This window comes from Rhodosalinus sp. K401, from assembly GCF_041365735.1.
Classification (GTDB): domain Bacteria; phylum Pseudomonadota; class Alphaproteobacteria; order Rhodobacterales; family Rhodobacteraceae; genus Rhodosalinus.
Window position 1 is genome coordinate 56,024 of the sequence record NZ_JBGFSI010000002.1, and the last position, 222,573, is coordinate 278,596.

Consider the following 222,573-nt stretch of genomic DNA (forward strand, 5'->3'; position numbering starts at 1 on the left):
CGGCATGGACGACCGCGAGATGATCGAGATCGGCGGCGATACGGGAGACTGGGAACACGACCGCCGCACCGTCTCGCGCGCGGAGCTGATCGGGATCATGCGCCCGCGGGTCGAGGAGATCCTCGAGGAGGTGCGCGCGCGCCTCGACGCGGCGGGCTTCGACCATCTGCCCTCCCAGCAGATCGTGCTTACCGGTGCGGCAAGCCAGATCCCCGGTCTCGACGGGCTGGCGAGCCGCATCCTCGGCCAGCAGGTGCGCCTTGGGCGGCCCTTGCGCGTGCATGGCCTGCCGCAGGCGGCCACCGGTCCCGGGTTCGCCGGCGTCGTCGGCCTCGCCCTCTTTGCCGCGCATCCGCAGGACGAGTGGTGGGATTTCGAGATCCCGGTGGAACGGTATCCGGCGCGCAGCCTGCGCCGGGCAGTAAAATGGTTCCGCGACAACTGGTGACCGCAAGATGTCGCAATATGAGCGAAATCCCGCGAAAACGCCGTCCGGGCCATCCATATTTGGGGCTTTTCAGGCGTTTTTTGCGTGACGAAGCGGCACAGTCCCGGTAGACTCGCGTCAGGACAGGCAGAATTCCGACCCGAAACGAGGTCGGTCCTCGAAAAAAGCAGGCGGACAGATCGATGACACTCACCCTCTCGGTCCCGGGGCAGGACGAACTGAAGCCCCGCATCACGGTCTTCGGCGTCGGCGGCGCCGGGGGTAACGCGGTCAACAACATGATCGACAAGCAGCTCGGCGGCGTCGACTTCGTGGTCGCGAACACCGACGCGCAGGCGCTGCAGCAGTCGAACGCGGAACACCGCGTCCAGCTTGGCGTGAAGGTGACCGAAGGGCTGGGCGCCGGCGCGCGGGCGACGGTGGGCGCCAAGGCGGCAGAGGAGTCGATCGAGCAGATCGTGGACCACCTCGCGGGGGCGCACATGTGCTTCATCACCGCCGGGATGGGCGGGGGCACCGGCACCGGCGCGGCGCCGATCATCGCGCAGGCCGCGCGGGAACTCGGCGTGCTGACCGTGGGCGTGGTGACGAAGCCCTTCCAGTTCGAGGGCGTGAAGCGGATGCGCCAGGCCGAGGAGGGTGTCGAGGCGCTTCAGAAGGTGGTGGACACGCTCATCATCATTCCCAACCAGAACCTCTTCCGCCTCGCCAACGAGAAGACGACCTTCACCGAGGCGTTCAGCCTTGCCGACGACGTGCTCTACCAGGGCGTGAAGGGCGTGACCGACCTCATGGTCCGCCCGGGCCTGATCAACCTCGACTTCGCGGATGTTCGCGCGGTGATGGACGAGATGGGCAAGGCGATGATGGGCACCGGCGAGGCCGAGGGCGAGGATCGCGCGATCCAGGCGGCCGAAAAGGCGATCGCCAACCCGCTGCTCGACGAGATCAGCCTGCGCGGCGCCAAGGGCGTCCTGATCAACATCACCGGCGCGCACGATCTCACGCTGTTCGAACTCGACGAGGCCGCCAACCGCATCCGCGAAGAGGTCGACCCCGAGGCGAACATCATCGTGGGCTCCACCCTCGACACCGAGATGGCGGGCGTCATGCGGGTGAGCGTCGTGGCGACAGGCATCGACGCGAGCGATGCCTCGCTCGAGGTTCCGGTGCCGCGCCGCTCGCTCGCGCGCCCCCTCACGCAGGAAGAGGCGGTCGCGCCCGACTGGGAAGACGCCCCCGCCGCCGACACGCCGCGCGTGGCCGCGACCGGCGAAGAGCCCTCGCTCTTCGAGGCACTGCCGGACGACGACGTGGCAGGCGAAGGCCATGTCGACGAAGACGATGTTCCGCCGCCGGCCTACCAGCCGGATGTGGCGCGCTTCGAACCGCGCGAGGACACGATCGAGGCCGATCCCGAAGCCTTCGTCGCCCCGCGCGCCCCGGCGCCCGGAACCCCGTCGCCCGAGGCGATGGACCGCCTGCGCGCGGCCGTGCGCCGCGGGGGCAGCGACTCCGCGCCGGGTGCGGCCCCCGCGCAGGATGCGCGGCCCGCCCCCGCCGCCTCGGGCGATCGCAGCCGCTTCGGTCTGGGCTCCCTCATCGACCGGATGACGGGGCACGAGAACGCGGACCGCGCGAGCGGCGGTGCACAGGCCGCGCGCCGCACGCCGCCGGTTCAGGCCGCGCGCCCGGCCGAGGCGCAGGAGCCCGCCCCGTCGAGCGAGCAGGATCCCGACCAGGAGCGGATCGAGATCCCGGCCTTCCTGCGGCGGCAGGCGAACTGAGCGGCAAATCCGCAACAGCGCGAAATCGGCCGGCCCCAAGGGCCGGCCTTTTCGTTTCTGAAACATCATGATTATCAGGGGCTTGTGGTGAGTTTTTCACCATAGGCGGGTTCATGCCGTCGCGGCGGGCGCCATGTTTCAGCCCGTTAGAAAGATTGAATTGAGCACACCCGCGCCCTCCGGTTACCACCACCCCGTCCAGGAAGGTGCATGCGCTTGACGGGATCCGTCACGCCGCACGCTTTGAACGAACAGGTTTCGGGGGTCCAGTTGCAGACCACACTCAAATCAGAGTTGCGCTTCGAAGGCCTGGGCCTGCACTCGGGCCGGCTGGCGAGGATGACGATCCGCCCCGCCTCGGCCGAGCATGGCATCTGGTTTCGGCGCTCCGACATTCTGGTCGGTGACGCGCTGGTTCCGGCGCGGTGGGACGCGGTGGAGCCGACGGCGCTTTGCACGCGGCTGCGCAACCGTGCGGGCGTCACCGTGTCCACGGTGGAGCATGTCATGGCCGCGCTCGCCGGGACGGGCATACAGAACGCGTTGATCGAGATCGACGGGCCCGAGGTGCCGATCCTCGACGGCTCGTCCGCGCCGTTCGTCCAGGCGATCCTGTCCCGCGGCGTGCGCAGGCTTCACGCGCCAGTGCGCGCGTTCGAGGTGCTCCGCGAGGTGCGCGTCGAGACGGGGGCGGGCTGGGCCATGCTGTCGCCCGACGACCGTTTGCGGATCGCGTTCGAGATCGATTTCGAGGACGCGGCGATCGGAGCGCAGGCGCTGTCGCTCGACATGTCGAACGGGACCTTCGTGCGCGAACTGTGCGACAGCCGGACCTTCTGCCGGCAGGCCGACGTGGACGCGATGCGCGAGCAGGGCCTCGCGCTGGGCGGCACGCTGGAAAACGCGGTGGTGGTGGACGGCGCGCGGGTGCTGAGCCCTGGCGGCCTGCGCCACGCCGACGAGCCCGTGCGCCACAAGATGCTGGATGCGCTCGGGGATCTCGCGCTCGCCGGGGCGCCGATACTGGGCCGCTACACCGGGCACCGGGCCGGCCACGCGATGACCAACGCGCTTCTGCACCGCCTGTTCGCGGAAACGGACGCCGTGCGCCTCGTGGCCTGCGACGCGGATACGGCGGCACGGCTGCCGGGTGTGGGAGCCGCGCTGGCGGAAATCTCCGCGGTGGCGTGAGGCGCGCCGTCCAGCCTGGGCGCCGCCGCGCCGCCGGTGGATGCTCAAAGCCGTTTTGCCTCGTTTCTTTATGTGCTAGGACCGGCGCGTCCGGCCGGGCCGGACCGGAACCGGACAACCCGGACAGAGGTGAACGAGCATGACGGGCAAGGCGATACTGTCCAGAACGACCGCGGCGGCGCTGCTTGCCGTGCTCCTGGCAGGTTGCGGCGGTGGAGGCGGCGCCGAGCGGGGCGGCTTTCTCGGCAGCAACGCGCCGCTCGAGTCGTTTTCGGCCCAGCAGATCTACGAGCGCGGCGAATACGAACTGCAGCGCGGACGCGAGGAAGACGCGGCCTTCTACTTCTCCGAGGTCGAGCGGCTTTATCCCTATTCCGAATGGGCGGAGCGTGCGCTCATCATGCAGGCCTACGCCTGGCACCAGGATCGCAGCTACGAGGAGTCGCGCGCCGCGGCACAGCGCTACATCGATTTCTACCCCGCCGAAGAGGATGCCGCCTACGCCCAGTACCTGCTGGCGCTGAGCTACTACGACCAGGTCGAGGACGTGGGCCGCGACCAGGGCGTGACCTTCCAGGCGCTGCAGTCCCTGCGCGAGGTGATCGAACGTTATCCCGACAGCGAATACGCTCGGTCCGCGATCCTGAAATTCGACCTCGCCTTCGACCACCTCGCCGGCAAGGAGATGGAAGTCGGCCGCTACTACCTGAAGCGCGGCCATTACGCCGCCGCGATCAACCGGTTCCGCGTGGTGGTGGAGGATTTCCAGACGACGACCCACACGCCGGAGGCGCTGCACCGGCTGGTGGAGTCCTACCTGTCCCTCGGCCTGACCGACGAGGCGCAGTCGGCAGGGGCGATCCTGGGCTACAACTACCGCGCGACCGACTGGTACGAGGACAGCTTCGCGCTGCTGACCGGGCGCGGGCTCGAGGCGCGGGCGCAAGGCGACAACTGGCTTGCCGCCATCTACCGCCAGGTCGTGCGCGGCGAATGGCTCTGATCGGGATGCCGGGCGGCTGAATGCCGCCCGCGCCCTTCGACCCCATGCTGCGCACCCTCGACATCCGCGACATGCTGATCATCGACCGGCTGGAGCTCGCCTTCGAGCCCGGCCTGAACGTGCTGACGGGCGAGACCGGGGCGGGCAAGTCGATCCTGCTCGACTGCCTGGGCTTCGTGCTGGGCTGGCGCGGCCGCGCCGAGCTTGTCCGCGAGGGCGCCTCGGAGGGCGAGGTGACGGCGGTGTTCGCGCTGCCCCGCACCCACCCCGCCCGCGCCGTTCTGGACGAGGCGGGGCTCGAGACCGGTGACGAGTTGATCCTGCGGCGGGTGAACCGTACCGGTGGCCAGAAGACGGCCTGGGTGAACGATCGCCGGGTTTCCGGCGAGGTGCTGCGCCGGCTGTCGGAAACGCTGGTCGAGCTTCACGGCCAGCAGGACGATCGCGGCCTGCTCGACCCGCGCGGCCACCGGCCGATGCTCGACGACTTCGCCGCTCTCGGGTCTCTGATCGCGGCCACGCGCGCGGCATGGACGGGCCGGCGCCGCGCGGCCGACGCGCTGGAGGAGGCGGAGGAGGCGCTGGCCGCCGCTCGCGCGGAGGAGGAGTTCCTGCGCCACGCCGTGGCCGAGCTGGAGGATCTCGCGCCCGAGCCCGGCGAGGAAGAGGCGCTCGACGCGCGCCGCAGGCTCATGCAGGGGGCCGAGCGCACGCGCGAGGATGTGGCCCGCGCCCTTGCGGCCCTCGGCAATGACGGCGCGGAAGGGGCCATGGGCGATGCGCTGCGCTGGCTCGAGGGGGTGGCCGACCGCGCCGAGGGCCGGCTCGAGGCGCCGCTCGCCGCGCTGTCGCGGGCCATGGTGGAGCTGGGCGAGGCCGCATCGGGTGTGGAGGAGTGCCTCGAGGCCCTGGCCTTCGATCCGCTCGAGCTCGAGAGCGTGGAGGAGCGGCTCTTCGCCATCCGCGGCCTCGCGCGGAAGCATCAGGTGATGCCAGACGAGCTGCCCGAGCTTGCCGGGACGCTGCGCGCGCGCCTCGATGCGCTCGACGCCGGCAGCGCGGATCTGGCCCGGCTGCGCGCGGCGCGGGACGAGGCCGAGGCGGCCTACGCCGAGGCCGCCGACGCGCTCGGCGCGGCGCGGCGGGAGGCCGCCGGACGGCTCGACCGGGCGGTGGAGGCCGAGCTCGCGCCCCTGCGGATGGAGCGCGCGGCCTTCCGCACGGAGGTGACGGAGGCGCAGCCGGGGCCCGAGGGCCGCGACGCGGTTCAGTTCACCGTCGCCACCAACCCCGGCGCACCGTCGGGCCCGTTGAACCGCATCGCCTCGGGCGGCGAGCTGAGCCGTTTCCTCCTCGCCCTCAAGGTGTCGCTCGCCGCGCCCGAGGGGGGCGTGACCATGATCTTCGACGAGATCGACCGCGGCGTGGGCGGTGCCACGGCCGACGCGGTCGGCCGGCGCCTGAAGGAGCTGGCCTCGGCCGGGCAGGTTCTGGTGGTGACCCATTCGCCGCAGGTCGCCGCGCTCGGCCGTCATCACATGCGGGTCGAAAAGCGCGTGGAGGCGGACACGACCCGGTCCACCGTGATCCCGCTTTCGGGTGACGCGCGGGTGGACGAGCTTGCGCGCATGCTTTCCGGCGACCGGGTGACCGACGAGGCCCGGTCGGCGGCCCGCGCGCTTCTGTCGGGCTGAGCGGGTGTCCGGCCCGCCCGCCGGTGCCGGTCACCGACGCGGGCTGCGGCTCCGCGGGCCGATGTCCCGGACGGGCGCGTCCGCGGTCCCGTGAGCCGCGACGACGCGCGGCGCCGGTCTCGGGCGGCCGCGAGGCGGGCGCGCCGGAGGCGAAGCGCTCAGGGCTCCGGCACCAGCTTGCCGGGGTTGAGGATGTTCCGCGGGTCGAGGGCGCGCTTCAGGGTGCCCATGACCTGCCAGCCCTCGCCGTGCTCGGCAGCCATGTAGGACGTCTTGCCCATGCCGACCCCGTGCTCGCCCGTCGCGGTGCCGCCGAGCGCGAGGGCGCGCTCGACCATCCGGTGCTGAAGCCCCTTCGCCGCCTCGAGCTCCTCCGGGCGGTCGGGGTCCACGAGCAGCACCGCGTGGAAGTTGCCGTCGCCCACATGGCCGAGGATCGGACCCGGGACCGGGCCGGCGGCGATGTCGGCGCGCGTCGCCTCCACCGCCTCGGCCAGCCGCGATACCGGCACGCAGATATCGGTCACCAGCGCCCGCGCGCCCGGACGCTGCGCGAGGATCGCGTAATAGGCATTGTGGCGCAGGGCCCAGAGCGCGCTGCGCTCCTCGGCCTTGCGGGACCAGCGGAAGGCCGCGCCGCCATGCTCGGCCACGAGGGCGCCGAAGCTGTCCGCCTCGGCCTCCACCGTGGCGGGCGCGCCGTGAAGCTCGACCAGCAGATGCGGCCGTTCCGGCAGATCGACCCCGGCATAGGCGTTGAAGGCCGCCGCCGTGGCCGCGTCCACGAACTCGATCCGGGCCATCGGCAGCGCGCACTGGATGGTCTCGATCACGCAGTCCACCGCATCCTCCATCCGGTTGAAGGCGCAGATCCCGGCGGCCACCGCCTCGGGCTGGCCGTGCAGGCGCAGCGTGAGCGCGGTGATGAGGCCCAGCGTGCCCTCCGAGCCCAGCATGAGCGCCGTGAGGTCGTAGCCCGAGGCCGATTTGCGGGCGCGCGAGCCCGTGCGGATCACCCGCCCGTCGGCCAGGACGACCTCGAGGCCCAGCACATTGTCGCGCATCGAGCCGTAGCGCACGGTCGTGGTGCCCGAGGCGCGCGTGGCCGCCATGCCGCCGAGCGAGGCGTTCGCACCGGGATCGACCGGGAAAAAAAGCCCGGTGTCGCGAAGCTCCCGGTTGAGCGCCTCGCGGGTCAGGCCCGGCTGCACCGTGCAGTCCATGTCCTCGGCGCGGATCTCGAGGATCCTGTCCATACGGGCGAAATCCACCACGAGCCCGCCCCGCGCGGCGAGCGCGTGCCCCTCGAGCGAGGTGCCCGCCCCCCAACCGACGACCGGGCAGGCGTGGGCCGCGCAGATCCTGAGGATCTCCGCCACCTCCCCGGTGGTCTCGGGCCAGGCCACCGCGTCGGGCGGTGTCGGGGGAAAGTGGCTCTCGGAGCGGCCATGCGCCTCCAGATCGGGGTTGGAGCGGCTCAGGCGTTCGCCTAGTAAGGACGACAGGGCTTCGAGCGCGTCAGGGAAGGGCATGTCAGGGCTCCGGCAATCGCGGCAAATCCTAGGGCGTCCCAGCGGGCGGGGAAAGGCGCGTGCACCGCGCCGTCCCGTCACGCGCTGAGGCGGGCATGGAGGAGGACCCGCGCCGCCCGATCCTGCGAGAGCTCTACGAGATGCGGGCGGCGTTCCGCCAGGGCTGGCAGCTCTTGCGCCAGCGCGGTCCCAGCCAGATCCAGTTCTGGTTCATCGCGCTGCTCGTCGGATCGGCGGCGGGGGGAGCCGCGGTCCTTTTCCGCTTCGGCATCAACGAGTTGCAGAGCCTCGCCTACGGCACCGAGGACCTGCACATGCTGCACAGCTTCGCCGAGACGCTGGACTGGTGGTGGGTGCTGACGGTGCCGGTGCTGGGCGGGCTCGCCGTGGGGGTGCTGCTGCATCTCTTCACCCCCGACGGGCGCGTGCGCTCGGTGGCCGACGTCATCGAGGGCGCGGCGCTCAACGACGGCCGGGTGGAACGGCGCGCGGGGCGCACCTCTGCGCTCTGTTCGCTGATCACGCTCTCGACCGGGGGCTCGACGGGGCGCGAGGGGCCGGTGGTGCACATCGCCGCGCTGATCTCCACCGCGGTGTCCAACGCGATCCGGGCCGACGGGATCACCGGGCGCGATCTTCTGGGCTGCGCCGTGGCGGCCGCGGTCTCGGCCTCTTTCAACGCGCCGATCGCGGGCGCGCTCTTCGCGATGGAGGTGATCCTGCGCCACTTCGCGCTCCACGCCTTCGCGCCCATCGTGATCGCCAGCGCGGCGGGCACGGTCATCGGCCGGCTGGCCTTCGGCGACGTCACCAACTTCGTCCTGCCCGGCGGCTCGGCGCTCGAGTTCTACATCGAGATGCCGGCCTTCCTGCTGCTCGGTCTCGTCTGCGGCTTCGTCGGGGTGATGACGATGCGGGCGATCTTCCTCGCGGAGGATGTCGGAACCCGCCTCCAGCGCGGCACCGGGATGCCGGTCTGGCTGCGCCCGGCCTGCGCGGGTCTTCTGCTCGGCGGGATCGCGATCTTCTTTCCGCACATCATCGGGGTGGGCTACGAGACGACGACGGCGGCGCTCACGGGCCAGCTTCTTCTGCACGAGGCGATCGCCTTCACCGTCGTCAAGGTGATCGCGGTCGCGGTGACCATGGGGGGCCGGATGGGCGGCGGCGTCTTCTCGCCATCGCTGATGCTGGGCGCGCTCACCGGGCTGGCCTTCGGGATCGTCGCCACCGGCATCTTCCCCGAGGTGTCGGGAAGCCCCACGCTCTACGCGCTCGCGGGGATGGGGGCGGTGGCCGCGGCGGTGCTGGGGGCGCCGATCTCCACCACGCTCATCGTGTTCGAACTGACCGGCGACTGGCAGACGGGCCTTGCGGTGATGGTCTCGGTCTCGACGTCCACCGCGCTTGCCTCGCGGCTGGTGGACCGCTCCTTCTTCCTCACGCAGCTCGAGCGGCGGGGCGTGCATCTCGCGGCCGGCCCGCAGGAATACCTTCTGCAGATGTTCCGCGTGGCCGGCGTCATGCGGGGGCCGCTCGACGATCAGGCGGCCGACGAAGATCGCTGCTGGGAGCTTGTCCGGAGCGGCGCCTACGTGGACGCCAACGCCACGCTCGACGCGGCGATGCCGATCTTCGAGAAATCGGGCCTGCCCTTCATTCCCGTGGTGACGCTGTCGGGCGAGGGCAAGGCGCCGGAGCTTCAGGGCGCGCTCTTTCACGTGGATGCGCTCAGGGCCTACAACCGGGCGCTCGCCGCCACGGCGCAGGAAGAGCATTCCTGAGCGCGGCGTGACCGGCGCGAGCGCCGCGGCGCGGGTGGGCGCCGCGCAGGGGCGACCGCCTGGGCTCCGCGCCGGGCTCCGGGTGAAGGGGAACGCGACGCGGCCCGTGCCGGCGCGGCTTACAGGCGCTCCACCGTCACCATGTCGGACTCGTAAAAGGCGACATGCCCCGCGATCTCGGAAACGCCGTCGAGGGGCGCCTCGTAGGACCATGCCGCATCGGGAATCGTCGTGGATTTCGTGACGATCGAGAACCAGCTCGCATCGCCCTTGTGGGGGCAATGGCTGCTGCGCTCGGTGGGCTCCAGGAACGCCATCGCGAGATCCTCGCGGGGGAAGTAGATCACGGGGGCATGGCCCTCTTCGTCCAGTTCGAGCGCCGCGCTCGACTCGCCCAGGACCGCGCCGCCCGCGCGCACGCTCCACTTTCCCTGAGCCGGCCTGATGATGATCCTGGCCATGCGGTTCTCCCTCGTGTTTTCGCCGCGCTGCGCGCCTGCTGCGGCGTTGGCTGGCGTCGGCCTGTTTCCTGCCCGCGGGCTGCGCCTCAGATCGGCGCGGTGGCGGCATCCAACCATGTTTTCGCGGCGCTGCCCAGCCTTGGGCCGATCTTGGATCGCACCAGCGCATGATAGGCGTTGAGCCATGCCCGCTCGGGGCCGTGCAGCATCTCCGCCTCCACGAGGCGGCGCTCGAAGGGCACATAGGTCAGCGTGTGGAAACGCAGCATCTTCGCCACGCTGCCGCCCGGGAGTTCCGGCGCGTCCTCGACCACGATCAGGTTCTCCAGCCGGATGCCGAAGGCGCCCTCCCTGTAGAAGCCGGGCTCGTTGGAAAGGATCATGCCGGGCAGGAGTTCGGCCTCGCCGGCGCGCGCGATTTTCTGCGGCCCCTCGTGAACGGACAGGTAGGCGCCGACGCCGTGGCCGGTTCCGTGGGCATAGTCCTGCCCGGCCAGCCAGAGCGGCATCCGCGCCAGCGCATCCAGATCCCGCCCGGCGAGCCCGGCGGGCCAGCGCAGCCGTGACAGGGTGATGAGGCCCTGCAGCACGCGGGTGTAGCAGGCGCGCATCTCTTCGGTCGGCGTGCCGATGGCCAGGGTCCGGGTGATGTCGGTGGTTCCGTCGAGATACTGACCGCCGCTATCCACGAGGTAAAGCTCGCCGGCCTTCAGCGGGCGGTTCGTCTCCTCGGTGACGCGGTAATGCATGATCGCGCCGTGCGGCCCCGCGCAGGAGATCGTGTCGAAGGAGATGTCCTCGAGCTTTCCGGTCGCGCGGCGGCTCTCTTCGAGTTTCGTGACGGCGTCGATCTCCGTCAGGCTGCCCGCCGGCTGATCGGCGAGCCAGGCGAGGAACTCGCACACCGCCGCGCCGTCGCGAAGATGCGCCTCGCCCGCGCCGCGGATCTCGGCCGCGTTCTTGCACGCCTTGGGCCGGACGCAGGGATCGGGGCCGCGTGCCACCTCCACGCCGGCCTCCTCGAGCGCGCGAAGCACCGCGAGCGGCGCGCTTGCCGGATCGATGCGGACCGGGCCGGACAGCTCGCCCAGGGCGGCGGCGAAGCGCTCCGGCCGGTGCGCGGCGACCTCGGGGCCCAAGTGGTCGCCCAGGCCCTCGAGCTTTTCCTCGGCCATGAAGAGATCCACCCGCCCGTCCTCGTGCAGGACGGCGAAGCCATGGGCGAGGGGGGCCCGCGGCACGTCGGACCCGCGGATGTTCAGAAGCCAGCAGATGGAGTCGGGCAGGGTGATCACCGCCGCGCGGTGTCCGGCGTCGCGAAGCTCGCGGCCGAGGCGCGCGCGCTTTTCCGCCGCGCCTTCCCCCGCGAGGTCGAGGGGGTGCGCGCGTGCCCGGCCGAGCGGCGGCGCTGGCTGGTCCTGCCAGATCCGGTCCACGAGGTTCGCCGTCTCGCGCAGGCTGACGCCGCTGCCCCGAAGCGCGGTTTCGAGCTTTTCCACCTGCTCGACGGTGTGAAGCCACGGGTCGATGCCCACCACGCCACCGTTGGGCAGCGTCTCGCGCAGCCAGTCCGACGGCTTGACCTCGGGCCAGTCGACCGGCGTGAAGTCCTCCGCCACCTGCGCCTTGACCTGCACCCGGTAGCGCCCGTCCACGAAGACGCCCGCCACCGAGGGCAGCACGACCGCAAAGCCGGCCGAGCCGGTGAACCCGGTCAGCCAGGACAACCGCTCGTCCCGGGGGGCGACATACTCGCCCTGATGTGCGTCCGCGCGCGGCACCCAGAACCCGTCGAGGCCCTCGCGGGCCATCTCCTCGCGCAGCCGCGCGAGGCGCGGCGGTCCCTGATCGGGCCGCGACGTGGCCTTGAAAGACTGAAGCATCCGCCCCTCCGCTGTGATCCGCGGCAACTTTGGGCATCCGCGCGGCGGATGCAAGCGCCTCGGCCGCGAAGCCGGGGCGCCGTCAGGACGCCTTGCGGATGCCGACGAGGCGCGCGCGGGCGCGGGGGTCGGAATCGAACAGGCTGGCAAGCTGTTCGGTCATCGCCCCGGCAAGCTGGTCCACGTCGGTAATGGTCACCGCGCGGTGGTAGTAGCGGGTGACGTCATGGCCGATGCCGATGGCGATGAGTTCGACCGCGCTTCGCCGTTCCACCATCGCGATCACGTCGCGCAGATGCTTCTCGAGGTAATTCGCGGGGTTCACGGACAGCGTCGAATCGTCCACCGGCGCGCCGTCCGAGATCACCATGAGGATCTTGCGGCTTTCCGGGCGCATCATCATGCGCCGGTGCGCCCATTCGAGCGCCTCGCCGTCGATGTTCTCCTTCAGAAGCCCCTCCTTCATCATCAGCCCGAGATTGTCGCGCGCGCGCCGCCAGGGCGCATCGGCGGGCTTGTAGACGATGTGCCTCAGATCGTTGAGCCGCCCGGGTGCGAGGGGCCGGCCCTCGTTCAGCCACGCCTCGCGGCTCTGCCCGCCCTTCCAGGCGCGCGTCGTGAATCCCAGGATCTCGACCTTGACCGAGCAGCGCTCGAGCGTGCGCGCCAGCACGTCGGCGCAGATCGCGGCGATGGAGATCGGCCGCCCGCGCATCGAGCCCGAGTTGTCCAGAAGCAGGGTCACCACCGTGTCGCGGAACTCGGTGTCCTTCTCGACCTTGAAGGACAGCGGCGTCGTGGGGTTCGCCACGACCCGCGCCAGGCGACCGGCGTCGAGGATGCCCTCCTCGCGGTCGAACTCCCAGCTGCGGTTCTGTTGCGCCTGAAGGCGGCGTTGCAGCTTGTTGGCAAGCCGCGAGACCGCGCCCTTCAGCGGTTCGAGCTGCTGGTCGAGATAGGCGCGCAGGCGCTCGAGCTCGATGGGCTCCGCGAGGTCCTGCGCCGCCACCTCCTCGTCGAAGGCGGTATTGAAGACCCGGTAGTCGGGGTCCGCATCCGAGACGGGGGCGGGCGGCGGCGGCTCCTGGGGGGCCTCGCCCTCGGGCATCTCGGTCTCTTCGCCGAGTTCCTGGTCGGCCAGCTCGTCCATGCTGACCTGCGCCTGGCTTTCGTCCTGCGTCTCGTCCTGGGACTGCTCGGGCGAGGCTTCGGCATCGTCCTGACTGTCGTCCTGGCCGGTGCTGTCGGGCTCCTCTTCCTCCTCGGCGCCGTCCTCGGCCTCTTCCTGCTGGTCGTCGTCCTGCTGGTCGGGATCGTCGCCCAGCTGGTCGCCGTATCCGAGATCCTCGATGACCTTGCGCGCGAAGCGGGCGAAGGCGCCCTGGTCGGAGAGATTGCCCTCCAGCGCTTCGAGCGTCTCGCCCGCCTGGCTTTCGATGTAGCCGCGCCACAGCTCCATCACGTTCTGCGCGGCCTCGGGCAGCTCGCGCCCGGTGGCAAGGTGCCGGATGAGGTAGCCCGCCGCCGTGGGCAGCGGAACGTCGCCCGGCTCGCGCGCCTCGGCGTAGCCGCGCCGGGCCGCCTCGGCGCCGATCTTGGCGTCGATGTTGGTGGCGGTGCCGGGCATGTCGCGTGCGCCCATCGCCTCGCAGCGGGCGGTTTCCATCGCCTCGTAGAGATCGCGCGCCATCTCCCCCGGCGGGCAGTAGCGGGCATGGGTTCCCGCGTCGTGATAGCGCCGGTGCAGCGCGAGCGCGTCCGCCGTCCCGCGCGCCACCAGAACCTCGTCGCGGCTCATCCGGCGGCTGACTTGCGGCAGGCGCATGATGTCGCCGGTGATCCCCGACGGATCCACCGAATAGCTCACGCTGAGTTCGGGGTCGTGCGCCATGACCCGCGTGGCCTCGGCCAGCGCCTTCTTGAACGGATCGGCGGGATTGTCGGGCTTCTGCATGAGGGTCTTCGCACGTCCTGGTGGCTGTCGCGGGGAAGCTAATGCCTCGTCGGGGGGATGACCAGTGGCGGCGCGTTTTCCGTGAGCGTCGCACCGGCAGGCTCGGCCGCAGCGGTCCCGCGCCCCCTCCGCGACGCGGGGCCACGGCGCCGGTCAAGCAGGTGGCGGAACACCCCGGGACCGCGCGGCGCGGCCCGCGGGTCGGGAAATGAAAACGGGCCGCGCCGGGCTGGTGCGACCCGTTCTGCGAGGTCGTGAAATCGCGCCGGGGTCAGCCGAAACTGCCGTGCGCGGCGCTTTCGGGAAGTTCCTCGTTGAAGCAGCGCTGGTAGAATTCGGCCACCGTCTGCCGCTCCAGCTCGTCGCACTTGTTCAGAAAGCTCACCCGGAAGGCATAGCCCACGTTGCGGAAGATCTCCGCGTTCTGCGCCCAGGCGATCACCGTGCGCGGGCTCATCACCGTGGACAGATCGCCGTTCATGAAGGCGGTGCGGGTCAGGTCGGCCACGGTGACCATCTGCTTGACGGTCTTGCGGCCCTTCTCGGTGTTGTAGTGCGGCGCCTTTGCCAGCACGATCGCCGTTTCCGCGTCGATCGACAGGTAGTTGAGCGTGGCCACCAGGCTCCAGCGGTCCATCTGGCCCTGATTGATCTGCTGGGTGCCGTGGTAAAGGCCCGTCGTGTCCCCGAGGCCGACCGTGTTCGCCGTGGCGAAGATGCGGAAATACGGGTGCGGGGTGATGACCTCGTTCTGGTCGAGCAGGGTCAGCTTGCCGTCGGCTTCCAGTACCCGCTGGATCACGAACATCACGTCCGCACGGCCCGCGTCATACTCGTCGAAGACGATCGCCGCAGGATTGCGCAGCGCCCAGGGCAGGATGCCTTCCTGGAACTCGGTGACCTGCATGCCGTCGCGCAGCTTGATCGCGTCCTTGCCGATCAGGTCGATCCGGCTGATATGGCTGTCGAGGTTCACGCGCACGGTGGGCCAGTTGAGCCGCGCCGCCACCTGTTCGATATGGGTGGACTTGCCGGTGCCGTGATAGCCCTGGATCATCACGCGGCGATTGTTGCGAAAGCCTGCAAGGATCGCGAGCGTGGTGTCCGGGTCGAACTTGTAGGTCGTGTCGAGATCGGGCACGCGCTCGGTCCGTTCCGGGAATCCGTGCACGATCATGTCGGTGTCGATGCCGAACACCTCGCGGACCGAGACCTCTTCGGTGGGTTTCGCGTTGATGTCGATGCTGCCGTCCGCCATGACCGTCCCTGATCCTTTTCGTGCATGTCTGCCGCCGCGATGCGCGGCCCGTGGTGCAACATATTCCCGGGCGGGGCAAGGGGAAGGGCGCGCGCCGCACGCGGCATCCGGCCGCCCGCTGCGGGGTGTGCCGCCGCCCGTACCGTCCGGCGCCGACCGCGCACGCTCACGCGGTTGTGCGGGCGCGGGACTTGCCCCGGCCTGGAGGCGCCCGCTAGCCTTAAGCGTGCAACGGAGGTGCATCCATGGAACGCCGATCCTTTCTTGCGACGCTTGGCGCCGCGCTCGGGCTTGGCTCGGCGGCGAAGGGGGCCGAGACCGGGTTCGAGGTCTCGCGCTCCGACGCCGAGTGGAAGGCGATGCTCAGCGATCTGGAATACCGCGTGATGCGGGAGGAGGATACCGAGCGACCCTTCACCTCACCGCTGAACGAGGAGAAGCGCGCGGGCACCTATCTTTGCCGGGGCTGCGAGCAGCCGCTCTATTCTTCCGAGCACAAGTTCGACAGCGGGACCGGCTGGCCGAGTTTCTGGCAGGCCCTTCCCGGCGCGATCGGCACGCGGACCGATTGGAAGCTGCTGTTCCCGCGCACGGAATGCCATTGCAGCCGCTGCGGCAGCCATCTGGGCCACATCTTCGACGACGGCCCCCAGCCGACCGGCAAGCGGCATTGTATCAACGGGGTCTCGCTGGTGTTCCGCGCCGACGCCTGACCGCCGCCGCCGCTCACTTGAAGTTGCGGCTGTCCTTGATCTGATCCCAGGCCCACATGACCTGCTGCAGCTGTTCTTCCTGCGAGCGGTCGCCGCCATTCATGTCGGGGTGCAGCACCTTGATGAGCGCCTTGTAGCTCTTGCGCACCTCGGCCTTGCTCCAGTTGTCCTTGGCGTCGAGGATCTCGATCGCCTTGCGCTCGGGCGCGGGCAGGCGGCGGCTGTGGCCGTCCGAGCGGCTGCCTGGGTTGCGCGTGGCGTTTTCGCCCAGCACCTGATGCGGGTCCTCGATGCCGAGCCGCGCCCAGGCGCGCGCCTCGGGGTCGCGGAAGTCGCGGGTGTTGCGCTCCCACACCTTGTCCTTCGACATCTGAGCGTTGAGCTCGGCCTCGGTCGTGCCGTCGAAGAAATTCCATTTCAGGTTGTACTCGCGCACATGGTCCTTGCAGAACCAGTAATAGTCGTCGAGCACGTCGGGGGCCTTGGGTGCGCGGTAGAGGCCGGCTTCGCGGCATCCCTCCTTCTCGCACAGACGAGTCGAGGTTTCGGACGCCCCGGACATGCCGCGCCTGCCGCGGGAATTCTTCTTCTTCGCCGCGGAAACCGACATGTCGAAACCGAACGGATCAGGTCTGCTCATGCTCTCACCTTTTCGACTCGGACGTGTGAGTTTAATCTGCCCCGACACGATTTGAAGAGGCCGGAGGTAAAATTTGACACGCACAGACGCGATCCGCGCGGCGCTCGAGGGTGCCTTTGCGCCGACCCGCCTCGAGGTGGTGGACGAAAGCGAGCGCCACCGCGGCCACGCGGGCTACCAGGAAGGCGGCGAAAGCCACTTCCGGGTGGTGATCCGCGCCCCGTCCTTCGCCGGCCAGTCGCGGCTTGCCCGGCACAGGGCGGTGCACGAGGCGCTCGGGCCCGACCTCGTCACCGCGATCCACGCGCTCTCCCTCGACATCGACGCCTAGCCCCGGGGCCGCGGCGACGGATCCGGTCCTTCGGCGCCGCGGCCTTCACCGGCATCGTCCGCGTCGTCATCGCGCGCCTCCCGCTCAGGTTTCCGTGCCAGCACGCGGGGCAGGGCGATCGGATCCTGCGCCGGCCCCGCGCCGGCCCCGGAGGACGCGTCGGCGCTTTCGGCGTCTTCCCCTTCCTCGACCGCGCGGGCGCGGCGTGCCGCGGCCGACCGCGTCAAGGGCGGCATCGGCGGGAACCCGTCGTCCGGTGGCGGCATATGTCCCTCCGGCGCTTCGGCCGGCGCGGCGAGCAGTCTCGGCGTGTCGCGGCTCGCGCCCCCGTCCGCCGCGCCGCGCAAGCGGCGGAAGACCAGCAGGTTGCGCCACTGCGTCGCGGTGCCCGTGAGCCCCGCGCGTTCTTCGCTCGGCAAGGTTTCGGCCCGCACATACTCCCAGCCGTCCTCGCCCATCTGGTTCATGAGCCGCTCGATCGCCAGCGCGAACCGCGCCTCGGCCGTCTTTACGCCGCGCGCCTTCTCGCCCCGCTGAGGAGCCGGGACCACCTTGTACTCGTAATGCGCCACCCCGCGCCTCCCAGCCGCTCAAGCCGGCGGGACGCTATCAGGTCAGGCGCGAAAGGGCCAGAGCGGACCCGGCGGGCGGCGTCACTCCGCCGGCGGGCGGCGACGTGCATCGATGCGCCGCGCCTCCGCACGCAGGAGCGGTATGCCCACGCCCGCCACGGCGAGCGCGACGAGGGGGACGGCGAATTCGAACATCGTCATGCGCGCGGCTCCTTCCTCAACAAGCGCAGAATATAGTGCGCCGCAACATGACGCGTCAGCCCGGCGCCACTCCACCACGCGGTGAGCCGGGAGAGCGCGGCACCCCCCTCGACAAGCGGGCGGATCAGGGCGAAGCCGATGAGCCCAGCCCCACCGCGTTCAGGAACCTCGAGAAGAGCGTCACCTGCTCGTTCTGGGCGAGGATCTCGTCGCGGAGCGGGCGCATCGGTTCAGAGCCCGAGCTTGCCGGCCACGATCTCGTTAACCGCCTTGGGGTTGGCCTTGCCGCCGGTGGCCTTCATCACCTGGCCCACGAACCAGCCGGCGAGCTTGGGGTTTTCCCTGGCCTTCTCCACCTGGGCGGGGTTCGCGGCGATCACCTCGTCCACCGCGGCCTCGATCGCGGCGGTGTCGGTGACCTGCTTCATCCCGCGCGCTTCCACCACCTCGGCCGGATCGCCGCCTTCGGTGTAGACGATCTCGAAAAGGTCCTTGGCGATCTTGCCCGAGATGTCGCCGGCCGAGATCAGGTCGATGATGCCGCCAAGCTGCGCCGGCGAGACCGGGCTCTCGGCGATGTCGAGGTCGTCCTTCTTCAGCCGGCCGAAAAGCTCGTTGATGACCCAGTTCGCCGCCGCCTTGCCGTCGCGCCCCTCCGCGACCTTCTCGAAATAATCCGCCGCCGCGACGTCGGCGGTCAGCACACCGGCGTCGTATTCCGACAGCCCCAGCGCGGTGACGAAGCGCGCCTTCTTCGCGTCGGGCAGTTCGGGCAGGCTTTCGGCGATCGCGTCCACCCAGCCCTGCTCGAGTTCCAGCGGCAGCAGGTCGGGATCGGGGAAATAGCGGTAGTCATGCGCCTCTTCCTTGGAGCGCATGGAGCGCGTCTCGCCCCGGTCCGGATCGTAGAGGCGCGTCTCCTGCACGACCCCTTCGCCGGCCTCCAGCAGCCGGATCTGCCGCCGTGCCTCGTAGTCGATCGCCTGCTGGATGAAGCGCATCGAGTTCATGTTCTTGATCTCGCACCGGGTGCCCAGATGCGCGGGATCGCCGGTTTCGGCGAACTTCTCGTAGGCGCCGGGGCGACAGACCGACACGTTTACATCCGCGCGCAGGTTGCCTGACTGCATGTTGCCCTCGCAGGTGCCGAGATAGCGCATGATCTGGCGCAGCTTCGTCAGGTAGGCGGCCGCCTCTTCCGGGCCGCGGATGTCGGGGCGCGAGACGATCTCCATCAGCGCGACGCCGGTGCGGTTGAGGTCCACGAAGGAGGCGCCGGGGTCCATGTCGTGGATCGACTTGCCCGCGTCCTGTTCGACGTGGATGCGCTCGATTCGCACGCGCCGCGCGACGCCGGGCGCCATGTCCACCAGCACCTCGCCCTCGCCCACCAGCGGGTGATAAAGCTGGCTGATCTGGTAGCCTTGGGGCAGGTCGGGGTAGAAATAGTTCTTCCGGTCGAAGGCGGAGCGCAGGTTGATCTTCGCCTTCAGGCCGAGGCCGGTGCGCACCGCCTGCTCGATGCAGAACTCGTTGAGCACGGGCAGCATGCCCGGCATCGCCGCGTCCACGAACGAGACATTGGAATTGGGCTCGGCGCCGAACTCGGTCGAGGCGCCGGAAAAGAGCTTGGCCTTCGAGGCGACCTGGGCATGGACCTCCATCCCGATGACCAGTTCCCAGTCGTGCTTTGCCCCGGCGATCACCTTGGGCTTCGGAGGCTCGTGGGCGAGATCGAGCATGGCGGGTCCCCTGCGGCTGATGGCACCCGATGGCCTTAGCCAAAGCGCCGCGCGGTTGCAATTCCCCGCGCGTCGCCTGGCCCCGTCAGGCCGCGGCGAGCGCGGCGCGGGCGAGCGCTGTGCCCTCGGCCACGCGGCGCGGGCGCGGGGGCACGGGCCGTTCGGGGCCGATCGCGGCGGCGGTCTCCGCCCAGACCAGAGGGTGTATCTCGTGCAGGTGGTCGCGGCAGACGCCCGGCGCCCGGTCGTGCACCGCGGCACGCCGCGGCGCGATCGCGGGGTTTAGCCGCGCCCGGCCGTGATGCGGCGCCATGGTGAGGGCGCAGAAGGCGGCCACGGTGTTCGCCGCGTGCTGGTCGCCATGCCGCGCAGCGGCGGCGTCGAGCCCGGCCAGGAACCACTCGAGGTCCAGCCGCTCGAAGACGCGTTCGTCCTCGGCCAGCGCGTCCATGTGCGCCCAGAAATAGCCCGCCGGGCCCAGCTTCGCCTCGGAGAGGGCTGCGGCCTCCCGCGCCGCCCGTTCCAGCGTGGCCAGCGTGCCGGTGCGCCGGGGCAGAAGGCTGCGTCCCATGTCGCGCAGGTGGCGCGGGTTCGCGGGGTCGCGCGCCACGAGGTCGAGATAGGCGCGGGCCCGCGCCTCCGGCCCGGGCCGACGCGCAGGAAGCTGGAGGCAGCGCGCGGCGGCGAAGGCCGCGCTGTCGCCCGCGGCCTCGGCGAAGCGGTCGAGGATCTGTCCCGCGCGTGCGAGATGGGCGTGGAGCGCGGCACGCGCCTCGGGCCGCGCCGGTTCCGTCGCCGCCTCGCGCCGCGCGGCCCATCCAAGGCTGAGATGCGTGTGCACCAGCACGAGCGCGACGCCCGGCGCACGGGGATGCGCGGCCAGCGCGTCCTCGAGCTGGGCCACGCCGCAGCCGGTGCGGCGCATCCGCTCGTCGGTGTCGAAACCGGCCTCGGCCGTCCAGAGCACGTCGGACGCCGCGCCGAGCGCGAGACGCTGGGCCACGGGCTGCCCGTCCGGGAGGGCGGCGCGGCGACGGTCGCAGGAGCGAACAAGCGTGTCGAGCTCGTCCCAACGCTCCTGCCGGGCGAGAAAGAGGCCCTGCGCCTCTTGGGTTGCCGCCTCCCGTTCCAGCGCGGTTTCCTCGATCACGGGCAGCGCGGCGCCGGCGGCGGGCCGGCGTGGCCGGGCGGGCGCCGCGGGGCGGAACCTCGTCCTGGCGAGACGGAGCAGCGGTGCGAGGGCGGGCGCGAGGGCGATGGATCTGGACATGATCCGAACGTCGCCGCGCAATCGGGCGCGGAAAGGGCGAAGTCGCGGAGAAAGCGGTAAATTCCCGCGGCGGGGATGCGGTCAGTTGGAGTCGAGCTGACGGATCCAGGAGGGGCGCCGGGTGTTGTCGAGGAGCGAGACCGTGGGCGCCCGCGGCCCGCCGAGGGCCAGCGTCGCGCGCCGCATGAGTTCGATGCCGTCTTCGGATTTCGCGGGGAGCGATGCGGGCGAGATCGGTTCGCCCACGGTCACCCGGAAGGGCTGCCGGTGCTTGTTCAGCGTCTCGTGGAAGAGCGTGATGTCGCGCAGGCTGGGATGAATGAAGTCGAAGAGATAGAAGAGCGCCGAGTTGCGCGCGCGGATGTTCACCGGGATCACCGGCAGTTCGAACTTGCGCGCGATCATCGCCGCCGACGCCATCCAGGGCCGCTCGTGCAGCGACAGTCCGCGGCGCTTGGCCAGCCGTCCTGACGGGAAGATGACGCCGAGCCGCCCATCCTCCACCGCGCGGCGGGTGTAGGCCATGGTCTCGCGCGTCTTGCCGTGGCTGCGCCGGTCCCGTCGCCACTCGACCGGCGCGATCATGTCGGTCATCTGCGGCAGCACGCGCAGGATGTCGTGGTTCGCGAAGTAATAGACATCGGGACGCAAATCCCCCAGCACCGCATGCAGCATGATCCCGTCGGCGATGCCGGTCGGATGGTTCGCGACGACCAGCGCCGCGCCGTTGCGGGGGATGTTGTCGAGGCCCGCCGCCTCCACGTCGCGGGCGAGTTCGCGCGTCATTGCCGCCATGATCCGGTCGGCGGGCAGATCCCGAAGCGCCGTGCCGAGCGCCACGGTCTTGTCGTAGCCGAGCAGCCGGTTCAGCACCCCACGGGCCGGCGCGACTGCCGGATGCTCCGAGAAAAGCCATGGCGCCCGTTCGGCGATCAGGGGGTCGATCCGGTCTTTCATGGCGCGAAGAAATCCACAGAGCTGCGACAGTGGTGTGACACCCACGTCACCATTGCACGGATTCGCGGCGACCGGAAGCCATTGGGCGGCGCAACGGCGGGAAACTGCAAGCCCTTCTAGAAAAGGGAAAAATGATGCCGCTCGGTGGAAACGCTGCGGGCGGCCAGTGCGGATTGAAGCTCGGCCGGCCGCGGCAGGCACTCCTGCGGCAGGCGGATGCGGCGGCCGGACCGAAGCACCAGCGTCACCCGGACGGAGAGGTCGAGCCTCGTGTCGAAGCGCGCGGTCTCGATCTGCGCCAGCGCCACCTCGCCGCTCCGGCGGCCGGCGTGCCACGCGATCCGCTCGGCGCCGAGCGCGAGACCGGCGCGGCGATCCGAGATCAGGTCCCAGAGCGCGGGCAGGGTGAAGAGCGCCGGGATGGCCAGCACCCAGAGCGCGGCGTCGATCCAGAGCACCGCCGCGGCCATCGCGGCCCACGCGCCGGCGAGCGCGATCGCCGTGCGCCGGTTTCGGCCGCGGGCCTCGTGGCGGAACTCTTCCGCCACCGGATCAGCCGAGCATCCGGTCCAGCATCTCGGCGCTGTCGCGCGAGAGGTCCGGCGCGCCGCGCATCCGCTCGAGCTCGGCGCGAAGCAGCGCCTGGCGCCCCGCGTCGTAGCGCCGCCAGGTCTGAAAGGCGCTCATCATCCGCGCCGCGGTCTGCGGGTTCACCGGGTCGAGCCGGATCAGCCAGTCCGCCAGCAGGCGGTAGCCCGCGCCGTCGGCCCGGTGGAAGCCCGCGTGGTGCATGGCGAGCGCGCCCATCACCGCGCGGAAGCGGTTCGGGTTCTTCCACTCGAAGGCGGGGTGCTCGGTGAGGCGGCGGGCGATGTCGGCCGTTTCGGCCGGGTCCGACTGGATGATCTGGAGCGAGAACCACTTGTCCATCACCAGGCGGTCGTGCTGCCAGCGGTCGTGGAAGGCGTCGAGTTCCGGCCCGCCCTTTCCCGCGCGCAGCAGGCAGCCGAGCGCCGAGAGGCTGAGCGTCATGTTGTCGGCCTCGGCGTATTGGCGCGCGGCCGCCGCGCCACCGTCGCGCCGCGAGATGAGGGCGAGCATCGCGCCCGCGAGCGCGCGCTTGCCCGACTGCTCGGCGTCGGGCGCGTAGGGCGCCGCCACCCGCATACCGTCGAGAAGCGCGGGCGCGAGATCGGCGAGTTCCTCCGCCATCGCGTCGCGCAGCGCCTCCGTCGCGGTCCAGATCGCGTCGGGGTCGGGCGTCGTGCCCGCCCGGTGTAGCGCCTGGGCGAGTTCCGACTGGGTGGGCAGCCCCGTGACCTGCGCGCGGAAGGCCGGGTCGAGGCTCTCGTCCCGCAGAAGCGCGGCGAGCCCCGACAGCCAGTCGGCGTCCGGCGCGGCGCCCTCGCGGATCGTCGCCATCAGGCTTTCCCGCGCGAGGCTCCGGCCCGCCTCCCAGCGGTTGAAGGGGTCGGTGTCGTGGGCCATGAGGAAGGCGCGTTCGCTCCGCGAGGTCACGCGCTCCAGCACCACCGGCGCCGAGAAGTCGCGCAGGATCGAGGGGACGGGCTTTGCCGCGAGCCCCTCGAAGGTGAAGCTCTGGCGTGTCTCGGTCATCTCCAGAAGGCGGGTCGGCACCGCCTCGTCGCCGTTGGGCGACAGCAGCCCCACCGCGATCGGGATCACCTGCGGCGCCGTCTCGGGCTGGCCGGGGGTGGGCGGCGTCTCCTGCGTGAAGGTGAGCGTGTAGGTGCCGTCCTGCCAGTCCTCCTCCACCGAGAGGCGCGGCGTGCCCGCCTGCGTGTACCAGCGCTTGAACTGCGACAGGTCGCGGCCCGTCGCGTCCTCGAAGACGCGAAGCCAGTCCTCGATGGTGCAGGCCTGACCGTCATGGCGCTCGAAGTAGAGATCGAGCGCCTTGCGGTAGCCCTCCTCGCCGATGAGGCGCTTGAGCATCCCGATCACCTCCGCGCCCTTCTCGTAGACGGTCGCGGTGTAGAAGTTGTTGATCTCCTGGTAACTTTCCGGCCGGACGGGATGGGCGAGCGGGCCCTGGTCCTCGGGGAACTGGCGGGCGCGCAGCATCGATACGTCGTCGATGCGCTTTACCGGGGCGGAGCGCATGTCGGCGGTGAACTGCTGGTCGCGGAAGACGGTCAGCCCTTCCTTGAGGCAGAGCTGGAACCAGTCGCGGCAGGTGATCCGGTTGCCCGTCCAGTTGTGGAAATACTCGTGCGCGATGATCGATTCGATGCGCTCGAAATTGGCGTCCGTCGCCGTCTCGGGGCTGGCGAGCACGGCGGCGGAGTTGAAGATGTTGAGCCCCTTGTTCTCCATCGCGCCCATGTTGAAGTCGTCCACGGCGACGATGTTGAAGACGTCGAGATCGTATTCGCGCCCGTAGACCTCCTCGTCCCAGCGCATCGATTTCTTGAGCGCCTCCATGCCCCAGGCGCATTTGTGCTCGTCGCCCGGCCGCACCCAGAGCGCAAGGTCCACATCCCGCCCCGAGCGGGTGGTGAACGTATCCCGCTGCGCCACCAGATCGCCCGCGACCAGCGCGAAGAGATAGGCGGGTTTCGGCCAGGGGTCGTGCCATTCGGCCCAGCCCTCGCCAGCCGCTCCCGGGTTGCCGTTGGACAGGAGCACCGGAAGATCGCCCTCGATCCGCACCGTGAAGGGCGCCATCACGTCGGGGCGGTCGGGATAGTAGGTGATCTTGCGGAAGCCCTCGGCCTCGCACTGGGTGCAATACATGCCGCGGCTCATGTAGAGCCCCTCGAGCGCGGTGTTGGTCTCGGGCGAGATCTCGACCTCCGCCTCCCAGGTGAAGGGCGCGTCGGGCACCGCGCAGGTCAGCCCCTCGTCGGTGATCTCGGGTGTGACCGGCGCGCCGTCGATCCGGGCCGCGAGAAGCGAAAGCCCCTCGCCGTGCAGGAAGAACGCGCGCGAGCGGGCGTCGGGGTTCGGGCGGAACCGGATCCGGCTTTCGACCCGCGTCGCGCGGGGGGCGAGGCGGAAGGTCAGTTGGACCTCGTCCACCAGATACGCGGGCGGCGCGTACTCGTTCAGGTAGACGGTCTGCGGCGCGGCGTCCTTCATGGCGGTCTCCTTCGGGCCGGGGTTTCCGGGCGGGTCGCGTGACCTAGACTTCCTAAGTCTCGGCAAGAGGCACGGCAAGACGATGGCTGGAGCGGTATCTGGAACGACGATCCTGTGGTTCAAGCGCGACCTCCGGGTGGACGACCACCCGGCGCTCGCCACCGCCGTGGCGCTCGGGCGCCCGATCCTGCCGCTTTACATCCTCGAACCCGGCCTCTGGGCGCAACCCGACGCGAGCGGGCGGCACTTCGCCCTCCTGTCGGAGGCGCTGGACGCCCTCGAAGACGCGCTCGCCCGGCTTGGCGCGCCGCTGGTCCGCCGCGTCGGTGCGGCGACGGAGGTGCTGGAGGATCTGCGCCGCGCGCATGACGTGACGTGCCTGACCAGCCACGAGGAGACGGGCAATGGCTGGAGCTATGCCCGCGACCGGGCGGTGGCGGACTGGGCGCGCGCGCAGGGCGTGACGTGGAAGCAGGTGCCGCAGTCGGGTGTCGTCCGCAGGCTGGCCAGCCGCGACGGCTGGGCGGCGCGTCGCGACCGGTTCGTCTTCGCCGAGCCGGTTCCGGCCCCCGGCGGCCTGCGGTCCCTGCAGGCCGAAAGCGACCCCTGGCCCGGGCCCGCGCGCCTTGGCCTCCGGCCCGACCCGTGCCCGGGACGGCAAAGCGGCGGGCGCGCGGCCGCCCTCGGGACCCTCGACAGCTTCCTGACGGAGCGCGGGCGCGACTATCGCCGCGCCATGTCCTCTCCGCTCGATGGCGCGACGGCCTGCTCGCGCCTGTCGCCCCACCTCGCCCTCGGCGCGCTTTCGGTGCGCGAGGCGGCGCGCGCCGCCGCCGCGCGGCAGCGCGCGGTCAGGGGCACGCGCGAGGGCTGGGCCGGCAGTCTGAAAAGCTTCCAGTCCCGCCTCGCCTGGCGCGACCATTTCATGCAGAAGCTCGAGGACGAACCCGCGCTCGAACATCGCTGCCTGCACCCGGCCTACGAGGAGCTGCGCCCCCGCGTTCCCGACGCTGCCCGCCTCGCGGCATGGGAGCGCGGCGAGACCGGGCTGCCCTTCGTGGATGCCTGCATGCGGATGCTGACCCACACCGGCTGGATGAACTTCCGCATGCGCTCGATGCTGGTGGCGGTGGCCTCCTACCACCTCTGGCTCGACTGGCGGGCCACGGGGCCGATCCTCGCGCGCCTTTTCACCGATTACGAGCCCGGCATCCACTGGCCGCAGATGCAGATGCAGTCGGGCACGACCGGCATGAACACCATCCGCATCTACAACCCCGTGAAACAGGGCCGCGACCAGGATCCGACGGGCGCCTTCACCCGCGCCTGGCTGCCGGAACTGGAACCTGTGCCGGACCAGTATCTGCAGGAGCCCTGGCGCTGGGAGGGTGCGAGCGCGCTTCTGGGGCGCGCTTACCCCGAGCCCATCGTCGACGTCCCCGCCGCGGCCCGCGCCGCGCGCGAGGCGGTCTGGGTCGTGCGCCGCGGCGAAGGCTTCCGCGATACCGCCCGTGGCCTCGTGCACAAGCACGCCAGCCGCAAGGACGGCACGGGCCGTTTCGTCGACGACCGCGCCACACGCCGCCGCCGCAAGGCCGCGGACGACCGGCAGGGGAGCTTCGGCTTCTGATGGGCGGCATGCGGCGCAAGGGCGATCTGCCCGTCAAGACCTGTGCCACCTGCGGCCGGCCCTTCGCGTGGCGCAAGAAATGGGCCCGGGTCTGGGACGAGGTGCGGTATTGTTCCGAGCGGTGCCGCCGCGCGCGCGGGCAGAACGGGGCCTAGCACCGCCCTCCGGGCCAAGGCCGGGGTTCCGCTTCGCCCGTAGCTGCCCTAGATTGTGGCGACGCGAGAGGTGAACATCATGGCACGGCCCGTCGTCGGCATCATCGGCAACCAGTACCTCATCAACGACCAGTACCCGACCCATGCGGGCGGGCAGATGAACTCGGCCGCGGTCTCCGGGGTCGCCGGATGCCTGCCGCTCGTGATCCCCTCCGACCCGGGGATCGTCTCGGTGGAAGAACTGCTGGAGGTCTGCGACGGTTTCGTTCTGACCGGGGGGCGGCCCAACGTGCACCCCGAGGAATATGGCGAGGCCGAGACTGAGAAGCACGGCGCCTTCGACCGGTGCCGCGACGCTGTCACACTGCCGCTGGTGCGGGCCTGCGTGGCGCGCGGCCAGCCCTTTCTCGGTATCTGCCGCGGCTTCCAGGAGGTGAACGTCGCCATGGGCGGCTCGCTCTACCCCGAGATCCGCGAGCTGCCGGGGCGGATGAACCACCGGATGCCGCCCGACGGGACGCTCGAGGAAAAGTTCGCGCTTCGCCACAAGGTGAGGTTCGGCGAGGGCGGGATCTTTCACAGGCTCATGGGGGCGCGCGAGGTGATGACGAACACGCTGCACGGGCAGGGCGTGAAGGACGCAGGCGCGCGCTTCGTGATCGACGGCTGGGCCGAAGACGGCACGCCCGAGGCGGCCTACGTGGCCGACGCGCCGGGGTTCACCCTCGCGGTGCAGTGGCACCCCGAATGGAACGCGGCGCGGGACCCGGTGTCGCGCCCGCTTTTCGAGGCGTTCGGAGACGCCGTCCGGCGCTGGGCGGCGGGCGGCCGGGACCGCGCGGCGCGGCTCAGCGCTTGATCCTGCTCAAGGTGCGGGCCGCCGGGCCGGGCTATGCTGCGCGCGTCCGGTTCGGGAAGACGCGCCATGAGGATCCTGATCGTCTACGCCACCACGGAGGGACAGACCCGCAAGATCGCGCGGTTCTGCGCCGATCGGCTCTCGCAGGCCGGCCATTCGGTCGAGCTTCTGCCCGCGGCCGACGCGGAGGAGATCGACTGGCCCCGCATCGCGGGCGCGATCCTCGCCGGTTCGGTGCACATGGGCCGGGTGCAGGAGGGGCTGGAGCGGTTTGCCGCCGCCCATGCCGGGGACCTGGGCGCGCGGCCGTCGCTATTCCTTCAGGTCTCGCTCGCGGCCGCGGGCGACGACCCCGAAGAGCGCGCCGACATCGAGCGCATCGCGGACGATTTCTGCGCGCGCACCGGATGGCAGCCCGACCGCACGCTTCAGGTCGCCGGCGCCTTCCGCTTCACGCAGTACGATTTCTTCCGCCGCTGGGCGATGCGCTGGATCGCGTCGCAGAAGGGCGAAAGGATCCGCCCGGGCGAGGACCGGGAATACACCGACTGGACGGAACTGGCGGACGCGCTCGACGCGTGGCTCGCCGCGACTTCTGAGCGAGAGGAGACAGCGAAATGAACGTGGACCGTGCCGTGATGGCCTTCGCCGGGGTGATCGTGCTTCTGTCGGCGCTGCTGGCCTGGCAACACTCCCCCTGGTGGCTTCTGCTGACCGGCTTCGTGGGGCTCAACCTGATCCAGTCGGCCTTCACGGGCTTCTGCCCGGCCGCGACCGTCTTCCGCAAGCTCGGGCTGCGACCGGGTTCGGCGTTCCAGTGAGCGCCTAGGTCACGAAGTCGAACCGCCGGGCGAGCGGCAGTTCGCGGACGCGCTCGCCGGTGAGGTCGAAGACGGCGTTGGCCAGGGCGGGCATCGACGGCGGCGTGCCGGGTTCGCCCACGCCCGACAGGCGCTCCGCGGTTTCCAGCACGCGGACCTCCACCGCGGGCGCGCTGTGGATGCGAAGCGCGTCGTAGTCGGGGAAGTTCCCCTGTTGGGCTCCGCCGCCCTCGAAGGTGATCTCGCCCATGACGGCGGCGGAGAGACCGTAGAGGAGCCCCGAGACCATCTGGCTTTCGACGATGCGAGGGTCGAGCGCGGTGCCGACGTCGCAGGCGATCCAGGCCCGGGCGATGCGGATCGCGCCGTCCTCGTCCACCACCTCGACGACCTGCGCGGTGGGCGTGCCGAAGGAATAGGTGAACGCTACGCCGCGCCCGGTGCCGTCGGGCGTCTCGCCCGTCCAGCCCGACATCTCGCGCACCGCGTCCAGCACGCCTGCCGAGGGCGCGTGCACCTCGCGCATGTGGGCGAGGCGAAACTCCAGCGGGTCGGCGCCCGCGGCGTGGGCCAGCTCGTCGATGAAGCTGTCGTGGAAGAAGCCGTTGAAGGAGGCCCCGACCGCGCGCCAGAAGCCGATCGGCAGCTTCATCTCGGCCAGGTGCCCCCGGATGCGGTAGTTCGGGATCGCGTAGGGCTGGTCGTAGGCGCCTTCCACGTGGCCCTTGTCCGCCCCGGGCGGGGCAAAGCCGGCGAGGCGCTGGGCGCTCTCGCGCGTGACCGACTGCGCGGCGATCGCCCCGTCGAGGAGCACCGCGCGCCCGTCGCGCACCGCGCCGCGGAAGCGGGCGAGCGCGCCGGGGCGGTAGAAGTCGTGGCCCATGTCCTCCTCGCGCGACCAGGCGACCTGCACCGGCGTGCCCGGCATCTCCCGGGCGACGAGAGCCGCGAGCACGGCGAAATCCACCTCGCCGCGACGGCCGAACCCGCCGCCCAGATAGGTGGTGTGGATGCGCACGGCCTCGGGCGCGACGCCGGCCGCCTCCGCGCAGTGGTCGCGCACCAGGGTGGGCGACTGGAACCCGCCCCAGACCTCGAGCCGGTCGCCGTCGAGGAGCGCGGTGGCGTTCACCGGCTCCATCGTCGCGTGGGCGAGGTAGGGCACGCGATACTCGGCGGCGATCTCCGTCGCGCCCTCGGGCAGGGTGTCGGCGTCGCCGTCGTCGCGCAGCGCCGAGTTCGGCGCGGTGTCGAAGGCCCGCGCGATTTCCGCGAAAAGCGCCTCGGTCGTGTCGGGGTAGGGCGCCTCGGCCCAGTCGATCTCCACCGCCTCGGCGGCCCGGAAGGCGAGCCAGGTATTCGAGGCGACGACGGCGATCCCGGTGCCGAGGTCGATCACCCGCTCGACCCCCGGCATCTCCTCGGCCGCGGAGGCGTCGAAGGACCGCATCGGCGCGCCGAGGCGCGGGTTCATCCGCACCGTGGCGAACTTCATTCCCGGCAGCCGCACGTCGAGGCCGAAGCGGGCGGTGCCGGTGGCCTTCTCCACCATGTCCACGCGGGGCTGCGATGTGCCGAGGATCCGCCACTCCGCGGCGGGCCGGAGCGCGGGCGCGCGCGGCGGGTCGATCCGGGCGGCGGCCTCGGCGAGCTCGGGATAGGGGAGCCGCGCGCCGTCGGGCGCGATCACCGCGCCCGCCCCGGTCGAGAGCGCCTCGGCGGGCACGCCGAGCCGTTCGGCGGCGGCGGCCTTCAGCGTCTCGCGCGCGGCGGCGCCCGCGTGGCGCATCTTGTCGAAGGCGTCCACCGTGGAGGTCGAGCCGCCCGTCACCTGCAGCCCGAGCGCCTTGCCCATCACGCCCATCTGCTCGCGGATGGCGTGCTGGAGATCGGACATGGCGTAATCCTTGAAGGGCAGGCCGAGCCCGGCGAGGGCGCCGTTGTAATAGGAGTCCGAGGCCGGCCCGTGGAGGGTGCGGATCGCGTCCATCTCCACGTCGAGCTCCTCGGCCACGAGCGCGGCGAGCGTGGTGCGCACGCCCTGGCCCATCTCGGCGCGCGGCACGACGATCGAGACGCCGGCCCGGTCCACGATGACATAGGGGTTGAGCGCGAGTGCCTCGCCCTCGGGGTCGAGCGGATTGTCCACGGGCTTGCGCGCGTACCAGACGCCGAAGGCGACCCCGCCCGCCACGGCGGCGGAGCCGATAAGGAAAGTGCGGCGGGCGATCTTTCCGAGGCTCATGGCTCAGCCCTCCGACAGGCGGGCCGCCGCGGCGTGGATCGCCGCGCGGATGCGGGGATAGGTGCCGCAGCGGCAGAAATTGCCCTGCATCGCGGCGTCGATGTCGTCGTCCGAGGGCGCGGGCGTCTCGGCCAGGAGCGCCGCGGCCTGCATGATCTGGCCCGACTGGCAGTAGCCGCATTGCGCGACCTGGTGTTCGACCCAGGCCGCCTGCACGGCGTGCATGGCCTCCGGCGTGCCGAGCCCTTCGATCGTCGTCACCTCACCCCAGACATCGGCGAGCGTGACCTGGCAGGAGCGAACCGCCTGCCCGTCCACATGCACCGTGCAGGACCCGCAGGCGGCGACGCCGCAGCCGAACTTCGTCCCGGTCAGGTCGAGCGCGTCGCGCAGCACCCACAGAAGCGGCACGTCGCCCGGCAGGTCGACCTCCCGGCGCTCGCCGTTCACGGTCAGGGAAAAGGCCATGAGCATGCTCCTGTCGCGGCTTCGCCCTTGAAGCGTATGGGTCGGCGACGGAATGGCAAGAGGAGACCGCCGGCAGGGCGCCGGCGCCGCCGGCCTTGTGCGCAGGCGCACAGAGCGTCTGACGCGGGCGGGAATGGTTTTTCGAGTCCACGGCGCGCATCTGGTGTGCCATCGCGGGGGCACCCCGTTCCCGCCCGACGCTCACAGGGAGACGACGATGACCACCACGACCGACCAGACGTCCGCAGGAAACGCAGGGTTCGAAAGCTGGGCCGCCCCCGCCGGCCGCCTGATGCTCGCCGCGATCTTCGTGATCGCCGGGATCAACAAGCTGGGCGGCTACGCCGGCGTGCAGGGATACATGGAGGCGTTCGGCATCCCCGGCGCGCTGTTGCCCGTCGTGATCGCGCTCGAGTTCGCGGGCGGCCTGGCCCTCGCCCTGGGCTACAAGACGCGCCTCGCGGCGGTGTTGCTCGGGGCGTTTTCGCTGGTCTCGGGGGTGATCTTCCACCTGCTGCCCGGCCTCGAGGCCGAAGGGCTCGCCGCGCAGAACGACATCAACCACTTCCTCAAGAACGTGGCGCTCGCGGGCGGCATGGCGATGATCCTGGCCTTCGGACCGGGACGGTTCTCGATCGACGCGCGCTGACGCGTGCCGCGCGCCCGGCGTCCCTTGCGGCGCCGGGCGTCAGAGATGCGTGCGCAGGTGCCAGAGTTCGGGGAAGAGCTCCACCTCCAGCATCTTCTTCAGGTAGCTCACGCCTCCGGTTCCGCCGGTGCCGCGCTTGAAGCCGATCACCCGTTCCACCGTGGTGACGTGGTTGAAACGCCAGCGGCGGAAGTAGTCCTCCAGATCGACGAGCTTCTCGGCCAGTTCGTAAAGCTCCCAATGCGCCCCGGGATCGCGGTAAACCGTCGTCCAGGCCGCCGCCACGGCCTCGTCGGAAACGTGGGGGCGCGTGCGGTCCCGCTCCAGAACGTGGCCGGGCAGGGGCGCGACCTCCGCGTCGAGCTGCGCGAGCGCCGCGTCGTAGAGCGAGGGGCGGGCAAGTTCCGCCTCCAGCCGCGCAACGATCTCCGGCCGGTGCGCGTGGGGCCGGATCATGGCGGGGTTGCGGTTGCCCAGGGTGAACTCGATCAGCCGGTAGTGCCAAGACTGGAAGCCCGAGCTCTGGCCCAGCGCCTCGCGGAAGGTGGTGTAATCCGAGGGCGTCATCGTGCGCAGCACGTCCCAGGCCGCGTTGAGTTGTTCGAAGATGCGCGAGACCCGGGCGAGCATCTTGAACGCGGGGCGCGCGGCACCGCCCGAAAGCGCCGCGCGGGCCGCGCCGATCTCGTGCAGCGCAAGCCGCATCCAGAGCTCGGAGGTCTGGTGCTGAATGATGAAGAGCATCTCGTCATGCGCGTCCGAAAGCGGATGCTGCGCGCCGAGGATCGCGTCGAGACGCAGGTAGTCGCCGTAGGACATGGCATCCTCGAACGACATGCGCGCGCCCTCGCGGGCCGGATCGTATGGATCGCTCATGCCGGGGCCCCCGCGCCGTTCGCCGGAGCCCACGGCGCGGGGGCGGCTGCAAGCCGCGGGCGCGTCACTGTCACGTCACCGCGGCCCGGGCCCGGTAGGCCGGGTCGTCCCAGAGGTCGCCCTCCATCACCTCGGCCAGAACGTCGACCGCGCGGCGGATGTCGGCCTCGTCGATGTAGAGCGGCGTGATCCCGAAGCGCATGATGTCGGGCGCCCGGAAATCGCCGATGACACCCCGGGCGATCAGCGCCTGCATGGCCGCATACCCCTCCGCGAAGCGGAACGACACCTGGCTCCCGCGCCGGTCCGGCGCGCGCGGCGTGACCAGCTGAAGCCGCGGGCAGCGCGCCTCCACCTCCTCGATGAAGAGCGCCGTGAGCTCCAGCGAGCGGGCGCGCAGCGCGGCCATGTCCACGCCGTCCCAGACGTCGAGCGCCGCGTCGAGCGCGGCCAGCGCCAGCACCGGCGGCGTGCCCACGCGCATCCGTTCGATCCCGTCGCCGGCGCGATAGCGCGGCTCGAAGGCGAAGGGCGCGGCGTGGCCGAGCCAGCCCGAGAGGGCGGGGCGCGCGTGGTCGGCGTGGCGGGGGGCCACATAGATGAAGGCGGGCGCGCCGGGGCCGCCGTTGAGGTACTTGTAGGTGCATCCCACCGCGAAATCGGCCCCCGCGCCGGACAGGTCCACCGGCAGCGCGCCGGCGCTGTGGGCGAGGTCCCACACGGTCAGCGCGCCCGCCGCATGCGCCTTCGCGGTCAACGCCCTCATGTCGTGCAGCCGACCCGTGCGGTAGTCGACTTCGGTGATCAGCGCGACCGCCACCTCCTCGGTGATGTGTTCGGCCAGCGCCTCGGGCTCCACCACGCGCAGTTCGTGGCCCTTGTCGAGAAGTCCCGCGAGCCCTTCGGCCATGTAGAGGTCGGACGGGAAGTTGCCGCTGTCGGACAGGATCACGCGGCGGTCGGGGCGCAGCTCCAGCGCGGCGGCGAGCGCCTGCCAGACCTTGATCGAAAGCGTGTCGCCCATCACCACGTGGCCGGCTTCGGCGCCGATGAGCCGTCCCACCCGGTCGCCGGTCCGGCGCGGCTGGTCCATCCAGCCCGCGCGGTTCCAGCCGGTGATCAGCATCTCGCCCCACTCGTCGCGCAGGGTGCCCTCGAGGCGCGCCGGGGCCGCCCGCGGCAGTGGCCCGAGCGAATTCCCGTCGAGGTAGACGATCCCCTCGGGCAGGTGAAACAGGCGCTTCGTGGCGGCGAAATCGGTCATGCGCGCCCTTTCCGGCAGGTGGTCGATGCGTGGGGCGCTTCGTGCCTAAAGCCGGGGGGCGGTCCTGTCCAGTCCGCGCGCGACCGGGACGCTTTACATTCGTATTCGCCTGCGTGAATTTGACGGCAGGACATCGAGGGAGGAACGGATGAAACGCACGATCTTGGCGGCCATTCTGGCGGCAGGGGCGGTCCATGCCAGCGAGGACATTCCCGACCAGTATCCGCAGTCGGAACTCTACGAGAAGCCGGTGGAGGTGATCCCGCATGTCTGGTCGGCGATCGGCGCCACGGCGCCGCCCACCTACGAGAACGCGGGCCACAACAACAACCTGTCCTTCGTCGTCACGGGCGACGGGGTCGTGGTGATCAACGGCGGCGCGTCCGCGAAACTCGCCGAGGCGCTGCACGAGGAGATCAAGGCGGTCACCGACCAGCCGGTGAAGCTCGTGATCAACGAGAACGGGCAGGGCCACGCCATGCTCGGCAACTCCTACTGGGCGGCGCTGGGCGTGGACATTCTCGCCCATGTGGACGCGATCCACGAGATCGAGGAGAACGGGCATTTCATCCTGGAGGGGATGAAGGGGTACAACCGCGACCGCGCCGAGGGCACCGAGGTGGTGGTGCCGAACCTCTCCTTCGAGGACAGGCGCGTGGTCGAGATGGGCGACGTGACGCTGGAGGTGCTGCATCTCGGCCCCGCCCACGGGCCGGGCGACACGCAGGTGTGGATCCCGCAATGGGACATCGTCATCGCGGGCGACATCGCCTTTCACGAACGCATGCCGCCCATCTTCGCCGACACCTGCACCTCGTGCTGGATCGAGACCTTCGACGGCCCGTTCACCGAGCTCGGCGCGACCTACGTAATCCCGGGACACGGCCACCCCACGAACATGGCGCAGGTCACCCGCTACACCTCGGACTACCTCAAGGACATCCGGGAGAAGATCGGCGCGCATCTCGACGCGGGCGGCGACCTTGCCAGCGCCTATTACGTCGACCAGTCGCGCTGGGCGCATCTCGACACCTTCGAGGAACTCGCCACGAAGAACGCGGGCCGCGTTTTCGAGGAGATGGAGTGGGAATGAACGCCTCGGGCGGGCACAACCGGCGCCTCGTGGCTGCGCGGGCACGGATGACGTGGCGATGCTGAAATGGGTCGACATTCCGCCCGTCTGGCTCGCCGCCGCGCTCGCGCTGGCCTGGGCGCAGTCGCGGTGGCTGCCCATGGGGCTCGGGTTCGGCGCGGGGCCTGTGCCCGACCTTGTCGGCGGGCTTCTGGTCGGCGCGGGCGTGCTCCTGGTGCTGATGGCGGCGTTCGAGTTTCGCCGCGCGCACACCACGCTCCTGCCGCACGAGACGCCCGAGACGCTTGTCACCACGGGCATCTATAGCCGAAGCCGCAATCCGATCTATCTCGCCGATCTGCTGATCCTGGCGGGGTTCATCCTCTTCTGGGACGCGGTGCCGTCGCTCGTGCTGCTGCCCGTGCTGCTGTGGGTGCTGGAGCGCCGCTTCGTCCTGCCCGAGGAGAAGCGGATGCGCCGGGTGTTCCGGGCCGACTTCGCCCGGTACGCGCACAAGGTGCGCCGATGGATCTAGCTGTGGGACGCGGCGTGCGGCGCGCCTCGTCGCTTGTGGAGTGGCGATTCAGCGGGTAGGGATCGCCTGAGGTAAGCAAAGCCCGGGGCCGCCGGGCCCCGTCAACGGGGGGACGTGACAGGTGAAGATCGGAACACCCAAGGAAGTGCTGGAGGGCGAGGCGCGGGTCGCGATGACACCGCAAAGCGCCCGAGACCTGCAGAAACTCGGCCACGAGTGCCTGATAGAGACCGGCGCGGGCGAACGCGCGGGCTTCTCGGACGCGCTTTACGAAGAGGCCGGCGTGAAGGTCGTCCCCGGCGCCGAGGCGCTCTGGGCGGAGGCGGACGTGATCGCGAAGGTGCGCCCGCCCACCGACGCGGAAGTGAAGCGTTTCCGCAAGGGCCAGACGCTCGTCTCCTTCTTCTGGCCCGCCTCGAACGAGGCGCACATGACCGCGCTGGCCGAGAAGGGCAGCACCGTCATCGCCATGGACATGATCCCGCGGATCAGCCGGGCGCAGAAGATGGACGCGCTGTCGTCCATGGCCAATATCGCGGGCTACCGCGCGGTAATCGAGGCCGGCAACAATTTCGGCCGCTTCTTCACCGGCCAGGTCACGGCCGCGGGCAAGGTGCCGCCGGCGAAGGTGCTCGTGGTGGGGGCGGGCGTCGCCGGCCTCGCCGCGATTGGCACCTCCACGTCGCTCGGCGCGATCACCTACGCCTTCGACGTGCGTCCCGAGGTGGCCGAGCAGGTCGAATCGATGGGGGCGGAGTTCGTCTATCTCGACTTCGAGGAGGACGTGGAGGACGGCTCGGCCAGCGGCGGCTATGCCAAGCCCTCAAGCCCCGAGTTCCGCGAGGCGCAGCTGGCGAAGTTCCGCGAACTGGCGCCGGAGGTGGACATCGTCATCACCACCGCGCTGATCCCCAACCGCGAGGCGCCCGAACTCTGGACCGAGGACATGGTCGCGGCCATGAAGCCCGGCTCGGTCATCGTCGACCTCGCCGCGGAACGCGGCGGCAACTGCAAGCTGACCGTGATGGACGACAAGATCGTCACCGACAACGGCGTGACGATCATCGGCTACACCGACTTCCCCAGCCGGATGGCCACGCAGAGCTCGACGCTCTATTCGACCAACATCCGCCACCTGATCACCGATCTGACGCCCGAGAAGGACGGCCGCATCGATCACGACATGGAAGACGACGTGATCCGCGGCGCGACCATCGCCCATGAAGGCGACGTGACCTTCCCGCCACCGCCGCCGAAGGTGCAGGCGATCGCGGCGCAAAAGCCCAAGGAAAAGCCGAAGGAGCTGACGCCCGAGGAGAAGCGCGCGCAGGAGATCGCCGCGTTCAGGACGCAGACACGCAACCAGGTCACGCTGATCTCGATCGGCGCCCTGGCCGTGCTCGCCGTGGGCCTCGTCGCGCCGGCCAGTTTCATGCAGCACTTCATCGTCTTCGTGCTGTCGGTGTTCATCGGCTTCCAGGTGATCTGGAACGTGGCGCATTCGCTGCACACGCCGCTCATGGCGGTCACGAACGCCATCTCTTCGATCATCATCCTGGGCGCGCTGATCCAGATCGGATCCTCCTCGCTGCTGATCACGATCCTCGCCGCCGCGGGGGTTCTCATGGCGTCCGTGAACATCTTCGGCGGCTTCCTCGTGACACGGCGCATGCTCGCCATGTTCCAGAAATCCTGAGCGCGCAGGGGTAGAGACAATGGAATTCGGATTCACCATTGCGGCCTATGCCGTGGCCGCCGTCCTCTTCATCCTGTCGCTGGGCGGGCTTTCGGGGCAGGAAAGCGCGAAACGCGCCGTCTGGTACGGCATCGCCGGCATGGCCATCGCGGTCGTCGCGACCATGATCGGCCCGGGGCAGGGGCTCTGGCTCGTCTCGCTGGTGCTGATCGCGATCGGCGCCGTCGTGGGCCACCAGCTCGCCACGCGGGTGCAGATGACGCAGATGCCCGAGCTGGTGGCGATCATGCACAGCCTCGTGGGCCTGGCCGCCGTCGTCGTGGGCTTCAACGCGGATATCGAGATCGGCCGCGTCGCCGCCTCCTTCGCCGAGGCGGGCGTGCCCTTCCCGCGGCCCGACGAGGTGACGACCGAGGGCGCGGCCTTCGCCAGCGGCTTCAGCGGTTTCGCGGGGATCGTGGCCAAGAAGACCGCCGTCGAGATCACCATTCTCCAGATCGAGCTGATGCTCGGGATCTGGATCGGCGCGGTGACCTTCACGGGCTCCGTCATCGCCTACGGCAAGCTTGCCGGCCGCGTGGACACGTCCGCCAAGAAGCTGCCCGGCGGTCACATGCTGAACGCCGGCGCCGCGGCGGCGTCTCTGCTCTTCGCCGCGCTCTATCTCGGCGACGCGGGCAGCTGGACGCTCGTGATCCTGGCGCTGCTCGCCTTCTTCATCGGCTACCACCTCATCATGGGGATCGGGGGCGCGGACATGCCCGTGGTCGTGTCGATGCTGAACAGCTATTCGGGCTGGGCGGCGGCTGCGATCGGCTTCTCGCTCGGCAACGACCTGCTGATCGTGGTGGGCGCGCTGGTGGGCTCCTCGGGCGCCATCCTGAGCTACATCATGTGCAAGGCGATGAACCGGTCCTTCATCAGCGTGATCCTCGGCGGCTTCGGCGGTGCGACCGGCGAGGCCGCGGCGATCGAGGGCGAGCAGGTCGCCATCGATGCCGAGGGCGTGGCCAGCGCGCTCGACGAGGCGGACAGCGTCATCATCGTGCCGGGCTACGGCATGGCGGTGGCGCAGGCGCAGAACGCCGTATCAGAGCTGACGAAGAAGCTGCGGGGCAAGGGCAAGGAGGTGCGTTTCGCCATCCATCCCGTCGCGGGCCGGCTGCCGGGGCACATGAACGTGCTTCTGGCCGAGGCCAAGGTGCCCTACGACATCGTGCTGGAGATGGAGGAGATCAACGACGATTTCCCCGACACCGACGTGGTGATCGTCATCGGCTCCAACGACATCGTGAACCCGGCGGCGCAGGACGACCCGAACTCGCCCATCGCCGGGATGCCGGTGCTCGAGGTCTGGAAGGCCAAGAACGTCTTCGTCTCGAAGCGCGGGCAGGGAACGGGCTATTCCGGGATCGAGAACCCGCTCTTCTTCAAGGAGAACACGCGGATGTTCTACGGCGACGCCAAGGAGAGCCTGAACAAGCTGCTGGCGCTCGTCGACTAGGCGCCAGTCCCGGCCTATCCGTGGAAGGGCGCCCATCCGGGCGCCCTTTCGCTTTTCGAATCAGGACCTTGGGCGAAAATTGCGTCTGGGCATACCGTCGTGCACCCCTAAGCCCATGATATCGAACGGGTTTCCCGCTTTACATTTCCGCGCTGCAGCATAGGCTCGACGCAATCAGGAGAGTGCGATGCCGCCGATTTCCGATCACCCTCTGCGCTACCAGCTTGCCAACGAGCTTCACGCGCGGCCGTTCCCGACGCTTCCGGCGACCGGCCGGGCCGTGTTCATCGCCATCAAGCAGCCGGACGAGGCCCCGTCGCGGGACCGGCAGGCCGATCTCGACCACCTGATCGCGCTGCTCGACCGGCACGGCGCGGACCACCCCAAGCCGGGTGCGACGCACTGGTTCGGCCAGATCGGCAAGCACCGGATGAAATGGGAAAGCCACACGGAATTCGTGACCTACACGGCCTTCCTCGACGGGCCGGGCGAGCGGCCGTTCGACCCCGATGATTTCGCGGTCTTCCCGAGCGACTGGCTGGAGGCCGCGCCCGGCCAGCGCATCACCTCGGTCATGGTCCGTGTCGAGAACCGCCCGGAGACCGAGGCCGAGATCACCGCGCGCCTCGCCGACTGGTTCGTCTCCGAAAGCGTCGCGATCAGCCATGTGGTCGATGACGCGGCCGTGGTGGCCGGCGATTTCCGCATCGATCCGGCCGGGCATCTGCGCTTCGCCGTCTTCCCGTCCGAAGACACCGGCCGGCGGCGGGTGGGGCGGATCGTGCAGCGGCTCCTCGAGATAGAGACCTACAAGACGATGTCGATGCTGGGGTTCCAGCGGGTGCAGTCGCTCGGGCCGCGCATGCACGAGATCGACACGGAGCTCGGCCGCCTGATGTCCGGGCTCACCGAGGAAGGCGGAAGCGCCGAGGACACGCTCAAGGCCCTGCTGACAGTCTCGGCGGAGCTCGAGTCGCTGTCGGCCCAAAGTGCCTTCCGCTTCGGCGCCACGGCCGCTTATGAGGCGATCGTGACCCAGCGGATCGAGGTCCTTCGAGAGGAACGTTTCGCCGGCCGCCAGACCTTCGCGGAATTCATGATGCGCCGCTTCGATCCGGCGATCCGCACCGTGAAGCACACCGAGCGCCGGCTGCAGACGATGGCGGACCGCGCGATGCGCGCCGGCGACCTGCTGCGGACGCGGGTGGACGTGGCGCGCAGCGCGCAGAACCAGGCGCTTCTGGAAAGCATGGACCGCCGCGCGGACCTCCAGCTGCGCCTCCAGAAGACGGTGGAGGGGTTTTCCGTCGTCGCCATCAGCTATTACGCGGTCTCGCTTGGCGGTTATCTGCTCTACCCGCTCGCCGACGCCATTGGCGTGAGCAAGGGCACGGTCACCGCCGCGATCACTCTGCCGGTTGTGGCCGTGGTGTTCGTCGCGGTGCGCCGGATGCGCGGAAAGATCGGCTGAGCGGGCGCAACGCGGCCTCGGTGAGGCGCGCGCCCGCCGCGATGGCGCAAAGCGCGAGAAGCGCGGCCACCGACAGGGTCGGGATGCCGGACAGTCCCGCCCCCAGCGTGCAGCCGCCCGCAAGCACGCCGCCCACGCCCATCAGCGCCGCGCCGGCAAGGTAGCGACCCGTCTGCGCCGGTCCCTCGAAGCCCTGCCAGCGGAAGCTTTTGAAGAGAAGCGCGGCGGCAAGGCCGCCCCCGAGAACCCCGGCGACGAGCCCCGTGCCGAACCCCGCGGGGATCGAGGTCGCCGCGACCGTCCAGAACAGGCTCTCGGCGATCGGCCCGGTGAACGAAAGGCTTTGCTGCGCGATCGGATCGAAAGCGTCCTGCAGCACGAGCCCCGTGCCGACCCACCCCGCCGGCACCAGAAAACCCAGCGCCACGGCCAGCGCCAGCGTGCCGGCCCGGTTGCTGGACCCCAGCGCGACCGCCAGCGCCGCGGCGCCGAGAAGCCCCGCCCAGACCGGCGCGCCGCCCGGCAGCGCCGCGAGGCTCGCCGCCTCGCCCAGCGGCAGCGTCGCCGAGCCCAGCGCGACGCGGAGCGGCGCGAGCGCGCCGGTCATTGCGGCCTGGGCCGAGATGCCCGCCACCAGCAGCACGAGGACGGCGCGCAGGTTGCCGCCGCCCGCAAGCACGGCGAGCCGCGAAAGGCAGCCGCGGGTCAGCACCATGCCCGCCCCGAACAGCAGGCCGCCGGCGATGACGGCGATCACGGGCAGGTCCGCGGCGTGGAACCGGTGATCGGAGAAGCCGATCCATCCCGCGGCCACCGCCGCCTGCGTGCCGAGAAGCGCCGCTGCGAGCGCCGCGAGCCAGACGCCCATTGCCGCGCGGCGGTCCTCCCCCACCAGCGCGCGGCGGAAACAGAAGCCCGTACGCTCGGCGAGCACGCCGAAGGCGAGGCCGAGCGTGAGCGCGAAGATCACCGCCGCTTGCGGCGCGGTGAACGACTGGATGCCAAGCGTTTCGTACATGGGACATCTCCGTGGATCGGAATACGCGTCCAAATGATCCGGAAGAAACGGTGTGGCAAGAGTGTAGCGAGCCGCTTACGGGTGGTTTGCATGGGAAATTTTCCCGGCGCGCGACGGGGGGTCGGACGGGTGTCCGGCTTCGTGATCGGGCGCGGCATGATGGTCCGCCGCCCGCGCCGCGGGGTGGATTGGTTCCTTTTTCGCATCCGCGCGGCCCAAGCGCCCCCTGTCCGGCTTCTGCCTGCGGTGCTACATGTCTTCAAGGAGCCGCTGAGGAGAGACGCGATGGCCGTCAAGAATCGCTTTGCTGAAATGCACGACGAAATCACGGCCTGGCGCCGCGACCTCCACGAGAATCCCGAGATCCTGTTCGACACGCACCGAACCGCGGGCCTGGTGGCTGAGAAGCTCCGCGCCTTCGGCTGCGACGAGGTGACCGACGGTATCGGACGCACCGGCGTCGTCGGCGTGATCCGGGGTCGAAGCAACAACTCCGGCCGCGTGATCGGCCTTCGTGCTGACATGGACGCGCTGCCGATCGAGGAGAAGACGGGCAAGCCCTACGCCTCCAAGACGCCCGGGGCGATGCACGCCTGCGGCCATGACGGGCACACCGCGATGCTGCTCGGCGCCGCGCGCTATCTCGCGGAGACGCGCAACTTCGACGGGACCGCCGTCGTGATCTTTCAGCCCGCCGAAGAGGGCGGCGGCGGCGGCAAGGAGATGTGTGACGACGGGCTGATGACGCGCTGGGGCATTCAGGAGGTCTACGGCATGCACAACTGGCCCGGCATGCCGGCAGGCAGCTTTCACATCCGTCCGGGGGCGTTCTTCGCGGCCACCGACCAGCTCGACATCCGCTTCGAGGGCAAGGGCGGGCACGCCGCGAAACCCCACGACACGGTGGACACCACGGTGATGGCCGCGCACGCCGTCACCGCGCTGCAGACCATCGCGAGCCGCAACGCGGACCCGGTGGAGCAGATCGTGGTCTCCGTGACGAGCTTCCAGACCTCGTCCACCGCCTTCAACGTGATCCCGCAATCGGTGCATCTTCGGGGCACCGTGCGCACGCTGAGCCCCGCGATGCGTGACCTGGCCGAACGCCGGGTGCGCGAGATCTGCGAGGGCGTCGCGGCCACCTTCGGCGGGCGCGCGGAGGTGGACTACCAGCGCGGCTACCCGGTGATGGCGAACCACGAGGCCGAAACCGCCTTCGCCGCCGAGGTGGCCCGCGCGGTCGCGGGGGATTGTGGCGAGGCGCCGCTCGTCATGGGAGGCGAGGATTTCGCCTTCATGCTGGAAGAGCGCCCGGGCGCCTATATCCTGGTGGGCAACGGCGACACGGCGATGGTCCACCACCCCGAATACGACTTCAATGACGAGGCGATCCCGGCGGGCTGCTCCTGGTGGGCCGAACTGGTGGAGCGGCGCATGCCCGCCGCCTGAGGCCCCGCCTCTGGCCATTCCCCAAGGCCTGGGCTAGGGGGCGGCAGCCGCCGCCTGTGAGGACAGCCCATGCATCGCGCCACCGTCGTCTGCATCAAGTGGGGCACCGCCTTCGGTCCCGACTATGTGAACCGCCTCTACTCGGGCGTGCGAAGGAATTTCGCCCGGCCCGTCCGGTTCCTCTGCATGACGGAGCACCCGGAGGGCATCCACCCCGACGTGGAGATCCTCCCGCTCCCCGCCGAGCCCTTCCAGCCCGAGATGGACCGCGCCCTCGCCGTGGCGAACCGGCAGGGCGCGATGCGCAAGGTCTCGCTTTTCCGCCCCGGCGCGATCCCCGACCACGCGGGGCCGGTGCTCGGCTTCGACCTCGACGTGGTCATCACCGGCGATCTGGAGCCGATCTGGGCGCTCGACCCCGCGAAGGTTGCCATGCGCCACGACTGGGTGGAGAAGCGGAAGGGCCGGCCCACCGGCCATGGCTCCGTCTTCCGCTTCGATCCGGATCGCCACGGCTACCTCTACGAAGACATGGCGGCGAACCCCTACGAGGAGGTCGCGCGCGCCCGCGGGTCCGAGCAGCGCTACACCTCTCACAAGGCGATGGAGCGGCGCGCTTTTCTCCATATCCCTCCTGAATGGGTGGTGAGCTTCAAGCACGACTGCCTGGGCCTGCCGCCCGCGAACTGGCTTCGCCCGCCGCGTCTGCCCGAAGACGCGCGCGTCGTCTGCTTCCATGGCCGCCCCAAGATGCCCGAGGCCGTCAAGGGCTATCGCGGTTCGCTGCTACGCCGATCGCTTCCCTGCGCGTGGTTGAAGGAGCACTGGATCGACCGCGCCCGCGCCGACCTCGGTGCCGGCTGGGCCTGAGCCGGCGGCGCGCGCTGACGCGCGCAAGGCTTCTGGCACTTCGTGCGATGGGGGCTCCGCCCCCGCCGCCTGTCGGCGGCTCCCCCGGAGTATTTTGTCCAAGAAGAACAGACCGCGACGCGGGCATCTTCTTCTTGGCGCAAATACTCGGGGGTGAATTGGGCATTTGCCCAAGAGGGGGCGAAGCCCCCTTGCAACGCCGAAGCCAAGTGCCCCGGGTGTTGAGGGGCGTCAGCCGCCGGTGTGGCTCATGTGGCGGGAGACCTGCCCGTCGGGCCGCTGGCGGGAGTAGTCGAAATCGTGACCCTTGGGCTTGCGGTCGATCGCGGCCCGGATCGCGGTTTCCAGCGCGGTATCGTCGGCGGGGTTGTTTCTGAGCGGCGCGCGGAGGTCGGCCATGTCCTCCTGCCCGAGGCACATGAAGAGCTGGCCCGTGCAGGTGAGGCGGACGCGGTTGCAGCTTTCGCAGAAATTGTGGCTGAGCGGCGTGATGAACCCGATGCGCTGGCCGGTTTCCTCCAGGCGGGCGTAGCGTGCAGGCCCGCCGGTGCGTTCGGGCGTGTCGACGACGGTGTAGCGGCTCTCCAGCCGCGCGCGGAGATCGCGCAGCGACCAGTATTGGCCCACCCGGTCCTCGTTGCCGATATCGCCCATCGGCATGACCTCGATCCAGGTCAGGTCGATGTCGTTGCGCGCGCACCACTCGGTCAGCGTGAAGAGTTCGTCCTCGTTGAAATCTCGCAGCGCGACGGCATTGATCTTGACCCGAAGCCCCGCGTCCTGCGCGGCGCGGATACCGTCGAGCACCTGCGGCAGGCGGCCCCAGCGCGTGACGCGGGCGAATTTTTCCTCGTCCAGCGTGTCGAGCGACACGTTCACGCGGCGCACGCCGGCGTCGTAAAGCGGCCTGGCGAAGCGGGCGAGCTGCGAGCCGTTTGTCGTGAACGTGAGTTCCTTCAGGGCGCCGGTCTCGAGGTGGCGTCCCATCGCTTCGAAGAACGTCATGATCCCCTTGCGCACCAGCGGTTCGCCGCCGGTGATGCGCAGTTTTTCCACCCCCATCCGGATGAAGGCGGTGCACATCCGGTCGAGTTCCTCCAGCGTAAGCAACTCCGCCTTCGGCAGGAAGGTCATGTTCTCGGCCATGCAGTAGACGCAGCGGAAATCGCAGCGGTCGGTGACCGAGATGCGCAGATACTTGATCGCGCGCTCGAAGGGATCGATGAGGGGCGTTGTCATGGGCGAAACCTAGGCCGCGGGCCATGGCGCCGCAAGGGGGCGCGCGGCGTTGATGAAGCGATCCGGCGGGGCTAGGCTACACGCATGAAAGCGTTGCACGTCCTTCTCTCGGTGCCGATTCTCCTTGCCGGCTGTGGCGCGATCCAGCAGATGGCCACGCCGGCGCAGGCCCCCGCCGGGGTGGAGTCAGAGGCTGCGGCGGTGCGACCCGTGGCGCGGCCGCGTGCCGATGCCCCGCAATCGGCCGAATCCTTCGACACGACAACCGCGGCGGAGCGCACCGCGGCGGCCGCGCCGGCGCCGCAGGGCGCGCTGCGGCTTGGCACGACCGTGGCGTCGCTGGGCGATCCGACCGAGGCCGGGTTCTGGCTCAAGACGCCCTTGGTGGATGCGCCGGCGCCGGGTCGCGTGGTCGCGACCGGCACCGGCCAGTCCGCGCGGGTGGAGCTTCGCCCGCTCGCCGCCGAGCCCGGCTCGGGCAGCCAGATCTCGCTTGCCGCCATGCGGCTTATCGGCGCGCCGCTGACCGGCCTTCCCGAGATCGAGGTCTTCCGGCTGCCCGGCGGCTGAGCCTGCCGCACCCCGAGGCGGCGTCACTCCACCGTGACGGATTTCGCGAGGTTCCGCGGCTGGTCCACGTCCGTGCCTTTCGCCACGGCCGTGAAGTAGGCCAGAAGCTGGGCGGGGATCGCGTAGAGAAGAGGCGTGAGGATCGGGTCGGCGGCGGGCATCTCGAGGCTGTGCCAGGCGTCGGAACCCGCGACCGCCGCGCCGGCGGGATCGGTGATCAGCAGCACCTTGCCGCCACGGGCCATCACCTCCTGCATGTTCGAGACGGTCTTGTCGAAAAGCGCGTCGCGCGGCGCCATCACCACCACGGGCACGTTCTGATCGATCAGCGCGATGGGGCCGTGCTTGAGTTCCCCGCTCGCATAGCCTTCGGCATGGATGTAGCTGATTTCCTTGAGTTTCAGTGCGCCCTCGAGCGCGAGGGGATACATGAGCCCGCGGCCGAGAAACAGGATGTCGCGCGCCTCGGCGAGGCTGCGCGCGATCTCCTCGGCGGCGCCGCGGGTCTCGAGCGCCTGGCCCAGCAGGGTGTGCAGCCCGCGCACGTCCGAGAGCCTATCCGCCAGCGCCTCGTCGTCGAGCCGCCCGCGGTCATGCGCGGCCTTGAGCGCCAGCAGCAGAAGCACGGCGAGCTGGCAGGTAAACGCCTTGGTCGAGGCCACCCCGATCTCCACGCCGGCATGGATCTGCAGGTCGAGCTCGGCCTCGCGCGCGATGGAGCTTTCCGGGACGTTCGTGACCGACAGGATGCGCGCGCTCTTGCCCTGGCAGTAGCGCAGCGCGGCCAGCGTATCGGCGGTCTCGCCCGACTGGCTGACGAAGACGGCCCAGCTTCGGGCGCTCACCGGCGGTTCACGGTAGCGGAACTCCGAGGCGACATCCACCTCGACGGGAAGCCCCGCGATCTGCTCGAACCAGTATTTTGCCGTGAGGCAGGCGTAGTAGGCGGTGCCGCAGGCCACCATGGTGAGCCTTTCCACGCCGGCGAAGTCGACCGTCTGCGGCAGGCGAAGCGCCTGCCCGTCGGCCGAGAGATAGGCGGCCACCGCCTCGCCCACGGCCCAGGGCTGCTCGGCGATCTCCTTGGCCATGAAGTGCTTGTGCCCGCCCTTGTCGAGGCGTGCGGCCTCGAGGCGGATCTCTCGCACCGCACGGGTCACGGGACGGCCCTCGGCATCGAAGATCTCGGCGCCCGCGCGGGCGATCACGGCGCGATCGCCCTCTTCGAGATAGGTCATGCGGTCGGTGAGAGGCGCGAGCGCGATGGCGTCCGAGCCCACGAACATCTCGCCCTCGCCCCAGCCGATGGCAAGCGGGCTGCCCTTGCGCGCGGCGACGAGAAGATCGCCCTCGCCCTCGAACAGGAAGACAAGCGCGAAGGCGCCCTCCAGCCGGTCCAGCGTCGCGAAGGCCGCCTGCACGGGCGAAAGCCCCGCCTCCATCTCGCGCCGTGCCAGAAGGGCCACCGTTTCGGTGTCGGTGTCGGTCTCGCAGGCATAGCCCGCCTCGGCGAGTTCACGCCGCAGCGCGCGGTAATTTTCGATGATGCCGTTATGGACCACCGCGACGGGCCCCGCGCGGTGGGGATGGGCGTTGTCCTCTGAGGGCGCGCCGTGGGTGGCCCAGCGGGTGTGCCCGATCCCGGCCTTGCCGGGCAGCGGGTCGTGCACCAGCAGGTCCGAGAGATTGACCAGCTTGCCCACGGCGCGGCGCCGGTCCAGCCGGCCCGCGTTCACCGTGGCGATGCCGGCGCTGTCGTAGCCGCGATATTCCAGCCGTCGCAGCCCCTCCAGGATCGCCGGGGCGACCTCGTGATTGCCCAGTATCCCGATAATGCCGCACATCAGCCTGTCTCCTTGCCGCGCCGCGACGCCTGCGCGCGCAGCCGGTCCATGAGTTTCCGCGCGAGTCCGGGCTTCGTCTCCTGGCGGGCGCGCCCGATGGCGAGCGCCGCGTCGGGCACGTCGTCGGTGATTACCGAGCCCGAGGCCGTGAGCGCGCCCGCGCCGACGCGCACGGGCGCCACGAGCATGGTGTCCGACCCGATGAAGGCGCCCGCCCCGATCTCGGTGCGGTGCTTGGAGACGCCGTCGTAGTTGCAGGTGATCGTGCCCGCGCCAATGTTGGCGCCCGCGCCCACCTCGGCGTCGCCGAGATAGGCCAGGTGGTTGGCCTTGGCCCCGGCGCCGAGCCGCGCGTTCTTCACCTCGACGAAATTGCCCACGCGCGCGTCCTCTTCGAGTTCCGCGCCGGGGCGCAGCCGCGCGTAGGGGCCGACCACCGCGCCGCGCGCGACGTGGCAGCCCTCGAGATGGGAAAAGGCGCGGATCCGTGCGCCCGTTTCCACCGTGACGCCGGGGCCGAAGACCACGTAGGGCTCCACCACCGCGTCGCGCCCGATCGCCGTGTCGTGCGCGAAATGCACGGTTTCCGGCGCGGTGAGCGTCACGCCCGTCTCCAGCGCCTCGGCCCGCGCGCGGGCCTGGAAGGCGGCCTCGGCGGCGGCAAGCTCTGCGCGGGAGTTGATGCCGAGCGTCTCGGCCTCGTCGCAGGCCACCACCCCCGCCGTAAGCCCGCGCGCCGCGCCAAGGGCCACCACGTCGGTCAGGTAGTATTCGCCCGAGGCGTTGTCGTTCCCGACCGCGGCCACGAGGTCCATGAGAGCCGCGGCTTCGGCCGCCATCACGCCCGAATTGCACAGCGTGATCGCGCGCTCCGCCTCGGTCGTGTCCTTGTATTCCACGATGCGCTTCAGGCGGTCGCCCTCGGTCACGAGCCGCCCGTAGCGGCCGGGATCGGCGGCGTCGAAGCCCAGCACGACGATGTCGGCGCCTCCGCGCGCGGCGGCCATGGCCGACAGCGTCTCGGGGCGGATGAAGGGCGTGTCGCCGTAAAGCACGACCACGTCGCCGGCAAAGCCCTCGAGCGCGGGCGCGGCCTGCGCCACGGCATGGGCGGTGCCCAGCTGTTCGTGCTGACGCACCACCTGCGCCTCGGGCTCGACCTCGCGCGCCGCAGCCTCCACCGCCTCGGCGCCGTGCCCGGCGACGACGATCACGCGCTCCGGCGCGAGGGCCCGTCCCGCCCGGATCGCGTGGGCGAGCAGGGAGGTGCCGGCCACCTCGTGCAGCACCTTGGGCAGATCGGAGCGCATGCGCGTGCCGAGCCCGGCCGCCAGAATGACCAATGCAGTGCCCATGCCTGTTCTCTCGCCCCGTTCCCGGTTGTGATCCACCACCGCCCGTTCTATCGGTCTGGCAAGGCGTCGCAAGCCCGGTCGGGTTCAAGATCCGTTTCGGGAGATGACAGTGGCGGCGCGCCTTGCGGGGATGCGGTATGCGCACGGTGATATTCGATCTCGACGGCACGCTGGCCGATACGAGCGGCGATCTCATCGCCGCGGCCAACGCCTGCTTCCGCGCCATGGGGGCGGGCGACGTGCTCGACCCCGCGCGCGACGCGGGCACGGCGCTGCGCGGGGGGCGGGCCATGCTCCGGCTCGGCCTCGAGCGGTTGGGGCGGGCCGAGGACGCGGCGGAGATCGACCGGAACTATCCCCTGCTGCTCGAAGCCTATGGCGGGGCGATCGACGTGCACACCACGCTCTATCCAGGGGCGATGACCGCCGTGGCCGCGCTGGGGTCGGCGGGATACCGGGTCGGCATCTGCACCAACAAGCCCGAGGCGCTCGCCCATCTGCTGATGACCCGGCTGGGCGTGCGTGACGCCTTCGCCTCGCTCGTGGGCGCGGACACGCTTGCGGTGCGCAAGCCCGACCCCGAGCCGCTGCGCGAGGCAGCCCGGCGCGCGGGCGGGGACCCGGCGCGCAGCCTTCTCGTGGGCGATTCCGAGACCGACCGCGAGACGGCCCGGGCCGCGGGCGTGCCTTCGGTTCTGGTGGGCTTCGGCCCCGGGGCGGCGGCGGTACCGGCGCTGTCGCCCGAGGCGGTGATCGCGCATTTCGACGAGCTGCCCGGTGTGGTGGAACGCCTGATCGGGTGACAGAGCGCGCCGCAAGGCTCTGACAAGGCGTTTTCTTTCGCGGTGATCCCCAGAGCGGCCTGTGGATGATCTCACGCGGGATGCCCGATTTCTGCCGGCAATGATGTCGCCCCAACCGGCGTTGCGCCGGGCGGCATCGCGCATCGGCCCATACCGGTGCGCGTCTCTTGCTGGAACTCTCATTCATTGAATTAAAAGAATGGCTTTCCGGCCGATCCTCAGGCGGTCGCAGGGCGCGGGTCCCCGGCTTCCGCCGAAAGACGGTCGCCCGCGGGATTTCCGCGCCCTTTCGCCCGGTGGCCGATCGGGTCCCGCGGCCGTTGACGGCTGCCGCGCCAATGGTCACTGATACCTCATGGACGAGATCTTCACCGGCAGTTTCACGCAGCAGGAACCGATTCCCGATGCCGGCATCTCCGCGGCGGTCGAGATCATGCGCAGCGGACGGCTTCATCGCTACAATCTCGCGCCGGGCGAGACGGGGGAGGTGAACCTGCTCGAAGAGGAGTTCGCGGCCTTCACCGGGGCGCGCTACTGCCTTGCCGTGGCCTCGGGCGGCTATGCCATGGCCACGGCGCTGCGTGCGGTCGGGGTGGGGCCGGGCGATCCGGTGCTGTCCAACGCGTTCACCCTGGCCCCGGTGCCCGGCGCGATCGCCGCGCTCGGCGCTCGGCCCGTTCTGGTGGAGACGACGCGCGATCTGACCATCGACCTCGACGACCTGGAGGCCAAGGCGGGCGCGGCGCGGGTGCTGCTGCTCAGCCACATGCGCGGGCATATCTGCGACATGGACCGGCTCATGCGGATCTGCGACGCGACGGGCATCACCGTGGTGGAGGATTGCGCGCACACCATGGGCGCGGCGTGGCGTGGCGTGCCCTCGGGCCGGCACGGCGCGGTCGGATGCTACTCCACGCAGACCTACAAGCACATCAATTCCGGCGAGGGCGGGCTGCTCGTCACGGACGATCCCGAGATTGCGGCGAGGATGATCGTCTTGTCGGGTTCCTACATGCTTTATGACCGGCACACGGCGTCTCCCCCTGTGGAAATGTTCGAAAAGGTCAAGTGGGGGACGCCCAACATCTCGGGCCGGATGGACAATCTGCGCGCCGCGATCCTGCGCCCGCAGCTGGCCGCGCTTCCCCGAAGCTGCGAGGGCTGGACCGATCGCTACCGGGTGGTCGAGGCGGGCCTGCGCGACACGCCGGGACTGACGCTGGTCGAGCGTCCGCCGGAGGAGCGCTTCGTCGGATCGTCCTTCCAGATCCTGCTCGAGGGCTGGCCCGGGGCCGCGGTGCGCGATGTGGTGCAGCGATGCGCCGCGCGCGGCGTCGAGCTGAAATGGTTCGGAGAGGTCGAGCCGCGCGGCTACACCTCGCGCTACGACAGCTGGCGCTACGCGCCGTCCGCACCCATGCCCGCGACCGACCGTATCCTCGCCGGGCTTCTGGACATGCGGTTGCCGTTGACCTTCAGCCGGGAAGACTGCGCATGCATCGCGCGGATCATCCGCGCGGAGGTGAGCGCGGTGTTCCAGCACGGCGCGGCGCCGGCCGGCGCGGACCATTGACCGGCGCGGCTGTCGGGCGTAAGATTTGAACGCATGTTCAATTATCCTCGGGGGGAGGGGAGATGTTCACGGCTTCGATGACGTTCGATCTCGGCGAGGATGTCGCCGCCCTTCGCGAGACGGTCCACCGCTGGGCGCAGGAACGGGTGAAGCCGATGGCGGCCGAGATCGACCGTGAGAACCTGTTTCCGCACAAGCTCTGGCGCGAGATGGGCGAGCTTGGCCTCCTGGGCATCACGGTGGAGGAGGCGTATGGCGGCGCCGACATGGGCTATCTCGCCCATGTCGTGGCGATCGAGGAGATCGCCCGCGCCTCGGCCTCGGTCTCGCTGTCCTACGGGGCGCATTCCAACCTCTGCGTGAACCAGATCCGCCTGAACGGAACCGAGGCGCAGCGGCGCGCCTACCTGCCGAAGCTCGTCTCGGGCGAGCATGTCGGCGCGCTCGCCATGTCAGAGGCCGGCGCGGGTTCGGACGTGGTGGGCATGAAGCTCGCCGCCGAGAAGCGCAACGACCGCTACGTGCTCAACGGCACGAAATACTGGATCACCAACGGGCCCGACGCCGACGTGCTGGTGGTCTACGCCAAGACCGACCCCGAGGCCGGATCGAAGGGGATCACCGCCTTCCTGGTCGAGAAGGACATGAAGGGCTTCTCGACCTCGCCGCATTTCGACAAGCTCGGGATGCGCGGGTCGAACACCGCCGAGCTCGTCTTCGAGGACGTGGAAGTGCCGTTCGAGAACGTGCTGGGCGCCGAGGGGCAGGGCGTGCGCGTGCTGATGTCCGGCCTCGATTACGAGCGTGTGGTGCTCTCGGGGATCGGCACCGGCATCATGGCGGCCTGCCTCGACGAGATCATGCCCTACCTGCGCGACCGCAGGCAGTTCGGCCAGCCCGTCGGCAATTTCCAGCTGATGCAGGGCAAGATCGCCGACATTTACACCAAGATGAACTCGGCACGTGCCTACGTCTACGAGGTGGCCAAGGCCTGCGACCGGGGCGAGGTGACCCGCCAGGACGCCGCGGCCTGCGTGCTCTACGCCTCCGAGGAGGCGATGGTCGTCGCGCACCAGGCGGTGCAGGCGATGGGCGGCGCGGGGTTCCTCTCGGACACACCGGTAAGCCGCATCTTCCGCGACGCCAAGCTGATGGAGATCGGCGCCGGCACCTCCGAGATCCGGCGCATGCTGATCGGGCGCGAACTGATGGGGGCGATGGGGTGACACCCGCCCGCGCCGTCGCCTTCGGTTTCGCGGGCCTGCTGGCCGGGGCCGGGGCGCTCGGCGCGGGGCTCGGATGGCGGACGGCGGAATTGGGCGAGACCGAGATCATCGAGCATTACGCCGCGCTCTACGCTGCGCGCGGGCCGGGGGCGGAGCGCGGGCATTGCCACGCCGAGCCGGGCCGCGCCATGCTGGAACGGCTGGTGGTGGTCTGCGCCCCGCCCGGCCGGCCCGAGGCGCGGGTGGCCTACCACGTCGCGCCCTGGGGTCAGCTCTGGCGCGTGGACACCCCGGCGGACCGGGCCGCATTGCCGAAGGAGCCGCGGACATGACCGATTTCAGCGATCTCAGGGCGCTTTACGTCAACACCTCGCTCAAGAAAGAGACTGGCGAGAGCCACACGCGCCTTCTCATGGCCGCCTCGCAGGCCATCATGGAGAAGCAGGGCGTCACGGTGGAACATGTGCACATGCTGGATCACCAGGTGCCGCCCGGGGTGTTCCCGGACATGACGGAGCATGGCTGGGCGCGGGACGACTGGCCCGCGCTCTGGGAGAAGGTGAAAGCCGCCGACATCCTCGTGATCGGCACGCCGCTCTGGCTCGGCGAGGAAAGCTCGGTCTGCCGGGTCCTGATCGAGCGGCTTTACGGCATGTCGGGCGAGCTCAACGGCAAGGGCCAGTCGATCTATTACGGCAAGGCCGGGGGCTGCGTGGTCACCGGCAACGAGGACGGGGTCAAGCACGCCGCCATGACGCTGTGCTACGCGCTGTCCCATCTCGGCTACACGATCCCGCCGCAGGCCGATTGCGGCTGGATCGGCGAGGCCGGGCCCGGTCCCTCCTACGGCGACGAGGTGGAGGGCGCGCCCGCGGGCTTCGACAACGAATTCACCCAGCGCAACACCACGATCATGACGTGGAACCTCATGCATCTCGCGCGGATGCTGAAGGGCGCGGGCGGCTACCCGAGCGAGGGCAACGACCGCCGTGCGTGGCAAGCGGGCTGTCGCTTCGACTACGAGAACCCGGATTACAGGGCCTGATGCTGGCGCGGGCGGAAACATACGAGGCGCTCTTGCAGGGCTTCCGCTGGGATCTGCCCGCAACGCTCAACATGGCGCGGCAGGCGCTCGACGACCGGGCCGAGCGCGAGCCCGAGCGCCTCGCCGTGCTGGATCTTTCCGAGGGCCGGGAGGCGGTGAGCTACGGCCGCCTGCGCGAGATGGCCGACGGGCTGGCCGGCGCCTTCGCGGCGCGGGGCGTCGGGAGGGGCGACCGGGTGGGCGTCCTGCGCGCGCAGGGCGCCTGGACGCTCGCGGCGCATCTCGCGGCCTGGAAGCTCGGCGCGATCTCGATTCCGCTCTTCAAGCTTTTCGGGCGCGACGCGCTTCTCACGCGGCTCTTCGACGCCGGGGCGGCGCTCGTCGTCGCCGATCGCGACCCGCCCGCCGGGCTTGCCGCATGGGAGGGGTCGGTCCTCGTGCCGGAGGACACGCGGCTCTCCACCGCGCCGGTGGAAACCTGCGAGACCGGGCCGGAAGATCCGGCGGTGCTGATCTACACCTCCGGCACCACGGGCGCACCCAAGGGGGCGCTTCACGCCCATCGCGTGCTCACCGGCCACCTGCCGGGGGTCGAGATGAGCCACGATTTCCTCGGCCAGCCGGGCGACTGCCTCTGGACGCCGGCCGACTGGGCCTGGATCGGCGGGCTCTTCGACGTCGCCATGCCGGGGCTCGCCCTCGGCGTGCCGGTTGTCGCCGCGCGGCGGCCGAAATTCGACCCCGCCGACGCGCGCGAGATCGTGCGGGCGGGCGGGGTGCGCAACGTTTTCTTCCCGCCGACTGCGCTGCGCATGCTGAAGGCCGCGGATGTGGCCATTCCCGGCCTGCGCTCCGTCGCTTCGGGCGGAGAGCCGCTCGGCGCGGAGATGCTGGCGTGGGGGCGGCGCGCCTTCGGCCTCGCCATCAACGAGTTCTACGGCCAGACCGAGTGCAACATGGTGGCGTCTTCCTGCGGCGCGCTCTTCCCGCCCCGGCCGGGCTGCATCGGCCGCCCGGTGCCGGGCCACGAGGTCGAGGTGATCGGCGAGGACGGGGCGCCCGTGGCCGGCGAGGGCGAGATCGCCGTCCGGCGCGGCTCGGCCTCGATGATGCTCGGCTACTGGAACCGTCCCGAGGAGACCGCGGCGAAGTTCCGCGGCGACTGGATGCTGACGGGCGACCGCGGCCTGCGAGAGGGCGACCATCTGCGCTTCCTCGGCCGCGACGACGACGTCATCACCTCGGCAGGCTACCGCATCGGCCCCTCCGAGATCGAGGATTGCCTGCTCACGCACCCGAAGGTCGCCTCGGCGGGCGTCGTGGGCAGGCCCGATGCGCTCCGCACCGAGATCGTGGTGGCCTTCGTCGTCCTGCGCGAGGGCGCGGCGCCCGGCGACGCGCTGGCGGAAGAGCTTCGGGGCTGGGTGCGCGAGCGTGCCGCTGCCCATGCCTATCCGAGGGAGTTTCGTTTCGTGGAGAGCCTGCCGATGACGGTGACGGGCAAAGTGCTGAGGCGGGAGCTGCGCGCGCGCCTCGATGCAGAGGCGGAGGGTGCGGCATGAAAATCGGCTCGAAGATCCTGACCGGCTCGGACGAGTTCCGCGCCAATCGTGCCGCGCATCTGGAAATGCTGGCCGAGGTCGAGGCCGCCGCGGCCGAGGCCGCCGCGGGCGGCGGCGCGCGCGCCCGCGCCCGCCACGAAGAGCGGGGCAAGATGCTGCCGCGGGACCGGGTGGCGGCGCTTCTCGACCCCGGAAGTCCTTTCCTAGAGGTGGGCGCGACCGCCGCGCACGGCATGTATGACGGCGCCGCGCCCGCGGCCGGCGTCATCGCGGGGGTGGGCCGCGTGGCCGGGCGCGACTGCATGGTGGTCTGCAACGACGCCACGGTGAAGGGCGGCACCTACTACCCGATGACGGTGAAGAAGCATCTGCGCGCCCAGGAGATCGCGGAGCAGAACCGGTTGCCCTGCGTCTACCTGGTGGATTCGGGCGGCGCCAACCTGCCCAACCAGGACGAGGTCTTCCCCGACCGGGACCATTTCGGCCGCATCTTCTACAATCAGGCGCAGATGAGCGCCAAGGGGATCGCGCAGATCGCGGTGGTCATGGGGTCCTGCACCGCCGGCGGCGCCTACGTGCCCGCCATGTCGGATGTCGCCATCATCGTGCGCGAGCAGGGAACGATTTTCCTCGCCGGGCCGCCGCTGGTGAAGGCCGCCACCGGCGAGGTCGTGACCGCGGAGGAGCTGGGTGGCGGCGACGTGCACACGCGCCTCTCGGGCGTCGCGGACTACCTTGCGGAGGATGACGCACATGCGCTGGCGCTTGCGCGGCGCGCGGTGGCGAATCTGGGCCCCGCCCGGGACGCGACGGTGGACTGGCAGCCCCCCGAGCCGCCCGCCTACGACCCCGACGAGATCCTGGGCGCGGTGCCGGCCGATCTGCGCACGCCCTACGACATCCGCGAGGTGATCGCCCGGATCGTGGACGGCTCGCGCTTCGACGAGTTCAAGGCGCGCTTCGGCGAGACGCTGGTGACGGGCTTCGCGCATGTCGAGGGCTGCCCGGTGGGCATCGTCGCCAACAACGGCGTGCTCTTCTCCGAGGCGGCGCAGAAGGGCGCGCATTTCGTAGAGCTCTGCTCGCAGCGGAAGATCCCGCTGGTCTTCCTGCAGAACATCACCGGCTTCATGGTGGGCCGGCGCTACGAGAACGAGGGGATCGCGCGCCACGGCGCGAAGATGGTCGCCGCCGTCGCCACCACCGCGGTGCCCAAGATCACGCTGCTGGTGGGCGGTTCCTTCGGGGCGGGGAATTACGGCATGGCGGGGCGCGCCTACTCCCCCCGCTTCCTCTGGACCTGGCCCAATTCGCGCATCAGCGTGATGGGTGGGGAGCAGGCGGCGGGCGTGCTCGCCACCGTCAAGCGCGACGCCATGGAGCGCGCGGGGGAGGACTGGCCTCCCGGGGAGGAGGAGGCCTTCAAGCGGCCCACGATCGAGATGTTCGCGCGGCAGAGCCACCCGCTTTATGCCGCCGCGCGGCTCTGGGACGACGGCGTGGTGGACCCGCGCAAGAGCCGCGCCGTGCTGGCGCTGTCGCTGCGGGCCACGCTCAACGCGCCGATCGAGGAGACACGCTTCGGCGTGTTCCGGATGTGAGGCGCCCGGCTGCCAGGGGGGCCGGGGGCGCTGCCCCCGTCGCGCGTGCCGCGCGACTCCCCCGGAGTTTTTGGGCCAAGAAGAAGGGCTGGGCGTGAGATGTTCGACAGCGTTCTGATCGCCAACCGCGGGGAGATCGCCTGCCGCGTCATCGAGACGGCGCGGTCGATGGGGCTGCGCAGCGTGGCGGTCTATTCCGATGCCGACGCGGGCGCGCGTCACGTCGAGATGGCCGATGAAGCGGTGCGGATCGGCCCGCCGGCGCCGGGCGAGAGCTATCTCCGGGGCGATGCGATCATCGAGGCCGCGCGGGCCGCGGGCGCGCAGGCCATCCATCCGGGCTACGGGTTTCTGTCGGAGAACCCCGACTTCGTGGCCGCGGTGGAGGCGGCGGGGCTCGTCTTCGTCGGCCCCTCGGCCGAGGCGATCCGGGCCATGGGGCTCAAGGACGCGGCCAAGGCGGTGATGGAGCGCGCCGGAGTGCCGGTGGTTCCGGGCTATCACGGCGAGAACCAGGACGACGAGCATCTCTCGGGGGCCGCGGACGCGATCGGCTACCCGGTGCTCATCAAGGCGGTGGCGGGCGGCGGCGGCAAGGGCATGCGCCTCGTCGAGCGGGCGGAGGACTTCCCGGCGGCGCTCGCCTCGGCGCGGGCGGAGGCCCGAGGCGCCTTCGGCAACCCGGCCGTTCTGGTGGAGAAATTCGTCGCCAAGCCGCGCCACATCGAGGTCCAGGTCTTCGGGGACGGGGCGCGGGCGGTGCATCTCTTCGAGCGGGACTGTTCGCTCCAGCGCCGTCACCAGAAGGTGATCGAGGAGGCCCCCGCGCCCGGAATGACCGCCGAGATGCGAGCGGCGATGGGGCGCGCGGCCGTGCGCGCGGCGGAAGCCATCGGCTATCGCGGCGCGGGCACGGTGGAGTTCATCGTGGACGCCTCCGAGGGACTCCGGCCCGACCGGTTCTGGTTCATGGAGATGAACACGCGGCTGCAGGTGGAGCACCCTGTCACCGAGGCGGTCACGGGCGTCGATCTGGTGGAGTGGCAGTTCCGCGTGGCGGCGGGCTTGCCTCTGCCCGCGCGCCAGGAGGAACTCGCGCTTTCGGGCCACGCCTTCGAGGCGCGGCTCTATGCCGAGGATGTGCCGAAGGGGTTCCTGCCCGCGACGGGCCGGCTGTCGCATCTGGGTTTTCCCGCGGCCGTGCGCGCGGACACCGGGGTGCGCGCGGGCGACGAGATCACCCCGCATTACGACCCGATGATCGCGAAGCTCGTGGTCCACGGACCCACGCGGGACATCGCGCTCTCGAAGCTCCGGCGCGCGCTCGAAGAGACGGAGGTGGCGGGCACCGTGACGAACCTCGCCTTCCTGCGCGCGCTCGCACGCCATGACGGGTTCGGCAAGGGCGACGTGGACACGGGGCTGATCGCGCGCGATCTCGACGCGCTCGCCACGGCGCCCGCGCCGTCGCCCGAAACCCGGGCCGAGGCGGCGCTCGCCGCGGCCGGGCTTCTCGCGCCGGCGGGTCCCGCGACGGGCTTCGCGCTGTGGGCGCCGCTGCGGTGGCGCGTCGCGCTCCGCCTTGGCGAGACGGATATCGAGGCCAGGATAACGTGCCTTGGCCCCGATCGGCGGGTCGTGGAGATCGCCGGGACGGAACTGTCCTGCGAGCGCCGCGACGGCGCCTGGCGGATCGGCGGCCGGCCGGCGGCCGGAACCCATGTCGCCGCCGGCGCGGTCACGGTTTTCGGGGTCTCCGGGGCGGAGTTCGAGATCGTCGATCCGCTGGCGCAGGCCTGGGCGGCCGGACACGGGGCGGACGTGATCGAGGCGCCGATGCCGGGCCTCTTGCGCGCGATGATCGCCACGCCCGGCCAGACGGTGCGTGCGGGCGAGCGGCTGGCCGTGCTCGAGGCGATGAAGATGGAACACGCCCTCGCCGCGCCGCGCGACGGGGTGGTGGCCGAGGTGCTGGCGGCCGAGGGCGCCCAGGTCGAGGCGGGCGCGGCGCTGGTGCGGCTCGAGGCGGAGGAAGGCTGAGGAGCGCAGGCCATGGCGGAACGGGTGGAGATCTTCGAGGTGGGCCCGCGCGACGGGCTTCAGAACGAGACGGCGCCGATCCCGACGGCCGACAAGATCGCGCTCGTCGATCTGCTGAGCCGCGCGGGGTTCCGGCGCATCGAGGTGGCGAGCTTCGTCTCGCCGAAATGGGTGCCGCAAATGGCGGATGCGGCGGAGGTGCTCGCGGGCATCCGCCGCGCGCCCGGCGTCTCCTACGCCGCGCTCACCCCCAACATGCGCGGGCTCGAACGGGCCATCGCGGCGCAGGCCGACGAGATCGCGGTGTTCGGGGCGGCCTCGGAAGGCTTCTCGAAGGCCAACATCAACGCGTCGGTCGCCGAGAGCCTAGAGCGGTTCCGGCCCGTGGTCGAGGCCGCGCGGGCCGCGGGCCTGCCGGTGCGGGGATACGTCTCCTGCGTGACGGACTGCCCCTATGACGGGCCGGTCCCGCCGTCGAAAGTGGCGGAGGTCGCGGGCGCGCTCGACGCGATGGGCTGCTACGAGATCAGCCTCGGCGACACGGTGGGGCAGGGCACGCCGGAGCGCGTCGCCGCGATGCTCGAGGCGGTGGTGGCGGCCGTTCCGGCCGCACGGCTGGCCGGGCATTTCCACGACACCGCGGGACGGGCGCTCGACAACATCGAGGTGGCGCTCGGGCAGGGCTTGCGCGTCTTCGACGCGGCGGTCGGCGGTCTCGGCGGCTGCCCCTATGCGCCGGGCGCGGCGGGCAACGTGGCGACCGAGCGGGTGGCCGCGCGGCTTGCCGAGCTGGGTTACGCGACCGGGCTCGACATGGACGTGCTGGGCGAGGCCGCGGCGATGGCGCGCGCGATGCGCGGGGCGTGAGGCAAGGCTTTTCGAAAAGCCTTGCGCGACCCGCTGCGCGGCCGGGCTCGAAAGCGCGGCCGTCCGGCGCGCGGCCCGGGGGCCATGTCGTGCCGGGACATCCCGCGGCAGGTGCTGGCAAGGCTTTTCGAAAAGCCTTGCCCTGGTGAGGCGGAGGCAGTCGGGAGCGGATGACATGCAGGACTTCGAGACGATCCGGATCGGCCGCGATGAGCGCGGCGTGGCGACGCTGACGCTCGCGCGGGCGCAGAAGCACAACGCCATGTCGCCGCAGATGATCGCCGAGCTTTCCGAGGCCGCGCGCCTGCTGGGCGCCGACGAGGAGCTTCGCGTGGTGGTCCTCGCCGCCGAGGGCGAAAGCTTCTGCGCCGGCGGTGATCTCGGCTGGATGCGCGCGCAGATGGAGGCCGGCCGCGAGACGCGGATGGCGGAGGCGGGCGCGCTCGCGCGGATGCTGATGGCGCTCGACCGGCTGCCCAGGCCGCTCGTCGGGCGCATCCACGGCAACGCCTTCGGCGGTGGCGTGGGCCTCGCCTCGGTCTGCGACGTCGCGGTGGGCGCGGAAGGGATCCGCATGGGGTTCACCGAGACCCGGCTGGGGCTCATCCCGGCCACCATCGGGCCCTACGTCGTGGCGCGCATGGGCGCGGCGCGGGCGCGGCGCGTCTTCATGTCGGCGCGGCGGTTCGGCGCGGAAGAGGCCGTGGCGCTCGGTCTTCTGGCCCGCGCCGTGCCGGCCGACGACCTCGATGCCGCCGTCGAGGCCGAGGTCGCGCCCTATCTCGCCTGCGCGCCGGGGGCGGTGGCGGAGGCCAAGGCGCTCTTGCGCGCGCTCTCGCGCCCGGTGGAGGAGGCGGATATCGCGCAAACCGTCGCAGCACTCGCCGATCGCTGGGAAAGCGCCGAGGCGGCCGAGGGCATCGCCGCCTTCTTCGAGCGGCGCGCGCCCGGCTGGGCAGAGGGGTAGCCGCCAGGCTTTGCACCGGCCGCATGCGGCGGTATGCAGCATGTGTCGCCGCGGCCGGATCGGGTGCCGCGGCATCGGCGTCGGTTGACCGCCCCGGGGGTGGAGAGTAGATCGTTGCCTGACGGGCGCGGCGCGCTGCCGCCGCCTGCGGGCGGGCATGACAAGGAGAGCTCCGTGGAAGAGACGCTCAGGGAATACCTCCCCATCCTCGTTTTCCTGGCCATCGCGATCGGGCTCGGGCTGGTGCTGATCCTCGCGGCCACGGTGATCGCGGTGCGAAATCCCGACCCCGAGAAGGTGTCGGCCTATGAATGCGGCTTCAACGCCTTCGACGACGCGCGGATGAAATTCGACGTGCGCTTCTACCTGGTGTCGATCCTGTTCATCATCTTCGACCTCGAGATCGCCTTCCTGTTCCCGTGGGCGGTGGCCTTCCAGGACATCTCGATGACGGCGTTCTGGTCGATGATGGCGTTCCTCGCGGTGCTGACCGCAGGCTTCGCCTATGAATGGAAGAAGGGGGCCATGGAATGGCAGTGACCACCGGCGCGAACGCGGCCGGCCCGGATCCCGAGCACGGCACGCAGCTTCTGAACCGCGAATTGCAGGACAAGGGCTTCCTTGTCACGACGACGGAGGACCTCATCAACTGGGCGCGCACCGGCTCGCTGCACTGGATGACCTTCGGGCTGGCCTGCTGCGCGGTCGAGATGATGCACACCTCAATGCCGCGCTACGACGCCGAACGGTTCGGCGTCGCGCCGCGCGCGAGCCCGCGCCAGTCCGACGTGATGATCGTCGCGGGCACGCTCACGAACAAGATGGCGCCGGCGCTCAGGAAGGTCTACGACCAGATGCCCGAGCCGCGCTACGTGGTCTCGATGGGATCCTGCGCCAATGGCGGGGGGTATTACCACTACAGCTATTCGGTGGTGCGCGGCTGCGACCGGATCGTGCCGGTGGACATCTACGTGCCCGGCTGCCCGCCCACTGCCGAGGCGCTGCTCTACGGCATCCTCCAGCTTCAGCGGAAGATCCGCCGCACCGGCACCATCACGCGCTGACGCGGCCGGCCCGTAACGGAAAGGTAAGCATGACCGACGCCCTCAAAGAACTCGGCGCCCATGTCGAGGCGAAGCGACCCGACTGCGTGCTGTCCTGGCAAGTGACCCGCGGCGAGCTGACCGTGTCGGTCACGCCGGCGCGCATCGCGGGGCTGGTGGAGTTCCTGAAATCCGACGCGGCCTGCGGCTTTTCCACCCTCGTGGACATCACCGCGGTCGATCGGCCGGAGCGGCCCAAGCGCTTCGACCTCGTCTACCACCTGCTGTCGATGTACCAGAATCACCGCATCCGCTTGCGGGTCCCGGTGAGCGAGGACGACATGGTGCCCTCGATCACCGACGTGCACCCCTCGGCCGGCTGGTTCGAGCGCGAGGTGTTCGACATGTTCGGCATCCTCTTCTCCGGCCATCCGGACCTGCGCCGCATCCTCACCGATTACGGCTTCCGCGGTCATCCGCTGCGCAAGGATTTCCCGACCACGGGCTATACCGAGGTGCGCTATGACGAGGTGCAGAAGCGCGTGGTCTACGAGCCCGTGAAGCTGGTGCAGGAATACCGGCAGTTCGATTTCATGAGCCCCTGGGAAGGCGCGGATTACATCCTGCCCGGCGACGAGAAGGGTGAGGAGGCCGCGAAATGATGGGGCCGATGAACGGCGGCGGCCTGATCGGACTGCTCTTGATCGCGGTGCTCGTCGTCGTACCCTTCTGGAAGCTTCTGCCGCGGTTCGGGATGCCCGGCTGGCTTGCGCTGGCGGCGCTCGTGCCGCTCGGGGCGGTGGTGCTGCTGTGGGTCATGGCCTTCAGGGACGACGTGTCCGCCAGGCGCGGGTAAGGCGCGCCGCATGGCCCAGCCCCTGCTTCTGTTCGGCCTCGGCGCCACGAAGGCTGGCAGCGGCTGGCTTTACCGCTACCTGCGGGGGCACCCGGAGTGCAGGATGAAAAGCGTGAAGGAACTTCACTTCTTCGACACGCTGCAGGCGGGCCGGCGGCCGCGCCGGCTGCGCAAGCTCGACGCGGCGATCTCGGCCGAGGCGCGGCGGGCGGATGCCGGGCAGACCCGCGCGCTCCGCCGCGTGAGCGACCTGCAGGAACTGGCCGAGGTGACCCATGCCGCGACCGACGCCGCCTATCTCGATTACCTGATGCGCGGGCGCGGTGAGGCTAAGCTGGTGGGCGACATCACGCCCGCCTACGCGTTGCTGCCCGCCGACTGGCTTCGGCGCATGCAGGCGCTCAGCCCGGGCACGCGCTTCGTCTACCTGATGCGCGACCCGCTGGCGCGGCTCTGGTCCAACCTGCGCATGGTCGCCCGGCGCGATGCCGAGGGCGCGGCGCTCGGCCCGCGCGCCAACCGGCTCATGGCGGAGTGGCTCGACGGCGGGCATCGCGACGTGGCGGCGCGGAGCGACTATGCCGGCGTCCTGTCGCGCCTCGATGCCGCGCTGGAACCCGCGCGGCTCTTTCTCGGCTTCTTCGAGGAGGTCGTCACCGCGCCCGTGCCCGACGCGCTGTGCCGTTTCCTCGGCCTGACCCCGCGCCCCGCGGCCGCGACCCCCGTGCACGAGGGCGTGCCCGCGACGCTCGACCCCGACCTGCGCGCCCGCGCGCTCGCGCGCCTCGCCCCGCAATACGATACCGTCGCGGCCCGCATGGGCCGTTTGCCGCCGTCGTGGCAGGCGAGTTGCGGAGCGATTTGACATGCGGCAGCACGATCACTTGCGCTATCGCGGTTGCCGCGAAGAGGTTGGTGAAGCACCAATCTTTTACTGCATCGGTGCAGCCAAAGCCGGCACGACCTGGTTGCACTCTTACTTTGCGCAGCACCCGGAATGCTACATGCGAAGCGTCAAGGAAATCCATTTCTTTGATCGCAAGGCCGGCAGGCGCGATGCAGTGGCCCGGCAACTGGAAGTGCGGGTAAGCGAGGCTTTGCGTCGCCAATCGAGATTTTCGAAACCGGGCGGACTGAGGACGAAAGAGTTGTCCTTCCTTCGCGACGCGATTGAGTGGGCGGACCTTCTGGACAGGGCAGATGCAACGTCCCGTGACTATCTGGCCTACCTTTGGCCTCGACAGGCCGCGCGGTCTGGGGCGAAGCGCTGCGGCGACATCACACCCCAATACGCCACGCTCGACGGTAACGCGTTCTCGCGGATGGCAGCTCTTGGCAGCGACGCGCGGTTCGTATTCATTCTGAGAGATCCGGTCGCGCGCTTGTGGTCGCATCTGAGAATGCGCGCACGCATCGCGCAACGCCGCGAGGGCCGCAGCGTGACAGCCCATCAGCTTGCAGAAGACTTCCTTGCAGGGAACCTCGACTTGCAGCACAGCATGGCAGCTTTCTGTGACTACGGCGGCACTCTTGATCGGCTTTTCGGTCAAGTCGCGCGAGATCGGGTTCACGTCGCCTTTTTCGAGGAACTGTTCACGGCACCGGCGTTGGGAAGACTGTGCACGTTTCTCGGCCTGAGCGCGATGCCCCCGCCTTCGGTCGATCCGCTGAACGAAGGTGCCGCAGAGTCGATTGAAACCAAGATGCATGATCGTCTTCGGGTATGGCTCGAGCCTCAATACCGCGCCGTCCGGGAGCGAATTCCGGGCGGCTTGCCAGACGATTGGGTGAGATGAGGATAGGATGATGGACGGCCAGTTCGACGACGTGCTCACCGGCGAGCAACGGATCCGCAACTTCAACATCAATTTCGGGCCCCAGCACCCGGCGGCGCATGGCGTGCTGCGTCTCGTTCTGGAGCTCGACGGCGAGATCGTGGAGCGGTGCGATCCGCATATCGGGCTGCTGCACCGCGGCACCGAAAAGCTGATGGAAAGCCGGACCTACCTGCAGAACCTGCCCTATTTCGACCGGCTCGACTACGTCTCGCCGATGAACCAGGAACACGCCTGGTGCCTCGCCATCGAGAAGCTCACCGGCGTGGAGGTGCCGCGCCGGGCGAGCCTGATCCGGGTGCTCTACTCCGAGATCGGACGGGTGCTGAACCACCTGCTGAACGTCACGACGCAGGCGATGGACGTGGGCGCGCTCACCCCGCCGCTCTGGGGGTTCGAGGAGCGCGAGAAGCTGATGGTCTTCTACGAGCGCGCCTGCGGCGCCCGGCTTCACGCCGCCTATTTCCGCCCGGGCGGCGTGCACCAGGATCTGCCGCCCGCGCTCCTCGACGACATCGAGGCATGGTCCGAGACCTTTCCGGCCGTGCTCGACGACATCGACGGGCTTCTGACGGAGAACCGGATCTTCAAGCAGCGCAATGTCGATATCGGCGTGGTCAGCGAGCAGGAGATCCTCGACTGGGGCTTCTCGGGGCCGATGGTGCGCGGCTCCGGCCTTGCCTGGGACCTGCGCCGTGCGCAGCCCTACGAGTGTTACGACGAGTTCGACTTCCAAGTGCCCGTGGGCAAGAACGGGGACTGCTACGACCGCTACCTCGTGCGGATGGCCGAGATGCGCGAGAGCGTGAAGATCATCCGACAGGCGATCGTGAAGCTGCGCGCGGAACCGGGCGAGGTGATCGCGCGCGGCAAGATCGCGCCGCCCTCGCGCGGCGACATGAAGACCTCGATGGAGGCGCTGATCCATCACTTCAAGCTCTACACCGAGGGATTCCACGTCCCCGAGGGCGAGGTCTATGCCGCGGTCGAGGCACCCAAGGGCGAATTCGGGGTCTACCTGGTGGCTGACGGGACCAACCGGCCCTACCGCGCGAAGCTGCGCGCGCCGGGGTTCCTGCACCTGCAGGCGATGGATCACATCTCGCGCGGCCATCAGCTGGCCGATGTGGCGGCGATCATCGGCACGCTCGATGTGGTGTTCGGAGAGATCGACCGCTAAGACGGCGCCCGGGGGCGACCCCGGAGCAAAGGAGGGGACGGGCAAGAATGACGACGACGACAGAATTGGGCCTGCCCCGCGCCGCCGTGCTCGCGGTCGCCGCGGCCGCTGCGCTCGCGGGTTGCGCGATGCCGCCGGAGAACGTGAGCGACGCGCAGCTTGCGGATTACGATCTCGCCGTGGCCAGCATCGGCTGTGAGCTGCGTTACGAATCCGATTACGCGCCGGTCGAGCTTCAGGCCGGCCTCACCCGCCAGCAGGTTCTCGACATCTCGCAATACCGCCTTGCCAGCGACCAGGCGGTGCGCACGTCCGAGGGCGGCGTGCGGCTCGTCTCCGGGCCCTGCGCCCCCGCCGCCTGAGCGATCAACCGAGGGAGCTTCCATGCTTCGCCGTCTTCACCACGAACAACCGGAGAGTTTCGCCTTCACCCCCGCCAATCTGGAATGGGCGCGGGCGCAAATGACGAAATATCCCGAGGGCCGGCAGGCCAGCGCCATCATCCCGCTTCTGTGGCGCGCGCAGGAGCAGGAGGGCTGGCTGTCGCGGCCGGCCATCGAATACGTCGCCGACCTGCTGGGCCTGGCGCATATCCGCGCCCTCGAGGTCGCGACCTTCTACTTCATGTTCCAGCTCGCGCCGGTGGGCTCGGTCGCGCATGTGCAGGTCTGCGGCACGACCTCCTGCATGATCTGCGGCGCCGCGGACCTGATCGGCGTCTGCCGCGAGAAGATCGCCCGGGAACCGCACGAGCTGAGCCCTGACGGCAAGTTCTCGTGGGAGGAGGTCGAGTGCCTCGGCGCGTGTTCGAACGCCCCGATGGCGCAGATCGGCAAGGACTATTACGAGGATCTGACCGCCGGGCGGCTGGGCGAGATCCTCGATGCGCTGGCGGCGGGCGAGGTGCCCTTGCCGGGGCCGCAGCAGGGGCGCTACGCGTCCGAACCCGCGGGCGGGCTGACGAGCCTGCACGCCCATGGCGAGGAGCGCCTGCCGCGCAACGCCTCCGTCGCGCTCGCCGAGGAGCTGGGCGACACCGTGAAGCGGATCGACGGCAGCGAGGTGCCTCTCGTGACCCCGTGGCGCGACCGGTCCGGCAACGACACCGCGCCCGAGCCCGACCCGCACACGCCGGTCCTCGCCGAGGAACTGCCCGCCGACGACACCGGGATCGACCGGCGCGAGGCCCCGGTGAAGGGCCGGGGCAAGCCCGAGAGCGGCGCTCCGGCCCCCGAGGCCAGGCTCGACCCCGACGCGCCGCGGCCCGAACCCGATGCCGCCGATCTGGGCACGCGACCCGAGGGCCTGGAGGCCCCGCGCGAAGGCGGGCCGGACGACCTGAAGAAGATCAAGGGGATCGGCAAGAAGCTGGAAAAGCTTCTCCGCGGTCTGGGCTTTTACCATTTCGACCAGATCGCCGGCTGGACGGCGAAGGAGATCGCCTGGGTCGACCAGAACCTCGAGGGCTTCAAGGGCCGCGTCACGCGCGACAACTGGGTGGAGCAGGCACGGGTTCTTTCCGAAGGGGGAGAGACGGATTTCTCGGAGCGTGTTAGTAAGGGCGATGTCTATTGACGCTGCCTTGCAAACCGACATCTGAGGGGGAATGGGAATGACGACCAGCAGCAAGGACGATACCTGCCTCAAGTTCTGCTGGGGCCTCGCCGCCGTGGCCGGGCTTGGCATGGTGGTGGCGCTGAACGACAGGATGTGGTTCCTCGTCGCGCTCGTTCTGGGCGGCGCGTTCGGGGCCGGCATGGGCGTCGTGCTTCAACGCAAGGTCTGCGGCATACTCGGCAATCCGCTGGAGGACACCACGCTTGGCGAGCTGACCGGGATGGAGCCGCTTCGCCGGGAAAAGCTGGAGGCGCTGGACATGGCCGAGACCGAAGCGCCGGCGCCGCGCCACGTGCCGCCGGCGTCGTCCGCCCCGGCCTCCGCAACGCCGCCCGCCGCGAAGGCCGCCGCCAGCACCGCCGCGCCGAAATCGGCCGGTCCGGAAGAGAGCGCCGGCAAGGTCGGCGCGGCCGCCGCGAAGGAGGCCGCCGGGGCCGGGGGCGGGACGAAGCCGGCGACACTGTCGGCCCCCCGTGGCGGCCAGGCGGACGATCTGAAGAAGATCAAGGGCGTCGGCCCGAAGCTCGAGACGCTGCTGAACAGCCTCGGCTTTTACCATTTCGACCAGATCGCGGCATGGTCCGAGGACGAGATCGCCTGGGTCGACGAGAACCTCGAAGGCTTCAAGGGCCGGGTGACCCGCGACGACTGGGTGGCGCAGGCGAAGGACCTGGCCGCCGCAAAGAGCGATTGACGACGGGGGCGCGATGAGCTCGGAGGACCGGCAGCGACGGATCGCGCGGCAGGGGCGGATCGCCGCGCTCGTGATCGCCGGCGCCGGTCTCGCCGCGATCCTCGCGCCCTGGCTCGTGGCGCTTGCAGGTTTGCCTGTGCGCTACGAGATGCTGATCTATTTCGCCTCCATGGGCGCCTTTCTCTGGGCGCTCGTGGTGGCGGCAAGACTGTGGCGCGCCCGCGACCGATGAGGACGCGCCCGGAGCTGGGAAGGACTGTTCGATGCTGAAGGACGAAGATCGTATCTTCACCAACCTCTACGGCATGCATGACCGCTCGCTCGCCGGGGCAAAGGCGCGCGGCCACTGGGACGGCACCGGCGCGATCATCGCCCGCGGCCGCGACGCGATCGTGGAGGAGATGAAGAAATCGGGCCTGCGGGGCCGGGGCGGCGCAGGCTTCCCTACGGGCCTGAAATGGTCCTTCATGCCCAAGGAATCCGACGGCCGCCCGGCCTACCTCGTGGTCAATGCCGACGAGTCCGAGCCCGGCACCTGCAAGGACCGGGAGATCATGCGCCACGATCCGCACACGCTGATCGAGGGCTGCCTGATCGCGTCCTTCGCGATGGGGGCGCATGCCTGCTACATCTACATCCGCGGCGAGTACATCCGCGAGCGCGAGGCGCTGCAGGCCGCGATCGACGAATGCTACGAGGCGGGGCTGCTGGGTCCCAACGCCGCCGGCTCGGGCTGGGATTTCGACCTCTACCTGCATCACGGCGCGGGCGCCTACATCTGCGGCGAGGAGACGGCGCTTCTGGAAAGCCTCGAGGGCAAGAAGGGCATGCCGCGCATGAAGCCGCCCTTTCCGGCGGGCGCGGGCCTCTACGGGTGCCCCACGACGGTCAACAACGTCGAATCCATCGCGGTGGTGCCCACCATCCTGCGCCGCGGCGCGGACTGGTTTGCGGGCTTCGGGCGTGCGAACAACACGGGCACCAAGATCTTCGCGATCTCGGGGCATGTGAACCACCCTTGCGTGGTCGAAGAGGAGATGTCGATCTCCTTCGAGGAACTGATCGAGCGGCATTGCGGCGGCATCCGCGGCGGCTGGGACAACCTCAAGGCGGTGATCCCCGGCGGCTCCTCGGTGCCGATGCTGCCCGCCTCGGTCATGCGCGAGGGGATCATGGATTTCGACTGGCTGCGCGAGAACCGGTCGGGCCTCGGCACGGCGGCGGTGATCGTGATGGACCAGTCCACCGACATCATCAAGGCGATCTGGCGGCTGTCGAAATTCTACAAGCACGAAAGCTGCGGCCAGTGCACGCCCTGCCGCGAGGGCGCGGGCTGGATGATGCGCGTGATGGAGCGTCTGGTGAACGGCGAGGCGGAAGTCGAGGAGATCGACATGCTGCTCGACGTGACCAAGCAGGTGGAGGGCCACACGATCTGCGCGCTGGGCGACGCGGCGGCCTGGCCGATCCAGGGCCTCATCCGGCATTTCCGCGACGAGATCGAGGACCGCATCAAGGCGCAGCAGACGGGCCGCGCGAGCGCGGTGGCCGCGGAATGAGAGGGCGGCGGCGCGCGATCATCGCGGCGCTTGCCGCGGCAGCGACGCTGGCCGCGTGCGGCCAGGGCCAGAGCCGCGTGGCGTTCGACGGCAACATCTACCCCGCCAGCGTCTCGACCATCGGTGGCGAGCGGGAGAAGTTCACGATCTCGGTGCGCAATGCCGGGCAGGGGCTTGCCGGCGCCCGCGAGGCCGGCCGCTACGAGGCGACCGTCTACTGCATCCGCAATTACGGATCCTCGGCGGTGCGCTGGACGCTCTCGCCAGATGCCGAGGCGTCCGCGCTGCGGATCGAGAATGGCGCGCTCCTTCTTCAGGGAGAGTGCCTGGGCTGGTAGGACGGTATGGTCGCCAGAGAGGCGCGGCGGGCCCCGTGTTATTGCATGACAGGCGATCATATGTCGTCTCTTGGGCGACGCGCGGGACCACGATGCATCCCGCGAACCCGGGGAGAGTTCGACCATGCGAAGACCGATTGCCGCCGCCCTCGCCGCCATGCTTCTGGCCGGCACCGCCACTGCGTCCGACGCGCGCCCGCCGCTGCGCGAGGTGGAGGAGATCGATGGCGCCCTCCTGGCCGTGGCCATCGCCGACGAGATCCGCACCCGCTGCGACACCATCGACGCGCGGATGCTTCGGGCGCTCGCCACGCTGAACCGGCTGGAAAACCGCGCCCGTGACCTCGGCTATACGAAGTCCGAGATCGACGCCTACGTGAACAGCAAGGACGAAAAGGCGCGCATCCGCGCCCTCGGCGAACGCTATGTCCGCCAGCAGGGAGCCGACCCGGAAAGCCTGGCCGATATCTGCGATCTCGGCCGGCGGGAAATCGCCCGGGGCAGCGCCATCGGCGCGCTGCTCAGAAAAAAGTGAGGGTGGTGGTTTCAGGGGGTCCCTAGGCTCCAGACTCAATGATGGTCAAAGCCAGAAGATGACGGGTGCGGCGAGCGCGATGGCTGACAGGAAGACCTTCGGGCAGCGGTCGTAGCGGGTTGCGATGCGCCGCCAGTCCTTCAGGCGGCCGAACATGATCTCGATGCGGTTGCGGCGCTTGTATCGCCGCTTATCGTAAAGAATAGCCTTGTCGCGGGACGTCCGGCCGGGGGTGAAGGGCGGACAGATTTGATCCATTGGATCAAATCAGACCTGAACGGGCCTTATCCCCTTGTCCTGCAACGCGTCCCGGAACCAGTCGGCGTCGTAGCCCCGGTCGGCGATCAGCCAGTCGACGGCCGGCAGGAACCCACATAGCGCCCGCGCACCGACGTCGTCGCTGACCTGGCCCGCGGTGATGAAGAACCGGATCGGGCGCCCCTGGCTGTCGGTCACGCCGTGCAGCCTGGTGTTCATGCCGCCCTGCGTCCGGCCGATCAGGCGTCCACGCCCCCCTTTTTCACCGCCAGGCTGGTCGCCGTCCGGTGCGTCTTGAGATACGTCGCGTCGATCATCGCCGCCTTTCCTCCGGCTCCCCGGCGGCCAGCCCCGCGAGGATCCGGGCGAACACGCCCTTCTCGCTCCAGCGCTTCCAGGGATGGTGGAGCGTTTCCGGGGCTTACGCGGCCCCACTGGGGCCACGGTCCCCTTCAACTGTGCGGCCCGTATTTTCTCGGCGCGTCGTACCATCGCAAGCCATTGCGATTGATGAAGATTATGGCGGACAGCACGCGCCGGTCGTCGACCCCGGGTTTGCCGGTTCGTCAGGAAATCGATCCACTGGATCGATTTCTGGTCTTCCTCACCTTCGGGAAGCAAGGCTCGATGCGCGCCATCTGCGCCTCCGTCAGCCAGAAGAGGTTGCTCATGTCACCCCTCGCTTTTTCAGCAGTGAATCATGACCTCACCAGCCAATCAATGGGTCCTGACCCTAGGCTGCGCACCAATTCTCAGAATGACCCCTGCGCCAAAACCTCTTGAAACAACGACGCAACTTGCGCAACGAACCGAGCCAAAAGTGCTTTAATGAGCGTCGGTTTCATAGAGCCGACATAGTGTTCGCTCAAAAGAGCACGCAAGGGGCCTCGAATGAACAGACAGTCGGCGATTCTCGAAACGGCACAGTCCCGCGGGCGCGTCATGGTGGACGAGTTGGCAGAGGTTCTGCGCGTCTCGGCCCATACCGTCCGCCGCGATATCAACGCGCTGTGTGCGCAGGGAAAATTGCGGCGCTTGCACGGCGGGGCCGAATTCATCGAGGGCAGTTCGAACCTGCCCTATTCGGCGCGCACTTCGCTGAATGTGGCGGCCAAGCAGAGGATCGCGTCCCATGTCGCGGGGCTGATCCCGGACGGTGCAACGCTATTTTTTTCGATTGGCACAACCCCGGCCGTTGTCGCCGCCGCGCTGGCCGAGCGTGAAGGCTTGACCGTCATCACCAACAACCTGAATGCGGCGATGGCCCTGTCCGAGGCGCCCGGTGCGCGGGTTGTCATCCCCGGCGGGGAACTGCGCCTGCCGGATCGGGACGTCCTCGGGTCTCTGGCACAGGAGCTTTTCGCGTCCTACCGCGCGGATTTCGCCATTTACGGTGCCGCCGGCATCGACACTGACGGCTCCCTGCTGGATTTCCACGCACCCGAGGTGCGCCTCCGCCGCCAAGCACAGGAAAACGCACGCCATTCCATTTTCGTCGCGGACAGCTCGAAATTCGGGCGCCGTGCCCCGGCGGTCGGCGGTCATCTCGACGAGGCCAACCATGTGGTGACCGAGGCCAAGCCCGGTGCGCCTTTCGCCACGCTGCTGGAGTCGCTCGGCGAGCGGTTGGTCATCGCGGGGGAGGGCACATGAGCTTTCTGATGCTTGAAGGCCTCACGCGGCAATGGAACGGACAGGGCGGGGTGTGCGACATCGGCCTTGAGTTGCGGCAAGGGGCCTTTCTGTCGATCCTCGGCCCGTCGGGCTGCGGAAAATCCACGATGCTGCGCCTGATCGCGGGGCTGGAACAGCCGCAAGCGGGCAGCATATGGATCGACGGCCGTGACGTGACGGCCCTGCCGGCCGCGCAGCGCAACCTGTCGATGGTGTTCCAGTCCTACGCGCTGTTTCCGCATCTCAACGTGGCTGAAAACGTGATATTCGGGCTCAAGGTGCGGCGCGTCACCCGCGCGGACCGGGAGCGGCGTCTGGCCGAGGTCCTTGCCATGACGGGGCTGGAGGGGCTGGAGCGGCGCAAACCGTCTGAGCTGTCGGGGGGGCAAAGGCAGCGCGTGGCGCTGGCCCGGGCGGCGGTGGCCGAGCGGCCGCTGTGTTTGATGGATGAGCCGCTTTCGAACCTAGATGCCAAGTTGCGCCACTCAGTGCGTCGCGACATCCGGACACTGGCGCGCAAGCTGTCGTTGACGGTGGTTTACGTGACCCATGATCAGGGCGAGGCGATGAGCCTGTCGGACAAGATCGTGCTGATGCGGGAGGGCCGCATTGAACAAGTTGGCACGCCTTCGGAGCTCTACGCGCGCCCGGCAACCACTTTTGCCGCGCAATTCATCGGTGACCCGCCCATGTCGCTGATTAATGCAACCGCGCTTGGGCAAGAGGGCGCTTCTACCATAGGCATGCGCCCCGAAGCTGTTTCGCTCGTGTCGGCTGGGCAAGGCGATCTTGACGCGCGGATCGAGGATTTCGAGTACCTGGGCGGCGAAACCCGGCTGGCACTCACCCATCCGGCGGCCGAGGGGCTTGCCGCGATCCTGCCCGGCCCGGCCGCGTTTCGGCCCGGCCAGATGGTTGGTGTAATTATCCCCGAGGAAAACCGGCTCCTTTTCGACTCCGTCACCGGAAGCCTGAAAAAGGAGCCGCAGCAGAATCCAAAGGCGCGCATTCGCCAAAATCCCGCGCCCGAGGATGGCCATAAGGCCCCCACTTCAACTCAAACAGCCAAAGAGGACCTCTCAGAATGACCCGTATCACTGCTGTATCTGCTATAATGGCGGCCTCCACCGCGCTCGTCAATCCGGCCATGGCCGAGACCGAGCTGACCATGTATTACCCCATCGCCGTCGGTGGCGCGCTGACCGACGTGGTCGACGGGATCGTTGCCGAGTTCGAGGCGCAAAACCCTGATATCACAGTCAACGCGATCTATGCCGGCAACTATGACGACACGCGCATCAAATCGCTTGCGGCGCTTGAATCCGGCGATCCGGCGCAGCTTGCCGTGATGTTTTCCATCGACGCCTATGACCTGATNTGCCGCGATGTTTTCCATCGACGCCTATGACCTGATCGAGCAAGGCCTCATCGTGCCCTTCGAGAGCGCCATCGAGACCGAGGCGGAGCAGGAATGGCTGAACAGCTTCTACCCTGCGCTCATGGCCAACGGCCAGATCGAGGGCCAGACATGGGGCGTGCCGTTCCAGCGGTCGACCATCGTCGCCTATTACAACAAGGACATGTTCCGCGAGGCGGGCCTTGACCCGGAAAAGGCGCCGACCACGTGGGATGAATTGGTCGAGATGGGCAAAGCCCTGACAACGGACGACCATCACGGCCTGATGATCCCCTCGACGGGCTATCCCTACTGGATGTTCCAGGCCCTGGCGATCCAGAACGGTCAGGAATTGATGTCAAATGACGGGCTGACCACCTATTTCGACGACCCCGATACCGTCGAGGCGCTTGAATACTGGAAGTCCCTCTCCACCGAACATGGCATCATGCCCGAGGGCACAGTTGAATGGGGCACGCTGCGCCAAGCCTTCCTTGAGGGCGAGACCGCGATGATGTGGCATTCCACCGGCAACCTGACGGCGGTCAAGAACAATGCCGAGTTCGATTTCGGTGTTGCCATGCTGCCCGGCAAGGAACGCTTGGGATCACCCACCGGAGGCGGCAATTTCTACCTCTTCAAGGACTCCACCGAAGAGGAAAAGCAGGCCGCGCTTGAACTCATCAAGTTCATGACCGCGCCCGAGCAGGCCGCGAAGTGGTCCATCGAGACGGGCTATATGGGCGTCTCGCCCGCCGCTTACGAAACCGAGGCGCTCAAGGCCTACACGGCTGACTTCCCGCCCGCCCTGGTGGCGCGCGATCAGCTTGAGCATGCGGTTGCCGAATTCTCGACCTTCGAGACAGCGCGTGTTCGCGATGGGCTGAATGCCGCGATCCAATCGGCGCTGACCGGCGACAAAAGCCCCGCAGACGCGCTGGCCGAGGCACAGGCCGCCGCCGAGCGTCAACTGCGCGCCTACAAGTAAGCGCCCTCAACGCTCTGTGCCGGGCCGGTTCAGTCAACCGGCCCGGCCGTGGAGACCCGCATGACCGACGCCTTCACGCTGGCACGCCGCCGCCGCGCACTTCACGGCTGGCTGTTGTTGTCGCCCGCGCTCATCATGCTGACGGCATTTGCCTTCTACCCATCGCTGGCCACCATGGTGACATCGCTTTGGTCGCGCGGCACCCGGCGCAACCCGGCCGAATTCGTGGGGCTGGAGAATTACCGCTATCTGTTCGACGATCCGACCTTCTGGCAGGTGGCAGGCAACAACCTCTCGTATGCGCTTGTCACCATTCCGGTTTCCATGGCACTGGCGCTGATCATGGCGCTTTGGGCCAACTCGAAACTGCCTGCGCGCAGCTTCATTCGCACCGCCTATTTCACCCCCACCGTGCTGCCGATGATCGCGGCGGCGAACCTCTGGCTGTTTTTCTACACGCCCAGTTTCGGCATCCTCAACCAGATCGGCGCGCTGTTCGGAGCGGAGCCGGTCAACTGGCTTGGTGAGCCCGAAACCGCGCTTTGGGCGATTTGCGTGGTGACGATCTGGAAAGAGGCGGGGTTCTTCATGATCTTCTACCTCGCGGCGCTGCAAACCATTCCGCCCGACTTGAAAGAGGCCGCCGATATCGAAGGGGCAAGCCGCTGGACTTATACCCGCCGGATCGTGCTGCCACTCCTGATGCCGACCACGTTGTTCATCCTCATCAATGCAATTATCAACTCGGTCAAGCTGATCGACCATCTGTTCATCCTGACCAAGGGCGGGCCCTCGGACAGTTCCAAGCTGATCCTCTACTATATCTGGGAAAACGCCTTCGCCTATTTCGACAGACCAGCAGCCGCGGCGATGACGGTGCTGGTGCTGGCCCTGATGGGGGCGGTCGCGGCTTTTCAGTTCCTCGTGCTTGACCGGCGGGTGCATTACCGATGATCCGTTGCATCGAACCCGCCGCCGCGATCCTGTTGGCCATTCTGTGGATTTCGCCGCTGCTTTTTGCATTCTGGGCGGCGCTTCACGACGTCAGTGACGCGGTGAACTTCCGTCTGACCGCGCCCCTGACGCTTGAGAATTTCCGCACCGCTTGGGCCGGGGCGCCTTGGCTGCGCTATTTCCTCAACACCTTCGTGCTGGTCTCGCTGATCCTGGCGGGGCAGTTCCTGCTTTGCACACTGGCCGGTTTCGCCTTTGCCCAGACAGAGTTCCGTGGGCGCGACGCGCTTTTCATTCTTGTGCTGATGCAGCTTTTCATCCTGCCCGAGGTGTTGATCGTTGAAAACTACCGGGTCGCGGCCTCCCTGGGTCTGCTTGACAGCATAATGGGCATCGGCGCGCCCTACATGGCCTCGGCCTTTGGTATCTTCCTGATGCGGCAGGCGTTCAAATCCGTGCCGAAGGATCTGGACGAGGCCGCCCGCGTCGAAGGGTGCGGCACGTTGGGCGTTTTGTGGCGGGTCTACGTCCCCGCCGCGCGCCCCACCTATCTCGCCTATGCCCTTGTCTCTGTGGCGACCCACTGGAACAATTTCCTCTGGCCGCTCATCGTGACCAACTCGCCCTCCACCCGGCCGCTGACGGTCGGCTTGTCACTTTTCGGCGCGCCCGAGAACGGCGTCGACATCTCGGTCATCTCTGCAGCCACAGTCATGGTGATCGCCCCGCTCTTGATCGGTTTCCTGATCTTCCAGCGTCAATTTGTACAAGCTTTCCTGACCGCTGGCGTGAAATGAGGACTCCATGACCCGCATCCTGCAAATTTCCGATCTTCACATCATGCCCGAAGAGCAGCTTTTTAAGGGCACGATCGATACCGCTGCGGCGCTGCGAAAAATACTGTCCGGGCTGGCAGGCTTATTGCCCGCTATCGGACCGGTGGAGCGGCTCGTGATTTCGGGCGATCTGACCGAAACGGGATGCGAGGGTGCCTATGACCATCTGCGCGCGATAATGGCCGAGGCGCCGCTGCCTTGGTGCGCCATCCCGGGCAATCATGACAGTCGCGAGGCCGTGCGTGCCGTCGTTGCGCAGGACGAATTGATGCCCGATGAAGGGCCGATCAACTGGCGCGAGGATCTCGACGGTATCACCATCCTCGGCCTTGATACGCTGGTTGAAGGAGTGGCCCATGGGGCCGTGAGCGACGCAACACTGGAGTGGCTCGAGGTCACGCTGCGCGATCTGCGGCACCGTCCTGTACTGATCTTCATGCATCACCCGCCCATTGATACGGGTATATCCGCGATGGACGCTATTGGCCTCACCCCCAATCCACGTTTCGAGGACCTGTTGCGTGACCATGACGGCCCGGTGCAGATCGCCTGCGGGCATATTCACCGTATGATCACGGGTCAGTTTGCGGGACGCCAGGTCACGGTTGCCCCGGGCACCTCTCATGCTGTTGGTCTTGATCTTCAAACGCGTGCGGGGATCAAATTCATACCGCGTCACTCCGGTGCCATTCTGCACGATATTGGGGACAAGTGCCTGACACGGCTAATTTCATCTGACGATTTCTGTTGATGGACGATGCAGCGACTGAACGCTAGCCACCCACCCGCGGACGCTCGTTATGACTGAGGGACGCGAGGGGGCAGGTCCAGTTGATCCGAGTTCATCGTTTACCCTCTCGTCGCTTTTTTCAGGTTTTCTTGCCGCGTTACAGAGTTGAGCAAGCCTGCCGTGAGAACCTGCGGGGCAGGGTTTTGTTCCAACCCGATCAATAGAAGGTTCTGGCCGGCCAAGCCCTGCGTATGGCCCTCGCGCGCAGATTCGACCAGAAGGTCTACCCCGCATCGGAACAGTTGCGCGTCCGCTGCGTTGACGCTCGACGATGTAATCGGCGAGGCGACATGACGAACGTTTCTGACACGCAACCAGCCCGGCACCGGGATCTTGAAGCGCGTCCACGGTGGCGTCCGTCCTCGTCCTGGGGCCTCCAGGCGGCGTTCTGGGTGACTCTGATCCTGGTGATTTCGCTGTCGGGTTTGCTGATTTCAAACATCATGGTGCCGTTCGTGATTGGCGCTGTCCTGGCTTATTTCTCGCAACCGGCGATGCGGTGGCTGACAAGTCTCGGCGTGCCACGGGCGGCCGGAGCAGCCGTTCTTCTGACGCTGATCATGGGGGGACTTCTCGGGTCCCTCGCGGTCGCGGCACCGATCATCTTGACGGAGATCGCGAACCTGTTGGAGCGGGCGCCGCAAACTCTCACACAAATCAAGGATGTGTTCGGCGAGGGATCGCCCAGTGTCTTCCGCAGTGCCAGCGAACAAACCAAGGAATTGCTGGCGGATGCCGCGGAGGCCGCTGGCGAGAACCGCGAAGAGGTTCTCGCGGGTCTGTATGCCGGGGTTTCGGGATTGACCCAGCTGGTTCTGTTCTGGGTGGTCATGCCGGTCGTCGCGTTTTATCTGCTCATGGATTGGGACCGCCTCATCCGCACACTCGACGATGCGATACCACGACATCATCTTGCTACCGTGCGAAATCTCGCGGCCGATATCGACGCAACCCTGGCCGGGTTCGTGCGGGGGCAGGCCTTGGTCTGTGCGGTTCTTGCGATCTATTACGCAAGTGTGCTGTTGCTTGTCGGTCTCAATTACGGGTTCGCGATCGGCACGATGAGCGGACTGATCTCGTTCATACCTTATGTCGGCGCGATCCTCGGCGGCGCGTTAGCGATCGGCGTGGCTCTGTTGCAGAAATCGGCTTTTGACCGAGGTTCCCCTTTCCCCTGACAGACTTATCCTNAACCCTGGCCGGGTTCGTGCGGGGGCAGGCCTTGGTCTGTGCGGTTCTTGCGATCTATTACGCAAGTGTGCTGTTGCTTGTCGGTCTCAATTACGGGTTCGCGATCGGCACGATGAGCGGACTGATCTCGTTCATACCTTATGTCGGCGCGATCCTCGGCGGCGCGTTAGCGATCGGCGTGGCTCTGTTGCAGAAATCGGCTTTTGACCGAGGTTCCCCTTTCCCCTGACAGACTTATCCTACGACCTCTGTGACGGGTTTGCCGAGCGCGGTGTAGCCGTTGAGAACGGCGATGCGGACCTGGATCTCGGCAACCTGGCGGTCGAAGTCTCGTGCCATGAGGCGCTGTCCCGGCAGTTTCACGCAATGCATCTTCGTCTCGACGCGGCTTCGGCGGTGGTATCCGCTCCATCGTCGCCAGAGCGCTCGGCCGAGGTATTTCGACGCTCTCAGAGCCTCGTTGCGCGCCACGGCTCCGGCAGTGATCGTCTTCCAGGGCGTGGCGTTCTTCCGCGGCGGAATGACGGCGTGGGCGCCGCGGTCGGCGATGGCGTCATGGCATTTGCGTGTGTCATAGGCGCCGTCAGCGGTGACCGACCCGATCTCCTGGTCCGCCGGGATCTGACTGAGCAGATCAGGCAGAACCGGTGCATCGCCGATGTGACTCCCGGTGATCTCGACGGCCCGGACCTACAGTGTTTGCTCGTCGATTCCGAGATGGATCTTGCGCCAGACCCGCCGTTTGGGGCCGCCGTGCTTGCGGGCGTGCCATTCGCCTTCGCCCTCGACCTTGATGCCGGTGCTGTCGATCAGCAGGTGCAGCGGCCCCTTGGAGCCACGATATGTGATGTCTACAGCGAGGGTCCTCTGGCGGCGGCTTAGAGTGCTGAAGTCGGGCACCGACCAGTCAAGGCCGACCAGGCGCAACAGGCTCTCGACGAACCCGGTCGTCTGCCGAAGCGCCATGCCGAACAGCATCTTCATTGTCAGGCAAGTCTGGATGGCGGTATCGCTGTAGGTCTGCTGGCGGCCGCGCCTGCCTGTCGGCACGGCCTCCCAGATCATCTCGGGATCGAACCAGACCGTCAGCGAGCCCCGGCGCTTGAGCGCTTCGTTATAGGCTGGCCAGTTTCTGGTCTTGTAGGTCGGGGGTGTCGGTCTGCTCATGCACCACAGCTACCACGCTGGATTCACAAGATGAATCCCTCACGGGGGTTTGTGCAACAGAGCCTCGTCGGGGTCTAAATGAACGGGACGTCGGCGGCATCACGCCCGATACCAATGATGACAAGTTCATCTGGCGAGCACATGCCCTACGGGTGCACGAACTGCCAGAGGTAATCGAACCCGACCTCAATCACGGCATGAAAACCAAGTGGATCGACCTGGGCGCCGCAGGCGGAGATGCAGCGTGCAGGGATATGTGACGTCCGCGCCAAGCCGCAGAGCACATGAACAGCCCCATCCGGCACGGCAGCTACGCCAGCAACGGCGACCTCGAAGCCGTCATCTACGACGACCTTCTCCAGCACGACGCCAGCCCTAAGCCCTTTACATGTCCGATCTGCGCCAGCGTGCCGTCGCCACCCGTTTCACAGATCCTGCCACTTCGGCAAACGGATACTGCGCGCCTTGATCTTGTGCGCCGCGGCGAACACGAGAGCCAACGCGACCGATACTCCAAGGAAGACCACGGGACCCGCGCTCACGACGCGATGCACCGGGCGGGGGACAAATCCCATCGTCAGACAGACTGTAACGGTGCCGCCGATCAAGACCACCAACATGAAGAACCCCAATGCCGTCAGGCCCAGAAACGACCAGTAGTGCAGGGGCCTGAGGATGTACCCGGCCCGTGCCAACGACCGGAAGGCGGGCGCATACGCATGGGCTCCCTTCACGCCACCCCGCTCGAGGTGAGCGAGCGCGCGGCGCAGCTTCTCGTGCCGGTTCGGTGTCGGTTCCGTGCTCTTCATGGCTCCGTGCGGCCGCGACGGGCGCCTTCACTCGTCACATGCGCCTGACGCGGTTGAGGATCTCTGTCCGTCATGCCCTTATCGTCATATGCATTCTCGCTCGCGGGTTACCCGGTAAATCGGTCAATACTGGGGCAATCGAACGGGAGCCGGAAAGCCCCGCTCGCATCGTTGCGCTGGGCGGCCGGCAGCAGGACGCTCTCGCGCGCGCGGGCCAAGGCTTTCTCCCGCCTGCGGAGCCGAGTAACGGGACCGCCGCGACTTGCGGTGCCCCGTTCGCGCCCTTGTCCCGCCTTGTCGCCCGCGCGATGATCTCAACCACCGACGGCGGCGACAAGAAAGGATCGATCCCGTGGCAGGGCATATCTGGTACATCCAGTCGGTCAGTGACCCGGACTACACGCGCGGCTACGTCCCTCGGCCCGATCCCGCTCTCACTTCGCGCGAAAACCGCAAGCCACGGCTGAAGGTGCACCACCGCGCCCGGATCGGCGAGCCGGTCGCGCCGGAGGACCTGCCCGAGACCTATGTCCTCAAGCCCAGCCATCCGGCACACCGGCTGGACGTGCCGCTCTGGTTCAATTCCTTCATCCACGTTCGCGACGATATGGTGAAGGTCCTGCGCCGGTTCGACCTCGGTGCGACCGTGCTGCGCCCGATCCGGGTGGAACTCGGAGACGGCAGGGGCGTCGATACCCGCTACGCCACCCTGCTGACCAGCAACGTGCGGCCGACCATCGACCCCGATGCATCGGAGTGGATCGGCTACGGCGCCGTACAGCGCTCTGCTTTGAGGAGCGAGGGCGGGGTGCATCCGGGTGTCCGGGCCTTTCCGTCCGTGCGGGAGGGCCCGGCCATCTGGACCGACCCGGAGGTTGCGAAGACGGTCTTCGTGAATGACGACCTCGCGCAGGCCCTGCTGTCCGAACCCTTCGCAAATCAGCTACACCTCGTTCAGGTGCTGTTTTCGAAAGACTGATTTCAGCACGGAACGAAACCGCTGGTCGACGATTGTGTCGAACCGGGAAGGTCGACGAGATATCGTGACAGCGCTCATCGACCGCATCATCGCCAGTGGCGATTGCGGTCGCAGGCCCTGCGCCAGGCCAGCCACGAGGCGCGCCGGGATCGCGCCTCGGGAGCCGTCGTCGCCATCGCCAGGCCGCAGGCCGCGGCCCTCGGGACGATCGGGACATGCAGTCCGGCCCGGCGATAACGCGCATCCGGGACCTGCACCGCGGGTCGGCATGAGAGGCGCCCGTCCCGGCCACGGCATCGGTCGTCGCGACGGGCCCGCGTGGCGCGCCGGCAATCACGGGGAACCCGCGGCTGAACGCGGCGCAGAGCGGGGAGGGCGACGCTGGCCTGCGTGCCCTCCCGCCCGGTCTCTTACAGTCCGAGCGCTCCCCTGCGCAGCCACTCGTGGACGAAGACGAGCTTGCGCCAGGCGGCCGACGAAAGCACGAAGGGATAGACATCCGCGAGCCCCATCGAACGGTTGACGTGGTTGATGCCGGCGACGAGCGCGGCCGCGACGCGGATGAGGCGGTCGGCATCCGGCTCCGAGTAGGGATCCCAGTCGCGGGCCGGCAGGTCCGGCGACGAGAATCCCGCGGCGGCGACGCTGTCGGTGATGTCGGTCAGGTGCAGCAGATGCGCGGCGGTTTCGGCCCAGTCCTCGTGGGGATGCGCGGAGGCGTAGGTTGTAATGAAGCGCTCCCGCCAGTCCTGCGGCGGTCCGTTGCCGTAATGACGCTGCAACGCCGCCTGGTAATCCTCCCGTTCGTCGCCGAAGACGGCGCGGAACGCCTTGAGGAAATCGGCGCGCAGGCTGAGACGCCACCAGAGCATGTGTGCGATCTCGTGGCGCATGTGGCCGATCATCGTGCGATACGGCTCCTCCAGCGCCTCGCGGCGGCTGGTGCGCAGGACCTCGTCCGCCTCGGCCACGCTGATCGTCACGACGCCGTCGACATGGCCCATCGCGACCGGGGTCGGGCCTTCGGCCAGCATGTGAAAGGCCGGGCGCGTTCCCACATCCTCGGGGCGGAACCAGTGCCAGCGGCCGAGATTGTCGAGCACCCAACGCTTCGCCGCCTCGGTCTGGGCCCAGTTCGGGATCGCGTCGGGGATCGACGTGTCGGGGGCCAGCACCGTCATCGCGCAGGCGCGACAGAAGGCGCCCTGCTCCGGCGCGATCCAGTTGCACCCGATGATCTCGCGGTTCGCGCAGAAGGGCGGCGCAGCAAGGAACGCGCGCGCCTGCGGATCATATGCGACGGGGGTTCCGTCCGCCGTGGCGAGATTGTCGAACCAGAGCAAGCCTGGTCCGACAGGGTTGGAAAAAACGCGCATGTGGAAGTTGCTCCTTGGAGGTCCCGGGTCGGGCGATGCCGCTTGCCCCCTCAGGGGGCGGCGATCGTGCGGCGCTTGTGCGGCTGCCTGCGGCACAGTGCCTTGTCAGCGCAGGCGTTCCAAGAGCCCGCCGACATCCGAAAGCATCCGCGATACCGTCGCCTCGTCCAGGTAACCGGTGACGGCCAGGTCGCGGGCGCGCTGGAAACGGCGGATCGCGCGACGCGTCGCTTCGTCGAAAACGCCGTCGGCCGGCCCGGGCTCCAGCCCCAGCTGGTCCAGCCGCCGTTCGACCAGGGTGCGTGTCAGGATGTTGAGGCCCAGCGCCTCCTCGGCCTCTCGCGCCTGCTGCTGGCGCCCGCTGCCGTCGTCCTGCAGCGCGGCAATGCGGGCCTGCGCCTCGGCCGCGAAGGCGCCGTCCGGGAAGGCGCGCAGATACGCCTGATACGCGGCCACCGTGCCGGCGGCTCTGGCCTCCTCCCAGGCCAGGCGGTCGCGCTCGGCGGCCCGGTCGCGCTTGGCCGCCTCGATGTCCGCCAGGCGTTCGGTCGCGATATCCGCGAAGAGCCCGTCCGGGAAGCGTTGCAGATACGTCCGCAGGCCCGCCTCGTCGGCGCCCGAGCCGGTCGCCTCCCACGCCGCGCGATCGCGGCGCTCCTGCTCGAGGCGGCGGCGTTCGGCCTCGGCCTCGAGTTCGGCCTGCCGCCGCTCCGCCTGGCGGTCGAGCATCTCTATCTGCCGCGCGCTCAGGTAGCCGGTCTCGGGCAGGCCGGCGTCGCGCTGGAACCGGGTGATCGCGCCGCGGGTGCCGGGGCCGAAGATCCCGTCGATCCCGCGCGGCTCATGGTCCAGGAGGGTGAGATGACGCTGGATCTGCCGGCGCTCGTCGCGCGTGAGGTTCAGGGCGTCCTCGGCCAACCGGGCGGCGCGATCGGGCTCCGCCTCGATCTCCGCGATGGCCGCGCGCGCCGCGTCGGCGAACCGGCCGTCCGGATGGCGGTCGAGATAATCGCGGTAGGCGGCCGCGTCGCCGCGCTCGCGCGCCGCCTCCCAGCGCGCGCGCTCGGTGGCGTCGCGATCGGGTGCGGGGATCGCGGCGCGCTCCGGGCCTGCGGGCAGGAAGGGCACGCGATCCGTCACGAATCCGGTCGCGGAGACATCCCGCGCCGCGGCAAGGGCCGTCGCCAGCCGCTGTCCCGGCACCAGCAGATCCTCCGAGACGAAGCGCGCGACCGACGCCGAGGGTCCCTGAAGAACCGTCACGCCTTGCGGCACCGCGCCCGGCGTCGCACCCCGCCGCAGGCCGGCGCCGGGGTCCGGGCCGTTTCCGACCAGCGCCAGGGCCACGACCGCCCCGCCAGGCGCCCGGCCGGCCACCGCGAGGACCGTCTCGACCGACAGCGCCGCGCCCTCGACGGTGACGAGGTCGAGTGGCCCCTCGGCCCCCGCCTCGGTCATCCAGCTGCGCCCGTCGTCCCGCAGGAAGGCGCCGGACAGGTAGATCACGATCCGCTCTTCTCCGTCCGCGACGGCTAGCAGATCCGACAGCGCGGACCGCGCTTCGGACAGGTCGTCCCCGGGGACCGCGACCGTCTCGAACCCCGCGGCGCGCAGCGCGGCCGCGACGTCGGGCCGGCTCGACGCTCCGAAGAGGCCTTGCCGCTCTTCCGGCATCGCGCCGATCACGAGCGCGCGGTCGGCGGCCGAAAGGGTGGGCAGGACCGCGAGCGCGGCACAGAGGGCAAGGCGGGCCGGGGTCTTCATCGGATCTTCCGCATGTCGGGCGATGGCATCGAGCCTAGGGGCATAATGCGTGCCATACAATAACGCCCGCCACCGGCGATAGCCCGCAGCCCCGCCGCTCCGGGCGCGCGGGTCCCGGAAAGCGCCCTTAATGGCGCGCGACCATGGGCGCGGCAGGCCTCGCGGGATGCCCGGGATGTGGTCGCGCCCGAAACCTCCCGTCTCGTCCTGTTCCCGCCGCCGTTTTCCCCGCGGCGTCGCCTCCTCGCCTTGCGGAACCGGGGTCCCTGCTCTAGCTTTCCGCACAGCAGGAGCCGGTCCCAAGAGCTGCGTCCATCTTGTTGCCTTGTTTGCGCAGCCCGACGCGGATGCTCCTTGAAAGCAAAGGCCCCGAAGGGTCTCGAGGCGCGTCTGAGAAAGAAGTGAGAGCATGAGCGAACTGCGCAAGATCGTCATCGACGGTCGGGAGATCGAGGTCGACCCGGCCATGACCCTGATCCAGGCCTGCGAGGAGGCCGGAATCGAGATCCCGCGTTTCTGCTACCACGAGCGGCTCTCGATCGCGGGCAATTGCCGCATGTGCCTCGTCGAGGTGGTGGGCGGCCCGCCGAAACCCGCCGCATCCTGCGCGATGCAGGTCAAGGACCTGCGCCCCGGTCCCGAGGGCCAGGCGCCGCAGGTCAAGACCAATTCGCCCATGGTCAAGAAGGCGCGCGAGGGGGTGATGGAGTTCCTGCTCATCAACCATCCGCTCGACTGCCCGATCTGCGACCAGGGCGGCGAATGCGATCTGCAGGACCAGGCAATGGCTTACGGGGTGGACTTCTCCCGCTACCGCGAGCCCAAGCGGGCGGTCGAGGATCTCGACCTCGGGCCGCTGGTCGAGACGCACATGACGCGCTGCATCTCCTGCACGCGCTGCGTGCGCTTCATCACCGAGGTGGCGGGCATGCCCGAGCTTGGCCAGACGGGCCGCGGCGAGGACGCCGAGATCACTTCCTACCTGGGCCAGACGCTCGAATCGAACATGCAGGGCAACATCATCGATCTCTGCCCGGTGGGGGCGCTCGTCTCGAAGCCCTACGCCTTCACCGCGCGGCCCTGGGAGCTGACCAAGACCGAGTCGATCGACGTGATGGACGCGCTCTGCTCCAACATCCGGGTGGACACAAAGGGGCGGGAGGTGATGCGCTTTCTGCCGCGCAACCATGACGGCGTGAACGAGGAGTGGATCTCGGACAAGACGCGATTCGTCTGGGACGGGCTGCGCCGGCAGCGCCTCGACCGGCCTTACATCCGCGAGAACGGCAAGCTGCGGCCCGCGGGCTGGGGCGAGGCGCTCGCCGCCGCCGCCGAGGCGGTGAAAGGGGCGAAGCGGCTTGCAGGCCTCGTTGGGGACCTTGCCCCGGTCGAGGCCGCCTTCGCGCTCAAGCAGCTCGTGGAGAGCCATGGCGGCGTTGTCGAGTGCCGGACCGACGGTGCGAAGCTGCCCGCAGGGAACCGCTCGGGTTATGTGGGCACCGCCGCGGTGGAGGATCTCGAGCATGCCCGGCGCGTCGTGATCGTGGGCAGCGATCCCGCGCAGGAGGCGCCGGTGCTGAACGCGCGCATCCGCAAGGCCTGGGTGCAGGGCGCCGAGGTCACGCTCGTGGGCCGGCCGGTGGATCTGACCTACGGCTACACCCATGCCGGGACCGGGCGCGCGGCGCTTGCACAGCTCGCGAAGGCGCCCCCCGCGGAGTTTTCCGAGCACGAGAGCGTCGTGATCGTGGGCCAGGCCGCGCTGCGCGAGGATGACGGCGAGGCGGTGCTGGCCACGGCCATGCAGCTTGCCGAAAAGACCGGGTCGGGCCTTCTGGTGCTGCACACGGCAGCGGGGCGCGCGGGCGCGATGGATGCCGGCGCGACCTGCGAGGGCGGGATCGACGCGGCGCTCGCGGGCGACGTCATCTGGAACCTCGGCGCGGACGAGGTCGAGATCCCCGAAGGAGCTTTCGTGATCTACCAGGGAAGCCATGGCGATCGGGGCGCGCATCGCGCCGACGTGATCCTGCCCGCCGCGGCCTGGACCGAGGAGCAGGGGCTTTTCGTCAATACCGAGGGCCGTCCGCAGCTTGCGCTGCGCGCGTCCTTCCCGCCCGGAGAGGCCAAGGAAAACTGGGCGATCCTGCGTGCCGCATCGGAAAAGGCGGGGGCGACTCTGCCCTATGACAGCCTCGCGCAGCTGCGCCAGAAGCTGGTGGCGGCGGCGCCCCATCTCGCCCGGATCGACGAGGTGCCCGAGAACGTGTGGGAGCCGCTGGCGCCCGCCGCGCTGGGCGAGGGCGATTTCGGCCTCGCGGTCGGGGATTTCTGGCTCACGAACCCGGTCGCGCGGGCGAGCGAACTCATGGCCGAGCTTTCGCGCCGCGCGAGCGATCGCGCGACCGACCGCCTCGCGGCGGAGTGACATGCGCGGCATCGCCGCCATAGCGTCGGCCGCCGTTACGCTGGCGGGGTGTGCACCGGAGCGGCCGCACGCCGCGGCCGCCGAGGCGGTCGGGCGGGCGGCACCGGACTATCGCGGGGTCGAGACGCGGCTTCTCGACCTCGACCTGCTGAGCGTCGACGTCGCGATGGGCGGCGCGGCCAGCCTCGAGGAGATCGAAGGCTACGCGCGCTGCGCGGCGGCGCTCGATACGCTGTCGCGGGCGCGGAAGTTCCTGCGCCATCTGCGGACAAATGTTGCCAAAGAGGGTGGCCTCTGGCGCGCAGATGCGGTTTACACCATCTCGGCGCGCCGGCCCGAAGGCCTTCGCACCATCGACGCCGAGGTCGAGGCCGCCGCCTGCGCCGAACGTGGGATACCGATGGTATGAGGACCTGATGGAAGCTTTCTTTTCCACCCCTCTCGGCACGGGCCTCATCATCGTCGCCCAGTGCCTGTCGGTGCTGGCCTTCGTGATGATCTCGCTGCTCTTCCTGGTCTACGCGGACCGCAAGGTCTGGGCGGCCGTGCAGATGCGGAAGGGTCCGAACGTCGTGGGCGCCTTCGGCCTGCTCCAGACGGTGGCCGACGCGGCGAAATACGTCCTCAAGGAGGTGGTGGTGCCCGCGGGCGCGGACCGCCCGGTCTTCATCCTGGCGCCGATGACGAGCTTCGTGCTCGCCGTGATCGCCTGGGCGGTGATCCCCTTCAACGAGGGCTGGGTGCTCGCGGACATCAACGTGGCGATCCTTTACGTCTTCGCCATGTCCTCGCTCGAGGTCTACGGCGTCATCATGGGCGGCTGGGCCTCGAACTCCAAGTATCCCTTCCTCGGCAGCTTGCGGTCGGCCGCGCAGATGATCTCCTACGAGGTGTCGATCGGGCTCATCATCATCGGGGTGGTGATTTCGTCGGGCTCGCTCAACTTCAGCCAGATCGTCGCCAGCCAGGATGGCGCCTACGGCTTCTTCTCGTGGTACTGGCTGCCGCATCTGCCGATCGTGTTCCTGTTCTTCATCTCGGCGCTGGCGGAGACGAACCGACCGCCCTTCGACCTGCCGGAGGCGGAATCCGAGCTCGTCGCGGGCTACCAGGTGGAATACTCGTCCACGCCCTTCCTGCTTTTCATGGCCGGCGAATACATCGCCATCTTCCTGATGTGCGCGCTGATGAGCCTGCTCTTCTTCGGCGGCTGGCTGTCGCCGATCCCGGGGCTGCCCGACGGGGCGCTCTGGATGGTGGGCAAGATGGCGGTCTTCTTCTTCCTCTTCGCCATGGTGAAGGCGGTGACGCCCCGCTACCGGTACGACCAGCTCATGCGGCTGGGCTGGAAGGTGTTCCTTCCCATGAGCCTGTTCTGGGTGGTGTTCGTGTCCTTCGCCGCGAAATTCGACTGGTTCTGGGGCGCCTACGCCCGTTGGACCGTGGGAGGCTGACATGCAGGAACTCAAGACGGCGATCCTGAACGCCCGCTACATCGACATGATGGATCTTGCCGCCGCGGCGGGAGAGGCCGCCCGGACGGCGCCGGAGGGGGACAACCAACTGGCCGGCCCGCGCGAACAGGCGATCGCCGCGGCGATCTTCCGCTGGGCCGCCGAGGGAATCGAAGGAGGTTCCGGATGACGAACATCGATTACGGCCGCGCGGCGAAGTATTTCCTGCTTCAGGATTTCTTCCATGGCCTCAAGCTTGGACTGAAGTATTTCTTCGCGCCCAAGGCCACGGTGAACTACCCGCACGAGAAGGGGCCGCTTTCCCCTCGGTTCCGCGGCGAACACGCGCTGCGCCGCTATCCCAACGGCGAGGAACGCTGCATCGCCTGCAAGCTCTGCGAGGCGATCTGCCCCGCGCAGGCCATCACCATCGACGCGGAGCCGCGCGCCGACGGCTCGCGCCGCACCACGCGCTACGACATCGACATGACGAAGTGCATCTATTGCGGCTTCTGCCAGGAGGCGTGTCCGGTGGACGCCATCGTCGAGGGCCCGAACTTCGAGTTCGCCACCGAGACGCGCGAGGAACTTTTCTACGACAAGGCGAAGCTTCTGGAGAACGGCGACCGCTGGGAAGCCGAGATCGCGCGCAACCTCGAACTGGACGCGCCCTATCGATGAACGACACGCGCAACCCCTTCGAGGAGATGGTGTCGGCCATGCAGGACATGGCGAAGACCATGAACCCCGCGCTCGAGACCTTTTCGCCGAAGGGGGTCGAGGCGATGTGGCCCACGATGCCGCGCGACTGGATGGAGGTGCTGTTCGGCAACGCCTTCAACAAGGGTGGGCTCGACGCCCGGACCCGGCTGCTCTTGACACTCGCGGGTCTGACCATGCAGGGGGCGCAGGCGGAATCGCATCTGCGGCTGACCGTGCGCCATCTGCTTGAGGCCGGTGCCACCCGGCAGGAGATCGTCGAGGCCATCGGCATGATGTCGGTCTTCGCGGGGCTTCCGGCGAGCACGCGGGCCATGCAGCTCGCACAGGATGTCTGGCAGGACAGTGAGGAGCAGGAAGAATGACCGCCGCGGCCTTCGCTTTCTATCTCTTCGCGCTTTCCCTGATCACCGGCGCGCTCTTCACGGTGATCGCGCGCAACCCGGTGCACTCCGTGCTCTGGCTGATCCTCGCCTTCCTGAGCGCGGCGGGCCTTTTCGTGCTGCTCGGCGCGGAGTTCGTGGCGATGCTGCTGATCATCGTCTACGTGGGCGCGGTGGCGGTGCTCTTCCTGTTCGTGGTGATGATGCTCGACGTGGACTTCGCCGCCTTGAAGGCCGAGATGGCCAGATACATGCCGCTCGCGCTGCTGATCGGCGTGGTGCTGCTGATGCAGCTGGGGCTCGCGCTGGGCACATGGGACGTAAGCGCCACCGCCGAGGCCGCGCGCGCGCAGCCCATCCCGGCCGACCGGCACAACACCGAGGCGCTGGGCATGGTGCTTTACGACGAGTATTTCCTGCTCTTCCAGCTCTCCGGGCTCATCCTGCTCGTGGCGATGGTGGGCGCGATCGTGCTGACGCTGCGCCACCGCGCGGACGTGAAGCGCCAGGACGTGCTGGCGCAGATGTATCGCGACCCCGCCAAGGCGATGGAGCTGAGGGACGTGAAGCCGGGGCAGGGCCTCTGAACGGACACGACACAACCCGGCGCGTGAACGCCGAGGACGGGACGGTACAATGATAGGACTGGAACACTACCTGACGGTGGCCGCGGCGCTTTTCGTGATCGGCATCTTCGGGATCTTCCTCAACCGGAAGAACGTGATCATCCTGTTGATGTCGATCGAGATCATGCTGCTCGCGGTCAACATCAACCTCGTCGCGTTCTCGTGGTATCACGGCGACCTCGTGGGGCAGGTCTTCACGCTCTTCGTGCTGACCGTGGCCGCGGCAGAGGCGGCCATCGGCCTGGCCATCCTCGTCTGCTTCTTCCGCAACCGCGGCACCATCGCGGTGGAAGACATCAACGTGATGAAGGGCTGAGACGATGGAGACGATCCTGCTTTTCGCCCCGCTCGTGGGCGCGCTCGTCGCGGGTTTCGGCTGGCGGCTGATCGGCGAGACCGCGGCGCAGTGGATCGCGACCGGGCTTCTGGCCCTCTCCTGCCTTCTGTCGTGGATCGTTTTCCTGTCCTTCGACGGGGAAACCCAGCAGATCCAGATCCTGCGCTGGATCGAGAGCGGGACGCTCGCCACGGACTGGGCGATCCGGCTCGACCGGCTGACGGCGGTCATGCTGATCGTGATCACCACGGTCTCGGCGCTCGTGCACCTCTACAGCTTCGGCTACATGGCGCATGACGAGAACTTCCGCGAGGGAGAGCACTACAAGGCGCGCTTCTTCGCCTATCTCTCCTTCTTCACCTTCGCCATGCTGATGCTGGTGACGGCCGACAACCTCGCGCAGATGTTCTTCGGCTGGGAGGGCGTGGGCCTCGCCTCCTACCTGCTGATCGGCTTCTACTACCGCAAGCCCTCCGCCAACGCGGCGGCGATGAAGGCGTTCATCGTGAACCGGGTCGGCGATTTCGGCTTCGCGCTCGGGATCTTCGCGCTCTTCTTCCTGGTGGACTCGATCCAGCTTCAGGACATCTTCGAGGCCGCGCCGCAGATCGCCGAGACGCAGGTCACCTTCCTATGGGGATCCTGGAACGCGGCCGAACTCGTGGCCTTCCTGCTTTTCGTGGGTGCGATGGGCAAGTCGGCGCAACTCATCCTGCACACCTGGCTGCCCGACGCCATGGAAGGCCCGACGCCCGTCTCGGCGCTGATCCATGCCGCCACGATGGTGACGGCGGGGGTCTTCCTCGTCTGCCGGATGTCGCCGGTGATGGAATTCGCGCCGTCGGCGCAGACCTTCATCGTCTATCTCGGCGCCTTCACGGCCTTCTTCGCGGCCTCTGTCGGCCTCGTCCAGAACGACATCAAGCGGGTGATCGCCTATTCCACCTGCTCGCAGCTTGGCTACATGTTCGTCGCGGCGGGGGTCGGCGCCTACTCGGTGGCGATGTTCCACCTCTTCACCCACGCCTTCTTCAAGGCGCTCCTCTTCCTCGGCGCGGGCTCGGTGATCCACGGGATGCACCACGAGCAGGACATGCGGAAATATGGCGGCCTGCGCCGGAAGATGCCGATGACGTTCTGGGCCATGCTGGTGGGCACACTCGCCATCACCGGCGTCGGCGTGCCGGCGGTGCTTTTCACCGCCGGCGGAATTCCGATCGGCCTTGCCGGCTTCCAGTCGAAGGACGCGGTGGTGGAAAGCGTCTTCGCCGGCACGGATGGGGGCGCCGCCTTCTGGCTGCTGGTGGTCTCGGCGCTCTTCACCTCCTTCTACTCCTGGCGGCTGATGTTCCTGACCTTTTGGGGCGCGCCGCGCGGCGACAGGCACACGCACGAGCACGCCCATGAAAGCCCCACGGTCATGCTCGCGCCGCTCGGCGTGCTGGGTCTCGGTGCGGTGACGGCGGGCATGATCTGGTACAACGCCTTCTTCGGGCACACCGACACCGTGGCGAAATTCTTCGGCGTGCCCTATGCCGAGGCCGCGGCGGAAGAGGACCACGGCGAGGCCGAGGCGGGCAAGGGCGCGCATCACTACGTCTTCGCCGGCGAACCGGGGCAGGGCGCGATCTTCGTCGCGCCCGGCAACGACGTGATCAACGAGGCGCACGAGGTGCCGAAATGGGTCAAGACGAGCCCCTTCCTCGCCATGCTGATCGGGCTGGGCGTCGCCTACTGGTTCTACATCGCGAACCCCGCGCTGCCCGGGCGCCTCGCGCAAAGCCAGCGGCCGCTTTACCTCTTCCTGCTCAACAAGTGGTATTTCGACGAGGTGTACGATTTCGTCTTCGTGCGTCCGATGCGGGCGACGGCGCGGGTGCTCTGGCGGCGCGGTGACGGCGACGTGATCGACGGCACCATCAACGGCATCGCCATGGGCGCGATCCCGTGGCTCACGCGGCTCGCCGGGCGCGCGCAGACCGGATACATCTTCACCTACGCGCTTGCGATGGTTCTGGGCCTCGTGGGGCTGATCGCCTGGGTCACCTTCGCCGGGGGCGCGCGCTGATGGACAACCTGCTTTCCATCGTCACCTTCACGCCGGCGCTCGCCGCGCTGATCCTGCTCGTCTTCCTCAGGGGCGACGACGAGGCCGCGCAGCGCAACGCCAAGTGGCTCGCGCTGATCGCGACCTCGGCCACCTTCCTCGTGTCGCTCTTCATCCTGGCGCAGTTCGACCCGTCCGACACCGGCTTCCAGATGGTGGAGGAGGGCGCGTGGATCCTCGGGCTGTCCTACAAGATGGGCGTGGACGGGATCAGCGTGCTTTTCGTCATGCTGACCACCTTCATCATGCCGCTCGCCATTGCCGCGTCGTGGAGCGTCACGCATCGCGTGAAGGAATACATGGTCGCGTTCCTCGTGCTCGAGACGCTGATGCTGGGCGTCTTCATGGCGCTCGACCTCGTGCTCTTCTACCTCTTCTTCGAGGCGGGCCTCATTCCGATGTTCCTCATCATCGGGATCTGGGGCGGGAAGGCGCGGATCTACGCCGCGTTCAAGTTCTTCCTCTACACCTTCCTCGGCTCGGTCCTGATGCTGGTGGCCATGGTGTCGATGTATGTCGATGCGGGCACGTCGGACATCCCGGCGCTGCTGAACCACCGCTTCGGCACGGACAGCTTCAGCCTTCTGGGCATCCAGGTGATCGGCGGCGCGCAGACGCTGATGTTCCTGGCCTTCTTCGCGTCCTTCGCGGTCAAGATGCCGATGTGGCCGGTGCACACGTGGCTGCCCGACGCGCATGTGCAGGCGCCCACGGCCGGATCCGTGGTGCTCGCCGCGATCCTGCTGAAGATGGGCGGCTACGGTTTCTTGCGCTTCAGCCTGCCGATGTTCCCGGTCGGGGCCGAGGTGATGACGCCGCTGGTGCTGTGGATGAGCGCGATCGCGATCGTCTACACCTCGCTCGTGGCGCTCGCGCAGGAGGACATGAAGAAGCTGATCGCCTACTCCTCGGTGGCGCATATGGGCTTCGTGACGATGGGCATCTTCGCGGCCAACCAGCAGGGCGTGGACGGCGCGATCTTCCAGATGATCAGCCACGGCTTCATCTCGGGCGCGCTCTTCCTCTGTGTGGGGGTCATCTACGACCGGATGCACACCCGCGAGATCGAGGCCTATGGCGGTCTCGTGCACCGGATGCCCGCCTATGCCGCGGTCTTCATGCTGTTCACCATGGCCAATGTCGGCCTGCCCGGCACCTCGGGCTTCGTGGGCGAGTTCCTGACGCTGACGGGCGCCTTCCAGGTCAATACCTGGGTCACTGCCGTCGCGGCCACCGGCGTGATCCTCTCGGCCGCGTATGCGCTCTGGCTCTACCGGCGCGTCGTTTTCGGCGACCTCATCAAGGCGTCGCTCCGGTCCATCGCCGACATGGACCGGCGCGAGAGGGCGATCTTCGCGCCGCTCGTGGTCATGACGCTGCTGCTGGGCGTCTATCCCGCGCTCGTGACCGACATCATCGGCCCGTCGGTCGGCGCGCTGGTGTCCGATTATCAAACCGCCCTGGCGGAGCACGCGGCGACCGGCATGGTCGCGCGCGCCGAATGAACGGGAGCCCCTGATGATCCAGGCCGATCTCAACATCCTTCTGCCAGAGCTCCTGCTGTCGGTTTACGCGCTGGGCGCGCTCGTGGCCGCGGCCTACACCGGCAAGGACCGCATCGCGCCATCGCTGACCTGGGGCACCGCCGCGATCTTCGTCGTGCTTGCCGCCTGGATCGGTCTGCGCGGCGAGGGCGTGCAAATCGCCTTCGGCGGAATGTTCGTCGACGACGGCTTCGCGCGGTTCGCCAAGGTCGCGATCCTCTTGTCCGCCGCGGCGGTGCTCGCGATCAGCCAGGACTACATGGAGCGGCGAGGCTTGTTGCGGTTCGAGTTTCCGCTTCTCGTCGCGCTTGCCGTGGTCGGCATGATGGTGATGGTGTCCGCCGGCGACCTGATGGCGCTCTACATGGGGCTGGAGCTGCAATCGCTCGCGCTTTACGTCGTCGCCGCGATGCGCCGCGACAGCGCGAAGTCGACCGAGGCGGGGCTGAAATACTTCATGCTGGGCGCGCTGTCCTCCGGCCTGCTGCTCTACGGCGCCTCGCTCACCTACGGCTATGCCGGCACCACGCTCTTCACCGGCGTGATCGAGGCCGCGGGCGAGGGGCGGGCCGATCTGGGGCTTCTGATCGGCCTCGTGCTCGTGGCGTGCGGGCTGGCCTTCAAGGTTTCCGCCGTGCCGTTCCACATGTGGACGCCCGATGTCTACGAGGGGGCGCCCACGCCCGTGACGGCGTTCCTGTCCACCGCGCCCAAGATCGCCGCCATGGCGCTTTTCGCGCGGGTGCTGCACGACGCGTTCGGCGGGATCGTGGCGGACTGGCAGCAGGTCATCGCGCTCCTGTCGCTGCTGTCGATGTTCCTGGGCGGGATCGCCGCGATCGGCCAGACCAACATCAAGCGGCTGATGGCCTATTCCTCCATCGCGCATATGGGCTACGCGCTCATGGGCCTTGCCGCCGGAACGGCCTTCGGCGTGCAGGCCATGCTCGTCTACATGGCGATCTACGTCGCGATGAGTGTCGGAACCTTCGCGTTCATCCTCTCGATGGAGAGGGACGGCCAGCCGGTGACTGATATCGGTTCGCTCCACATGTTCTCGCGCGTCGAACCAGGGCGCGCCTTCGCGATGCTGGTCCTGCTTTTCAGCCTCGCGGGGGTTCCGCCGCTTCTGGGCTTCTTCGGCAAGCTCTACGTGCTGCGCGCGGCCTATGAGGGCGGGCTCGTCTGGCTGGCCGTGGCGGGCGTCGTGGCCTCCGTCATCGGTGCCTTCTACTACCTGCGCATCGTCTACTACATGTATTTCGGAGAGGAGCGCGCCGAGCCGCTCGAGGCCGGGGGCGGCCCGGTGCTCTGGGGGATGCTGATGGCCTCCGCGGTGGCCATGCTCGTCGGCATCGTCAACCTGTTCGGGATCGAGGGCGCGGCGGCCGCCGCCGCGGCGGCGCTTGTCAACTGACGCGTACCAGCCACAGGGCTGGCCTGCCGCCTATGACCGGATCGTCCTCGACGAAGCGCCCTCCACCATGACCGAGGCGCTCGCGCGCGCGCCCTCCCTTTCGCGGCCCGCGTGGATCGTGGCGCATCGCCAGACCGCCGGGCGCGGACGGCGCGGCCGCGCCTGGGCCGATCCGCCGGGCAATTTCGCCGCGACGCTCGTGCTGCGCGAGGATGACCCGCGCCGCGCCGCGTTGCGGTCCTTCGTGGCCGCGCTCGCGCTTTACGACACGGTCGCGGTTCTCGGCGCGCGGCCCGAGGGGCTGAGGCTCAAATGGCCCAATGACGTGCTGCTCAACGGGGGCAAGCTGGCCGGCATCCTGCTCGAAAGCCTGCCGGGCGGCGCGCTCGCCATCGGCGTCGGCGTCAATCTGCGCCATGCCCCCGAGCCGGAACGGCTGGAACAGGGGGCGCTCCGGCCCGTGGCGCTTCTGCACGAGACCGGCGCGGCGGTGCCGCCCGAGGCGTTCCTCGACCATCTCGCAAGCGCCTTCGACATGCGCGAGGGGCAGTTCGCCACCTTCGGCTTCGCGCCGATCCGTACCGCCTGGCTCGACCGGGCCGCACGGATCGGCCAGCCGCTGACCGCGCGGATCGGCCCGCGCGAGGTCACGGGCACGTTCGAGACGGTGGACGATGCGGGCAACCTCATCCTGCGAACGCCGCGCGGGCGCGAGGCCGTCGCCGCCGCGGATGTCTACTTTCCCGAGGGGGTCTGAGGGCGATGCTACTCGCGGTCGATTGCGGCAACACCAACACCGTCTTCTCGATCTGGGACGGGGAGCGGTTCGTCGCCAGCTGGCGCATGGCGACCCAGCACCAGCGCACGGCGGATGAATACTACGTCTGGCTGTCCACGCTCAAATCCTTTCAGAAGATCGAGACCGCGATCACCGACGTGATCGTGTCCTCCACCGTGCCGCGGGTGGTGTTCAACCTCCGCGTCCTGTCGGACCGCTATTTCAACACGCGGCCGCTGGTCGTCGGCCGGCCCGACTGCCTGTTGCCCGTCGATATCCGGGTCGATCCGGGCACGCAGGTGGGGCCCGACCGGCTGGTCAACACCGTCGCGGGCTTCGACCGTTACGGCGGCGACCTGATCGTGGTGGACTTCGGCACCGCGACGACCTTCGACGTCGTCGATGGCGATGGCGCCTATGTCGGCGGCGTGATCGCGCCCGGGGTCAACCTCTCGCTCGCCGCGCTGCACGAGGCCGCGGCCGCCCTGCCGCATGTGGACATCTCGCGGCCGCAGCGGGTCGTGGGCACCAACACCGTGGCCTGCATGCAATCGGGGATCTTCTGGGGCTATGTCGGGCTGATCCGCGAGATCTGCACCCGCATCAAGGCAGAACGCGACCGGCCGATGAAGGTCATCTCCACGGGCGGGCTCGCGCCGCTCTTCCAGCAGGCCGAAACCCTTTTCGACACCTTCGACGACGATCTGACGATGCACGGCCTTGCCGTGATCCACGCCTACAACAAGAAGAACGGAGTCACTCCATGAGCAGCGACCGACTGATCTATCTTCCCCTCGGCGGTGCCGGCGAGGTCGGGATGAACGCCTATGTCTTCGGCTACGGACCGAAGAACAAGGAGCGGCTTATCCTCGTGGACCTCGGCGTGACCTTCCCCGACATGGACACGAGCCCCGGGGTCGACCTGATCTTTCCCGACATCGCCTGGCTTGAGGCGCGCCGCGACCGGCTGGAGGCGATCTTCATCACCCACGCGCACGAGGACCATGTGGGCGCGCTCGGTCATCTGTGGTCGCGGCTTGGTGCGCCGGTCTATGCGCGCAGCTTCACCGCCGAGATCGCGCGCGGCAAGATGGAAGAGCACGGCCAGCCCGAGCGCGTGGTCAAGGTGGTCGAGCCGATGCCCGACATGACCGAGGCGGGGCCCTTCCGCGTGGGCTTTCTGCCCGTCTCGCATTCGATCCCGGAAAGCTCGGCGCTGGTGATCGACACGCCCGCGGGGCGCGTCGTGCATACCGCGGATTTCAAGATCGATCGCGACCCGGTGGTGGGCGAGGCCTTCGACGACGAGGCCTGGGCCGAGGCGGCGAAGCCCGGGGTCCGTGCGTTGATGTGCGACTCGACGAATGTCTTCACGCAGCATCCCGGCCGGTCGGAATCTACGCTCGGCCCCGCGATCGAGGCGCTGGTGGGCGGCGCCTCGGGCATGTTCGTGGCGACGACCTTCGCCTCGAACGTGGCGCGGCTGAAGACGCTGGCCGAGGCGGGCCAGCGTGCCGGACGGTCGATCTGCCTGATCGGGCGCTCGATGAAGCGCATGGTCGAGGCGTCGGTGCAGACCGGCGTGCTGAAGGGGTTCCCGCCGGTGATCAGCCCCGAGGACGCCGCCCGCGTCCCGCGCGAGAACCTGATGGTGATCGTCACCGGCAGCCAGGGCGAGCGGCGCGCCGCCTCGGCGCAGCTCGCCCGGGGCGGCGCCTATCAGGGGCTCGAGCTCAAGGCCGGCGACACGTTCCTGTTCTCGTCGCGCACGATCCCCGGAAACGAGCGGGGCGTCCTGCGCGTGATCAACCAGCTTTCGGAGCTGGGCGTGGACGTGGTCGACGACGCCACGGACCGCTACCACGTCTCGGGCCACGCGAACCGCCCCGATCTCGAGGCGATGCATGCGCTGATGCGGCCGCAGATGGTGATCCCGATGCATGGCGAGCACCGGATGCTGCGCGAGCATGTGAAGATCGCGAAGGCCAAGGGCATCGAGGCGGCCATCGCCGTCAACGGGACCATGCTGGATCTCACCGGCGAGGCGCCGGCGGTCTGCGACTATGTCGAGACCGGGCGCACCTATCTCGACGGCGTGGTGCAGGTCGGCGCGCTTGACGGAATCGTGCGTGACCGCATCCGGATGGCGCTGAACGGCCACGTGATCGTGACCGTGATCCTCGACGAGGACGACGAGCCCGTGGGCGATCCGTGGTGCGACCTGATGGGCCTTGCCGGGACGGGCCGCTCGGACGCGCCGCTGACCGACGTTCTGGAAGAGGATCTTTCGCAGTTCATCGGGCGCGCGGCGCGGAAGGTCCGCGCCGACGACGACAAGCTCGAGGAAGGCATGCGCCGCGTGGTGCGCCAGAGCGCCCTGAACGAGATCGGCAAGAAGCCCGAGGTGACGGTGGTGATCAGCCGCCTGAGCTGAGCGCCGGCGCGCCACCGCTTGCGCGGCGGGCCCGGCGCCCGGGCGGCGGGGGCGTCCCTGGCAGGGGCGTGTCCGTGTGCGCAACCGCGCGAAATGGCGCGCCCTTGCGCACGCCGTGCACGTCATCCGCACGGCGCGAGAACCGTATCGGGTCGGCGGGCGGGGGCCTTCGCGGAGGCGCCCCGCGGACGCGGGTCAGCCGCTCAGCCGTTCCTCGAAGCTCATCGCGATGAAAGAGGGCAGGTGATCGCCCATTCCTACCACGGCCGGGCCCTTGCCGCGCGACGTGTCGCGCGCGCGCGCGGGCGCCTTGCGCGGTGCGGGCTCGCGCTCGGGCGCTTCGGCGGCGGGCTCGTCCGTGGCCTCGGAAGCTTCGGAAACGGCGGCCTTCTCCGCGGCGGGCGGCGTGTCTTCCTGCTTGGTGCGCCGTCCGCCACGGCGTCCGCGGCGCGGACGCTCCTTGTCCGGCTCCTCCGCGTCGGGGGCGGCGGGCCGTTCCTCGGCCGCCTCGGCCGGGGTGGCGCCAGAGGGGCTGTCCACGCGCGGGATTTCCTTTTGCAAGAGTTTCTCGATGTCCTCGAGGTTCTTGTCGTCCTTGGGCCCGCAGATGGTCAGCGCCTTGCCTTCGCGTCCGGCCCGCCCGGTGCGCCCGATCCGGTGGACGTAATCTTCCGCGTGCGATGGCACGTCGTAGTTGAAGACGTGGCTGACGGCAGGGATGTCGAGGCCGCGCGCGGCGACATCGGAAGCCACGAGAAAGCGCAATTCGCCCGAGCGGAAGGCATCCAGCGTCTTCGTGCGCTGGGACTGGTCCAGGTCGCCGTGGATCGGCGCGGCGTCGTAGCCGTACTTCTTCAGCGACTTGGCGAGCATGTCGACGTCGATCTTGCGGTTGCAGAAGATGATCGCGTTCTTGCACGCCGCGCCCTCGCGGTCGATCAGGTCGCGCAGCAGCCGCCGCTTTTCCGAGGCCTCGCGGTCGCGCCGCGACGGCTTGAACATCGCCACGCCCTGCGCGATCGTTTCCGATGCCGTGGCCTGCCGCGCCACCTCGATGCGGGCGGGGGCCTGCAGGAAGGTCTTGGTGATCCGCTCGATCTCGGGCGCCATGGTGGCCGAGAAGAAGAAGGTCTGCCGCGTGAAGGGCGTCAGGCTGAAGATGCGCTCGATGTCGGGGATGAACCCCATGTCGAGCATCCTGTCGGCCTCGTCCACCACCATGATCTGGACGCCGGTGAGAAGCAGCTTGCCGCGCTCGAAATGATCGAGAAGCCGCCCCGGCGTCGCGATCAGCACGTCGACGCCCTTGTCGATCAGCGCGTCCTGTTCCTTGAAGCTGACGCCGCCGATCAGCAGCGCCTTGGTGAGCTTCACGTGCCTGGCGTAGGTGTCGAAGTTCTCGGCCACCTGCGCGGCAAGCTCGCGCGTCGGGCAGAGCACGAGGCTGCGCGGCATCCGCGCCCGTGCGCGGCCCCGCGCCAGGAGCGTGATCATCGGCAGCGTGAAGCTTGCGGTCTTGCCGGTGCCGGTCTGGGCGATGCCCAGAACGTCGCGCCCTTCGAGCGCGGGCGGAATGGCGCCGGCCTGGATCGGGGTGGGAGATTCGTATCCCGCCTCCTCAATCGCTTTCAGAACCTTCGGGTTGAGGTCGAGATCGGTAAACTTTGTCATGTGCATCCGTGGTTTACGGACACGCGTGGCCCGTAGCGTCTGGTATGGCGGCGCTCACGCCCATGATAGGCGGCGCGCCAGGTCGGCCCGTGTGGGCGCATCTACCCGAAAATTCGTGCCGGGGTCAATCCGCGGCGCTCCCAACGCGAAGAAGGGGGTATTTCGGGCGGGATCGTCGCGAAACGGGCAACAGTCACACGCCCAACCTGTCGCGCAGCGCGTACCAGCTCATCGCGAGGACGAGGAGCGGGCTGCGCACCAGCGTACCGCCCGGAAAGGCCGGCGCTGGCACCGAGGCCATGGTGTCGAAACCCGCGCTTTCGCCGGCCACGGCGTCCGCCAGAAGCTTGCCGGCCAGCGTGGCGTTGCCCACCCCGTGCCCCGAGTAGCCGGAAGCCGACAGGACCTGCCGCCCGACCCGCGCGAGATAGGGCATCCGCCGCATGGTGATCGCGAGCGTGCCGCCCCAGGCATAGTCGATCGGCACGTCCGCGAGATGCGGAAAGACCCGCGCCATCGGCCGGCGCACCAGCGCGGCGATATCGCGCGGGAAGCGGTAGCCGTAGCTTTCGCCCCCGCCGAAGAGAAGCCGCCCGTCATGGCTCAGCCGGAAGTAGTTCACCACGAACTTGGTGTCCGCGACGGCGACGTCCCGGGTGAGCACCTTGGCCGTCCGCGCGCCCAGCGGCTCGGTGGCCGCGACGAAGTTGTTGATCGGCATGACGCGCGCCGCGACCTGCCGGTTCAGCCCGCCGAGATAGCCGTTGCAGGCCAGGATCACGTGCTCGGCCTCGACACGGCCCTCTTCGGTCCGCAGGACGGGGCGCGCGCCGCTGTCGTCGATCTCCGCGACGCGGGTCGTCTCGTGGATGCGCGCGCCGGCAGCCTCCGCCGCGCGGGCGAGGCCCAACGCGAAAGCCAGCGGATGCAGGTGGCCCGCGCCCATGTCGAGGGTGCCGCCGCGATAGCGCGGCGAGGGGCAGAGCGCGTGGCCGGCCTCGGCGTCGAGCGCTTCGATCTCCGCGTAGCCGTAGCGATGTTGCAGCGTCTCGGCCTCCTCGTGCAGCTCCCGCCGCTCGGCGTCGGAATAGGCCATGTGGGCCACGCCCGGCTTGAGATGGCAGTCGATGCCGTGGCGTGCGGTGAGGTCCTTCACGAGGGCCTTGGCGTCCTGGCCGAGCGCCCAGAGCCTGTCCGCCGCCTCCGCGCCCAGAAGCCGGGTCAGCTCCGCCTGGCCGACCCGCTGGCCGCTGCCCAGCTGCCCGCCGTTGCGCCCCGACGCGCCGAAGCCCGCGCGGTGCGCCTCCAGCACCACGACGTCGTGGCCGCGTTCGGCCAGATGGAGCGCGGCCGAGAGCCCGGTGAAGCCCGCGCCCACGATGCACACATCGGCACGGATCTCCTCGCGCAGCGGCGCGCGAGGCGCCGGCGTCTCCACCGTCGCGGCATACCAGCTCGCGGGATAGCGGCCCGGCCGGTCATTGGCGTAAAGCAGGTTCGTCATGCCAGGGCGCGCTCCTTGCGCGGTATCGTCACACGTTGAGCAGGAGATGCTCCCGCTCCCACGGGCTGATCACCTGCAGGAATTCCTCGTACTCGGTGCGCTTGACGACGGAATAGACGCGGCAGAACTCCGGGCCCAGCACCTCGCGCAGCGCCTCGGCCTCGTCGAAGAGGTCGAGCGCATCGCCGAGAACGCGCGGGATGTCCCCCTCGCCCTCGTAGGCGTCGCCGCGGAACTGCTTGGACGGCCAGTCCTCGTTCACGAGGCCGATATATCCGGCCGCCAGAGAGGCGGCGATCCCCAGATACGGATTGCAGTCCATGCCGGCGAGGCGGTTTTCCACGCGCCGCGCCTGCGGCTCGGAAATCGGGATGCGCAGGCCCGTGGTGCGGTTGTCGCGGCCCCATTCGAGATTGATGGGGGCGGCGTGGTCCTTGACGTATCGGCGGTAGCTGTTGACGTAAGGCGCGAAGATCGCGATCGCCGAGGGCAGGTGCTTTTGCAGCCCGCCCAGGAAATTGAAGAACGCGTCCGTTTCCCCGCCCTGGGGGCCGGCGAAGAGGTTCCGCCCGGTGCCGGCGTCGATCACCGAGTGGTGGATATGCATGGCACTGCCGGGCTCGTCCTCGATGGGCTTGGCCATGAAGGTGGCGAAGCAGTCGTGGCGCAGCGCCGCCTCGCGGATCAGCCGCTTGAAGTAGAACACCTCGTCGGCCAGCTTCACCGGATCGCCGTGCCGCAGGTTGATCTCCACCTGGCCCGCGCCGCCTTCCTGGGTGATGCCGTCGATCTCGAAGCCCTGCGCCTCGGCGAAGTCGTAGATGTCGTCGATCACGGGGCCGTATTCGTCCACCGCGCTCATCGAGTAGGCCTGGCGCGCGGCCGCCGGGCGCCCGGTGCGGCCCATCATCGCCTCGATCGGCTTTGCCGGGTCCACGTTGCGCGCGACGAGGAAGAACTCCATCTCCGGCGCGATCACCGGTTCCCAGCCCTGGTCGCGGTAAAGCTGCACCACCCGCTTGAGCACGTTGCGCGGCGCGTAGGGGATCGGCGCTCCGGCGCGGTCGAAGGCGTCGTGGATCACCTGGAGCGTCCAGTCGCCGGTCCAGGGCGCGGCGGTGGCCGTGGACATGTCGGGCTTCAGGATCATGTCGGGCTCGACATAGCCCTCGTCGCCCGCGGCCTCGGCCCAGTCCCCGGTGATGGTCTGGAAGAAGATCGAATTGGGCAGGTGGAAACTGAGCTGCCGCGCGAACTTCGAGGCGGGGACCGCCTTGCCGCGGGCGATGCCGGGAATGTCGGCGATGATGCACTCGACCTCGTCGAGGCGGCGGCCCTCGAGGTAGAGGCGCGCGGCCTCGGGAAGGCTGTCGCTCCAGTCGCTCATTCGAGGCTCCTTTCGCGGAAGAACCGCGCGATCATCTGGCCGAGTTTGGCGTTGTCGGTCGGGGCGGGCAGCGCGTCCCGCGCCGCGTCGAGCTGGTCTTCGGGCACCACGCCCTTGCCGCGGGTGCGGATGAGGCCGTCGATCACCTGCGCGCCGAATTCCGGGTGCGGCTGGACGGTGAAGATCTCGCCGGGCCAGACGAGCGCGGCGTAGGCGCAGAAGGGGTTGGAGGCGATCACCTCCGCCCCCTCCGGCAACGCGACGATCTGGTCCTGGTGCCAGGCGTTCAGCGCCACGGGGGCGCCCTGCCAGTCGTAGACCGTTCGGCCCACGGCCCAGCCGCCCGCGAATTTCTCGACCCTGCCGCCAAGCGCCTGCGCGATGATCTGATGGCCGAAGCAGATGCCGACGAGCGGCTTGCCGGCCGCGCGGATCTCGCGGATGAGCGCCTCGAGCGGGGGAATCCAGTCATGGTCCTCGTAGGCCCCGTGGCGCGAGCCCGTGATGAGCCAGCCATCGGCAGCCCCGGGGCCGTCGGGGAAGGCGCCGTCCTCGACCACCCAGGTTTCGAAGTCGAAGCCCTGGCCCGCGAGGAGATGCTCGAACATGTCCGGGTAGTCGCCCGTCTCGGGCCGGATGTCCGCCGGCGCGTGGCCGGTCTGGAGGATGCCGATCTTCATGAAATCACCGTTTGACGTGCCAAAAACTAGCGACTGCCCCGACCCCTCACAAGGGGGTCAGACGGCTTCCAGGTAGGACTGCCAGTGCTTTTCGGCCGGCAGTTCGGCGAAGCGGGCGAGCTCCTGCCGCTTGGTCCGGCACAGGTTCTCGATCAGCAGCGGGGGAAGGATGCGCGCCATCAGCGGGTCGCCTTCCAGCACCTCGATCGCCTCGGCCCAGCTCGGGGCGAGTTGCGGAAGGTCCTGCTCGTAGCAGTTGCCGGTCAGCGGCGCCGGCGGCTCGAGCGCGTCCTCGATGCCGGAAAAGGCCGCGCCCAGCACGGCGGCCATCAGCAGGTAGGGCGTGATGTCGCCGCCCGCGACGCGATGCTCGATCCGCCGCGCCCTGGTCGGACCGCTCGGGATGCGGATCGCGGCGGTGCGGTTCTCGTAGCCCCAGCCGGCGCCGGTGGGCGCGTGCGCGCCGGGCACGAGGCGGTCGTAGCTCGCACCGTGCGGCGCGAAGACCAGCGTCGAGGCCGGCATCGCCCGCAGGCAGCCCGCCACCGCCTGCCGGAGAAGCGCGGAGCCCTCCGGCCCGCCATCGTCAAAGACGTTCTGCCCGGCCTCGTCCAGCACCGAGAAATGCACATGCATCCCGTTGCCGGCATCGTCGGGATAGGGTTTGGCCATGAAGGTGGCGGCCATCCCGTGGCGCCGCGCCAGCCCGCGCGCCAGCGCCTTGAAAAGCCACGCGTCGTCGGCCGCGGCCATGGCCGCGCGGTGGCCCAGCGTGATCTCGAACTGGCCGAGCCCCGCTTCGGACGTGGCCGACTGGACCGGGATGCCCATCGCGGCGCAGCCCTCGTAGAGATCGGTGAAGAAGGCGTCGAAGGCGTCGAGCTGGCGGATGGAGAGCACCGCGTGCCCTTGCAGCGGGCGGCCCGTCACCGGGTTCGCGGGCGGGTGCAGCGCGTCGCCCGAATCGTCCACCAGCGTGAATTCCATCTCGGTGGCCGCGATCACGTGCCAGCCGCGCGCGGCGAAGCGTTCCAGCACCGCGCGGAGCGCGTGGCGCGGGTCGCCCATGAAGGGCGCGCCGCCTTCGTCCGACATCCACATCGGCACCAGCGAGGAGGGGGTGGCGAGCCACGGCATGGGCACCGGCCCGCGCTCGGTCGGGTGGAGCACGCCGTCGCGGTCGCCGGTTGCGAAGACGAGGGGGCTGTCGTCGATGTCGCGACCCCACAGATCCACGTTGAGCGCCGAGAGCGGCATCCGCAGCCCGTCGTTTTCGAGCTTCTCGGCCTCGCCGGCCGGCAGGCGCTTGCCGCGCATCTGGCCGTTGAGATCGCAGGCCGCGGCGCGCAGCGTTCGGAACTGGGAGAGGTCCATGGGGCGTCCTTCGGAATTTTGATCAAATTACAGAAGGCGGCACATGTGTCCAGAGGCGAGCGCGCCTTCGGCCGGCGGACGCGCGCTCAGCGAATGAGGTTCGGGCGGAAACGGATGGGGCGGCGCAACTCTTGCGGCATGTGCCGGTTGAGGCGCCGGTTGGCGACCCCGAAGAGCCATATGATCACAAGTGTGAGCAGGATGAAGTAGCCCGCGAGGATGGGGTAGGGCACGAAGGGGTTGAACGTCTTGTCCGCGAAGTAGCTGGCGTAATAAAGCGCGTCGCCTTTCTGCTGCCAGGCCGGAAAGCCCGAGAAGTAGACGAGCGTCGTGGCGTGGAAGAGGAATATCGCCTCGTTGGTGTAGGCCGGCCAGGCCAGCCGCAGCATGGTCGGGAAGACGATGCGCCGGAACCGCGCCCATCCCGTGAAGCCGTAGGCGTCGGCCGCCTCCGTCTCGCCCTTGGGGATCGTGCGCAGCGCGCCGTAGAAGATCTCTCCGGAATAGGCGGCCGTGTTGAGGAACAGCACGATCAGCGCGCCGAGCGCCGCCGAGGTCAGGGAATCGAAGACGGGCGAGACGGATTTCAGGTTGAGGAAGAAGAAATAGGCGAAGAAGAACTGGATGAAGAGCGGCGAGCCCCGGAAGACGAGGATGAACCACTCCGAGGGTTTGCGCACCCAGGCCGAGCGCGCCGCCTTGCCCATCGCCACGGCGACGGCCAGAAAAAAGCCCGAGGCCAGGGCCAGGACGCCGAAATAGACGTTCCAGATGAGCCCCGAGCCGATCAGCGTGATCTGCTGGCAGAGCGTGAAGTTGTCGCGCGGCAGAAGCCGCTCGCCGATCCCGACCGAGCGCAGCGCGTAATCGCCGATCGTCTCCCAGCAGCTCATGCGCCCGCCTTGCGCTGGGCCTCGCCCTGCGCCGTCGCCTGCCCGTGGCTGAGGCGCACGGTCAGCCGCTCCAGCACGATCTCGGAGACGCGGGTGAAGGCCAGGTAGAAGACCAGCAGCGCGAGGAAATACCACATCCGCCAGTCGCCGTGGGGGTAGTCGGTGAAGCGCGCGGTCTTGGCGCCGCCGAGCTCGCGCGCCCAGTAAACGATATCCTCGACGCCGAGCAGGAACAGCAGGGGCGTGGCCTTGATGAGCACCATCCAGAGATTGGAAAGCCCGGGCAGGGCGTAGATCCACATCTGTGGCACGAGGATGCGCCAGAACGCCTGGCGGCGGCTCATGCCGTAGGCCTCCGCCGTCTCGATCTGCGCCTGCGGCACCGCGCGCATCGCGCCGAAGAGCACGTTGGCCGCGAAGGCGCCGAAGACGATGGCGAAGGTCAGCACGGCGAGGAAGAAGCCGTAGATCTCGTGCATCCATTGCGGCGCGTTGCCAAGGGGCAGCTTGGCCTCGGGGCAGACCACGAAGTCGTTGCCCTGCCGCACCGCCTCTGTCCAGTCGGGGCAGAGCGCCTGGTGGCGGATCCATTCGAAGCCCTGGTCGAGCGCGATCACGAAGAAGAGGAAGAAGGCGATGTCGGGCACGCCGCGCACCACGGCGATGTAGCCCTTGCCGAGGATCGAGACGGGCAGAACCCGCGACCGCGCGGCGGCGGCGCCGGCGAAGCCGAAGGCCAGCGCGGTGGGCGCCGTGATGGCGAGCAGGGTGAGGACCGTGCCGAACGCCGCATATAACGACATGTGCTTGCCCGTGGTGAGGTAGCAGGCAAGCCACCGGACGGTCCCGAGGCTCTCGGGATCTGTGCAGAACGCGAAGATGGCCTCGCTCCGTCGTGATGGAGGGGCGGACCCGCGGGCCCGCCCCGGTCACGGGATCAGAACTGGGACGAGACGTCCCACTTCGCGATGAGCTCGTTCAGCGACCCGTCGTCCTTCATCGACTGGATCGCCGCGTCGAAGGTGTCGCGCAGCGCCTGGTCGCTTTCGCGGAAGCCCATGCCGACGCCACCGCCGAGCGGCACGTCCGGGCCCACGAAGATGAGGTCCGGATCCTCCTCCACGATGGGCGCGAGGAACGACTTGTCGGCGAGCACCGCGTCCGCCTCGCCGCTTTTCACCGCAGCGATCGTCTCGTCGGGGGATGCGAACTCGACCAACGTGCCGCCCGTCTCGGCGACGTAGCCGGCCTGGATGGTGCCGGTCTGCGCCGCGATGACGGCGGCCTCGACATCGATGCCGTCCGACACGGCCGCATAGGCCGACGGATCGGGCGGGGTGTAGTTCTGCGAGAAGTCGATGACCTCGTCGCGCTCGTCGGTGATCGACATGCCGGCGATGATGGCGTCGTAGTTGCCCGAGACGAGGTTGGGGATGATCGAATCCCAGTCGTTCGTCACCCACTCGCAGGTCAGATCGGCGCGGCGGCAAAGCTCGTCGCCCAGCTCGCGCTCGAACCCGTCCACCTCTCCGGCGTCGTTGAGGAAGTTCCACGGGGGGTAGGCGCCTTCGGTGCCGAGGCGCACGACGTCCTGGGCGCTGGCAAGCCCGGCGCTCAGCGCCAGGGCCGCGGTTGCGAGGATCATTTTCTTCATGGTCGGTCTCCCTCTGGTTGGACTGGTGTTGGTCGGGCCGGCCGCTCTCAGGCGGCCTGGGTCGAGGACAGGAAGCCCCTCAGCCGCTCGGAGTCCGGCTGGCCGAACAGGGTCTCGGGCGGGCCTTCCTCCTCGATCCGCCCCTGGTGAAGAAATACCACGTGATCAGAGACATCGGCGGCCATCCTCATGTCATGCGTGACGATGAGCATGGTCCGCCCCTCCTGCGCGAGATCCTTGATGACGCGCACCACCTCCTGCTCGAGTTCGGGATCGAGGGCCGAGGTGGGCTCGTCGAAAAGAAGCGCCTCGGGCTCCATGCAGAGCGCCCGCGCGATCGCCGCGCGCTGCTGCTGCCCGCCCGAAAGCTGCGCCGGGTAGACATCCGCCTTGTCGCCGATGCCGACCTTGGCGAGATAGCCCCGCGCCGCCGTCTCCACCTCCTGCCGGTCGCGGCCCAGAACGGTGACCGGCGCCTCCATCACGTTCTGCAGGACCGTCATGTGCGCCCAGAGATTGAACTGCTGGAACACCATGGAAAGGTTGGTGCGGATGCGCAGCACCTGCCTCGGGTCCGCCGGGTGCCGGTGCAGGCCCGTCCCCTTCCACTTCACCGGCTCGCCCTTGAAGAGGATGTCTCCCTGCTGGCTGTCTTCCAGCAGGTTCGCGCAGCGCAGCAGCGTCGATTTCCCCGAACCCGAAGAGCCGATCAGCGAGACGACGTCGCCGCGCCGCGCGGTGATGTCCACGCCCTTGATGACCTCGAGCTCGCCGTAGCTCTTGTGCAGGTCCCGGATCTCGATGACGGGGTCGGTGTCGGACAAGGCGGCCTTCACGGTGGTGTCACGGTTTCGCGCTACTAGGGCGGAAAATACGCGGCGATGCAATGCGCAACCCGGCGAAACCGACAGGCCGCCCGGCATTTTCGTGCTGTCATGCGTCGGATTCGGGCGGTGCCGGCGTGGGCACCTCGAGATAGGCCGCGGCGGGAATGGCGACGATGCCGGCCAGGCAAAGCCGCGTCCGGTCCGCCTGATCCAGCCGCTCCGCGGCGCGGCGGACGGCCGCCAGGATCGGGCCGGGGTCGCGGCCCCGCGCCGTGATGAGCGGCAGACCCGGGGTGGGCCGCGTGCGGGCGATGACGCGAAGCGCCCCGGCGAAATCGTCGTGCGCTGCGATGAGGCGCCATGTCTGGGCGTCGAGCGCGGCGAAATCGGCGCGCCCCGACGCCACCGCGCGGGCCGAGGCCGCATGCGCCCCGGTGCGCAGGAGCGGCCCGAAGCCCAGCCCGGCCTCGGCCATGTGGTGAGCCGGCGCCGCCCAGCCCGATTGCGAAAGCGCCTCGTTGAAGGCGAAGCGCCGGCCCGCGAAGGCCGGCAGGTCGCCCGGATCGTCGCGCCGCGCCATGAAGACGGAGCGGTAATGGCCCGGCGGGCAGCCCTCGAGCGCGTAATCGGGCGTGCCCACCAGCGTCACGCGATCGCGCAGGCGGGTGCGGAACGGATAGCCGCAGGTCTGCGCGAGGAGGAGGTCGGGGTGTTCCCAGATCTCCCAGGGATCGCGCCCCCGGGTGAGCGCCTCGGGGCCGTATCCCAGCTCGCCCCGGATCGCGCGCCAGAAGCTGTCATTCGCCGCCGCCGTCTCGGGGCGGTCGTACATCGGCAGCGCCGCGATCACCCGGCGTCCGCGACCCGTTGCCGGGCCATGGCGCTTTCCACGTCCGAGATGCCCAGAAGGTTCGCCACGAGCCGCAACAGCGTATCCTCGTCGTGGTCGCGGTGCCCATCGGCAAGCACCACGCGCCACAACGCCTCGATCACGCCGAGCCGCTCCTCGTGCGGGACCGCGTCCTTGATCGTGCGGGTGAAGCGAACGGTGTCCGGCGCCTCGGTCTCGGCGGCCTCTCCCTCGCTGCGCAGGCTTTCGGCCTCGGCGCGGGACAGCTCGAACCGGTCGGTGATGATCCGGGTGATGAGGTCGCGCTCGGCCTCGGCGTAATCGCCGTCCGAACGCGCGACGCGCACCAGCAACGCCGTCAGCGCCAGCCGGGCGTCCTCGTCCGGCAGGGTTTCGGGCGTGTGGCCGGAGAGTCTCTTGAAGAAATCTGCAAACATGATGCGCTATATAGCGGTGCCGGTCCGGCGCGCCAATGGTCAGCGGATCGCGCGCGCGCTCGCCCGGGCCTCGGCGCTGTCGTACTCCTGGATGCCGAGCGCCGCCTCGATGGCGGCGATGGCGGCCTCCTCGTGCTCCTCGGCCTCGCCGTCGGCCATCATCACCTCCCAGAGCGCGCCCACCATGCCAAGCCGCTCGGGATAGGCCACGGTCTCGCGGATGACCAGGGCGAGGCGCTCCATGTCGCCGGGCGCCTGGCGCTCCAGCTTCTCGGCGTCGGCGCGGAGCTTTGCGGCCTCCACGGGGTTCAGATCGAAGCGGGCGGCGAGGATGCGGTCGATCCGGCTGATCTCCTCGAAGAGATAGGCATGGTCCGACTTCGCCACGCGGACCAGCAGCGCCGCGAGCGCCATGCGGGCGTCGGGCTCGGGCAGCATCTCGGCCGGCTGGGCGTGATGGGCGAAGCGGGCGAGGATCCGCCGGAACATCTCAGCCCTCGTAGCCTTCCACGATGACGAGGTTGGCGTCCGAGACCGGGTCGCGGATCGCCTTGGCGCGCTGGTATTCGGGGCTGTCGTAGCAGGCGCGCGCCGCCTCGAGGTCGGGGAACTCGATCACGACGGTGCGACCGTGGCCCGCGCCCTCGCGTTGTTCCTGCGCGCCGCCGCGCACCAGGAAGCGCCCGCCATACTTGGCGAAGGCCTCGGCGTTCGCCTCGCGGTATTTGGCGTATGCGTCGGCGTCGCGCACGTCCACGTTCGCCACCCAGTAGGCCTTGGGCATGGCTGCCTCCCTCGTTACGGCGCCGCGCAGTCTGGCCGCGGCGCGGGCCGATTGCAATCGCCGCCGTGCTCAGCCGGTGACATTCGGGCAGCCGAAACGCACGTCGTCGAAGGAGATGCCGCCCGGGTCGCGGTTTTCCACCGTCACCCCCGCGATGCCCCCGCCCGTGTCGAGGAAACCGTGGCCGGAGATATGCTCGGGCGCCAGCACGGTCACCCGGCCGATCTCGGCGCCGTCGCGGGCGTAGAAGGTCAGGTCGATCTCGCCCAGATGCCCCTCGTTCGCACCGAAGGCGTCGGTGTATTCGGTGTGAACCCGCAGCCCGAAGGCGCAGGCGTCCTCGTGGAAGAGGATCGCCGCCGCGCCCTCGCCGCGCGCCTCGGGGTCGGGCTGGCCGAGGGGCCCGAGCGGGTAGAGCGCCATGCTGCGGAAGGCGGAGTGGAGCGACAGGCTCACCCCCTCGCCCGGGGCGCCCGGCTCCACCGCGAGCGGGGCGGTGGGGCGGCCCCGCAGCACGTCGTGGGGGCCGCCCTCGTCCAGCGTGACCTCCCCGAGCGTCTGCCCGGCGAACCGCTCCCCGATCCGCCCGCCCGCGAAGGCGATGCCGTGATCGAAGACGTAGCCGGGATAGGGCTTGGCCGGCAGGCGCTCGAAGGTCAGAAGCTCGGGCGCGAGCGGCGGAAGCTCCTCGTAGGGCAGGGGCGTTATGCGCTCCGCGGCGGCCGGGGCCGCCAGCGCCGACAGGAGGGACGCCGCGAGGCCCGCGCGGAGGCGCCGGGCGCGGCCCATCATACCAGCCGGCTCACGTCCTTCGCCGCGCGGATGAAATCCCTAAAGAGCGGGTGCGGGTCGAAGGGCTTGGACTTGAGCTCGGGATGGAACTGCACACCGATGAACCACGGGTGCTCGGGCCATTCCACGATCTCGGGCAGGCGCCCGTCCGGCGACATGCCCGAAAAGCGCAGCCCCGCGGCCTCCAGCTTGTCGCGATACGCGATGTCCACCTCGTAGCGGTGGCGGTGGCGCTCCTCGATCCGGGTCGCACCGTAGACCTCCGCCACCTTGGAGCCGGGCTCCAGAACCGCGTCGTAGGAGCCCAGCCGCATGGTGCCGCCCTTGTCGTCGTCGGGGCGTCGCGCGACCGTCGCGTTGCCCTGCACCCATTCCTTGAGGTGATAGACGACAGGCGTGAAACGCTTGCGCCCGGCCTCGTGGTCGAACTCCTCCGAGCCCGCGTCCGCGAGCCCAGCGGCGTTCCGCGCGGCCTCGATCACCGCCATCTGCATGCCGAGGCAGATGCCGAGATAGGGCACGTCATGCTCGCGCGCGAATTGCGCGGCGCGGATCTTGCCCTCGGTGCCCCGCTCGCCGAAGCCGCCGGGCACGAGGATCGCATGGAAGCCTTCCAGGTATGGCGCGGGGTCCTCGCGCTCGAAGATCTCGGCGTCGATCCATTCGGAATTGACCTTCACCCGGTTGGCCATGCCGCCATGGGTGAGCGCCTCCGCGATGGACTTGTAGGCGTCCTCGAGCTGGGTGTACTTGCCGACGATCGCGACGTTCACCTCGCCCTCGGGGTTGAAGACGCGGTCGGCCACATCCTCCCAGCGCGCCAGATCCGGCCGCGGCGCGGGCGAGATCTGGAAAGCGTCGAGCACCGCCTGGTCCAGCCCCTCGCGGTGGTAGGCCAGCGGCGCCTCGTAGATCGACTTCAGGTCGTAGGCCGCGATCACCGCCTCGGGCCGCACGTTGCAGAAAAGCGCGAGCTTGTCGCGCTCCTTCTGCGGGATGGGCTTTTCCGAGCGGCAGACCAGGATGTCGGGGGCGATGCCGATGGAGCGCAGCTCCTTCACGGAGTGCTGGGTGGGCTTGGTCTTGAGTTCCCCCGACGCGGCGATCCAGGGCAGCAGCGTGAGATGCATGAAGATGCACTGTCCGCGCGGTTTGTCCTGGGCGAACTGGCGGATCGCCTCGAAGAAGGGCAGGCCCTCGATGTCGCCCACCGTGCCGCCGATCTCGCAGAGCATGAAATCGACCTCGTCCTCGCCGATGCGGATGAAGTCCTTGATCTCGTCGGTGACGTGGGGAATGACCTGGATCGTCTTGCCGAGGTAGTCGCCGCGTCGCTCCTTCTCCAGCACGTTGGAATAGATCCGCCCCGAGGAGACCGAGTCGGTCCGGCGGGCGGCCACGCCGGTGAAGCGCTCGTAATGGCCGAGGTCGAGGTCGGTTTCCGCGCCGTCGTCGGTGACGAAGACCTCCCCGTGCTCGAAGGGCGACATGGTGCCTGGGTCGACGTTTAGATAGGGATCGAGCTTCCGCAGCCTCACGCTGAAGCCGCGCGCCTGCAACAACGCGCCGAGCGCCGCCGAGGCCAGCCCCTTGCCGAGTGACGAGACCACGCCGCCGGTGATGAACACGAACCTGGCCATGTGCAGGCGATCCCCCGTGATATGCCATGCGGTCGGGGCCGATCCTGCCGCCATACCGGTGCGGACGCTGGCATCCGCCGGGCGTCATCACGGGATTTGATCGTTACAGGATTCGGCGGGCCTTGGCAAGCCGACCGCAAGATGATGTTGACGTTGCGTTCGGGCCCAACAAGCCCTTGTGGCTCATTCGGCGCGGGGCACCAGTGGCGCGTCGGGGTCCGCCGCCGGCGGCGGCAAGAGCCCGTCGGTTTCGGGAACCGCCGGCACGGCTGGCGCGTCCTGCGCGGGGGCCTCGTTGCCCAGCCGGTCGACCACCGAACTGCCCGCGGAGTTCTGCGCCGCGAAGATCGTCAGCGTGATCGACGTGCCGATGAAGGCGATGGCCAGGATCCAGGTGAGCCGGCCCAGCGCCGTGGCCGCGCTGCGCCCGGACATCGCGCCGCCGCCACCGCCGCCGCCCATGCCGAGCCCGCCGCCCTCGGACCGCTGCAGAAGCACGACGCCGATGAGCGACAGCGCAAGCAGGAGGTGGATGATGAGCAAGACGTTTTCCATGGCACCCCGCGTGGCTGGCCGATGCCGCGCTACTTATGCGATGCGGCGCGCAGGGGCAAGGGAGGCGGGGCCGCCGCGACGCGGCGCCCGGCTGCCCCTGCGGCATTCCCGGGATTCGCGGTTTCCGCGCCGCGCGCGCGCGGCTATACCCGGCGCCGGAACGAGGCAGCCGGACGGGAGCGGCAGGCATGGCGAACGTGGTCGTGGTGGGCGCCCAGTGGGGCGACGAGGGCAAGGGCAAGATCGTCGACTGGCTCTCCGAGCGGGCCGACGTGATCGCCCGCTTCCAGGGCGGGCACAACGCCGGGCACACGCTGGTCATCGACGGGCAGACCTACAAGCTGCACGCGCTGCCCTCGGGCGTGGTGCGCGGCGGCAAGCTCAGCGTGATCGGCAACGGCGTGGTGCTCGATCCCTGGCACCTCGTGGACGAGATCGCGGCGCTGCGGGACCAGGGCGTGGAGATCACGCCCGCATCGCTGATGATCGCCGAGAACACGCCGCTCATCCTGCCCTTCCACGGAGAGCTCGACCGCGCCCGCGAGGCGGCCGTCGCGGTGGCCAAGATCGGCACCACCGGGCGCGGCATCGGCCCGGCCTACGAGGACAAGGTGGGCCGGCGCGCGGTGCGCGTGGCCGACCTCGCAGATCGCGCCACGCTGGAGGCCCGCGTGGACCGGGCGCTCGTCCATCACGACGCGCTGCGCCGCGGCCTCGGGCTCGAGCCCGTGGACCGGGAGGCGCTTCTCGCGGCGCTTTCGGAGGTGGGAGAGCGGATCCTGCCTTTCGCGGCGCCGGCCTGGAAGGTGCTGAACGAGGCGCGCCGCGCGGGTCGCCGCATTCTCTTCGAGGGGGCGCAGGGCGCCATGCTCGACATCGATTTCGGCACCTACCCGTTCGTGACTTCCTCCAACGTGATCGCCGGGCAGGCCGCCACGGGCACCGGGCTCGGCCCCGGCGCGATCGATTTCGTGCTGGGCATCGTCAAGGCCTATACCACGCGCGTGGGCGAGGGCCCGTTCCCGACCGAACTCGACGACGCCGATGGCGAGCGCCTGGGCACGCGGGGCCACGAGTTCGGCACCACCACGGGCCGCAAGCGCCGTTGCGGCTGGTTCGACGCGGTGCTGGTGCGCCAGGCCATCGCCACCTCGGGTATCAATGGTATCGCGCTCACGAAACTCGACGTGCTCGACGGGTTCGACCGGCTGCGCATCTGCACGGCATACGAGCTTGACGGGCAAAGGCTGGATCACCTGCCCACCGCCGCCGACCGCCAGGCGCGGCTCACGCCCGTCTACGAGGAGATGCCGGGCTGGAGCGAAAGCACCGAGGGCGCGCGCAGCTGGGCGGATCTGCCCGCGAACGCGATCAAGTATGTTCGCCGGGTGGAGGAGTTGATCGGCTGTCCGGTGGCGCTACTTTCCACGTCTCCCAGAAGGGAAGACACCATTCTCGTCACGGACCCGTTCGCAGACTGATGGAACTGAGTTACAAGGCCCGACGCCGCTGGTCGCTTGTGATCCTCGTGATCGGCCTGCCGCTTTACATCATGGCCGCCGTGACGGTGGTCGGGTGGTTCGAGCGGCCGGGCATCCTGCTGGAACTGGCGATATACGTCACGCTCGGCGTGGTCTGGGCATTTCCGCTGAAATTCATCTTCAAGGGGGTGGGGCAGCGCGACCCCGACGCGCCCGCCGAGGACGACGACCGGTGACGGGCGGTCAGCCGGCGGCGCGCGCGCCCGGCTGATATGAAATGTCGTCGGAGACGCCGAAGCGCCCGCCGCCGCGCTTCACGATCTTCCCCTCGCGGAGAAGCTGGCCGAAGTGTCGCAGGCCTTCCTCGCGGCTGAACCCGTCGGCCTGCGCATCGCGCAGCTTCGCCATGAGTTGCGGGCGCGAAAAGCCGCCATCCTCGGCCCCGTGGGCGAGATACGCCGCCGCGGCTTCCAGCAGATCGGGCAGACCGCTCACGCCGAGCTCTTCCACATAGGCGATGAAGCCATTGGAATCCTCCGCTTCGGCCGCCGGTGCGGTGACGCGGCGGGGCCGAATCGGTCCCGCATCCTCGGCCGGCGCGTCCACGCGCTGCTCCGCCACGAGCTTGAGCGGCGCGGGGCGCGACTCCTCGGGGCGCGGCGTGCGGTGGCCGCCGGCGCCGGGGCGGCGCGGGCGTACCGCGTCGGCGAGGTCGGCACGGTAGGCCTCTTCGGGCTGCTCGCTCGCTTCGGCATCGGCGTGCCGCGGCTCGGCGCGCGTCGCCGCCACGGCGGCGCGAAGATGCGCGATCGCGCTGCGCCGGCGGCTCGCCTCGGGCTTGTCCATCTGGCCTTCGGTCTCGTCGAGCAGACGGGTGACCTCGCCGCGGCGCGCGGTCTCGGGCTCGCGGCTCGCGCGCCGGGCCGCCGCGGCCAGGGCGTCCGAAACGCTGTCCGCATCGGTGTCCGCGTCGTCCTCTGCCGGCTGTGCGTCGGTCGTGGCGTCGGCCACCGGTTCGCCGGCCTCGCGCTCGTCCTCTGCGGTCGCTTCCGTGTCGGGCGCCCCCGTCTCGGCGACCGCGGCGTCCTGCCCGGCGCCCGGATCCTCCGCTTCGATCGTTTCCACGACGAGCGCCTCTGAAACCTCGATCTCCTCCTCGTAGGCGATCTCTTCCTCGGCGTCGCCCAGGGGCGCGGCCGTATCCCATCCGTCGAGGTCGTCCTCGTCAGCGGCCACATCCTCGGCATCGGCGACGGCTGTGGGCTCGACAGCGCCTTCCGCGTCGAGTTCCGCCGCGCCGGCCGGGGCGGCGCCAAGCTCGGCCTCGAGCGCGGCGAAGGCCTGCTGCAGGTCCTCGTCGGCGGCGACATCGGCCTCGCTGTCCTCGGTGCTGGTGCCGGGATCCACGGCCGAGACGGTGTCGGCTTCCGGCTCGGGGCGGCGGACGCGCAGCACGCGTGCGGCGATCTGGCCGGTCTCGCCGCTCTCGGCGCGCCGCCCGTCATCGGTGAAGAGGTTCACCGTGTCCTCGCCATCATCCGCGCCGGCCAGGCTGCCCGCCACGGCGGCGCGGATGCGCTGCAACTTTGCCGCGATGCTCTGCGGGTCGGGATGCGTGATCTCGGGGCGCGGGGCCGGCGCGGCCTCGGTCTCGGCCGCCGGTCGGCGGGGCAGGTCCGCGGCCATCGCGGCCGCCGCGGCGGCGCTGGCGGCAAGCGGCGCGCCCGAAAGACGATCCGCCGCCGGGGCGGGCGCGGCGAGCTCGGCCTCGGTCTCGTCATCGGCCTGAGCCGCGGCCTCTGCCTCAGTCTCGACCTCAGCCTCAGCCTCTGCCTCTGCCTCGGGCTCTGGCGTCTCCTCCTCGGCGATTTCCTCCGACGCGGTTTCTTCCGCACCGTGGTCTTCCGTCGCGACCTCGTCCTCGGCGACCTCGTCCTGCGATGCCTCGGCCTCGACGGCGTCGTGCTCCGCCGCCTCCGCCTCGATGCCGGTGTCCGCGACCTCGTCTGCGGCGGGTTCGATTGCCGCCTCGGGACCCTCCGGCGCGACGGCGGTGAGCGCGTCCGTCTGGGCGAGCGACCCTGCGATCCCGGTCTCGTCCGCGGCCGGGGTGTCGGCGGCCACGTCTTCGGACGGCTCTTCCGACGCGTCGGCGTGTTCCTCGGGAGCGTGGGGCTCGGCCCGCGCGGCTTCCTCCTGCGGTTCGGGACGCTCGTCGCCGATCGGCGCGCCTGCCTCTTCGGGAGCGGCAGCGGCCGTGTCGTCCACGTCTTCCGCGCTGGCGGTTTCGGCGGGGGCGGGCGTCTCGGTGGCTGCGGGCGATTCAGTGTCGGGTGCGGGCGCTGGCTCCGGCTTGTGGGCGGGGGGCGTTTCGGTCTTCGCCTCCGGCGCCTGCGCGGCCTCGTCCGCCCGTCCGTCGCCGGCTTGCGCGGCCTCGGGGGCGGGTCGCCCCTGCGGCGCGACGAGCGACGGGCGCAGCACGATACCGCCCTGTTCCTGACGCGCCTCGACGCGGCGCGAGATCTCGCGCTCGGCGATGCGGGCCAGCATCTCCGCGTCGGGGGTGGGCGGCTCGGCGCCGAAGTAACGGTCGTCAGCGGCAAGGTCTCGGAAATACTCCGCGATCGCCTTCATCGTGTCGAAGGAATCGTCGAACCCTTCGAGCGTGCACGAGAAGGTGCCGTAGGAGACGGTGAGGATCTTGTTACTGTTGACCATGGGATACGCGCCCGCTTCATTGCACCAACAACAGACTGTTTACCAAAGGATACCAGTCTATTTTGGCCCGAATCTGTGCCTTGGAGGGTATCATTTCGTGGTCCAAATGTGGCCATTTCAGCGCAAGGGGCAGGTCGTCGCGTGAATTCTCTACCGGAGGTTGAAATTCTGCGCTCCGACGGCGCTGTCACGCTTGTGGGCGCGGGGCTTGCGCCCCCTGCGGATATCGCGGCGGCGCTGACGCTGGCGCCCTGCCTCGTGGCCGCGGATGGCGGGGCGGCGCGGGCGCTGGCCGCCGGGGCGGTGCCCGAGGCGGTGATCGGCGATCTGGACAGCCTCGACCCCGCCACGCGCGCCGCGATTCCCCCCGAGCGGCTGCATTGCGTTTCCGAACAGGAAACAACCGACTTCGACAAGGCGCTGCGCCGCATCGCCGCGCCGCTGGTGATCGGCGTGGGTTTCCTCGGCGAGCGGCTGGATCACCTGCTGGCCGCGCAGTCGGTTCTGCTGCGCCGGGCGGACCGGCCCTGCCTTCTTCTGGGCCAGCGCGACGTCGCGTTCCTCTGCCCGCCGCGGCTCGGCCTCGATCTGGCGGCGGACACGCGTGTCTCGCTCTATCCGCTCGCGCCCGTGCGCGGAGAGTCGGACGGTCTTTTCTGGCCGATCGACGGGATCGACTTCGCGCCGGGGGGCATGATCGGCACCTCAAATCGCGCCACGGGCCCGGTCTCGATCCGGATCGAGGCGCCGCACATGCTGGTCATCCTGCCCCGGCGCTGCCTTGCCGTCGCGGCGGCGGCGCTGCAAGCGCCGCTCGCGCGATGGCCCGCTCCCGCATGAGGACGTAAAGCCCGGCCGCCATCGTCACGAGGATGCCCGCCGCCGCCATGCCATCGGGCAGGTCGCGGAAGATCGCCCAGCCGAAGAGCGTGGCGAAGGGGATCTCGATGTACTGCATCGGCGCGAGCGTGGCCGAGGGCGCGAAGCGCAGCGCCCAGGTCATGCACAGATGGGCGAGGGTGCCGAGCACGCCGAGAAGGAGCAGAAGCGACAGCGCCTCGGAGGGCGGCGCGACGAGGCGCAGCGCGGGCACGCCCCGCCCGTCCACGAGCGCGAGCGCGGGCAGGAGGAGCGCCGTCGCCATCACGCCCGAGACCGCCTGGAGGCCGAGAGGATCGGTCTGCCGCGCGATCGCGCGGGTCACCAGCATGAAGAGCGCGAAGCCCACCGCGACGCCCACCGGCAGGAGCGCGGGCCAGCCCACCTCCTGGAAGCTGGGGCGGATTACGAGGAGCGTGCCCGCGAAGCCCGCGACGCAGGCGGCGAGGCGGCGCCAGCCGACCTCCTCTCCCATCACGGCCCAGCCGAGAAGGAGCAGGATGAAGGGCATGACGTAGGCGATGGCGATGGCGTCGGCGAGCGGCAGGTGGCGCAACGCCGAGAACATCATGGCGATGCCCGCGATGTGCAGAAGGGTGCGCGCCCAGGCGAGCGCCAGCACCCGGCCCCGCATCCGCCAGGGCCGCCGCCCGACGGCCACGATGGGCAGGAGGATCGCCGCCTGGATCCCGAAGCGCGCCAGCAGCAGCATCCCGAGCGGCACGACGCCGCCGAGGATCTTCGCCACCGCGTCCCCGAGCGGCGCGAGGGCGCAGAAACCGAGCATCAGCAGGATGCCGAGAAGCGGGCGATCGGGCTGCATCCGGCGAGGCTAGGCCGCGCGCCGGGCGCGGGCAAGCGGCTCAGACCGGGGGCAGGGGGCGGCGGCGCAGGCTGAGCGCGCGCTCGCGGGCGAAGACGTAGAGCCCCGAGCCCACGATCACCGCGATGCCGGCCCAGGTGAGCAGCCCGGGGAAATCGCCGAAGATCCAGTAGCCGAGGGCCGTGGCGGCCACGATCTCGAGATACTGGAGCGGCGCGATCGTCGCCGCCGGGGCGAGGCGCAGCGCGAAGCTGATGAAGAGATGCGAGACGGTGGCCGCGACGCCCACGCCGAGCAACGTCCAGACGGCGAGGCCGTCGAGCCGCACCGGGTCGAGCGCGGCGACGCCGGAGCCTTCGAAAAGCAGGAGAACCGGCAGGACCACCGCGCTCGCCGCGACGGCGGTCCTGGCCTGCAGGTCGATCGGGTGGGTGCGCCGCGCCATCGACCGCGTCATCACCATGTAGAAGGCGAAGCAGAAGGCCGTCCCGAGGGGCAGAAGCGCCACGGGCCCGAGATCGGCGAAGCTGGGCTGGATCACGAGAAGCGCGCCCGCGAACCCCACCGCGCAGGCCGCGATGCGCCGCCGCCCCACCTCCTCGCCCAGAAGAAGCCCGCCGAGCAGCGTGAGGATGAAGGGTTCCACGAAGAAGATGGCGATCGCGTTGGCGATGGGCATGTGGCGCAGCGCCTCGAAGAACATGCCCGTGGCCACCAGCAGGAGGAGCGCGCGCAGCAGGTGAAGGCCCCAGTCGCGCGGATCCGCCCGCGCCGTGAGCCCGAAGACAATGGCGACGGGCACCAGCACCAGCACCTGGAGGCCGAAGCGCGCGGCCAGGATCTGCAGGATCGGCACATGCGACGGCGTCGCCTTGGCGAAGGCGTCCATCATCGGCGCGACGACGGTGAAGCCCACCATGCAGAGGATCCCCGCCAGCGTGCGGTCGGGGCGGATGGCGGGGATGGCGGGACCGGTCATCCGGCCGTCAGCAGTTGGGAACGTTGACGGCGAGCCCGCCGAGCGAGGTTTCCTTGTACTTCTCGCTCATGTCGGCGCCGGTCTGCCGCATGGTCTCGATGCAGGCGTCGAGCGGCACGAGATGCGTGCCGTCGCCCCGAAGCGCGAGGGACGCCGCCGAGACCGCCTTGATCGCGCCGAGACCGTTGCGCTCGATGCAGGGCACCTGCACAAGGCCCTTCACCGGGTCGCAGGTCATGCCGAGGTGATGCTCGAGCGCGATCTCGGCGGCGTTCTCCACCTGCGCGGGGGTGCCGCCCATCACCGCGCAAAGACCGGCCCCGGCCATGGCGGCGGCAGAGCCGACCTCGGCCTGGCAGCCCGCCTCGGCCCCGCTGATCGAGGCGTTGTATTTCACCAGCCCGCCGATCGCGGCGGCGGTCAGCAGGAAGTCCTCCACCCGGCGCTCCGAGGCGCCCGGCACATGGTCGAGCCAGTAGCGGATCACCGCGGGCACCACGCCCGCCGCGCCGTTGGTGGGCGCGGTCACGACCTGGCCGCCGGCGGCGTTCTCCTCGTTCACCGCCATGGCGTAGACGCTCATCCAGTCGTTGATGGTGTGGGGCGGGGTCAGGTTCATGCCCCGCTCGTCCAGCAGCTTTTCGTGGATCCCCTGGGCGCGCCGCCGGACCCCCAGCCCGCCCGGAAGCGTGCCGTCCGCGGCAAGGCCGCGGTCGATGCAGTCGGACATCACCTGCCAGAGCCGCCGCGTCCCGGCGCGCAGATCCTCCGGCCCGCGCCGGGTAAGCTCGTTCTCGCGCTTCATCTGCGCGATCGACTTGCCCGAGGTTTCGGCCATCCGCAGCATCTCGGCGGCGGACTTGAACGGGTAGGGCACGGGCGCGCCCTCGTCGCTGTCCTTGCCTTGCGCCAGCTCGGCCTCGGTGAGCACGAAGCCGCCGCCCACCGAGTAGTAGGTCTCCTGCAGGATCACGTCGCCCTGCGCGTCGGTGGCCATCAGGATCATCCCGTTGGCGTGGCCCGGAAGCGGCGGTCCGAAGTCGAAGCGCAGATCCTCCCGCGGGTCGAAGGCGAGCGGCGGCAGGCCCTCGGGCGCGAGCGTGTTGGTTTCGCGGATGCGCTCGAGCGCCGCGTCGGCGGTCTCGCGGTCGTAGCTTTCGGGATCGAAGCCCGCGAGGCCGAGGATCGTCGCGCGGTCGGTCGCATGGCCCACGCCGGTGTGGGCGAGCGAGCCGTGCAGGCTCCCCTTCACCCCCGCGACGGCGAAGGGCGCCCCGCGGATCAGGTCCAGGAAACGGGCTGCGGCGACCATCGGCCCCATCGTGTGGGAGGACGAGGGCCCAATGCCCACCTTGAACATCTCGAAGACGGAAAGAAACATCAGGTGGCCGATCCTTCCGGTGGCGTTGCGAGGCGGGGCGCGGTGAAGGGCAGGGGCCCGAGCCCTTCCGCGGCGATGGCGGCGGCAGCGGCCGGGCGGGCCTCGATCCCGGAGGCCATCGCCCGCAGATACGGGTAGTCCGCCAGCCGGAACCACCCCGTGCCGCCCACGGGGTAAAGCGCCGACCAGCGTAGCAGCGGCGCCAGATAGAAGTCGAGCGCCGAGGGCGACGCGGCCCCGAGCCAGGGCGGCCGCGTCGCGGCGGCGGCCTCGAGGTGGCCCCAGTGCGCCGCGAGCGCTGCGCCCATATTGTCGCGAAGCGCCTGTCCCGCGGCCGCGTCCTCGCCCACGAAGGGCGCCGGGTGGAACAGCATCCTGAGCCCCGCGTGAAGCGTGTTGGACGCGAAGAAGAGCCATTTCAGGAAATCCCCGCGCTCCGGCGCGTCCGGCGCGGGGGCGAGGGCGCCGTGCCGGTCCGCGAGCCACAGCAGGATCGCGGCCGTCTCGAAAATCGCGCCTTGGGGCGTTTCCAGCACCGGGATGAGGCCCGAGGGGTTGAGCGCGCGGTAGGCGGGGCTTTTCTGCGCGCCGCGCGCGCGGTCCACGAGCGCCGTCTCGTAGGGCTGGCCAAGCTCCTCCAGCGCCAGCCGGACGACCAGCGAGGCGTTGTCGGGAGCGTAATGCAGGCGATAGGGCGCGGCCATGGCGGCACCCCTAGAGCATCGCGCGCGGCACGCCTGCCCGAAAACGACCTTTCGGGCCGGAATCCGCGCGCCCTCGCCCGGCGGAAGGCCACCGCGCGGCGGCGCGGCGGCGAAAACCCGCTCGCACCCCGCGGCCGATCCCCCTATAAGGGCTGCGCATCTGCACGGAGCCGCCCATGACCGGAGAGCTGTCGCCCATCGACAAGGCCAAGTTCGCCGCCGCGAGACGCGCCGCGGAACTGGTGGAGGACGGGATGCGCGTGGGGCTCGGCACCGGCTCGACCGCGGCGTGGCTGGTGCGCTGCCTGGGCGACGCGATGCGCGAGGACGGGCTGCGCATCCGCGGCGTTCCCACCTCGACGCGCACCGCCGAGCTTGCCCGGCAGGCGGGCATCCCGGTGATCGGCCTCGACGAGGCGCGCTGGCTCGACATCACCATCGACGGCGCGGACGAGTTCGACGGCGACCTCAACCTCATCAAGGGCGGCGGCGGCGCGCTCCTGCACGAAAAGGTCGTGGCCACCGCCTCGGACCGAATGGTGGTGATCGCGGATATCGGCAAGGAGGTGGAGACGCTGGGCGCCTTCCCGCTGCCGGTGGAGGTGATCCCCTTCGCCTGGCAGACGACCCGGGCGCTCGTCGAGGAGACCCTGATCTCGATGGACGTGCTCGGCCGCGACGTGTCGCTTCGGATGGACGGCGAGGCGGCCTTCGTCACCGACGAGGGTAATCACATCCTCGATCTGCACCTCAAGCGCATCGGCGAACCGCGCCAGCTTGCCATGGTGCTGAACCAGATCCCGGGCGTGGTCGAGAACGGCCTCTTCATCGACATCTGCGACACCGTCGTGATCGGGTTCGGCGACGGGCGCGTGGAGGTGCGCGACCTCGGTTCCGGCACCGTGGAGAGAGAGAGCTTCGATCCGGGCGAGCCCGACAACCTCTTCCGCGACATCAACGACTGAGCCTGACGACCTTTCTGGGGGAACGATGGATTTCGACTACGACCTTTTCGTGATCGGCGGCGGATCGGGCGGGGTGCGCGCGGCCCGCGTGGCCGCGGGCGGAGCCGGCGCGAAGGTGGCTCTCGCCGAGGAAAGCCGCTACGGCGGCACCTGCGTGATCCGCGGCTGCGTGCCCAAGAAGCTGATGGTCTTCGCTTCCGAATTCGCGCCGATGGTCGAGGACGGGCGCGCCTATGGCTGGGACATCCGCGAGAACGGTCTCGACTGGGGCCAGTTCCGCGGAAAGCTCGAGGCGGAACTCGACCGGCTCGAAGGCGTCTACCGCAAGCTTCTCGCCGGCTCGGGGGTGGAGACCTTCGATCAGCGCGCGCGGCTGGCCGACCCGCACACGGTGGAGCTGGCCGACGGCACCCGCAAGACCGCGCGGCACATCCTGCTGGCCACGGGCGGGCGTCCGCTGCGGCCGGAGATGGAGAACGCCGCGCTGGGCATCACCTCGGACGACATCTTCCACCTCGACCGGCTGCCGCGCTCGATCCTGATCGTCGGCGGCGGCTACATCGCCTGCGAGTTCGCCTGCATCCTAAACGGCATGGGCGTCGAGGTGACCCAGTACTACCGCGGCGCGCAGATCCTGCGCGGTTTCGACGACGAGGCCCGCGGCCTCATTTCCGAAGAGATGCGCCAGAACGGGGTCGATCTGCACATCGGTACCAACATCATCGGGATGGAGGAGGCCGACGGCGGCGTGCGCGTGAAGGCCACCAACGGCACCGAGCGCGTGTTCGAGAAGGTGATGTTCGCCACCGGACGCGTGCCCAACACCGACGATCTGGGGTTGTCCGGGCTCGGGGTGGATCTCGGCCGCCGGGGCGAGGTGCTGGTGGACGCCTACTCGCAAAGCTCGGTGCCGTCGATCTACGCGATCGGCGACGTGACCGACCGGCTGAACCTGACGCCGGTGGCGATCCGCGAGGGCATGGCCTTCGTCGAGACGGTGTTCAGGGGCAACCCGACGCCGGTCGATCACGATCGCGTGGCCACGGCGATCTTCACCCAGCCGGAAATGGGCACGGTGGGGCTGTCCGAGGAGGCGGCCGCGGAGCAGGGGCCGATCGAGGTCTACTGCACGTCGTTCCGCCCCATGCGCACGGCTTTCGCGGGCCGGCCCGACCGTGTGCTCATGAAACTCGTCGTGTGCGCCGACACCCGGCGGGTGCTGGGGTGCCATATCGTCGCGCCGGGCGCGGGCGAGATGATCCAGCTGGCGGCGGTCGCGGTGAAGCTCGGCGCCACGAAGGAGCAGTTCGACCAGACCGTTGCGGTGCACCCCACCGTTTCGGAAGAGCTGGTGACCATGCGGGACCCGGTCCGGAAGGTCTGACGCTCCGGCTTGAAATCCCGCCCGACATGCACAGTTTACACCCAAGACGTCACGGACGCGCAAGCGAGGAAGAAACGTATGGCAGGACATAGCGGCGGCCCCTGGGGGGGCGGCGGTCAAGGAGGCGGCGATCGCGGTGATCGCGGCGAACGCGACAGGAACCAGGGCGGCGGACGCCGCCCCGGAGGACCCGACGACAGACCGCCGATCCCCGAGATCGACGATCTGGTCCGCAAGGGGCAGGAGCAGCTCCGCGTGCTGATGGGTGGCCGCGGTGGCGGCGGCAAGGGCGACGGAAGCGGTGGCGGGGGCGGCCCGGCCTTCAACCGCTCCACGATCATCGTGGGCGCGCTGGCGGCCGTGGGTCTCTGGACGTTTTCCAGCCTCTATACCGTCAAACCGGAAGAACAGTCCGTCGAGCTCTTCCTCGGGCAGTTCCACAAGATCGGCAATCCGGGCCTGAACTTCGCGCCCTGGCCGCTGGTCACTGCGGAGGTCGTCAACGTGACCTCGGAGCGGACCGAGACCATCGGGGCGAGCACGCGGGCCCGCGACGAGGGCCTGATGCTGACCACCGACGCGAACATCGTCGATATCGAGTTCCAGGTGGTTTGGAACATCAACGACCCCGCAAAGCTGCTGTTCAACATCCGCGATCCGCAACTCACGGTACAGGCGGTCTCCGAGGCGGCGATGCGCGAGATCATCGCGGCCTCGAACCTGGCGCCGATTCTGAACCGTGACCGTGGCGTGATCGCCGACCAGGCCGTGCAGCGGATCCAGAGCGCGCTCGACGACTACGACGCGGGGATCAACATCGTCCGCCTCAACCTCGACCAGGCGGACCCGCCGGCCGAGGTGATCGACGCGTTCCGCGAGGTCCAGGCCGCCGAGCAGGAGCGTGACAGGCTTCAGCGTCAGGCCGACGCCTATGCCAACCGTGTCATCGCCGAGGCGCGCGGCGAGGCGGCGCAGTCGCTCGAACAGGCCGAGGGCTACCGCGCCCGGGTCGTGAACGAAGCCATCGGTGAAGCCAGCCGCTTCCTCGCCGTGGCACAGGAATTCGAGGCCGCGCCGGAGGTTACCCAGCGGCGTCTCTACCTCGAAACGATCGAGCGGACGCTCGGCGCCGTGGACAAGTACCTGATCGACAGCGCGCAGGGCGAGGGTGTGCTGCCCTACCTGCCGCTCGACGAACTGCGCCGGAACGTGCCGGCGAACACCGGGAGGACCAACTGATGCGGAAATCTGCCTTCATCCTTCCGATCCTCGCCGTGGTGCTGGTGGGAATCTGGTCCACGCTCTTCATCGTGGACGAGCGCCAGAAGGCGCTGGTTCTCCAGTTCGGCCAGATCAAGCAGGTGCGCGAGGAGCCGGGGCTCGGCTTCAAGGTGCCGCTGATCCAGGAGGTCGTGCGCTACGACGACCGGATCCTGTCGCTGGATACCGACACCATCGAGGTCACGCCGGCGGACGACCGCCGCCTCGTCGTGGACGCGTTCGCGCGGTACCGGATCAACGACGTGGTCCAGTTCCGCCAGGCCGTCGGCGTGGGCGGGCTGCGCGTCGCCGAGGATCGCCTGTCGTCGATCCTGAACGCCCAGATCCGGGAGGTGCTCGGTGCCGATCAGGTGACGTCGGACCGGATTCTTTCGGTCGAGCGCGCCGAACTCGCGCGTCGGATCCGCGACAACGCGCGCGCCTCCGCCCTCAGCCTTGGTCTCGACGTGATCGACGTCCGGCTGAAGCAGACGAACCTGCCGCAGCAGAACCTCGAAGCGACCTATGCCCGGATGCGTGCCGAGCGTGAGCGGGAAGCCGCCGACGAGATCGCCCGCGGTAATGAGGCCGCCCAGCGCGTGCGCGCCATCGCCGACCGGACCGTGGTCGAGACGTTGTCGGATGCCGGACGCGAAGCGGAGATCATCCGAGGCGAGGCGGACGCCGAGCGTAACCGCATCTACGCCGAAGCGTTCGGCGACAGCCCGGAGTTCTTCAGCTTCTACCGGTCGCTTTCGGCACTGGAGCGTTCGCTCCAGACCGAAAGCTCGACGCTGGTCGTATCGCCGGACAGCCAGTTCATCCAGCCGATGTTCGATGCGATCCGCGCCGACGGGTTGCAGCGGACGGGTGGACAACTGACGTCGCCCGACGACCTGCGCGAGCTTGCGCCGGAGCGGGCCCCGTCGGAAGAACTGCCGCCGGAGGTGCGCGAGCGTCTCGAAGAGGATGCGCAGGCGGCCGAGGAGGAGGGCACCGGCGGCTGATCCGTCGGCCGGCCCGCCGGGGGAAGACATGGAATATCTTCTTTTCGGCCTCGGATTCGCCCTCGTGCTGGAGGGGCTGGTCTACGCGCTGGCCCCCCGCATCGTCGAGGATCTGCTCGCGGCGCTGCGTGCGCTGCCTCCCGAGACCCGGCGGCTGCTGGGTCTCGTTGCCATTTCGATCGGCGCGGTCTTTCTGTGGGTGGCCAGCGCGCTTGGGCTGTGACGGCCGCGCATCGGCCAGCCGGCAGAGTTCACATCACGGCGAGGGCGGGCTTGAAGGTTTGCGCGCGCGCTTCGCTGCCATACATTAGCCCCAGCAAGACGCCTGCCGGTCCGTCGCGTCCCGCGTCGGGCCGCTTGCGGCTCACAGGATACCGAACACCAGAAAAGGAGTGCTCCGGTGCAATCAAAGGCAATCCAGACGACGATGCCGGCCGCGCCCGGCATCCTGCGCGGTTTCTGGCTTTTCATGCTGGCGCTGGCCTTCGCGCTCGCGCAGGCCGTGTCCGCCCAGGCGCGCGGCACGCCCGAAAGTTTCGCCGNAGTGCTCCGGTGCAATCAAAGGCAATCCAGACGACGATGCCGGCCGCGCCCGGCATCCTGCGCGGTTTCTGGCTTTTCATGCTGGCGCTGGCCTTCGCGCTCGCGCAGGCCGTGTCCGCCCAGGCGCGCGGCACGCCCGAAAGTTTCGCCGACCTCGCCGACCAGGTCAGCCCGGCCGTGGTCAACATCACCACGACGACGACCGTCGCCGGAACCGACGCGCCCCGCATGTTCCCCGAAGGTTCGCCCTTCGAGGATTTCTTCCGCGAATTCCAGGGACCCGGCGAGCCGGCCCCGCGGCGCAGCTCCTCCCTCGGCTCGGGGTTCGTCATCTCCGAGGACGGCTTCGTGGTCACCAACAACCACGTGATCGAGGGCGCGGACGAGATCCTCGTCGAATTCTTCGAAGGTTTCGAGCTTCAGGCCGAGGTGGTCGGCACCGACCCCAATACCGATATCGCGCTTCTCAAGGTCGCTCCGGACGAGCCGCTGCGGCACGTGCCTTTCGGCGACAGCGATGCGGCGCGCGTCGGCGAGTGGGTGATGGCGATGGGCAACCCGCTCGGACAGGGCTTCTCGGTGTCCGCCGGCATCGTGTCGGCGCGCAACCGGGCGCTTTCGGGCACCTATGACGACTACATCCAGACCGACGCCGCCATCAACCGCGGCAATTCGGGCGGGCCGCTGTTCAACATGGACGGCGAGGTGATCGGGGTGAACACCGCCATCCTCAGCCCCGACGGCGGCTCCATCGGCATCGGTTTCGCCATGGCGTCGAATGTCGTGATCGGCGTCGTCGATCAGCTGAAGGAGTTCGGCGAAACGCGGCGCGGCTGGCTCGGCGTGCGCATCCAGGACGTCACTCCCGACATTGCCGAGAGCATCGACGGGCTCGAAGAGGCGCGTGGCGCGCTCGTCACCGACGTGCCCGAGGGACCCGCGCGCGAGGCCGGGATGGAATCGGGCGACGTGATCCTCGGCTTCGACGGCATAGAGGTGATGGACACGCGGCAGCTCGTGCGCGTGGTCGCCAATACCGCCGTCGGCAAGTCGGTGCGGGTCACCGTGCTGCGCGACGGCAAGAGCCAGACGCTCAGGGTGACGCTCGGCCGCCGCGAGACGGCGGAGGGGTCGGTGCCCGCGGCCCAGCCCGGTCCCGAGGAAGAGCCAGCCGAATCGCAGATGCTCGGCATGACGGTGTCGCCGCTGACCGAGGAGCTGCGCGCCCAGCTGGAGCTTTCGTCCGATGCCGAGGGCCTCGTCGTGACGGACGTGGACGTCGAGTCCGAAGCCTACGACAAGGGCCTGCGCGCGGGTGACCTGATCACCGAGGCGGGGCAGGAGCGTCTGACCTCGGCTGAGGAACTCGAGGCGCGGATCGAGGACGCCCGTGACGCGGGCCGCAAATCCCTGCTCCTTCTCGTCCGCCGGGGGAGCGATCCGCGGTTCGTGGCGCTCGGCATCGGTCAAGGTTGACGCCGTCGCCGGATCGACCATGAAAGGGCGCTCCGACGGGGCGCCCTTTTTCGTTCGGGGGCGGTCGCGGGGCTTGTCATGCGGCGCGCCTTTGCCCCTTCTGGCAGGCAGGGGTGCAGGTGGAGCGCGGGCGCGCGATGGCCGAGAATGGGACGTCTCTGGAATGGCGGCGCGGCGACAGCGCCGAGGTCGCGGCCGCCAACGCGGCCACCGCGCGCAGGCTCGATGAGCTGATCTCGGCCGGCGAGCGCGAGCGCGTGGTCGCCGCGCTCGAGACCTGGGCGCCCTCCGACATCCTCGACTGTTTTCTCGCGCTCCGCACGAAGAACGCGCAGAAGATGCTGCGTTGGCTGTCCGACGATCTCAGCCTGCGGGTCCTGTCAGAGGTCGATCCGCGCTTCAACCATGCGCTTTTCGCGGAGGCCACGCGGGCGAAGTTCGCCAAGCTGCTCGGCCGGCTCACGCTCGACCGGGCCAAGCGCCTTCTCGTGACGCTGCCCACGCGCCTCGCGCTCGAACTCGCCGACAGCCACCCGCAGGCAGAGCGGCTGCGCGAGATCCTCGTGGACAACGACAGCGCCGAAGCGGCGATGAAGCACGGCGCGGTGGTGGCGCGCGACACCGAGACGGTCCACGATGTGATCGAGGATATCCGCCGCCGCTCGGACCGGATCGAACGGATCGACAGCCTGCATGTCGTGGACGCGGAAGGCCGGCTCGTCGGTTACATGAAGCTTCGGGACCTGATCCTCAACCACGGCCGCACGCCGGTGTCGGAGGTGATGCGGCGCGATCCGCCCGCGGTCGCGCGGGACACCGACCAGGAGGATGTGCTCGACCTCGCCAAGGCGCAGGGCGAGACGGTGATCGCCGTGGTGGACGAGGCGCACAGGCTGCTCGGCGTCATAGCGCCGCGCGAACTGACCGAGATCGCCCGGCGCGAAGCGCGCGAGGACATCATGCTGATGGGCAGCGTCTCGCCCGAATCGACGGGGTTCGACAGCCCGGGACAGATCGTGCGGCGGCGCCTTCCGTGGCTGCTCACCGGTCTCGCCGGGGCGCTCGTCACCGCGCTCGTGGTGGGCGCCTACGAGGAGACGCTGACCCAGGCCGCCATCCTGGCGAGCTTCATCCCTGTGGTCAGCGCCACGGCCGGCAACGCCAGCATGCAGGCCTCGACGGTGACGATCCAGGCGCTGTCGGAGCACGGCAAGCTCACCGGCGGCTTCGCCGCGCGCCTCGGCCGCGAGGTGGCGGGCGCGGCGATGAACGGCGTGGCGATGGGGCTTGCCGTCGGGCTGCTGCTTTTCGCGGTGTCCTTCGCGGTCCCGATCGAGCGCGCGCCCGCGCTGGTGGCCACGGTCGCCATGTCGCAGGTCCTGGTGATCCTCGTGGCGGGAACGGTGGGCACGGTCGTGCCGGTGGCGCTTGCGCGGGCGAAGGTGGATCCGGCCGTGGCGATGGGGATCTTCATCCTCACCCTGAACGACGTGGCCGGGGTGCTCATCCTCTTCGCGATCGCCACGCAGCTCTACCTCTAGCCGGGCCCGCCGCGCGGGCCGCGCCGCGCCGGCGGTGTGCGCGGATCGGCATGGGTGGTGCCGGGCTGGTCGGCCGCGCGGCAGGGCTCCGGCGCGAGAAGCGCGTCGAGCATGTCCGAGATGTCCTCGATCCGTTCGGCGACGACATGGGTGACGCCATGCTCGCGCTGAAGCCGCCCGGTCACCCTCAGAAGCCGCGCCGCGATCACCGCGCGGCGGAAACGCTCGTAGAGCGCGCGCCAGACCACGACGTTCACCACCCCGGTCTCGTCCTCCAGCGTGACGAAGATCACCCCCTTTGCGGTGCCGGGCCGCTGGCGCAGGATCACGAGCCCCGCCACCGTCACCCGCGCGCCCGCGGGCGGCTCGCCAAGCCGCGCGGCCGGCAGCGCCGCGGGGGGGCGCGGCCAGGGCCCGGAAAAGGCGGGCCCGCGCAGGGCAGGGCGCAGCGTCAACATGAGAACGAAAATAGAACATTTGCGCGCCTGCGCAAGCCTGCCCGGTGTCCTGGCCGCGATGCCCCGGCAACGGGGTCGCAAATCGCTCTGGCGTGTCCTAGATCGCTTGGCTAGGAACCCCCGGAGGAATGAGCAAGGGAACGACGCGGCATGGCGAAGATCACCTATATCGAGCACAACGGCACCGAGCACGTCGTCGAGGTCCCGAACGGCCTGACCGTGATGGAAGGCGCGCGCGACAACAACATCCCCGGCATCGAGGCCGATTGCGGCGGCGCCTGCGCCTGCTCCACCTGCCATGTCTACGTCCACCCCGACTGGGTCGGCAAGCTGCCGCCCAGGGAGGACATGGAAGCCGACATGCTCGATTTCGCCTACGAGCCCGATCCCGAGCGGTCGCGGCTGACCTGCCAGCTCAAGGTCTCCGACGCGCTCGACGGCCTCGTGGTGCAGATGCCCGAAAAGCAGATCTGATGCGGCTCGCCGCGGCGCTCGCCTGTCTCGCCGCGGCCGGCTGCGCCGCGGCCGACGGCGGCCCTGCCGGCGATATCGCGTCCGCCCGGTACGAGGTGCCGCTCGATACCTATCCCCATCGCATCATGGGATCGATCCGCGAGAAGGCCGTGCTCGCCGTGACCACGACCGACGGGCGTACGCTGCGGATCGACCTACGCGACGGGCCCGAACCCGACCATGTGTTCGAGGACACCGCCCCCCGCGTCGCCGATGCCGATGGCGACGGCGCGGCCGACGTGATCGTCGTCGAGACCGACCCGCAACTGGGCGCACAGCTTGCCGTCTATTCGCTGCGGCAGGGGGCGCTCGTGAAGGCGCACGCAACGCCGCATATCGGCACGCGCTTTCGCTGGCTCGCACCGGCGGGCATCGCGGATCTGAACGGCGACGGCGTGACCGACATCGCCTATGTGGACCGGCCGCACCTCGTCCGCACCCTGCGCGTGTGGAGCTGGGCCGCCGGCGGCCTGACCGAGATCGCCGCGCTCGAAGGGCTCACGAACCACCGTATCGGCGACGAGGTGATCTCGGGCGGCATCCGCGACTGCGGGCAGGGCCCCGAGATCGTGCTGGCAGACGCCGGCTGGCGCCGCCTTCGCGCCGTGACGCTCGCGGATGGGCGTCTCGCCGCCCGCGACATCGGCCCGCTCGCCGATGGCACGAGCTTCGCCGCGGCCCTCGCCTGCGAGACCGGCTAGCCGCGCAACCTCCCCCCGCTCCCGTGCGCGGACGGTTCCCTGCTTCTTCTTGGCAGAAATACTCCGGGGGAGGCGCGCCGGCAGGCGCGGCGGGGGCGGAGCCCCCCGCGCCCTCTCAGCCCGCGCGGCCGCCGCCGAGCGCACGCCAGCCGATGTCGGATCGCCAGACACCGCCCGGCCAGTCCACGGCTCGCACCATGGCGTAGGCACGCTCGGCCGCCTCGGCGAGTGTCGCGCCGCGCGCGGTCAGGGTCAGGACCCGCCCGCCGGCCGAGACGATGCGCCCGTCAGCGCGCGCTGTGCCGGCGTGAAAGCACTGGTGGAAACTGTCCTCGGGCAGCGCGTCCAGCCCGCCGATGGGCTCGCCCTTCGCGTAGTCGCCGGGATAGCCCTTCGCGGCCATCACCACGGTCATGGCGTGATCGCCCGCCCAGTTGACGCGGGCCGCGCCCAGCCGGCCCTCCGCGGTCGCCTGCATGAGATCCAACGCCTGCGCGCCGAGGCGCAGCATCAGCACCTGCGCCTCCGGATCGCCGAAGCGGACGTTGAATTCCACCAGGCGCGGCCGGCCCTCCGCGATCATGAGCCCGGCGTAAAGGACCCCGGAATAGGGGGTGCCGCGCCGCGCCATCTCGGCCACCACCGGCTTCACGATCTCCTCGAGGGCGCGGGCCTCCACCTCCGGCGTCATCACCGGGGCGGGCGAATAGGCGCCCATGCCGCCGGTGTTGGGGCCGGTGTCGGCCTCGCCGATGCGCTTGTGGTCCTGCGCGGTGCCGACGGGCAGCACCTCCTCGCCGTCCACCAGCACGAAGAAGGAGGCCTCCTCGCCGGTCATGAACTCCTCGATCACCACTTCGGCGCCCGCCTGCCCGAAAGCGCCCGCGAACATCTCGTCCACCGCCGCGCGGGCCTCGTCGAGCGTTTCGGCCACCACCACGCCCTTCCCGGCGGCGAGCCCGTCGGCCTTTACCACGACGGGCGCGCCGGTGGTCTCGAGGTGCGCCCTGGCGGCGCGGGCGTCGGTGAAGCGCGCCCAGGCGGCGGTGGGCGCGCCGCAGGCATCGCAGATCTCCTTCGTGAAGGCCTTCGAGGCTTCGAGCCGCGCCGCCGCCGCCGACGGGCCGAAGACGGCGACGCCCGCGTCGCGCAGCCGGTCGGCGATCCCTGCGGCGAGCGGCGCTTCGGGCCCCACGATCGCGAGGTCGATCGCCTCGCTTTCGCAGAAATTCGCCACCGCCGCGCCGTCGAGAATNGGGCCTCGTCGAGCGTTTCGGCCACCACCACGCCCTTCCCGGCGGCGAGCCCGTCGGCCTTTACCACGACGGGCGCGCCGGTGGTCTCGAGGTGCGCCCTGGCGGCGCGGGCGTCGGTGAAGCGCGCCCAGGCGGCGGTGGGCGCGCCGCAGGCATCGCAGATCTCCTTCGTGAAGGCCTTCGAGGCTTCGAGCCGCGCCGCCGCCGCCGACGGGCCGAAGACGGCGACGCCCGCGTCGCGCAGCCGGTCGGCGATCCCTGCGGCGAGCGGCGCTTCGGGCCCCACGATCGCGAGGTCGATCGCCTCGCTTTCGCAGAAATTCGCCACCGCCGCGCCGTCGAGAATGTCGAGCGACGCGCAGGTCGCGATCGCCGCGATGCCGGCGTTGCCGGGTGCCACGATCAGCTTGTCGCATTTCGGGTTCTGCATCGCCGCCCAGGCGAGCGCGTGCTCGCGGCCCCCGCCGCCGAGAATCAGGATGTTCATGCGTCGTGCCTCCGCTCGGGTCGCGCCTGATTAGGGGCGCGGCGGGCGCGGAGCAAGCTTGGGCCCGGTTTGCGTGGCGTGTTATCGTATGCTCGACTTCACACCGAACCGAGAGGAGAGACGCCATGTCCGCACTCGACGGCAAGACCATCGCCATTCTCGCCACCAACGGCTTCGAGCAATCCGAACTGGAGGTGCCCCGGGACCGTCTCGCCGCGGCGGGCGCCACCGTGCATGTGGTCTCGCCCGAAAGCGGCGAGATCACCGGCTGGGACGGCGACAACTGGGGCCGCCCCGTCCGCGTGGACCGCGACCTCGCCGGGGCCGACGCCGCGGACTACGACGCGCTGGTGTTGCCCGGCGGCCAGATCAACCCCGACCTTCTGCGGGTCGAGCCGGCGGCGGTGGCCCTCGTCTCGGCGTTCTGGGCGGCCGGCAAGCCCATCGGCGCGATCTGCCACGCGCCCTGGCTTCTGGTGGAGGCGGATGTCGTGCGCGGCCGCCGCGTGACCTCCTACCATTCGATCCGCACCGACCTGCGCAACGCCGGCGGCGAATGGGAGGAGTCCGAGGTCGTCATCGACCAGGGGCTCATCACCAGTCGCCACCCGGGCGACCTCGACGCGTTCTGCGACAAGCTCGTCGAGGAGATCGGCGAGGGGCGCCACCACGACCGCGCGGCATGAGCTTCCCTTCGCCGGCCGGATCGGGCATGCAGGCGGCATGTCCGATCTGATCGAAGATGACGGGCCCGGAGCGGGGCCGCGCGGCAACGCCCCCGAATTCACGGTGTCGGAGCTTTCCGGCGCCGTGAAGCGTGTCGTGGAAGGGGAGTTTCCCCATGTCCGCGTGCGCGGCGAGGTGGGGCGCGTCTCGCGGCCGCGCTCGGGGCATGTCTATCTCGACCTCAAGGACGAGCGCGCGGTGCTTTCGGGCGTGATCTGGAAGGGCGCTGCGGCGCGGCTCGCCACCCAGCCCGAGGAAGGGCTCGAGGTGGTGGCCACCGGGCGGCTGACGACGTTCCCCGGCCAGTCGCGCTACCAGATCGTGATCGAGGACATCCGGCCCGCCGGGCAGGGCGCGCTCATGGCGCTGCTCGAGCAGCGCAAGAAGCAGCTCGCCGCCGAGGGGCTTTTCGACGAGGCGCGCAAGAGGCGCCTGCCCTACCTCCCCGAGGTGATCGGGGTCGTGACCTCGCCCTCGGGCGCGGTGATCCGCGACATCCTCCATCGCCTGCGCGACCGCTTCCCGCGCCACGTGCTGATCTGGCCCGTGGCGGTGCAGGGCGAACGCTGCGCGCCCGAGGTGGCGAACGCCATCCGGGGCTTCAACGCGCTGCCCAGGCGCGGGCCGATCCCGCGGCCGGACCTCCTGATCGTGGCCCGTGGCGGCGGCTCCATCGAGGATCTCTGGGGCTTCAACGAAGAGATCGTGGCCCGCGCCGCCGCGGCCTCCGGGATCCCGCTCGTCTCGGCGGTGGGCCACGAGACCGACACCACGCTCATCGATTTCGTCTCCGACCGCCGCGCCCCCACGCCCACTGCCGCGGCGGAGCTTGCGGTGCCGGTGCGGCTCGACCTCGTCGTGTGGCTCGACGGGCAGGGCGGGCGGCTCACCCATGCGCTGACCGCGGGCCTCGCGCGGCGCGGCGAGCGGCTGCGCGACCTCGGCCGCGGCCTGCCGCGCCCCGAAACGCTGGTGGAATATCCCCGCCAGCGGCTCGACACGCTGTCGGACCGGCTGCCCGCGGCGCTCTCGCGCGGGGTGCAGGCCCGGCGCGTGACGCTTTCCGAGGCCGCGGGAAGCCTCAGGCCGGCATTGCTGGCCTCGCGCCTCGACTTCCGCCGGGACGCCTTCGCGGCGCTTGGCCCGCGCCTCGCCCCCGCGCTTGCGCGCCTTGTCGCGGCGCGGCGCGAGGCGCTGGGCCGCCGCGCGGACCGGCTGGACCTGCGCCCGGTGCGCGACGACCTCGCCCGGCGGCGCGAGGCGCTGGACAGGGTTGCCCGCCGGCTTTCCGAGGCGGGCGCGGCAGGCATCGCGGCGCGCCGCGAGCGGCTCGCCGCCCTCGACCGGCTGCGCGAGACGCTGGGCTACCGCGCCACGCTGGAGCGCGGCTATGCCGTGGTCCGCGGCGACGGCGCCGTGGTCACGCGCAAGGCGGCGGCCGAGGCCGCGAGCGCGCTGGAGATCGAGTTCGCCGATGGCCGGCTGCGCTTCGGGCAGGGCCCGAAGCGCGGCGGCGGGAGCAAGGCGAGCGACCCGCCGCCCGAGCAGGGCTCCCTGTTCTAGGTGCCGTCAGCGCCGGGCGAGAATGAGCGTCTCGCCCCCCCCGCGCAGCAGCAGCGCGCCGGTTTCGTCGATGTCGAAGCCGTCCACTTTCCCCAGCGCGTCGTAGAATCGCTGTTCCTGGTTCATGACCGCCTCCGCGCAGGCCATCATGGTCCCGGCGACCGGCCCGACGGTCAGCCGCTCTCCGGTCAGTTCGAACTGGCCGGTATAGCGGTTGCAGCCGCCGGTGCCGCTGACGCGGCCCTCCCGGCCGACATGGACGGTCACGCGCGACGAATCGATCAGCCCTTCGCCGGAGATGTCCTCGACCACCCACTCGCGCCCGGTCAGAAGCTCGATCGGCGCGCCGCCGCAGCCGCGAAGCGTCTGCTCGCGCGTCTCGACGGTCACGGTTTCGGGATAGGGCATTCCGGTCATGCTGTCGCGGCAGATCGTCTCGGCCACGGTCAGGCGGATGTCGGCCTCGGGCATCGCGTAGCCGAAGGCCCCGTCCGCGATCACGGGATCGGGAAGCTGGGCGGTCACCGATTCGGCGCCCATGCCGGTGGTCAGGGTGACCTGTCCGCCCTGCATCTCCAGCGTCCAGAACGGCTCGTTGCCGCGCGCGGTCCATGCGGGCGCGGCGTCGGGGGGCACGAGCCGGCACTCCGGCAGCGCCTCGCCTTCGATTTCGACCATTGCGCTGTCGCCCTTCGTCCAGACCATGGCCGAACCGTCGGCGGCCTCGAACTTCGCGCCGGACGCCGCGCGCACCTGATCGAGCTCGATCACGGCGGTCCCGGTGTCCAGAAGCGCCTTTTCGCCGGCGAAGCCGAGCCGCAGACGCCGGTCGCCGCAGACCATCTCGCTGGTGAATCCCATCGGCGTGTAGGGCCGCAGCATGACCTCGCCCACGTCCACCGGCTCTGCGCCGGGTTCCACGGCCACGGGCGCGCTCAGCCAGCGCGGCGCACCGTCCACGAAGATCGCCACCCGCAGATCGGCGCGCAGACCTTGCGGGATGTCCACCGAGAAGGGAAGGGGCACCTGCGCGCCCTCGGTGGCTTCGCGGACGAAGCCCAGGCTTTCGTCGTTGAAGCCGCGCGCCTCCACCGCGATCTCGGCGTCGGGCGGCAGGGCGATGCGCGCCATGTAGGACGCGCGGCCCTCGATCGAGCGGCTGTCCTGCGCCGAGACGCCCGGCGCGAGCGCCGTCAGGGCGAGCGTCAGGCCAAGCGCCGCAACGCGATGAAAAACGGGCATGGAACGTCTCCTTGCGGGGTGATGTGTCATCGGAACGGTGTCCGCCGGGCGCGAGCGTGCCGGCATTCTGTAACGGGCGCGCGACCCCGCGGCCATCAGACGCCCACCTCGGGGCCGAGGCACTGCATCGGCTCGTCGCTTTCCCCCGCCTCGTAGAGCGGCACCGCGGTGTCATCCTCGAAGATCGCGGTCAGCCCGCCGCCCGGTGCGCGGAAGAACTGCCAGCATTGCGGCCCGAGCCGGTCATCCTCGTAGACGAAGCAGATGTAGCCGCGCGCGTCCTCGTACCAGCGCCCCTCGATGCACTCGCCGTCGAGGAAGGACCAGACCACCTCGCGGTCGTCCTTGTATTCCTCGACCCCGTAGGCCTGCCCGGACTGACCGTAATAGAGCGTCTTTCCGCGCGTGTAGGCGTCGAACTCCTCGGCGTTCATGGGCTGGGCGGCTGCAAGCGGCGTTGCGGCCAGAAGCGCGGCGCAGGTCAGGGCGTGAAGGGTGCGGTACGTCATTTTTCGAACCTGCCATGGCGGCGCGGCGATGTTAACCGCTCATTGCAGCCGAGGGGCCGGCATGCGCGGTCCATCAGGGCAGGCGCCGCAGCATGTAGGCCACGCGCTTGCCCGGCAGGAACGCGCCTTCGCCCACCGCGTCGAAGCCTTCGCGCGCGTGAAAGGCCAGCGAGGCCGGGTTCGGCGGGGCCACGTTCACCTCGCATGCGATCAGGCTGCGCCCGCTCGCCCGCGTCGCGTCGTAAAGCGCGGCGTAGAGCCGCCGTGCGAGACCGCGCCCGCGCGCGGCCGGATCCACGATCACCCGGTCCACGTAGACGAAAGCGGGATAACGCGCCTTGAACCAGCGGAAATTCGGGCTGTCATAGGCCGCGCCCTCGTCGAAGGCGATCAGGAAGCCCGTGCCGTCCCCGAACGCCGGCGCGGCGAAGGCGGCGGCGCACATCGCCTCGAGGTCCTCGGCGCGAAGCGGCGATGTCTCGGCCTCGTGCATCCGGTTGAGCCGCAGCGCTCTGGCGCGAAGGTCGGGGCCTGCGCCGCGCAGGTCCGACATCGCGGCGGGGGCGGCGGGCGTCTTGCCCGTTGCGGGGGCAGGCGGGTCATCGCGGCGCGGCGCGGTCTTTCCGGTCCTGGTCATCGGTCGTTTCCTCCCTGCTGCGCCGGAACGCTGCCATGCTTGGGGATCATAGGCGGGGCGGCTCTGCCCTTCCATCCCGTCGCGCCAGTGGTTAGGTGGAGAAAAACCGAAAGCGTGCGCGAATGGCCTTTTTCAGAAAGCTCAAGGACCGTCTTTTCAAGTCCTCGTCGAAGATCGACGAGGGGCTCGAGGCCATTGTCGAGGAGGGCGGCGCCGTCGAGCCGGACGCGCCCGGGCGCGGGCCCGAGCATCCGGCCGAGCCCGAGCCGTCGCCCGAGCGCGAACCTACACCGATCCCCTCGCCCGCGCCCGAACCGGAGCCGGAACCGGAGCCCGTGCCGCGGCCCGCGCCCGAAGAGGAGCCCGCGCGCCCGCCCGAGGAGGAGCCCGCCCCGGCCCCGTTCGAGCCGCCCGAAGAGCCGCGCCCGGCGGACCCCGAGCCCGCGACCCCGCCGCGCGAGCGCCCGCAACCGGGCGAGCCGGGGCCCGGGCCGATGCCCGTGGAGATCCCCGGCGACGCGCCGCAGGAAGAGCCGCCGCAGGAAGGCCGCGGTCTTCTGGGCCGGCTTCTGGGGCGCCGCGGCGATGCGCCCGTCATGCGGCGCAGCCTCGACGACGAGATGCTGGAGCGCCTCGAGGAGTTGCTGATCGCGGCCGACATGGGGGTGGATACGGCCCTGCGCGTCACGGCGAACATGGCCGAGGGCCGGTTCGGCCGGAAACTCTCTGTGGAGGAGATCAAGCGCCTGCTCGCGCAGGAGATCGCCCGCATCCTGGAGCCGGTGGCGAAGCCGCTGCCGATCTACGCCAGGCGCCCGCAGGTGGTTCTGGTCGTGGGCGTCAACGGGTCCGGAAAGACGACGACCATCGGCAAGCTCGCAAGCCAGTTCCGCGCCGCGGGCAAGCAGGTCGTGATCGCCGCGGGCGACACGTTTCGCGCCGCCGCCGTGGAGCAGTTGCAGATCTGGGGCGAGCGCGCCGGCGTGCCGGTGCTGACCGCGCCGGAGGGGTCGGACCCCGCGAGCCTCGCCTTCGACGCGATGACGAAGGCCGAGGCCGAGGGCGCGGACCTTCTGCTGATCGACACCGCCGGGCGGTTGCAGAACCGCCAGGACCTGATGGAGGAGCTTGCCAAGATCGTGCGGGTGATCCGCAAGAAGGACCCCGACGCGCCGCACAACACGCTTCTGGTGCTGGACGCCACCACGGGCCAGAACGCGCTCAACCAGGTCGACGTGTTCCGCAAGATCGCCGACGTGACCGGTCTTGTCATGACGAAGCTCGACGGCACCGCGAAAGGCGGGGTGCTGGTGGCGCTCGCCGACCGCTTCGGTCTGCCGATCCACGCCATCGGCGTGGGAGAGCAGATCGACGACCTCGCCCCCTTCGATCCCGAGGAGTTCGCCGCCGCGCTGACCGGGCTGGACAACTCGGCATGAATGGACGCGCCCGCGGGGGCGCCGCCCCCGCGGCAGGGGCCGCGCAGCCGTCGCCGTCGGCCCCAGACACCTGCCATGCCCGCATGGCCTCTTCGAATCGCTGCTCCGCACCGCGAACCGGCCCGCCCGCGCCACCGCGCCCGGTGCGCGCCCGGGCAGGGCGGGCGCCCGAAACAGCGCGGCGGGCATGAGCGCGTGGCTCGTCTCGCTCGAGGGCACGGCGGCGGGCGAGACGCTCGCCGCGGCGCTCGCGCTTTTCGCGGCCTTCCTGCACGCGGTCTTCGGGGCGCTTCAGAAGGGCCGGCACGACCCCTGGCTCAGCCGCGGCGCGATCGACGCCGCCTATGCGGCGATGGCCGCGCCCTTCGCCCTTTTCGTCGTGCCCTGGCCCGAGCCGCACATGTGGCCGATCTTCGCCGGCGCCATGGCGATCCACCTGGGCTACAAGATTCTGCAGGCCCTGGCCTACACGCGGGGGGCCTATACGGTGGTCTACCCGGTGGTGCGCGGGACCGGGCCGCTCTTCGCGGTGCTGGGCGCGCTCGTGATCTTCGGCGAGGCGTTCACGCCGATGCAGTGGCTGGGCCTCGCGGTCCTTCTGGCGGGGATCTTCGGCCTCGCCGCCTACAACCTCGCCACCTGGCCCACAGCGCGCGAGACGCTGCCCGCGGCGCTCGGCCTCGCCTTCGCCACGGGGCTCTTCGTGGCGCTCTACACCACCTGGGACGCCTACGGGATCCGCGCCACCGCCGATCCCTTCACCTTCCTCGCCTGGTTCTTCCTGCTCGACGGGATCATGCTGCCGGGCTTCGTCTACCTCCACTGGCGGCGGATGCCGGCGCGGCCCGCGGCCGCGGGCCTGATGCTGCGCGGCGTGATCGGCGGCCTCGTGGCCTTCGGCAGCTTCGGCTCGGTGATGCTGGCCACCCGGCTCGACGACGTGGGCGAGGCGGCGGTGCTGCGCGAGACCTCGACCGTCTTCGCCGCCCTCATCGGCTGGCTCGCGCTCAAGGAGACGGTTGGGCCGCGCCGGATCACGCTGATGGCCTTGATCGCGGCGGGGGCCGTGATAGTGGAAGCCAATGGCTGACAACCGCCCCACCGACCCGAAGCCCGTGGCCCCCTGGCTCAAGCAGACGCTGGAACTGGGCCCGCCGCTTCTGTTCTTCGTGATCTACCTGCGGCTCAGGGACGAGGTCTTCACCATCGCCGGCACGGAGTATTCCGGCTTCATCGTGGCGACGGTGGCCTTCGTGCCGATTCTGCTTGCCTCGATTGGGGTGCTCTGGTGGCTGACCGGACGGATGAGCCGGATGCAGGTCCTCACCGCGATCATGGTGGTCTTCTTCGGCGCGCTCACCGCCTGGTTCAACGACGAGCGCTTCTTCAAGATGAAGACGACGATCGTCTACGGCTTCTTCGCGGCGCTGCTCGGGCTCGGGCTTCTGCGGGGGCGGAGCCTGCTGGCCTACGTGCTCTCGGAGGCGCTGCCGATGCGCGAGGAGGGCTGGATGATCCTGACGCGGCGGCTGACGGCGATGTTCGCCGCGCTCGCCGTGGGCAACGAGTTCGTCTGGCGCACCATGTCCACCGACGCCTGGGTCAAGATCGAGACCTTCGGCTTCCCGATCCTGCTTTTCGTCTTCCTCTGGTGGCAGATCATGGCGCTCCAGCATCACATCGAGGACGGGGACGAGGGCGGGCGCTGAAAAAGGGGGGCTGTCCGCCCCCCTCGGGGCGTCGCCCCTCACCCCCCGAGAGTTTTTGCGCCAAGAAGAAGGGGCGGGCGCGGCCCTAGCCCTTCTGTCCGAACAGGATCTTCTGCGCCTCGCGGTCGTCGGCGGCGGAGCTGCGCATCTCGGCGGCGAGGTCGCGGCCCGTCCGCACGGCGGGGCGCGCGCCCACCTCCTCGAGCCAGCGCTTCATGTGGGGCTTGTCGTCGAGGGTCTGCTCCTGGCCTTCCCAGAGCGAGGCCCAGGGCCAGATCGCCATGTCGGCGATGGAGTAGAACTCCCCGGCCACGTAACGGGTCTCGGCGAGCCGGGTGTCGAGCACGCGGTAGAGCCGCGCGGTCTCGTTGCGGTAGCGATCCTTGGCATAGGACAGGTCCTGCGGCGGATCCATGGCGGGCGCGTATTTCAGGAAGTGATGCGCCTGGCCCGCCATCGGGCCGAGCCCGCCCATCTGCCACATGAGCCACTCTTCCACCGCCACGCGCTCGCGCTCGGTGCTTCCGTGGAAGCGCCCGGTCTTGCGGGCGAGATATTGCAGGATCGCCCCCGATTCGAAGACGGAGATGGGCCGGCCGTCGGGGCCTTCGGGGTCCACGATCGCGGGCATGCGATTGTTGGGTGCGATTTTCAGGAACGCGGGGTCGAACTGGTCGCCCTTGCCGATGTTCACGAGCTTGACCTCGTAGGGCAGCTCCATCTCCTCCAGCGCGATGGCGATCTTCCAGCCATTGGGCGTGGGCCAGTAATGCAACTCTATCGGTCGGGTCATCCGGGCCTCCTGTGCTCGCCGTCAGGATGACGTGTTCGGCAGCAATGACAAGGCCGCGTCCCCGTGCGCCGGCGCAAGAAGCCGTGACCATCGGGGTTGCGGGCGTTGGGGCAGCTGGGCGCGGAGCGCTGCGAGCGGCAGGGTCTCGGGGCGGCGGAGAAGTGCGCGGTAGAGGTCGAAGACGCCCGGGCGGAGATAGGCCGACCAGTGGCAGACGCGCCGCGCCGGGGCCGCGACGGGGAAGCCGCGCGCGCGCAGCACGGCGAGGGTGGCCGGGTCGTCGAGCTGGAGCGTGAGCGCGCCGGGCCGGTCGCCGAGACCGTGGCCGAGCGTGAGGTCGCCCCGCCGCGGCGGGGCGATCAGCCGCTCGAGCAGGAAATCGAAGAGGTCGTTCTCGCGGCTCGTGACGTTGACGATCTCCGCCGCGCGGCCCGCGGGCGTGGCGAGCGCCGCCTCGGCACGGCTGGCGAACTCGGCGCCCGCGAGCAGGATGGCGCGGGTCACGGCCCGCTCGGGCAGCCGGGCAAGGGCTTGCAGCACCACCCGCGCGCCGAGCGAATGGGCGAGCGCGTGGATCGGACGGTGGGGCGCGGTGGCGTGCAGCACCTCGATCGCCTGGGCAAGCGCCGCCCCCGCCCCCGCCGCGCGGTCGTAGGCCTGCCAGATCGTGCCGCGCGCGTTCCAGCCCAGCGCGATGCCGAGCCCTTCCTCGGGACCGCCGGCGCCGAAGCCGAGGCCGCGCGGCCAGCTGAGCGCCTTCCAGCAGTCTCCGCGCTCTTCGAGCGAGAGGATGTGGCCGTGCGGGCAGCGCGCGGGGTGGCCGGGACGGAACTTGTAGCCATGCACCATCACGATGATCGGCCCGCTGCCCGTGCGCGCCGCCTCGGCGAGCAGCGGCCCGGGCGCATCGGCACTCCCGTGCAGGTGCGGCGTCTCGCCCAGTGCATCCAGTCGCAGAAGCGGCATCGCCCATGCCCCACTACATGTTGTGGGCAACGCTTAGGGCGGCCATACGAAACTGGCGTGACGGCGGGGTTACGGATTCGTGACGGTGTTGACGTGCAACAGCGCCGCGGGTAACCGCGGTCCCGTGGCGATTTGTTCACCGGATTGCGGGCCACGCGAAAGATACCGCTAAAGAGGTCAAGACGAAGGGCCCCCGTTCGCTTGACCGCGCGTGGGGGCTTTTTCGTCCGGGCGAGCCCCGGGGGAGGTGCAGGATGTCGGAGGGCTGGAAGCCGCGCACGCGGCTGGTGCATGGCGGCGCGCGGCGCTCGCAATACGGGGAGGTGAGCGAGGCGCTCTTCCTCACCCAGGGTTTCGTCTACGACAGTGCCGAGGCCGCCGAGGCGCGGTTCCGCGCCGCCGGCCCCGACGAGTTCATCTACGCCCGCTACGGCAATCCGACGGTGGCGATGTTCGAGGATCGCATCGCGGGCCTCGAGGGAACCGAGGACGCCTTCGCGACCGCGAGCGGCATGGCGGCGGTGTCGGGCGCGCTCATGTCGATGCTGCGGGCGGGCGATCATGTCGTGGCCGCCCGCGCGCTCTTCGGTTCCTGCCTTTACGTGCTGGAGGAGGTGCTCGCCCGCTACGGGGTCGAGGTGAGCTTCGTGGATGGCACCGACCTCGATCAGTGGCGCGCGGCGCTGCGCCCCGGCACGCGCGCGGCGTTCTTCGAATCCGTCTCGAACCCCACGCTGGACGTCATCGACATCGCCGCCGTTTCGGACATCGCCCATGTCGCTGGCGCGACCGTCGTCGTGGACAACGTCTTCGCCACCCCCGTCCATTCGCGGGCCGCGCTGCAGGGCGCGGACGTGGTGATCTATTCCGCCACGAAGCACATCGACGGGCAGGGCCGGGTGCTTGGCGGCGTCATCCTCGGAACGCGGGAGTTCATCCGCGGGACCGTGGAGCCCTACATGAAGCATACGGGCGGTGCGCTTTCGCCCTTCAACGCCTGGGTTCTCCTGAAGGGCCTGGAAACCATGGATCTGCGGGTGCGGGCGCAGACCGAGACGGCCGCGCGGCTGGCCGCGGCGCTGGAGGGTCATCCGAAGCTGTCGCGCGTCCTCTATCCCGGCCTCGCCTCGCATCCGCAGCACGCGCTGGCGCAGCGGCAGATGGGCGCAGGGGGCACGATGCTCGCGCTGGAGCTCGCCGGCGGGCAGGAGGCGGCGTTCCGCTTCCTCAATGCCCTCGATCTTGTCGTCATCTCGAACAATCTGGGCGATGCGAAGTCGATCGTCACCCATCCTGCCACGACGACCCATCAGCGCCTGCCCGAGGCGCAGAAGGCCGTGCTGGGGATCACGCCGGGGCTCGTGCGGCTCTCTTGCGGGCTCGAGGACGGCGACGATCTGCTGGCCGATCTGACCCGCGCGCTCGACGCGGCATGAGCGGTCCGGGGGCGGCGTGAGCGCCGGGCGCGGGCCGGAAAATGCCGCGTCGCCGTTGGATTTCCGCCCGCGCCCGTCCTATGTCTTCAGCCGACAGAGGATCTGCCGAAGGGGCGAGCCCGATGAATGTGCATGTGAGCGAGATGGAAACGGCGCCCGACCGCAAGGAGGCCGAGATGGCGCTGGCCCGGCTGCGGCGCTGGATCGAGGACGCGAGCGAGGAAGAGATCGCCGCGCTCGACCCGGCTGTCCTGCGCCTGCTGCCGAACTCCGGCGCCTACCCCGAACTCGCGCGCGACTATCCGGAAGATTTCCGCGCCGACGCGGCCTACAAGGCCACCTTGCCCGATCTTCAGAACGGCCCGGCCGCACTGATACGCGGCGCGCGGCGGCCGATCCAGCATGTGGGCATCTCCAACTTCCGCCTGCCGATCCGCTTCCATACCCGCGACAACGGCGACCTGACGCTCGAGACGTCCGTCACCGGCACGGTGAGCCTGGAAGCCGAGAAGAAGGGCATCAACATGAGCCGTATCATGCGGAGCTTCTACGCCCACGCCGAGCGGGTGTTCAGCTTCGACGTGATCGAGGCGGCGCTCGACGACTACAAGAGCGATCTCGACAGCCTCGATGCGCGCATCATGATGCGCTTTTCCTTCCCCGTCCGGGTGGAGAGCCTGCGCTCGGGCCTGTCGGGCTACCAGTATTACGACATCGCGCTCGAGCTGGTGGAGACGGCGGGCCAGCGTCGCCGCATCATGCATCTGGACTACGTGTATTCGTCCACCTGCCCCTGCTCGCTGGAGCTGTCGGAACATGCGCGGCGGGAGCGGAGCCAGCTCGCCACGCCCCATTCGCAGCGGTCGGTGGCGCGGGTCTCCGTCGAACTGACGGGCGAGGGGTGCCTGTGGTTCGAGGATCTCGTGGAACTCTGCCGCCGCGCGGTGCCCACCGAGACCCAGGTGATGGTCAAGCGCGAGGACGAGCAGGCCTTCGCCGAGCTCAACGCCGCGAACCCGATCTTCGTGGAGGACGCGGCGCGGCTTTTCGCCGCCGAGCTGGAGCAGGACGCGCGGGTGGGCGACTTTCGCGTGGTGGCCAGCCACCAGGAGAGCCTGCACAGCCACGACGCGATCTCGGTGTTGACCGAGGGCGACACCTTCGCCGCCGAAAGCCTGGATCCGAAGCTCTTCGCCACGCTGATCCACGCGCGCTGACGCGCGCTCAGCCGCGGTGCCGGCTCATCCACCAGGTGATGCCGCCAACGCGGACGCCGGCGCGGCTGTCGCCCTCGGCCGTGTCCCGCGGCGGTTGGATGTCCTCGGCCCCTGCGGCGAGTGCGGTGCGGTGCGCGGCGGCCGGGTCGGCGACCCAGACATGCACATGTGCCTCGGGCCCGTCCGGGGCCTGGCCGATCATCACCGTGCCGTCGTCGAGGCGCAGCGTCATGTGCCTGATCCCGCCGCCTTCGTGGCGGTGCGCCTCCAGCACCTCCGCGCCGAACACGGCCTTCAGGAACTCGGCCTGCGCCGCCGCATCGGAGACGATGAGGTAGGGGGCCACGCTCGTCTGCCCCTCGGGTTTCCAGTCCATCGCGTGCCCTCCACCTCGCGAGCGTCTCACGAAGACGCGGCGCAGGGCAAGGCGCGCGCTTGACAGCCGCGCGACGGCCCGCCAACGCTCCGCCTCATGTTCGATCTGCGCCCGGTTGGATACGTCATCGGCCTGCTCGTCGCCGTGCTCGGCGCGGCGATGCTTCTGCCGATGCTGGTGGACATCGCCGAGGGGCGCGGCCACTGGCCCGTCTTCGCCCAGAGCGCCTTCGTCACCGGGCTTTCGGGGGGGCTCATCGCGCTGGGCTGCGCCAACGGCGCGCAGGAGCGGCTCTCGATCCAGCAGACCTTTCTTCTGACCACGGGCGTGTGGGTGGCCTTGCCGGTCTTCGGCGCGATCCCCTTCGTCCTGGGCGCCACGGAGGCGCGTGTGGTGGACGCCTTCTTCGAGGCCATGTCGGGGCTTACCACGACGGGCTCGACCGTCTTCTCGGGCCTCGACGGGATGCCCAAGGGCCTGTTGCTGTGGCGCGGCATCCTGCAATGGCTGGGCGGCATCGGCATCATCGTCGTCGCCATGGTCTTCCTGCCCGAGCTCCGGGTGGGCGGCATGCAGATCTTCCGCGCCGAGGCGTTCGACACGATGGGCAAGATCCTTCCCCGTGCCACCGAGATCGCGATGCGGATCTCGACGATCTACCTCGCGCTGACCCTCGTGTGCGCGCTCGCCTACATCGCGAGCGGGCTGAGCGCCTTCGATGCGACCGTTCATGCCATGACCACGATCGCCACGGGGGGCTTCGCCAACTACGATTCGAGTTTCGCCGCGTTCGGCGCGTCGACGCAGTATGTCGCGGTGATCTTCATGCTGCTCGCCGCGTTGCCGTTCGTGCGCTTCGTGCAGTTGACGGCCGGAACCGCGCGGCCGCTCCTTCAGGACAGCCAGGTGCACGCGTTCCTCGCCGTCGCGGCGGCCGTCGCGGCGATCCTCGCGGTGGGTCAGGCCCTCGCGGCGGGCAGCCTCTCCGAAGCGACGATCCGTGCCTCGCTGTTCAACGGCGTGTCGCTCCTGACCGGCACGGGATACGCCTCGGCGAACTACATGATCTGGGGAAGCTTCGCGGTGGCGGTGCTGTTCTTCACGGGTCTCGTCGGGGGCTGCGCGGGATCGACCTCCTGTTCGATCAAGGTGTTCCGCTACCAGCTTCTTTTCGCCTCGATCCGGTCGCAGCTCGCGCGCATCCACGCGCCCCATGGCATGTTCACCCCGCGCTACGACGGCCGGCCGGTGGGCGAGGACGTGATCGGTTCGGTGATCGCCTTCTTCGTCTTCTTCATCGTGACCCTCGGGCTGCTTTCCGTCGCGCTGGGGATGACAGGTCTCGACATGACCACCTCGGTCTCGGGCGCGGCGGCGGCGCTGGCCAATATCGGCCCCGGCCTCGGAGACGAGATCGGCCCGGCCGGGAACTTCGCGGGGCTCAACGACGTGGCGAAATGGCTACTGGCCTTCGCGATGCTGATCGGGCGGCTGGAACTGCTGGCCGTCTACGCGATCCTGACCGTGGGCTTCTGGCGCGCCTGAGGGGGCGCGCGCCGGCCGACGGTCACTCCCAGCAGCTGACCAGCACGGTCATGTCCATCGCGCGCCGCGTCAGGTCCTCGGGCGCGATCGCCGCCGCCGGCTGCGCCGTGCGCGCCGGGACGCCCGCCGCCTCGATCAGGGGACGCAGGGCGTCCGACCTGGCGGCGAAGCGGACGTCGCCGGGCAGCTGCCGGTCGCCCTCGGCCCGGGGCAGCAGGAGGCCCATCACCGCGCCGGTCTCGTCGAAGACGGGCCCGCCCGCGTCGCCCGGCAGCGCGTCGAGGTCGAGGCGCTTGACCTCCGTCTCGCCCTGAAGCCCGTTCAGCGCCGCGAGCCGGCCGAAGGTCAGTGTGGGCGCGGTGAGTTGGCCGCCGAAGGAGTAGCCCGAGACCGCAACCTCGGAGCGCAGGCGCGCCGACCCGTCGGAGAAGGCCGCGACCTCGGCGGGGGCGAGCGCGGAGACAGGCCGCAGCACCGCCACGCCGAGCGCCTCGTCGAGAGTGACCACCCGCGCGTCGAACTCGCCCTCCAGCGTGATCCGGCCGCAGCCCCGAACGGCCTCGACGGTGGTGAGCACCGTGCCGCGATCGTCGATGTAGAAGCCCGAGCGCGAGAGCCTCGGCACCCGCACCGCGAGCCCCGAGACAAGGTCCACGGCCTGCGCGTCGTCGCTGCCCGCGCTGGGCGGCAGCACGCCGGCGAGGCGGGTGAAGCTTTCGCGCATCTCCTCGAGGAGGCGCGCGCGGCGCGTCTCGTCGTCCGCCGGCCAGACCAGGGTGAAACCCTTGATCCGTCCGCCCTCGAGCGATGCCTCCGTGTAGGAGACGATCCCGGCGTTCCGGCCTTCGAGCGTGAAGCGGTCGCCCGTGCGCGCGCGCGGCCCTTCGGGCGGCACGATTTCCAGCGTCTGCATGATGTCGAAAAGCCCCGCGAGCGTGTCGCGGTCGCCGGCCTGGCTGATCAGCAGGACGCGCGCGTCCTGCACCTCTCCTGTCGCTTCGTAGTGGGCGAACGGGTAGTCATGGCGGTCGAAGGTGACCGCGGCCGTGGGCATCAGCATCTCGATCCCCGCCGTGGCGTCGGCCACGCTTGCAAGGCCCAGCTCCTCGAAGATCGCGTTGTACTGGCCCAGCAGCGCGGCGCGCTGGCGGGTCGTCAGGATGCCCGTGACCTCGTGGCCGTTGGCCGCCTGCCAGTCGGCCATGGCGCCGCGCGTGCCGCGCCCGAAGGCGGCGTCGATCGCACCGCCGTAGAACCCCGCCCAGCGCAGCGCCTCCTGCAGTTCCGCGCGCTCCCGGCGGGTGAGCGCGGCCTCGCTCCGGCGTGCCTCGGCCGGGGTTTCCCCGGCGGGCTCCGGCTCCGGCTCCGGCAAGGGCGCGGGCGCTTCAAGGGTGCCGAACCCGTCCGCGCGGGGCAGGGCGGTGGCGGGGGGGTCGCGTTGGATCGCGCCCACGGGCCAGAAGCGCTGCCCGTAATCGGAGCTTCGCGCGATATAGCTGTCGCCGGGGATCAGCCCCGCGTTGCGATAGCGGAAGAGAAGCGTGGAGGCGTCGTCGCGCAGGTAGGGGCCGAGCGTGACGGCATACCATCCCGCGCCGAGCGCGAAGCCGTTCACGTCGGGCAGGCGCGCGGCGTAGGCGCGCGCGCGGGTCTGCGCCTCCTGGAGGCTGGGCAGCGCCTCCACCTGCACGAAGACACTCTCGGCCTGTTGCGCGGCGGCGGGCCGCAGAAGTCCGATCACGACGAGCGAGAAAACGACGAATACCCTGACCATTACTGCTCTTTTCCGTTGGCTTGCCTGCGATGGAGAGTTTACCGCAACACGAGGCGGTTGCGAGCGGGAATTTCCCGGGCCGGGGCGCGTTTCGCGGGCGCGATTGACCGCGATGCCGCACCGGCATAGGTAAGGCGCGTTCCCGAGGCGCGAGGCAGGCATGGCAGAGGCAACGACGAAGCCGCGCAGCTTTCAGGAGGTGCTCCTGCGGCTGCAGATCTACTGGGCCGAGAAGGGCTGCGCCGTGCTTCAGCCCTACGACATGGAGGTGGGCGCGGGCACCTTCCACCCCGCGACCACGCTGCGCGCGCTGGGGCCCAAACCGTGGGCGGCAGCCTATGTCCAGCCCTCGCGCCGGCCCACCGACGGGCGCTACGGCGAGAACCCGAACCGGTTGCAGCACTATTACCAGTTCCAGGTGCTCATCAAGCCGTCGCCGCCCGACCTTCAGGAGCTCTACCTCGGATCGCTCGCCGCCATCGGCATCGACATGGAGCTTCACGACATCCGCTTCGTCGAGGACGACTGGGAAAGCCCGACGCTGGGCGCCTGGGGGCTGGGCTGGGAGGTCTGGTGCGACGGGATGGAGGTGAGCCAGTTCACCTATTTCCAGCAGGTGGGCGGGCATGACTGCCACCCCGTCTCGGGCGAACTCACCTACGGGCTGGAGCGGCTGGCGATGTATGTGGTCGGCATCGATCACGTCATGGAGATGCCCTACAACGCCCCGGACGCGACCTTCCCGCTCAGCTACGGCGACGTGTTCCGCCAGACCGAGCAGGAATACAGCCGCTTCAACTTCGACGTGGCCGAGACGGAAATGCTGCTGCGCCATTTCGAGGACGCCGAGACCGAATGCGAGGCGATCCTCGCCCATCCGCAGGAGGATCCGAAAACCGGCAGGCGGATCGTCATGGCGCATCCCGCCTACGATCAGTGCATCAAGGCGAGCCACATCTTCAACCTGCTGGACGCGCGCGGCGTGATCTCGCCCACGGAGCGGCAGGCCTACATCGCGCGGGTGCGCGCGCTGGCGAAGAAATGCGCCGACGCCTTCGTCGCAAGCCCCGCCGGCGGCTGGAGCGCGCCCGATGCCGCGTAACCCCGGGCGGTCACACGGGCGCTCCGCGTGCATTGCACGGCCCTCACGCCGTTGCGCCACGGCCGCGTTGTCCTGCCACGGGGAGGTGACCCGGTGACCGGGAAGCTCGTCAGCCTGCTGATCCTCGCAAGCGGCCTGATCGGGGGCGCGGCGCTCTGGTATCTCCAGATTCACGCCTTCTACGACGAGGTGCCGGCCTCGGGACCGGAGGACGTGCGCCTGACTGCCCGCGCAAGCGGCGTGCCCGAGCCCGTGGCCCACGGCGATTTCCGCGCCATCGACTCCGACAGCTCGCCGATCCGCTACCGAGCGTGTTTCACCGTCTCGATGCCGCGCGCGGACCTCGCGGAGACCTACGTCACGATCGAGGACGCCGTGCCGCTCGTCGCCCCGGGCTGGTTCGACTGCTTCGACGCGGGCGCCGTGGGCGCGGCGCTCGAGAATGGCAGCGCCACGGCCTTCCTCGGGGTGGAGAACATCGAATACGGCGTGGATCGCGTGGTGGCCATCTTCGAGGACGGTCGCGGCGTCGCGTGGCACCGACTGAACCGCTGCGGCGAGGAGGTCTTCGACGGCAAGCCCGCCCCCGAAGGCTGCCCGCCCCCACCGCAAGGCGAGACCTGATGCCCGATCTTCTCATCGAACTCTTCTCCGAGGAAATCCCCGCCCGGATGCAGGCCCGCGCGGCCGAGGACATGAAGGCGCGCGTGACCGACGGGCTGGTGGAGGCGGGGCTCACCTACGCCTCGGCCGGCGCGTTCCGCACGCCGCGCCGCCTCGCGCTCGCCGTGGAGGGGCTGTCCGCGCGCTCGCCGGCCGTCACCGAGACGCGGCGCGGCCCGCGCGTGGACGCGCCCGAGAAGGCGGTGGAGGGCTTCCTGCGCTCCACCGGCCTCTCGCGCGAGGATCTCTCGGTCCAGGAGGACAAGAAGGGGTCCGTATACGTCGCCCGGATCACCACGCCGGGCCGCGAGGCGGCCGAGATCGTGGCCGAGGTGCTCGAGAGCGTGATCCGCAACTTTCCCTGGCCCAAATCCATGCGCTGGGGCGCGGGCACGCTGCGCTGGGTGCGGCCGTTGCACGCGATCCTGTGCATCCTTTCGGACGAGGCGGGCGCGCAGGCGGTGCCGCTCACGGTGGACGGCATCGCCGCGCGCGACACGACGCGGGGTCACCGGGTGCATGCGCCGGACCCGTTTCCTGTCGTGAATTTCGATGATTACGCGGCGAAGCTGAAGCGCGCGAACGTGATGCTCGACGCCGAGGAGCGCGCCGGGCACATCCGGCACGACGCCGCCAACCTCGCCTTCGCGGCCGGGCTCGAACTGGTGGAGGACCGAGGCCTGCTGGACGAGGTGGCGGGGCTTGTCGAATGGCCCGTCGTCCTGATGGGAGAGATCGGGGCGGAGTTCCTCGACCTGCCGCCCGAGGTTCTGCGCACTTCGATGAAGGAACATCAGAAGTTCTTCTCGGTGCGGAACCCGGCAACGGGCCGGATCGAGCGCTTCGTCACCGTGGCCAATGTGGAGGCGCCCGACGGCGGCGCCACGATCCTCGCCGGCAACCGCAAGGTGCTTTCCGCCCGGCTCTCGGACGCGAAGTTCTTCTGGGAGAACGACCTGCGCGTGGCGAAAGAAGAGCACATGCACCCCTGGCTCGACCGGCTCTCCACGGTCACCTTCCATGGCAAGCTGGGCTCCCAGGCCGACCGGGTCGCGCGCATCGCCGCGCTCGCCCGCGAGATCGCCCCGGCGGTGGGCGCCGCGCCCGACCGCGCGGGGGAAGCGGGCGGCATCTGCAAGGCCGATCTCATGTCCGAGATGGTCTTCGAGTTTCCCGAGCTTCAGGGCCACATGGGCCGGCTCTACGCCGAGGCGGCGGGTTTCGATCCCGACGTGGCCGCGGCGGTGGAGGAGCATTACGCGCCGCTCGGCCCCTCGGACGCGGTGCCCGAGGCGCCCGTGTCGGTGGCCGTGGCGCTGGCCGACAAGATCGATCTGCTGACGGGGTTCTGGGCGATCGACGAGCGGCCCACCGGCTCCAAGGATCCCTTCGCGCTCCGGCGCGCGGCGCTCGGCGTCATCCGCATCGTGCTGGCGAACGGTCTTCGATTGAACCTCGACCGCTTCGTCGACGCGCAGCTTCTGCGCCACAAGATCGCGCTCAACCGGGACGACGCGGAGGAAAAGGAGATCGAGGCGCTTGAGGGCATCCTGGACGAGGTCGCCCGTCACGGCGTCTTCGGCGCGGCCTTCCGCACCGTCCTGGGCCGGTTCGACGGGGAGGAGGATGCGCCCTCGACGGAGGACGGATCGCTCCTGCGCACGGTGGGCGATCTCGTGCCCGATCTTTCCACCGACCTGCTGGCCTTCCTTCACGACCGGCTGAAGGTGCATCTGCGGGGCGAGGGGCTGCGCCACGACGTGATCGACGCCACGCTCGCCATGCCGGGTTCGGACGACCTCGCGCTCGTGGTGGCGCGGGCCGAGGCGCTGGGCGCGCTGCTTGAAACCGAGGAGGGCGAGAACCTGCTTCAGGGGTTCCGCCGCGCCAACAACATCCTGACCCAGGCCGAGGACGCCGATGGCGTGGAATACAGCTTCGGCGCCGACCGCAGGCTGGCCGAGGCCCCTGAGGAGACGGCGCTCTTCGACGCGCTCGACGCCGCCGAGGCGGAGATCGGGCGCGCGCTCGCGGCCGAGGATCACGGCGCGGCGATGCGCGCGATGGCGGCGATGCGCCCCGCCGTGGACGCCTTCTTCGAGGCGGTGCAGGTCAACACCTCGAACTCGGTGGTGCGACGCAACCGGCTGAACCTGCTCTCGCGCATCCGCGACGTGTGCCTGCAGGTCGCGGACCTGCGCCGCATCGAAGGCTGAGCGGGCCCTTGCCAGCGCGCGCGCCGGGCGTATGCTGCGCGAACTCCCGGGAGGTGCCGCAGTGCAGCAAGACGAGGCCCGCATCACGGCCGTGACGGCCGACGCGCCGATCAGCGCCCCCACCCACGGGGGGCGCGCGAAATGCCTGCAGCGTCTCGTCCGGCTGGACCTGCCGGTGCCGCACACCGTCGCGCTGGGCTTTGCCGCGGTGCGCGACATCGCCCGTGGCGTGCCGCCCGATACCGCGACCATCCTCGGCCATTTCCCCGAGGACGCGCTGCTCTGCGTGCGTCCCTCGTCAGAGGATCCGGACTGGGGCGGGCCGGGGGCGATCCTCAATATCGGGATGAACGGCGCGCGCCACGCCGCCTTGTCGGAAACGCTTGGCGAGGAGGCCGCGACCTCGCTCTATTTCCGGTTCGTGCAGGCCTATGCGGTGCATGTCGCGCGGCTCGACCCCGACATGTTCGACGAGATCGAAGGCGCGGGTCAGCAGGCGCTGGGCGAGGCGCTGCGGGCCTACGAGGACGAGACCGAGGAGCCTTTCCCGCAGGATCGCGCCGTGCAACTGTCGGCGGTGCTGAGGTCCATGGCGCGCGCCTGGGAGGGCACGACCGCGCGGCTTCTGCGCCGCGCGAAGGGGGCGCCCGACGATGCCGGGCTCGGCCTCGTCGTGCAGGAGATGGCCTTCGGCCTCGGCGCGGGCGAGTGCGGCTCGGGCGTGCTGCAGCTCGTGGACAGCACCACCGGCGAGGCCCGCGTCACCGGGCGCTATCTCAGCCAGAGCCAGGGCCGCGAGGCGCTGCGCGAAAGCGACGCCGCGCTCTACCTCGAGCGCGATCCGCGCGGCCCGTCGCTGGAAGAGCGCGCGCCCGAGGTCTTCGCCGAGCTTCTCGCCCATGGCCGGCTGATGCGCGAGAAGCTTCGCGACGAGATGCAGGTGGAATTCACGCTGGAGAACGGGCGGCTCTACATCCTCGACGGCGTGCGGGTCGCGCGCGCGCCGCGCGCGGCGCTGCGCATCGCGGTGCAGCTTGCCGAGGAGGGGATCATCTCCCGTCACGAGGCGCTGATGCGCATCGAGCCGCGCGCGCTTTCGGAACTCCTGCACCGCCAGGTGGCGCCCGGCGCGCGCCGCAACCGGCTCGCCCGCGGGGTGGCGGCGAGCCCGGGCGCGGCCTCGGGCCGTGTGGTCTTTTCCGCGGAGGCCGCGCAGGCCGCGGCGGCCCGCGGCGAGGCCGCGGTTCTGGTCCGCCGCGAGACCTCGCCCTCGGACATCCGCGGGATGCACGCGGCGGTCGCGGTGCTGACCGAGCGGGGCGGCATGACGAGCCACGCGGCGGTGATCGGGCGCGGCCTCGGCCTGCCCTGCGTGGTGGGCGCGTCGGAGTTGCGCTTCCAGATGGGCAAGAAACAGCTCACGGCGCCGGATGGCCGGACGCTGCGCGAGGGCGACATCATCACCGTGGACGGGACATCGGGAGACGTTCTCGCCGGGGCGCCCGCGATGGTGGAGGCCGCGCTGGACGACGCGTTCCAGACCTTTCTGGGCTGGGCCGACGAGGCGCGCGACATCGGCGTGCGCGCCAATGCCGACACGCCCGCCGACGCGCAGACCGCGCGGAACTTCATGGCGCAGGGTATCGGGCTCTGCCGGACGGAGCACATGTTCTTCGAGGCCGACCGCCTGACGCCGATGCGCGAGATGATCTTCGCCGACACGCCCGAGGACCGGCGTGCGGCGCTCGACCGCCTGCTGCCGATGCAGCGGGGCGATTTCATAGAGCTTTTCCGCATCATGCAGGGTCAGCCGGTCTGCATCCGGCTTTTCGATCCGCCGCTGCATGAATTCCTGCCCTCCGACCGCGCCGGGCTGCGGGATCTCGCCGACGCGCTGGACCTGCCGCTGTCGGACGTCACCCGGCGTGTGGAGGCGATGGGAGAATACAACCCCATGCTGGGCATGCGCGGGGTGCGGCTCGGCATCGCCGTGCCCGAGATCTACGAGATGCAGGCGCGCGCCATCTTTGAGGCGACGGTGGAAGCCAGCCGCGAGGGCGCGCCGGTCGTGCCCGAGATCATGATCCCGCTGGTTTCGGCCAAGCGCGAGGTGGAACTCGTCAAGACCCGGGTGGATTCGGTGGCCGCGGCGGTCTCCACGGAAAAGGCGGCGCGGTTCAGCTACCGCCTCGGCGTCATGGTCGAGACGCCGCGCGCCTGCCTGCGGGCGGGCGACATCGCCCAGCACGCGGCCTTCCTGAGTTTCGGGACGAACGACCTCACGCAGATGACCTACGGGCTGTCGCGCGACGATGCCGGGCGCTTCATGTCGGCCTATGTCGAACAGCGCGTCTTCGCGGAGGATCCGTTCCACGTGCTCGACGTGGATGGCGTGGGCGAGCTTCTGAGCATCGGCGCCGAGCGGGGCCGCGCCGCGCGGCCCGACGTCACGCTGTCGCTCTGCGGCGAGCATGGCGGCCATCCCGAATCGATTGCCTTCTGTCGGAAAGCCGGTTTCGATTATGTTTCCTGCTCTCCCTTCCGTGTTCCGATCGCGCGTCTTGCCGCAGCGCAGCTTGCGATCGCCGACAAGATCGCGCAGCCGGAGCGGCTTGTGGCGCCAATATCTGGTGCCTGACACTATCCGGTCGGCAGTGACGCACCGACGCCGGGCCCCCCGGGTGGACGTTTGCGACATCCTTGCGCTATAGAGCGGCGAAATTGAGACGACCTGTGGGGGCCGCCGAACGTCGGCGGAAAGAACATGCGTATCATTCTCGCTGCCCTGACCGGGCTCGCGGTGTCGGTCACCGCGGCCCAGGCAGAGCTTTCACTCGATCCGATGGGACACATCGTGCGGCAGGAGCAGGCCGCGCTGGGCGCGGTGCCGCGCGAGCGGCTGAAAAGCCTCGCCTCCGGCGATCCCGCGGCCGACACTCCGCTCGAGATCGACTATTCGCGCACATGGCTTTCGACGCGATCGGCCGCCGAGGGCGGAGAGGAATGGCGCTGCCTGTCCGAGGCGCTTTATTTCGAGGCCCGCGGGGAAAGCGTGAAGGGCCAGTTCGCCGTCGCGGAGGTGATCCTGAACCGCGTGGACAGCGCGATCTTTCCCGACAGCGTCTGCGGCGTCGTGAAGCAGGGCACCGGCCAGCGGTATCAATGCCAGTTCACCTACACCTGCGACGGCCAGCCCGAGGTGATCCACGAAAAGACGGCATGGTCACAGGTTGGAAAGGTCGCTCGCGCGATGATCGACGGCGCGCCGCGCGATCTGACCAAGGGCGCCACGCATTACCACACCAAGGCGGTGAACCCGCGCTGGGCGCGCGTCTACCCGCGCACGGCGACGATCGGGGTGCATCACTTCTACCGCAAGCCGACGCAGCTCTCCTCGAACTGAGCGCGTTGCCGCAAACGGGCGCCGGGATGCCGCTGACCGCCCTGTTCGCCGGCAGTCGGCGGCTGTAGGGTCCGCGGCGTTGCCGCTGCCGGAGCCCATGATGACACAGGACATCCGCCTTGCCTTCGCGCATCCCGCCGAGCGGGCGATCGCCACGGCCGACGATCGCCCGCGCGACCGGATCTCGTTGCGCGATCACGTGGTCGAGGTCGAGATCGGCGCCTTCCAGGCCGAGCGGGGCACGACGCAGCGCATCTGCTTCAACGTGGTGGTGGAGGTGCGCCAGGCCTCCGAGCCGCTGGACGACGACGTGGACCGGATTCTGAGCTACGACCGCGTGACGGAGGCCATCGCCCACGAGCTGGCCGCGGAACGTGTCAACCTTCTGGAAACGCTCGCCGAGCGCGTCGCCGAGCGCATCCTGCTCGAGCCGCAGGCGATGCGGGCCTTCGTGCGCATCGAGAAACTGGACCGCGGGCCCGGCGCGCTCGGTGTCGAGATCGTGCGCACGCGGCGCGACCTGCCGCGCGAGCTGCACCTGGTGGGCGACGACGATCGCCCGCACCCGGCGATCGTCTACCTGTCGAACGCCGCCATCGCCTCGCCCCGCCTCGCGGGCTGGCTGGACCAGCTGGAGGCGGCGGGCCGGCCGGCCATCCTTTGCGTGGGCGTGCCGGAGCTGCCCGCGCCACGGACGCGGGCGCGGCTGGCCCAGCGCCGGATCGACCTGCTCGCCATCGAGCAGAACGCCTGGGTGCTGGCCGGCCGGGACGCGCGCTGCGTCGTGGTCGAAAGCCGGACGGAACTGGACTGGGCGATGAAGCACGGCCAGATCAGCGTCTGGGCGCCGTCGAAGATCGTTCTCGACGCTGCCGCCTCCCCGGAGGCGGAGCCGGGCGACGCCGTGGCGCTGGCCGCGTGGCTCGGCCAGCAGATGGACGCCGCGGAACTGCTGTTCATTGGCGAAACGCCGCCGGACGGGTCGGGCCTGCCGGTGCGCCGCGTGCCCGAGGCGGCCGAACGGCTCTGAGGCGCTTGCCAATCGGGGCGCTTTCGCCCATGCACCGGGCCAGATGATATATTTCAGACCGCTCTTGCAGTCCGGTCCGGCGCGGCCGGCCGATGCGTTGTCCCTCGCCGGCGGCGCGCTTTGGTTCAGCCGGGTCGAGCGGCTGGAACGTGGCGCGCCCGCCCGGGTGATCGGCGCCTCGGAGATGCCGGACGACTGGCGCCATGCGCTGACCGTGCCGCGCCCGCCGGTGGCCGGCGTCGCGATGGACGCCCCGCGCCTGATGGGCATCCTCAACGTCACGCCCGACAGCTTCTCGGATGGCGGGCAGCATTTCGAGGCCGGGGTCGCGATCGCGCGGGCGCAGGCCATGGCGCGGGACGGGGCGGACATCCTCGACGTCGGCGGGGAATCCACCCGCCCCGGCGCGCACCCCTTGCCCGAAGAGGAGGAGATCGCGCGCACCGCGCCGGTGATCGCGGCGCTGCGCGGCAAGGTGGCGGCGCCCGTCTCCATCGACACCCGCAAGGCCGCGGTGGCCCGCGCGGCCGTGGAGGCCGGCGCGCGCATGCTCAACGACGTCTCGGCGCTGACGCACGATCCCGCGCTTGCCGGCTATTGCGCCGAGGCCGGGCTTCCCGTCTGCCTCATGCACATGCAGGGCACGCCGGAGACGATGCAGGATGATCCGCGCTACGACGACGTGCTTCTGGATGTCTTCGACGGGCTTGCGGCGCGCATCGCCGCGGCGGAGGCCGCGGGCATCGCCCGCGCGCGGATCGTGGCCGACCCGGGCATAGGCTTCGGCAAGACCGTGGCGCACAACCTCGCGCTCATCCGCGGGCTGGCGCTCTTTCACGGGCTGGGCGTGCCGGTGCTGCTGGGGGCCTCGCGCAAGGGCTTCATCGGCAAGCTGGGCGGCGCGCCCGAGGCCGCCCGCCGCGCCCCGGGATCGATCGCCGTGGCGCTCGCGGGCGTGACGCAAGGCGCGCAGATCCTGCGCGTGCACGATGTGGCCGAGACCGCACAGGCGCTGCGGCTCTGGCAGGCGGTGCATCACGGAGAAGACCATGACGCGTAAGTTCTTCGGCACGGACGGGGTGCGCGGCACCGCGAACAGCTACCCCATGACGGCCGACGTGGCGCTGCGGCTGGGGCAGGCGGCGGGCCGCTACTTCCGCCGCGACACGGTCGCGGGCGCGGTGCATCGCGTGGTGATCGGAAAGGACACGCGGCTGTCGGGCTACATGTTCGAGAACGCGCTGACCGCAGGGCTGACCTCCACGGGCATGAACGTGCTGCTGCTCGGCCCGGTGCCGACACCCGCCGTGGGGCTTCTGACGCCCTCGATGCGCGCCGATCTGGGCATCATGATCTCCGCCTCGCACAACCCCGCGCACGACAACGGCATCAAGTTCTTCGGCCCCGACGGCTTCAAGCTGTCCGACGAGGCCGAACTGGAGATCGAGGCGCTGCTGGAGACGGGGGTCGATGCCGCGCCAGCGGGCGAGATCGGGCGCGCGCGGCGGATCGACGACGGGCGCTTCCGGTACGTGGAGCGGGTGAAATCCACCTTTCCGCAGGGCATGCGCCTCGACGGGATGAAGGTCGTGGTGGATTGCGCCAACGGCGCCGCCTATCGGGCCGCGCCCGAGGTGCTATGGGAACTGGGCGCCGACGTGGTGGCGGTGGGTGTTCGCCCGAACGGTTTCAACATCAATGACGGTGTCGGCTCCACCGCGCCGCAGGTGGCCGCGGAAACCGTGGTGGCCCACGGCGCCGATGTGGGCATCTGCCTCGACGGCGACGCCGACCGGGCGGTTCTGATCGACGAGACCGGCCAGATCGCGGACGGCGACCAGATCATGGCGCTCATGGCGACGCGCTGGGCCGGCGAGGGGCGTCTGCGCGACGGGACCCTGGTCGCCACGGTGATGTCCAATCTCGGGCTCGAGCGGCACCTCGAAGCGGCGGGCCTGCGCCTCGAGCGGACCCGCGTGGGCGACCGCTACGTGGTGGAGGCGATGCGCCGGGGCGGCTGGAACCTCGGCGGCGAGCAGTCGGGGCACATCGTGATGACCGACCACGCCACCACGGGCGACGGGCTGATGGCGGGCTTGCAGTTCCTCGCCGAGATGGTGCGCACGGGCCAGCCTGCCAGCCGCCTCGCGCGGCAGTTCGAGCCGGTGCCGCAGCTGCTGAAGAACGTGCGCTACGCCGCCGGGCAGGCGCCGCTGGAGGCAGCCTCGGTGCAGGAGGCGATCCGTGCGGCCGAAGGCCGGCTCGGGGCGCGCGGGCGGCTTCTGATCCGGAAGTCGGGAACCGAACCGCTGATCCGCGTCATGGCCGAGGCCGAGGACGAGGCGCTGATGGCCGCGATCGTGGACGAGGTCGTGGCCGCGGTCGAGCGCGCGGTCTGAGGCTCAGTTCCGCCGCCAGTCCAGGCGGATCAGGACCGGCTGGGGGCCGTCGCCGGGCCGGCGAAGCACTTGCCCCACCACCGGCAGCCCCTCGGGCAGGCGTGGCAGGCGGGCGCGCGGCCGGCGGAGCGGCAGCCAGTAGCTCACCGGACCCGCGAGGATCACGACCTGGCGCGCGGGCCCGGCCCCGGCGAGGTCGGCGAAAAGCGTGGGGCCGGGTCCGAGGCGCACGCGCCCGACCTCTTCCGCGCCGGCGAACCGCTGCGGGACGGTGGGCGTGATCAGGCCGAAGCGGTGCTCGTTCTGCGCCACGGCCGGCAGGTCGAGGGAGAAGACCTCGGCCGTCGCGTCCCCGAGCAGCAGAAGGCGGCGCACGCGTCCCGTGCCCCGCGGCGCGCCGACCAGGTCGCGCCCCGAGATGTCGGGCACTTGCAGGAGTTCGAGGTTCGGACCGACCTCGATGTCCTCGTCGTCATCGAACTGCGCGAGGGCGGCGCGCCCCGTCGCGAGGGCGAGCGCCGCACCGAGAATGAGATTGCGCCGTCGCATGGACCCCCCTTGCCGGTCTTGCCGTCGGCCCGATCCTACACCATCGCCGGCGCGTGTCACGGGGTGCGTCGGAACAGCGCGCCCAGCGCCCGCCACTGGCTGAGGACCAGCCCGGCAAGGATCAGCGCGAGCGCGGTCAGCAGCGAGGGCGGCAACGGCTCGTTCAGCAGCGCCCAGCCGAACATGACGGACCAGACCGGCACCTGGTAGTTCACGAGGTTCATGAAGACCGGGCCCGCGCTGCGGATCACGACGATGCGCAGAAGCGCCGCCGCCGCCGTCGGCACCAGCGCCAGCGTCACCAGCGCGAGGAGCGCGGCGCGCGGCGGCGCGACGGGCAGACCGTCCACGGCCAGCGCGACGGGCAGGGCGATCGCCGCGCCCACCAGAAGCGTGAGGCTCGCCAGCGCCACGGGGTCGATCGGCGGACAGCGCCGGGTGAGGATCGAGCTGACCGCGTAGCAGGCGGCCGCCGCGAGGCAGGCCAGCCGGCCAAGCGCCTCGCCCGCGACGCCGGTCGAGGCGAAGGCGCCCGGGCCGATGAGCACGGCAACCCCCGCGAACCCCACCAGGAAGCCCGCCACCCGGCGCCAGCCGAGCCGCTCGCCCGGGACGAAGACATGCGCGAGCGGCAGCACCATCAGCGGGACCGCCGCCATGCAAACCCCGGCGAAGCCGCTGGTGACGTAGGTCTGCCCCCAGGAGAGCGCCATGAAGGGCAGCATCGTGCCGGTCAGCCCGACGGTCAGAACATAGGGCCAGCGCGCTCGATCGTCGCGGACCAGCCGCACGGGCCCGCCCCGGAAGGCCCAGACCGCACACAAGAGCGCAGCGGCGAGCGTGAGCCGCCCGGTCGCGACCCAGAGCGGCGTGAACCCCTGAAGCGCGAGCTCGATTCCCATGAAGGTCGCGCCCCAGACGAGGCCGAGCGTGGCGACCATGCCCCAGCTGCGGGCGGTGATCACGGGCAGGTCGTGGGGAAGGGCGGTTTTCAAATCGGTTCCGTGACCTACATCCATTGGTAACGAGGCGGGACGGCCCGTGTTCGGCGGGCCTTGCTCTGCGCCTCGCAACCGCGACCGAAAGGAGGTTTCCTGATGGACGCGTACATCATTCCGACACTGGCGATCCTGACGCTTGCCGTCGTCGCCGTGATCGCCTGGGACAGCAAGCGCCGCACGGAGCGCCGCAAGCAGGACCCCGACGCGCCGAAAAGCGCGCTGGCCCGCGACGGCGACTCCAAGACGAAGGACGAGTAACGGCGTGACGCCCGGGCCGTCGCCGGCCCGGGCGCCGCGGCGCTCAGTTCTTCGAGCGGTCCACCATCTTGCCGGCCGTGATCCAAGGCATCATGCCGCGCAACGTCTCACCCACCTGTTCGATCTGGTGCCCGTCATTGATGCGCCGCGTGGCCTTGAACATCGGCTGACCGACCGAACATTCCTGCATCCAGTCGCGGGTGAAACGGCCCGTCTGGATATCGGTCAGGATGGCCTTCATCCTTGCCTTCGTCTCGTCATAGGGCAGCACGCGCGGGCCGGAGACGTATTCGCCGAACTCCGCCGTGTTGGATATCGAGTAATTCATGTTGGCGATGCCGCCCTCGTAGATCAGGTCTACGATCAGCTTCACCTCGTGCAGGCACTCGAAATAGGCCATCTCGGGCGCGTAGCCCGCCTCGACCAGCGTCTCGAAGCCGCAGCGGATAAGCTCCACCAGGCCGCCGCACAGCACCGCCTGCTCGCCGAAAAGATCGGTCTCGCACTCTTCCTGGAAGGTCGTCTCGATGATGCCCGACCGGCCGCCGCCGATGGCCGAGCAGTAGGAGAGCGCGGTTTCCAGCGCCTTGCCGGAGGCGTCGTTGTCGACCGCCACGAGGCACGGCACGCCGCCGCCCTTGGTATATTCGCCGCGCACCGTGTGGCCCGGGCCCTTGGGGGCCATCATGATGACATCCACGCCGGGCTTCGGCTCGATCAGGCCGAAATGCACGTTGAGGCCATGCGCGAAGGCGATGGCCGCGCCGTCCCTTAGGTTGTCGTGGACGTGCTTGTAGTAGGTCTCGGCCTGAAGCTCGTCGGGCATGGTGAACATCATCAGGTCGCACCACGCCGCCGCCTCGGCGATGCCCATGACCTTCAGCCCCTCGCCCTCCGCCTTCTTCGCGCTCGCCGACCCCTCGCGCAGTGCCACGGCCAGGTGCTGCGCACCCGAGTCGCGCAGGTTCAGCGCATGGGCGTGGCCCTGGCTGCCGTAGCCCAGGATGGCGATCTTCTTGTCCTTGATGAGATTGATGTCGCAATCGCGGTCGTAATAAACGCGCATGTCCTTGGGTTCCCTTGTGTTCCGATGCGGCGACACTACCCATCTTACGGCGAAAAGGATTTCATTTTCGCAAGTATTCCGGCATGATGCGCAAACTTCATTCGTGAATAGTCTGATAAGGCGTGTCATCATGCTCGACGACCTTGACCGGCGCCTGCTTCGCCATCTTCAGGCCGACCCGGCGCTGGGGCCCAGCGCACTTGCCGAAAGGGCGGCGACCACGCCGGCGGTGGCCTCGCGCCGGCTTGTCCGGTTGCGCAGCGCGGGCGTGCTGAAGGGCCGCGAGGCCATCGTCGACTGGCGTGCGCTGGGCTTCACGGTGGAGGTCTCGCTGCGCTTCACGCTCGACAAGACGCAGCCGCGCGCCTTCGACGAATTCCTCGAGGAGGCGCGCAAGGTGCCCGAGGTTCTGGAAATCCAGACATTTCTCGGGCGCGTGGACGTGCGCCTGTCGGTGATCGCGCGCGATCTCGCGCATTACCAGGACATCTATCGCCGCCGCATCCTGAGCTTGCCGCACATCGCCGACATCGAGGCGCTGATGCATGTGGCGCGGATCAAGGAGGGAGAGGCGGTGCCGCTGTGATTGCGCTCGACGAGACCGACCGGGCGCTGTTGCGCGCCCTGGCCCGGGATGCGGAGCAAAGCGCCGGCGCGCTCGGCCGGGCGCTGGGGCTCAGCCAGCCCGCGGCCTGGCGCCGGCTGAAGCGCCTGGAAGAGGCGGGCGCGATCGGCGGGCGCCGGGTGGTGCTCGACATGGCAGCGCTGGGATATGGGGTGACCGTCTTCCTCGGCGTGAAGCTCGCCACCAAGGGTCGCGCGAGCCTCGAGGATTTCGAGCGAGCGGTCACCGCCATCCCCGAGGTCCAGACGGTGGAGCATGTGCTCGGTCTTTACGACTACCGGCTGCGCGTGGTCGCGCGCGACATCTCGGATTTCGAGCGGATCCTGCGCCGGCGCATCATGACGCTGCCGGGCGCGGGCGCGGTGGAGGCGAACGTGCTGCTGTCGGAAGAGAGGCGCCCGGGCCCGCTCTAGGCAGTGCCGGAACCGCGCGTCCCGCGCGCGCCGAGGCCAAGCTGCATCAGCGCCTTGCGCACGGGCGCCGCCGAGTAAAGCGCCTGGATCCCGGCGGCGCGCGCGTCCCGCAGCGGCCGCGCCGACTGCATCGAGACCCGATTCAGCATCGACACGCCCGCAACCCGCGCGGCCACCTCCGTGTAGCGCCGGCGGTGATAGGCCTGCAGGAGATCGGCCTCGCCCAGCCGGTCGGGCGCGCCTTCGGCAAGCTCCAGCAGAACGCGCAGGTCGGCGAGGGACATGTTCAACCCCTGTGCCCCGATGGGCGGCACCACATGCGCCGCCTCGGCCATCAGCGCCAGCCGCTCCGACCAGAACCGCTCGGCGATCTGCGAGATGATGGGCCAGATCGTGCGCCGCGAGGCGAGCGTCAGCGGCCCCAGAAGATGCGTCGAGCGCGCCGACATCTCGGCCTCGAACGCCTCGACCGGCAGGTTCAGCAGGCGCATCGCCTCGGGCCCTTCCTCCATCCAGACCACGGCGGAGGAGGGACGACCGTCCCAGTCCGGAAGCGGGACCAGCGTGAACGGGCCGCCCGTGCGGTGGATCTCGGTGGAGACGTTCTCGTGCGGGATCGGGTGGGTGACCGCGAAAGCCAAGGCCTTCTGCCCGAACCGCGTGGTGCGCGCACCGATCCCGGCGGCGTTGCGCATGGCCGAATTCCGCCCGTCGGCGGCCACGACAAGGCGCGCACGGGCGGTGGTTCCGTCGCTCAACCGCACCCGGGCCTCAGAGCTGCGGGTGAAGAGGCCGGTGGCGGCGACGCCGGGGCGGAAGACCACGTTGGGCAGCTCGTCGAGCCGGCCGGTCATCTCGCGCCGCAGGAGCCAGTTGGGGAGGTTCCACCCGAAAGGCGCGTCCGAGAGGTCGGCCGCGTCGAAATCCCGTGTCACGCGCGGCTCGGCCACCTCTCCGCCCGCGTCCATGATCCGCATGACCTGAAGCGGCATGGCGTGGGGCGCGAGGCGCTCCCACAGGCCCGCGCGGTCCAGCAATGCGCGGGCCGGTTGCAGGAAGGCGGTGGTGCGCAGGTCGGAGCCTTCGGCGTCACGCTCCGTCACCGGGGGGGCGGGATCGACGCAGAGGACCGAGAAGCCTGCCGTGCCGAAGGCGGCGGCGGCGGTGAGCCCCGCGATCCCGCCGCCCGTAACGATGATGTCGTGATCCATGGCGCGCCCCCTTGTTTGCAGCGAACCTAGCGCGGCCGCGATGGGCCGGCCAGCGGCCGCGTCACTTTCCGACGGTGATCGTCACCAGCGTGATCATGATGACGGGCACCATGACGAGGGCCGGAAGCGTCAGCGCGGGCAGACCCCAGGTCGCCACGGCCATGATCCAGAGCGTGACGAGCGCGACCAGCAGATAATAGAAATTCTCGCGCCCTCCCATCATCAGGTCGCGGGCGATCCAGCCGATCACGGGAACGGCGAAAAGCGCGCGCAGGGCGCGGCTCGGGCGGGGGCGTTCGGCAAGGCTCATCGGGTGTCTCCTTTTCGTTCACCCGCGAGATATGCGCCCGCGGCTCTTCGCGGAAGACAGGCAAATTGCCGCAATCCCGCATGATTCCGTGACGTCAGAGAAGCCGCCCCAGGAAGCCGCCAAGATCGTCGGTGTGGTGGTGGATGTGGTCCGCGGCATGCGGCTCGGGCGCGACGTGGACGGTGCGCATGCCCATCGCGTGGGGCTCTGCCAGGTTGCGCGGGTCGTCCTCGAACATCGCGGCCCGGGTGGCGTCCGTTCCGTCGCGGGCGAAGACCGCCTCGAAGGCGGCGCGCCGGGGCTTGGGCTGGAAGCCCGCGTGCTCCACGCCGTAGACCGCGTCGAAAAGCCCTTCGAGCCCCCGCGCGGCAAGCACCCGCTCGGCGTAGGGGGCGCTGCCGTTGGTGTAGACGATGCGCCGCCCGGGCAGGGCGCGGATCCGCGCGGCGAGCGTCGCGTCCGCCTCCAGATGGCCGAGGTCGATGTCGTGGACTGTCTCGAGGTAGGGACCGGGCTCGACCCCGTGGATTTCCATCAGCCCGGCCAGGGTGGTTCCGTGCTCGCGCCAGTATTGCGTGCGCAGCCGGTCAGCTTCGGCCCGGTCGACCTTGAGCGCGTCCATCACGAAGGCGGTCATGCGCGTCTCGATCTGGTCGAAGAGGCGCGCCTGGGGCGGGTAGAGCGTGTTGTCGAGGTCGAAGACCCAGTGGGCCACGCTGGAAAAATGCTCCTTGGGCATGACGCAGAGATAGAGCGCGCCACGGGCGCGCGCAATGCCGCGGGCGGGCGCGGGCGGCGGGCCTTGTTGCCCCGCCGCGCGGCCGATATCCTTGCCCGATCACGCAAGGACATGTCGATGGACCAGATCAAGACCCCGCAGAAGGACGCCTACGGCCTCATCCTCGAGGCGATCGACAGCGGGCTTTACAAGCCGGGCGACCGTCTCGTGGAATCCGAGTTGGCCGAACGTTTCGGCGTGTCGCGCACGCCGATCCGCGAGGCACTTCAGCGGCTCGAGACGCAATCGCTGCTGACCCGGGACGGGCGGTCGCTGATCGTGGCGTCGCTCGACCACAACCAGATGGCCGAGCTTTACGTCGTGCGCTGCGAACTCGAAGGGCTTGCCGCCAGCCTCGCGGCGCGCCACGCCACCGCCGAAGAGATCCAGGTGCTGCGCGACATGGTGGCCGACGACCGCGCGCTCCTGGCCGACCCGTCCGCGCTTGCGCGCGCGAACCGCCGGTTTCACAAGCAGATCCACCTGGCGTCGCACAACCGCTACCTGGTGCAGCAGCTCGACCTCGTGCACCGGTCGATGGCGTTGATGGCGACCACCTCGCTCGCCGCGGAGGGGCGGGGCGAAAAGGCGCTGGCCGAGCATGCGGCGATCGTGGACGCGATCGCCCGGCGGGACGAGCAGGCCGCCTACAAGGCGCTTCGCGACCACATCTCGGTGGCTTTCGTGACCCGGCTGAAGCTCGACTCCGCGGCCGAGAAGGCCTGAGGGGTCAGCCCTCGCGTCCCGGCGGCGGGTGCGAAGGCGCCTCCGGCGCCTCCGGCGGCTCGGTCAGCGAATGACCGTGCGTGGTCTTGTCCCAGTAGAAGGGCCGCCCGGCAAGCTCGAACAGCGCCTTGTAGGCCGCGAAGGCGCCGAGCGGGAAGTAGAGGTGCATCGTGGGCGTCCAGCGCCGGAGACCCCGGTGGGAGGTGACGCCCACCGCCGCAACCGCCACCGTGAGCGCCACCGCCTCGCTCGCAAGGAAGACAGTGCCGGCCCGGGTGAGCGTCTCGGACCCTATCGTCGCTTCGAGCGGGTGGACGAGGCCGAGGGGCACCAGCCAGAAGCTCCACAACAGCGGAGCCATCAGGAACTGCGTGGTCGCCGTGACGAGCAGAAGCTGGACGCCCCAGAACTGCCGCGGCCCCAGTTCGCGCAGAAGCGTGCGCGGGCGCCGCATGTGCACCGCATAGGTGAGCATGAACCCCTTGAGCCAGCGGGAGCGCTGGCGCACCCAGGGCAGGACCCGGTTGCTCGCCTCCTCCCGCGTGACCGTGTCGAGCATTTCCGTGCGCCAGCCGCGCCGCGCGAGACGGATCCCGAGGTCGCAGTCCTCGGTGACGTTATGAGCGTCCCAGCCGCCCAGCGCCTCCAGCGCGTCGCGGCGGAAGAAGAGCGTCGTGCCGCCGAGCGGGATGACGAGGCCGAGGCGCGCGAGCCCGGGAAGCACCATCCGGAACCAGGTCGCGTATTCGATCGTGAAGCAGCGCGCGATCCAGGTGGAATGCGGGTTGTAGTAGTCGAGCGCGCCCTGAAGGCAGACCACGTCTGGCGGCCGTGTGGCGAAACGGGCGGCCACGCGGCGAAGCTGGTCCGGCTCCGGCGCGTCCTCCGCGTCGTAGATCCCCACGATCTCCCCCCGCGCAAAGCCCAGCGCGTAGTTCATCGCCCGTGGCTTGGTGCGCAAGGATCCGTGCGGCACCTCGATCCGGCGCATGTGCGCGGGCAGCAGCACGCGGGACAGCGCCTCTCGCGTGGCGGCGTCCCGCTCCTCCACGATGAGAAGCACCTCCAGCGCCTCGCGTGGATAATCCAGCGCGTCGAGGCGGCGCAGGAGCGTGGGCAGGATGCGGCTTTCGTCGTAAAGCGGCACGAGGATCGTGATGGTCGGCACGCGGCGGGGCAGGGGCGGGGCGAGCGCGCGCGGCGCGGGCCGCCGCGCGAGAAGCTGCGCGGCGAAGGCCATCGCCTTCATCCCCGTGGCGAGCAGAAGCGTCACGAGCGCCCAGAAGAAGAGCACCGAGAAGAACAGCCCCGGCGCGAACAGCACGGCCGCGCCGCCCGCGGCGGCCAGCACGAGGCTCGCGATCCGGCGCGCCGGCCTGGGTTCGAGCCAGTCGCGGCAGCTCAGGTCGGATGGCAGGCGCGTCTCCGCTCGGCGGACGAGTTCCGGCCCGTGCCGCGCGGCGATGGCGGCGTCGATGTCGCGCTCGGTGACGAGCGCCATCTGCACCGGGCCGAGCCGGGCCTCGAGCGCGCGCGACTGCCGCGCGAAGTCCTGCGGGCGGGCGGTGGCGACCAGCGTCGCGTCGCGCCGCCGCCCCCAGGGCAGCAACCGCTCGGCGAGGCAGGTTTCGGGATCGAGCGCGTCGGAGAGCGCGGGATCGGGCGCGTGGCGGCCGAGCGCCACGGTCGGCGCGCCGAACTGCTGCGCGAGCGCGTCGCGCAGCTGCGTGTCCGAAAGCTTGCCCCGCGCGAGCAGGATCTCGCCCAGGGGGCGGCCGCAGCGTTTCTGCGCGCGCAGCGCGTCGAGAAGCGTCGCCGCGTCGATCCAGCCCAGATCGCACAGCAGGCGCCCCAGCGGCCGGCTGTCGCTTCTCGGCGACCGGAGGAAATCGATCTCGGCGGGGGCGGTGTGCAAGACGTCCATCGCTGTTCCATCCGCGCGGCAGCCGCGCGGCTCCAGATCAGCGAAGCAAGGTTAAGATGCGGTTAAGGACGCCCGGCGGCGCGGGTCAGCGCCGCGCGGCCATGGCCGCGGCGAACCGCTCGAAGAGGTAGTAGCTGTCCTGGGGCCCGGGGCTCGCCTCGGGGTGATACTGCACCGAGAAGACCGGCCGGTCGGCCACCCGGATGCCGCAGTTCGACCCGTCGAAGAGCGACACGTGGCTTTCCACCACGTCCTCGGGCAGGGTCTGGCTGTCCACCGTGAAGCCGTGGTTCATCGACGTGATTTCCACCTTGCCGGTCTCGAGATCCTTCACCGGGTGGTTCGCGCCGTGATGACCGTGGTTCATCTTGATCGTGCGTGCGCCAAGCGCGAGGGCGAGCATCTGGTGGCCGAGGCAGATGCCGAAAAGCGGCATGTCGCGCTCCAGCACCTCGCGGATCATCGGCACGGCATAGTCGCCCGTCGCCGCCGGGTCGCCCGGGCCGTTCGACAGGAAGACGCCGTCGGGCTCGTGCGCCAGCACCTCTTCGGCGGTGGCGGTGGCGGGCAGCACCGTCACCTCGCAGCCCGCCGAGGCAAGGCAGCGCAGGATGTTGCGCTTCGCGCCGTAATCCACCGCGACCACGCGAAAGCGCGGGTCGGTCTGGCGGACATAGCCCTCGGGCCAGGCCCAGCGCATCTCGTCCCAGCGATAGGATTGCGGGCAGGTCACGTCGCGCGCGAGGTCGATCCCTTCGAGACCGGGGAAGGCGCGCGCGGCCTCGACCAGCGCGCCCACGTCGAACCGCCCCTCGGGATCGTGGGCCAGCGCGACATGCGGCGCGCCCTGCTGGCGGATCGCCCGGGTGAGGCGCCGGGTGTCGACGCCCCCGATGGCGATGCGACCGCGCCGGGTGAGCCAGTCCGAAAGCGACTCGGCGGCGCGCCAGTTCGACGGATCGGTCGGATCCCACTTGACCACCATGCCGGCCGCGACCGGTTCCGCGGTCTCGTCGTCCTCGGGGTTCACGCCGACATTGCCGATATGCGGGAAGGTGAAGGTGACCACCTGCCCGGCATAGGAGGGATCGGTCATGATCTCCTGGTAGCCGGTCATCGCGGTATTGAAGCAGAGTTCCGCCTGCGCCTGCCCGGTGGCGCCGAAGCCCTGCCCGAAGAAAACCGTCCCGTCCGCGAGGGCGAGGCAGGCTGTGGGGCGCTGCTGGGCCATGATCGACTCTCCGGGCTAAATTGCGCGCGGACGCTATGGTGTGCCCGTGCCGGGGTCAAGGGCGATCCATGCGGTGCGAAGGAGGCGCCGAAACCGGATCTTGTCGGGGCGTGCCGGCCGCGGCGTCACTGTTGCGCGGGATATGGGGTTCGACTAGTGTCGTCGCCTTGACGGAGCTTGGGGATGAACCGCTCATGGATCTGCGCGCGCGCATCAACGCCGCCTTGAAACAGGCGATGAAGGACAAGAACGCGACCCGGCTTTCGACGTTGCGCCTCATCAACGCGGCGATCAAGGACCGCGAGATCGCGCTTCGCGGGGAAGAGGGCGAGACGTCGCTGGACGAGTCCGACGTGCTCGCGATCCTGGGCAAGATGGTCAAGCAGCGCCAGGAAAGCGTGCGCGCCTACGAGGAGGGCGGGCGCCTCGATCTGGCCGCGGCCGAGCAGGAAGAGATCGAGGTGATCCAGGATTTCCTGCCCCGCCAGCTCGGCCCGTCCGAGATCGACAAGGCCATCGATGCCGCCATCGCGGAACTCGGCGCGGACTCGATCCGCGACATGGGCCGGGTGATGGGCGCGCTGAAGTCGAAATACACCGGACAGATGGATTTCGGCACGGTCGGCCCCAAGGTGAAGGACCGCCTCGGCTGACCGCGGCCGGGCGCGCCGCTCAGTTGGCTTTCCGCAGTCTGCCCAGCGTTTCCATCAGGTCCGCGTAAAGCGCCTTTCGCTCCGGCTCGCTCAGGAAGGCGCCGATCTCGACCGCGCGGCCATTGCCGGTGAGCGTGACGTAGTTCGGCACGGGGCCGCCGGTTTCATGCAGTTCGACCCGTGCCCAGTAGGTGTTGCAGGCCCAGTCCCTGACCGGGCCGCGCGGGTCGTGCCGCTCGAGGCGCAGGTCGGTGTCGTCGAGGGTCAGTTCCTCGAAAAGCGATCCGTCGCGGTAACTGCGCCGCAGCCCCCACCAGACCCCCGCCACCGCAAGCAGCACGAAGGGCAGAACGCCCCATAGCACGACCGTGCCCAGCACGGTGAAGAGCGGAACGCAGATCAGGGCGAAGGTGACGAGGATGAAGGCCGCGAACCCCTCGGGCGGAAGCGACCGGTGTGGCCATAGACGCATCTGCGCGACATGGTCCGGCTGAGGGGTGGGCGGTGTCGTCCAGGCGTATGGCATGAAACTAGGATATGTCTGTCGCGGCGTCGGGCAAGGGCCGAAGGATGGCCTGACGCGAAACGGGCCCCGGCTTGCGCGCGGGGCCCGTGGCGTTGGTTCGACGGATTGCCGTCACGCTCAGTGGGCGCGGGCGTGATCCCAGTCCTCACGCTTGGGCAGCTGCTCGAACGTGTGCTCGGGCGGCGGCGAGGGCAGGGTCCATTCCAGCGTGTCGGCGTACTCGTTCCAGTAGTTGTTCTCCGTCACGCGGGCCCCGCGGACCAGCGCCCAGGCGATCATGCCCAGGAAGAACACGAAGCTCGCGAAGGCGAGGAACGCGCCCCAACTCGACACCCAGTTCCAGTAGGCGAAGGCCTCGGGGTAGTCGATGTAACGGCGCGGCATGCCCTGACGCCCGAGGAAGTGCTGCGGGAAGAAGGTCAGGTTGGCGCCGATGAAGAAGAGCCAGAAGTGCAGCTTGCCGGCCCACTCGGGGTAATGCCGGCCGGTCATCTTCCCGAAGTAGAAGTAGATGCCGGCGAAGATGCCGAACACGGCCCCGAGGCTCATGACGTAGTGGAAGTGCGCTACGACGTAGTAGGTGTCGTGATAGGCGCGGTCCACGCCCGCCTGGCTCAGCACGATGCCCGTCACGCCGCCCAGCGTGAAGAGGAACACGAAGCCGATGGCGAAGAGCATGGGCGTCTTGAACTCCAGCGAGCCGCCCCACATCGTCGCGATCCAGCTGAACACCTTCACGCCGGTGGGCACCGCGATCACCATCGTGGCGAGCATGAAGTAGCTTTGCTGCGTCACGCTCATGCCCACGGTGTACATGTGGTGCGCCCACACGACGAAGCCGAGCGCGCCGATCGCGATGATCGCCCAGACCATGGGCAGGTAGCCGAAGATCGGCTTGTGCGAGAAGGTGGAGATCACGTGGCTGATGATGCCGAAGGCGGGCAGGATCAGGATGTAGACCTCGGGGTGCCCGAAGAACCAGAAGATGTGCTGGTAGAGCACCGGGTCGCCGCCGCCGGCCGGGTCGAAGAAGGTCGTGCCGAAGTTGCGGTCGGTCAGCAGCATGGTGATCGCGCCCGCCAGGACCGGCAGCGACAGCACCAGAAGCCAGGCGGTCACGAAGATCGACCACGCGAAGAGCGGCACCTTGAAAAGGGACATGCCCGGCGCGCGCATGTTGAGGAAGGTGGTGATCATGTTGATCGAGCCCAGGATCGAACTCGCCCCCGCGGTGTGGATCGCGAAGATGGCGAGGTCCGTGGACATGCCCATCTCGTTGGTCGAGAGCGGCGGGTAGAAGACCCAGCCCACGCCGGAGCCCGCCTGTCCGTTGCCGCCCGGCGCGAAGAGCGAGGCGATCGCGAGCAGGGTGCCCGAGACGTAAAGCCAGTAGGACAGGTTGTTCATCCGCGGGAACGCCATGTCCGGCGCGCCGATCTGAAGCGGCAGCAGGTAGTTGCCGAAGCCCCCGAAGAGCGCCGGGATGACCACGAAGAACATCATCAGGACGCCGTGGCCCGTGATCAGCACGTTCCAAAGATGGCCATTGGGCGTGCATTCGCCCGCGGCAGCCGGGAAGAGGCGCGCGCCTTCGAGGCACATGTACTGAACGCCCGGGTCCATCAGTTCCATGCGCATGTAGACGGTGAACGCCACCGCGATGAAACCCACCACCGCCGAGGTGACGAGGTAGAGGATTCCGATATCCTTGTGGTTCGTTGACATGAACCAGCGGGTGAAGAAGCCGCGCTGGTCCTCGTGCTCGTGGCTGTGAATGGCCGCGTCTGCCATGATGCCTCCTGATGGTCGTGCCGAAGTGCGCGCGAGTCGCACTCCTCCCCTTGTTCCATTCGTGTTCTAGAATGGGTCACCCCCGTGGGCAATGGATCGATTTGACACAGATCAAGAAAAGCGTGCCAAGCCGCCGCCTCGGGTCAGGTTTCCCCGACTAGGTCGATACGCGCCGCTCGCGTAACTTTCCTGATGCCGGGGGCCCCCCGGAGTTCCGCGCCACCTGGGGGGTGGCGCCCCGGACGACAGGATCGACCAAATGGCCTACCGAGACGCTGCCACGTCCCGCACCGCGACCGGATCCCCGCGCATCGCCGCGCTCCGGCGCATCTTCGACACGCCCTTCGATGCGCGCACCCGCGAGCTCGCCGCCCGCGTCGCCCACCTTCGGGCACTCAGCGACGCGGAGCTTGCGGAAATCGGGCTTCATCGCGACGACATCCTGCGCCACGTCTTCTCGCGGACGTGGAACTGACGTCCTCAGGTGGCGTCCATCGTCTCCGCGAAGCTTTCGGCCAGCGCCGCGTCGAGGTCCGCCATGGTGACGGGCCGCCCTAGGTCCACGAGGCTCGTGACCCCGTGGCCGTCGATCCCGCAGGGCACGATGCCGTCGAAATGCGAGAGCTCGGGGTCCACGTTGATCGAGATGCCGTGGAAGCTGACCCAGCGCCGCAGCCGGATGCCGATGGCGGCGATCTTGTCGTCGCGCGGCGTGCCGTCGGGCAGGGCTGGCTTGTCGGGGCGCGGCACCCAGACACCCACGCGGCCCTCTCGAATCATCCCCTCCACGTTGAAACGGCCGAGCGTGGCGATCACCCACGCCTCGAGCGCGGCCACGAAGCGGCGCACGTCGCGCCCGCGCCGGCCGACATCCAGCATCACGTAGACCACCCTCTGCCCCGGCCCGTGATAGGTGTACTGCCCGCCGCGCCGCGTGGGGTGGACGGGGAACCGGTCGGGCGCGCGCAGATCGTCCGGCCGCGCGCTCGTGCCGGCGGTGTAGAGCGGGGGATGCTCGAGCAGCCAGATGGCCTCGGCCGCGCGGCCCTCGGCGATCGCGGTGGCGCGCGCTTCCATCTCCGCCTCTGCCCGGCGGTAGTCGACAAGCCCGTCGGAGGTGATCCATTCGACCATGTGCGCTCCCGTTGCGGCAGCCGGAATTTGCTCTTCACATCCCCGGCGGCCTGTTCTATACGCCGCCCCACCTGCTGGGTCACGTGCGGTCGTGGCGGAATTGGTAGACGCGCAGCGTTGAGGTCGCTGTGGGGTAAAACCCGTGGAAGTTCGAGTCTTCTCGACCGCACCACGACCCGGAGGTTCGAGGCGATGGTCTCTCAACGGCAAGAGAGAACCGAACGCCCCCCACTTCTCACCGAACATAGCTGAACATGCGGCGCGATCCATGCGCGACCCGTGACCGCGCCGGCAGGTCCACGGCCCGTTGTCGGCGCACAGACACCTCTCGCTCAACCGGTAGCTTCGCCATGGACCCGGGTGTCGGCGAGCCGCGTCGAGGTGCCGGAAAGGATCAGGGCCCGCCCGTTCCTGCCGGACGCGCCCGAGGAGGAGAGCGCCGGGCTGAAGACGCTGCACGCGGTTCCGGTGCGCCATGTTCGTCATGGCCGCGGCATCGATCCGGGCGAGACTGGCGACGCTCTGCCCGGCACGTTCCGCACGAACTGCCGAGGATCGAGCTCTTCGTGACCGCCGTCGTCGATTGCCGTCTCGAAAGCGCCGCGCATCGAACGCGGATCACCGGGAAGGGCGCGAGGCAGATCGGGTCGCTCCGGGCGAGACCGAGGGCAGGGCGCGGTCGTGGCCGCGGGCAGCCCTATCCGGTTTGAGCCTCCCGCTTCGTGGCGCTGCGCCAATGTCACGTTTTCCGCCGAAGGACGGCGTGTCGTCCACGAACCATCGACACAGGCCTGGGTGCTGGCTTCTAATACCGCGGGTCGGAAAGAGCCCGAGGGCAGGAAGCGGGACGGACCAGTGGGCTATAACATCAGCGAGGTCACGGGCTCCACCGGCGGCGGGACCGGCGGGCTGGACACGTGGACCTTCGACGTCACGCTCAACGGGACCGGGATCACCACGGTCTCCGGCGATTTCGACGAGGTGCCGATCGGGGGCGGCCCCTCCAGCGAACCCTCCGACGGGTACAGTTTTACCGTCAACAGCGGCGGAGCGTTCGGCAATCTGAGCTTCGATGCCGTCACCGGCGAATTCACCTTCACCATCGACCGCGCCACGGTTTTCGCATCCGGGTCGGACCAGACGGTGGCCATTTCGGTCACCGGCACCGACACCGCGGGCACCGACACCGATACCCTTTTCCTCAACCTGCTGATCTGCGTCGCGCGCGGCACCCTGATCGAAACCGAGGCCGGCCCTGTCGCCGTCGAGAACCTGCGTGTCGGTGACATGGTGCGGACGGTGGACGGTCCCTTCCGGCCGGTGCGATGGCTTGGATGCCGCCGCTTCTCTGCCGCGGACCTGCGCGCGGACCGATCCCTTCGTCCGGTCCGCATTTCCACGGGCGCATTCGGACACGATCGTCCAGCGCGGGAGTTGCGCGTTTCCCCCCAGCACCGGGTGCTCGTGACCGGCTGGCGTGCGGAGCTTTTCTTCGGCGCGCAGGAGGTTCTCGTGCCCGCCAAGGGGCTGATCAACGACACGACGATCCGCGTGGAGGACGAGGCCGGATGGGTCGAGTACCATCACGTTCTCTTCGATCGCCACGAGATCATGCTGACCGAGGGGCTTGCGACCGAAAGCTTCCACCCGGGCGACTACGCGCTTTGCGGGATCGAGGGCGAGGCGCGCGAGGAACTGTTCAAGCTCTTCCCCGAACTCGCCGAAGGCAACACCGCGATCGCGACCGCGCGCATGACCCTGCGCCCGTGGGAAGGCGCGTTCCTGCAGGCGCATGGCGGCGTCGTGGATGAAAAGGGCGCCCCGTGATCGCGCGGCGCGATTCCCTCGGTCGCACCCTGCCGGATGTCGAGAGCCCCGGGCCCGAACGCCTGCGCGCCTACGGGGACATGATCTTCCTGGCCTTTCGAAGTGCGCGGCATGCGAGGATGCCGGTCGCGCAACTGCGCAGCTACATAGAGCCGCCACTTCTGCTGGGCCAGTTCCGGCTGTTCCGTTTCGACGGCGTGGCACGCGGGCTCTACACCTGGGCGTGGCTCGGCGCCGGAGGCGAACGCCGCCTCATCACCGGCGAGCAACTGACGCCCGAGGACTGGAACGCGGGCGACCGCCTCTGGATCGTGGACATCATGGCACCCTACAGGGGGACGACCGCCAGCATGGTCCGCTGGATCATGCGCAAGGGGCATTTCACCGACGAGGAATTCTTCTATCGCCGGGTCGGCGACGACAATCGCACGCGCCGTATCGTCCATATCGATTTCCGGCGGCAGGACCTGGCCAAGGTGTATTCCGAAACCGCCTTCCCGAAGCGCTTCGACTGAGCCATGCGCGGTGCAATGCTCTTCCGCAGCTTTTCCACGCCCGACCGGCGCCGCCCCCGGCCCGGCTGCCATTTTCGCCTGCCATGCGCCGGGGCTGCCACGCCGACCTGACGGCACTCACCTCCGCGCCGCGCGGCGCCATCCCACCCGGGATGCACGTCTCTTCGGTCCGCGGCGCGGCATTCGACCTCGCGGGCACCCGCGCGGCGGTCGATGGCGTCAAAGCGTCATCCGGATCGCCTCGCGCAACTCCTCGTGCAGAATCCAGTTCCCGGTGCCGCCGTCGGTTTCCGTTTCACCCTTGAACCCGAGCAGGGCAGCCCCTTCCGAAGCGCCGGACGTCTGGTCGGGGTCGGCTTTCACCGAAAGGTATTCCGCGATCAGCAGGCCCGCCGCCAGAAAGGATCTGTTGGCCGACGCTTGCGATTTGTACCCCGCGGCGCTTGCCATGCGCCCATCCGTCAGCCCGTCTTCGCCGGCCAGCGACAAGGCCGCGAGCATCGCGTGTTGCGGTCGTGAGAGCGCGACTTGCCGGATCGCCTCGACGTATTCTTCCGTGCCGGGCACGGCGATTCCTGTTCTGGGATCCTCGCGGCGCTCGCCTGTCCTGCGATCTTCCCGTGCGTCGAGGATGTCTTGCAACGCGGCGATGGCCGCCTCTTCCGTCGCGCCGGTCGCTTCGGCGATCATGCCGCGTGCCTTCGTCGGAGGCTTAGGGAACGCGCGTGCGACGAATTTGCCCGCAAGCCAACCCGACTTGACCTGATACCGGCTGTGCTCTCCGAGCAGGATCTCGTGCGGGGCGCTCGGCTTGGCGTCTTTTTTCTTGGTCTTTGTCATGCCCTTGAAGGGATCGGGGGCCTGGCCTGTGCGGCCCACGGAACTGAACTGTGCCATCGGGTGTCGTCTCCTTGTTTCGGGTCGGTCACGGACCGGCGCATCCGTTTCGGTGTCGTCACGGACGTCGCCGGGCCTCGGCGAAGGAAATCAGCTTTCGGTCGTTTTCGTCCCAGAGCGCCAGGCTTGCGCAACGCAGGCTTTCCCGCAGGGTGAGGCGGCGCGTCTCGACGAGGTCGTCGTGGTCGCGAAGGACCTCGGGCAGGCGATAGAACGGTATCCGGCTGGCCAGGTGGTGCACGTGATGCGCTCCGATATTCCCGGTGAGCCAGTTCAGGACCGGCGGCAGTATGTAATTGGACGACCCGTGCAGCGCCGCCTCGTGCACGTTCCAATCCTCCTGGCGTTCCCAGACCGTGTCCTCGAACTGGTGCTGCACGTAGAACATCCACATGCCCAGGCTCGCAGCCAGCAACATCGTCGGCACGAAGATGAACAGCACGACCTCCAGCCCGCCAAACCAGATCAGAAGCGCCAGCAGCCCGCCGATCCCGGCATTCGTGGCCTGGGAGCTGAGCCAGTAGCGCCATCCCGATCGCATCAACCCGACCGGCAGTCGGTTTTGCAGGAAGAAGGTGTAGAAGGGCACGATCCCGAACATAACCAGGGGATGCCGAAGAAGACGATAAAGCACGCGGCCGAGCCGGGATTTGCTTCGGTATTCGGTCACGGTCAGAACCGGGACGTCTCCGGTGCCGCGCTGGTCGAGGTTGCCCGTGGTGGCGTGGTGGATCGCGTGCGTCTTGCGCCAGACGTCATAGGGGGTGAGCGTCAGAACCCCGAGGGCCCTTCCGATCCAGTCACCGAGTTTCCGGTTTCGGAAAAACGACCCATGGCCGCAATCGTGCTGGATCATGAAGGTTCGGACGAGAAAGCCGGCGTTCACCATGGCCAGCGCGACGGAGAGAACGGGACTGATCGACAGGGCCCACCAGGCGAGCGCCCAGATCGCCAGGAAGGGCAGAAGCGTCACGGACAACTCGAAAAGGCTGCGGGCGGGGATGGGTTCGCGATACTTCGTGAGGACACGGGTCCACTGTTGCGGCTTCAAACCGGCGTACTCCTGGTGCTTGTGCGAGGATGATGACGAGACCGGGCGCCCATCGGGGCGCCCGGGACCACCGGGTCAGGCAAGCGCGATGTTGGTCGCGCTCTCGCGGCCATCGCGGCCGGTTTCGACGTCGAAGGTCACCTTCTGGGCGTCCGCGAGACCGGTGAGGCCGGCGCGTTCGACGGCAGAGATGTGGACGAAGACGTCCTTGCCGCCGGACCCCGGTTCGATGAATCCGAAGCCTTTGGTGGCGTTGAACCATTTCACGGTGCCATTGGCCATGTCCGTTGTCTCCTGTTCAAGTGCTGCCCGCGGAATGCGGCAGCCCGGCAGAGTCAGACTGAATCGATCGACTGAGAGCCGGATGAACGGAAGCAGCGGTTCGAAGCGAAAAACACAGGCTTCACATAGCTGGGCATTCGCAGCATCGCATACAAGGGCTGTCGCTTTTCGCCGAGGTTTCGGTTTTCGGCATGAAGGAGGCCGGCCGCCCTTGCCGCCCGGAACATTCACCATCGAAGCTCGACCTCGAGGCGCGGGTGGAAGACGCGAGTTCGGCTCGCGCGGGTATTCCACGTTCACGAGCGAGGCGCCTCGTCCCGGGTATCGGCCGTCGGCAGATCGGCCCAGTCGAGACTGCGATGGTCGAATCCGGAAACGAGGTGCGGCTTCACGATCTCGAAGTAGGGCGAGAGATCGAAATCCCGCGGCACGAAGAGCGAATGATGCCGGACGTGGAGGATCTCCCGCCGCGCGTATCGAGAGCCCGAGCGTGCCTCGACCGTCCGGATGTCGGGCAGGATCGGGTAGCGCACCGATTGGAAAGCCTGGGCGATCAGAGATGAGCAGATCGCGCGGGTCGGATCGCCGGAGCCGAGCGCCAGCATGCGCCGCCGCCAGCGCACGGGCACGGGCGGCGTGGGCAGCAGGTACCGCGCGAGATCCACGATGTTGCGCATGTCGTAGCGCAGGCCGATCCGGCATGTCATGAAGTCGACCACCGCGCATGCGTCCTCCTCACTCAGGCCGACGGGCCGGCATATCCGGGTGTTGAACGTGGCGTACTTGCTCAGCGGAGAAGAGACACAGCCCTCCCCCAGATTGACCTCGACCAGGCGATGGGATTCCTCGGAGCCGGATCCTCCAACGGTGCGATCCCCGACGAACATCGCGGCGTGGGACCAGGTTGACTGCGTCAGGTACTTTATCGCGGCCGAGACACGCTGCCGTCCCTCGATCAGGAGAATGTCGGCGGGCCGCAGCGTGTTTTGCAGGGTCTCGAAATCCGAGGGCGTGAAGGGCACGTAACCGGAACTGGGCTGCTCCAGCCGTCGGGCGATGCCGCGACCGGCACGATCGAGCAACGCGTCGAACCACGCGGTCACCTGCATCTCCGTGGCGCCGGCTCAACCGGCCGTCCGGCCGTCGCGCGGCCGCTTTCAGCGATGTGCACGGGCCGGATGGTTTGCATCACTCATCCTCCGCCGGCCGGGATCGGGCGCCGGGACGGGACCTTCCAGCGGGGGAACGCGACCGGGGTGGAGATACGGCAACCTGTCTTGCCCAAGCGTGCGGGGGGCGGTCCGCCCCCGGCGCATGACATCTTCGCACCTCTGTCACGCCTGCCCGTCGCGGAAGTCCCGTTTCACGGTCACGCGAGGCCGCGGACGAGGACCACCGGGTCTCAGTCGGAGCCCAGATGATCTGTCGTGAAAAGCATGTCGTCGCCAGCGCCGGAATGGCACGCGATGCAGCCGGCGTTCGTGCCCTTCGCGACCCTGCCCGCGAGGCGCATGCCCTTCGGGTTCCTGTCGAGCGATCCGTCGGGCAGGTACTTCGCCCAGAACCAGTCGGCGTTGTCCGGATCATATCCCGCCTCGCGGCGGAACATCACCGTGACCGCGGCGAGATGCGTGTCGGGGTCGCTCAGCACGTCGGCGATCCCGACGCCTTCGGGACCGTAATTGCGCTTGATCACCAGATCGCCGGAATGTCCGTCGATCGTGGCTGTGGTATAGAGCGTCTCCAGCATCATGCCATGCGGTGCGACGCCCTGGTAAGGGAAACTGCGCAGCATGCCTTCCCCGGCGAGGTTCATATCCTCCATCGCGGCCCACAATTCGGCCGCGTAACCGGTATCCGCGTCGGTTCCGAAAGGCGCCTCCTGGGCGGTCGCGCTCCCCGCGCTCAACGCCAGAGCGGCCAGGCCGCCTTTCGCGGTATGTCTTAGGGTCATCTGAAACCTCCTCCCATTTCACCCATAGGTTAACCCGGATCCCGGGATCGCAGGGTCACGATCGACTGATCCGACCGTGGGGAGAACGTGATCATTCAGGAATTGACCGAGCCGGTGGTGCGGGGACACGCTTGCGCTGTGTTCCGTAAGTCTATCGCCATACTGAGCCTTGTCGCCCTGCCGGGCGTGGCGGCCTCGAATCAGTCGACGGCGGGCCCCAGCACCTTGTGTGTCCGCAATGCCAGCGCGCAGCCCCATGTCTTCGCGGTAGAAGCGCCGGAGGCCGGACGGCGCGTTCGGAAACTGGCGCCCGGCGAACAGCTTTGCGTTCACGGCGCCCTTGCAGACCGGACCGGTGTGGTGTCCGCGTTCGAAGATTTCGACGCGATGGAGGGCTGCTCGCGTATCGTCGCGGTGGGAAGAACCGAAGACATGCTGAAATATGTCGATTTCGACCGATGTTTCTGGAGTTCGAACAGCCCGTCGAGCATCCAGCAACAGTGACATGCCGGGACCTCGATGGCCGTGCGGACGGCCTTCATGGATTTCTCCGCCCGTTGATCCTGCGGGCCTGCCTTCCTCGTCCCGCTTTCGGGGGACCGCCTTCCGCGCGCGGGGCCCTTCGATGCTCCATGCGTGTCGCCGCCTTTCCAGCCAGCAACGCGTCGTGGGTAAGGCGCGCTTGAAGCCGTCCCGAGACCGGGGATCGGCACGGACGCGAAGACGGACGACGCAGCGATCGGGGGTTCAGCGCCTCCGGCTACCGAAGGGATCGGTCGCGACACGCTTGGAAAGATGAAGGTACCGGGTGGTGTGCCGCCACTGTCCGTGACGCAGGCCGAGGCGCCCGCCCGCAAAATGCGGGAAGCGCTGTCACCGTTTGCGGGCGACGACGAAGCGCGAGGGAAGCGAGGGCGGAAGCAGGTCGGTCTCGAGGATCTCGAACCCGGCCTCCGCGATGGCCCGGTCGATTTGCGCCACCTTCAGCAGGCTCATGGCAGGGAGCTTGCCCAACGCCCGCATCGCCGCGACCACGGGGCGATAGCGCCATTTCTCGCCGATCGCCGGGGTCTTGGAGATGAAGACCCCGCCCGGGCGCAAGACGTCGCGCATGGAGCCCAGCCCTTTGGCCAGGTCCGGCAGCAGGTGCAGCAGGTTGAAGGCGAGCACCGCATCGACGTCTTCCCCGGGGGCGGCCGCGCGGGCGACCCCGGCCTGGCGGAAGATCAGGTTGCCCTGGGCCGAGGTCCGGCGTTTCTCCTCGGCGATCGCGATCATCGCGCCGGAGAGGTCGGTGCCGACATAGGTGGCCACGCAGGGGGCAAGGCGAAGCGCGGTCGAGCCTGTCCCGCAGCCCAGCTCGAGCACCCGGTCTTCCGGCCGGAGGCGGGATTTCACGCGCGCGAGGGCGGCTTCGTAGGCGCCGGGGTCGGAAATCCTGCGGCGGGCGTAGGCCTCGGCGGCGCGGTCCCAGAAGGCGGCTGCGTCCACGGGATGTCCTTTCGCGGTCGGGTGTGCTCTGCGCGATCTATGCCCCATACCGCGCGCCGGGGAAATCGCCGACATTCGCGGGCGCCTTTCGCGCCCGACCGGCCCCGCCGCAATGCCGCGATGCGAGGCCCGGCGCAGGATGCCGCGCTTGCGGCGCCGAGGGCGGCGGTCTCGGCAGAGGGGCGATCGCGTCGCCGCCGCGATGTCCCGGCCTCAAACTGCGCCAAATGCGCTTGACGCGACCGAGGGCCGCGCATAGAACCCGCCCCACGCCCGGGCAACCGGGCAGGCGGCATGCGGTTGTAGCTCAGTTGGTTAGAGTACCGGCCTGTCACGCCGGGGGTCGCGGGTTCGAGCCCCGTCAACCGCGCCATCGCCGCCGAACCGGCCCGGAGGGCATCCCGGTGGATCCGTCCACCCCATGCGCGGTTGTAGCTCAGTTGGTTAGAGTACCGGCCTGTCACGCCGGGGGTCGCGGGTTCGAGCCCCGTCAACCGCGCCACACCTTCCCCAAGCACGGGACGCTCCGGAAGACCGATGCGCGCGCTTCTCGATCAGGTGCCATGGAGCGTCGCGGTGATCCTGGCGCTGACGCTCGGCCTCGCGCCCTTCACGCCGGAACCCCATCTCGTCGAAAAGCTTCGCATGCTGGGCGCGGGCACGCTCACCCGGCCCATCGATATCCTGGACCTCGCGCTGCACGGGGCGCCCTGGGTCCTCTTGATGGCAAAGGGCTGGACGGCCGTCAGGCCGAAAGGCTGAGCGACGCGAGGAATGCGCCAAGCGCCTCGGCGGTCGCGTCAGGGTGCTGGTCGGGGAAGAAGTGCCCGCCCGGCATCGGCCGGGCCTCCATCCGCGCCAGCCGGCCGGCCCAGGTGCCGGGCACGTCGTAGGCCGCCGCCATGGCGCCCTGCGCGCCCCAGAGCACGAGGGTGGGGCAGGCGACCCGCCGGTCCAGATCGGCGTCGTCGAGGGCGAGATCGTGATCGAGCGCGGCGCGGTAGTCGTCGCACATCGCGCGGATGGCCTCCGGGTCGCGCCAGGCCGCGCGGTAGGCCGCAAGCTGGTCCGGCGCGAAATCGGAAAGCGCGGCCTTGCCGAAGCCCAGCAGACACCGCTCGTAGAAGGCGTCCGGGTCGGCCTCGATCATCCGCTCGGGGAAGGGGTGCGGCTGGGCGAGGAAGAACCAGTGATAATAGGCCCGCGCCACCTCGTGCGTGAGGCATGTGAGCAGGTGATGCGTGGGCACGATGTCCATGAGCGCGAGGCTCGCCACCCGCTCCGGCGCGTCGAGCGCCATGCGGTGCGCCGTGCGCCCGCCCCGGTCATGGCCGGCGAGGTGGAAGCGGTGGAAGCCCAGATGCGCCATCAGCGAGAGCTGGTCCGCCCCCATCGCCCGGAAGCTGTAGTTCTCCGCGCCCCGCGGTTTCGAGGAGGCGCCGTAGCCGCGAAGGTCGGGGCAGACCACCGTGTGGGTCTCGGCAAGCCGCGGCGCGATCCGCGCCCACATCGCGCGGGTCTGCGGAAAGCCGTGCAGGAGCAGAAGCGGCGGGCCGTCGCCGCCCGTCTCGTAGGCGATGTCCACGCCGCCCTGCGTGAAGACATGCGCGGAGAAGCCCGGGATCATGCGCCGGCGTCGGCCAGCGCGTGCAGGATGCGCGCCCAGCTCCGCGCGCCCTTGTGAAAGCTTTCGAGGTCGTATTTCTCGTTGGGCGAGTGGATCCGGTCGTCGTCATGGGCGAAGCCGACGAGCATCGCGTCCATGCCGAGGATCTCCTTGAAGTAGCCGGCGACCGGGATCGAGCCGCCCATGCCGGCGAAGACCGCGGGCTGCGGCCACTCGTCCGACAGCGCGGCGCGCGCGGCCTCGAATTCGGGGCGGGTTGTGTCCATGCGGCAGGCGGGCGCGCCGTCGCCCATGGGGAACTCGGCGGTGCAGTCCGGCGGCAGCAGGCTTTCCACATAGGCCACGAAGCTTTCGTGGATCGCCTCGGGATCCTGGGTTCCGACTAGGCGGAAGCTGACCTTGGCGCGCGCCTCCGCGGGCAGCACGGTCTTGAATCCCGCGCCGGCGTAGCCGCCGGAGATGCCGTTCACCTCGGCCGTGGGGCGCGCCCAGAGCCGCTCGATCGGGGTGCGGTCCTGCTCGCCGGCGCCGTGCGACAGGCCCACCTTGCCGAGGAACGCGGCGGTGTCGAAGCCGAGCCCGGCCCACTGCTCCATCACCTCGGGGGGCGTTTCGGGCACGCCATCGTAGAAGCCCGGCAGGGTGACGCGCCCGGTTTCGTCGTGCAGCCCGGCAAGGACGCGCGACAGCACGTGGATCGGGTTGACGGCCAGCCCGCCGTAGAGGCCCGAGTGCAGGTCGCGCGAGGCGCCGCGGATCACGACCTCTTCGCGCAACATGCCCCGCAATTGCGTGGCGATCGACGGCGTCTCGCGGTCATACATGCCGGTGTCGCAGATCAGCGCGAGGTCCGCGGTCAGTTCCGCGGCGTTCTCCCGCAGGAACGGGATCAGCGAGGGCGAGCCCGATTCCTCCTCGCCCTCGAAGAAGAAGGTCACGCGGTAGGGCAGGGCCCCGTTCTCGGCGATCCAGGCGCGGCACGCCTCCACGAAGGTCATGAGCTGACCCTTGTCGTCCGAGGCGCCGCGCCCGCGGATCACCCGGCCCTGATCGGTCTCCTCGATCGCCGGATCGAACGGGTCGCGGTCCCACAGCTCAAGGGGGTCGACGGGCTGCACGTCGTAATGGCCGTAGAACAGAAGGTGCGGGCCGCCCTCGCCGATGTGTCCCACCACCATCGGATGGCCCGGCGTCTCGGCAAGCCGGGCCTCGGCGCCGAGCCCTTGCAGATCCTCGACAAGCCATTGCGCGGCCTCGCGGCACCGCGCCGCGTAGTCCGGATCGGTGGAGATCGACTGTATCCGCATCAGCGCCATCAGCCGTTCCAGCGATGCGTCGAGCCCCGCGTCGAGGCGGTTCAGAACCGGGTCCAGCGTCGTGGTGTCGCGCATGTCTGGGATCTCCTGTCGAGCGTCAGGGCGCACACTATCATTGCGTCATGCGCTGTCCAGCAAGGCGGTTGATCTGGATCAATGAGCCCCAAGGACCGCGCCGCGTAACGTGTTGCAAGACGCCGTTCACGGTTATATCCGTGAATTGTTGAATATGTTGGGGCCGACCCCGCTGCCAGCAAACCGGGGGGAGTGACGTTGGACTACACCGCCAAACTCGACCAAGCGATCCAGCGCCTGCATGACGAGGGCCGCTACAGGACCTTCATCGACATCGAGCGCAGGCGCGGTTCGTTTCCGCATGCCACCTGGCGCCGCCCGGACGGCGAGACGTGTCCGATCACGGTCTGGTGCGGCAACGACTACCTCGGCATGGGCCAGCACCCGGCGGTGCTCGCCGCCATGCACGAGGCGATCGAGTGCACCGGCGCGGGCTCGGGCGGAACGCGCAACATCTCCGGTACCACGGTCTATCACAAGCGGCTCGAGGCCGAACTGGCGGATCTGCACGGCAAGGAAGCGGCGCTTCTCTTCACCTCGGCCTACATCGCGAACGACGCCACGCTGTCCACCCTGCCGAAGCTGTTCCCCGGGCTCATCATCTATTCCGACGAACTCAATCATGCCTCGATGATCGAGGGGATCCGGCGCAACGGCGGCGCCAAGCGCGTTTTCCGGCACAACGACGTGGCGCATCTGCGCGAATTGCTGGAGGCCGACGATCCGGACGCGCCCAAGCTCATCGCGTTCGAATCGATCTATTCCATGGATGGCGATTTCGGCCCGATCGCGGCGCTTTGCGATCTGGCCGACGAGTTCAACGCGCTGACCTACATCGACGAGGTGCACGCGGTGGGCATGTACGGCCCGCGCGGGGCCGGCGTGGCAGAGCGCGACGGGCTCATGCACCGGATCGACATCATCAACGGCACGCTGGCGAAGGCCTACGGCGTGATGGGCGGCTACGTCGCGGCGAGCGCGAAGATGTGCGACGCCATAAGGTCTTACGCGCCGGGGTTTATCTTCACGACCTCGCTGCCGCCGGCCGTCGCGGCCGGCGCCGCGGCCAGTGTCGCGCATCTGAAGACGGACCGGGCGCGGCGCGAGAAGCACCAGACCCAGGCACGGATTCTCAAGACGCGGCTCAAGGCGCTCGGGCTGCCGATCATCGATCATGGAAGCCACATCGTGCCCGTGATCGTGGGCGACCCGGTCCACTGCAAGCGCATCTCCGACATGCTGCTCGAGGATTACGGGATCTACTGCCAGCCGATCAACTTCCCCACCGTGCCGCGCGGAACCGAGCGGCTGCGCTTCACGCCCTCGCCGGTGCACGGCCCGGACGAGATGGACCGGCTGGTAAGCGCGATGGACGATTTGTGGTCGCATTGTGCGCTGAATCGCGCCGAGAAGTCCGCCTGAACGGGTTTCGTCTGTCCGGCTGTTTCCTCTGTGGTAACCTTCTGCAATCAAAGAAGGGTCCGAATCGCGGCAGGCCCGTGACCCAACGGAGCAGAGGCAGCAGGCATGATCCGGCGCAAGCCATCCCGAGCTGACGCGCAGCCCGTGGCGAAGCCCAAGCGCTTCGACGATTTCGATCTGCGTCTTGGCGACGTGATGCGCGGGGAGCGCGCCACCCTCGGCAAGTCGCTTCTGGACGTGCAGCGCGAATTGCGCATCAGGGCGAGCTACATCGCCGCGATCGAGAATTCCGACCCTTCCGCCTTCGACACGCCCGGTTTCATCGCGGGCTATGTGCGCTCCTATGCCCGCTATCTCGGCATGGACCCCGACCGGGCCTTCGCCGAGTTCTGTGCCGAAAGCGGGTTCTCTCCCGCCCATGGCATGTCGAAGGACGCCTCGAGCGTTCGGAAACCGACCCGCCGCGGCAAGCCCGCGACGACGTCGGGCGGGGCGCGCGACCCCTTCGTGCAACCCGCCACGCCCTTCATCCCGCGCAGCGAAAGCCTGTTTTCAAGGGTGGAGCCCGGGGCCGTCGGCTCGCTCGTGGTGCTTGCCGCACTGGTCGGCGCGATCGGGTTCGGGGGCTGGTCGGTCCTGCGCGAGATCCAGCGTGTGCAGCTGTCGCCGGTGGACCAGACGCCGGTGGTGCTCGCCGAGCTCGACCCGCTCGACGGGGCGGGATCATCCGAGCCGGACGGCCCGTCGCTGTCCACCGAGGCGCTGGAGCGCCTTTACCGGCCCCAGGCGCTCGACGTGCCGGTGATGATCGCGCGCGACGCGCCGATCTCGACGCTCGATCCCGAGACCACGGGGGCCTTCGCGCGCGCGGACCGGCCCGCCGCGCCGTCGGGCCTCGACCTGGCCTCGCCGGCCGTTCCCGAACGCGCGGCCACCACCGCCGCCGAGATGCCCCAGGTGGTGGAGGCCGAGGCGCCCGAGGTGAAGATCCTCGCCGTGCGTCCGGCGTGGATCCGCGTGCGCGGCGCCGACGGCTCGGTCATCTTCGAGAAGATCCTCGATGCGGGCGAAGCCTACACGCTGCCGCGCACCGAAGGCGCGCCGACGCTGCGTGCCGGGATGTCGGGGTCGCTCTACTTCGAGGTGAACGGAGAGCTTTACGGCCCGGCGGGGCAGGGCACGTCGACGATCCGCGACGTGGCGCTGTCCGTGGACGCGCTGATGCAAGGCTACGCGCTTGCCGATTTCGGCGAAGACCCCGAGCTTGCCAAGGTCGTCGCGATGGCGGAGGCGCGCGAAATCTCCGGCGCGTCGGAGTAGCGCACGCATTGCGCCGAGGGGCGCTGCGGCCTATTTTCGGGGCGACAAGGCACGCGACGGAAAGGCCGCCATGACCCTCAATCACGTCCGCCCGTGGCGCAACATCTACCGCAGGGACTGCCGCAAGATCCATGTGGGATCGGTGCCGGTGGGCGGCGATGCGCCGATCTCGGTGCAAAGCATGACGAACACGGCCACCACGGATGTCGCCGCCACCGTCGCGCAGATTCAGGCCTGCGCGGAGGCCGGCGCCGATATCATGCGCGTTTCGGTGCCCGACGAAGCGTCGGCCCGCGCGCTGCGGGAGATCGTGCGCGAAAGCCCGGTGCCGATCGTTGCCGATATCCATTTCCACTACAAGCGCGGGATCGAGGCGGCCGAGGCGGGCGCCGCCTGCCTGCGCATCAACCCCGGCAACATCGGATCCGAGGCGCGGGTGCGCGAGGTCATAAGCGCCGCCCGCGACCACGGCTGTGCGATCCGCATCGGCGTGAATGCCGGAAGCCTGGAAAAGCACCTGCTCGACAAATACGCGGAACCCTGCCCGGAGGCGATGGTCGAGTCGGGCCTCGACCATATCCGGATCCTGCAGGACAACGACTTTCACGAATTCAAGATCAGCGTTAAGGCCTCGGACGTGTTCCTTGCCGCCGCAGCCTACCAGGGCATCGCGGAGGCCACGGACGCGCCGATCCACCTCGGCATCACCGAGGCGGGGGGGCTCATGTCCGGCACGATCAAGTCCGCGATCGGCCTTGGCAACCTGCTCTGGATGGGGATCGGCGACACGATCCGCGTGTCGCTCTCGGCCGATCCCGTGGAAGAGATCCGCGTGGGCTACGAGATCCTGAAATCGCTGGGCCTGCGACACCGGGGCGTCAACGTCATCTCCTGCCCGTCCTGCGCGCGGCAGGGCTTCGACGTGATCCGGACGGTGGAGATCCTCGAGAAGCGGCTCGAGCACATCAAGACGCCGATGAGCCTGTCGATCATCGGCTGCGTGGTCAACGGCCCGGGCGAGGCGCTGATGACGGATGTGGGCTTCACCGGCGGAGGGGCCGGCCACGGCATGGTCTACCTTGCCGGCAAGCAGAGCCACCGGATGTCGAACGACGAGATGATCGAGCACATCGTCGAGCAGGTGGAGAAGAAAGCCGCCGAACTCGAGGCCGACGCGGCGACACAGGCGGCCGAGTAGCGCAGGCCTCAGTCGGCGCTGCGGTCGAGATAGCGCTCCAATATGGCCGCGGGCACGTTTCCGCGCACGAGAATGCCGCCCACCACGAAGGACGGGGCGATGTCGATGCCCAGGCGGCCGGCCAGGTCGCGGACCCGGTCCAGCCGCGCGGTCGTGGTGGGGGCGTGCATTTTCTGCACGACCTTCCCGGCGGGCCAGGCCATGGTCTGGGCGAAAAGTTCCAGTGTTGCCGGATTGGCGGGTTCGGGCAGCGCGGCAAGGCCCTCGCGCGCCTCGAGCCAGGCGTCCGGGCCGACCTCGTCGAGGACGGCGGTCAGGAACCGCGCGGCCGACTGCCCGCCGTCTTCGGTGCCCGGCATGTCCTTCACGACAAGCCGCGTGTCGCCACGCCGTGCCCCGAGCGCGCGAAGCTCTGCCAGCAGCGGCTGGCACTGCGTGCAGGCCGGCGGCAGGAAGACGACAAGGGGGGTGCCGTCCTCCGGGCCCTCGCTCCAGTCGCCCGAATCCGCGGCAAGCGCGTCGCGCTCTGCGTCCAGAAGCGCGGTGTCACGGGCGATCTCGTCGGCGTAGTCCGGCGCCGGGGAAAGCGCGCCCAGGGCGCGGTCCACGATGTCCGGTTCCCCGAGCAGCAGTGCACGGACCTCGGCGCCGAAGGCCGCGCGCTCGTCCGGGGTCAGGTCGAGGCCCGCGGCCTGGGCGCCGCCCGCAAGGCCGAGCGCCGCTGCGAGGAGCGCCGCGCTAGCCCGCGTCGCGCACATCGGCCACGATCTCGCGCATGCCCTCCAGCGGGACGTAGCCGCGCAGCATGCGATCGGGCAGCACGAAGGTGGGTGTCCCGTTGATGCCGAGGCGCTGGGCGAGGGCGCGGGTCTCGGCCAGAACTGCCGTCACCTCGTCGCTTTCCATCTGCACGAGGATCGCGTCGGCATCGAGGCCCAGCGTCTCGGCCAGCCGGGCGAGCGTCGTTTCGTTGGCCTCGCCCGTCATCTCGATCAGCGCCTCCTTGGCCAGGTGGTAGGCGTCGTCGCCGGCCACCTGCTTGACCGCCACCGCGAAACGCGACGAGGCCAGCGAGTCCGGTCCGAGGATCGGGAACTCCTTGATCACGAGCCGGATGTTGCCGTCGGTTTCGACCAGTTCGTTCACGTCCTCATGGGCGCGGCGGCAATAGCTGCAGCGGTAGTCGATGAACTCCACCAGCGTCACGTCCCCGTCGGGATTGCCACCCACCCAGGAATAGCCGTCGTCGAAGATCTCCTCGGCGTAGGTCTGCACCAGCTCGGTGTCGGCGGCGGCCTGCGCGGCGGCGTCACGCTCTTCCAGCACGGCCACCGCTTCCATGATCACCTCGGGGTTCTCGAGCAGGTAGGCGCGCACCTCGGCGCGGAACGCCTCGCGCTCCGCGTCGGTCATCTGAGTGACGTCGAGCGCGCCGGCCGGCGCGGCGAAGGCGAGCGTTGCGGCGAGCGCCGCGGAAACGAGGCGGGGGGCGGTCATAGTGGCGGTCTCCCGTGTTGGCTGTCCGGCTGTCGTCAGAGGGCGCGCTCGGCGGCACTGAACACATCCTGCGCGCGCTGCCAACCCCCGCTCCCGCGGGGCAGGCGGGCGAGCGCGCGCTCGGCGTGCAGTTTCGCGTCCTCCATGCGCCCTTGCAGCGCGTAGCGTTCCGCCGTGGCCACCGAGGCCATGGCGACCTGTCCGGTCTGGGCGTAGGCCTGTGCGAGGTCGCGGAGCATCCGACCATTGCGAAAATCGATCGTGCGGGCGCGTTCGAGCGCGGTCAGCGCCTCGCCGGGCCGGCCTGCGGCCAGAAGCGCGCGGCCGTAGCCTGCGAGGATCAGTGCGTCGCCGGGCGCCGCGTTGGCCGCCGCGCCGTAGGCTTGCACCGCGGCGGCGAAATTCCGGCTTTCGAGCAGGATCTGCCCCTTGAGGTCCATGTAGCCCGCGTCGCCGGGCCGCAGGGCGAGCGCGGCGTCGATGGCGCGCACCGCGCGCCCCGTGTCCGAGCGGCGGTGATGGGCCACCGCCTCGCGCATGAGCCGGATGTCCTGCGACACGCTGTCCGGGGCGCGGCGCATCGTCCATTTCGGGGCGCGCAGGAACGCCGAGAGCTTGCCGCGCGCGCGATCGTGCCAGTAGATCGCCGCGGGGTCGGGGGTGGTCTTGCCGCCATGGGCGGCGGCGTAGGAGTCGAGCGCGCGCAGCCTGTCGCGCGACAGCGGATGCGTGCGCGCGTAGGGATCCTGCCGCGCGGTGGTGAGAACCTCCTGCCCGGAAAAGAGCTTCATCACCTCCACCGCCCCGCGCGGATCGACGCCCGCGCGCACGAGATACCGGATGGAGGAGCGGTCGGCCGAGGCTTCCTCGGCCCGCGTATGGGTCAGGAAGCGCCGCATGGCCGAGCTTGCCGCGCCCATCGCCACGCCGGCGGCGGCCGATCCGTCGGCGCCCGCCGCGGCCGCCATCGCGGCGAGCGCGGTGCCGAGCCCCGCCGCCGTCGTCATCGCCCGCATGTTCGTCATCCGCCGGGTGATGTGCCCGTTGGCGATATGCGCGGCCTCGTGCGCGATCACCGCCTGAAGCTGCGCGGGGCTGTCGAGCTTCAGGATCAGCCCGTAATTGATGAATATGTGGCGGTTATCCACGATGAAGGCGTTGAGCGATCCGTCATCCACCACCAGCACACGCACCTGCGACGGGCTCAGCCCCGCGGCTTGGATCACGGGCGCCGCCAGCTGGGAGAGCGAGCGTTCGACGTCGCTGTCGCGCAGAAGCCCGAGCGCGGCGGCCGGGCCGGGCAGGGCCACGAGGGCGAGTGCGGCGAGCGCGGCAGCGAACTGGCGGGCGCGGTGCATTGACGGGCCTTCCCGGGCTTGTGAAAAGCGGCTCGACCCAGAGTAGGAGCGGAGCGATGCGGAACTCAAGGCGCGGCGAGGTCGATCCCTTCATTGTGATGGACGTGATGGAAGCCGCGCGCGCGGCGGAGGCCGCGGGCCGCCACGTCATCCACATGGAGGTGGGCCAGCCGGGAACGCCCGCGCCCGCCGCCGCGCGCGAGGCGCTCGTGCGGGAGATGGAGGCGGGCCCGCTGGGCTACACCGTCGCGCTCGGCCGCCCCGAACTGCGCGCGCGCATCGCGCGGCTTTACCGCGAGTGGTACGGCGTCGATCTCGATCCCGCCCGGGTGGTCGTGACCTCGGGCTCCTCGGGCGCGTTCGTCCTCGCCTTCACCGCGCTCTTCGACACGGGCGAAGCGGTCGGCATCGGCGCGCCGGGCTACCCGAGCTACCGCCAGATCCTGCGCGCGCTCGACCTGCGGCCGGTGGACATCCCGACGCGCCCGGAAAACCGCTACCAGCCCGTGCCGGAGGAGCTTTCGGGGCAGGGGCTTTCGGGGCTCATGGTCGCCTCGCCCGCGAACCCCACCGGAACGATGCTGGGCCGCGAGGCGCTGGGCGCGCTCATCGGCTGGGCCGAGGCGGAAGGCGCGGCCTTCATCAGCGACGAGATCTATCACGGCATCGAGTACGAGGCGAAGGCGGTCACCGCGCTCGAGCTTTCCGACGATGTCTACGTCATCAACTCCTTCTCGAAGTATTTCTCGATGACCGGCTGGCGCGTGGGCTGGATGGTCGTGCCCGAGGACCATGTCCGCCGGGTGGAGCGACTGGCGCAGAATCTCTTCATCTGCCCCTCGCACGCCGCGCAGGTGGCCGCGCTCGCCGCGCTCGACGCGCAGGACGAACTCGCGGCCAACCTGGCCGTCTATGCCGAGAACCGCCAGCTGATGCTGGAAGGGCTGCCGGCGGCGGGGTTCGACCGCATCGCGCCGCCGGACGGGGCGTTCTACGTCTACGCCGACGTGAGCCACATCACCTCCGACAGCCTCGGCTTCGCGCGGGAGATCCTCGACGAGGCGGGCGTGGCGGTCACGCCGGGGCTCGATTTCGACCCGGTCCGGGGCGGCGGGACGCTGCGCTTCTCCTACGCGGCGTCCACGGCCGACATCCGGGAGGGGCTGTCCCGCCTCGCCGGTTTCATGCGGGCCCGGGGCCATCTTCCGGCGTGACGCGGTTTTCGCGCCGCCCGCTTTGGGATAGGGTCCGCGCAAAAGGCGGGGCGGATCACATGAGCAGGCTTGTCGCGGCATTCGCGCTTCTCGTGGCGCTGGCGGCGCCCGCCGGGGCGCAGGACATGGGTGGCCTCGCGCGGCTCGACCCGGCGCGCAGCGGCGCCGAGGCGACCGCCGCGGGCGGCGTCCGGATCGACCTTCTGCTGAGCCAGGGCGTGCCCTGGCGGGTCTTCACCCTGTCCGACCCGGACCGGCTGGTGCTCGATTTCCGCGAGGTGGAGTGGACGGGCCTCGACACCGACCGCTTCGCGACGTCCGGCCTTGGCGCGTTGCGGGCGGGCACGTTCCGGCCCGGATGGTCGCGGCTCGTCGCCGACCTCGAGCGGCCTCTGGCGGTGCGGGAGGCGGGGCTGTCGGTCAGCGACCTGACAGGGCAGGCCGCCTTGCGCCTACTGCTCGCCCCGGTGGACGAGGCCACCTTCGACGCGGAGGCCGGCGCGCCCGGGGACCCGCGCTGGGACCTGCCCGAGCCCGCCGAGACGGACCCCGCGCGCCGCGAAGGCCGGGGCGATCGGGGGCTCGTCGTGGTGCTCGATCCCGGCCATGGCGGCATCGATCCGGGCGCCGAGGTGGGAGAGGTGAGAGAGGCCGATCTGATGCTCGCGCTCGCCTTCGAGCTGCGCGAGGCGCTGCGCCGAGCGGGGCGCTACGAGGTGGTGCTGACGCGAGAGGACGACGTCTTCGTCTCGCTGGAGCGGCGCGTGCAGATCGCGCACCGGTCCGGCGCGGATCTCTTCATCTCGCTCCATGCCGATTCGCTCGCGTCGGGGCGCGCGCGGGGCGCGACGGCCTACACGCTCTCCGACAGCGCCACGGACGAAGCAAGCGCCGCGCTCGCCGAGCGTCACAACCGCGCCGACCTGCTCGCCGGCGTCGACCTGACGGGCACCGACGACGTGGTGGCCAACGTGCTGATGGAGATCGCAAGGCTGGAGACGGCGCCGCGATCCGAAAAGCTTGCCCGCGCGCTGATCGTCGGGATCGACGCCCGGACGAGCCACGTCAACTCGCGCCCGCTGCGCAGCGCCGGGTTCTCGGTGCTCAAGGCCGCCGACATCCCCTCGGTCCTGCTCGAAGCGGGGTTCCTGTCCACGCCGGAAGACCTGAAGAACCTGACCGACCCGGACTGGCGCGCGCGTCTCGTCGCGGGAATTCGCGATGGCATTGCCGCCTGGGAAGCCGCGGACGCGGCGGAGGCGCCGCTGCGCCGCAGGTAGGCAGCGCCTTGCCGATCGGGCCGGGCAAGGCTGGCGCCGGGCCCCGGCCCGCCCCAATTGCAGCACAGGCACGCGGCGTTGTGTTTTGACCCGGCGCGGCGCCGCGCGTATACAGACGCCAAACCGGCAGGAGCCACGATTGCTCAGATTTTTCCTCTCCGTCCTCGGCGGACTGTTCAGCCTGATCACGCTGGGCGTGGTGATGGTCGCGCTCACCATCGGCGGCGTCTTCTGGGTGTACGGGCGCGATCTGCCCAGCCATGAAAGCCTCGCCCAGTATCGCCCGCCCACGATCAGCCGGGTGTATTCGGCCGAGGGCCGGATCATCGACGAGTTCGCGCAGGAACGCCGCCTCTTCGCGCCGGCCGAAGAGATCCCGCCGCTCGTGAAGCACGCGTTCATCTCGGCGGAGGACAAGAACTTCTACCAGCACCAGGGCTTCGACGCGCGCGGCATCGCCGCGGCGCTGGTGGAGGCGGTGCGGACCCGCGGCGAGACGCTGCGCGGGGCCTCGACGATCACCCAGCAGGTGATGAAGAACTTCCTGCTGGGCGGCGAACGCCGGGTGGAGCGCAAGATAAAGGAAATCATTCTCGCCACCCGTCTCGAACAGACGCTCAGCAAGGAAGATATCCTCGAGCTTTACCTGAACGAGATCTATCTCGGCCAGAATTCCTATGGCGTGGCGGCGGCCGCGCAGACCTTCTTCAACAAGACCCTGCGGGAGCTGGCGCCGCACGAGGCGGCCTTCCTCGCCTCGATGCCGAAGGCGCCGTCGGACTTCCATCCCGTGCGCAACGCCGACCGGCTCATGGCGCGGCGCAACTACGTCCTGACGGAGATGCACGAGAACGGCTATCTCGACCGCGCCACTTATGAGCGCGAGCGCGCGATGCCACTGCGCTCGGTGCAGGCGGGCGATTTCGAGAGCTTCCGCTCCGCCCTGCCGCCGCGCGACTACTTCACCGACGAGATCCGCCGCCAGTTGTCGCGCGATTTCGGCGAGGCCGAATTCTTCTCGGCGGGCTTCACGGTGCGCGCGACACTGGATCCCGAGATGCAGGTCGTCGCGGCCGAGGCGTTCCGGACCCAGCTCGAACAGTACGACCGCAACGCCGGGGTCTGGCGCGGCACGGGCGAGACGCTTCCGCAGGAGGCCCTCGCAAGCGAGGAGGCATGGCGCGCGGCTCTTGCCGAGGCCGATGTCGCCCGCGACGTCGACCTGGTGCAGCCCTGGCACCCGGCGGTGGTGCTCGAGGTGGCCGAGAACCGGCTGCGCCTCGGCGTCGAGGGCGTGGAAGAGACGGAGGCCGAGCCTTTCGTGGTGCCGCGCGAGGATATCCGCTGGATGCGTGGCGACTTCTTCGCGAACTTCGAGGTGGGCGACGTGGTCCATGTCCGGCGCATGGTGTCGGACGACGACGGCAGCTTCATCCGCTGGTCGCTCCGGCAGGTGCCCGAGGTGCAGGGCGGCTTCATGGCGATGGACGTGAACAACGGCCGCGTGATCGCGATGCAGGGCGGGTTCTCCTACCAGGACTCGGTGTTCAACCGCACGACGCAGGCCCAGCGTCAGCCCGGCTCGTCGTTCAAGCCCTTCGTTTACGCCGCCGCGCTCGATTCCGGCTACTCGCCCGCGACGATCATCGTGGACGCGCCCATCGAGGTGGACACGCCCCAGGGCGTCTGGCGGCCCAAGAACGCGTCGAACGCGTTCTACGGACCGACGCCGCTGCGCACGGGCATCGAGCAGTCGCGGAACCTCATGACGGTGCGCCTTGCGCAGGAAGTGAGCATGCAGACCGTTGCCGCTTATGCCGAGCGCTTCGGCGTCTACGACCGGCTGGAACCCTATCTCGCCAATGCGCTCGGCTCTCAGGAGACCACGCTTTACGACATGGTGGCGGCCTACGCGATGTTCGCCAATGGCGGCGAGCGGGTGGAGCCCACGCTGGTGGACCGCGTGCAGGACCGCTACGGGCGCACAATCTACCGCCACGATGAGCGCATCTGCACCGATTGCGGCGATCCGAACATCGCGCCGGGCCGCAGCCCGCGGCTCGTCTCCGAGCGCGAGCGGGTGATGGACGCGATCACCGCCTACCAGCTGACCTCCATGATGCAGGGCGTGGTCGATCGCGGCACGGCGAGCGGCGCGATCGACCTGCCGGTGCCGATCGCGGGCAAGACCGGGACGACCAACGACGCCCGCGACGTCTGGTTCATCGGCTTCTCGTCCAATATCGTGGCAGGCTGCTATATCGGCCACGACCAGCCGCGCTCGCTCGGCCAGGGCGCCTACGGCTCCACGCTGTGCGGGCCGGTGTTCCAGCGCTTCATGTCCGAGGCGATCAAGAAATATGGCGGCGGCGCGTTCGAGGTTCCCCCGGGCGGCACCTTCATCAAGATCGACCGCTATACCGGCGCGCGCCTGCCCGACGACGCTACCGGCCCCAACGTCGTCGCCGAGTATTTCCGCGAGGGGGAGGAGCCGATCTTCGGCATCACCTATGACGGCGGCTTCGCCATGGGGAGCGACTTCACGCGCATCGCACCCGAGGAGGGCGGCGTGTCGCGCGAGGTGACGACCTCGACCGGCCAGCGCGGTGTGGTGGGGCCGCGCGCCAGCTTCGGGTCCATGAGTTCCGGCGGCCTTTACTGAGCCGCTTGCCGCGCCCCGGCGGCTGGTTTATCACACCGTTCCAACCCCCCGTTCCCCGGAGATATCCATGCGTGCCGACGCCGAATCCGCCGTTGCAGAGATCAGGAAGTCGCTCGACCTGCTGCGCCAGCGCATGGATTGGGAAACCGCGCAGCACCGGCTCGAGGAATTCAATGCCCGGGTGGAGGATCCCGATCTCTGGAACGATCCTGAAAAGGCGCAGAAGCTCATGCGCGAGCGCCAGGCGCTTGTCGACGCGATCGAAACCGTGGGCTCCATCGAGCAGCAGCTTTCCGACAACGTCGAACTGATCGGGATGGGCGAGGCCGAGGGCGACGAGGAGGTGATCGCCGAGGCGGAGGGCGCGCTGAAGGACCTCGTCGAGGTCGCGCGCGCGCGCGAGCTAGAGGCGCTGCTCGACGGCGAGGCGGACGGCAACGACACCTATCTGGAGATCCATGCCGGCGCGGGCGGCACCGAATCCTGCGACTGGGCCTCGATGCTGGCGCGGATGTATGTGCGCTGGGCCGAGAAGCGCGGCTTCAAGGTCGAGCTTCAGGACGAGACGCCGGGCGACGAGGCGGGCATCAAGTCCGCCACCTACAAGATCACCGGCCAGAACGCCTATGGCTGGCTGAAATCGGAGTCCGGCGTGCACCGCCTCGTGCGGATCTCGCCCTATGACAGTTCGGCGCGGCGGCACACCTCGTTCAGTTCCGTCTGGGTCTACCCGGTGGTTGACGAGAACATCGAGATCGAGGTCAACCCGGCCGACATCCGCGTGGATACCTATCGCTCTTCCGGGGCGGGCGGGCAGCACGTGAACACCACCGACTCGGCGGTGCGGATCACCCATGTGCCCACCGGCATCGTCGTGACGAGCTCGGAGAAGTCGCAGCACCAGAACCGTGACATCGCCATGAAGGCCCTGAAATCGCGGCTTTACCAGATGGAGCTGGAGAAGCGGACCGCCTCCATCCAGGAGGCGCATGAGGCCAAGGGCGATGCAGGCTGGGGCAACCAGATCCGCTCTTACGTTCTTCAGCCCTACCAGATGGTGAAGGACCTGCGCACCAATTACGAGACCTCCGACACCAAGGGCGTGCTCGACGGGGACATCGATGGCTTCATGGCCGCCGTGCTCGCGCTCGACGCCGCGGGCAAGAGCCGCGCCGAGGCGCAGGCCGACGCCTGAGGCCGGCCCGCCGGTGGCCGATCCGCTTGATCTCGATGCGCTCGACCTCGCGGCGGCCCTCTCGCGGCGGGAGCTCTCCGCTGAGGACGTGATGCGCGCGACCCTCGCGCGCATCGAGGCGCTCAACCCCGCCGTTAACGCCATCGTCTCGCTGCGCGATCCCAAAACGCTGCTCGCGGAGGCGCGCGCGGCCGACGCCGCGCCACGCGCGGGCTGGCTTCATGGCATGCCCCTTGCGGTCAAGGATCTTGCCAACGCCGCCGGGCTGCCGACCAGCCAGGGCTCCCCGCTCTTCGCCGGCCGCGTGGCGGAGCGGGACGACATCGCGATCGGTCGCCTGCGCGCCGCCGGCGCCATCGTGATCGGAAAGTCCAACACGCCCGAATTCGGCCTCGGCAGCCACACCTTCAACGAGGTGTTCGGTGCGACGCGAAACCCCTGGGATCTCTCGCGCTCGGCCGGCGGCTCCTCGGGCGGGGCGGCGGCGGCGCTGGCCACGCGGATGCTGGCGGTGGCCGACGGCTCGGACATGATGGGCTCGTTGCGCAACCCGGCGGCCTGGAACAACGTCTATGGCCTGCGCCCGAGCTGGGGCCGCGTGCCCGCCGAGCCCGAGGGCGACAGCTTCCTCCACCAGCTTTCGACACCCGGGCCGATGGCGCGAAGCCCCGCCGACCTGGCCGCGTTGCTCGAGGTGATGGCCGGCCCCGATCCGCGCCAGCCCCACGGCATGCCCGCCGAACCGTTCCTTTCGGGGATAAGGCGTGGCTCCGCGGGCGCGCGCATCGCCTGGCTTGGCGACTGGGGCGGGAGCCTTCCCTGCGAAGCCGGTATCCTGGAGACCTGCGAGGCGGCGCTTGCCGCGTTCGAGGCGCTGGGCGCGCGGGTGGAGCCGCTCGCGCCGCCCTTTCCGGCGGAAGCCCTCTGGGAAAGCTGGACGACGCTGCGCTCCTGGGCGGTGGCGGCATCGCTCGGGCCCCTGGCCGAGCGTCCGGAGGCCCGCGACAGGCTGAAACCCGAGGCGCTCTGGGAAATCGAGCGCGGCCGTGCCCTCTCGGCGATGGAGGTGCATCGGGCCTCGGTTCTCCGCTCGTGCTGGTTCGCTCGCGCGGCCGCGAGCTTCGCGCGATACGATGCGCTCGCGCTGCCGGCCGCGCAGGTCTGGCCCTTCCCGGTCGAGCTCCGTTGGCCGCAAGAGATCGCCGGGCGCGCGATGGACAGCTACCACCGCTGGATGGAGGTGGTCGTCCCGGCAAGCCTGGCGGGTCTGCCCGCGCTCGCGTGTCCCGCAGGCTTCGGCCCGGCCGGGCTGCCCGCGGGCCTGCAGCTCATGGGCCGGCGCGGGGGCGATGCGGGCCTTCTCCGGCTCGGCCATGCCTACCATGACGCCACGCGATGGCCCGAGATGCGCCCGGCCGTGTGACGGCCCTTGAAACGCGCGGGCTTTCCCGGTCTCATCGGGAAAGCGCTCCATGGCAGGGGAGGGGAGGCCCATGCAGGACGACGCACCGCCCCTTGGGGTGCCGCCGCTCGGCGCCGTCACGCGCGACATGCTGCGCCGCGCGCTCGCGCGAGGTTGGGCGGACATGCGCAGCGCGCCGCTTTTCGGGCTTTTCTTCGCGGGCGTCTACGTCGCCGTCGGCTGGATCATGGTCGCGGTGACGCAATTGACCGGCCAGACCTACTGGCTGATCTTCGCGGCCACGGCCTTTCCGCTCGTCGGGCCCTTCGCCGCGGTCGGCCTCTACGAGGTGAGCCGGCGGCTGGAACTGGGGCGCCCGCTCGTCTGGGGCGAGGTGCTGGGCGTCGTCGCCCACCAGACCGGCCGGCAGCTCCCGACCATGTGCGCGATCATCCTCTTCATGGTGCTGTTCTGGTTCTTCCTTGCGCACATGATCTTCGCGCTCTTCCTCGGCTTTGCGACGCTCACCAACATCTCCACCTCCTACGAGGTCTACACCACGCCCGAGGGTGTTTCGATGATCGCGGTCGAGATCGCCGTGGGCGCGGCCTTTGCGCTGCTACTCTACGCGGTCACGGTGATCGCGCTGCCGCTTCTGCTCGACCGCGAGGTGGATTTCGTCACCGCCATGATCGCGAGCGTCCAGACCGTGACGGGCAGCCCCGGCCCGATGCTGGGCTGGGCGCTTTTCATCGCGGTCGTCACCTTCCTCGCGCTCGTGCCGGGATTCCTCGGGCTCTTTCTCGTGCTGCCGCTTCTCGGCCACACGACCTGGCATCTCTACCGCCTCGCCGTCGCGGCGGGCGCGGCCGAAGCGGCGGGCGAGGGCGAGACGCAGTCGGCCTAGGCCTCGCGCCCCCGGGCCTTCAGCCGCCCGTGCAGGGCCGTTGCCGCGGGGTGGCCGGTTTCAAGCGCGAAGACGTAGGCATGCGTCAGGAAGAAGCAGGCCGCGTCCACGTCGTTCTGCCGGTCCGCGGCGCGGGCATAGAGATCCACCAGCCCCGCGCGGTCGGCGCGCGCATGCGCCTCGAGCAGCGCCTCGTGCAGGCCCGCGCTCATTCCGCGGCGCGCGCCCGCCCGCGGTGCGCCTCCATTCGCGCTGCGACCCAGGCGTGGAAGCAATGCGTGGGCCCGTCCATCGCCGGAGAGAAACGCCCGCCGTCGAAGCCCGCGGCGTGGCGCCCGCGCTGCATGCCCTCCACGACGAAGATGTCCTCCTCGAACACCGTCTTCCAGAGCTGCACGTTCCGCATCCGCAACCCCTCGTCGGTGTCGGGGCGGGTATAGTAGAGGTGGATGTGCTCCACCGTCCGCTCCTGCCCGTCGGGCACGAGCAGGATGGCGAAGGCGTGATCCCGGTGCACGCCCAGAAGCACGTTGGGATAGACCGCGATGTATTCCGCGGCCGTGTCCCATCTCGGTGACAGGCCCTCGAAATCGGGGAAGACCTGCCCGAACTCGTTGGTGAGCTGCCGGTAGACCAGGGTTCCCTGGCCCGAGAAACGGCCCGGCGCCTCGATGTGGTAGTGGTCCTCGAGCCGCGAATAGCTGTTGAGACCGGGATGCACCCAGGGCAGGTGATAGCTCTCGCAGTAGTTCTCCACCGCGAGCTTCCAGTTGGCGTTCACGGCCAGCTGCCAGCGGCTGTCGGGGCCGCCGTGATGGATCGGCCGGTCGAACTCGCGCCAGCGCTCCAGAATCTCCGCATGAGCCTCCTCGAAGGGCGGCGCGTCCCCCGAGACGTTGATCCACACCACGTCGAACCAGACATGGCTGCGCACCTCGACGAGGCCGAGCTCGTCCCGGCGGATCGCGTCATGGGTGTTGTGGCCCGGCCCGCCGACATGGGGCGTGGCCACGAGCCGGCCGTCGGTCGCGTAGCACCAGGAATGGTAGGGACAGCGGATCGCGCCCTCGATCTTGCGGGGGCTCTCGACGAGGATCATCCCCCGGTGCCGGCAGGTATTGAGAAACACCCGGACTTGGCCCTCGCGGTCGCGGAGCAGCAGAAGCGGCATGCCGAGAAAATCGATCGGCACCGCGTCGCCCGGCTCGGGCACGTCGGCCGCCACGGCAAGACCGGCCCACTGTCCGAAAAGCAGCGCGTCGCGTTCCTCGGCGTGAACGCGCGGGTCGACATAATGCGCGTTGGGCAGGCCCTGCGCCGCGGCGACGGGCTGGCGGACGGCGGAAAGATCGGTGGCGGTCATGGGCGGCGGTCCTCCTCGCAAGCCCCGCGAGGATACCGCGGCCACCGCCCGGCGCGCGCCTGTCCGCGACCCGGTTTTGCCCGGGGCGACATGCCGCGCGGGCTGTGTCGCGCCGTTCAGCCTGCGCCGCGCGAAAGCGCCGCGATGCCCGTGCGCGCCATCTCCGTCAGGCCCAGCGGGCGCATGAGCTCGGCGAAGGCGTCGATCTTCTCGGACGTGCCGGTAAGCTGGAAGACGAAGCTTTCCAGCGTGCTGTCCACGACGTTCGCCCTGAAGATGTCGGCCAGGCGCAGCGCCTCGACCCGCTTGTCGCCCTGGCCCGCCACCTTGAAAAGCGCAAGCTCCCGCTCCACGGCGTGGCCCTCCACGGTGAGGTCGTGCACCTCGTGGACCGGCACGATGCGCCCCAGCTGGGCCTTGATCTGCACGATCACCTGCGGCGTGCCGGTGGTGACGATGGTGATCCGGCTCAGGTGACCGGTGTGGTCCACCTCCGCCACGGTGAGGCTTTCGATATTGTAGCCCCGCCCCGAGAAAAGCCCGATGACCCGCGCGAGCACGCCGGGCTCGTTGTCGACCAGAACGGCCAGCGTGTGCCGCTCCTGCACGTCCGAGAATGTCGGGCGCAGGTTGTAGGCCGAATGCTTGTTCGAGCCCTTCTTGATCTTCAGTGCGGACATCCGCCACCTTCCCCTCTCTCAGCCGCGGCCCGCGGCCGCCATCGTCCAATCCGCCACCGCCTTCTTCTTGGCGGAAATACTCTCGGGGGTGAATTCGCCGCAGGCGAAGAGGGGGCGGACGCCCCCCCTGCGTCGCCTCAGACCAGCACCGAGCCCTTCGCGTCGATCGCGCCCTGCGTCTCCGCCTCGCCGAGCAGCATCTCGTTGTGCGCCTTGCCCGACGGGATCATCGGGAAGCAGTTCTCGTGCTTCTCGACGAGGCAGTCGAAGATCACCGGGCCGTCGTAATCCAGCATCTCCTGGATCGCGTCGTCGAGCTGGGCCGGATCGGCGCACTGGATGCCCTTGCAGCCGAAGGCCTCGGCGAGTTTCACGAAATCGGGCAGCGCCTCGGACCAGCTGTGCGAGTAGCGCTCGCCGTGCAGAAGCTCCTGCCACTGGCGCACCATGCCCAGCCGCTCGTTGTTGAGGATGAACTGCTTGACGGGCAGGCGGTACTGCACCGCGGTACCCATCTCCTGCATGTTCATCAGCCAGCTCGCCTCGCCCGCGACGTTGATGACCAGCGCGTCGGGATGCGCCACCTGCACGCCGATCGAGGCGGGGGTGCCGTAGCCCATGGTGCCGAGGCCGCCGGACGTCATCCAGCGGTTCGGACCCTCGAAACCGATATACTGCGCGGCCCACATCTGGTGCTGGCCGACCTCGGTGCAGATGTAGCGGTCCGGGTGATCCTTCGTGAGCGCCTCGAGCCGCGCCAGCGCGTGCTGCGGCTTGATGGTCTTCGGGGCGGGCTTGAACGCCAGGCAGTCGACCTTGCGCCACTGTTCGATCCGCTTCCACCACTTGGCGAGGCCCTCGCGGTTCACCTTGCCGCCGCGCGCCTTCCAGAGTTCCAGCACGTCCTCGAGGACATGGCCGATGTCGCCCACGATGGGAAAGTCGGTCTTGACCACCTTGTTGATGGAGGACGGATCGATATCGACATGCGCCTTGCGGGAATTCGGCGAGAAGGCGTCGATCCGGCCGGTGATCCGGTCGTCGAACCGCGCGCCGAGGTTGATCATCAGATCGCAGCCATGCATCGCGAGGTTGGCCTCGTAGAGGCCGTGCATCCCCAGCATGCCGAGCCAGTTCGCGCCGCTCGCCGGGTAGGCGCCGAGGCCCATCAGCGTCGAGGTGACGGGAAAGCCCGTGGCATCCACGAGCTCCCGCAGCAGCCGGCTCGCCCGGGGGCCGGAGTTGATGACGCCACCCCCGGTGTAGAAGATCGGCCGCTCGGCGGTCTCGATCGCGGCGACGAGGTCGGCGATCCCCTCGGCATCGCCCTTCACCTGCGGCTGGTAGTGGCTCACCCGGGCCTTCGACGGCGGCGTGTAGCTGTCGGTGGCGAACTGCACGTCCTTGGGGATGTCCACGAGGACGGGGCCCGGCCGGCCCGAGGTGGCGACGTGGAACGCCTCGTGGATCGTGCCCGAAAGCCGCGCGGGATCCTTCACCAGCCAGTTGTGCTTGGTACAGGCGCGGGTGATGCCCACCGTGTCGGCCTCCTGAAAGGCGTCCGAGCCGATCAGGAAGGTGGGCACCTGGCCCGTCAGCACGACGATCGGGATCGAATCCATCAGTGCGTCGGTGATCCCGGTCACGGAATTCGTGGCGCCGGGACCCGAGGTCACGAGAACGACGCCGGGCTTGCCCGTCGAGCGCGCATAGCCTTCCGCGGCATGGACCGCGCCCTGCTCGTGACGCACCAGGATGTGGCGGATGTCGTTCTGCTGGAAGATCTCGTCGTAGATCGGTAGCACCGCGCCCCCGGGATAGCCGAATACTGTGTCCACGCCCTGATCCTTCAGCGCCTGAACCACCATTTTCGCTCCGGTCATCTGCCGTGTCATCGGCGTGTCTCCTTCAAAGCCGCGTCGCCGCCTCTCGCATCGCACAAAAAAGCCCCCGTCCTTTCGTTCGGGGGCGCATGACATCCGGTCTGGGGTTCCGTTACCGGCCCATGCGCCAATTTTCCACGATTACGATAAGACGAGTCATACTTTCCTCCTACGCTCCGCGAGATATGCATGTGCAGAAAGTCGCGTCAACCGGCGACTGGCACATTCCGGAGAAAATGTCGCACCGGGGCAAGCTTGCGCAATATTCTTTCTTGCGGGTGGCGCGAGGGCGCGCGGGCGGGTGCGCAAGAAACAGTCGGCAAACGGGCCTCGCCGCGCATTTTTCCTGTTCCAAAGCTTGGGCGCCATCGCTAGTGTCCGCCCACGGTCAACGAGGGTCCGCTTCGGCAGCGCCGGGGACGGACCGCCAAACTTGGGAGGAAACCAGACCAATGGATCGCCGTTCTTTCATCCGTGCCGGCGCCGTCGGCGGCGCCGCCGCTGCCGCGTCGAGCCTGGCCGCGCCCCTTTACGCGCAAGGAAACCGCACACTCACCATGGTGACGTCGGTGCCCGATGGCTTCGCCATCTTCGATGACGCCGCGCAGCTTGCCGCCGATTACATCACGGCCATGACGGACGGCCAGCTGACCATCGACAAGCGCCCCGCCGGCAGCCTCGTCGGCGCGTTCGAGGTGTTCGACGCGGTGTCCGCAGGCCAGGCCGACATGTACCACTCGGCCGACTACTACTTCCTGAACCAGCACCCGGCCTACGCCTTCTTCACGGCCGTGCCGTTCGGGATGACCGCGCAGGAGCTTGCCAACTGGTACTACCACCGTGGCGGCCACGAGCTTCACAACGAGCTCTCGGAGCTCTTCAACCTGAAGTCGTTCCTGTCGGGCCAGACGGCGATGCAGCCCGGCGGCTGGTTCAACAAGGAGATCACGTCGGCCGACGACCTGCAGGGGCTGCGCTTCCGCATGCCGGGGCAGGGCGGCCAGGTGCTCGGACGTCTCGGCGCGAGCGTGCAGAACATCCCCGGCGGCGAGATCTACCAGGCGCTGGCCTCGGGCGCGATCGACGGCGCGGAGTGGATCGGTCCCTTCGCGGACGAGCGGCTGGGCTTCCAGGAGATCACCAACATCTATTATGCCGCCGGCTTCCACGAGCCGGGCTCGGCGCTGAGCCTCGCGGTGAACCTCGATGTCTTCAACGACCTGACGCCCGCGCAGCAGCAGATCATCCAGACCGCCACCGAGGCCGTCTACAGCCGCAACCTCTCGCTCTCGCTGGCCGAGAACGGCGCGGCGCTCGCCCGCCTGCAAAGCCAGGGCGTCCAGGTTCGCCAGTTCCCGGACGACGTCTGGGACGCGTTCGGCCGCGCCTCGGCCGAGGTCCGCGAGGAGAACATGGGCGACCCGATCTACAAGGCGGTGGCCGACAGCTACTTCGCCAGCATGGAAGAGTCCTCCAGCTGGTACGAGCAGGCCGACGGCGAATACATGCGCCAGCGCAACCGCGTGAACGCGTAACGCCGCCTGGATCCGGGCCCTGCCGCCCCCCGCCGCGCGCGGGGGGCGGCGTTCGACGGAGACAAGAAGCGATCCGCGATAGAACGCGGAGCAGGGGGAGTGATGCTCGACGCGCTCGGCTGGTTTTTCCAGAACGTCCTGATGGCGTTCTACAATTTCGGCTATGCCGTCACCCATCCCGGGCTCTGGCTGAACTGGTCGGACCCCGAGGCGATGATGCGGGTGATCTATTACGGCGCCTCCGTCGAGTTCTTCTTCGTCGTCTTCAACGTCTTCGCGATCATCACGATCGTCGGGCTCTGGCGCCGGAACTTCCTATGGGGCGTCGTGACCGGCCTCGAGGGGTTCGCGAACACGGTGGGGCGCATCGCGGCGTGGGTCGGCCTCATAATGGTGCTGCAACAGGTCATGGTGGTGTTCACGCAGCGCATCTTCGCGCTGTCGCAACTCTCCGTCGGCGTGGGCTCCGTGGCCACCTTCGACGTGAGTTGGTGGTCCGAGGGGCTGAAGCTCTACAACGCTATGATCGTGTCGCTCTGCGTCTCCTACACCTTCGTGCAGGGCGGCCATGTGCGGGTGGACATCCTCTACGCGCAGTTCTCGCACCGCGTTCGGAAGGCCGTGGACATGTTCGGCGCGCTGGTCTTCATGGCGCCGATGGCGATCCTGATCTGGCTTTACGGCTGGTTCTTCATGTGGCGGCACCTCGTCGTGCCCGCGCCCTCCGCCTCGGACGAGATCGACCGGATGATGATGCGCGCCCGGGTGCTGCGCTGGAACGTCGAGACGACGGGTTTCGCGCCGCAGGGCTTTTCCGCCTACTTCCTTTTCAAGATCCTGCTCGTGCTGTTCGCCGGGCTCGTCCTTCTGCACGCCATGGCGGTGTTCTGGCGCGCCGTCTGCGAGATGCGCGAGGGCCCTGAAAGCGAGGGCAAGCACGTCGACCGCGACGTTCTCGGCGACGCGGCCGAAGAGCGCCAGCACGAAATCCATTCGGGAGCCACCTGACCCATGCTGTTCGGTCTAGATGGGGTCGAGATCGGCCTGATCATCGTCTTCCTGTGCCTGTTCGCCGGCATCCTGTCGGGGTTCCCGGTGGCCTTCGCCATCGGCGGGGCGGGCGTGATCTCCTTCGCGATCATCGCGGCGCTCGACAGCGCGGGGCTGCTCATACATCAGGCGATCGACACCGGCTCGGCCGCGTATCAGGCGCTGGTGAGCGACGGCGCGAGGCCGGCGAACATCAACATATTCCGATACCCCGAACTGCCGCGCGTCGAGACGCCCGTCTTCCCGCAGGGCTGGGAGACGGCGCTGGATCGCAACATCTCCTTCATCGTGAACCGCATCAACGAGCGGGTGCTCGCGGGCCAGTCCATCGAGACGCTGCTCGCCGTGCTGATGTTCGTGATGATGGGCATCACGCTCGAGCGGTCGCGCATCGCCGAGGATCTCCTGACCACCATGGCGCGGGTGTTCGGCCCGCTGCCGGGCGGGCTGGCGGTGTCCATCGTGGTCGTGGGCGCGTTTCTCGCCGCGTCCACGGGGATCGTCGGGGCCACCGTGGTGACGATGGGCCTGCTGGCGCTTCCGACCATGCTGCGCGCGGGTTATTCGCCGCAGCTTTCCACCGGCGTGATCGCGGCCTCGGGCACGCTCGGGCAGATCATTCCGCCCTCTATCGTGATCGTCCTTCTCGGCACGCTGACCGGCGACATCTACTCAGCCGCGCAGGAACAGCGCGCCCAGCTTGCCGGCTGCACCGACGCGCTCACCTATCTTGGCGAGGCGGCGGTGGTCTCGGTGGGCACGCTCTTCCAGGCGGCGCTATTGCCGGGGATCCTGCTGGCGGGCCTCTACGCGGCCTACGCCTTCGGCTACGCGGTCTTCAATCCGTCCAAGGCGCCGGCGGTCCCCTCCCTCGAAGGCACCGGCGGCGAGGTGACCACCCCGGGCGAGCGGTGGACCTGGTTCGCCGGCGTGCCGGCCGCGCTGATCCTCGGCGTGGTCCTTGCCGGGCAGGTCGGTCTCGTCGGCGGCCAGAACGTGGATCCCGGCGGCTTCTCCGAGCGCGGCGAGATGGCGTCGCTGCGCACCAATGTGTCCGACCAGTGCAAGGCCTCCATGATCGAACTGCACGGGCAGGAGGCGTGGGACGATGCCATCGCACAGCAGGAGGCGATCGAGGCGGCGGGCGGCGTGGAGGAGCAGCACGCCTTCACCGAGGAAGAGTATCAGCAGCGCCTCGAGGAGAATATCGCCAACGCCGCGCCGATCGGCACGGGCATCGCCGTCGGTTTCCTGGTGCTCGCGCTCATTCTCGCTCTGGCGCGGGGGGTGGCGCCCTCGGCCGATCCGCTGCCGCTCGTCATCGGCGCGGCGGGCATCGTGCTCGCCCTTCTGGCGGATATCGTGGCGATCTCGCCGCTCAGTTCGCCCGGGGCGAGCTTCCTGTGGCTCGCGCTGCCGCTGCTGCTGACGCTTTACGGCGTGCGGCACGCCTTCGCGCGGCTGGCCACCAACGACCTCCTGCGCGTGGTGTTCCCGCCGCTCATTCTGATCATCGCGGTGCTGGGGTCGATCCTGGGCGGGATCACCAACCCGACGCCGGCGGCCGCGCTCGGCGCGGCGGGGGCGATCATGCTGGCCGCCTACCGCAAGCTCGCGGACCAGGAGAAGTCGGGCCGGATCATCATCTGGTCGACCTTCGCGCTCGTCATCATGATCCTCGTGGGCGTGAACTTCGACCTTCGGGTCACGACCTCGACGGCGGGGATCGAGACGTGGCTGGCCTATGCCGTGGCGCAGGCGGCCTATCTCTACGCGCTCTTCGGCCTGCTTTATGCCTGCTGGGTGCTGTTCGCCGGCGGCGTGCTGACGCCGGTGGTGCGCGAAACCGCCAAGGTCACGTCGATGGTCTTCACCATCCTGATCGGCTCGCAGCTTCTGAACCTCGTGCTGATCTCCTTCGGCGGAGAGCACTACATCCAGGATTTCCTCAAGAGCTTCGACAACGAGATCAAGGTCTTCCTGATCGTCATGCTCGTGCTCTTCATCCTGGGCTTCGTGCTCGACTTCCTCGAGATCATCTACATCGTCGTTCCGATCGTGGGGCCGGTGATCTATGGCGGCAGCTTCGACCCGAAATGGGTGACGATCATGATCGCCGTGAACCTGCAGACCTCGTTCCTGACGCCGCCCTTCGGCTTCGCGCTCTTCTATCTCAGGGGCGTGGCGCCGCGCGAGGTGACGACAACCCAGATCTACCAGGGCGTGCTGCCCTTCGTGCTGATCCAGGTGATCGGCCTGGCGATCCTGTTCTGGTTCCCCGGCATCGTCACGATCGTTCCGGACCTGATCCCGAACTGAGGGTCGCGGCGCGCGCGTGCGCCCGCGCGCGCCGCCTGTGCTAACGGCGAAGATGTCTCGCGATGGCGGTGGATGTCAGCCCTTGCGGGCAGCGGGGCGCGCGCCGGGCAGCGACAGGTTCGCCACCTGCTCCGCGATCGGGTCGGTGGACAGCGGGTGCAGTTCGGCGCTGTAGTCCTGCGGGTCGCGCATCCGCTCCCATTGGCCGCGCCTGTGCACCTCCAGCCCGGAGAAGCGGGCCTTGTAGCCCATCTTCGGGCTGCCGGGCACCCAATAGCCCAGATAGACGTAGGGAAGCCCCGCCTCGCGCGCGATCTGCACGTGATCGAGGATGATGTATGTGCCGAGCGACGCCTTCGGGCGGTCGGGCGCATAGAAGGAATAGACCATGCTCAGCCCGTCATCGAGCACGTCCGTCAGGCATACGGCCACCAGCTCCCCGGTGCCGCGATCGCTGTATTCCACGACGCGGGAGCGGACCGGCGTCTCCTCGATCATGGCGGCGAATTCGAACACGTCCATGTCCGCCATGCCGCCATCGGCGTGCCGGCTGTCGAGATAGCGCCGGAAGAGCGCGTACTGCTCCTCGGTGGCCCAGGGCGATGTCGCCCGGCGCGAGAGGCAGGCGTTGTTTCGTATCGTGCGGCGCTGGCTTTTCGAGGGGCTGAAGCGCGAGACGTCGATCCGTGCGGACAGGCAGGCCGAGCACTCCGAACAGGAGGGCCGGTAAAGCACGTTCTGTGACCGCCGGAAGCCCTGTTTGGACAGGGTGTCGTTCAGCCGCTCCGCCCCCTCGCCCTGCAGCGCGGTGAAGAGTTTACGCTCCATCCGCCCTTCAAGATAGGGGCAGGGTTGCGGTGCCGTCACGTAGAATTGCGGCGCTATGGGCAGGGTATGGCGCATCACGCTTCCACCTAGAAATTCGGGAAACGATAGCAACCCGTCCGCGACGCGCCAAGCCCGTTTCGGAACGGTTCAGGCCCGCAGGTTCAGCGCCACGGTTCCCATGACGTGATCGGTCAGCCCCTGCCGGTAGGTGCTGACGAGCATGAGCACGATGGACACGATCTGAAGCGGGAAGACCGCGATGGAGACGGTATATCCCAGCGTGTGCAGGAACGCGGTGGACACATCGAGCCTCAGCCCCCGCGCGTCGCGGATCTCGATCGCCATGAGGCGCATCCCCCAGGTGGCCGACCCGCCCGCAAGCGTTGCCACGCGGTAGAGGAAGCCGACGACGAGCATCAGGAAGGGAAAGAAGAAGATGCCCGTGAAGGCCGTGAACGGCACCACGAGCAGCGACAGCAGGACGATGAGGAGCATGTCCACGACCCATGCGAGAAGGCGCTTGGCTGGCACGCCCGCGTAGAATTCCGGCTGGCGCTCGGGGTCGGGAAAGGGCGTGTGGCCGTCGAGATGCATGGCGGGTCCTTCGCATGGCGCCGCCCCGGCGCGCAATGGCCGGGGCGGTCGGGAGGTGATCAGAGATCGCGGGGGCCAGCGCCGTCCGTGTCGTCCGGTGCCGTCCGGGCGGCGCGGGCGCGCTCTTCCATGAACTGGTCGAATTCGGCCTTGTCCCGGGCCTCGCGCAGGCGCTGGAGGAACTCGTGAAAGCTTTTCTGCTCCTCCTCGAGGCGCCGCAGGGTGTCGGCCTTGTAGGCGTCGAAGGCGGAGTTGCCCGAGGGCGTCATGGCGTCGAGGCCGGCCCGCGCGCCGTTTTCGTTACGGCAGGAGTCCCCGAAAAGGCGTTTGCTCCAGATCATGTAGGCGAGAAGTGCCAGGCCCAGAGGCCAGAACAGGATGAAGCCCAGGACCATGGCGGCGATCCAGGCGCCCTTTCCCTGCGAGTCGAGCCAGGCTTCGGCACGGGAAAACCAGTGCCCCGGACGGGCGCGGGTCCAGTCGGTTGCGGCGGATGTCATGTGCGTCTCCATGCGTCGTGTCACGATGTGAATGTCTTTCACATGAGGCAAGATCGGAACCGCGCCGCCCGGTCGCAAGGGGAGATGTGAAAGATTTTTACATTTTTTCGCGTTGGGCCGTGAAATCAGCGGGTTGCGCGCCGGAAATCCGCGGCAGGTCCGCCGGGTCCAGCGCGAAGACATGACGCGGGGTGCCCGCGGCGGCCCAGACCTCGTCGAAGTCCATGAGCCGGCGGTCGAGCCAGGCGCGCGGCGGGGTGAGATGGCCCACCGGCGCAACGCCGCCGATCGCGAAACCGGTCTGCGCGCGGATCAGCGCCGCGTCCGCCTTGCCCAGCGGCTCCCCGGCGAGCGCGGCCGCCTTCGACGCGTCCACCCGGTTCCCGCCCGCGGTGAGAAACAGCAGCGCCTCGCCGCTGTCCTCGCCGCGGAACATGATCGATTTGACGATCTGGTCGAGCGCGCAGCCCGCGGCTTGGGCCGCCTGCTGGGCGGTGCGCGTCTCGCCCGGCTCGCGGATCTCCGCCGCGAGGCCCGCAGCCTCCAGCGCCGCGCGCACGCGTTTCAGGCTTCGACTCATGGATCTCCTCCGGTTGGGCCCGTGCCATGCTAGCCCAGCCCCGGACGGCGCGAAACGGCGGCCCGTCCCCGCCGCGACGCGCCGCAGGCGATTGACCCCGCGCGCGGGCCGTGGCCATCTCCGCCACATGAGTTTCGCGAACCGCATCACCCGTCTGCCCCATGCCTATGAGCCCGAGCGCGGCGCCGAGGCCCGGGCCGCCTGCCCCGGGGCCGTGGGCGATCTCGCCCGGTTGCTCGAAGGGGCGGGGGGGTGCAGCCCCTATCTCAAGGACCTGATCGAGAAGGAGGCCGGTTGGCTTCCCGCCGCGTTCGACGATCCCGAAGCGGCGCTCGCGGACGTTTTCGACGATCTCGGAGAGACGCCGCCCGACACGCTCTCGGACGCGCTTCGGCAGGGCAAGCGGCGCGTGGCGCTTCTCTTGGCGCTTGCGGATCTCGCGGGGGTCTGGCCGCTGGAAAAGGTCACCGGAACGCTCACCGATTTCGCCGATCTCGCCTGCCAGCGCGCGATGGAGGCCGCGGTGGGCCGCGAGATCCGCCGGGGCAAGCTGCCCGGACAGGATGAGGACGCCCTCCCGACGGCGGGGGGCCTCGTCGCGCTCGCCATGGGCAAGATGGGGGCGCACGAGCTGAACTATTCCTCCGACATCGACCTGGTCTGCCTTTTCGACGAGACCCGCTACCCGGAAGACGACGTGATGGAGGCGCGCGCCGCGCTGGTGCGCGCCGTCCGGGCGATGACGCGAACGCTGTCGGACAACACCGCCGAGGGCTACGTCTTCCGCACCGACCTGCGGCTTCGCCCCGACCCGTCGGTGACGCCCGTGGTGCTGAGCATGGCCGCGGCCGAGACCTATTACGAGAGTCTCGGGCGCACGTGGGAGCGTGCGGCCTACGTCAAGGCCCGCCCCGCCGCGGGCGACCTCGACGCGGGCGAAAGGTTTCTCGAGACGCTCAGGCCCTTCGTCTGGCGCCGCCACCTCGACTTCGCCGCCATCGAGGACGCCCATGCGATGCGGCTGCGCATCCGCGAGCACAAGGGCCTCAACGGGCCGATCACGCTGCCCGGCCACGACATGAAGCTCGGCCGGGGCGGCATCCGCGAGATCGAGTTCTTTACCCAGACGCGCCAGATCATCGCCGGCGGGCGCGACCCGGCCCTCAGGGTGCGCGGCACCGTGGCCGGGCTCGAGGTGCTGGCCGCGAAGGGCTGGGTGCCGGACGAGGTGGCCCAGACGCTGGCGCGCCACTACCGGTTCCACCGTGAGGTCGAGCACCGGGTGCAGATGATCCACGACGCCCAGACCCACGCGCTGCCGCGCTCGGACGCGGGCTTCGACCGGCTCGCCGCCCTGATGGGGCAGGAGGCGCAGGCGCTTCGCCGCGACCTGACCGAGCGGCTGACGGAGGTGCACGAACTGACCGAGGGGTTCTTCGCGCCCGATGCCGCGCCCCCGCCCGCCGACGCGGACACGCCCGAGATCGACGCCAGCGTCACGGCGCGCTGGCCGAGCTACCCCGCGCTGCGGTCCGATCGCGCCATGGCGATCTTCGAGCGGCTCCGCCCCGAGATCCTCGGCCGTCTCGCGCGCACCGCGCGGCCCGAGGAGGCGCTGGCCGCCTTCGACGGCTTCCTCGCGGGGCTGCCGGCGGGGGTGCAGCTTTTCTCGCTGTTCGAGGCCAACCCGCATCTGATCGACCTGCTGGTGGACATCGCGGGCACCGCGCCGGCGCTGGCGCGTCACCTTTCGCGCCATGCCGGGGTCTTCGACGCGGTGATCGCCGGCGACTTCTTCGCGCCGATCCCGGGCGTGGAGGAGCTGAGCCGCGATCTCGCGACCCGCCTCGCGCGCGAGGACGACTACGAGCGCAAGCTCGATGCCGCCCGCCGCTGGGCGCATGAGGTGCATTTCCGGGTGGGCGTGCATCTTCTGCGCGGGCAGGCGGGCTGCGTCGAGGCCGGGCAGCACTATGCCGCTCTGGCCGAGGCCGCCCTGCGCGCGCTCTGGCCCGCGGTCGTGGAGCAGTTCGCGGCCAAGCACGGGGCCCCGCCCGGACGCGGCGCGATGGTGCTCGGCATGGGCTCGCTCGGCGCCGCGCGCATGGCGCCCACCTCGGATCTCGACCTCATCGTGATCTACGACGCCGACGGGGTGGAGCAGTCCGAGGGCCGCCGCCCGCTCTCCGCGCGCGCCTACTACGCGCGCCTTACCCAGGCGCTCGTGACCGCAGTGAGCGCCCAGACCGCCGAGGGCCGGCTCTACGAGGTGGACATGCGCCTGCGCCCCTCGGGCAAGCAGGGCCCCGTGGCCACCAGCTGGCAGAGCTTCCGGTCCTACCAGCGCGAGGAGGCGTGGGTCTGGGAACATCTCGCGCTCACGCGGGCGCGGGCCGTGGCGGGGGACGCGGCGCTCTCCGAAGAGGTGGAGGCGTTCCGCGAGAGCCTTCTGGGCCGCGAGGACCGCGACACCGTGCTGCGCGAGGCCGCGCGAATGCGCGCGCGCATCGCCGAGGCCAAGTCGCCCGAGGGCCCCTGGGACGCCAAGATCGGCCCGGGGCGGCTGCAGGACGTGGAACTCGTCGCCCAGGCCGGCGCGCTGATCGGGGACGAGCCGTCCCGCGTGCCCCGTGACGGGCTTGCCGCCGCGGTCGCCGCGGGCTGGCTCGACGGGGCGGGCGCCGAAACGCTGGAAGAGGCCTGGACGCTCTGCTGGCAGGTGCAGATCGCGTCCAAGCTGCTGAGCGAGGGGCCGCTCGCCGATGACCGCATCGGCGAGGGCGGCGCGGCGCTGCTCGCGCGCCTGACGGGGATCGAGGGGCTCGAGGCGCTCTCCGGCCGCCTCGGCGAGGTGACGGAGCGGGCCGCGGCCGTGATCGACGCGCACCTGCCCGCGGACACGGAGAAAGACCGATGACTCGAGATTCCGCCGACCCGAAGGGCCTTGTCCGGGAGGCCTACCGCATCGAGGGCATCACCTATGAAGAGTGCCGCTCGATCTTCCTGGACTGGGCGCTCGGCGTGCCGATGGAGGCCGACCCTCGCGCGCTGCTGGCCGAACTCCTGGCGCGGCACGGCGAGGGCGCGCCGGACCACCCGATGACACGTGTGCTGACCGAGGGGCGGGACGCGGCCGCCCCCCCGCGCCGGCGCGGGGGCTGGCGCGGGCGCGACCGTGGCGGAGCGGGCTAGAGCGTCGCGGCCGCCCGGGCCAGCACCTCGATCCCGGCCCAATCCTCCGCCGCGACCCGGGCGGCCGGGGCCAGCCAGCTTCCGCCCACGCAAACCACGTTGGGCAGGGAAAGATAGTCGCGCGCGGTCCCGGCCGTGATCCCGCCCGTGGGACACCAGCCGACCTGCGGCAGCGGGCCGGCCAGCGCGCGCAGCGCAGCCGTGCCCCCGGCGGCATCGGCGGGGAAGAATTTCTGCACCGAATAGCCCCGCTCCAGAAGCGCCATCGCCTCGCTCGCCGTGGCCGCGCCCGGAAGCAGCGGCAGGCCCGCGTCCTCGCAGGCGTCGAGCAGCCTGTCCGTCGCCCCGGGCGAGACCCCGAAGACCGCGCCCGCCGCCCGCGCCGCGGCCACGTCGCCCGGTGACAGCAGCGTGCCCGCGCCCACCGCGGCCCCCGGAACCGCCGTGATCTCGGCGATCGCGTCGAGCGCCGCCGGCGTGCGAAGCGTCACCTCGAGCACGGGAAGCCCCCCCGCCACCAGCGCCCGGGCGAGCGGACGCGCGGTCCGCGCGTCCGTCACGACGAGCACCGGGATCACTGGCGCTCGGGCGCAAAGCGCGGCGATGTCTTTCGAACGCGCGCGGTCGTCCGTCATGGCCCGGCTCCTTCTTCTTGGCGGAAATACTCCGGGGGAGTCGCGCCGAAGGCGCGGCGGGGGCAGCGCCCCCATGGCGCACCGCGCCGCATCACACCACCACGCCGGCCCCCTCGCCCGCCGCGCCCACGCTGCGGCGGAACAGCTCGAAGAGTTCGCGCCCGGTGCCCTGGGCGCTGTCCGGCCTGTCCGGCAGGGCGGGCGCGCGCGCGTCGAGGTCATCGACCAGCGCCTCGAGCCGTCCCGCCCGCGCGTCGAGCCGCACGATATCGCCGTCGCGCAGCCGCGCGAGCGGCCCGCCCGCGGCGGCCTCGGGGCTCACGTGAAGCGCCGCGGGCACCTTCCCCGACGCTCCCGACATGCGCCCGTCGGTCACCAGCGCGACTCTCAGGCCCCGGTCGAGCAGCACCGACAGCGTCGGCGTGAGCCCGTGCAGCTCGGGCATCCCGTTGGCGCGCGGACCCTGGTGGCGCACGACCACCACGCAATCCTCGGTAAGGGCGCCCGCGCGGAAGGCCCGCTTCACGTCCTCCTGGTCGTCGAACACGCGTGCAGGCGCCTCGATCGTCTGCACGTCCTCGGCCACCGCGGAGACCTTGATGATGCCCGTGCCCAGATTGCCCGAAAGCCGCCGGAGCCCGCCGGTGGGCTGGAAGGGATCCGCGGCGGGGCGCAGGATGCGCGCATTCTGGCTTTCGCGCGGACCGGCCTGCCAGGCGAGGCGCCCGTCCACGAGCTTCGGCTCCTCGGTGTAGCGGGCAAGCCCCGGCCCGGCCACGGTGGTGACGTCCTCGTGCAGCAGCCCCGCGTCGAGCAGTTCGCCGATCAGGTAGGCCAGCCCGCCCGCGGCATGGAAATGGTTCACGTCGGCCAGCCCGTTCGGGTAGACCTTCGCCATGAGCGGCGTGACCTGCGAGATCTCGTCGAAATCCTCGAGTTCCAGCAGAACCCCCGCCGCGCGCGCCATGGCGGGCAGATGGATGACGAGATTGGTGGAGCCGCCGGTGGCCATCAGGCCCACGATCCCGTTCACGAAAGCGCGCTCGTCGAGCACGTCGCAGACCGGCGTGTAGGCGTCGCCGAGCGCGGTGATCCCGAGCGCGCGCTCGGTCGCCGCCCGGGTCAGCGCCTCGCGGAGCGGCGTGCCCGGGTTCACGAAACTCGCGCCGGGCAGGTGCAGCCCCATCACCTCCATCAGCATCTGGTTGGAGTTGGCGGTGCCGTAGAAGGTGCAGGTGCCCGGCCCGTGATAGGAGGCCATCTCGGCGCGCATGAGTTCCTCCCGGCCGATCTCGCCCGCGGCGAAGCGCTGGCGCACGCGCGCCTTCTCGTCGTTGGGCAGCCCGCTCGTCATCGGGCCCGCCGGCATGAAGACGCCGGGGATGTGGCCGAAGGTCGCCGCCGCGATCACGAGCCCCGGCACGATCTTGTCGCAGACGCCCAGATAGGCGGCCGCGTCGAAGGTGTTGTGCGAGAGCGCCACCCCCGCGGCGAGCGCGATCACGTCGCGCGAGAAGAGCGAGAGCTCCATCCCCGACTGGCCCTGGGTGACGCCGTCGCACATGGCCGGCACGCCGCCGGCCACCTGCGCCGTGCCGCCCGCCGCCCGCGCGGCCTCCCGGATCAGGTCGGGAAAGCGCTCAAAGGGCTGGTGGGCCGAAAGCATGTCGTTGTAGGCGGTGACGATCCCGAGATTGGGCGCGCGGTGGCCGGCAAGGCTGTCCTTGTCCGCACCGCTCGCGGCGTAGGCGTGGGCCTGGTTGCCGCAGGACAGGTGCGCCCGGCGCGGCCCGTCCTCGGCGGCGCGGCGCATGCGGTCGAGGTAATCGCGTCGCGTCGCGGCGGAGCGCGCGCGGATACGTTCGGTGACGCGGTGGATCGTCGGATCGAGTGCCATGAAACTCCTCTGCCTCTTAATCTAGCAACCCGGTTTAGCGCTAACAACCTGCTTGCGCCGCGGACGAGCGAGCTCCGGACCCCGGCGGAAGACGCCTGTCCGATTGCTGCGCCACCCTGAATTGCGAAGCTCGACGATCCCGCAATCAGGGGAGATGAAACGCCTGCCTGCCAAGCGGAAAACGCGCCCCAAGATTGATCGGGCGGCGAAAGCGCTGTATCGGAAATTAAAAGGCGTATCATCGGCCGGTCACGTCGGACCTCTCCCGGTTTTCCCGATCGGACAGGAGCGACAACCGTCGTGCGGGGCAGCGTTGGATCGCAGTTTGCGGGACAGGCCGCGCCATGGGCGTCCGGAAGCAGAAGGGGCGCGCGTGACGGGCGCAGCACCGCCGCGTCGCCCGGCGGCAAGGTCCAGAGCCGAAGGACTTGGGATAGAGTTTGCACGAAGAGGTTTGATATGAGTTCGAAAATCGCAGGTATGGCGATCGTGGCCGCGCTGGCCGGGTGCACGATTTCGCCGCAGAACCTGGAATCGATTCCGGTGGTACTGTCCACGTCCCATGGCCCGGTGACGTGCCAGCTTTACACGCGCGAGCGCGTGGACTGGGACCGGTCGGTCGACCGGCCCGAGGGGATGAGCGTCGGCGAGGCGGACCGGCTCTGCGCCGCGGAGGGCCTGAGGCGCCAGCGCGGCGGCGCGGATACCGAGACCGCGGTGACGCTCGGCGAGGCGACCTCGCCCTGGCCTGCGGGCTGATCGGCAGGCTGTACGCCCGTTTCGACGCGGCCTTGCCCGCACCTTCCGGGCCGCCGGTCCTCTCGTCCCGCGGAAGGGCGGTGTCGCGCACGCGGACGCTTCCGCTTTCCGCATTGTCGGGCTATGGCGGCGGCATGAATGGTTCCGATCTTCCCGTCGTCCGGCTGAAGCCCAAGGCCGACGCCCGCGCGCTGCGGCACGGGTTTCCCTGGGTCTACGCGGACGACCTCGTGACCGACCGGCGCACCCGCGCCCTGTCGCCCGGCACCGTCGCGGTGCTGGAAGACGCGGCGCGCGCGCCCGTCGCCCTTGTCGCCATCAACCCGGTCTCGAAGATCATGGCCCGCGTGCTCGACGCCGATCCGGCGGCGCGGGTGGACGCGGGTTGGGTCGCCGCGCGGATCGCGCGGGCGCAGGCGTTGCGCGCGCGGCTCTACGACGCCCCTTTCTACCGCCTTGCCCACGCCGAGGGCGACGGCCTGCCCGGCGTGGTGATCGACCGCTTCGGGGATATCGCGGTGGTGCAACCGAACGCCGCCTGGGCCGAGGCGCATCTGCCCGCGCTGGTCGAGGCGCTGGTGGAGGTCACCGGCGTGACGACGGTGCTGAAGAACGCGGGCGGCCGGGCGCGCGCGCTCGAGGGGCTCGACGACCTGCCGCAGGTGCTTCGGGGCAGCGCGCCCGAGGGACCGGTGGAGGTGCCGATGAACGGCGCGATCTACATGGCGGACCTCACCGGCGGGCAAAAGACGGGGCTCTATTTCGACCAGCGCGACAATCAGGCTTTCGCCGCCCGGCTTGCGGGTAACGGCCGTGTGCTCGACGTCTTCTCGCATGTGGGCGGGTTCGGCCTCGCCGCGCTCGCGCAGGGCGCGGCGGAGGCGCTTGCGGTCGACGGCTCGGCCCCGGCGCTCGCGCTTGCCGAGGCCGGGGCGCGTGCCTCGGGCCTGGGTGACCGCCTCGGCATCCGGCAGGGCGATGCATTCGAGGTGATGACCGCGCTCGGGCAAGAGGGCGCGCGCTTCGATCTCGTCGTCTGCGATCCGCCCGCCTTCGCGCCGTCGAAACCTGCGCTGGAGGCGGGGCTTCGCGCCTATGAGCGCGTCGCGCGGCTCGCCGCACCGCTGGTGGCGGAGGGCGGCTTCCTGGTGCTGTGTTCGTGCTCTCACGCCGCGGATCTCGCGCGCTTCCGCCGCGCCTCGCTGCGCGGCATCGGGCGCGCGGGACGCGCCGCGCAGCTGATCCGAACTGGCTTTGCCGGCCCCGATCATCCCCAGCACCCGATGCTGGCCGAGAGCGGCTATCTCAAGGCGCTGGCGTTCCGGCTGTGAGGGCGCTGCTCGACGCCAACGTGCTCTATCCCACGGTGATGCGCGAGCTTCTGCTCGGCGTGGCGGCGCGCGGCGGGTTCCGCCCGCTCTGGTCCGCGCGCATCCTCGAGGAATGGGCGCGCGCCGCGGCGAAGCTCGGGCCCGGCGGCCAGGCGCAGGCGCGGGCGGAGATCGCGCTTCTGCGTGCGGCCTGGCCGGACGCCGAGATCGCGCCGGGCGGTTCGCTCGAGGCGCGGCTCTGGCTGCCGGACCCGTCGGACATCCACGTTCTTGCCGCCGCCATCGCGGGCTCGGCGGACGCGATCGTCACCATGAACGCGGCCGATTTTCCGCGCGGCCTGCTGGCAGAGGAGGGGCTCTCCCGCGCGGATCCCGACGGGTTTCTTCTTGGCTTCTGGAAGGCCGACCCCGCCATGGTGGCGGAGGCGGCGGAGGCCGTGCGCGCCCGGGCCGAGGCGCTGTCCGAGCACGGACGCTGGGAGATCCGCCCGCTTCTCAGGAAGGCGCGGCTGCCGCGGCTGGGCAAGGCGCTCGCCTGACGGGCATCAAGGCGCGCGGCCGGCGGGGCGTGCGGCTCAGGCGAGCGTGCCGTCGGTCGTGAGCCTCCCGCGCCCGCCGAGATAGGGCGCGAGCGCCTCGGGCAGCACCACCGATCCGTCGGCCTGCTGGCCGTTTTCCAGCACCGCGATCAGCGTGCGCCCGACCGCGAGGCCGGAGCCGTTCAGGGTGTGCACGAAGCCGGGCTTGCCGCCGCCCTCGGGACGGAAGCGCGCGTTCATCCGCCGCGCCTGGAAGTCGCCGCAGACCGAGACGGAGCTGATCTCGCGGTAGCGGTCCTGGCCGGGAAGCCAGACCTCGATGTCGTGGGTCTTCTTCGCGCCGAAGCCCATGTCGCCGGTGCAAAGCACGACGGTGCGGTAGGGCAGGCCGAGACGTTCCAGGATGTCCTCGGCGCAGCGGGTCATGCGCGCATGCTCGTCGAGCGAGGCGTCGGGATGCGTGACCGAGACCATCTCGACCTTCTCGAACTGGTGCTGGCGCAGCATGCCCGCCGTGTCCTTGCCGGCGCTTCCCGCCTCCGAGCGGAAGCACTGGGTATGGGCCACGAAGCGGCGGGGCAGGGTGGCCTCGTCCACGATCTGGCCGTTGACGATGTTGGTGAGCGTGACCTCGGCGGTGGGCACGAGCCACCAGCCATCCTCGGTGCGGTAGCTGTCCTCGCCGAATTTCGGAAGCTGCCCGGTGCCGAACATCATCTCCTCGCGCACGAGCACGGGCGTCCAGGTTTCGGTGAGGCCGTTCTCCTCGACATGGACGTCGATCATGAACTGCGCGAGCGCGCGGTGCAGCCGCGCCACCGCCCCCGAAAGCACCACGAAGCGCGCGCCGGAGAGCTTCGCGGCGGTCTCGAAATCCATTCCGCGCGCGACGCCCGCGATCTCGAAATGCTCCTTCGCCGTGAAGTCGAGGGCGCGCGGCGCGCCCCAGCGGCGGATCTCGACGTTGTCGTCCTCGTCCGCGCCGTCGGGCACGTCGTCGAGCGGCAGGTTCGGGATCTCGGCGAGAAGCTCGGCCAGCGCCTCGTCCTTGGCCCGCGCGCGGGCCTGCATCGCGGCCACCTCGTCCTTCTTCTCGGCGACGAGGGCGCGCAGGCGTTCGAATTCCGCCTCGTCGCCCGCGGCCTTGGCGCGGCCCACCTCCTTGGAGGCGCGGTTCTGCTCGGCCTGCGCCTGTTCGGCGGCGGTGATGGCGGCGCGCCGGGCCTCGTCAAGCTCCAGCAGCGTCGCGGCGACGGGGGCCGCCCCGCGCCGGGCAAGCGCCGCGTCGAAGGCGTCGGGCGCCTCGCGGATGAAGCGGATGTCGTGCATCGGTCCCTCTTGCGACTCGTCCTGGTCGGGGCGGGTTATGGAACAATTCCGCCGCCGACGTAAGGGCCCGGGGCCTGCCGCTTCAGCGCGGGCGGGCGAGGTGCCCCAGCGCCCACCGGTCGAGCAGCGCGGCATGGGTGCGCGGCGGCGCGCCGGGCGGCGCGCCGCCCGAGACGACGCCCACCACGCGCCAGGCGTCGCCGTGCCGCTCGAGCACCGGCCCGCCGGAGGCGCCGGGCGCGGCCGCGCAATCGAGCCGCATGTGCCCCGGCGCGACCGCGACCCCGCCGCAGCCGGTGCGCCCGCCGAGCGCGTGGGGGCGGCTGGCCTGATATCCCAGGATCGCGCGCCCGCCGTTCGGCCGGCCGGCCGCCCCGAAGCCCAGTGGCGCAACTTCGAGCGCCGCGTCGAGCCGGATCACCGCGATGTCCGCGGCGACCTCGCTCCGGCCGGTGCCGCGCCAGCGCGGATGCAGGTGAACGGCCACGGCCCGCGCGTGGCCCGCATGGGCGCCCTTGTGCCAGCCCGCGACGAAATGCAGATCGCCGAGCGGAACCGAGCGCCCGTCTCCCCGCGTCACGCAATGTGCGGCGGTCACTACCAGGTCGGGCGCCACCAGTGTTCCGGTGCAGATCGTGCGGCGCTTGAACCCCGCGACGT

211 protein-coding genes, 3 tRNA genes, 5 pseudogenes and 1 riboswitch (2 of these 220 only partly in view) are annotated in these 222,573 nt (G+C 69.6%); of the genes and pseudogenes, 128 read left to right on the forward strand and 91 right to left on the reverse strand.

Annotation, left to right across the window (positions count from 1 at the left end):
- From ftsA to recN, 5 genes are all read left to right on the forward strand, one after another.
- Window positions 1-448, forward strand: partial view of a cell division protein FtsA gene (gene ftsA / locus AB6A66_RS02730; protein ID WP_371036733.1) — the end only. 884 nt of this gene lie to the left of the window's left edge; the window shows 448 of its 1,332 coding nt (coding positions 885-1,332); the start codon falls outside the window, past its left edge; it ends in the stop codon at window positions 446-448.
- A gap of 182 nt (window positions 449-630) precedes the next feature.
- Window positions 631-2,235 (forward strand): cell division protein FtsZ, encoded by a 1,605-nt coding sequence (ftsZ, locus tag AB6A66_RS02735; RefSeq protein ID WP_371054701.1) that lies wholly within the window; start codon window positions 631-633, stop codon window positions 2,233-2,235.
- Window positions 2,236-2,505: 270 nt separating this feature from the next.
- A complete protein-coding gene (lpxC, locus tag AB6A66_RS02740) occupies window positions 2,506-3,426 on the forward strand; it encodes a UDP-3-O-acyl-N-acetylglucosamine deacetylase (protein ID WP_371054702.1) in 921 nt (306 codons plus the stop codon).
- Window positions 3,427-3,565: 139 nt separating this feature from the next.
- On the forward strand, window positions 3,566-4,429 hold the full coding sequence (locus AB6A66_RS02745; protein ID WP_371036730.1) for an outer membrane protein assembly factor BamD: 864 nt from the start codon (window positions 3,566-3,568) through the stop codon (window positions 4,427-4,429).
- 44 nt (window positions 4,430-4,473) lie between these two features.
- A complete protein-coding gene (recN, locus tag AB6A66_RS02750; protein WP_371054937.1) occupies window positions 4,474-6,123 on the forward strand; it encodes a DNA repair protein RecN in 1,650 nt (549 codons plus the stop codon).
- A 158-nt stretch (window positions 6,124-6,281) separates the two neighbouring features.
- Here recN and AB6A66_RS02755 read toward each other — a convergent pair whose 3' ends face one another.
- A complete protein-coding gene (locus AB6A66_RS02755) occupies window positions 6,282-7,655 on the reverse strand; it encodes an FAD-binding oxidoreductase (RefSeq protein WP_371054703.1) in 1,374 nt (457 codons plus the stop codon).
- 95 nt (window positions 7,656-7,750) lie between these two features.
- Here AB6A66_RS02755 and AB6A66_RS02760 point away from each other — a divergent pair, with 95 nt between their 5' ends.
- Window positions 7,751-9,439 carry a chloride channel protein gene (locus AB6A66_RS02760; protein ID WP_371054704.1) on the forward strand — a complete coding sequence of 563 codons (1,689 nt, stop codon included), beginning with the start codon at window positions 7,751-7,753 and terminating at the stop codon, window positions 9,437-9,439.
- 119 nt (window positions 9,440-9,558) lie between these two features.
- Here AB6A66_RS02760 and AB6A66_RS02765 read toward each other — a convergent pair whose 3' ends face one another.
- The 4 genes from AB6A66_RS02765 to cobS all read right to left on the reverse strand — a co-directional run bounded on the left by AB6A66_RS02765 (window position 9,559) and on the right by cobS (window position 14,995).
- Window positions 9,559-9,900, reverse strand: a complete 342-nt coding sequence (locus AB6A66_RS02765) for a DUF427 domain-containing protein (RefSeq protein WP_371054705.1) — start codon at window positions 9,898-9,900, stop codon at window positions 9,559-9,561.
- 86 nt (window positions 9,901-9,986) lie between these two features.
- Window positions 9,987-11,783, reverse strand: coding sequence for an aminopeptidase P family protein (locus AB6A66_RS02770; protein WP_371054706.1), 1,797 nt, complete (start codon window positions 11,781-11,783; stop codon window positions 9,987-9,989).
- Window positions 11,784-11,865: 82 nt separating this feature from the next.
- Window positions 11,866-13,737 (reverse strand): cobaltochelatase subunit CobT, encoded by a 1,872-nt coding sequence (cobT, locus tag AB6A66_RS02775; protein ID WP_371054707.1) that lies wholly within the window; start codon window positions 13,735-13,737, stop codon window positions 11,866-11,868.
- Between the two features lie 271 nt (window positions 13,738-14,008).
- On the reverse strand, window positions 14,009-14,995 hold the full coding sequence (gene cobS, locus AB6A66_RS02780; protein ID WP_371036724.1) for a cobaltochelatase subunit CobS: 987 nt from the start codon (window positions 14,993-14,995) through the stop codon (window positions 14,009-14,011).
- Between the two features lie 245 nt (window positions 14,996-15,240).
- Here cobS and msrB point away from each other — a divergent pair, with 245 nt between their 5' ends.
- Window positions 15,241-15,708 (forward strand): peptide-methionine (R)-S-oxide reductase MsrB, encoded by a 468-nt coding sequence (gene msrB / locus AB6A66_RS02785; protein WP_371054708.1) that lies wholly within the window; start codon window positions 15,241-15,243, stop codon window positions 15,706-15,708.
- A gap of 13 nt (window positions 15,709-15,721) precedes the next feature.
- On the opposite strand, the gene AB6A66_RS02790 is transcribed toward msrB, so the two are convergent.
- Window positions 15,722-16,348: a DnaJ domain-containing protein gene (locus tag AB6A66_RS02790; protein ID WP_371036722.1), complete on the reverse strand. Its 627-nt coding sequence runs from the start codon at window positions 16,346-16,348 to the stop codon at window positions 15,722-15,724.
- 73 nt (window positions 16,349-16,421) lie between these two features.
- Here AB6A66_RS02790 and AB6A66_RS02795 point away from each other — a divergent pair, with 73 nt between their 5' ends.
- A complete protein-coding gene (locus AB6A66_RS02795) occupies window positions 16,422-16,679 on the forward strand; it encodes a BolA family protein (protein WP_371054709.1) in 258 nt (85 codons plus the stop codon).
- Here the strand turns inward: AB6A66_RS02795 and AB6A66_RS02800 are convergent.
- The 6 genes from AB6A66_RS02800 to pepN all read right to left on the reverse strand — a co-directional run bounded on the left by AB6A66_RS02800 (window position 16,676) and on the right by pepN (window position 24,523).
- Window positions 16,676-17,251 (reverse strand): DUF4177 domain-containing protein, encoded by a 576-nt coding sequence (locus AB6A66_RS02800; RefSeq protein ID WP_371054710.1) that lies wholly within the window; start codon window positions 17,249-17,251, stop codon window positions 16,676-16,678. The genes AB6A66_RS02795 and AB6A66_RS02800 overlap by 4 nt on opposite strands.
- A gap of 431 nt (window positions 17,252-17,682) precedes the next feature.
- Window positions 17,683-19,194: an Asp-tRNA(Asn)/Glu-tRNA(Gln) amidotransferase subunit GatB gene (gene gatB / locus AB6A66_RS02805; RefSeq protein ID WP_371036719.1), complete on the reverse strand. Its 1,512-nt coding sequence runs from the start codon at window positions 19,192-19,194 to the stop codon at window positions 17,683-17,685.
- A gap of 85 nt (window positions 19,195-19,279) precedes the next feature.
- Window positions 19,280-20,464, reverse strand: a complete 1,185-nt coding sequence (locus AB6A66_RS02810; protein ID WP_371054711.1) for a hypothetical protein — start codon at window positions 20,462-20,464, stop codon at window positions 19,280-19,282.
- Window positions 20,465-20,545: 81 nt separating this feature from the next.
- Complete coding sequence (locus tag AB6A66_RS02815) at window positions 20,546-21,421, reverse strand: lysophospholipid acyltransferase family protein (protein WP_371036717.1); 876 nt, start codon at window positions 21,419-21,421, stop codon at window positions 20,546-20,548.
- A 116-nt stretch (window positions 21,422-21,537) separates the two neighbouring features.
- The gene (locus tag AB6A66_RS02820) at window positions 21,538-21,969 is read right to left on the reverse strand and encodes a hypothetical protein (RefSeq protein WP_371054712.1); all 432 of its coding nucleotides are present in this window, start codon (window positions 21,967-21,969) and stop codon (window positions 21,538-21,540) included.
- 4 nt (window positions 21,970-21,973) lie between these two features.
- Window positions 21,974-24,523, reverse strand: coding sequence for an aminopeptidase N (gene pepN / locus AB6A66_RS02825; protein WP_371054713.1), 2,550 nt, complete (start codon window positions 24,521-24,523; stop codon window positions 21,974-21,976).
- An 82-nt stretch (window positions 24,524-24,605) separates the two neighbouring features.
- Between pepN and AB6A66_RS02830 the strand changes: the two genes are divergently transcribed.
- From AB6A66_RS02830 to AB6A66_RS02850, 5 genes are all read left to right on the forward strand, one after another.
- A complete protein-coding gene (locus AB6A66_RS02830) occupies window positions 24,606-26,153 on the forward strand; it encodes an FAD-binding domain-containing protein (protein WP_371054714.1) in 1,548 nt (515 codons plus the stop codon).
- Between the two features lie 8 nt (window positions 26,154-26,161).
- Window positions 26,162-26,308 carry a DUF2256 domain-containing protein gene (locus AB6A66_RS02835; protein ID WP_371054938.1) on the forward strand — a complete coding sequence of 49 codons (147 nt, stop codon included), beginning with the start codon at window positions 26,162-26,164 and terminating at the stop codon, window positions 26,306-26,308.
- A gap of 79 nt (window positions 26,309-26,387) precedes the next feature.
- Window positions 26,388-27,167 (forward strand): gamma-glutamyl-gamma-aminobutyrate hydrolase family protein, encoded by a 780-nt coding sequence (locus AB6A66_RS02840; protein WP_371054715.1) that lies wholly within the window; start codon window positions 26,388-26,390, stop codon window positions 27,165-27,167.
- Between the two features lie 66 nt (window positions 27,168-27,233).
- Complete coding sequence (locus AB6A66_RS02845; protein ID WP_371054716.1) at window positions 27,234-27,788, forward strand: flavodoxin domain-containing protein; 555 nt, start codon at window positions 27,234-27,236, stop codon at window positions 27,786-27,788.
- On the forward strand, window positions 27,785-27,988 hold the full coding sequence (locus AB6A66_RS02850; RefSeq protein ID WP_371036710.1) for a DUF2892 domain-containing protein: 204 nt from the start codon (window positions 27,785-27,787) through the stop codon (window positions 27,986-27,988). Before AB6A66_RS02845 ends, AB6A66_RS02850 begins: the two co-directional genes overlap by 4 nt.
- Window positions 27,989-27,992: 4 nt before the next feature.
- On the opposite strand, the gene AB6A66_RS02855 is transcribed toward AB6A66_RS02850, so the two are convergent.
- Together AB6A66_RS02855 and AB6A66_RS02860 are read right to left on the reverse strand one after the other, a co-directional pair.
- Entirely contained in the window at window positions 27,993-30,233 is a 2,241-nt protein-coding gene (locus tag AB6A66_RS02855; RefSeq protein WP_371054717.1) for a molybdopterin cofactor-binding domain-containing protein, read from the reverse strand.
- A gap of 3 nt (window positions 30,234-30,236) precedes the next feature.
- Window positions 30,237-30,701, reverse strand: a complete 465-nt coding sequence (locus AB6A66_RS02860) for a (2Fe-2S)-binding protein (RefSeq protein WP_371054718.1) — start codon at window positions 30,699-30,701, stop codon at window positions 30,237-30,239.
- 217 nt (window positions 30,702-30,918) lie between these two features.
- On the opposite strand from AB6A66_RS02860, the gene AB6A66_RS02865 reads away from it, so the two are divergent.
- A complete protein-coding gene (locus AB6A66_RS02865) occupies window positions 30,919-31,350 on the forward strand; it encodes a DoxX family protein (protein ID WP_371036707.1) in 432 nt (143 codons plus the stop codon).
- A gap of 39 nt (window positions 31,351-31,389) precedes the next feature.
- On the opposite strand, the gene kynA is transcribed toward AB6A66_RS02865, so the two are convergent.
- Window positions 31,390-32,226 carry a tryptophan 2,3-dioxygenase gene (kynA, locus tag AB6A66_RS02870; RefSeq protein ID WP_371054719.1) on the reverse strand — a complete coding sequence of 279 codons (837 nt, stop codon included), beginning with the start codon at window positions 32,224-32,226 and terminating at the stop codon, window positions 31,390-31,392.
- A gap of 70 nt (window positions 32,227-32,296) precedes the next feature.
- Window positions 32,297-33,490, reverse strand: a complete 1,194-nt coding sequence (gene kynU, locus AB6A66_RS02875) for a kynureninase (RefSeq protein WP_371054720.1) — start codon at window positions 33,488-33,490, stop codon at window positions 32,297-32,299.
- A gap of 148 nt (window positions 33,491-33,638) precedes the next feature.
- Between kynU and AB6A66_RS02880 the strand changes: the two genes are divergently transcribed.
- From AB6A66_RS02880 to AB6A66_RS02900, 5 genes are all read left to right on the forward strand, one after another.
- Window positions 33,639-34,583 (forward strand): MBL fold metallo-hydrolase, encoded by a 945-nt coding sequence (locus AB6A66_RS02880; RefSeq protein WP_371036704.1) that lies wholly within the window; start codon window positions 33,639-33,641, stop codon window positions 34,581-34,583.
- Between the two features lie 58 nt (window positions 34,584-34,641).
- Window positions 34,642-35,097 (forward strand): isoprenylcysteine carboxylmethyltransferase family protein, encoded by a 456-nt coding sequence (locus AB6A66_RS02885; RefSeq protein ID WP_371054721.1) that lies wholly within the window; start codon window positions 34,642-34,644, stop codon window positions 35,095-35,097.
- Between the two features lie 121 nt (window positions 35,098-35,218).
- Window positions 35,219-36,793 (forward strand): Re/Si-specific NAD(P)(+) transhydrogenase subunit alpha, encoded by a 1,575-nt coding sequence (locus AB6A66_RS02890; RefSeq protein WP_371054722.1) that lies wholly within the window; start codon window positions 35,219-35,221, stop codon window positions 36,791-36,793.
- 19 nt (window positions 36,794-36,812) lie between these two features.
- Window positions 36,813-38,297 (forward strand): NAD(P)(+) transhydrogenase (Re/Si-specific) subunit beta, encoded by a 1,485-nt coding sequence (locus AB6A66_RS02895; RefSeq protein WP_371036701.1) that lies wholly within the window; start codon window positions 36,813-36,815, stop codon window positions 38,295-38,297.
- Window positions 38,298-38,484: 187 nt separating this feature from the next.
- A complete protein-coding gene (locus tag AB6A66_RS02900; RefSeq protein ID WP_371036700.1) occupies window positions 38,485-39,768 on the forward strand; it encodes a DUF3422 family protein in 1,284 nt (427 codons plus the stop codon).
- Here AB6A66_RS02900 and AB6A66_RS02905 read toward each other — a convergent pair.
- Entirely contained in the window at window positions 39,704-40,786 is a 1,083-nt protein-coding gene (locus tag AB6A66_RS02905; RefSeq protein ID WP_371036699.1) for a YeeE/YedE thiosulfate transporter family protein, read from the reverse strand. The two genes, AB6A66_RS02900 and AB6A66_RS02905, sit on opposite strands and share 65 nt — an antisense overlap.
- Window positions 40,787-41,071: 285 nt before the next feature.
- Between AB6A66_RS02905 and AB6A66_RS02910 the strand changes: the two genes are divergently transcribed.
- Both AB6A66_RS02910 and AB6A66_RS02915 read left to right on the forward strand, forming a co-directional pair.
- The gene (locus AB6A66_RS02910) at window positions 41,072-42,235 is read left to right on the forward strand and encodes a M20 aminoacylase family protein (protein ID WP_371054723.1); all 1,164 of its coding nucleotides are present in this window, start codon (window positions 41,072-41,074) and stop codon (window positions 42,233-42,235) included.
- Between the two features lie 69 nt (window positions 42,236-42,304).
- On the forward strand, window positions 42,305-43,105 hold the full coding sequence (locus tag AB6A66_RS02915) for a glycosyl transferase (protein ID WP_371054724.1): 801 nt from the start codon (window positions 42,305-42,307) through the stop codon (window positions 43,103-43,105).
- Window positions 43,106-43,336: 231 nt separating this feature from the next.
- Here the strand turns inward: AB6A66_RS02915 and moaA are convergent, their stop codons facing one another.
- Complete coding sequence (gene moaA / locus AB6A66_RS02920; protein ID WP_371054725.1) at window positions 43,337-44,344, reverse strand: GTP 3',8-cyclase MoaA; 1,008 nt, start codon at window positions 44,342-44,344, stop codon at window positions 43,337-43,339.
- An 84-nt stretch (window positions 44,345-44,428) separates the two neighbouring features.
- Between moaA and AB6A66_RS02925 the strand changes: the two genes are divergently transcribed.
- On the forward strand, window positions 44,429-44,914 hold the full coding sequence (locus AB6A66_RS02925) for a hypothetical protein (RefSeq protein ID WP_371054726.1): 486 nt from the start codon (window positions 44,429-44,431) through the stop codon (window positions 44,912-44,914).
- A 23-nt stretch (window positions 44,915-44,937) separates the two neighbouring features.
- Here the strand turns inward: AB6A66_RS02925 and glmS are convergent, their stop codons facing one another.
- A complete protein-coding gene (gene glmS, locus AB6A66_RS02930) occupies window positions 44,938-46,758 on the reverse strand; it encodes a glutamine--fructose-6-phosphate transaminase (isomerizing) (protein WP_371054727.1) in 1,821 nt (606 codons plus the stop codon).
- Window positions 46,758-48,113, reverse strand: coding sequence for a bifunctional UDP-N-acetylglucosamine diphosphorylase/glucosamine-1-phosphate N-acetyltransferase GlmU (gene glmU, locus AB6A66_RS02935; protein WP_371054728.1), 1,356 nt, complete (start codon window positions 48,111-48,113; stop codon window positions 46,758-46,760). Before glmU ends, glmS begins: the two co-directional genes overlap by 1 nt.
- Window positions 48,114-48,250: 137 nt before the next feature.
- On the opposite strand from glmU, the gene AB6A66_RS02940 reads away from it, so the two are divergent.
- The 24 genes from AB6A66_RS02940 (at window position 48,251) to AB6A66_RS03055 (ending at window position 69,454) form a co-directional block, all read left to right on the forward strand.
- A complete protein-coding gene (locus tag AB6A66_RS02940; RefSeq protein ID WP_371036692.1) occupies window positions 48,251-48,916 on the forward strand; it encodes an HAD-IA family hydrolase in 666 nt (221 codons plus the stop codon).
- A gap of 355 nt (window positions 48,917-49,271) precedes the next feature.
- Window positions 49,272-50,489, forward strand: a complete 1,218-nt coding sequence (locus AB6A66_RS02945) for a DegT/DnrJ/EryC1/StrS family aminotransferase (RefSeq protein ID WP_371054729.1) — start codon at window positions 49,272-49,274, stop codon at window positions 50,487-50,489.
- 62 nt (window positions 50,490-50,551) lie between these two features.
- The gene (locus AB6A66_RS02950; protein ID WP_371054730.1) at window positions 50,552-51,715 is read left to right on the forward strand and encodes an isovaleryl-CoA dehydrogenase; all 1,164 of its coding nucleotides are present in this window, start codon (window positions 50,552-50,554) and stop codon (window positions 51,713-51,715) included.
- Complete coding sequence (locus tag AB6A66_RS02955) at window positions 51,712-52,047, forward strand: hypothetical protein (protein ID WP_371036689.1); 336 nt, start codon at window positions 51,712-51,714, stop codon at window positions 52,045-52,047. Before AB6A66_RS02950 ends, AB6A66_RS02955 begins: the two co-directional genes overlap by 4 nt.
- Window positions 52,044-52,760, forward strand: coding sequence for a flavodoxin family protein (locus AB6A66_RS02960; RefSeq protein ID WP_371054731.1), 717 nt, complete (start codon window positions 52,044-52,046; stop codon window positions 52,758-52,760). The genes AB6A66_RS02955 and AB6A66_RS02960 overlap by 4 nt, the downstream gene beginning before the upstream one ends.
- The gene (locus AB6A66_RS02965) at window positions 52,760-54,322 is read left to right on the forward strand and encodes an AMP-binding protein (RefSeq protein ID WP_371054732.1); all 1,563 of its coding nucleotides are present in this window, start codon (window positions 52,760-52,762) and stop codon (window positions 54,320-54,322) included. Before AB6A66_RS02960 ends, AB6A66_RS02965 begins: the two co-directional genes overlap by 1 nt.
- Entirely contained in the window at window positions 54,319-55,923 is a 1,605-nt protein-coding gene (locus tag AB6A66_RS02970; protein ID WP_371054733.1) for a carboxyl transferase domain-containing protein, read from the forward strand. Before AB6A66_RS02965 ends, AB6A66_RS02970 begins: the two co-directional genes overlap by 4 nt.
- Before the next feature lie 99 nt (window positions 55,924-56,022).
- Window positions 56,023-57,963 carry a biotin carboxylase N-terminal domain-containing protein gene (locus tag AB6A66_RS02975; protein WP_371054734.1) on the forward strand — a complete coding sequence of 647 codons (1,941 nt, stop codon included), beginning with the start codon at window positions 56,023-56,025 and terminating at the stop codon, window positions 57,961-57,963.
- 12 nt (window positions 57,964-57,975) lie between these two features.
- Window positions 57,976-58,830: a hydroxymethylglutaryl-CoA lyase gene (locus AB6A66_RS02980; RefSeq protein WP_371054735.1), complete on the forward strand. Its 855-nt coding sequence runs from the start codon at window positions 57,976-57,978 to the stop codon at window positions 58,828-58,830.
- A gap of 175 nt (window positions 58,831-59,005) precedes the next feature.
- Window positions 59,006-59,797 carry a crotonase/enoyl-CoA hydratase family protein gene (locus AB6A66_RS02985; protein ID WP_371054736.1) on the forward strand — a complete coding sequence of 264 codons (792 nt, stop codon included), beginning with the start codon at window positions 59,006-59,008 and terminating at the stop codon, window positions 59,795-59,797.
- 174 nt (window positions 59,798-59,971) lie between these two features.
- Complete coding sequence (locus AB6A66_RS02990; protein WP_371036683.1) at window positions 59,972-60,337, forward strand: NADH-quinone oxidoreductase subunit A; 366 nt, start codon at window positions 59,972-59,974, stop codon at window positions 60,335-60,337.
- Window positions 60,328-60,861, forward strand: coding sequence for an NADH-quinone oxidoreductase subunit B family protein (locus AB6A66_RS02995; protein WP_371036682.1), 534 nt, complete (start codon window positions 60,328-60,330; stop codon window positions 60,859-60,861). Before AB6A66_RS02990 ends, AB6A66_RS02995 begins: the two co-directional genes overlap by 10 nt.
- 29 nt (window positions 60,862-60,890) lie before the next feature.
- Entirely contained in the window at window positions 60,891-61,502 is a 612-nt protein-coding gene (locus AB6A66_RS03000; RefSeq protein ID WP_371036681.1) for an NADH-quinone oxidoreductase subunit C, read from the forward strand.
- Complete coding sequence (locus AB6A66_RS03005) at window positions 61,499-61,696, forward strand: hypothetical protein (protein WP_371036680.1); 198 nt, start codon at window positions 61,499-61,501, stop codon at window positions 61,694-61,696. Before AB6A66_RS03000 ends, AB6A66_RS03005 begins: the two co-directional genes overlap by 4 nt.
- 10 nt (window positions 61,697-61,706) lie before the next feature.
- Complete coding sequence (locus tag AB6A66_RS03010; RefSeq protein ID WP_371054737.1) at window positions 61,707-62,561, forward strand: sulfotransferase; 855 nt, start codon at window positions 61,707-61,709, stop codon at window positions 62,559-62,561.
- Window position 62,562: 1 nt separating this feature from the next.
- Window positions 62,563-63,492 carry a sulfotransferase gene (locus AB6A66_RS03015; RefSeq protein WP_371036678.1) on the forward strand — a complete coding sequence of 310 codons (930 nt, stop codon included), beginning with the start codon at window positions 62,563-62,565 and terminating at the stop codon, window positions 63,490-63,492.
- A gap of 10 nt (window positions 63,493-63,502) precedes the next feature.
- Window positions 63,503-64,711, forward strand: a complete 1,209-nt coding sequence (locus AB6A66_RS03020; protein ID WP_371036677.1) for an NADH-quinone oxidoreductase subunit D — start codon at window positions 63,503-63,505, stop codon at window positions 64,709-64,711.
- A gap of 47 nt (window positions 64,712-64,758) precedes the next feature.
- Entirely contained in the window at window positions 64,759-65,073 is a 315-nt protein-coding gene (locus tag AB6A66_RS03025; protein ID WP_371036676.1) for a hypothetical protein, read from the forward strand.
- Between the two features lie 22 nt (window positions 65,074-65,095).
- A complete protein-coding gene (locus AB6A66_RS03030; RefSeq protein WP_371036675.1) occupies window positions 65,096-66,286 on the forward strand; it encodes an NADH-quinone oxidoreductase subunit E in 1,191 nt (396 codons plus the stop codon).
- 37 nt (window positions 66,287-66,323) lie between these two features.
- Window positions 66,324-67,022 (forward strand): NADH:ubiquinone oxidoreductase, encoded by a 699-nt coding sequence (locus AB6A66_RS03035; RefSeq protein WP_371054738.1) that lies wholly within the window; start codon window positions 66,324-66,326, stop codon window positions 67,020-67,022.
- A 13-nt stretch (window positions 67,023-67,035) separates the two neighbouring features.
- Window positions 67,036-67,254, forward strand: coding sequence for a DUF5337 family protein (locus tag AB6A66_RS03040; protein ID WP_371054739.1), 219 nt, complete (start codon window positions 67,036-67,038; stop codon window positions 67,252-67,254).
- A 31-nt stretch (window positions 67,255-67,285) separates the two neighbouring features.
- Window positions 67,286-68,581 carry an NADH-quinone oxidoreductase subunit NuoF gene (gene nuoF / locus AB6A66_RS03045; RefSeq protein ID WP_371036672.1) on the forward strand — a complete coding sequence of 432 codons (1,296 nt, stop codon included), beginning with the start codon at window positions 67,286-67,288 and terminating at the stop codon, window positions 68,579-68,581.
- Entirely contained in the window at window positions 68,578-68,919 is a 342-nt protein-coding gene (locus AB6A66_RS03050) for a hypothetical protein (RefSeq protein ID WP_371036671.1), read from the forward strand. The genes nuoF and AB6A66_RS03050 overlap by 4 nt, the downstream gene beginning before the upstream one ends.
- 124 nt (window positions 68,920-69,043) lie before the next feature.
- On the forward strand, window positions 69,044-69,454 hold the full coding sequence (locus AB6A66_RS03055; RefSeq protein WP_371054740.1) for a DUF5333 domain-containing protein: 411 nt from the start codon (window positions 69,044-69,046) through the stop codon (window positions 69,452-69,454).
- A gap of 45 nt (window positions 69,455-69,499) precedes the next feature.
- Here AB6A66_RS03055 and AB6A66_RS03060 read toward each other — a convergent pair.
- Window positions 69,500-70,383 (reverse strand): annotated as a pseudogene (locus AB6A66_RS03060) (IS5 family transposase).
- Window positions 70,384-70,603: 220 nt separating this feature from the next.
- Between AB6A66_RS03060 and AB6A66_RS03065 the strand changes: the two are divergent.
- From AB6A66_RS03065 to AB6A66_RS03100, 8 genes and pseudogenes are all read left to right on the forward strand, one after another.
- Window positions 70,604-71,365: a DeoR/GlpR family DNA-binding transcription regulator gene (locus AB6A66_RS03065; protein WP_371036669.1), complete on the forward strand. Its 762-nt coding sequence runs from the start codon at window positions 70,604-70,606 to the stop codon at window positions 71,363-71,365.
- On the forward strand, window positions 71,362-72,474 hold the full coding sequence (locus tag AB6A66_RS03070; protein ID WP_371036668.1) for an ABC transporter ATP-binding protein: 1,113 nt from the start codon (window positions 71,362-71,364) through the stop codon (window positions 72,472-72,474). The genes AB6A66_RS03065 and AB6A66_RS03070 overlap by 4 nt, the downstream gene beginning before the upstream one ends.
- Before the next feature lie 26 nt (window positions 72,475-72,500).
- Window positions 72,501-73,770: pseudogene (locus tag AB6A66_RS03075) on the forward strand (ABC transporter substrate-binding protein).
- 60 nt (window positions 73,771-73,830) lie between these two features.
- Window positions 73,831-74,724, forward strand: a complete 894-nt coding sequence (locus AB6A66_RS03080) for a carbohydrate ABC transporter permease (protein WP_371054741.1) — start codon at window positions 73,831-73,833, stop codon at window positions 74,722-74,724.
- A complete protein-coding gene (locus tag AB6A66_RS03085; RefSeq protein WP_371036665.1) occupies window positions 74,721-75,521 on the forward strand; it encodes a carbohydrate ABC transporter permease in 801 nt (266 codons plus the stop codon). Before AB6A66_RS03080 ends, AB6A66_RS03085 begins: the two co-directional genes overlap by 4 nt.
- Window positions 75,522-75,528: 7 nt before the next feature.
- A complete protein-coding gene (locus AB6A66_RS03090; protein WP_371054742.1) occupies window positions 75,529-76,311 on the forward strand; it encodes a phosphodiesterase in 783 nt (260 codons plus the stop codon).
- 431 nt (window positions 76,312-76,742) lie between these two features.
- Entirely contained in the window at window positions 76,743-77,528 is a 786-nt protein-coding gene (locus tag AB6A66_RS03095; protein WP_371054743.1) for an AI-2E family transporter, read from the forward strand.
- A gap of 29 nt (window positions 77,529-77,557) precedes the next feature.
- The gene (locus AB6A66_RS03100; protein WP_371054744.1) at window positions 77,558-77,770 is read left to right on the forward strand and encodes an AI-2E family transporter; all 213 of its coding nucleotides are present in this window, start codon (window positions 77,558-77,560) and stop codon (window positions 77,768-77,770) included.
- Between the two features lie 5 nt (window positions 77,771-77,775).
- Here the strand turns inward: AB6A66_RS03100 and AB6A66_RS03105 are convergent.
- The 3 genes and pseudogenes from AB6A66_RS03105 to AB6A66_RS03115 all read right to left on the reverse strand — a co-directional run bounded on the left by AB6A66_RS03105 (window position 77,776) and on the right by AB6A66_RS03115 (window position 79,517).
- Window positions 77,776-78,708, reverse strand: a pseudogene (locus AB6A66_RS03105) (IS5 family transposase).
- Between the two features lie 146 nt (window positions 78,709-78,854).
- Window positions 78,855-79,073, reverse strand: coding sequence for a transglutaminase domain-containing protein (locus AB6A66_RS03110; RefSeq protein WP_371054745.1), 219 nt, complete (start codon window positions 79,071-79,073; stop codon window positions 78,855-78,857).
- Between the two features lie 60 nt (window positions 79,074-79,133).
- Window positions 79,134-79,517, reverse strand: coding sequence for a DUF6404 family protein (locus tag AB6A66_RS03115; protein WP_371036659.1), 384 nt, complete (start codon window positions 79,515-79,517; stop codon window positions 79,134-79,136).
- Between the two features lie 352 nt (window positions 79,518-79,869).
- Here AB6A66_RS03115 and AB6A66_RS03120 point away from each other — a divergent pair, with 352 nt between their 5' ends.
- Complete coding sequence (locus AB6A66_RS03120) at window positions 79,870-80,496, forward strand: hypothetical protein (RefSeq protein WP_371054746.1); 627 nt, start codon at window positions 79,870-79,872, stop codon at window positions 80,494-80,496.
- A gap of 410 nt (window positions 80,497-80,906) precedes the next feature.
- Here the strand turns inward: AB6A66_RS03120 and AB6A66_RS03125 are convergent, their stop codons facing one another.
- A complete protein-coding gene (locus AB6A66_RS03125) occupies window positions 80,907-81,872 on the reverse strand; it encodes a putative zinc-binding metallopeptidase (protein ID WP_371054747.1) in 966 nt (321 codons plus the stop codon).
- 105 nt (window positions 81,873-81,977) lie between these two features.
- Window positions 81,978-83,636, reverse strand: a complete 1,659-nt coding sequence (locus AB6A66_RS03130) for a peptidoglycan-binding domain-containing protein (protein WP_371054748.1) — start codon at window positions 83,634-83,636, stop codon at window positions 81,978-81,980.
- Between the two features lie 409 nt (window positions 83,637-84,045).
- Between AB6A66_RS03130 and nuoG the strand changes: the two genes are divergently transcribed.
- From nuoG to AB6A66_RS03200, 14 genes are read left to right on the forward strand one after another with little or no spacing between them, the layout of a single operon-like run.
- On the forward strand, window positions 84,046-86,064 hold the full coding sequence (gene nuoG, locus AB6A66_RS03135) for an NADH-quinone oxidoreductase subunit NuoG (RefSeq protein ID WP_371054749.1): 2,019 nt from the start codon (window positions 84,046-84,048) through the stop codon (window positions 86,062-86,064).
- Window position 86,065: 1 nt separating this feature from the next.
- A complete protein-coding gene (locus tag AB6A66_RS03140; RefSeq protein WP_371036654.1) occupies window positions 86,066-86,473 on the forward strand; it encodes a hypothetical protein in 408 nt (135 codons plus the stop codon).
- A gap of 7 nt (window positions 86,474-86,480) precedes the next feature.
- Window positions 86,481-87,518: an NADH-quinone oxidoreductase subunit NuoH gene (nuoH, locus tag AB6A66_RS03145; RefSeq protein WP_371036653.1), complete on the forward strand. Its 1,038-nt coding sequence runs from the start codon at window positions 86,481-86,483 to the stop codon at window positions 87,516-87,518.
- 1 nt (window position 87,519) lies between these two features.
- The gene (locus AB6A66_RS03150; RefSeq protein WP_371036652.1) at window positions 87,520-87,708 is read left to right on the forward strand and encodes a hypothetical protein; all 189 of its coding nucleotides are present in this window, start codon (window positions 87,520-87,522) and stop codon (window positions 87,706-87,708) included.
- The gene (gene nuoI, locus AB6A66_RS03155) at window positions 87,705-88,199 is read left to right on the forward strand and encodes an NADH-quinone oxidoreductase subunit NuoI (RefSeq protein ID WP_371036651.1); all 495 of its coding nucleotides are present in this window, start codon (window positions 87,705-87,707) and stop codon (window positions 88,197-88,199) included. The genes AB6A66_RS03150 and nuoI overlap by 4 nt, the downstream gene beginning before the upstream one ends.
- Window positions 88,196-88,603, forward strand: coding sequence for a carboxymuconolactone decarboxylase family protein (locus tag AB6A66_RS03160; RefSeq protein ID WP_371036650.1), 408 nt, complete (start codon window positions 88,196-88,198; stop codon window positions 88,601-88,603). The genes nuoI and AB6A66_RS03160 overlap by 4 nt, the downstream gene beginning before the upstream one ends.
- Window positions 88,600-89,208: an NADH-quinone oxidoreductase subunit J gene (locus AB6A66_RS03165; RefSeq protein ID WP_371036649.1), complete on the forward strand. Its 609-nt coding sequence runs from the start codon at window positions 88,600-88,602 to the stop codon at window positions 89,206-89,208. The genes AB6A66_RS03160 and AB6A66_RS03165 overlap by 4 nt, the downstream gene beginning before the upstream one ends.
- Window positions 89,209-89,257: 49 nt before the next feature.
- Window positions 89,258-89,563, forward strand: a complete 306-nt coding sequence (gene nuoK, locus AB6A66_RS03170) for an NADH-quinone oxidoreductase subunit NuoK (RefSeq protein ID WP_371036648.1) — start codon at window positions 89,258-89,260, stop codon at window positions 89,561-89,563.
- Between the two features lie 4 nt (window positions 89,564-89,567).
- The gene (nuoL, locus tag AB6A66_RS03175) at window positions 89,568-91,652 is read left to right on the forward strand and encodes an NADH-quinone oxidoreductase subunit L (protein ID WP_371036647.1); all 2,085 of its coding nucleotides are present in this window, start codon (window positions 89,568-89,570) and stop codon (window positions 91,650-91,652) included.
- Window positions 91,652-93,196, forward strand: a complete 1,545-nt coding sequence (locus AB6A66_RS03180; RefSeq protein ID WP_371054750.1) for an NADH-quinone oxidoreductase subunit M — start codon at window positions 91,652-91,654, stop codon at window positions 93,194-93,196. The genes nuoL and AB6A66_RS03180 overlap by 1 nt, the downstream gene beginning before the upstream one ends.
- Window positions 93,197-93,209: 13 nt before the next feature.
- Window positions 93,210-94,652, forward strand: a complete 1,443-nt coding sequence (gene nuoN, locus AB6A66_RS03185; RefSeq protein WP_371054751.1) for an NADH-quinone oxidoreductase subunit NuoN — start codon at window positions 93,210-93,212, stop codon at window positions 94,650-94,652.
- The gene (locus AB6A66_RS03190) at window positions 94,642-95,409 is read left to right on the forward strand and encodes a biotin--[acetyl-CoA-carboxylase] ligase (protein ID WP_371054752.1); all 768 of its coding nucleotides are present in this window, start codon (window positions 94,642-94,644) and stop codon (window positions 95,407-95,409) included. Before nuoN ends, AB6A66_RS03190 begins: the two co-directional genes overlap by 11 nt.
- A gap of 5 nt (window positions 95,410-95,414) precedes the next feature.
- Window positions 95,415-96,197, forward strand: a complete 783-nt coding sequence (locus AB6A66_RS03195) for a type III pantothenate kinase (RefSeq protein ID WP_371036643.1) — start codon at window positions 95,415-95,417, stop codon at window positions 96,195-96,197.
- Complete coding sequence (locus tag AB6A66_RS03200; protein WP_371054753.1) at window positions 96,194-97,864, forward strand: ribonuclease J; 1,671 nt, start codon at window positions 96,194-96,196, stop codon at window positions 97,862-97,864. The genes AB6A66_RS03195 and AB6A66_RS03200 overlap by 4 nt, the downstream gene beginning before the upstream one ends.
- 195 nt (window positions 97,865-98,059) lie before the next feature.
- Here AB6A66_RS03200 and AB6A66_RS03205 read toward each other — a convergent pair whose 3' ends face one another.
- The 16 genes from AB6A66_RS03205 to secG all read right to left on the reverse strand — a co-directional run bounded on the left by AB6A66_RS03205 (window position 98,060) and on the right by secG (window position 112,912).
- Window positions 98,060-99,535: a DEAD/DEAH box helicase gene (locus tag AB6A66_RS03205; RefSeq protein WP_371054754.1), complete on the reverse strand. Its 1,476-nt coding sequence runs from the start codon at window positions 99,533-99,535 to the stop codon at window positions 98,060-98,062.
- A gap of 193 nt (window positions 99,536-99,728) precedes the next feature.
- Window positions 99,729-101,039, reverse strand: a complete 1,311-nt coding sequence (locus AB6A66_RS03210) for an NAD(P)/FAD-dependent oxidoreductase (protein WP_371054755.1) — start codon at window positions 101,037-101,039, stop codon at window positions 99,729-99,731.
- A 28-nt stretch (window positions 101,040-101,067) separates the two neighbouring features.
- Window positions 101,068-102,426, reverse strand: coding sequence for a glutamine synthetase family protein (locus AB6A66_RS03215; protein WP_371054756.1), 1,359 nt, complete (start codon window positions 102,424-102,426; stop codon window positions 101,068-101,070).
- Window positions 102,423-103,106, reverse strand: coding sequence for a type 1 glutamine amidotransferase (locus AB6A66_RS03220; RefSeq protein WP_371054757.1), 684 nt, complete (start codon window positions 103,104-103,106; stop codon window positions 102,423-102,425). The genes AB6A66_RS03215 and AB6A66_RS03220 overlap by 4 nt, the downstream gene beginning before the upstream one ends.
- Before the next feature lie 57 nt (window positions 103,107-103,163).
- Complete coding sequence (locus AB6A66_RS03225; RefSeq protein ID WP_371054758.1) at window positions 103,164-104,480, reverse strand: glutamine synthetase family protein; 1,317 nt, start codon at window positions 104,478-104,480, stop codon at window positions 103,164-103,166.
- 86 nt (window positions 104,481-104,566) lie between these two features.
- Entirely contained in the window at window positions 104,567-105,373 is an 807-nt protein-coding gene (locus AB6A66_RS03230) for an ABC transporter permease (RefSeq protein WP_371054759.1), read from the reverse strand.
- Window positions 105,370-106,254 (reverse strand): ABC transporter permease, encoded by an 885-nt coding sequence (locus tag AB6A66_RS03235; RefSeq protein WP_371054939.1) that lies wholly within the window; start codon window positions 106,252-106,254, stop codon window positions 105,370-105,372. The genes AB6A66_RS03230 and AB6A66_RS03235 overlap by 4 nt, the downstream gene beginning before the upstream one ends.
- A 56-nt stretch (window positions 106,255-106,310) precedes the next feature.
- Window positions 106,311-107,027, reverse strand: coding sequence for a transporter substrate-binding domain-containing protein (locus tag AB6A66_RS03240; protein WP_371054760.1), 717 nt, complete (start codon window positions 107,025-107,027; stop codon window positions 106,311-106,313).
- 47 nt (window positions 107,028-107,074) lie between these two features.
- Complete coding sequence (locus tag AB6A66_RS03245) at window positions 107,075-107,851, reverse strand: ABC transporter ATP-binding protein (RefSeq protein ID WP_371054761.1); 777 nt, start codon at window positions 107,849-107,851, stop codon at window positions 107,075-107,077.
- A gap of 109 nt (window positions 107,852-107,960) precedes the next feature.
- Window positions 107,961-108,704, reverse strand: coding sequence for a phosphate/phosphite/phosphonate ABC transporter substrate-binding protein (locus tag AB6A66_RS03250; RefSeq protein WP_371054762.1), 744 nt, complete (start codon window positions 108,702-108,704; stop codon window positions 107,961-107,963).
- Window positions 108,701-109,141, reverse strand: coding sequence for a TerB family tellurite resistance protein (locus AB6A66_RS03255; protein WP_371054763.1), 441 nt, complete (start codon window positions 109,139-109,141; stop codon window positions 108,701-108,703). The genes AB6A66_RS03250 and AB6A66_RS03255 overlap by 4 nt, the downstream gene beginning before the upstream one ends.
- Window positions 109,142-109,180: 39 nt before the next feature.
- Window positions 109,181-109,630, reverse strand: a complete 450-nt coding sequence (locus AB6A66_RS03260; RefSeq protein ID WP_371054764.1) for a TerB family tellurite resistance protein — start codon at window positions 109,628-109,630, stop codon at window positions 109,181-109,183.
- A 1-nt stretch (window position 109,631) separates the two neighbouring features.
- Window positions 109,632-109,925, reverse strand: a complete 294-nt coding sequence (locus tag AB6A66_RS03265) for a DUF1330 domain-containing protein (protein WP_371036630.1) — start codon at window positions 109,923-109,925, stop codon at window positions 109,632-109,634.
- A 69-nt stretch (window positions 109,926-109,994) separates the two neighbouring features.
- On the reverse strand, window positions 109,995-110,717 hold the full coding sequence (locus tag AB6A66_RS03270) for a hypothetical protein (RefSeq protein WP_371054765.1): 723 nt from the start codon (window positions 110,715-110,717) through the stop codon (window positions 109,995-109,997).
- Window positions 110,714-112,357, reverse strand: a complete 1,644-nt coding sequence (locus AB6A66_RS03275) for a CTP synthase (protein WP_371054766.1) — start codon at window positions 112,355-112,357, stop codon at window positions 110,714-110,716. Before AB6A66_RS03275 ends, AB6A66_RS03270 begins: the two co-directional genes overlap by 4 nt.
- A 183-nt stretch (window positions 112,358-112,540) precedes the next feature.
- Complete coding sequence (gene secG / locus AB6A66_RS03280; protein ID WP_371054767.1) at window positions 112,541-112,912, reverse strand: preprotein translocase subunit SecG; 372 nt, start codon at window positions 112,910-112,912, stop codon at window positions 112,541-112,543.
- A gap of 188 nt (window positions 112,913-113,100) precedes the next feature.
- Between secG and AB6A66_RS03285 the strand changes: the two genes are divergently transcribed.
- The gene (locus tag AB6A66_RS03285) at window positions 113,101-114,393 is read left to right on the forward strand and encodes an adenylosuccinate synthase (RefSeq protein WP_371054768.1); all 1,293 of its coding nucleotides are present in this window, start codon (window positions 113,101-113,103) and stop codon (window positions 114,391-114,393) included.
- Complete coding sequence (locus AB6A66_RS03290; protein WP_371036626.1) at window positions 114,393-114,629, forward strand: DUF2842 domain-containing protein; 237 nt, start codon at window positions 114,393-114,395, stop codon at window positions 114,627-114,629. Before AB6A66_RS03285 ends, AB6A66_RS03290 begins: the two co-directional genes overlap by 1 nt.
- 7 nt (window positions 114,630-114,636) lie before the next feature.
- Here the strand turns inward: AB6A66_RS03290 and AB6A66_RS03295 are convergent, their stop codons facing one another.
- On the reverse strand, window positions 114,637-117,111 hold the full coding sequence (locus AB6A66_RS03295; RefSeq protein ID WP_371054769.1) for a hypothetical protein: 2,475 nt from the start codon (window positions 117,109-117,111) through the stop codon (window positions 114,637-114,639).
- A 141-nt stretch (window positions 117,112-117,252) separates the two neighbouring features.
- Here AB6A66_RS03295 and AB6A66_RS03300 point away from each other — a divergent pair, with 141 nt between their 5' ends.
- Complete coding sequence (locus AB6A66_RS03300) at window positions 117,253-117,951, forward strand: thiamine diphosphokinase (protein ID WP_371054770.1); 699 nt, start codon at window positions 117,253-117,255, stop codon at window positions 117,949-117,951.
- Here AB6A66_RS03300 and AB6A66_RS03305 read toward each other — a convergent pair.
- From AB6A66_RS03305 to AB6A66_RS03320, 4 genes are read right to left on the reverse strand one after another with little or no spacing between them, the layout of a single operon-like run.
- Complete coding sequence (locus tag AB6A66_RS03305; protein ID WP_371054771.1) at window positions 117,872-118,813, reverse strand: DMT family transporter; 942 nt, start codon at window positions 118,811-118,813, stop codon at window positions 117,872-117,874. The genes AB6A66_RS03300 and AB6A66_RS03305 overlap by 80 nt on opposite strands.
- 40 nt (window positions 118,814-118,853) lie before the next feature.
- Window positions 118,854-119,792: a DMT family transporter gene (locus AB6A66_RS03310; RefSeq protein ID WP_371054772.1), complete on the reverse strand. Its 939-nt coding sequence runs from the start codon at window positions 119,790-119,792 to the stop codon at window positions 118,854-118,856.
- Between the two features lie 7 nt (window positions 119,793-119,799).
- Entirely contained in the window at window positions 119,800-121,173 is a 1,374-nt protein-coding gene (locus AB6A66_RS03315; RefSeq protein ID WP_371054773.1) for an L-serine ammonia-lyase, read from the reverse strand.
- On the reverse strand, window positions 121,173-121,877 hold the full coding sequence (locus AB6A66_RS03320) for a glutathione S-transferase family protein (RefSeq protein WP_371054774.1): 705 nt from the start codon (window positions 121,875-121,877) through the stop codon (window positions 121,173-121,175). The genes AB6A66_RS03315 and AB6A66_RS03320 overlap by 1 nt, the downstream gene beginning before the upstream one ends.
- Before the next feature lie 176 nt (window positions 121,878-122,053).
- Between AB6A66_RS03320 and rpiA the strand changes: the two genes are divergently transcribed.
- From rpiA to AB6A66_RS03355, 7 genes are all read left to right on the forward strand, one after another.
- Window positions 122,054-122,842: a ribose-5-phosphate isomerase RpiA gene (rpiA, locus tag AB6A66_RS03325; RefSeq protein WP_371054775.1), complete on the forward strand. Its 789-nt coding sequence runs from the start codon at window positions 122,054-122,056 to the stop codon at window positions 122,840-122,842.
- Between the two features lie 25 nt (window positions 122,843-122,867).
- Window positions 122,868-124,226, forward strand: coding sequence for a glutathione-disulfide reductase (gor, locus tag AB6A66_RS03330; RefSeq protein ID WP_371054776.1), 1,359 nt, complete (start codon window positions 122,868-122,870; stop codon window positions 124,224-124,226).
- A gap of 78 nt (window positions 124,227-124,304) precedes the next feature.
- Window positions 124,305-125,465, forward strand: coding sequence for an FtsH protease activity modulator HflK (gene hflK / locus AB6A66_RS03335; protein ID WP_371036617.1), 1,161 nt, complete (start codon window positions 124,305-124,307; stop codon window positions 125,463-125,465).
- Entirely contained in the window at window positions 125,465-126,493 is a 1,029-nt protein-coding gene (gene hflC / locus AB6A66_RS03340; RefSeq protein WP_371054777.1) for a protease modulator HflC, read from the forward strand. Before hflK ends, hflC begins: the two co-directional genes overlap by 1 nt.
- Window positions 126,494-126,521: 28 nt before the next feature.
- Window positions 126,522-126,716: a DUF2065 domain-containing protein gene (locus tag AB6A66_RS03345; protein ID WP_371054778.1), complete on the forward strand. Its 195-nt coding sequence runs from the start codon at window positions 126,522-126,524 to the stop codon at window positions 126,714-126,716.
- A 356-nt stretch (window positions 126,717-127,072) separates the two neighbouring features.
- On the forward strand, window positions 127,073-128,512 hold the full coding sequence (locus tag AB6A66_RS03350; RefSeq protein WP_371054940.1) for a Do family serine endopeptidase: 1,440 nt from the start codon (window positions 127,073-127,075) through the stop codon (window positions 128,510-128,512).
- A gap of 137 nt (window positions 128,513-128,649) precedes the next feature.
- Window positions 128,650-130,053, forward strand: a complete 1,404-nt coding sequence (locus AB6A66_RS03355; protein WP_371036614.1) for a magnesium transporter — start codon at window positions 128,650-128,652, stop codon at window positions 130,051-130,053.
- On the opposite strand, the gene AB6A66_RS03360 is transcribed toward AB6A66_RS03355, so the two are convergent.
- A complete protein-coding gene (locus tag AB6A66_RS03360; protein WP_371054779.1) occupies window positions 130,050-130,511 on the reverse strand; it encodes an OB-fold nucleic acid binding domain-containing protein in 462 nt (153 codons plus the stop codon). The two genes, AB6A66_RS03355 and AB6A66_RS03360, sit on opposite strands and share 4 nt — an antisense overlap.
- Before the next feature lie 150 nt (window positions 130,512-130,661).
- Between AB6A66_RS03360 and AB6A66_RS03365 the strand changes: the two genes are divergently transcribed.
- Together AB6A66_RS03365 and AB6A66_RS03370 are read left to right on the forward strand one after the other, a co-directional pair.
- Window positions 130,662-130,985, forward strand: a complete 324-nt coding sequence (locus AB6A66_RS03365) for a 2Fe-2S iron-sulfur cluster-binding protein (protein ID WP_371036612.1) — start codon at window positions 130,662-130,664, stop codon at window positions 130,983-130,985.
- On the forward strand, window positions 130,985-131,725 hold the full coding sequence (locus tag AB6A66_RS03370; RefSeq protein ID WP_371054780.1) for an FG-GAP-like repeat-containing protein: 741 nt from the start codon (window positions 130,985-130,987) through the stop codon (window positions 131,723-131,725). Before AB6A66_RS03365 ends, AB6A66_RS03370 begins: the two co-directional genes overlap by 1 nt.
- Window positions 131,726-131,840: 115 nt before the next feature.
- Here AB6A66_RS03370 and purD read toward each other — a convergent pair.
- Window positions 131,841-132,980, reverse strand: a pseudogene (gene purD / locus AB6A66_RS03375) (phosphoribosylamine--glycine ligase); the annotation flags it as partial.
- 6 nt (window positions 132,981-132,986) lie between these two features.
- Window positions 132,987-133,468: pseudogene (locus tag AB6A66_RS03380) on the reverse strand (phosphoribosylamine--glycine ligase); the annotation flags it as partial.
- A 125-nt stretch (window positions 133,469-133,593) separates the two neighbouring features.
- On the opposite strand from AB6A66_RS03380, the gene AB6A66_RS03385 reads away from it, so the two are divergent.
- A complete protein-coding gene (locus tag AB6A66_RS03385) occupies window positions 133,594-134,154 on the forward strand; it encodes a type 1 glutamine amidotransferase domain-containing protein (RefSeq protein ID WP_371036609.1) in 561 nt (186 codons plus the stop codon).
- A 37-nt stretch (window positions 134,155-134,191) separates the two neighbouring features.
- Complete coding sequence (gene xseA, locus AB6A66_RS03390; RefSeq protein WP_371054781.1) at window positions 134,192-135,757, forward strand: exodeoxyribonuclease VII large subunit; 1,566 nt, start codon at window positions 134,192-134,194, stop codon at window positions 135,755-135,757.
- 6 nt (window positions 135,758-135,763) lie between these two features.
- Here the strand turns inward: xseA and AB6A66_RS03395 are convergent, their stop codons facing one another.
- The 3 genes from AB6A66_RS03395 to AB6A66_RS03405 form a co-directional block, all read right to left on the reverse strand.
- A complete protein-coding gene (locus AB6A66_RS03395) occupies window positions 135,764-136,999 on the reverse strand; it encodes an META domain-containing protein (protein WP_371054782.1) in 1,236 nt (411 codons plus the stop codon).
- A gap of 95 nt (window positions 137,000-137,094) precedes the next feature.
- Entirely contained in the window at window positions 137,095-137,508 is a 414-nt protein-coding gene (locus AB6A66_RS03400; protein ID WP_371054783.1) for a hypothetical protein, read from the reverse strand.
- 73 nt (window positions 137,509-137,581) lie between these two features.
- The gene (locus AB6A66_RS03405) at window positions 137,582-138,145 is read right to left on the reverse strand and encodes a GNAT family N-acetyltransferase (RefSeq protein WP_371054784.1); all 564 of its coding nucleotides are present in this window, start codon (window positions 138,143-138,145) and stop codon (window positions 137,582-137,584) included.
- 122 nt (window positions 138,146-138,267) lie between these two features.
- Between AB6A66_RS03405 and ftsY the strand changes: the two genes are divergently transcribed.
- The 3 genes from ftsY to AB6A66_RS03420 all read left to right on the forward strand — a co-directional run bounded on the left by ftsY (window position 138,268) and on the right by AB6A66_RS03420 (window position 141,293).
- Entirely contained in the window at window positions 138,268-139,584 is a 1,317-nt protein-coding gene (gene ftsY / locus AB6A66_RS03410; RefSeq protein WP_371054785.1) for a signal recognition particle-docking protein FtsY, read from the forward strand.
- A 187-nt stretch (window positions 139,585-139,771) separates the two neighbouring features.
- Window positions 139,772-140,674, forward strand: a complete 903-nt coding sequence (locus AB6A66_RS03415) for an EamA family transporter (protein WP_371054786.1) — start codon at window positions 139,772-139,774, stop codon at window positions 140,672-140,674.
- On the forward strand, window positions 140,667-141,293 hold the full coding sequence (locus AB6A66_RS03420) for an inner membrane-spanning protein YciB (protein WP_371054787.1): 627 nt from the start codon (window positions 140,667-140,669) through the stop codon (window positions 141,291-141,293). Before AB6A66_RS03415 ends, AB6A66_RS03420 begins: the two co-directional genes overlap by 8 nt.
- Window positions 141,294-141,378: 85 nt before the next feature.
- Here the strand turns inward: AB6A66_RS03420 and AB6A66_RS03425 are convergent, their stop codons facing one another.
- Together AB6A66_RS03425 and AB6A66_RS03430 are read right to left on the reverse strand one after the other, a co-directional pair.
- Complete coding sequence (locus AB6A66_RS03425; RefSeq protein WP_371054788.1) at window positions 141,379-142,086, reverse strand: glutathione S-transferase N-terminal domain-containing protein; 708 nt, start codon at window positions 142,084-142,086, stop codon at window positions 141,379-141,381.
- A gap of 21 nt (window positions 142,087-142,107) precedes the next feature.
- Window positions 142,108-143,052: a DUF726 domain-containing protein gene (locus AB6A66_RS03430; protein ID WP_371054789.1), complete on the reverse strand. Its 945-nt coding sequence runs from the start codon at window positions 143,050-143,052 to the stop codon at window positions 142,108-142,110.
- A 114-nt stretch (window positions 143,053-143,166) separates the two neighbouring features.
- Window positions 143,167-143,245: riboswitch (SAM riboswitch) on the forward strand.
- Window positions 143,246-143,306: 61 nt separating this feature from the next.
- On the opposite strand from AB6A66_RS03430, the gene metZ reads away from it, so the two are divergent.
- Both metZ and folE2 read left to right on the forward strand, forming a co-directional pair.
- On the forward strand, window positions 143,307-144,488 hold the full coding sequence (gene metZ / locus AB6A66_RS03435) for an O-succinylhomoserine sulfhydrylase (protein WP_371054790.1): 1,182 nt from the start codon (window positions 143,307-143,309) through the stop codon (window positions 144,486-144,488).
- A 122-nt stretch (window positions 144,489-144,610) separates the two neighbouring features.
- Window positions 144,611-145,705: a GTP cyclohydrolase FolE2 gene (gene folE2 / locus AB6A66_RS03440; protein ID WP_371054791.1), complete on the forward strand. Its 1,095-nt coding sequence runs from the start codon at window positions 144,611-144,613 to the stop codon at window positions 145,703-145,705.
- Between the two features lie 7 nt (window positions 145,706-145,712).
- Here folE2 and AB6A66_RS03445 read toward each other — a convergent pair whose 3' ends face one another.
- Window positions 145,713-146,081: a VOC family protein gene (locus AB6A66_RS03445; RefSeq protein ID WP_371054792.1), complete on the reverse strand. Its 369-nt coding sequence runs from the start codon at window positions 146,079-146,081 to the stop codon at window positions 145,713-145,715.
- A gap of 96 nt (window positions 146,082-146,177) precedes the next feature.
- Here AB6A66_RS03445 and AB6A66_RS03450 point away from each other — a divergent pair, with 96 nt between their 5' ends.
- The gene (locus AB6A66_RS03450) at window positions 146,178-147,626 is read left to right on the forward strand and encodes a TrkH family potassium uptake protein (protein WP_371054793.1); all 1,449 of its coding nucleotides are present in this window, start codon (window positions 146,178-146,180) and stop codon (window positions 147,624-147,626) included.
- Between the two features lie 22 nt (window positions 147,627-147,648).
- On the opposite strand, the gene AB6A66_RS03455 is transcribed toward AB6A66_RS03450, so the two are convergent.
- Window positions 147,649-149,400, reverse strand: coding sequence for a trypsin-like peptidase domain-containing protein (locus AB6A66_RS03455; RefSeq protein WP_371054794.1), 1,752 nt, complete (start codon window positions 149,398-149,400; stop codon window positions 147,649-147,651).
- A 160-nt stretch (window positions 149,401-149,560) separates the two neighbouring features.
- Between AB6A66_RS03455 and AB6A66_RS03460 the strand changes: the two genes are divergently transcribed.
- From AB6A66_RS03460 to glmM, 8 genes are all read left to right on the forward strand, one after another.
- Complete coding sequence (locus tag AB6A66_RS03460; RefSeq protein WP_371054795.1) at window positions 149,561-150,502, forward strand: glycine--tRNA ligase subunit alpha; 942 nt, start codon at window positions 149,561-149,563, stop codon at window positions 150,500-150,502.
- A gap of 93 nt (window positions 150,503-150,595) precedes the next feature.
- Entirely contained in the window at window positions 150,596-151,126 is a 531-nt protein-coding gene (locus AB6A66_RS03465; RefSeq protein ID WP_371054796.1) for a DUF6446 family protein, read from the forward strand.
- On the forward strand, window positions 151,126-153,381 hold the full coding sequence (gene glyS, locus AB6A66_RS03470) for a glycine--tRNA ligase subunit beta (RefSeq protein ID WP_371054797.1): 2,256 nt from the start codon (window positions 151,126-151,128) through the stop codon (window positions 153,379-153,381). The genes AB6A66_RS03465 and glyS overlap by 1 nt, the downstream gene beginning before the upstream one ends.
- Before the next feature lie 31 nt (window positions 153,382-153,412).
- Window positions 153,413-156,019, forward strand: a complete 2,607-nt coding sequence (locus tag AB6A66_RS03475) for a putative PEP-binding protein (RefSeq protein WP_371054798.1) — start codon at window positions 153,413-153,415, stop codon at window positions 156,017-156,019.
- A 126-nt stretch (window positions 156,020-156,145) separates the two neighbouring features.
- Entirely contained in the window at window positions 156,146-156,784 is a 639-nt protein-coding gene (locus AB6A66_RS03480; protein ID WP_371054799.1) for a cell wall hydrolase, read from the forward strand.
- A 100-nt stretch (window positions 156,785-156,884) separates the two neighbouring features.
- Window positions 156,885-157,814, forward strand: coding sequence for a dihydroneopterin aldolase (locus AB6A66_RS03485; RefSeq protein WP_371036589.1), 930 nt, complete (start codon window positions 156,885-156,887; stop codon window positions 157,812-157,814).
- A 43-nt stretch (window positions 157,815-157,857) separates the two neighbouring features.
- Window positions 157,858-158,874 (forward strand): dihydropteroate synthase, encoded by a 1,017-nt coding sequence (gene folP / locus AB6A66_RS03490; protein ID WP_371054800.1) that lies wholly within the window; start codon window positions 157,858-157,860, stop codon window positions 158,872-158,874.
- The gene (gene glmM, locus AB6A66_RS03495) at window positions 158,864-160,213 is read left to right on the forward strand and encodes a phosphoglucosamine mutase (RefSeq protein ID WP_371054801.1); all 1,350 of its coding nucleotides are present in this window, start codon (window positions 158,864-158,866) and stop codon (window positions 160,211-160,213) included. Before folP ends, glmM begins: the two co-directional genes overlap by 11 nt.
- 3 nt (window positions 160,214-160,216) lie before the next feature.
- On the opposite strand, the gene AB6A66_RS03500 is transcribed toward glmM, so the two are convergent.
- Window positions 160,217-160,762: a hypothetical protein gene (locus AB6A66_RS03500; protein WP_371054802.1), complete on the reverse strand. Its 546-nt coding sequence runs from the start codon at window positions 160,760-160,762 to the stop codon at window positions 160,217-160,219.
- 56 nt (window positions 160,763-160,818) lie between these two features.
- Window positions 160,819-161,757, reverse strand: coding sequence for a DMT family transporter (locus tag AB6A66_RS03505; protein WP_371054803.1), 939 nt, complete (start codon window positions 161,755-161,757; stop codon window positions 160,819-160,821).
- 102 nt (window positions 161,758-161,859) lie between these two features.
- Here AB6A66_RS03505 and AB6A66_RS03510 point away from each other — a divergent pair, with 102 nt between their 5' ends.
- Complete coding sequence (locus AB6A66_RS03510) at window positions 161,860-162,021, forward strand: hypothetical protein (RefSeq protein WP_371036584.1); 162 nt, start codon at window positions 161,860-161,862, stop codon at window positions 162,019-162,021.
- 43 nt (window positions 162,022-162,064) lie between these two features.
- Here AB6A66_RS03510 and ilvC read toward each other — a convergent pair whose 3' ends face one another.
- Window positions 162,065-163,087, reverse strand: a complete 1,023-nt coding sequence (gene ilvC, locus AB6A66_RS03515) for a ketol-acid reductoisomerase (protein WP_371054804.1) — start codon at window positions 163,085-163,087, stop codon at window positions 162,065-162,067.
- Between the two features lie 130 nt (window positions 163,088-163,217).
- On the opposite strand from ilvC, the gene AB6A66_RS03520 reads away from it, so the two are divergent.
- Entirely contained in the window at window positions 163,218-163,673 is a 456-nt protein-coding gene (locus tag AB6A66_RS03520) for an Lrp/AsnC family transcriptional regulator (RefSeq protein WP_371054805.1), read from the forward strand.
- Window positions 163,670-164,125 carry an Lrp/AsnC family transcriptional regulator gene (locus AB6A66_RS03525; protein ID WP_371054806.1) on the forward strand — a complete coding sequence of 152 codons (456 nt, stop codon included), beginning with the start codon at window positions 163,670-163,672 and terminating at the stop codon, window positions 164,123-164,125. Before AB6A66_RS03520 ends, AB6A66_RS03525 begins: the two co-directional genes overlap by 4 nt.
- On the opposite strand, the gene AB6A66_RS03530 is transcribed toward AB6A66_RS03525, so the two are convergent.
- From AB6A66_RS03530 to AB6A66_RS03540, 3 genes are all read right to left on the reverse strand, one after another.
- Window positions 164,122-165,336 (reverse strand): UbiH/UbiF family hydroxylase, encoded by a 1,215-nt coding sequence (locus AB6A66_RS03530; protein ID WP_371054807.1) that lies wholly within the window; start codon window positions 165,334-165,336, stop codon window positions 164,122-164,124. The two genes, AB6A66_RS03525 and AB6A66_RS03530, sit on opposite strands and share 4 nt — an antisense overlap.
- A 61-nt stretch (window positions 165,337-165,397) precedes the next feature.
- Complete coding sequence (locus tag AB6A66_RS03535; protein WP_371036579.1) at window positions 165,398-165,646, reverse strand: hypothetical protein; 249 nt, start codon at window positions 165,644-165,646, stop codon at window positions 165,398-165,400.
- 94 nt (window positions 165,647-165,740) lie between these two features.
- On the reverse strand, window positions 165,741-166,385 hold the full coding sequence (locus AB6A66_RS03540) for a pyrimidine 5'-nucleotidase (RefSeq protein ID WP_371054808.1): 645 nt from the start codon (window positions 166,383-166,385) through the stop codon (window positions 165,741-165,743).
- Between the two features lie 117 nt (window positions 166,386-166,502).
- Here AB6A66_RS03540 and AB6A66_RS03545 point away from each other — a divergent pair, with 117 nt between their 5' ends.
- Window positions 166,503-167,150 (forward strand): GntR family transcriptional regulator, encoded by a 648-nt coding sequence (locus AB6A66_RS03545; protein WP_371054809.1) that lies wholly within the window; start codon window positions 166,503-166,505, stop codon window positions 167,148-167,150.
- A gap of 4 nt (window positions 167,151-167,154) precedes the next feature.
- On the opposite strand, the gene AB6A66_RS03550 is transcribed toward AB6A66_RS03545, so the two are convergent.
- Both AB6A66_RS03550 and carA read right to left on the reverse strand, forming a co-directional pair.
- Complete coding sequence (locus AB6A66_RS03550; RefSeq protein ID WP_371054810.1) at window positions 167,155-169,074, reverse strand: glycosyltransferase; 1,920 nt, start codon at window positions 169,072-169,074, stop codon at window positions 167,155-167,157.
- An 85-nt stretch (window positions 169,075-169,159) separates the two neighbouring features.
- The gene (gene carA, locus AB6A66_RS03555) at window positions 169,160-170,305 is read right to left on the reverse strand and encodes a glutamine-hydrolyzing carbamoyl-phosphate synthase small subunit (protein ID WP_371054811.1); all 1,146 of its coding nucleotides are present in this window, start codon (window positions 170,303-170,305) and stop codon (window positions 169,160-169,162) included.
- Window positions 170,306-170,499: 194 nt separating this feature from the next.
- Between carA and AB6A66_RS03560 the strand changes: the two genes are divergently transcribed.
- Window positions 170,500-170,958 carry a GatB/YqeY domain-containing protein gene (locus AB6A66_RS03560; RefSeq protein WP_371054812.1) on the forward strand — a complete coding sequence of 153 codons (459 nt, stop codon included), beginning with the start codon at window positions 170,500-170,502 and terminating at the stop codon, window positions 170,956-170,958.
- Window positions 170,959-170,977: 19 nt separating this feature from the next.
- Here AB6A66_RS03560 and AB6A66_RS03565 read toward each other — a convergent pair whose 3' ends face one another.
- Both AB6A66_RS03565 and ctaD read right to left on the reverse strand, forming a co-directional pair.
- The gene (locus AB6A66_RS03565; RefSeq protein WP_371054813.1) at window positions 170,978-171,430 is read right to left on the reverse strand and encodes a DUF2244 domain-containing protein; all 453 of its coding nucleotides are present in this window, start codon (window positions 171,428-171,430) and stop codon (window positions 170,978-170,980) included.
- Between the two features lie 171 nt (window positions 171,431-171,601).
- Window positions 171,602-173,275 (reverse strand): cytochrome c oxidase subunit I, encoded by a 1,674-nt coding sequence (gene ctaD / locus AB6A66_RS03570; RefSeq protein WP_371036572.1) that lies wholly within the window; start codon window positions 173,273-173,275, stop codon window positions 171,602-171,604.
- Between the two features lie 259 nt (window positions 173,276-173,534).
- Here ctaD and AB6A66_RS03575 point away from each other — a divergent pair, with 259 nt between their 5' ends.
- Window positions 173,535-173,750 carry a hypothetical protein gene (locus AB6A66_RS03575; RefSeq protein WP_371054814.1) on the forward strand — a complete coding sequence of 72 codons (216 nt, stop codon included), beginning with the start codon at window positions 173,535-173,537 and terminating at the stop codon, window positions 173,748-173,750.
- Window positions 173,751-173,755: 5 nt separating this feature from the next.
- Here the strand turns inward: AB6A66_RS03575 and lipB are convergent, their stop codons facing one another.
- Complete coding sequence (lipB, locus tag AB6A66_RS03580; protein ID WP_371054941.1) at window positions 173,756-174,436, reverse strand: lipoyl(octanoyl) transferase LipB; 681 nt, start codon at window positions 174,434-174,436, stop codon at window positions 173,756-173,758.
- Between the two features lie 58 nt (window positions 174,437-174,494).
- Here lipB and AB6A66_RS03585 point away from each other — a divergent pair.
- The 4 genes from AB6A66_RS03585 to AB6A66_RS03600 all read left to right on the forward strand — a co-directional run bounded on the left by AB6A66_RS03585 (window position 174,495) and on the right by AB6A66_RS03600 (window position 176,751).
- Window positions 174,495-174,581, forward strand: a tRNA-Leu gene (locus tag AB6A66_RS03585).
- A 188-nt stretch (window positions 174,582-174,769) separates the two neighbouring features.
- Complete coding sequence (locus AB6A66_RS03590) at window positions 174,770-174,979, forward strand: hypothetical protein (RefSeq protein ID WP_371054815.1); 210 nt, start codon at window positions 174,770-174,772, stop codon at window positions 174,977-174,979.
- Window positions 174,980-175,264: 285 nt separating this feature from the next.
- Window positions 175,265-176,236, forward strand: coding sequence for a Hint domain-containing protein (locus AB6A66_RS03595; protein ID WP_371054816.1), 972 nt, complete (start codon window positions 175,265-175,267; stop codon window positions 176,234-176,236).
- Entirely contained in the window at window positions 176,233-176,751 is a 519-nt protein-coding gene (locus tag AB6A66_RS03600; protein WP_371036568.1) for a toxin-activating lysine-acyltransferase, read from the forward strand. Before AB6A66_RS03595 ends, AB6A66_RS03600 begins: the two co-directional genes overlap by 4 nt.
- Before the next feature lie 219 nt (window positions 176,752-176,970).
- Here the strand turns inward: AB6A66_RS03600 and AB6A66_RS03605 are convergent, their stop codons facing one another.
- From AB6A66_RS03605 to AB6A66_RS03625, 5 genes are all read right to left on the reverse strand, one after another.
- Window positions 176,971-177,648, reverse strand: a complete 678-nt coding sequence (locus AB6A66_RS03605) for a hypothetical protein (protein WP_371036567.1) — start codon at window positions 177,646-177,648, stop codon at window positions 176,971-176,973.
- Window positions 177,649-177,706: 58 nt separating this feature from the next.
- Window positions 177,707-178,699 carry a fatty acid desaturase gene (locus AB6A66_RS03610; RefSeq protein WP_371054817.1) on the reverse strand — a complete coding sequence of 331 codons (993 nt, stop codon included), beginning with the start codon at window positions 178,697-178,699 and terminating at the stop codon, window positions 177,707-177,709.
- A gap of 75 nt (window positions 178,700-178,774) precedes the next feature.
- Window positions 178,775-178,981, reverse strand: coding sequence for a cold-shock protein (locus AB6A66_RS03615; RefSeq protein WP_371036565.1), 207 nt, complete (start codon window positions 178,979-178,981; stop codon window positions 178,775-178,777).
- Window positions 178,982-179,277: 296 nt separating this feature from the next.
- Window positions 179,278-180,084: a lipo-like protein gene (locus AB6A66_RS03620; protein WP_371054818.1), complete on the reverse strand. Its 807-nt coding sequence runs from the start codon at window positions 180,082-180,084 to the stop codon at window positions 179,278-179,280.
- 299 nt (window positions 180,085-180,383) lie between these two features.
- The gene (locus tag AB6A66_RS03625) at window positions 180,384-180,935 is read right to left on the reverse strand and encodes a hypothetical protein (protein WP_371054819.1); all 552 of its coding nucleotides are present in this window, start codon (window positions 180,933-180,935) and stop codon (window positions 180,384-180,386) included.
- 87 nt (window positions 180,936-181,022) lie between these two features.
- On the opposite strand from AB6A66_RS03625, the gene AB6A66_RS03630 reads away from it, so the two are divergent.
- On the forward strand, window positions 181,023-181,439 hold the full coding sequence (locus AB6A66_RS03630; RefSeq protein WP_371054820.1) for a hypothetical protein: 417 nt from the start codon (window positions 181,023-181,025) through the stop codon (window positions 181,437-181,439).
- A 369-nt stretch (window positions 181,440-181,808) separates the two neighbouring features.
- Here AB6A66_RS03630 and AB6A66_RS03635 read toward each other — a convergent pair whose 3' ends face one another.
- Window positions 181,809-182,426 (reverse strand): class I SAM-dependent methyltransferase, encoded by a 618-nt coding sequence (locus tag AB6A66_RS03635; protein ID WP_371054821.1) that lies wholly within the window; start codon window positions 182,424-182,426, stop codon window positions 181,809-181,811.
- 296 nt (window positions 182,427-182,722) lie between these two features.
- Here AB6A66_RS03635 and AB6A66_RS03640 point away from each other — a divergent pair.
- From AB6A66_RS03640 to AB6A66_RS03650, 3 genes are all read left to right on the forward strand, one after another.
- Window positions 182,723-182,799, forward strand: a tRNA-Asp gene (locus AB6A66_RS03640).
- A gap of 52 nt (window positions 182,800-182,851) precedes the next feature.
- Window positions 182,852-182,928 (forward strand) — tRNA-Asp (locus AB6A66_RS03645).
- A 35-nt stretch (window positions 182,929-182,963) separates the two neighbouring features.
- A complete protein-coding gene (locus AB6A66_RS03650) occupies window positions 182,964-183,188 on the forward strand; it encodes an RND transporter (RefSeq protein WP_371054822.1) in 225 nt (74 codons plus the stop codon).
- Here the strand turns inward: AB6A66_RS03650 and AB6A66_RS03655 are convergent.
- Both AB6A66_RS03655 and AB6A66_RS03660 read right to left on the reverse strand, forming a co-directional pair.
- Complete coding sequence (locus AB6A66_RS03655; protein WP_371054823.1) at window positions 183,172-184,053, reverse strand: alpha/beta fold hydrolase; 882 nt, start codon at window positions 184,051-184,053, stop codon at window positions 183,172-183,174. The two genes, AB6A66_RS03650 and AB6A66_RS03655, sit on opposite strands and share 17 nt — an antisense overlap.
- Window positions 184,050-185,444: a M20/M25/M40 family metallo-hydrolase gene (locus AB6A66_RS03660; RefSeq protein ID WP_371054824.1), complete on the reverse strand. Its 1,395-nt coding sequence runs from the start codon at window positions 185,442-185,444 to the stop codon at window positions 184,050-184,052. Before AB6A66_RS03660 ends, AB6A66_RS03655 begins: the two co-directional genes overlap by 4 nt.
- Before the next feature lie 198 nt (window positions 185,445-185,642).
- On the opposite strand from AB6A66_RS03660, the gene hemA reads away from it, so the two are divergent.
- The 3 genes from hemA to ispG all read left to right on the forward strand — a co-directional run bounded on the left by hemA (window position 185,643) and on the right by ispG (window position 189,384).
- Window positions 185,643-186,866: a 5-aminolevulinate synthase gene (gene hemA / locus AB6A66_RS03665; RefSeq protein ID WP_371054825.1), complete on the forward strand. Its 1,224-nt coding sequence runs from the start codon at window positions 185,643-185,645 to the stop codon at window positions 186,864-186,866.
- A gap of 105 nt (window positions 186,867-186,971) precedes the next feature.
- Complete coding sequence (locus AB6A66_RS03670; protein WP_371054826.1) at window positions 186,972-188,186, forward strand: helix-turn-helix domain-containing protein; 1,215 nt, start codon at window positions 186,972-186,974, stop codon at window positions 188,184-188,186.
- 70 nt (window positions 188,187-188,256) lie between these two features.
- Entirely contained in the window at window positions 188,257-189,384 is a 1,128-nt protein-coding gene (gene ispG, locus AB6A66_RS03675; RefSeq protein WP_371036555.1) for a flavodoxin-dependent (E)-4-hydroxy-3-methylbut-2-enyl-diphosphate synthase, read from the forward strand.
- Between the two features lie 8 nt (window positions 189,385-189,392).
- Here ispG and AB6A66_RS03680 read toward each other — a convergent pair whose 3' ends face one another.
- Genes AB6A66_RS03680 through AB6A66_RS03690 form a run of 3 tightly spaced genes read right to left on the reverse strand, consistent with a single transcriptional unit; the run spans window position 189,393 to window position 192,239 of the window.
- Window positions 189,393-190,142, reverse strand: coding sequence for a hypothetical protein (locus AB6A66_RS03680; RefSeq protein WP_371054827.1), 750 nt, complete (start codon window positions 190,140-190,142; stop codon window positions 189,393-189,395).
- The gene (locus AB6A66_RS03685; RefSeq protein WP_371054828.1) at window positions 190,123-190,881 is read right to left on the reverse strand and encodes a DsbA family protein; all 759 of its coding nucleotides are present in this window, start codon (window positions 190,879-190,881) and stop codon (window positions 190,123-190,125) included. Before AB6A66_RS03685 ends, AB6A66_RS03680 begins: the two co-directional genes overlap by 20 nt.
- A 35-nt stretch (window positions 190,882-190,916) precedes the next feature.
- Window positions 190,917-192,239: a M48 family metalloprotease gene (locus AB6A66_RS03690; RefSeq protein WP_371054829.1), complete on the reverse strand. Its 1,323-nt coding sequence runs from the start codon at window positions 192,237-192,239 to the stop codon at window positions 190,917-190,919.
- Between the two features lie 56 nt (window positions 192,240-192,295).
- Between AB6A66_RS03690 and AB6A66_RS03695 the strand changes: the two genes are divergently transcribed.
- The 6 genes from AB6A66_RS03695 (at window position 192,296) to AB6A66_RS03720 (ending at window position 200,899) form a co-directional block, all read left to right on the forward strand.
- Window positions 192,296-193,453 carry a pyridoxal phosphate-dependent aminotransferase gene (locus AB6A66_RS03695; protein ID WP_371054830.1) on the forward strand — a complete coding sequence of 386 codons (1,158 nt, stop codon included), beginning with the start codon at window positions 192,296-192,298 and terminating at the stop codon, window positions 193,451-193,453.
- Between the two features lie 59 nt (window positions 193,454-193,512).
- Complete coding sequence (locus AB6A66_RS03700; RefSeq protein WP_371054831.1) at window positions 193,513-194,733, forward strand: N-acetylmuramoyl-L-alanine amidase; 1,221 nt, start codon at window positions 193,513-193,515, stop codon at window positions 194,731-194,733.
- A gap of 139 nt (window positions 194,734-194,872) precedes the next feature.
- Window positions 194,873-197,395 (forward strand): penicillin-binding protein 1A, encoded by a 2,523-nt coding sequence (locus tag AB6A66_RS03705; protein WP_371054832.1) that lies wholly within the window; start codon window positions 194,873-194,875, stop codon window positions 197,393-197,395.
- A gap of 67 nt (window positions 197,396-197,462) precedes the next feature.
- On the forward strand, window positions 197,463-198,590 hold the full coding sequence (prfB, locus tag AB6A66_RS03710) for a peptide chain release factor 2 (protein WP_371054833.1): 1,128 nt from the start codon (window positions 197,463-197,465) through the stop codon (window positions 198,588-198,590).
- Window positions 198,591-198,603: 13 nt separating this feature from the next.
- The gene (locus tag AB6A66_RS03715; protein WP_371054834.1) at window positions 198,604-200,013 is read left to right on the forward strand and encodes an amidase; all 1,410 of its coding nucleotides are present in this window, start codon (window positions 198,604-198,606) and stop codon (window positions 200,011-200,013) included.
- Window positions 200,014-200,083: 70 nt separating this feature from the next.
- On the forward strand, window positions 200,084-200,899 hold the full coding sequence (locus AB6A66_RS03720; RefSeq protein WP_371054835.1) for a DUF2189 domain-containing protein: 816 nt from the start codon (window positions 200,084-200,086) through the stop codon (window positions 200,897-200,899).
- On the opposite strand, the gene AB6A66_RS03725 is transcribed toward AB6A66_RS03720, so the two are convergent.
- From AB6A66_RS03725 to AB6A66_RS03740, 4 genes are all read right to left on the reverse strand, one after another.
- Window positions 200,896-201,111 (reverse strand): hypothetical protein, encoded by a 216-nt coding sequence (locus AB6A66_RS03725; protein WP_371036545.1) that lies wholly within the window; start codon window positions 201,109-201,111, stop codon window positions 200,896-200,898. The two genes, AB6A66_RS03720 and AB6A66_RS03725, sit on opposite strands and share 4 nt — an antisense overlap.
- Window positions 201,108-202,262 (reverse strand): SRPBCC family protein, encoded by a 1,155-nt coding sequence (locus AB6A66_RS03730; protein WP_371054836.1) that lies wholly within the window; start codon window positions 202,260-202,262, stop codon window positions 201,108-201,110. The genes AB6A66_RS03725 and AB6A66_RS03730 overlap by 4 nt, the downstream gene beginning before the upstream one ends.
- 116 nt (window positions 202,263-202,378) lie before the next feature.
- A complete protein-coding gene (gene ilvN / locus AB6A66_RS03735) occupies window positions 202,379-202,942 on the reverse strand; it encodes an acetolactate synthase small subunit (protein ID WP_371054837.1) in 564 nt (187 codons plus the stop codon).
- 137 nt (window positions 202,943-203,079) lie between these two features.
- Window positions 203,080-204,837: an acetolactate synthase 3 large subunit gene (locus AB6A66_RS03740; RefSeq protein ID WP_371054838.1), complete on the reverse strand. Its 1,758-nt coding sequence runs from the start codon at window positions 204,835-204,837 to the stop codon at window positions 203,080-203,082.
- Window positions 204,838-205,277: 440 nt separating this feature from the next.
- On the opposite strand from AB6A66_RS03740, the gene AB6A66_RS03745 reads away from it, so the two are divergent.
- The 3 genes from AB6A66_RS03745 to AB6A66_RS03755 all read left to right on the forward strand — a co-directional run bounded on the left by AB6A66_RS03745 (window position 205,278) and on the right by AB6A66_RS03755 (window position 209,729).
- Window positions 205,278-206,360, forward strand: coding sequence for a TRAP transporter substrate-binding protein (locus AB6A66_RS03745; RefSeq protein WP_371036541.1), 1,083 nt, complete (start codon window positions 205,278-205,280; stop codon window positions 206,358-206,360).
- Between the two features lie 102 nt (window positions 206,361-206,462).
- The gene (locus AB6A66_RS03750; protein WP_371054839.1) at window positions 206,463-207,368 is read left to right on the forward strand and encodes a TRAP transporter small permease subunit; all 906 of its coding nucleotides are present in this window, start codon (window positions 206,463-206,465) and stop codon (window positions 207,366-207,368) included.
- A 3-nt stretch (window positions 207,369-207,371) separates the two neighbouring features.
- Entirely contained in the window at window positions 207,372-209,729 is a 2,358-nt protein-coding gene (locus AB6A66_RS03755) for a TRAP transporter large permease subunit (RefSeq protein WP_371054840.1), read from the forward strand.
- A 75-nt stretch (window positions 209,730-209,804) separates the two neighbouring features.
- Here the strand turns inward: AB6A66_RS03755 and AB6A66_RS03760 are convergent, their stop codons facing one another.
- The 4 genes from AB6A66_RS03760 to AB6A66_RS03775 form a co-directional block, all read right to left on the reverse strand.
- On the reverse strand, window positions 209,805-210,632 hold the full coding sequence (locus AB6A66_RS03760; RefSeq protein ID WP_371036538.1) for an arginyltransferase: 828 nt from the start codon (window positions 210,630-210,632) through the stop codon (window positions 209,805-209,807).
- 72 nt (window positions 210,633-210,704) lie between these two features.
- On the reverse strand, window positions 210,705-211,151 hold the full coding sequence (locus AB6A66_RS03765) for an RDD family protein (RefSeq protein WP_371036537.1): 447 nt from the start codon (window positions 211,149-211,151) through the stop codon (window positions 210,705-210,707).
- A gap of 59 nt (window positions 211,152-211,210) precedes the next feature.
- A complete protein-coding gene (locus AB6A66_RS03770; protein ID WP_371054841.1) occupies window positions 211,211-211,651 on the reverse strand; it encodes a DUF2852 domain-containing protein in 441 nt (146 codons plus the stop codon).
- Window positions 211,652-211,748: 97 nt separating this feature from the next.
- Window positions 211,749-212,231, reverse strand: coding sequence for a YbaK/EbsC family protein (locus AB6A66_RS03775; RefSeq protein WP_371036535.1), 483 nt, complete (start codon window positions 212,229-212,231; stop codon window positions 211,749-211,751).
- Between the two features lie 127 nt (window positions 212,232-212,358).
- On the opposite strand from AB6A66_RS03775, the gene AB6A66_RS03780 reads away from it, so the two are divergent.
- On the forward strand, window positions 212,359-215,148 hold the full coding sequence (locus tag AB6A66_RS03780; protein WP_371054842.1) for a glutamine-synthetase adenylyltransferase: 2,790 nt from the start codon (window positions 212,359-212,361) through the stop codon (window positions 215,146-215,148).
- Window positions 215,145-215,423, forward strand: coding sequence for a hypothetical protein (locus AB6A66_RS03785; RefSeq protein WP_371054843.1), 279 nt, complete (start codon window positions 215,145-215,147; stop codon window positions 215,421-215,423). Before AB6A66_RS03780 ends, AB6A66_RS03785 begins: the two co-directional genes overlap by 4 nt.
- Here the strand turns inward: AB6A66_RS03785 and eda are convergent.
- Together eda and edd are read right to left on the reverse strand one after the other, a co-directional pair.
- On the reverse strand, window positions 215,420-216,058 hold the full coding sequence (eda, locus tag AB6A66_RS03790; RefSeq protein ID WP_371054844.1) for a bifunctional 4-hydroxy-2-oxoglutarate aldolase/2-dehydro-3-deoxy-phosphogluconate aldolase: 639 nt from the start codon (window positions 216,056-216,058) through the stop codon (window positions 215,420-215,422). The genes AB6A66_RS03785 and eda overlap by 4 nt on opposite strands.
- 91 nt (window positions 216,059-216,149) lie before the next feature.
- Window positions 216,150-217,955: a phosphogluconate dehydratase gene (gene edd / locus AB6A66_RS03795; protein WP_371054845.1), complete on the reverse strand. Its 1,806-nt coding sequence runs from the start codon at window positions 217,953-217,955 to the stop codon at window positions 216,150-216,152.
- 459 nt (window positions 217,956-218,414) lie between these two features.
- Between edd and AB6A66_RS03800 the strand changes: the two genes are divergently transcribed.
- From AB6A66_RS03800 to AB6A66_RS03810, 3 genes are all read left to right on the forward strand, one after another.
- Window positions 218,415-218,714, forward strand: coding sequence for a hypothetical protein (locus tag AB6A66_RS03800; protein ID WP_371054846.1), 300 nt, complete (start codon window positions 218,415-218,417; stop codon window positions 218,712-218,714).
- 134 nt (window positions 218,715-218,848) lie between these two features.
- On the forward strand, window positions 218,849-220,045 hold the full coding sequence (locus tag AB6A66_RS03805; protein WP_371054942.1) for an RSP_2647 family RNA methyltransferase: 1,197 nt from the start codon (window positions 218,849-218,851) through the stop codon (window positions 220,043-220,045).
- Window positions 220,042-220,584: an RSP_2648 family PIN domain-containing protein gene (locus AB6A66_RS03810; protein ID WP_371054847.1), complete on the forward strand. Its 543-nt coding sequence runs from the start codon at window positions 220,042-220,044 to the stop codon at window positions 220,582-220,584. Before AB6A66_RS03805 ends, AB6A66_RS03810 begins: the two co-directional genes overlap by 4 nt.
- 36 nt (window positions 220,585-220,620) lie before the next feature.
- Here the strand turns inward: AB6A66_RS03810 and serS are convergent, their stop codons facing one another.
- Both serS and AB6A66_RS03820 read right to left on the reverse strand, forming a co-directional pair.
- Window positions 220,621-221,913 (reverse strand): serine--tRNA ligase, encoded by a 1,293-nt coding sequence (serS, locus tag AB6A66_RS03815; protein ID WP_371054848.1) that lies wholly within the window; start codon window positions 221,911-221,913, stop codon window positions 220,621-220,623.
- An 82-nt stretch (window positions 221,914-221,995) separates the two neighbouring features.
- On the reverse strand, window positions 221,996-222,573 hold the 3' portion of the coding sequence (locus tag AB6A66_RS03820; RefSeq protein WP_371054849.1) for a serine protease. The gene runs 130 nt beyond the window's last position; 578 of the gene's 708 nt are visible here — the last part of the coding sequence; its start codon lies off the right edge, out of view; it ends in the stop codon at window positions 221,996-221,998.

Coding starts and splice junctions, on each gene's coding strand:
- ftsZ (WP_371054701.1), top strand. CDS start 631: ATGACACTCACCCTCTCGGTCCCGGGGCAGGACGAACTGAAGCCCCGC.
- AB6A66_RS02745 (WP_371036730.1), top strand. CDS start 3,566: ATGACGGGCAAGGCGATACTGTCCAGAACGACCGCGGCGGCGCTGCTT.
- recN (WP_371054937.1), top strand. CDS start 4,474: ATGCTGCGCACCCTCGACATCCGCGACATGCTGATCATCGACCGGCTG.
- AB6A66_RS02755 (WP_371054703.1), bottom strand. CDS start 7,655: ATGCCCTTCCCTGACGCGCTCGAAGCCCTGTCGTCCTTACTAGGCGAA.
- AB6A66_RS02760 (WP_371054704.1), top strand. CDS start 7,751: ATGGAGGAGGACCCGCGCCGCCCGATCCTGCGAGAGCTCTACGAGATG.
- AB6A66_RS02765 (WP_371054705.1), bottom strand. CDS start 9,900: ATGGCCAGGATCATCATCAGGCCGGCTCAGGGAAAGTGGAGCGTGCGC.
- AB6A66_RS02770 (WP_371054706.1), bottom strand. CDS start 11,783: ATGCTTCAGTCTTTCAAGGCCACGTCGCGGCCCGATCAGGGACCGCCG.
- cobT (WP_371054707.1), bottom strand. CDS start 13,737: ATGCAGAAGCCCGACAATCCCGCCGATCCGTTCAAGAAGGCGCTGGCC.
- cobS (WP_371036724.1), bottom strand. CDS start 14,995: ATGGCGGACGGCAGCATCGACATCAACGCGAAACCCACCGAAGAGGTC.
- msrB (WP_371054708.1), top strand. CDS start 15,241: ATGGAACGCCGATCCTTTCTTGCGACGCTTGGCGCCGCGCTCGGGCTT.
- AB6A66_RS02790 (WP_371036722.1), bottom strand. CDS start 16,348: ATGAGCAGACCTGATCCGTTCGGTTTCGACATGTCGGTTTCCGCGGCG.
- gatB (WP_371036719.1), bottom strand. CDS start 19,194: ATGCTCGATCTCGCCCACGAGCCTCCGAAGCCCAAGGTGATCGCCGGG.
- AB6A66_RS02810 (WP_371054711.1), bottom strand. CDS start 20,464: ATGTCCAGATCCATCGCCCTCGCGCCCGCCCTCGCACCGCTGCTCCGT.
- AB6A66_RS02815 (WP_371036717.1), bottom strand. CDS start 21,421: ATGAAAGACCGGATCGACCCCCTGATCGCCGAACGGGCGCCATGGCTT.
- pepN (WP_371054713.1), bottom strand. CDS start 24,523: ATGAAGGACGCCGCGCCGCAGACCGTCTACCTGAACGAGTACGCGCCG.
- AB6A66_RS02830 (WP_371054714.1), top strand. CDS start 24,606: ATGGCTGGAGCGGTATCTGGAACGACGATCCTGTGGTTCAAGCGCGAC.
- AB6A66_RS02835 (WP_371054938.1), top strand. CDS start 26,162: ATGCGGCGCAAGGGCGATCTGCCCGTCAAGACCTGTGCCACCTGCGGC.
- AB6A66_RS02840 (WP_371054715.1), top strand. CDS start 26,388: ATGGCACGGCCCGTCGTCGGCATCATCGGCAACCAGTACCTCATCAAC.
- AB6A66_RS02845 (WP_371054716.1), top strand. CDS start 27,234: ATGAGGATCCTGATCGTCTACGCCACCACGGAGGGACAGACCCGCAAG.
- AB6A66_RS02850 (WP_371036710.1), top strand. CDS start 27,785: ATGAACGTGGACCGTGCCGTGATGGCCTTCGCCGGGGTGATCGTGCTT.
- AB6A66_RS02855 (WP_371054717.1), bottom strand. CDS start 30,233: ATGAGCCTCGGAAAGATCGCCCGCCGCACTTTCCTTATCGGCTCCGCC.
- AB6A66_RS02860 (WP_371054718.1), bottom strand. CDS start 30,701: ATGGCCTTTTCCCTGACCGTGAACGGCGAGCGCCGGGAGGTCGACCTG.
- AB6A66_RS02865 (WP_371036707.1), top strand. CDS start 30,919: ATGACCACCACGACCGACCAGACGTCCGCAGGAAACGCAGGGTTCGAA.
- kynA (WP_371054719.1), bottom strand. CDS start 32,226: ATGAGCGATCCATACGATCCGGCCCGCGAGGGCGCGCGCATGTCGTTC.
- kynU (WP_371054720.1), bottom strand. CDS start 33,490: ATGACCGATTTCGCCGCCACGAAGCGCCTGTTTCACCTGCCCGAGGGG.
- AB6A66_RS02880 (WP_371036704.1), top strand. CDS start 33,639: ATGAAACGCACGATCTTGGCGGCCATTCTGGCGGCAGGGGCGGTCCAT.
- AB6A66_RS02885 (WP_371054721.1), top strand. CDS start 34,642: ATGCTGAAATGGGTCGACATTCCGCCCGTCTGGCTCGCCGCCGCGCTC.
- AB6A66_RS02895 (WP_371036701.1), top strand. CDS start 36,813: ATGGAATTCGGATTCACCATTGCGGCCTATGCCGTGGCCGCCGTCCTC.
- AB6A66_RS02900 (WP_371036700.1), top strand. CDS start 38,485: ATGCCGCCGATTTCCGATCACCCTCTGCGCTACCAGCTTGCCAACGAG.
- AB6A66_RS02905 (WP_371036699.1), bottom strand. CDS start 40,786: ATGTACGAAACGCTTGGCATCCAGTCGTTCACCGCGCCGCAAGCGGCG.
- AB6A66_RS02910 (WP_371054723.1), top strand. CDS start 41,072: ATGGCCGTCAAGAATCGCTTTGCTGAAATGCACGACGAAATCACGGCC.
- AB6A66_RS02915 (WP_371054724.1), top strand. CDS start 42,305: ATGCATCGCGCCACCGTCGTCTGCATCAAGTGGGGCACCGCCTTCGGT.
- moaA (WP_371054725.1), bottom strand. CDS start 44,344: ATGACAACGCCCCTCATCGATCCCTTCGAGCGCGCGATCAAGTATCTG.
- AB6A66_RS02925 (WP_371054726.1), top strand. CDS start 44,429: ATGAAAGCGTTGCACGTCCTTCTCTCGGTGCCGATTCTCCTTGCCGGC.
- glmS (WP_371054727.1), bottom strand. CDS start 46,758: ATGTGCGGCATTATCGGGATACTGGGCAATCACGAGGTCGCCCCGGCG.
- glmU (WP_371054728.1), bottom strand. CDS start 48,113: ATGGGCACTGCATTGGTCATTCTGGCGGCCGGGCTCGGCACGCGCATG.
- AB6A66_RS02940 (WP_371036692.1), top strand. CDS start 48,251: ATGCGCACGGTGATATTCGATCTCGACGGCACGCTGGCCGATACGAGC.
- AB6A66_RS02945 (WP_371054729.1), top strand. CDS start 49,272: ATGGACGAGATCTTCACCGGCAGTTTCACGCAGCAGGAACCGATTCCC.
- AB6A66_RS02950 (WP_371054730.1), top strand. CDS start 50,552: ATGTTCACGGCTTCGATGACGTTCGATCTCGGCGAGGATGTCGCCGCC.
- AB6A66_RS02960 (WP_371054731.1), top strand. CDS start 52,044: ATGACCGATTTCAGCGATCTCAGGGCGCTTTACGTCAACACCTCGCTC.
- AB6A66_RS02965 (WP_371054732.1), top strand. CDS start 52,760: ATGCTGGCGCGGGCGGAAACATACGAGGCGCTCTTGCAGGGCTTCCGC.
- AB6A66_RS02970 (WP_371054733.1), top strand. CDS start 54,319: ATGAAAATCGGCTCGAAGATCCTGACCGGCTCGGACGAGTTCCGCGCC.
- AB6A66_RS02975 (WP_371054734.1), top strand. CDS start 56,023: ATGTTCGACAGCGTTCTGATCGCCAACCGCGGGGAGATCGCCTGCCGC.
- AB6A66_RS02980 (WP_371054735.1), top strand. CDS start 57,976: ATGGCGGAACGGGTGGAGATCTTCGAGGTGGGCCCGCGCGACGGGCTT.
- AB6A66_RS02985 (WP_371054736.1), top strand. CDS start 59,006: ATGCAGGACTTCGAGACGATCCGGATCGGCCGCGATGAGCGCGGCGTG.
- AB6A66_RS02995 (WP_371036682.1), top strand. CDS start 60,328: ATGGCAGTGACCACCGGCGCGAACGCGGCCGGCCCGGATCCCGAGCAC.
- AB6A66_RS03000 (WP_371036681.1), top strand. CDS start 60,891: ATGACCGACGCCCTCAAAGAACTCGGCGCCCATGTCGAGGCGAAGCGA.
- AB6A66_RS03005 (WP_371036680.1), top strand. CDS start 61,499: ATGATGGGGCCGATGAACGGCGGCGGCCTGATCGGACTGCTCTTGATC.
- AB6A66_RS03010 (WP_371054737.1), top strand. CDS start 61,707: ATGGCCCAGCCCCTGCTTCTGTTCGGCCTCGGCGCCACGAAGGCTGGC.
- AB6A66_RS03015 (WP_371036678.1), top strand. CDS start 62,563: ATGCGGCAGCACGATCACTTGCGCTATCGCGGTTGCCGCGAAGAGGTT.
- AB6A66_RS03020 (WP_371036677.1), top strand. CDS start 63,503: ATGGACGGCCAGTTCGACGACGTGCTCACCGGCGAGCAACGGATCCGC.
- AB6A66_RS03025 (WP_371036676.1), top strand. CDS start 64,759: ATGACGACGACGACAGAATTGGGCCTGCCCCGCGCCGCCGTGCTCGCG.
- AB6A66_RS03030 (WP_371036675.1), top strand. CDS start 65,096: ATGCTTCGCCGTCTTCACCACGAACAACCGGAGAGTTTCGCCTTCACC.
- AB6A66_RS03035 (WP_371054738.1), top strand. CDS start 66,324: ATGACGACCAGCAGCAAGGACGATACCTGCCTCAAGTTCTGCTGGGGC.
- AB6A66_RS03040 (WP_371054739.1), top strand. CDS start 67,036: ATGAGCTCGGAGGACCGGCAGCGACGGATCGCGCGGCAGGGGCGGATC.
- nuoF (WP_371036672.1), top strand. CDS start 67,286: ATGCTGAAGGACGAAGATCGTATCTTCACCAACCTCTACGGCATGCAT.
- AB6A66_RS03050 (WP_371036671.1), top strand. CDS start 68,578: ATGAGAGGGCGGCGGCGCGCGATCATCGCGGCGCTTGCCGCGGCAGCG.
- AB6A66_RS03055 (WP_371054740.1), top strand. CDS start 69,044: ATGCGAAGACCGATTGCCGCCGCCCTCGCCGCCATGCTTCTGGCCGGC.
- AB6A66_RS03065 (WP_371036669.1), top strand. CDS start 70,604: ATGAACAGACAGTCGGCGATTCTCGAAACGGCACAGTCCCGCGGGCGC.
- AB6A66_RS03070 (WP_371036668.1), top strand. CDS start 71,362: ATGAGCTTTCTGATGCTTGAAGGCCTCACGCGGCAATGGAACGGACAG.
- AB6A66_RS03080 (WP_371054741.1), top strand. CDS start 73,831: ATGACCGACGCCTTCACGCTGGCACGCCGCCGCCGCGCACTTCACGGC.
- AB6A66_RS03085 (WP_371036665.1), top strand. CDS start 74,721: ATGATCCGTTGCATCGAACCCGCCGCCGCGATCCTGTTGGCCATTCTG.
- AB6A66_RS03090 (WP_371054742.1), top strand. CDS start 75,529: ATGACCCGCATCCTGCAAATTTCCGATCTTCACATCATGCCCGAAGAG.
- AB6A66_RS03115 (WP_371036659.1), bottom strand. CDS start 79,517: ATGAAGAGCACGGAACCGACACCGAACCGGCACGAGAAGCTGCGCCGC.
- AB6A66_RS03125 (WP_371054747.1), bottom strand. CDS start 81,872: ATGCGCGTTTTTTCCAACCCTGTCGGACCAGGCTTGCTCTGGTTCGAC.
- AB6A66_RS03130 (WP_371054748.1), bottom strand. CDS start 83,636: ATGAAGACCCCGGCCCGCCTTGCCCTCTGTGCCGCGCTCGCGGTCCTG.
- nuoG (WP_371054749.1), top strand. CDS start 84,046: ATGAGCGAACTGCGCAAGATCGTCATCGACGGTCGGGAGATCGAGGTC.
- AB6A66_RS03140 (WP_371036654.1), top strand. CDS start 86,066: ATGCGCGGCATCGCCGCCATAGCGTCGGCCGCCGTTACGCTGGCGGGG.
- nuoH (WP_371036653.1), top strand. CDS start 86,481: ATGGAAGCTTTCTTTTCCACCCCTCTCGGCACGGGCCTCATCATCGTC.
- AB6A66_RS03150 (WP_371036652.1), top strand. CDS start 87,520: ATGCAGGAACTCAAGACGGCGATCCTGAACGCCCGCTACATCGACATG.
- nuoI (WP_371036651.1), top strand. CDS start 87,705: ATGACGAACATCGATTACGGCCGCGCGGCGAAGTATTTCCTGCTTCAG.
- AB6A66_RS03160 (WP_371036650.1), top strand. CDS start 88,196: ATGAACGACACGCGCAACCCCTTCGAGGAGATGGTGTCGGCCATGCAG.
- AB6A66_RS03165 (WP_371036649.1), top strand. CDS start 88,600: ATGACCGCCGCGGCCTTCGCTTTCTATCTCTTCGCGCTTTCCCTGATC.
- nuoK (WP_371036648.1), top strand. CDS start 89,258: ATGATAGGACTGGAACACTACCTGACGGTGGCCGCGGCGCTTTTCGTG.
- nuoL (WP_371036647.1), top strand. CDS start 89,568: ATGGAGACGATCCTGCTTTTCGCCCCGCTCGTGGGCGCGCTCGTCGCG.
- AB6A66_RS03180 (WP_371054750.1), top strand. CDS start 91,652: ATGGACAACCTGCTTTCCATCGTCACCTTCACGCCGGCGCTCGCCGCG.
- nuoN (WP_371054751.1), top strand. CDS start 93,210: ATGATCCAGGCCGATCTCAACATCCTTCTGCCAGAGCTCCTGCTGTCG.
- AB6A66_RS03195 (WP_371036643.1), top strand. CDS start 95,415: ATGCTACTCGCGGTCGATTGCGGCAACACCAACACCGTCTTCTCGATC.
- AB6A66_RS03200 (WP_371054753.1), top strand. CDS start 96,194: ATGAGCAGCGACCGACTGATCTATCTTCCCCTCGGCGGTGCCGGCGAG.
- AB6A66_RS03205 (WP_371054754.1), bottom strand. CDS start 99,535: ATGACAAAGTTTACCGATCTCGACCTCAACCCGAAGGTTCTGAAAGCG.
- AB6A66_RS03210 (WP_371054755.1), bottom strand. CDS start 101,039: ATGACGAACCTGCTTTACGCCAATGACCGGCCGGGCCGCTATCCCGCG.
- AB6A66_RS03215 (WP_371054756.1), bottom strand. CDS start 102,426: ATGAGCGACTGGAGCGACAGCCTTCCCGAGGCCGCGCGCCTCTACCTC.
- AB6A66_RS03220 (WP_371054757.1), bottom strand. CDS start 103,106: ATGAAGATCGGCATCCTCCAGACCGGCCACGCGCCGGCGGACATCCGG.
- AB6A66_RS03225 (WP_371054758.1), bottom strand. CDS start 104,480: ATGGACCTCTCCCAGTTCCGAACGCTGCGCGCCGCGGCCTGCGATCTC.
- AB6A66_RS03230 (WP_371054759.1), bottom strand. CDS start 105,373: ATGAGCTGCTGGGAGACGATCGGCGATTACGCGCTGCGCTCGGTCGGG.
- AB6A66_RS03240 (WP_371054760.1), bottom strand. CDS start 107,027: ATGAAGAAAATGATCCTCGCAACCGCGGCCCTGGCGCTGAGCGCCGGG.
- AB6A66_RS03255 (WP_371054763.1), bottom strand. CDS start 109,141: ATGTTTGCAGATTTCTTCAAGAGACTCTCCGGCCACACGCCCGAAACC.
- AB6A66_RS03260 (WP_371054764.1), bottom strand. CDS start 109,630: ATGTTCCGGCGGATCCTCGCCCGCTTCGCCCATCACGCCCAGCCGGCC.
- AB6A66_RS03265 (WP_371036630.1), bottom strand. CDS start 109,925: ATGCCCAAGGCCTACTGGGTGGCGAACGTGGACGTGCGCGACGCCGAC.
- AB6A66_RS03270 (WP_371054765.1), bottom strand. CDS start 110,717: ATGATGGGCCGCGCCCGGCGCCTCCGCGCGGGCCTCGCGGCGTCCCTC.
- AB6A66_RS03275 (WP_371054766.1), bottom strand. CDS start 112,357: ATGGCCAGGTTCGTGTTCATCACCGGCGGCGTGGTCTCGTCACTCGGC.
- secG (WP_371054767.1), bottom strand. CDS start 112,912: ATGGAAAACGTCTTGCTCATCATCCACCTCCTGCTTGCGCTGTCGCTC.
- AB6A66_RS03285 (WP_371054768.1), top strand. CDS start 113,101: ATGGCGAACGTGGTCGTGGTGGGCGCCCAGTGGGGCGACGAGGGCAAG.
- AB6A66_RS03290 (WP_371036626.1), top strand. CDS start 114,393: ATGGAACTGAGTTACAAGGCCCGACGCCGCTGGTCGCTTGTGATCCTC.
- AB6A66_RS03295 (WP_371054769.1), bottom strand. CDS start 117,111: ATGGTCAACAGTAACAAGATCCTCACCGTCTCCTACGGCACCTTCTCG.
- AB6A66_RS03305 (WP_371054771.1), bottom strand. CDS start 118,813: ATGCAGCCCGATCGCCCGCTTCTCGGCATCCTGCTGATGCTCGGTTTC.
- AB6A66_RS03310 (WP_371054772.1), bottom strand. CDS start 119,792: ATGACCGGTCCCGCCATCCCCGCCATCCGCCCCGACCGCACGCTGGCG.
- AB6A66_RS03315 (WP_371054773.1), bottom strand. CDS start 121,173: ATGTTTCTTTCCGTCTTCGAGATGTTCAAGGTGGGCATTGGGCCCTCG.
- AB6A66_RS03320 (WP_371054774.1), bottom strand. CDS start 121,877: ATGGCCGCGCCCTATCGCCTGCATTACGCTCCCGACAACGCCTCGCTG.
- rpiA (WP_371054775.1), top strand. CDS start 122,054: ATGACCGGAGAGCTGTCGCCCATCGACAAGGCCAAGTTCGCCGCCGCG.
- gor (WP_371054776.1), top strand. CDS start 122,868: ATGGATTTCGACTACGACCTTTTCGTGATCGGCGGCGGATCGGGCGGG.
- hflK (WP_371036617.1), top strand. CDS start 124,305: ATGGCAGGACATAGCGGCGGCCCCTGGGGGGGCGGCGGTCAAGGAGGC.
- hflC (WP_371054777.1), top strand. CDS start 125,465: ATGCGGAAATCTGCCTTCATCCTTCCGATCCTCGCCGTGGTGCTGGTG.
- AB6A66_RS03345 (WP_371054778.1), top strand. CDS start 126,522: ATGGAATATCTTCTTTTCGGCCTCGGATTCGCCCTCGTGCTGGAGGGG.
- AB6A66_RS03350 (WP_371054940.1), top strand. CDS start 127,073: ATGCCGGCCGCGCCCGGCATCCTGCGCGGTTTCTGGCTTTTCATGCTG.
- AB6A66_RS03355 (WP_371036614.1), top strand. CDS start 128,650: ATGGCCGAGAATGGGACGTCTCTGGAATGGCGGCGCGGCGACAGCGCC.
- AB6A66_RS03360 (WP_371054779.1), bottom strand. CDS start 130,511: ATGTTGACGCTGCGCCCTGCCCTGCGCGGGCCCGCCTTTTCCGGGCCC.
- AB6A66_RS03365 (WP_371036612.1), top strand. CDS start 130,662: ATGGCGAAGATCACCTATATCGAGCACAACGGCACCGAGCACGTCGTC.
- AB6A66_RS03370 (WP_371054780.1), top strand. CDS start 130,985: ATGCGGCTCGCCGCGGCGCTCGCCTGTCTCGCCGCGGCCGGCTGCGCC.
- AB6A66_RS03385 (WP_371036609.1), top strand. CDS start 133,594: ATGTCCGCACTCGACGGCAAGACCATCGCCATTCTCGCCACCAACGGC.
- xseA (WP_371054781.1), top strand. CDS start 134,192: ATGTCCGATCTGATCGAAGATGACGGGCCCGGAGCGGGGCCGCGCGGC.
- AB6A66_RS03395 (WP_371054782.1), bottom strand. CDS start 136,999: ATGCCCGTTTTTCATCGCGTTGCGGCGCTTGGCCTGACGCTCGCCCTG.
- AB6A66_RS03400 (WP_371054783.1), bottom strand. CDS start 137,508: ATGACGTACCGCACCCTTCACGCCCTGACCTGCGCCGCGCTTCTGGCC.
- AB6A66_RS03405 (WP_371054784.1), bottom strand. CDS start 138,145: ATGACCAGGACCGGAAAGACCGCGCCGCGCCGCGATGACCCGCCTGCC.
- ftsY (WP_371054785.1), top strand. CDS start 138,268: ATGGCCTTTTTCAGAAAGCTCAAGGACCGTCTTTTCAAGTCCTCGTCG.
- AB6A66_RS03415 (WP_371054786.1), top strand. CDS start 139,772: ATGAGCGCGTGGCTCGTCTCGCTCGAGGGCACGGCGGCGGGCGAGACG.
- AB6A66_RS03420 (WP_371054787.1), top strand. CDS start 140,667: ATGGCTGACAACCGCCCCACCGACCCGAAGCCCGTGGCCCCCTGGCTC.
- AB6A66_RS03425 (WP_371054788.1), bottom strand. CDS start 142,086: ATGACCCGACCGATAGAGTTGCATTACTGGCCCACGCCCAATGGCTGG.
- AB6A66_RS03430 (WP_371054789.1), bottom strand. CDS start 143,052: ATGCCGCTTCTGCGACTGGATGCACTGGGCGAGACGCCGCACCTGCAC.
- metZ (WP_371054790.1), top strand. CDS start 143,307: ATGTCGGAGGGCTGGAAGCCGCGCACGCGGCTGGTGCATGGCGGCGCG.
- folE2 (WP_371054791.1), top strand. CDS start 144,611: ATGAATGTGCATGTGAGCGAGATGGAAACGGCGCCCGACCGCAAGGAG.
- AB6A66_RS03445 (WP_371054792.1), bottom strand. CDS start 146,081: ATGGACTGGAAACCCGAGGGGCAGACGAGCGTGGCCCCCTACCTCATC.
- AB6A66_RS03450 (WP_371054793.1), top strand. CDS start 146,178: ATGTTCGATCTGCGCCCGGTTGGATACGTCATCGGCCTGCTCGTCGCC.
- AB6A66_RS03455 (WP_371054794.1), bottom strand. CDS start 149,400: ATGGTCAGGGTATTCGTCGTTTTCTCGCTCGTCGTGATCGGACTTCTG.
- AB6A66_RS03460 (WP_371054795.1), top strand. CDS start 149,561: ATGGCAGAGGCAACGACGAAGCCGCGCAGCTTTCAGGAGGTGCTCCTG.
- glyS (WP_371054797.1), top strand. CDS start 151,126: ATGCCCGATCTTCTCATCGAACTCTTCTCCGAGGAAATCCCCGCCCGG.
- AB6A66_RS03475 (WP_371054798.1), top strand. CDS start 153,413: ATGCTGCGCGAACTCCCGGGAGGTGCCGCAGTGCAGCAAGACGAGGCC.
- AB6A66_RS03480 (WP_371054799.1), top strand. CDS start 156,146: ATGCGTATCATTCTCGCTGCCCTGACCGGGCTCGCGGTGTCGGTCACC.
- AB6A66_RS03485 (WP_371036589.1), top strand. CDS start 156,885: ATGACACAGGACATCCGCCTTGCCTTCGCGCATCCCGCCGAGCGGGCG.
- folP (WP_371054800.1), top strand. CDS start 157,858: ATGATATATTTCAGACCGCTCTTGCAGTCCGGTCCGGCGCGGCCGGCC.
- glmM (WP_371054801.1), top strand. CDS start 158,864: ATGACGCGTAAGTTCTTCGGCACGGACGGGGTGCGCGGCACCGCGAAC.
- AB6A66_RS03500 (WP_371054802.1), bottom strand. CDS start 160,762: ATGCGACGGCGCAATCTCATTCTCGGTGCGGCGCTCGCCCTCGCGACG.
- AB6A66_RS03510 (WP_371036584.1), top strand. CDS start 161,860: ATGGACGCGTACATCATTCCGACACTGGCGATCCTGACGCTTGCCGTC.
- ilvC (WP_371054804.1), bottom strand. CDS start 163,087: ATGCGCGTTTATTACGACCGCGATTGCGACATCAATCTCATCAAGGAC.
- AB6A66_RS03520 (WP_371054805.1), top strand. CDS start 163,218: ATGCTCGACGACCTTGACCGGCGCCTGCTTCGCCATCTTCAGGCCGAC.
- AB6A66_RS03530 (WP_371054807.1), bottom strand. CDS start 165,336: ATGGATCACGACATCATCGTTACGGGCGGCGGGATCGCGGGGCTCACC.
- AB6A66_RS03535 (WP_371036579.1), bottom strand. CDS start 165,646: ATGAGCCTTGCCGAACGCCCCCGCCCGAGCCGCGCCCTGCGCGCGCTT.
- AB6A66_RS03540 (WP_371054808.1), bottom strand. CDS start 166,385: ATGCCCAAGGAGCATTTTTCCAGCGTGGCCCACTGGGTCTTCGACCTC.
- AB6A66_RS03545 (WP_371054809.1), top strand. CDS start 166,503: ATGGACCAGATCAAGACCCCGCAGAAGGACGCCTACGGCCTCATCCTC.
- AB6A66_RS03550 (WP_371054810.1), bottom strand. CDS start 169,074: ATGGACGTCTTGCACACCGCCCCCGCCGAGATCGATTTCCTCCGGTCG.
- carA (WP_371054811.1), bottom strand. CDS start 170,305: ATGGCCCAGCAGCGCCCCACAGCCTGCCTCGCCCTCGCGGACGGGACG.
- AB6A66_RS03560 (WP_371054812.1), top strand. CDS start 170,500: ATGGATCTGCGCGCGCGCATCAACGCCGCCTTGAAACAGGCGATGAAG.
- AB6A66_RS03565 (WP_371054813.1), bottom strand. CDS start 171,430: ATGCGTCTATGGCCACACCGGTCGCTTCCGCCCGAGGGGTTCGCGGCC.
- ctaD (WP_371036572.1), bottom strand. CDS start 173,275: ATGGCAGACGCGGCCATTCACAGCCACGAGCACGAGGACCAGCGCGGC.
- AB6A66_RS03575 (WP_371054814.1), top strand. CDS start 173,535: ATGGCCTACCGAGACGCTGCCACGTCCCGCACCGCGACCGGATCCCCG.
- AB6A66_RS03605 (WP_371036567.1), bottom strand. CDS start 177,648: ATGGCACAGTTCAGTTCCGTGGGCCGCACAGGCCAGGCCCCCGATCCC.
- AB6A66_RS03615 (WP_371036565.1), bottom strand. CDS start 178,981: ATGGCCAATGGCACCGTGAAATGGTTCAACGCCACCAAAGGCTTCGGA.
- AB6A66_RS03625 (WP_371054819.1), bottom strand. CDS start 180,935: ATGACCCTAAGACATACCGCGAAAGGCGGCCTGGCCGCTCTGGCGTTG.
- AB6A66_RS03650 (WP_371054822.1), top strand. CDS start 182,964: ATGCGCGCGCTTCTCGATCAGGTGCCATGGAGCGTCGCGGTGATCCTG.
- AB6A66_RS03655 (WP_371054823.1), bottom strand. CDS start 184,053: ATGATCCCGGGCTTCTCCGCGCATGTCTTCACGCAGGGCGGCGTGGAC.
- AB6A66_RS03660 (WP_371054824.1), bottom strand. CDS start 185,444: ATGCGCGACACCACGACGCTGGACCCGGTTCTGAACCGCCTCGACGCG.
- AB6A66_RS03670 (WP_371054826.1), top strand. CDS start 186,972: ATGATCCGGCGCAAGCCATCCCGAGCTGACGCGCAGCCCGTGGCGAAG.
- ispG (WP_371036555.1), top strand. CDS start 188,257: ATGACCCTCAATCACGTCCGCCCGTGGCGCAACATCTACCGCAGGGAC.
- AB6A66_RS03680 (WP_371054827.1), bottom strand. CDS start 190,142: ATGTGCGCGACGCGGGCTAGCGCGGCGCTCCTCGCAGCGGCGCTCGGC.
- AB6A66_RS03685 (WP_371054828.1), bottom strand. CDS start 190,881: ATGACCGCCCCCCGCCTCGTTTCCGCGGCGCTCGCCGCAACGCTCGCC.
- AB6A66_RS03690 (WP_371054829.1), bottom strand. CDS start 192,239: ATGCACCGCGCCCGCCAGTTCGCTGCCGCGCTCGCCGCACTCGCCCTC.
- AB6A66_RS03695 (WP_371054830.1), top strand. CDS start 192,296: ATGCGGAACTCAAGGCGCGGCGAGGTCGATCCCTTCATTGTGATGGAC.
- AB6A66_RS03700 (WP_371054831.1), top strand. CDS start 193,513: ATGAGCAGGCTTGTCGCGGCATTCGCGCTTCTCGTGGCGCTGGCGGCG.
- prfB (WP_371054833.1), top strand. CDS start 197,463: ATGCGTGCCGACGCCGAATCCGCCGTTGCAGAGATCAGGAAGTCGCTC.
- AB6A66_RS03720 (WP_371054835.1), top strand. CDS start 200,084: ATGCAGGACGACGCACCGCCCCTTGGGGTGCCGCCGCTCGGCGCCGTC.
- AB6A66_RS03725 (WP_371036545.1), bottom strand. CDS start 201,111: ATGAGCGCGGGCCTGCACGAGGCGCTGCTCGAGGCGCATGCGCGCGCC.
- AB6A66_RS03730 (WP_371054836.1), bottom strand. CDS start 202,262: ATGACCGCCACCGATCTTTCCGCCGTCCGCCAGCCCGTCGCCGCGGCG.
- ilvN (WP_371054837.1), bottom strand. CDS start 202,942: ATGTCCGCACTGAAGATCAAGAAGGGCTCGAACAAGCATTCGGCCTAC.
- AB6A66_RS03740 (WP_371054838.1), bottom strand. CDS start 204,837: ATGACACGGCAGATGACCGGAGCGAAAATGGTGGTTCAGGCGCTGAAG.
- AB6A66_RS03745 (WP_371036541.1), top strand. CDS start 205,278: ATGGATCGCCGTTCTTTCATCCGTGCCGGCGCCGTCGGCGGCGCCGCC.
- AB6A66_RS03750 (WP_371054839.1), top strand. CDS start 206,463: ATGCTCGACGCGCTCGGCTGGTTTTTCCAGAACGTCCTGATGGCGTTC.
- AB6A66_RS03755 (WP_371054840.1), top strand. CDS start 207,372: ATGCTGTTCGGTCTAGATGGGGTCGAGATCGGCCTGATCATCGTCTTC.
- AB6A66_RS03760 (WP_371036538.1), bottom strand. CDS start 210,632: ATGCGCCATACCCTGCCCATAGCGCCGCAATTCTACGTGACGGCACCG.
- AB6A66_RS03765 (WP_371036537.1), bottom strand. CDS start 211,151: ATGCATCTCGACGGCCACACGCCCTTTCCCGACCCCGAGCGCCAGCCG.
- AB6A66_RS03770 (WP_371054841.1), bottom strand. CDS start 211,651: ATGACATCCGCCGCAACCGACTGGACCCGCGCCCGTCCGGGGCACTGG.
- AB6A66_RS03775 (WP_371036535.1), bottom strand. CDS start 212,231: ATGAGTCGAAGCCTGAAACGCGTGCGCGCGGCGCTGGAGGCTGCGGGC.
- AB6A66_RS03780 (WP_371054842.1), top strand. CDS start 212,359: ATGAGTTTCGCGAACCGCATCACCCGTCTGCCCCATGCCTATGAGCCC.
- AB6A66_RS03785 (WP_371054843.1), top strand. CDS start 215,145: ATGACTCGAGATTCCGCCGACCCGAAGGGCCTTGTCCGGGAGGCCTAC.
- eda (WP_371054844.1), bottom strand. CDS start 216,058: ATGACGGACGACCGCGCGCGTTCGAAAGACATCGCCGCGCTTTGCGCC.
- edd (WP_371054845.1), bottom strand. CDS start 217,955: ATGGCACTCGATCCGACGATCCACCGCGTCACCGAACGTATCCGCGCG.
- AB6A66_RS03800 (WP_371054846.1), top strand. CDS start 218,415: ATGAGTTCGAAAATCGCAGGTATGGCGATCGTGGCCGCGCTGGCCGGG.
- AB6A66_RS03805 (WP_371054942.1), top strand. CDS start 218,849: ATGAATGGTTCCGATCTTCCCGTCGTCCGGCTGAAGCCCAAGGCCGAC.
- serS (WP_371054848.1), bottom strand. CDS start 221,913: ATGCACGACATCCGCTTCATCCGCGAGGCGCCCGACGCCTTCGACGCG.